This is a genomic window from Actibacterium ureilyticum, from assembly GCF_002285435.1.
In the GTDB taxonomy this organism is placed as follows: domain Bacteria; phylum Pseudomonadota; class Alphaproteobacteria; order Rhodobacterales; family Rhodobacteraceae; genus Actibacterium_C; species Actibacterium_C ureilyticum.
Window position 1 is genome coordinate 1 of record NZ_NSBT01000018.1, and the last position, 226,650, is coordinate 226,650.

Sequence of the window (226,650 nt, forward strand, 5' to 3'; positions counted from 1 at the left end):
GCGGACTAAGCGCCAATTCGCTGCGGTTGCGCCAATGGCGGCTTGGCGATACCCCGACGGGCGAACTTTGCGCTCTCCGAGGCTTCTTCGCGTACCTATTCCAGGTTTTCCCGAATAAGATCAAATCCGTTTCCGAACGGATCAGCACAATTTGCAAGGTCTGCGACCTCTGAGTAGGTTTTCTTTTCAACCGAGCCGCCGTACTTTTCAACTTCTGCACAAACCGGATCAATGTCATCTACTATGAAGTCAAGATGAACCGGTGTCCAATGACGCTGGTAGTGACGTTTTTCATCGGCTGCGCCGATGGTGCCTGCGGCTTTCTCTTGGATGTGGAGATCGAGCGTTCCAACGGAGATAACCTGCCAATCATCCGAGTACTTTTTCTTAAATTTGCAGCCCAATGCCTCAACATAAAACTTCAAGGCTGTGGACATGTCAGATACATCAATGCTGATAGTTGCTTTGCGAGCCAAAACGGTACCTCCAAAAGAGCAATTTGTTCCATTTTTGTTCTCCCTGTGCCTGCCAGTTTTAGTTTTGCAAGTCAACCGCGCTGTGCACGATAGCCGACATTCAGTAGGCATGCAGAAACCGTGAGTTTGGGCTCAAACCGGCCACTCCCCCCAACCATCATGACAAACATGGAACCCGCTAGATCACGCGATGGCGGCGGCGGGCCGGGGCAATCTTTGCACACAATCGTCCCCCTTCCACAAAAAAACACGGCGCCGGGATGCCCAGCGCCGTGCCTCTTTTCCGATTGATCGGGCTCAGCCGATCGCGACGCCATCCTCGCGCCAGACGGCGACGATGGCCGAACGCGGTTTGCCCGTGCCGTCGGGCCATGCGCCGCCCGGGTGCTGGACGCCGACAAAGGCCACTTTCTTGTCCGCCGACCAGCACAGGCCCGTCACCTCGGCCCCATTCGGGACGGTCATGAAGCGCGCGATCTCGCCGGTTTCGGGGTCGCCCACCAGCATCTGGTTGTTACCCATGCCCGCGAATTCGCCGTCGTTGTCGTCATCGCCATCGGTCTGGATCCACAGCATCCCGTCGGACGAGAACGCCATCCCGTCGGGCGAGTTGAACATGTTGCCCTCGTTGATATTGGCCGACCCGGCGTACTGGTTGTCATAGACCGTCGGGTTGCCCGCCATCACGTAAAGATCCCAGTCGAACGCGTCAGCGGCGTGGTTGCCCCCGGCAGGGGTCCAGCGCACGATCTGACCGTAATTGTTGGTCTCGCGCGGGTTGGGACCGTTGACGGCGGTGTCGTCGCCACCGGCATTCGGCTTGACGCCACGGTTCTTGTTGTTGGTCAGCGCGCAATAGGCCTCGGGTTTCAGCGGGTTGGCCGCGACCCATTCGGGGCGGTCCATCGTCGTGGCCCCCACGGCCGAGGCCGCCATGCGGGTGAAACACAGGATCTCGGCCGCGTCCATCCCGGTGGTTTCTGGGGTCAGGGCCAGCCATTCGCCGGTCTGGTCGTCATTGAACCGGGCCGCGTAAAGGGTGCCATCGTCCAGCAGCCCTTCGGTCGCGCCGCCTTCGGTCCAGGTGCCGTTCGACACATATTTGTACAGGTACTCGCCCCGTTCATCGTCGCCCATATAGACCACGACGCGGCCATCGCTGGCCTGAACCATCTCGGCGTTTTCGTGCTTGATCCGGCCCAGCGCGGTGCGCTTCACCGGGGTCGAGGCCGGATCGGCCGGGTCGATCTCGGTGATGAAGCCGTGGCGGTGCGGCTCGTTGGGCTCATTCGAGATGTCATAGCGCGGATCGAATTTCTCATAGGCATAGCGGCCCTCGCCACCGATGCCATAGCGGCTGTACCCCTCGCCCGCGGGCATCTCGCCCGTGGCGCCGAAATAGCCGTTGAAATTCTCTTCGCAGGTCAGATAGGTGCCCCAAAGCGTCTTGCCCGAACCGCAATTGTTCATGGTGCCCTTGACCGTCATGCCCGCCGGATCGGCCTTGGTCTTGACCAGGTCATGCCCGGCCAGAGGACCGGCCAGCGTCATCTCGGTTTCATGGGTGATACGGCGGTTCAGCGGGCTGTCGATCACCACCTGATAGCCATCGCCATTGTCGGCCACTTCCATCACGGTGACACCTTGCAGGTTCTTCAGCAGCAGAACCTCGTCGGCATTCTGCGGCATGCCTTCAGATGCGGCGGGCAGGTTGATCTTGGGGTTCACATATTCGGAATTGACGGCGATCACTTCCTTGCCGTCGATCTCGAACAGCTCCATCCCGTCGGTATTCTCGCCGAATACCTTGTCCGACATCGCGACCGGCACACCGGTTTCCGGCGAATAGGCGCCCTGGGCTTCCGACCACAGCGGATCGCCCCAGCGCACAAGCACCTTGGCGCGATAGCCTGCGGGCACGTGGATCTGGTGATCCGTGGCGATGCCGATGGGCTCGAACGCAAAGGCGCCATGCCCGGCCGCGCGGGACGCGGTGGTGGTGGAAAACAGACCCGTCCCGAACACCGCCGCGCCCGAACCGAAGGCCAGCGCGCCGCCCAGAAGGCCCCGGCGCGAGATCGCACGCGACACCACCGCGTCGAACTGGTTGTCGGCCGGGCGGGGGTCGCGGTGTTCGTCGAATTCGTCCCAGGACATGTCGATAAGGGATGTGTCGGTCATGATCTGCTTTCCTAGCTGGTGATTTCGCTGAGTGGGGACCGAATCCGGGATCCGGTCCGCTGCGGATACCGGCGATATAAGGTAACGGCTGTGACAGTTTCGCGACAGCCGCACCATCGGTCGCGGATTTCTGCAGATCACCCGCCTTTGCGCGGCCTAGCGCACCCAGCCCTCGGTCTTCATCAGCGCCTGCGCCTCGTCGCTGATCAGGAAGTCCAGGAAATCCTGCGCCATCGGGTCCGCCATCGGTGACAGCGCCACGTTCACGTCGCGCCAGACCGTGCGCTCCGGGGTCAGGTCGACCTGTTGCAGGTCATCGGATTTGCTGACCGGCCAGTTCGGCCAGGTGATCCAGGCATCCGCGTCTTCGGACAGGAACGCGCGATAGCTGGCGCCCGATCCCTTGGCATAGGTGACGATATTCTTGCGAAACGCCGCGACATCCGACAAGCGGCCCAGCCGGCCGGCGACATCCTCCCACACGCCGGTGCCCGAGGTGTTGTAGACCCCCGCGCCCTCGGTCACGACAATCCGCATGCCCGGCGCCAGCAGGTCGTCGAAACCCGCGATGCCCTTTGGGTTGCCCTGTTTCACCGCGATGATCGCGGGGCGGATATAGATCGGTTCGACCTGTTCGCTGGCAAAGGTCTTGTAGGTTTCCAGGAACGCGGTCATCGACTGTTCCGATGTCCCCCACAGGATATCGGCATCCGCCTGCGCCATGGGCGACCATTTGTGTTCCGGCCCGGCGATCACCTCGACCTTGTGGCCGGTTTTCTGCTGCCAGACATCGGCGACCTTTTGAAAGGCCGTGTGCGGCCCCCCGGCACCATAGAGCTTCACGATGCCATCGGCAGGCGCGTGGGTGATCGCGGGATCGTACAGCGTGGATTGCTGGGCCATGGCGGTGGCGGTTGCCGCCAGCAGGGCCAGCGCGGGCAACAGGGGGTTCAGTCGCATGTCATCTCTCCGGTTCTGGATCGCGCGGATTGCGCGTTCCAGAAGACGCAGCGATGGGCGCTTTCATCCCCGGCGCGTCGTCACGACTGCGTGAAAGCGTCGTAGTCCCAGTTTTCGATGATCTCGACCGCCTCTTCAGCAGTTTCGACATAGCGGAACAGGTCCAGGTCATTGGCCGAGATCGTGCCCGCATCGGCCAGCGCGTCCCAGTTGATGATCCGTTCCCAGAATTCCTTGCCGAACAGCAGGAACGGCACCGGCTTCATTCGTTCGGTCTGGATAAGGGTCAGGGATTCGAACATCTCGTCCAGCGTGCCGAACCCGCCGGGAAAGACGGTGATCGCATTGGCGCGCATCAGGAAATGCATCTTGCGGATGCCGAAATAGTGGAAATTGAAGCACAGGTCCGGCGTCACGTATTCATTGGGCGCCTGCTCATGCGGCAACACGATGTTCAGCCCGATCGACACGCCGCCCGCATCGGCGGCGCCGCGGTTTCCGGCCTCCATCACGCCGGGGCCGCCACCGCTGACGATGACATTCTCGCGCCCGCCGGTTTCCAGGCTTTTCAGCGTCATCAGCCGCGCGAATTCCCGCGCCTGGTCGTAATATTTCGACAGCCCGGCCAAGGTTTCGGTGCGCGCCGTGTCACGCTTGGCCGGTTCGGGAATACGCGCGCCGCCGAAAAGAACGATGGTGCTTTCGATGCCGTATTCGCTCATCAGCAGCTCGGGCTTCAGCAGCTCCAGCTGCAGCCGCACCGGGCGCAGCTCGTCCCGGCACAGGAAGTCATTGTCGTTGAAGGCCAGCCGATAGGCCGGGGCGCGGGTCTGTGGCGTATCGGGGATCTCGCGCGTGGTTTCGATATCCTGATGGGCATCGGGAAACACCCGCTTGTGGTCGTCTTTCATGCACGCGTACCTTTCATCCTGAACCGCCAACATTGCGCAAGCCGCCGGTTGCGTCTATAGCCTGCGCGCCAGCCATAACATACACAAACCCGAGGGAAACATGTCCAACGCCCAGCTCGAAGCCGCCATCGAAACCGCCTGGGAGGCGCGCGACACCATCACCCCCGCCACCACCGGCGAAACCCGCGAGGCGATCGAAGATACGCTGAACGCGCTGGACAGTGGCAGCCTGCGCGTGGCCGAGAAGCTGGACAGCGGCGACTGGCATGTGAACCAGTGGGCGAAAAAGGCGGTTCTGCTGGGCTTTCGCATCAAGGACATGGAACAGCAGGAAGGTGGCCCGCAGGGGTCCGGCTGGTGGGACAAGGTCGACAGCAAGTTCAAGGGCTGGGGCGACAACCAGTGGAAAGCCGCCGGGTTCCGCGCGGTGCCGAACGCGGTGGTGCGCAAATCGGCATTCATCGCGCCGGGCGTGGTCCTGATGCCCAGCTTCGTGAACCTGGGCGCCTATGTCGACGAGGGCACGATGGTCGACACCTGGGCCACCGTGGGCAGCTGCGCCCAGATCGGCAAGAACGTCCACCTGTCGGGCGGCGTCGGCATCGGCGGCGTGCTGGAACCGATGCAGGCGGGCCCGACGATCATCGAAGACAACTGCTTCATCGGCGCCCGGTCCGAGGTGGTCGAGGGCTGCATCGTCCGCGAAGGCTCGGTCCTGGGGATGGGGGTCTTCATCGGCCAGTCGACCAAGATCGTCGACCGCGAAACCGGCGAGGTCATGTATGGCGAGGTGCCGCCCTATTCGGTGGTTGTCGCCGGGTCGATGCCCACCAAGAACAACATCAATCTGTATTGCGCGGTGATCGTGAAGCGGGTGGATGAAAAGACCCGCTCGAAAACAGGGATCAACGAGCTTCTGCGCGACTGATCGCGACAGACATCCGTTACAGGGGGCGTCCGGTTCGGACGCCCCTTTGCGTTTGGGCGCCCGCCGCAATCATTCCCCGAACCATTTGCGCACGATCCGGTCATAGCTGCCGTTTTCGCGCATTTTCAGGATCGCCTGGTTGATCGGCTCGCGCAGGTCGCTGCCCGCGGGCAGGACGATGCCGTAATCCTCTTTGCGGAACACCCGGTCGACCAGATAGGCCTTATCGTCGGAACGCTGCGAGATATAGTATTTCAGAACCGGGCCGTCGAAGACCACCGCGTCGATGCCGCCGCTCTCGAACTCGGCGACCAGTTCGGCAAATCCGGGATAGGTGTCGTGCCGGATATCCCGCGATGCCAGAAAGACCGACGCAGTCGAATTTTCGACGCTACCGACACGGCGCGTGTCCAGATCGCTCAGCCCGTTGACGTTGGAAATCAGCGCGCTGACCGTCATCGCGGTGGTGATGCGCGCCACGAAGAACGACACCAGAAACAGGCTCGAAATCACCAGAAGAACGCCCAGAACACGGCCCATCGGGGATCTGGGCTGGCGTTCCTCGAACCCGCCATTCACCACCAGGTTCAGCGCCCACCAGAACGAGGGGAAGATCGCCTCGCGGGCGGGGCGTTCGAAATAGGGCTGCGCGCGGCGTTCGAACACCCACATCAACATGCCGCTGGCAAACAGGATGCCGATCGCCGCCAGGATCCAAAGCGCGATCTCGGGTTTGAAGAACTGGGTGCGGAAGCTGGCTCCACGCTCGCCCGCGACCATGATCTGCAAACCGCTTTCATAGATCGGCAACGAGAAATCCATGACCACCTCGCGCTCGGCGGTGATCGAGATATTGGCGATGGCCCCATCCGCGTCGCCATTGATGACACGTCCCAGCATATGCGAGAAATTCGGGCTTTCGGTATAGCGCACCTCGCGGCCCAGATCCTCGGCCAGGCGGTCCATCAGATCGATGCTGAACCCAGCCATCTTGTCGCCCTGCGGAAAGGCAAAGGGGGGCCGGTCGACCGTGGCGAATTCCAGCGTCTGCGCCGGGGCCAGTGTGGCGAACAGGTTCAGCAACAGGGTTGCGGACAAAAGGACAATCGGGCGGATCATGATACTCTTCTTCGGATTCCCGTCTGGAACGCGTCTAACGTTTCTGACACAGATGAGGCCAGAACAAAAACAGGATGTGACATGGCAAAGCGGGAAAGCAGGCAACGTGTCTTCACTTTGGTGGTCCAGGTGGGCCGAAAGGCGGACGATGGCCTGCCGGACGGGGCAACAGGGGCTGCGTTGATGTGCTTTGCCAGCGGCGTGGACGAGGCCGAGGCGGTGCGCGAAACCGTCGCGGTGCTGAAACAGGCCGATCTGGCACCGCTGGAAGTGACCGGCTATGGCACGCTGGAAGACCGCCGCGCCGAGGGCCACGAGATTGGCGATGACGAGGTTGCGCTGATGGAACGCGCGCTGGCGGAAAACGCGGTGATCGTGGCGCAGATGACCCCGTTCTTTGGCGAGGATGACGCGCCATGACCACGGTTTTCCTGGATCTTGACGGTACGCTGACAGATCCCAGGGCCGGGATCGCCGCCTGCATCAACCATGCGCTGGAACGGCTGGGCCTGCCCACCCGCGCGCCCGACAGTCTGGATTGGGCGATCGGCCCCGCGCTGATCGACAGTTTCGCCCGGCTGGGTGCGCCCGATCCGCAGGCGGCGCTGGTGCTTTATCGCGAACGCTACAGCACGGTCGGGCTGCTGGAAAACACCCCCTATGACGGTATCGAAACCGCGCTTGCGGCGCTGCGCGATGCCGGACGCACCCTGCATCTGGCCACCGCGAAGCCGCATGTCTATGCCCGCCGGATCACCGCGCATTTCGGGCTGGACCGGTTTCTGGACCAACAGTTCGGCCCGGAACTGGACGGCACCCGCAACGACAAGGGCGCGTTGCTGGCCCATGCGCTGCAACAGCTGGGGCTGGACGCCGCGGACTGTCTGATGGTGGGCGATCGGCACCATGATATCGACGCCGCCCGCGCCGTTGGCATGCGCTGCATCGGGGTCGACTGGGGCTATGGCCCGCCCACAGAGCTGGACCAGGCCGATGCGCGCTGTGCCCGGGTTGCCGACCTGCCGGACATTGTTGCCAAACTGGCCCCATTCCCCGGCTGACCGCGCCATTATTCTTGGCAATACCTCAAGTTCGCCCCATTTGTGCCCCGGTTTTCGGGCCTTTTTGAGTGCAACTGAGGGTAGTGAGCGGCGGCCAACCCCAATGGGCCGGCCGGCGGAGTACTGGGGGAATAACGATGAAAGCAATTCGTATCGTATTGATCTGCGTGATTCTGGTTGCGATGGGCGGCATTGGCCTGTCGCAGGTGAACTGGGACGAGCTGGACCTGAAAAGCAAATTCTCGATGGGCGACAAACAGCCCAAGACGATCCGGTCGGCCTCGACCGGCAGCCGGGTTGGCGCCGACAAGACCATCAAGATCAAGCAGGAAAAGCCGGGTCTGTGGACCCAGATCATGATGTTCTTCGGGTGGGAGCCCGAGGATGCCCATATGGCACAGCTGGAAGAGCTGAAGAAACAGCGCGCCAGGGACGCCGCCCGCATGAAGGGCGTGAACCAGGTGACCGGGCGCAAGGAAAGCACCGCCAGTTCCAGCTCGAGCTCGAACCTGAAGTCGAAATCGCATTCCGCCAGCAGCCTGGCCGACCGCGTGGCCAAGTAACCAGCCTGCGGCCGGGCGCAAATCCCGGCCGCGCATTGAAATCGCCTCGCGCGGATTGTAACGCTGCGGTATCCGACACCGCAGGAGCGCAGGCGTGACCCTTGTTACCGATCCCGTAAAACTGACCGCCGATCTGATCCGTTGCCCTTCGGTGACCCCCGAGGAAGGCGGCGCGCTGGTGCTGTTGCAGGGATTGCTGGAAAGCGCGGGGTTCATCTGTACCCGCGTGGATCGCGCCGGCACGCCGAACCTGTTTGCGCGCTGGGGCGCAAAGGGACATGCGCGCAGCTTTGGGTTCAACGGCCATACCGATGTGGTGCCCGTGGGCGATGCCGCCGCATGGACGGTGGACCCGTTCGGGGCCGAGCTGCGCGATGGCTACCTGTGGGGGCGCGGGGCGACCGACATGAAATCGGGCGTTGCCGCCTTTGCCGCCGCCGCGATCGATTTCGTCACCCAGACCCCGCCCGATGGCGCGGTCATCCTGACCATCACCGGGGACGAGGAAGGCGATGCCACCGACGGCACCGTTGCGCTGCTGGACTGGATGCGGGACCGGGGCGAGGCGATGTCGGTCTGTCTGGTGGGCGAACCGACCTGCCCCAACACCATGGGCGAGATGATGAAGATCGGGCGGCGCGGCTCGATGACCGCCTATTTCACCGCCACGGGCGTTCAGGGGCATTCGGCCTATCCGCATCGGGCGAAGAATCCGGTGCCCGCGCTGGCACGACTGGTCGACCGGCTGGCCAGCGCCGAGCTGGACCAGGGCACCGACCATTTCGATCCCTCCACCCTGGCGGTCACCACCTTCGACACCGGCAACCCCGCCAATAACGTGATCCCCGCCGAATGCCGCGCCACGGTCAATATCCGCTTCAACGACAGCCACAGCGGCGACAGCCTGACCGCCTGGCTGCGCGAACAGGCCGACACCGTGGCCGCCGAAACCGGGATCGAGATCGCAATGCGGGTCAAGGTCTCGGGCGACAGCTTCCTGACCGCACCGGGGCCGTTCAGCGATCTGGTGGCGCAATCGGTGCAGCTGGAAACCAACATCGCGCCGGAACTGTCGACCTCGGGCGGGACATCGGATGCGCGTTTCGTCAAGGATCACTGCCCGGTGGTGGAATTCGGGCTGGTGGGCAAGACCATGCATCAGGTCGATGAACACGTCCCCGTCGACCAGATCGAACGGCTGAAGGCGATCTATCTGCGCATCCTTCAGGGCTATTTCGCGTGACCGTGCAGATCGCCCTGACCGACGATCTGGACACCTGCCTTGCCCTGCGCCGGGCGGTTTTCATCGACGAACAGGGCGTGTCCGAGGCCGAAGAGATCGACGGCCGCGACCCCGAGGCGCTGCATCTGCTGGCCACGCTGGATGGCCGCCCCGTGGGCACCGCGCGGCTGTTCGCAGCCGGCGACACGGGCAAGATTGGCCGCGTCTGCGTGCTGGCCGACCAACGCGGCACCGGGCTGGGCGCGGCGCTGATCCGGGCGGCGTTGCAGGTGCTGCGCGACCAGCCGGGCGTCACGGCGGCCAAGCTGGGGGCGCAGACCCACGCGATGGGCTTTTATGAAAAGCTGGGCTTCACCGCCTTTGGCCCTGAATATCTGGATGCCGGTATTCCGCATCGCGACATGATCCTGCGCTTTTCCGAATGACGCCGCAGGGCGCGCGTGCTAGGCCCAAGGCATGAGCAGCTTGCCCACCAAGGACCAGATCCTCGACTGGATCACCGCCAACCCCACCCAGACCGCAAAGCGCGACATCGCCAAGGCGTTCGGGATCAAGGGGGCTGCGCGCATCGACCTGAAGCGCATCCTGAAAGAGCTGGAGGCCGAGGGCCATCTGGAAAAACGGCGCAAGACCTATCGCGATCCCGACAAGCTGCCCCCGGTGACGGTGCTGCAAGTGCTGGCGCCCGATGCCGATGGCGATCTTTATGCCAAGCCGCTGGAATGGCATGGCGAGGGGCCAGAGCCGCGCGTGCTGCTGCGCCCCCGCGACAGCGACCCGGCGCTGGCCGAAGGCCACCGCATCCTGGGCCGCCTGACCGAGGTTCGCGCCGACGATCATCAGTACGAGGCGCGCCTGATCCGCAAGATCGGCACCAACCCGCAGCGCATCCTGGGCATCTTCCGCAAATCGGCCGAAGGCGGGCGGATCAAGCCCATCGACAAGGGCGTCGACAAGGAATGGCAGGTGCCCGAGGGCGCGACCCACGGCGCCAAGGATGGCGAGCTGGTCGAGGCCGAACAATCCGGCCCCCGCAACCGGCTGGGCCTGCCGCGCGCGCGCATCACCGACCGGCTGGGCGACCCGACCGCGCCCCGCGCCGTCAGCCTGATCGCGATCCACCAGCACGGCATCCCCGACGATTTCCCCGATGCGGTGATCACAGAGGCCGACCGCGCCAAGCCCGCCGGTCTGGGCAACCGCGAGGATCTGCGCCCGCTGCCGCTGATCACCATCGACCCGGCGGATGCGCGCGACCATGACGACGCCTGCTGCGCGATGCCCGATGACGATCCGAAAAACGCGGGCGGTTTCATCGTCTGGGTCGCCATTGCCGATGTCGCCCATTACGTGACCCCCGGTTCCGCCCTGGACCGCGAGGCGCGCAAGCGCGGCAATTCCACCTATTTCCCCGACCGGGTCGTGCCGATGCTGCCCGACCGGCTGTCGGGTGACCTGTGCTCGCTGCACGAGGGGGTGCCGCGCGCCTGTATGGCGGTGCGGCTGAAACTCGACGCACATGGCCAGAAGATCGGCCACCGGTTCACGCGCGGGCTGATGAAATCCATCGCCTCGCTGAACTATGCCGAGGTTCAGGCCGCCATCGACGGCACGCCCAACGACAAGACCGGCCCGCTGCTGGATGGCGTGTTGCGCCCGCTTTACGCCGCCTATACCGCCGCGAAAAAGGCCCGCGCGCAGCGCCAGCCGCTGGATCTGGACCTGCCCGAGCGGCGGATCGAACTGACCGAGGACGGCAAGGTCGCGTCAGTCAATTTCCGTGACCGTCTGGACGCGCATCGCCTGATCGAGGAATTCATGATCCTGGCCAATGTCGCCGCGGCCGAGGAACTGACCAAGATGCGCCGGCCGCTGCTGTTCCGCGTGCATGAGGAACCCAGCCCCGAAAAGCTGGATGCCCTGCGCGAGGTCGCCCAGGCCAGCGGCTTCACCCTGGCCAAGGGGCAGGTGCTGAAAACACAGCACCTGAACAGCCTGCTGGACGCCGCCGGCGGGACCGAGTTTTCCGAGCTGATCAATCTGAGCACCCTGCGGTCGATGACCCAGGCCTATTACACCCCGGAAAATTTCGGCCATTTCGGGCTGGCGCTGCGGTCTTACGCGCATTTCACCTCGCCCATCCGGCGCTATGCCGACCTGATCGTGCACCGCGCGCTGATCACCGCACACGGCTGGGGCAAGGATGGCCTCAGCCCCGAGGATATCGAGCGGCTGGAAGACACCGCGCAGATGATATCGGACACCGAACGGCGCTCGATGGCGGCCGAACGCGACACGACCGACCGCTATCTTGCGGCCTATCTGTCCGACCGGGTGGGCAATGAATTCGCCGGGCGGATTTCCGGCATCGCGCGATTCGGCGTCTTCGTGAAGCTGGACGAAACCGGCGCCGACGGGCTGATCCCGATCCGCGAGCTGGGCAGTGAGTATTTCCACTATGACCGCGACCGCCAGACGCTGATGGGTGCCGACAGCGGTGTGGAAATCGGCATGGGCCAGCGGGTGACCGTGCGCCTGGCCGAGGCCGTGCCGGTGACCGGCGGGCTGATGCTGGAACTGCTGTCGATCGAAAACTCGAAAATGCCCGCGCGCGGGGGTCGATCGGCCAGCCGCCGTGGACCGGTCCGGCGCAAGGCGACCAAATCGAAGAAAAAGGCCGACAAGACGAAACGCAAGGTCACCCGCCGCAGGAAATGACCCCGGCGACCGGCAATTCCCCGCAGAGAACGCAACAGTCCGCTTTGCGACCGTGCGCGCGCGGGTTACACTCAAGCCAAATAAAAACAGGCATTCGGGTAGACCATGCGTACAGGACCGTCCGTTCTTATGATCTCGGCATTGGTGTTTGCGGCCAGCGCAGCACAAGTCGCAGCTGAAATATTCCCCCGCCCCATACCCCGGCCCGCAGTTGCCACAATCGCCGCCGGAACCGGCGCCCAGCGCCCCGAAAGCCGCCCGGCCGAGCTGGGCCAGGCACAGGTGATCAAGGCGCAGATGTCCACATCGAACGGCGCGTTCGACCGCTGGATCGACGGGTTCCGGGGCCGCGCGTTGGCGCGTGGGATTTCGGCGCGCACCTTCGACACCGCGTTTCGCGGCGTGCGCTACAACAGCGACGTGATCAAGAAAGACCGCAACCAGTCGGAATACACCAAGCAGATCTGGGATTACCTGGACAGCGCGGCCTCGCCCACGCGGATCGAAAACGGCCGCAAGGCGCTGCGCCAGCACGGCCGCAAGCTGGACGCGATCGAGGCCCGATACGGCGTCGACAAACATGTCGTGGCCGCCGTCTGGGGGCTGGAAAGCGCCTATGGCGAATATCGCGGCGACATCCCGGTGATCGAGGCGCTGGCGACGCTGGCCTTCGACGGGCGGCGCGGCAAGTTTTTCGAGGCACAGCTGATCGACGCGCTGAAGATCGTGCAATCGGGCGATGTGGCCCCCCGCAACATGACCGGCTCCTGGGCCGGGGCGATGGGGCACACGCAGTTCATCCCGTCCAGCTATCAGGCCTATGCGGTCGATTTCACCGGTGATGGCAAACGCGACATCTGGTCGGACGATCCCAGCGACGCGCTGGCCTCGACCGCCGCCTATCTGGCGCGGCACGGCTGGATCAAGGGCCAGCCCTGGGGGGTCGAGGTGACGCTGCCGCGCGGCTTCAACTATGGCCTGGCCAACCGCAAGACGCAGAAGATGCCGTCGGACTGGGCCGCGCTGGGCGTGCGCGGGGTGGATGGCCGGCCGGTGCCCAATCACGGCGCGGCGTCGATCCTGCTGCCGGCGGGATCGCAGGGCGCGGCCTTCATGATCTTCAAGAACTTCGCGGTGATCGAACGCTATAACGTGGCCGATGCCTATGTGATCGGCGTGGGCCATCTCAGCGACCGCCTGCGCGGCGGCCCGGCGATCCAGGCCAGCTGGCCGCGTGGCTATAAGCCGCTTTCGTTCAACGACAGAAAGGACATGCAGCGCCGCCTGACCCGCGCCGGGTTCCTGGACGACAAGATCGACGGCATCATCGGCCCCAACACGATCAACGCGATCCGGGCCTTTCAGCGGGCACGAGGCGTCACCCCGGACGGCTATCCGTCGGAAGATCTGCTGAAGCTGCTGAAATCTCGATAACCGGAAATCGGCCCCCTGCCCGATCCGGGTCAGGGGGCTTTCTCCTTGGGCGGTCATCGGCGTCCCCGCCTGTACCGCCCGATCATCTGGCCATGACAGTCTTTCTTCTTGGTTAAAATATCCCCGCCGGAGGCAATAAATTTGATGTCCCGCCATGGGATTTCATGCCTCCGGCGGGGATATTTGCACCAAGAAGAATGGGGGAGAGGCTAACCCGGCGCCCCGATTTCGGCCACCACGGCGGCATAGACGTCGCGTTTGAACGGCACGATATTGGCGACCAGCTGATCCGGCGGCAGCCAGACCCATTCGGAAAACTCCGGGTGATCGGTCGCGATATCGATCTGGTCGTCGCGACCCAGAAATTGCATGCGAAACCACAGCTGTTTCTGGCCGCGATATTTGCCCTTCCAGACCTTGCCGACCAGATGATCGGGCAGGTCATAGGTCAGCCAGTCGGCGGTGCGGCCGGTGATGCGCACCAGATCGGCGGTGACGCCGGTTTCTTCCCACAGCTCGCGCAAGGCGGCGGCCTCGGGGTCCTCTCCGGCGTCAATCCCGCCCTGGGGCATCTGCCAGGCGGCGACCTCGCTGTCCTTGCGTTGGCCCACGAAGACATGGCCATCGGCATTCATCAGCATCACGCCGACGCAGGGGCGATAGGGCAATTTGGCGATCTTGTCGGGTGTCATGGGCATAGCGGACCGGCTGTGCCGGCCCGTTTCCTGTGGCGATCAGTTATCTTCGGTATCCAGCGCCGACAGGCCCTTGAGGATATCGATGGCATAGGCCAGCTGATAATCGTCCTCGCGCAGCTTGGCGGCGTTTTCGGCCTTTTGACGGTCCTCTTCGATCTGGCGGCGCTCGTCCTCGGTCAGGCTGTCATTATCCAGGCTGCCGCGCAGGTCGGCCTCGGACCGGTTGCGGGCTGCGATCGAGCCGTTGGTGTCCTCTTCCTCGGTCTCGGGGCGGCGCGGCGGCTGGTCGACCACGATATCGGGCGACACGCCCAGCGCCTGGATCGACCGCCCGGACGGTGTGTAATAGCGCGCCGTGGTCAGGCGCATCGCGCCGTCGCCCTTCAGCGGCATCACCGTCTGGACCGAGCCCTTGCCGAAGCTCTTGGTGCCCACGACGATGGCGCGGCGGTGATCCTGAAGCGCACCGGCCACGATTTCCGAGGCCGAGGCGGAGCCTCCATTGATCAGCACCACCATCGGCTTGCCATTGGTCAGGTCGCCGTCGGTGGCGTTATAGCGGTCGCTGTCCTGCGGGTTGCGGCCACGGGTCGACACGATCTCGCCGGCGTTCAGGAAGGCATCCGAAACCCGGATCGCCTGGGTCAGCAAGCCACCGGGGTTGTTGCGCAGATCCAGCACCACGCCGTTGACCTTGTCCAGGCCGCCCAGTTCCTCGACCGATTCTTCCAGCTCGTCCTTCAGGTTGGGGTAGGTCTGGTCGTTGAAGGTCGTCACGCGCAGAACCACCGTGTCGCCCTCGACGCGCGAGCGGACGGCGGTCAGCTTGATCGTGTCGCGCACGATGGTCACGTCGAAGGGCTCGTCGATGCCTTCGCGCACCACAGTGATGATGATCTCGGACCCGACGGGGCCGCGCATCAGCTCGACCGCGTCATCCAGTGTCAGACCCAGCACGCTTTCGCCATCCACATGGGTGATGAAATCGCCCGCCTCTATCCCGGCCTCGTCGGCGGGGGTCTCGTCGATGGGCGACACGACCTTGACGAAACCCTCTTCCTGCGTGACCTCGATCCCCAGCCCGCCGAATTCGCCGCGGGTCTGAACCTGCATGTCATCGAAATCCTTGGGCGGCAGATAGCTGGAATGCGGGTCCAGCGATGTCAGCATGCCGTTGATCGCGGCCTCGATCAGCTCGGCCTCGTCGACCTCTTCGACATATTGCGCACGGATCCGTTCGAAGATGTCGCCAAACAGGTCCAGCTGTTCATAAACCGAGCTTTGGCGTCTTGCCTCTTGCGCCAGAAGCGGGCCGGCAACCTGGGTTGTCAGAAGCGCCCCTGCAACCGTACCGCCCAGCGCGGCCATCACGAACTTGTTCATGGCGTCGTCATTCCTTGTTCAGTCCGAACCAACTGGCCGGGTCTATGGGCGTCCCGCCCTGTCTGAGTTCCATATAAAGCGTTTCTGTCCGATCTGTACCACCACCTTCTGCGGGGTCGGCCAGAAATGCCTCGATTTTCGGGTCTTTGCCCCCCATCAGGCCAACTGGCGCGCCCGCGGGCAACACCTGTCCGGCTTCACCATAGACCCGATCCATCCCCGCCAAAACCAGAAGATAGTCCCCCGCGGGCTCAAGGATCATCACGTTTCCGTAGTCCAGCAGCGGCCCGCGATAGCGGATCGTCGCGGGTGCGGGCGTCGTCACCAGCGCCAGGGGCCGCGCCGCGATCAACAGGCCGGGGCGGCGGATGCCGGCGGCGTCGGCCTCGTCGAACCGGCGCAGCACGGTGCCCTGCACCGGCAGCGGCAACACCCCGTGGCGGGCTTCGAACAGGGGCAGATCGGATGTGGTTTCGCGGTTCAGCCCGGCCAGACCGGCGGCGAACCCTTCCAGCGTGTCGGTGCTTTCCAGCAGGGTGCGCATCGCGTCGGGATCGGCGGTGAAGCGGCGCGGCAGGTCGCGCCGGTCGGACACCGCCTGGGCCAGTGCGATGCGCGCGGCCTGTGCCCCGTGCAACCCCTGGGCCACGGTATCGACCGCGCTTTGCTGGAGCGTTCTCAGAACCGCTAGCTCGTTCAGATCGCGGGCCAGCACGTCGGCCTGTTGCTGCAGGGCGGGCGCGATATCGGCCAGCAACATGCCCGACCGGGCGGTACCCAACGGGCCCGATGGATGCAGCAGCAACAGCGATTCCGGCGACCGCTGCATGGTCTGCATCACCCCGGTCAGGCGCGCGATGTCGGCCCGGCGCGCATTCAGGTCGTTCTGCAAGGCCTGTTCGCGAATGATCGCCCGCCGCATCCCGTCGCGCAGGGCAGAAAGCCCGGCCTCGTACGCCTGCACGGTCTGGGTCAGGGCGGCGATGCGATCCCGCGCCTTGTCCGCCTGTTGCAAGGCCAGCGCAGCAAGATCCAGCGCCTGTGCCGCGCGTTTGGCATCGCGGACCGGATCGCTTTCGGCCCGGGCGCCCGCGGCCAGGGCCATCAGCAGAACGGCACAGGCAAGGGCGCGGATCATTTCCGGATCAGGCTCTGCCCCGTCATCTCGGGCGGTTGGTCGAGCCCCATCAGATCCTGCACCGTCGGCGCCAAATCGGACAGCCGCCCGGTGCGCAGCGTGGCCCCCTGCGGCCCGCCAAACAGGGCGACCGGCACGGGGTTCAGCGTATGCGCGGTATGCGGGCCGCCGGTTTCGGGGTCGATCATGGTTTCGCAATTGCCGTGATCGGCGGTGACGATCATTGCGCCGCCGACCTGTTCCAGCGCCTTCAGCGCCTGTCCCAATCCCTGATCCACGGCCTCGCACGCCTTCATCGCCGCTGACAGATCGCCGGTATGGCCCACCATGTCGGGATTGGCGAAATTCACCACGATCAGGTCGTATTGCGCCGCAATCGCCTCGACCAGTTTCGCCGTCACCTCGGGCGCACTCATCTCGGGCTGCAGGTCATAGGTCGCGACCTTGGGCGATTTCGGCATGAACCGATCTTCGCCCTTTTCGGGGGTTTCCTTGCCGCCGTTCAGGAAGAAGGTGACATGGGGATACTTCTCGGTCTCGGCCAGGCGGAACTGGGTCCGGCCGTGCTTGGCGACCCATTCGCCCAGGGTGTTGACGATTGCCTTCTTCGGAAAGCAGGTGGTCATATAGGCGTTGTGGCCGTCGGAATATTCGACCATGCCCAGCAGCGCTGAAAGATTGGGGCGCTTGCCGGTTTCGAACTCGGCAAAGCCGGGCTCGCCGATGGCGCGCAGTATTTCGCGCGCGCGGTCGGCGCGGAAGTTCAGGCAGAAAAACCCGTCGCCATCGCGCACGCCGTCCGCCTCGTCGATGACGGTGGGCTCGATGAACTCGTCGGTTTCGCCTCGGGCATAGGCTTTGGCAACAGCCTCTTCTGCGGTCGCGGCCTCGGCCCCCAGCCCGTTGATCATCGCGTGATAGGCAAGCCCGACCCGTTCCCAGCGATTGTCGCGATCCATCGCGTAATAGCGGCCGCAAACCGTCACCACCTTGGCGTTTTCAGTCAGGTTAGAGACCAATTCCGCAATAAACCGGTCCGACGATTTCGGCGCCACGTCGCGCCCGTCGGTGACCGCATGGATCGCCACCGGCAGCCCCTTGTCGGTCAGCAGCTTCGCCGCCGCCAGCACGTGGTTGATATGGCCATGCACCCCGCCATCGGAAATCAGCGCCATCAGATGCGCGGTGCCGCCCGCCGCCGCGACCTTGTCGGCGAAATCCAGCAGCGCGGCGTTTTGGAAAAACGATCCATCCTCGATCGACAGGTCGATCTGGCCCAGGTCCATCGCCACCACGCGTCCCGCGCCGATATTGGTGTGGCCGACCTCGGAATTGCCCATCTGGCCGCTGGGCAACCCGGCATCGGGACCGTGTGTGATCAGCGTCGCATGCGGGCAGGTCGACATCAGCCGGTCGAAATTCGGCGTGTCAGCCAGCGCGGGGGCATTCGCCGTGGTGTCGTCGCTGAGGCCCCAGCCATCCAGGATGCAAAGAACAACGGGTTTGGGTGTGGTCATGATCGGCCCCTGAGATGCTTTGCCATGTTTCTAGGGGCCTCGCGGGCCAAGAACAACCATCCGCGGCCGCGACAAAGAATTTCATGGGCAAGCCTCCGCGCAGGTCCTAGGATCGGGCCATTCCATGACGTTCGGGTGCGGTATGACGCCCAAGATCCTGACAACGCTGAAAACCTATGACCGGTCCCAATTCGCGGCCGACCTGATCGCGGGGATCACCGTCGCGATGGTCGCGCTGCCGCTGAGCCTGGCCATCGCCATCGCTTCGGGCGCGGATCCGGCACAGGGGCTGGTGACGGCCATTGTCGCGGGGTTCGTGATCTCGGCCCTGGGGGGCAGCCGGGTGCAGATCGGCGGCCCGACCGGCGCATTCATCGTGGTGGTCTTCGGGGTGATTGCCGAACACGGTTATGACGGGCTGGTGCTGGCGACGCTCATGGCCGGTGTGATCCTGATCGCGGCGGGGCTGTTTCGGGTGGGCAACCTGATCGCCTTTGTCCCCGAGGCCGTGGTCAACGGCTTTACCATCGGAATTGCCGCGATCATCGCCACCAGCCAGTTGAAGGACCTGCTGGGGCTGCAAGCCGACATGCCCGCCGAGTTCTTTGGCAAGATCCATGCGATTTGGGCAAATCAGGGTGAAATAGTGCCGCAATCACTGGGCGTCGGGCTGCTGACCGGGGGGCTGATCATCGTGCTCAGGCGGCTGTTCCCGCGCTGGCCCAGGCTGATCGTAGCGGTGGCGGTCGGCTCGGCGGCGGTCGCGCTGCTGAACCTGCCGGTGGACACAATCGCGGCCCGGTTCGGGGCGCTGCCGTCCCGGTTGCCGATGCCCCGGGTCCCCGCGATGGGCTGGGACAGGATGGTCGAGCTGTTGCCATCGGCCTGTGTCATCGCATTCCTAGCGGGGGTCGAATCGCTGTTGTCCGCGATGGTCGCCGACCGGATGATCGGCAGCCGCCACCGGACCGGGGTCGAGGTCATTGCACAGGGCGCGGCCAACCTGGCCTCGGCCCTGTTCGGCGGCCTGCCCGCGACCGGTGCCATCGCGCGCACCGCCACGAATGTCCGGGCGGGCGGGCGCACGCCAGTGGCGGGGATCGTGCATGCGCTGACGCTGCTGGTGCTGATGATAGTGGCCGCGCCGCTGGCGGGCTATCTGGCGATGCCGGCGATGGCGGCGCTGTTGATCCTGACCGCCTGGAACATGGCAGAGCCGCATAAATGGCCCGATTACATGCGCGCGCCGCTGTCCGACCGGCTGCTTTTGCTGCTGACGCTGGTACTGACGGTGCTGACCGATTTGACGGTGGCCATTGGCGTGGGGGTTGCGCTGGGTCTGGCGATCCGGTTGCGGCGGCGCCATGTGGATCCGGCCGATTGGCACATGCCCGACCGCTAGGCCCGGTGATACGGCCCGCCCGCCAGGATCGTGGCGGCGCGGTAAAGCTGTTCGGTCAGCATCACCCGCACCAGCATATGCGGCCAGACCATCTTGCCGAAGGACAGGCTGAAATCGGCCTGAGCCCGAAGCGCGGGGTCGATCCCGTCTGCCCCGCCGATGACAAAGGCCAGATCGCTGCACCCATCGTCGCGCCAACCCGCGATGCGGGTGGCAAAATCGGGCGACGAGATCAGCTTGCCGCGTTCATCCAGCGTACAGATCAGCGCGCCATCGGGCAGCGCACGGCGCAGCAATGCGCCCTCGCCCGCCATACCGCCGCCTTTGCGGTCGTCGACCTCGACAATCGACAGCGGACCCAGCGACAGCGCCCGCCCGGTCCGGTCGAATCGGGTGTGATAATCGTCGATCAACGCCTTTTCCGGTCCGCCCCGCAGGCGGCCAACGGCGCAGATGTGAACCCGCACTAGGCCTTGGCGCTGGCAGCGCCGGCCGGCAGCCACATCTTTTCAAGCTGATAGAACTCGCGCACCTCGGGACGGAACACGTGGACGATCACATCGCCCGTGTCGATCAGAACCCAGTCGCCCTGATCCTTGCCTTCCATCTTGGATGAACGGCCCAGTTCCGTCTTCAGGCGATCCGCCAGCTTTTCCGAAATCGCCGCAACCTGACGGGTCGACCGGCCGGAACAGATCACCATGTAATCGGCCATGGCGGATTTCCCGCGCAGATCGATCGACACGATATCTTCGGCCTTGTCTTCGGTCAGGGATGCGACGATTCGATCACGCAAAGCTTCGCTTGAGATGTCGACAGGAACCTGGGTCATCGCCAGTTCCGCTGCGGGATCTGTCGTACCCGCGTCTGTAAGAAGAGACAGGACATTGTCCTCCTAATCAACACGCCGTCCGCGCCCCGGCGCTGGGCATATGCTGAATTTAGCAAGTCGATTGCGGTTTTTCAATGAAACCTGCGCGCCAAGACGCCTCATGTGGCCGAGGCGCCATCTGTCGAAAGCTCGGACCCGGGCAGAAGCTTGACCTCGCGCTGGGGGAAGGGGATCGAAATGCCGTGTTCCTGGAACGCGTCCCACAGCGCCAGATAGACATTGCCGCGGATATTGGTCAGCCCGTCGGTCGGGTCGTCGATCCAGAATCGCAGGATGTAATCGACCGAGCTGTCGCCGAAGCCCACGATGTGACAGACCGGCGGCGTATGGGTCAGCACACGGTTGACGCGCTGCGATGCCTCGACCGCGACGCGGCGCACCAGATGCGGGTCGTCGTGATAGGCGGTGCCGAAAAAGATATCCAGCCGCACGAAGGAATCCGAATGCGACCAGTTCACCACCTGTCCGGTGATCAGATCCTCGTTCGGGATCAGGTATTCCTTGCCGTCGCGGGTGACGACGCTGACATAGCGGGCGCCCAGCGAATTGATCCAGCCGAATGTCTCGCCCAGGCTGATCACGTCGCCGGGCTTGATCGACTTGTCCAGCAGGATGATGATGCCCGACACCAGGTTCGACACCACCTTTTGCAGGCCAAAGCCCAGGCCGACGCCAATCGCGCCCGACAGCACCGCCAGCCCGGTCAGGTCGAAGCCGACCGCCTTGACGCCGATGAAGAACGCGGCGCCATACAGCATCACCTGCAGGAACTTGATCGCCAGCACCTGCATCGAAGGCGAGATATCCGGGTTCTGCCGGATGCGCGAGGACGAGGTCTGTGACACCAGCCGTGCCAGTGTGAACAGGATGCCGGTCACGATCAGCGCCTTGAGCACCGCCAGAAGCGACAGCCGGAAATCGCCGAATTCGACCGCGACACCGTCCAGGAACCCGCTGAACTGATCCAGCAGCCCCAGATAGTGCAGCGTCACATAGATCAGCATCCCCCAGGTCACCATGCGCCGCAGGAACGGGTTGCGCACCAGCCGCGCCAGCAGCACGACCAGCAGCCAGGCGGTCGCGATGGTGGCGGCAAGCGCCAGCAGGTATCGCCGCGACGGAAAGGTCGTGATCTGCGCCATGACCCCGGTCGCCATCCAGCTGAGCAGCGCGAAAAGGATCAGCTGAAGCCGCTTGTGCAGGACCAGCAGCAGGCGCAGGCGCCATTTCGGCCAGCCCTCGAGCTCTTGCATCCGCTGGCGCAGGATCGGCCCCAGCCACAGCCGCAGCACCCAGGCCAACAGGATGCAGCCCACAAGAATCACCATCTGCAACAGCCGCGAGGGCAGCAGCAGCGATTGTGCGAAGTTCTGTGCGTCGATCAGCAGGGCCGTGATCGTCGTTTGAAAAGCCTGAAGTTCCTGTTCCAAGCGCGCCTCCTGACCTGCTATCTTTGCATTTCAGCGGATCTAGCTGCAACCATGCATCTTGCCAGTCGCAGCGGATGAGATTATCTCGGCCCCATGACACGGATCTTCGACATGGACGACCGCGCGCGCCTGCCCTGGCGGTTTTTCGGCGCATCGCTGACGGTGCTGGCCTGCCTATAGGCCGCCCGATCCCTGTTCGACCGCAATATCCAAGACAATCCACGGGAGAGGACCAATGACCGCCCCGAAGACACTCTATGACAAGATCTGGGATGCCCATGTGGCCCACGAGGCCGAGGACGGCACCTGTCTGCTGTATATCGACCGCCATCTGGTGCACGAGGTGACCAGCCCGCAGGCCTTCGAAGGGCTGCGCATGGCGGGCCGCACGGTGCACGCCCCCGACAAGACCATCGCCGTTCCGGATCACAACGTGCCCACCACCCTGGGCCGCGAAAACCCCGAGGCGATGACCGAAGACAGCCGCGTTCAGGTTGCCGCACTGGACAAGAACGCCAAGGAATTCGGCATCCACTATTACCCTGTGTCCGATATCCGCCAAGGCATCGTGCATATCGTCGGCCCCGAACAGGGCTGGACCCTGCCCGGCATGACCGTTGTCTGCGGTGACAGCCACACCGCGACCCACGGCGCGTTCGGCGCGCTGGCCCACGGTATCGGCACGTCCGAGGTGGAGCACGTTCTGGCCACGCAAACGCTGATCCAGAAGAAATCCAAGAACATGAAGGTCGAGATCACCGGCAAGCTGCGCCCGGGCGTCACCGCCAAGGACATCACGCTGTCGGTCATCGGCGAAACCGGCACCGCCGGCGGCACCGGCTATGTCATCGAATATTGCGGCGAGGCGATCCGCGATCTGTCGATGGAAGGCCGCATGACCGTCTGCAACATGGCCATCGAAGGCGGCGCGCGCGCCGGTCTGATCGCCCCGGACGAGAAGACCTTCGAATACGTGATGGGCCGCCCGCACGCGCCCAAGGGCGCCCAGTGGGAAGCCGCGCTGGCCTGGTGGAAGACGCTTTATTCCGATGACGACGCGCATTGGGACAAGGTCATCACCATCAAGGGCGAGGATATCGCGCCGGTCGTCACCTGGGGCACCAGCCCCGAGGACGTGCTGCCGATCACGGCCAATGTGCCCAATGCCTCGGACTTCAAGGGCGGCAAGGTCGACGCGGCCGCGCGGTCGCTGGAATATATGGGGCTGGAGCCGGGCACCCCGCTGTCCGACATCAAGATCGACACGGTGTTCATCGGGTCGTGCACCAATGGCCGGATCGAGGATCTGCGCGCCGCAGCCGCGATCCTGAAGGGCAAGAAGATCAAGGACGGTCTGCGCGCGATGGTCGTGCCCGGCTCGGGCCTGGTCCGTGCCCAGGCCGAGGAAGAGGGTCTGGCCGATATCTTCAAGGAGGCCGGTTTCGAATGGCGCCTTGCGGGGTGTTCGATGTGCTTGGCGATGAACCCCGACCAGTTGCAGCCCGGCGAACGCTGCGCAGCGACGTCCAACCGCAACTTCGAAGGCCGTCAGGGCCGCGGCGGGCGCACCCACCTGATGAGCCCGGCAATGGCCGCGGCGGCGGCGGTGACCGGCCATCTGACCGATGTGCGCGAGATGATGTAACGCGAACCCGCGCGATCACGAACGTTCAAGGCCGGTGCAGATCCCTGCGCCGGCCTTTTCAGTTCCGCTTGCGGCTTTTGGGCGCAAACCGGGTATAGCGTGTGCCCTGCGCCGCCGCATCCTGGGGCGCGCTGTCTTCCGGCGCGTCCGGCTCGCGATAGGACAACAACCACACCGACGCGCCCAGAAAGAACATCAGCCAGACATAGATCGGCCCCCACAGGAACACCGTGCTGGCCCCGATCAGCAGCGCGCCCATGGAAATCAGGATCCCTTGCCGCTGGCGGCGCGCCACATCGGACACCAGATTTGCGCGGCTGAGCCGGGTCAGGAAAATCGCGAATGGCATGGTGAACAGGAACCCGCCGATATAGCCGTGCCGCATCATCATCAGCAGCCAGTGGTTGTCGACGCTGGCGCTCATCCATCTGGGGCGCACCCAGTCACGCATGCCGATGCCAAAGATCGGGTGCGATTTGACGTTCTGGATGCCGTATTCCCAGATCCGGATGCGATTGTACCCGGTCGACGAATTCAGCGTCAGGTAAGACACGAACACGTGGAAAGGCGACCGGTTCGACATGATGTCGACCGCAATATAGAGGAACAGGCAAACCCCGAAAAACAGCAGCCACCGTATCCGGACCCGGCGCATCACCCAGTCATAGCCTGTAAAGATCCACTGGATCAGCAGCACCATGATCGCGCCCGATGACACCGAACAGACCGCCGACACAATGGACGTGCCTGAGGCAAGGAAGCTTTTGCCGCCGGTGAACACCTTCCAGAACAGACCGAAGCCAGCGGCGGAAAACAGCCCGAAGATAATCGGGTGTTGGAACAGCACCTGTGCCCGTTCCAACCCCAGGCGGGGTTCATACGTGATGATCGGATGGGTTTGCAGAAACTTGCCCAGAAAGCTGATGACCAGCGGATCGCCGGTCTGGGTTTCCAGCAGCGCCAGCGGCAACATCACCAGCAGCGCCAGAAAGTGATCGCGCACCAGCCGGACGAAGGCCTGGGGGTTCTGAACCACCATCCGGCCAAGGAAATAGGCCCCGGCGGTCTCCAGCGTATTATAGCCCACCACCTTGTAGATCGAGCCGAAGCTGTGCGCCTTGAACAGGGTCAGCGCTGCCCACAGGCTGAACATGATCAGAAAGACATCCATCATGCGGCGTTCGCCCAATCGCCCCGTGACCCACAAGAAGACAGAGGGAAAGAAGGTCAGCAGCAGAAGCAACCGATATGGCGGCAGCGAAAGAGAGCCGACATTCAGGAAGACCGGCGTCAGGATCGAGATATAGAACAGCGTGATCAGCCAGCCATAGGGCACGGCGGTTTCGCGGGCCGGTAGCCGTCCGGTGGCCATGTTGGTCTGTGCGATGGTCAAGGGGCTGCTCTTGTTTCCGTGACCCGATGGATGCCCAGTTTAGCCGATCCGGTCAAACGGATCACCCCCCAGCGCGCAAAGGATCGAACGGGGATCGTGTTGCGGCATTTCTACGTCAGGCGCCATAGGTGCCGAATGCGATCCGCTGCGCCGCCTGCGACAGACGCGCGCGCACCGCCTTGGGCGCCGGTCGCCCATTGATCGCCGCAAAGATCGCCCAGGCCTCGGCCCGGTGCCCCTGCAACAGGGTCCGCAGGATCAGCGCCACAGAATAGGCATAGCCCATCACCAGCGCCCGCGGGTTGAACCGGCGCAGGAACATCATCCGCGCGCGATGCTTGAAATACAGCGAAAACGGCGATGCGATGCGCGAAACCGTGGGCGACCCGATCGAGGTGCCCGCATGGTGATAGACCAGAAGATCGGCGCAGTAATGCAACGGCAGATCGCCCCGGCGCATCGCCCAGTCGACCTCTTCGTAATACAGGAAATAATCCTCGCGCATCAGGCCCACCTGATCGAGAAAGCTGCGCGACACGATCATGTTGGCGCCGGTGATGAAGTCGATCTGGGCCACATCCGGCGCCGGGGTCAGCGCGTGGCTGGCCCCAAGATGGACATTGCCGGTGACCCCGGTGGTGAAATTCACAAGGCCGCCATCGATCTGGATGACATCGGGCGTCGCAACATAGTTCACCCGCCCGCCGATCATGCCCTGCGGCGCCGCATCCGCCAGATAGCGCAGCAGCCCATCCACGGTGTCCGGCGGGGTCACGCAATCGGGGTTCAGCACCCAGAAATAGCCGACGCTCGGTTCCTGCCGCAGCCGCTCCAGCCCCAGGTTCACACCGCCGGCAAAGCCCAGGTTCTGATCCGATTGCACGATGGTAATGCCGTCCAGCCCGGTGCCGCTGTCCAGAACCGGGATCGGCTTGGCCAATGGGGTCACCGCAAAGGGCAGGTCGGCATCGCTGGACGGCGCGCCCTCGCCCGCGGCCCAGCGCCGGATCCGCGCGACCGTATCGTCGGTCGAGGCATTGTCGACCACCACCACACGCAGCCGCCCGCGCGCCGCCGACATCAGCGTTTCCAGACAGTCGATGATGACATCGCCGGAATTGAAAGTGACGATGACGACTCCGGTTTCGGGCGTGGTCATTGGGAACTCCGGCTTGTACTTCACTGTCCCTAAGTTCCCGGTGGATCACGAAAAATCAACTTGGCCCGACGCGCGGGACGGCGAATTTCAGCCGATTTCGCAGCGATCGGCGCAAATCCGCATCAATTTGGATCGACCAGCAGATCAGAGCCGACATTTTGACCATATGCCGGACCGCCCCGCGCATAGCGGAACTGCGATACCCGAGTCGGGCTGGGCTTCTGCGGGTCGGCGAAGACGCGGCTGACATAGGTGGGCCCGCTGGGCGCGTTGTCCTGCGTCAGCAGGTTCTCGCGGCAGCGCCGCCCCCGTTTGTCGCAACCGATGATTTCGGGGGTGATGTTGCGGGTGATCGTGACGTTCATCGATTCGGCCCCCACCCGGATCGTCGGCACATACAGCTTGGGGCTGTTGCGCGAGCCTTTGGAAAAATGCGACCGCACCAGGGTGTTGTTCGCGATCAGAAGCCCGTCAGTCGCGCCGACGGTGATGCCATGCAGATGCGCGTTGATGATGACGTTATTCTCGATCCGGGTGTTGCGATAGAACATCTCGTGCCCGGCACCGTCATCGCTGACCCGCCGGTTGCTGATATAGATCGACTGGGTGTATTTGCCGCTGCCGGAATTGATCACGTTCGACCGGATCGTGATGTTGCGGCTGGGCCGGTCGGTGCGCGTGGTCCAGATCTGTATCATGTCCGGATGGTCGGGCGAGGCCATTGAGCGCACGAAATCATGGATCCGGTTGCGTTCGATCAGGACATTTTCCACCTGCACAAGGTTCATCCCGTCGGACCGGATGGAATGGATGTCATTGCCGCTGAAGACGATATCGCGGCTGCGGTGGATCGACACCGCCTTGTGCCAGGTATGAAACTCGGACCCTGTGACGGCGATATCGCGCGAGGCGTCCACAAACAGACCCTTTCCCGCCCCGAAACCGTTGTCATGTGGCACCGAGCCGCGCGCGACATCGCCGGCAAACTCGATCCCGCGCAGGGTGATATGCGCGCCCTTGACGATGCGGAACGGGCGGGTCGTGATCGCATTGTCGCCGGGCTGAAAGCGGTATTGCAGGCGCAGGTCCTCAAGGATCAGACCCGACACATCGCGCAGGGTCAGACCGGTGAACTGCGCGGGCCGGGCCGGATCGGCCGAACAGATGCGCAGGCGCCGATCTGCCGGATGGCTGCGCCGGGCATAGGTCACCGCACCGTAATCGCCCGGCGCCAGCGCCAGCGTCTTTCCGCCGAGATCCTGCCTCAACGCGGCAACCAATTGCGCATGATCGGCGATCCGGATCCCGCTGCAGTCCGCAAAAGCGGCAAGCGGCCAGAAAAACAGCACAAGCGCAACAGTCGGAAATCGCTGGAAAAGACTCATGGGACTCAGTGCTTTCGTTCAAGAACAGTTTCGCGCATAAACGGGCACAAACCAACATCATATGGATGGGATATGGCGCCCACGCAGGCAAACGCAACGCCGGTGTACAAAAAGGCCAAGCGGCGCGGGCTGAACCGGCTGTCGCGGCTGCGGAATGTGCTGGTTGATCTGAAACGCGCCTATTTGCGCAAAGTCTGGGGCATGGACATCCACCCCACGGCCCAATTTTCGCTATCGGCCAAGTTCGACCGGACCTTTCCGGTGGGCGTGCATGTGGGCAAGAACAGCTATGTCGCGTTCGAAAGCCGCATCCTGACCCATGACCGGACGCGGGGGCTCTATCTGCACACGCGGATCGGCGAGAATTGCTTCATCGGCGGGCGCAGCCTGATCCTGCCGGGGGTCGAGATCGGCGACAACTGCGTCGTCGGCGCGGGATCGGTGGTGACGAAATCGGTGCCCGCCAGATCGGTCGTCGCGGGCAATCCCGCGCGGGTGCTGCAATCGGATATCGAGGTCGTGGAATACGGCCGGTTCGCGACCGCGGATGCCACCGAAAGCGCATTGGCCGAGCAAGGTGAGGCGTAGATCGCTTTTCGCCCTTGCCGCGCTGATGCTGGCGGCGGTGGGGCTTTGGGCGGCGGTCTGGCGCGCGCCGCAACCGGGGCCGCCCGCTGACCGGCCCATTCCCCTGTCGGACGCATCGCCGCTGAAAGTCGTGGCAATGGGCACCAGCCTGACCGCGCTTTATGACTGGCCCGACCGGTTGCAGGACGCATTGGCGCACTGCCTGGGCCGCCCGGTGACCGTGACCCGCATTGCCGAGCCGGGCCGCCCGGTGACCTGGGGCCGCGACCAAATCGACACTGTTCTGGCCGAAAACGCCGATCTGATCCTGATCGAGTTCGCCATCAACGATGCCGATATCCGGGATGGCGTCCCGCTGGCCGCAAGCATCGACACCCATGCAGAGATCCTGAACGCCCTGCGCGCCGCGCAGCCCCGCCCGCAGGTCATGCTGATGACGATGAGCCCCGCCCACGGGCTGCGCGGGCTGATCCGGCCACGGCTTTGGGCGCACTACCAAAGCTATCGTGATCTGGCCGGGCGGTTCGATACCGGGCTGGTCGATGCCTATCCGCGCTGGCTGGCCCAGCCGGGCTGGAAAGACGCGTTCGCCGATGGTCTGCACCCCACGGCAGAGGCCACGAACAGGGTCCTTTTGCCCGCGATCCTGAACAACCTGGGATGCCCAACCAGTTAACCGCACCCTGATCCGGCGCGCGCCAGGGCGCCCCGAAACGCAACATCGCCCTTGGCCTGTTAGGGTCCCGAAACCATGGATCGGCGGATCACCCTGCCGGTCCGGGAAGGGATGACAAACCGCCATCCGGTTTCCACAGACAGCAGGAAAATGCCCCTGTTTCGCTGAAACAGGGACTATTTTTCTTTGTCTCGCGGGGGCCGAACGGCGCAGGAAGGTGTTTGATATGATGATTTCGATCGGCCTTGCCATTGGGGCGGGCACCACAGCCGAAGATGCGGAACCCCCGGTCTTGCCCGATCTTGCGCTGAACGATTTCAGCCGCGACCGGACCCTGTTCGACAGCGGCATTGCCCTTGGCGCGAACACGGCCGATATCGCTCTGAGCGGCACCGGCAGCAGCGGCGAGGTGGTCGAGGCCCGCGCGCTGTCCGTCGACGATGGCGGTGCGACATCGACCGCATGGACGCCGGTCGCGACCATCGACGGCAATGGCGACTGGTCCGGCCAGATCAGCGCCCCGCGCAGCGCATCATGGTACCGGGCGCAGGTGCGCATTCAATCGGCGCCCGTGGTGGCCCGGCAAAGCACCAGCCGATTCGGCGTGGGCCATGTCATTGCGATCTGGGGCCAGTCCGAGGACGCGCGTTTCCACAGCAGCTTTCACGACGCCACCACGCCGCCCGCCATTCTGGACGACGAGGCCGTGCAATACATGTATTTCGACGGTGGCGTGCAGCACAGCCAGGTGACCGGGGCCACGCCCGTGACATCGGCGGTCGCGGCGATGGCCAACACCTTTGCCGCGGAGCGCCCGGGCGAGAAATTCGCCATCGTCGCCCATACGGTATCGGGAACCGACCCCCGCCATCTGGTCAATGATTCCGATGCCGGGCGGAACTGGGCCGACGACCTTGCGCTGCACACCTATGCCACCGCCGATGGGCAGTCGGTCGGCATGGCCGCCTGGTCGTGGTTCGCCGCACCCGGCAGCCTGGGCAGCAATTATGAAGAGGCATTGTTCCCGCTGTTCACCGGGCTGGAACAGGACGGCACCCCCTTTGCGGTGCCGGGCACGCTGACCTATGGCGCGGGCAGCACGATAAGCTATGACCACAGCTTCACCGAGCTTTACGACCCCGCCTATACCCGCTGGATCGCGCATGGGCCGCACCGTTTCGACATCACCGAGGCGATGCAGGACGCCACGCATCTGGCGAACGGTTCCGTCAGCTCGCACCTGAACAACAAGCAGTTGGCCCGCGACAGCTGGCGGGCGATGATCGAGAACCCGAATGCGGGTGGGATCTTCCTGCCGTACGGGATCGAACTGCTCAGCTATCTGAACGGGCGGCCGGACGGGGCCGGCGGGTGGGAAGACACCGCCCACCCCGCGGGCGAGGATCCCGACGGGTTGCAGCGGCGCGCGCGATTCTATGCGCATGCGATCCTGCAGGCATCGGGGATGGTCGGCTGGGCCGTGCCGGAATTCGATCAGGCCGCGTGGGAACCCGGCGGCGCCTATGTCGAGGTCTGGTCCTCGGCCGGTCCGGTCACCACGACGCGGATCGCACGCGGCGAGACACCGCTGGACGACACGTTTCCGCACTGGACCGATGTCGCGGGCTGGCAGATCAACGGCCTGCCCGCCGAGCGGGCCGAGATCGTGGCCGGGCGCGTCCGGATCTATCCCAATGGCGGGGGCGTGTTCACCTTTGCCGACCAGATCAACTATGGCCTAGGCGGCGCAACGGGCATGATCGCCTATCCCGACGACCACTATGCCGCGCTGTGGAAGGATATCCCGCTGGTCGATACCGGCGCGGCCGGGGTCGAGGGGATCCCGCTCAGGGCGCTGCCCGATCCGGACGTTCTGGCCAACACGCTGACCGCGCCGCAAAGCTTCGATGTTGATCTGACGGGCCCCTATTTCAAGGACACCGATGCGGTCGGCACCGGCATCACCGGCGTGACGATGGAGGCCGAGCTGTCCTTTGGCAGCGGGGGCACCGGGTTCTATGACCTGTTCTTCACCAATGGCGCCTATCTGCGGCTGGAGGTCCGCCCAAGCAACGGACAGGCCCGCGTTCAGGTCCGCGACAGCAGCGGCACCAACGTGATTGCGTTGCAGCAGGTGTCGAATGTCACCCCGGCCATCGGTGTGACTGTGACCTTGCGGTTCGCGGTCAACTTCACGTTGGGATGGGCGCGGATCTTTGTCGATGACGTGCTGACCGCCGACCTGCCCTTTGCCAGCGCGGGCACGGGCCAGATGTCGGACAGCCGCTATCTGCAGTTCTTCGAAGGGGCCGGGCTGATCGCGCAGGTTCAGCAGCTGAGCGCCTGGAAAGAGGCGACCGCCGATGGCAGCCGCCCGGTCAGCACCCCTTACAAGGTCATCAGCGGCGCCCCCGCCACGGTCAATGCCGATCCGTGGAAACTGGGCACCGACGCGGTCTAGACCGGCGCGGGCACGCTGGCGGTGACATAGTTCACCGCCAGATCCCGGTCCGAGATCGACCATTGCCAGCTAAGCGGGTTGAACACGAACCCCTTGCGGTCGACCGGGTCCAGCCCGGCGCCGCGCAACAGGTCGTAAAGCTCATCCGGGGTGATGAATTTCGACCATTCATGCGTGCCCTTGGGCAGCCAGCGCATGATGTATTCCGCCCCGATGATTGCCGCACCGAAACTTTTGGCGGTGCGGTTCAGGGTGGAACAGATATGCAGCCCCTCGGGCTTCAGCAGCGCCGCACAGGCCGACAGGTAAAGCGCGGGGTCGGCCACATGCTCGACCACCTCCATGTTCAGCACCACATCGAATTTCTCGCCCGCCTCGGCCAGCGCTTCGGCAGTGATGTTGCGATAATCGATGCTCAGGCCGGATTGTTCGGCATGAACCTGTGCGACGGGAATGTTGCCCGCCGCCGCATCGGCGCCCACCACATCGGCCCCCAACCGCGCCATCGGTTCACTCAGCAGCCCGCCGCCACAGCCGATATCCAGCAGCCGCAGCCCCGCAAAGGGACGCGGCGCGGTCAGGTCGCGGCCGAACTGCGCCGCAATCTGGCGGGTGATGTAGTCCAGCCGACACGGGTTCAGCATGTGCAAAGGTTTGAATTTTCCGGCAGGGTCCCACCATTCGGCGGCCATCGCCTCGAATTTCGCGACCTCCTGCGGGTCGATCGTGGTTCCTGCTTGCATCGGCGCCTCTGACATCCGTAAATCCCTCTGTTGGGGCAACACTTGCCGTTATATAGTTCGATCATGGATAAATCCGCAGGCCAAAAACGCGCAGCCCATCATTTGTTTCCGCCGCTGACCCCGTATGACCAGCGCATGCTGGATGTGGGCGACGGGCATGTGCTGCATGTCGAACAATGCGGCAACCCCGATGGGGTTCCCGTGGTGGTTCTGCATGGCGGTCCGGGCGGCGGATGCAGCCCGTCGATGCGCCGCTATTTCGACCCGGACGCCTATCGCATCGTCCTGTTCGACCAGCGCGGCTGCGGCCGGTCGCGGCCCCATGCATCGACCGAGGCCAACACCACATGGCACCTGATCGCGGATATCGAAAAGATCCGCAAGACGCTGGGCATCGACCGCTGGGTCGTGTTCGGCGGCAGCTGGGGCGCGACCCTGTCGCTGCTTTACGCCCAGAAACACCCCGACCGGGCGGCTTACCTGATCCTGCGGGGCGTGTTCCTGCTGACCCGGGCCGAGCTTGACTGGTTCTATGGCGGCGGCGCCGGGCGGTTCTGGCCCGACCTGTGGGCCCGGTTCCGCGACCTGATCCCCGAAGACGAGCGCGGCGACCTGATCGAAGCCTATGGCAAGCGGCTGTTCAGCGGCAACCGGGCGCAGGAAATCCGCTATGCCCAGGCCTGGGCGAACTGGGAAAACGCGCTGGCGTCGATCTCCAGCCACGGGCGGGTGGGCAACAGCCCCGCCGATTACGCGCTGGCCTTTGCACGGATCGAAAACCACTATTTCCGCAATGGGGGCTTTCTGGAATGCGATGGCCAGATCCTGCGTGACCTGCCGCTGATCGCCGATATCCCCGCCAGCATCGTACAGGGGCGCTATGACATGATCTGCCCGCCCGACGCGGCCTGGACCCTGGCGCAGAACTGGCCCCGGGCCGAGCTGCGCTTTGCGCCCATGGCCGGGCATGCGCTGTCCGAGCCGGGCATCAGTGACGAGCTGGTGCGCACCACCTGCAACCTGCTGCGCCAGACCGGGCAGCTGGGCCTCTGACCCGTTAATTTACCTAAACTCATCTTTATTTCCTGTCTTGGCGGTTAACGTCCGGGAAAACCCCTGAGGGGCATCCTGTTCGGGAACCTTCGAGTGGGAACATCATGCCTCGGGTGGACATGAACATCGCCGCAGCGATTTCCGCTGCGCGCACCGAATCCCTGTCCGGGATTGTCAGCCTGGAGCTGATCGACACCGGCACCGCACTGCTTCTGACCAGTGTCGCGCGCGCAGGCGCAGCGATCACCACCTTCAGCGTGACCAGCAGCGCCGTCACCGAATCCGGCAGCCGCCTGTTGCCCGCCGTGCTGCTGCGGTCGTTCGAACCCGATCCGGCGGTGTTCCGGATCGGGGGCGCGGATCACCTGATGCTGGCGGGGCTGGCCGGCGCGTCGATCGGCGGGGCCGAGATCGGGACCACCGGATCGCTGGGCGCCTGGACCATGCATTCGGCCAGCGGCCATACGCTCAGCGATTTGGGCGAGGTCGCGTCCTATGCCGATGGCCAGTACATGTACGGCGCCTGGCACACTGGCGGGATCGCCCGGTTGCAGGATCAGGGGGATGGCACCCTTGCCCTCAGCCAACAGGCCACCGATCCCGCGCTGCAAACCGCCCGCGCCAGCCATCTGATGACATTCGACTCCGGCGGCGACGGCTATCTGCTGATCCTGCGGGACGGGGCGAACGCGATCAGCCTGTCGCGCATCGGCGCCAATGGCGATCTGCAGCCGGTACAGACCCTGTCGGCCGATACCGGCCTGCCGATCAATGCCCCCACGACCAGCGGCATCGTCACCGTCGCGGGGCAGGATTACGTGATCGTGGGCGCGGCGGACAGCAAGTCACTGTCGGTGCTGCGGCTGGACGCCACCGGGCAGATGCAGGTGGTCGATCATGTGCTGGATACGCTGGACACCCGCTTTGCCGCCATCGGCGCGATGGCCACGGTTCAGGCCGGGGACGAGGCGTTCGTGATCGCCGGGGGCGGCGATGACGGGCTGACGCTGTTTCGGGTGCTGCCGGGCGGCTTGCTGCTGCTGGAATCCGTGATCGCCGATCAGCCCGGCGCGTTTCTGAACAATGTCAGCGCCCTGACCGCGACCCGCTTCAACCGCACGCTTCAGATCTTTGCCGCCAGCGAAACCGGCACCGGCATCACCAAGCTCACCGCCGATCTGGGCGCGGCGCGCAATACAAAGGTCGCCGCCGATACCGGTGCGGCGCTGAACGGCGGGTCGGGCCATGACATCCTGGCCGGGGGGCTGGGCGCTGATAGCCTGTCGGGCAAGGGCGGCGACGATATCCTGATGGACGGCGCCGGGGCCGATACGCTGAGCGGTGGCGCGGGCGCCGATCTGTTTATCCTGACCCGTGACGGGACGGTCGACACGATCACCGATTTCGACCCGACGCAGGACCGGCTGGACCTCAGCCAGATCGGGGCCGAGACCCAGATCGACAACCTGACGCTGATCAGCCGGATCGATGGCGCCGACCTTTATGTGAATGGCGAGGTCATCGCGCTTTATTCCGCGCATGGCGGAACGATCCAGCGCAGCGATTTCGGCGCGGACACGATCCTGAACAGCGGCCGGATCCAGCTGGATGTCGCCTGGGCCTTTGACGCCGGGTTTCAGCTGGAAACCGGGCCGGGGGGCGGCACGATCCTGGGCACGCCGGGGGCCGATACGATCACCGGCAGCGACCTGATCGACGATCTGGAGGGCGCCGATGGCGACGACCTGCTGTTCGGGTTCGGCGGCGATGACAGCCTAACCGGCGGCGATGGCGATGACCTGTTGCAGGGTGACGGCGGCCATGATCTGCTGTCGGGCGGCGCGGGCCACGATCAGCTTTCGGGCGGCACCGGCAATGACACGCTCGACGGGGGCGAAGGCGCGGACAGCCTGACCGCCGGGGACGGTAACGACACCCTGCGCGGGGGCGCGGGCGACGATGTGCTGGACGGCGGCGCCGATGGCGACCGGCTGGAGGGCGGATCGGGCGCCGATATCCTGTCGGGCGGCGATGGCAACGACACGCTCTACGGCGGCGGGACCGATGATGACACCCTGATCGGCGGGCGCGGCACCGACCTGTTGTTCGGCGAGCCCGGCAATGACCTGATCGACGGCGGTGACGGGTTCGACAACCTGAATGGCGGCAGCGGCAACGACACGCTTCTGGGCGGAAATGGCAATGACAGCCTTTATGGCGGCACCGGGTTCGACAGCCTGGATGGCGGCGCGGGCGCCGACCTGATCTATGGCGGGCCGTCGGGCAATGACACGCTGATCGGCGGCGATGGCAACGACCAGCTGTTTGGCGAGGCCGGGGCCGACATCCTGCAGGGCGGCGCAGGCGTCGACACGTTGCGCGGCGGATCGGGCAACGACCAGATCTTCGGCGGCGAAGACGACGATGTGTTGGAGGGCGGATCAGGCGACGACCGGCTTTACGGCGGCCCCACCGGCGCGGACACGCTGCTGGGCGGCCAGGGCTCGGATTTCCTGTTCGCCGAAGGGTCGGACGATTTTCTGGATGGCGGCGACGGGTTCGATCTGTTGAACGGGGGCGCGGGCGACGACCTGATGTGGGGCGGCAATGGCAATGACCGGCTCGAGGGGAACCTGGGCGCCGACACGCTGGACGGCGGCGCGGGCGATGACGAGCTGTTTGGCGGAAATGGCGGCTCAAGCGACACGCTGATCGGCGGCGCGGGCAACGACACGCTGCTGGGCGAGGATGGCGATGACCTACTGATCGGCTCGGACGGCGACGATATCCTGACCGGTGGCAGCGGCAGCGACCTTTTTCAGTTCGACGACCTGTCCGGCCAGGACCAGATCACCGATTTCGAACTGACCGGCACCATCGACAGGATCGACCTGTCGGCAGTCACCGCGATCACCGATTTCAGCGACCTGATGTCCAACCACGCCACCCAATCGGGCGCGGATGTGCGGATCCTGGCCGGGCCGGTGGAAATCCTGCTGCTTTCGATCAACCTCGGCGATCTGGACGCGGATCATTTCCTGTTTTGAGGGGAACAAAGGATTGCATGACATGACCACGACAATCCTGATGGCGATCTATCACGGTGGCGATCATCTGCGGGCGCAGCTGGACAGTTTCGCCGCGCAATCGGTGCCCTGGGATCTGCAGATCGGCGATGACGGCGGTGACCCCCGCGATGCCGATATCATCCGCGATTTCGCGCGCTCCGCGGCCGGGCGTGGGCGTCGCATCAGCCATGTCGCGGGGCCGGGGCGGGGCTTTGCCGCGAATTTCATGCATCTGATCGCCACCCAGCAAGACGCAACCGGGCCAGTCGCGCTGTCCGATCAGGACGATATCTGGCTGCCCGGCAAGCTGGCGCGTGCGCTGGCGCATCTGGATCGCATCCCGGCGGACCAGCCCGCGCTTTATTGCAGCCGCCGCTGGAACTGGGACCCGCGCAGCGGGCGGCGGGCGGTGTCGCGCCGCTTTGACCGGGCGCCCGATTTCGCCAACGCGCTGATCGAGAATGTCGCGCCCGGCAACACCATCGTGCTGAACGCGGCCGCCGCACGGCTGGCCGCACGCGCCGCGCAAAAATGCGGGCCGGTCTTCGCCCATGACTGGTGGCTCTATCAGATGCTCAGCGGGGCAGGCGCGCACATCATCGTCGATCCCGAACCGACCCTGCTTTACCGCCAGCATGACGGCAACGCCCTGGGCGCGGGCGAGGGGCTGGCCGCCCGTCTGCGCAACAAGCGCGACGTGCTGCGCGGCCGCTATGCCCGGCGCCTGGCGCTGCAACTGGCGGCGCTGGATCGTTGCGCCGCCCTGCTGACACCGGACAACCGCAACCTTCTGGCGCGGCTTGCGCGCAGCCGTCAGGCAACCCTTCCCGAACGCATCGGACAATTGTGCGAAACTGGTGTATACCGGCAATCGACGATGTCATCGCTGGGGTTCTGGGGGGCCGCCATTCTTGGACGGATATGAAAGCACACGCCCCGGGCTGATCCTGATCGGTGGCGATGGCGGCTATTCGGGCGTGCCGACCTATATCCGGCATACCGTGCGCGCACTGGACGATCTGGCGCGGATCACCGTGATTTCGGACCAGAACCGGGGCGGCTATGACTTTCTGACCGATACCGGCGCCGATCACATCACGGTGCCGGGGCTGCGCAGCACGTTACGGCCCGTTTCCACCGGCCGCACGCTGCGCCGGCTGCGCGCGGTCCTGCACGACCATCCCGACAGCGTGGTCTGGGCGCATTCCCGCATGGCGGTGTTCCTGAGCCGCCTGATCGCGCTGCGCCATCCCGATATCCTGCCCCGGCTGGCGGTCACCTATCACGGGTTGCCCTTCGATCCGGGCCATCGCACCGGCCAGGCCGCCGCGTCCCGCCTGGTCGAGGCGCAGCTGCTGCGACGCGGCGCGCCGCAGGATCTGGTCTTTCTGTCCGAGGCCGCGTGCCAGCGCATGCGCCGCGCCCTGCCGCGCAATCTTCTGGCCCGTCACAGGCCGCATGTGCTGCCCAATTGTTCCGATCTGGGCCCCCTTCCCGATCCGCTGCCCGCCCCGCCGGGGGTCGGGCCGCGCGTGATCATGACCGGGCGGGACAGCTTTCAGAAGAACATCGCCGCCGCCGCGCGGCTGTTCAATCGCCTGCCCGCGACCGCGCGGCTGACCCTATGCGGCGCCGGCACCGATGCGGCGGGGTTTCGTGCCCGGCTGGCGGGACGGCTCAGCCCCGATGCGCTGAACCGCATCCGCTTTGTCGGGCCGGTGGCCGATGTGCGCCCCTATCTGGCGCAATCGGACGTGTTTCTTCTGACCTCGCGCTACGAGGGGATGCCGATTGCCGCGCTCGAGGCGTTCGAGGCCGGGTTGCCGGTGGCGATGGCCGATATCCCCGGCACGGCCGAGATCCTGACCCTGCATCCGTTGGCAGCCCGTCTGGACATGCGCGACCCGCAGTCCGCCGCCACGGCGGTCGAGGCGTTGGCGCGGGCCTATCGCGCCGACATGGCCGGGCACCGCGCGCGGATCCACGCGGTTTGGGCGTCGATGTTCAACCCCGACCTGTGGACGCGCCGGATGCAGGATCTGTGGCGCGGCATGGCCCCGCCCACGGTTCAGGCCAGGGCGACCGCCGACATCAGCTCGTGATGGTGGCGCAGGGCATCCTCGACTTGGTTGTAGAAATAAAGCTGCCCGCCGCTCAGCACCGCGCCGCAATCGCAATTGTCCCGGATCACCGCCGGTGAGTGCGAGACGAAGATCGACCCGGCCCGGCGGCGGCGTTCCTCGAACACGCGGGTGCTTTTCTCGCGAAAGGCCTGGTCGCCCACCGCCGTGATCTCGTCGACCAGAAAGGTGTCGAACGGAATGCCCATCGACACCCCAAAGGCCAGCCGCGACCGCATCCCGGCGGAATAGGTCTGGAATGGCAGGTGGAAATGTTCGCCCAGTTCCGCGAAATCGCGCACGAAGGCCACCAGCGCATCGGTATCCACGCCATAGATCCGCGCCACGAAACGCGTGTTCTGTGCGCCCGTAAGCTGCGGATGGAACGACCCCGCGAACCCCACCGGATAGGATACCGTCCCACGGGTCAGGATACGGCCCGATGTCGGCGCAACCGTCCCCGAAATCAGCTGCAACAGGGTCGATTTACCCGCGCCGTTCCGCCCCAGCAACGCCACGCTGCGCCCGGTCGGGAAGATCGCGTTCACATTTTCCAGCACCGTCTTGGTGGTGCCATTGGTGCGATAGGTCTTGGTCAGGTTTTCCAGCTTGATCATCGCGGGCCCCTATCGCCGGTCACGCAGGCTGTAGCCCACCAGAACCATCACCGACCAGATCAGGCCCAGAAACAGCACCGCAACCGACCACAGGATCAGCCGCTGGGGATATTCGGCCTGCTCTGGCAGGGTCGGGCGCACATGGGCGGCCAGGTACCGGCTTTGCCGCTGTGCGTCGGACCGGGCGGCGTCAAAGGCCGCCAGCGCGGTGGTATAGGCCTGTTCGGCAAATTCGCGATCAACGGTCAGACGCTCGTATTCACCCACCAGATCGGCAAAGGCACCATCAGCCCCCGTGCCCGCGCCCAGCTTGTCACGTTCGTCCTGAATGCGGCTCTGTATCACCTGAATCTTCAGCTCAGCGGTCTTGATCCGGGGGTCCGCCTCGCGCGTGGTCTGGCGCAGCAGGTCCAGATCGATCAGCGCCTGCGCCAGCTGTTCCTGCAGGGTCGTGACCAGCCCCATCCGGCTTTGCGTGTCCATGGTGGGGTCGACGATCTGGTTGCGGTTGCGGAAGGTGGTCAGGTCCTGCCGTGCGATGCGCAGCCGCGCCTCGGCCCCGTCCAGATCGGCGCGGGCATAGCGGATCGCATCCTCGCGCGCGATATCCGACAGCTCGTTGATCATCTTGCTGGATTCGGCAAAGATTTCCTGCGTGATCCGCTGCGCGTCGCCCGCGTCAAAGGCCAGCGCGCGCACCTCGATCAACCCGGTCGAACTGTCATGGCTGACCCGCACCATCCGGCCCCAGTAATCGACCAGATCCTCGATCGAACCGGGCGGATCAAACGCAAAGACCGGGTCATTTTCCGGCCGCGACCACAGCCCGCGCAGGTCCAGACGCCGGTCCAGCGTGGCAACCAGCTCCTGACTTTGCAGGAATTCATACAGGATATCGGTATCCGACGAACTGGACCCCGACAGCGCCGTCATCCCGCCGAACAGCTCGAACGCGGCGGTGCTTTCCTCTTGCCGGACCGAAAACCCCAGGGTCGAGGCGTATTGATCCGCGGCCTGCCGCCACAGATACCCCGCCATCAGCGCTGCCGGCAGCACCACCAAAAGGATCAGGCTGCCCAGAACCAGCCCGTGCCGGCGGCGTGGACGGCCAGCGGGCACAGGGGGCGCAACGGGGCGCAGCGGCAGAACCGATGGCGCGGCCAGCGGGCGCGGCGCGGCGGCAACCGGCGCGGTCTGCGGTTTCTGGAGCGGGGCGTTCGACATCGAAATTATCCCTTCTTCATGCGAAGTTTATTAACCAAATCGGCCTTTAGTCGCGGGGCGGCGCAGCGCATCCGCTGTGCGGTGCGTGTCATCAGGAAAGGCAGGAAAACCATGACTATTCCGGCAGAAACCCATCCCAACGCGGCCCTGAAATCGGCCACGCCCCGGTTCTGGATTGCCACGCCACGATCGATCATCGCGCTGATCCTGCGCGAAATGTCGACGAGTTATGGCCGGTCGCCGGGCGGGTATCTCTGGGCTGTGTTGGAGCCGACCGCAGGCATCGCGCTGTTGACGATTGTTTTTTCGATGGGGTTTCAGGCCCCCGCGCTTGGGACGAACTTTCCGCTGTTCTATGCCACCGGCATGCTGCCCTTCCTGGCCTATATGGATGTTCAGGCCAAGCTGGCGACAGCGCTGATGTTCTCGAAAGCATTGTTGTCATACCCGCGGGTTACATATGTCGACGCCCTGCTGGCGCGCTTCTGCCTGAATTTTTTCACGCAGCTACTTGTGAGCTATCTGATATTTGCTGCCATTTCCCTAACGTGGGACACCAAGACGGCGCTGGACCTGCCCCGGATCGCCACCAGCCTGGCCATGGTGGGGATGCTGTCGTTCGGGGTGGGGACGCTGAACTGCTTCCTGTCGATGCGGTTTCAGGTCTGGCAGCGCATCTGGGCGATCCTGAACCGGCCGCTGTTTCTGGTGTCGTGCATCTTCTTTCTGTTCGATGCGATCCCCGAGCCCTGGCGCGGCGTGCTGTGGTACAACCCGCTGGTGCATGTGGTGGGGATGATGCGCGCCGGCTTCTATCCGTATTACGACGCCAGCTATGTTTCGGTGCCCTATGTCATGGGGCTGGGGCTGGGGCTGACCGCGCTGGGGTTGCTGCTGCTGGACCGCCACCACCGCGATCTGCTGCAACGTTAGACACGAAAAAGGGCCTTGCAGGTTATCCCCGCAAGGCCCCGTTTGCCTGACGCAAAAGCGGGATCAGAAATCCAGGTTCTCGACGCTCAGCGCGTTTTGCTGGATGAACTCGCGGCGCGGTTCGACCACGTCGCCCATCAGCTTGGTAAAGATATCGTCGGCCTCGGCCAGGTCGTCGATCTTGACCTGCAACAGGGTCCGCGCCTCGGGATCCAACGTGGTTTCCCACAGCTGTTCGGGGTTCATCTCGCCCAGACCCTTGTAGCGTTGCAGCGCCAGACCCTTCTCGCCCTCGGCCAGGATGATCGACAACAGATCCAGCGGACCGTGAATCGGGGTCTCGCGGTCCTTGCGGATCAGCTTGGCGGGCTGGGTATAGACCTCTTGCAGGGTGCCGGTCAGGCTGCCCAGCTTGCGCGCCTCGCCCGAGCGCAGGACCGGACCGTCCAGCGTGCAGATCTCCTCGACCCCGCGCAGCACACGGGTCAGACGCAGGCCCATGTCCTGCGTCGGCCGCCCCTGCCAGCCGCGTTCGTACTCCAGCGCGATCTGGTCCAGCCGCGTGGCCACCGCATCGGCGGTGCCTTGCAGATCGGCATCGACCTGACCGGCCACAAAAGCGCCCGCAATCGCGGCCTGTTCCAGAATGTTCTGCGGATAATGCGTCGGGAACGCCTGCAGGATGCGCCGCACCTGCCGCGCCTCGTCGATCACGCGCAACAGGTCGGTGCCGACGATTTCCTCGCCCGAGCCCAGGCGCAGCGTCGCGCCCTCGATCCCCTGCTGCACCAGGTAATCCTCCAGCGCGGCCTGATCCTTCAGGTACACCTCGGACTTGCCCCGGCTGACTTTGAACAGCGGCGGCTGCGCGATGTACAGATACCCGCCCTCGATCAGCTCGGGCATCTGCCGGAAGAAGAAGGTCAGCAGAAGCGTGCGGATATGCGCGCCATCCACGTCGGCATCGGTCATGATGACGATCTTGTGGTAACGCAGCTTGTCGATATTGAACTCGTCCCGCCCGATCCCGGTGCCCAGCGCCATCACCAGGTTGCCGATCTCCTGACTGGACAGCATCCGGTCGAACCGCGCACGTTCCACGTTCAGGATCTTGCCGCGCAGGGGCAGGATCGCCTGGTTCTTGCGGTCGCGTCCGGTCTGGGCCGAGCCACCGGCGCTGTCACCCTCGACCAGGAACAGCTCGGTCAGGGACGGGTCCTTTTCGGAGCAATCCTTCAGCTTGGCGGCGTTGAAGCTGACATCGAACGCGGTCTTGCGCCGGGTCAGCTCGCGCGCCTTGCGGGCGGCTTCACGGGCCAGAGCGGCCTCGATGATCTTGCCGACGATCTGCTTGGCCTCGTTCGGGTGTTCCTCGAACCACTCGGCCAGCTTTTCGTTCACCAGGCTTTCAACGGCGGGCCGCACCTCGGAGCTGACAAGCTTGTCCTTCGTCTGGCTGGAGAACTTGGGATCCGGCACCTTGACCGACAGCACACAGGTCAGCCCCTCGCGCGCGTCATCGCCGGTGAAGTTCACCTTTTCCTTCTTGGCGATCCCGCTGGTCTGGGCATAGTTGTTGATCGTCCGCGTCAGCGCCCCCCGGAAGCCCGCCATATGGGTGCCGCCATCGCGCTGCGGGATGTTGTTGGTGAAAGGCAGTACCGTCTCGTGATAGCTGTCATTCCACCACATGGCGACTTCCACGCCGATCCCGTCCTTTTCGCCGGTCATGAAGATCGGATCTTCCATCACCACCGTCTTGTGGCGATCCAGATAGCGGACGAATTCGTTGACCCCGCCCTCATAGAGCATGTCCGCCTTCAGCGGTTCCGCCGGGCGTTCATCGGTCAGGATGATGCGCACCCCGGAATTCAGAAAGGCCAGCTCGCGCAGACGGTTTTCCAGCGTCTTGAAACTGTATTCCAAGTTCGAAAACGTGTCGGTCGAGGCCAGGAACCGCACCTCGGTCCCCGTCCGGTCACCCGCATCGCCGACCACTTCCAAATGCTTGGCGGTCTCGCCCCGTTCGAACCGGGCGGTGTGTTCCTTGCCATTGCGCCAGATCCGCAGTTCCAGCCAATCCGACAACGCGTTCACCACCGAAACGCCCACACCGTGCAGGCCGCCCGACACCTTGTAGCTGTTGGAATCGAACTTACCGCCCGCATGCAGCTGGGTCATGATGACCTCGGCCGCGCTGACGCCTTCCTCGGGGTGGATATCGACCGGAATCCCCCGGCCATTGTCGCTGACCGAAACGCTGTTATCGGCGTGAATCGTCACCGTCACCGCATCGGCATGACCGGCCAGCGCCTCGTCGATGCCGTTATCGACGACCTCGTACACCATGTGGTGCAGGCCCGAGCCATCGTCCGTGTCGCCGATATACATACCGGGCCGCTTGCGGACGGCTTCTAAGCCTTTGAGAACCTTGATGGAATCTGCGCCGTATTCTTCAGGTGCCTGCGCGTTTTCGGCCATGCGAGCCTTCCTTTGACTTTTCCGCATTTTATAGGCGTTTCTGGGGGGAATGTCACGCACACGACACAATATTTGGTATCAAAAGCGCGAATTCCGGTCGCTCACAAAAAGACGCGCTCGACAAACCACCAAGCCCCCACCAGCGCAATCACGGCCGAGGCCGGAACCGCCACCCGCGCACGGTACCAATCCCGCTGCCCGAACCAGTGCCCCACCGCCAGATAGGCCAGCGCGATCACCGTCAATTGCCCCAGCTCGACCCCGATATTGAACCCCACCAGATCGGCCACGAAACGGGCCGGGTTCAGCCCGATCTCGCCCAGCACGCTGGCAAAGCCCAGCCCGTGCAACAGGCCAAAGGCAAAGATGATCGCGGTGCGCTGCCACCCCAGCCGGGGCCGCGCGATGTTCTCGACCGCGACATAGACGATCGAGGCGGCAATCAGCGGTTCGACGATTTGCGCAGGAACAGTGACGATTTTCAGCGCCGCCAGCGCCAGTGTGACCGTATGCGCCAAGGTAAAGGCCGTGACCTGCACCAAGAGCGGCCGCAGGTTCAGCGACAGGAAAAACAGCCCCAGCACGAACAGGATGTGATCCAGCCCCTTGGGCAGGATATGTTCGAACCCCAAGACGACATAGCGCAGGAACTCCGCCACGGCGCCCACATCCGCCACGCCCTGACGCGGCAGCGGGTCGCTCAGTTCGCCACCGGCCAGATATCCGGAATAGACATCCCCCTCGCCCACCTGGCGCACCACCAGCGGGCCATAGGCCGCCAGCCAGCCCACCTGCACCGGCGCATCGCCCGGCGGCAGGTCTGCGGCGATGACCAACCGTGAGTCACGCTGCAGATCCGCGTCGCCCACCGGCGGGATGCGCACCGATGCGATCCGCGTCGGCAGCCGCGCGCCATCGCTTTGTACCACGATCCCCGGCGCCAAGCGCGCCCAGTCGGCGCGCAGCGCCTTCTCCAACGCCTCGGGCGGCAGCGCGCGCAGCTGATCGTAATAGCCCGACAGCGGCGAGTCGTTGGTGTCCTGCACGCTGCCCAGATCGATGCCGGACACCAGCGCCTCGACCGCCAGATCGACATGAATCGTCACTGTTTCGGCCGAAACCTCGACATCCGCGACGGCGGGCCGAACCTCGTGCGCGGCCACCGGCGCAACCGATCCCAACACAAGGCTTGCCATGATCAGGATTCGGGCCATCCTTTGGCGAAACGACTTGGGCTTTCTATCGATGCGCATTCTGACCGTCTTTCTTCTATGCCTTGGCGCGCTGTTGCGGCCCGCCCTTGGACATGAATTCTGGCTGTCTCCACAGGAATATCAACTGCCAACCGGCGGTCAGATCGTCGCTGATTTCCGCGTGGGTGAGAATTTCAAGGGCGCCAGCTATCCGTTCCTGCCACGCGACACGACGGATTTCTTTCTGATCACGCCGGATGGCACGGCACCGCTTGCAACGCGCGTGGGCGACCGCCCCGCCCTGAACATTCCCGCCCCCGCCGACGGCTTGGCCATCGTGGTGCATGAAACCACCGACAAGCGCGTCTTCTATCAAAAGCCCGAGAAATTCGCCCGCTTCGTCGCGTCAAAGGATCTGGGACAGGTTGTGGCCGATAATCAGAGCCTATCCCGCCTGAATCCGCCCTTTTCCGAAAGCTATCGCCGCTATGCCAAGGCGCTGATCGCCGTGGGCACGGGCCAGGGCCAGGACCGCCCAACCGGGCTGGAGACCGAGATCGTCGCCCTCAGAAACCCCTATACCGACGATCTTTCGGATGGCCTGCCGATCCGCGTGCTGTATCAGGGCGCCCCCCGCGGCAATGTCCAGGTCGAGGTGTTCGAAAAGCTGCCAAGCGACACGGTCCGCACATTCAACCTGCGCACCGATCCCACGGGTCAGGTCGCGGTGCCGGTCCTGCCCGGGCGGCGCTATCTGTTGAATGCCGTGGTGCTGCGCCCGACCGGCCAGACAGATCCCGAGGCCGGTCCGGTCTGGCATACGCTCTGGGCCTCGACCACCTTTGCCGTGCCCGATTAGCGGCTGATCCGCCAGATCGCGCCATCGGGCGCATCCACCAACAGCAAAAGCGCCCCATCCGGCGCCTGTTCCACATCGCGAATGCGGGCGTCACCGACGAAAAACCGCTCTTCCCCCGTCACGCGGTCGCCCAACAGGCTCAACCGCACCAGACCGCCGGGGTTCAGCGACCCGATCAACAGGCTGCCCCACCATTCCGGGAACATCTCGCCGGTATAAAAGATCATGCCACCGGGCGCGATCACCGGATCCCAGTAATAGATCGGCTGGGTCATGCCATCGGCCTGGGTCCGCCCCTCGCCCACCGGCGACCCGTTGTAATTCTTGCCATAGGACACCACCGGCCAGCCATAGTTCTTGCCCGCTTCGGGCCGGTTCAGCTCGTCACCGCCCGCCGGCCCATGTTCCACCGTCCACAGATCCCCCGTTCCGGGCTGGATCGCGGCGCCCTGCACATTGCGATGCCCCAGCGACCAGATGCCCAGCGGCAGCCCGCCGCGCCCCACCGGCAGACCATCCGGGCTCAGATGCACCACCTTGCCGAAGGTCGTTGCGATATCCTGCGCCAGCACCCGTTCCGAGCGGCTGAAATGCTCGCCCGTGGTGATGAACAGATCGCCCCGCCGGTCGATCACCACCCGCGATCCGTAATGCATCGGCGACCCGCTGGGCGGATCCTGCAGGAAGATATCGCGCAGATCGGTCAACGTGCTGCGGTCCGGCGACAGAACTGCCCGCGCCACCGCCGTCACGGACCGGCCATCGTCCAACGGCTTGGCATAGCTCAGGAACAAGACCCTGTTCTGCCCGAATTCCGGTGAAACGCTGACATCCAGCAGCCCACCCTGCTGCTGCGCAAGCACCTTCGGCACCCCCGCAATGGGGGCCGACACGACACCCTGGGCGCTGACATACCGCAACCGGCCGGGCCGCTCGGTCACCAGATAACCGCCACCCGGCAATGCAGCGATGCCCCACGGGTTTTCCAGCCCCGACGCAAAGACGCGCTGCACCGGCGTCACACCGGACAGCACCTCGGGCGCGCGGGTCTGACCCGGAAAGGCGGGGCTGTATTCGGGCGCGTTCGGCGCGCCCTGCGCCACAGGTTCCGCATGGGCGGCCCCGGCACAAAACAAAATGAGAAAAAGAAAAATCCTATGCATGCCCAAATTTATCGCATTGTGCGGACGGGTACAGTCACAATCGTGCCAACGCCCAATCTGCCGCATCCGCAACCGCCGGATCGGGATCGTCCAGCAGGTCGCGCGCAACAGGTCTGAACCGCGGATCGCCGGAATTTCCGATGGCATACAACACGTTACGCACGAACCGGTTGCGCCCGATACGCTTGATGGGCGAGCCCGAGAATTTCGCCCGAAACCCCGCATCGTCCAGCGCCGCCAGCGCCGCCAGGTCCGGCGCCAGCAGATCGTCCCGCGCCGCGTAACGCAGCTCGGTCGCGGCCACGGCAAACTTGTTCCACGGACAGGCCGCCAGGCAGTCGTCACAGCCATAGATCCGGTTGCCCATCTTCGCTCGCAACGCCACATCCACCGGCCCCGCATGCTCGATCGTCAGATAGGATATGCACCGCCGCGCATCGAGCTGAAACGGCGCTGGAAAGGCATCGGTCGGACAAATGTCCAAACAGGCCGTACAGGAGCCGCAATGCTCGTTTTCCGGTGAATCAGGCTCTAATTCGACGGTCGTAAAGATCGCCCCCAGAAAGAACCAGTTGCCAAGCTCGCGCGACAACAGATTGGTGTGCTTGCCCTGCCAACCCAGCCCGGCGGCCTGCGCCAGCGGCTTCTCCATCACCGGCGCGGTATCGACGAACACCTTGATCTCTTCCCCCGGCGCCTGCTCCAGCAGCCAGCGCCCCACCCGCTTCAGCCGCTTCTTGACCAGATCGTGATAATCCCGGTTCAACGCATAGGATGAAATCACCCCCCGGTCGCGCTGTGCCAGAAGCGCCAGCGGATCATGCGCGGGGGTATAGGGTTCTGCCAGCATCACGACCGACCGCGCCGCGGGCCAAAGCGCCGCCGGATCACCCCGCCAGGCCATGCGCTCGGCCATCCACCCCATCTGCCCATGGCGCCCCTCTGCGACAAATTCCGCCAGCCGCGCGGGCAACTCGGGCACCGCATCGGGCCGCGTGACCCGACAGGCGGCAAAGCCCTCGGCCCGCGCCTGGTCCACCAGCCGGTCCTTCAACACCGGCCCACCCCTTCTTCTTGGCAAAAATACTCCGCGGGGGTCCGGGGGCGCGAAGCCCCCGGCGCGCGGGCCGGCTCAGAAGTCCAGATCGGCATAATGCGCGGGCGGCGGAAAGCCCGGAACCTGATCGGCCAACAGCCCGCGGAACGCCGGGCGCGACTTGATCTTGGCATACCAGTCCTTGACGTTGGCATTCCGGTTCCAGTCCACGTCGCTGATGTAATCCAGCGACGACAGATGCGCGGCGGCGGCAAAATCGGCCAGCGTCATGACATCCCCCGCCAGCCAGCGCCGCTGATCCAGCAGCCAGCCCAGATAGTCCAGGTGGAACTTGATCTTCTGCGCACCGGCCTTGACGTTCTTGCTTTCGGGATAGCCCTGGCCCATCACCTTCTTGTTGACCCGCTCATAAAGCAGCTTCGACGTCACCTCCTGATGGAACTTGTCGTCGAACCAACTGACCAGGCGGCGCACCTCGGCCCGTTGGGCCGGGTCCTGCGGCAACAGGCGCGGTTCGGCCTGGATCTCTTCCAGGTATTCGCAGATCGCCTGGCTTTCGCTCAGCGCCAGCCCGTTGATCCGCAAAACAGGCACTTTTCCAGCCGGATTGCGCCGCATGAAGTCCGGGTCCTGCTCCCAATACCGCTCCTCGACCAGTTCGACCTCGATCTTCTTCTCGGCCAGCACCAGCCGCACCTTGCGGCAAAACGGCGACAGGGGAACATGATAGAGGCGGTTCATGGCAATCGGCCCGGTATGACTACAACTGCCCTGTCTTGCCGCGCGCGGGTCAGGATTTCAAGTTTCGAAACAGGATGCGCGGCCATCCGCCTTTATCGTCGCCGCGCCGTCGACGATCCGCCGGGCGCGCTTCAGCAGCCAGTCCGGCAGATCGGCGGCATTGCGCGCCTTGGGATTGGGCAGGATCACCGCCAGCCGTGCGCCCTGCATCGGGGTCAGCTTGTCGGGCGGGACCCGGAAATAATGATGCGCGGCGGCCTCGATCCCGAACACGCCCTCGTCGAATTCGGCGACGTTCAGATAGACCTCCAGGATGCGGCGTTTGGGCCAGGCGGCCTCGACCAGCGGGGTCAGGATCGCCTCGGCGGCCTTGCGGCTCCAACTGCGCCCCTGCCACAGATAGACATTCTTCACCGTCTGCTGCGAGATGGTCGACGCCCCGCGCTGCCCGCCATCGTCCAGCGCCTCGCGGATCGCGGCCATATCGAACCCCCAATGGCCGCAGAAATTGGCATCCTCGGCCGCCACGATCGCGCGAATGGCCGATGGCGCGACCTCGTCAATCGACACCCATTGCCGGTCGACCGCCCCCAACCGGCGGGTTTCCGACCAGATCGTATGTGTGGTCGGCGGGTCGACAAACCGAAACAGCACCACCCCGATCAGCGTCACCGCCGCAATCGCCAGCACGCCGCGCCAGGCATACCGGCGCACCCGCCCGCGAAGCGTCACCTGCTTCTTGGGGGCTGCTTTCTTTTTGGGGGTTTTTCTTGCCTGCTTCGCCACCCGGGCACCTTATCCCTGCCACCCGCGCGCGAAAACCCCCGGTGTCTTGTCTGCACCAAATTTCATGCTAGGGTGCGCACATTCCGTTGGGGTGCCCGATCCGGGCTGAGATGCGAAAGCGAACCCATCGAACCTGATCCGGTCAGCACCGGCGTAGGGAACGGAGCCTTGTGACAACGCGCGCCCCCCGTCCGTCCGCCTGTGCAACAAAACGCAAAGGGGCTTTGTTGCCATGTCGAACTTTCTGAAAAAGCGGCTCTGTGCCGCCCTGAAATCCCTGCCGCTGCTGGCGCTGCTGGCGCAGCCCGCGCTGGCGCAGGACAAGATGACCCTGATCCTGGATTGGTTCGTCAATCCCGATCACGGGCCGATCATCGTGGCCCAGGAAAAGGGCTACTTCGCCGATGCGGGGCTCGAGGTCGAGGTGATCGCGCCCGCCGATCCCGCCGATCCGCCCAAGCTGGTCGCCGCGGGCAAGGCCGACCTGGCCATCGGCTATCAGCCGCAGCTGCACCTGCAACTGCACGAGGGGCTGCCGCTGACCCGTGTCGGCACGCTGGTCGCCACGCCGCTGAACTGTCTGCTGGTGCTGGAGGACGGCCCGATCAAGACGACTGCCGACCTGGCCGACCGCAAGATCGGCTTTTCCGTCGCCGGCGTGGAAGAGGCGCTTTTGTCCACCATTCTGGGCCAGCACGGCATCGGAATGGACCAGATCGAACTGGTGAACGTCAACTGGTCGCTCTCGCCCTCGCTGATGTCGGGGCAGGTCGACGCGGTGATCGGCGCCTTTCGCAATTTCGAGCTGAACCAGATGGAGATCGAGGGCGTCGGCGGCCGCTGCTTCTATCTCGAGGAAGAGGGCCTGCCCGCCTATGACGAACTGATCTATCTGGCCAATCCCGATACGATGAACCGCGACGTGATCGCGCGTTTCCTGGCCGCCACCGAAAAGGCCACGCAATTCATCATCAACCACCCCGAGGAAAGCTGGGAGATCTTTTCCGGCACCGCCAAAGAGCTTCAGGACGAGCTGAACGCCAAGGCCTGGGTCGATACCTATCCCCGGTTCGCGCTGCGCCCGGCGGCGTTCGATGCGGGCCGCTATGCCCGGTTCGAAGCCTTCCTGAAGGATGCGGGCCTGGTGCCGTCAATCAACCCGGTGTCGGCCATGGCCATTGATGTGACAGCCCAATGACCGCGCCCGATTATGGCCGCGCCTTCGGGCTGTGGCGCGCTGATTGCGCGGACCCGTGGCGGGCCTATACCCGCCACGATTTCGTCGAAGGGTTGCGCGATGGCAGCCTGCCCCGCGCGGCCTTTCTGCATTACCTGCGGCAGGATTACGTGTTCCTGTTCCACTTTGCCCGCGCCTGGGCGCTTGCGGCGGTGAAAGCCACCCGGCTGGAGGAGATGCAGGCCGCCGCCGCCACGGTCAACGCGCTGGTCCATCACGAGATGCAGCTGCATGTCGACACCTGCGCCGACGCGGGGATCACGGAATCCGATCTGCGCGCAACGGCCGAGCGGCCAGAGAACATGGCCTATACCCGCTATGTGCTCGAGGCCGGGTATTCCGGTGACTTCCTGGACCTGATGGCCGCACTTGCGCCCTGCGTTCTGGGCTATGGCGAGATCGGCGCACGGCTGGCGGAAACGGCCAGTTCGGACCGCTATTCAGGCTGGATCAGTGTCTATTCCGGCGACGAATACCAACAGGTCTGCCGCGATGTGGGCGCGTTGATCGACGATGCGCTGATGCACCGGCTGGGCGCGGATTTCGCGCAATCGCCGCGTTGGGCGCCGCTGTGCCAACGCTTCGGCGCCGCAACCCGGCTGGAGGTCGGGTTCTGGGACATGGGCCTGACCCCATGAGCCAGCCGGTGGGCATCACCATCACGGGCAGCGCCCGGCTGGGCGACACACCCCTGTTCGCGCCCGTGACCCTGCCCATTGCCGCGGGCGGCTGGACCTGCCTTCTGGGGGCGTCGGGGGTGGGAAAATCGACCCTGTTACGTCTGATTGCGGGTCTGGAGACCGGGGTCGACTTCACCGGCACCGTCACCGCCGATGACGCCCAACCGTTGCAGGGGCGGGTGGCGTTCATGGCGCAGAACAGCCTGTTGCTGCCCTGGGCCACGGTGCTGGACAATGTCGCCATCGGCGCCCGTCTGCGCGGGGAACGCCCCGACCGGGCGCGGGCCGAAGAATTGCTGGCACGGGTGGGGCTGGCCGATCAGGCGCACAAGAAACCCGGCGCGCTGTCGGGCGGCCAGCATCAGCGCGTGGCGCTGGCCCGCACGTTGATGGAGGATCGCCCCGTCGTGCTGCTGGACGAGCCGTTTTCCGCGCTGGACGCGCAGACACGGGCCGGGATGCAGGATCTGGCGCATGACCTGTTGCAGGGGCGCACCGTGCTGCTGGTGACCCATGACCCGGCCGAGGCGGCGCGGCTGGCCGATCACCTGTTCATCCTGACGCCGCAGGCGCTGACGCCGGTGCCGGTGCCGCCATCGCCCGCCCCGCGCCCGGTGGACGACCCCGAAACCCTGACCGCGCAGGGGCAACTTTTCCGGCAATTGCGGGGGGCGGCGTGATGCGCGGATTGCACGGGATTTTCGCGGCGCTTTTGCTGCTGGCGGTGTGGCAGGCGGTGATCTGGCTGGCCGGTCCGCCGCATTTCATCCTGCCCAGCCCCGCACGCACCGCGACCGCGCTGTGGGACAACCGCGCGCTGATCGGGGAACACGCGCTGATCACCTTGTGGGAGGTCCTGCTGGGCCTGCTGATCGGCACGCTTCTGGGCATCGCCACCGCCATTCACCTGGCGCTGTCGCCGGGCGCCCGCGCGCTGCTGCGCCCGATCCTGGTGTTTTCCCAGGCGATCCCGGTCTTTGCGCTCGCGCCGGTTCTGACGCTGTGGCTGGGCTATGGCATCGTGTCGAAAATCGCCATGGCGGTGCTGATCATCTATTTCCCCGTCACCTCGGCCTTTTTCGACGGGCTGATGACCACCCCGCGCGGCTATCTGGATCTGGCACAGACGATGGGGGCGAAAAACGGCTCTATCCTGCGGCATTTGCGCATTCCACACGCCATTCCATCGCTGGGATCGGGGCTGAAACTGGCCGCCGTTTATGCGCCGATCGGGGCGGTGATCGGTGAATGGGTGGGGTCCAGCAACGGGCTGGGTTACCTGATGCTGCTGGCCAACGGGCGTGCCAAGATCGACCTGATGTTTGCCGCCGTTCTGGTGCTGGGGGCGCTGTCGATGGGGCTGTATCTGGCGGTTGATGCGGGCATCAACGCCTATATGCGGCGGCGCGAAAACTGAAAAGGCCGGGCTTTGGGGCCCGGCCAATTTCGTCACTGTTTCAGCCCGATTTACTCGGCCGGGACCGCCTGATCCTCGATCCCCAGCGGATGCGGCAGCTTGTCCAGCATCTCTTTGGGGCAGATCTGAACGAAGTTGCCGCGCTCCAGCTCCCAGTGCTGGATGATGTCGCGGGCCTTAGCGCTGTTGGTTTCGGCCGCGTGACGTTCGATCAGGTCTTTCAGCTGGGCTTCCCAGTGATCCACCGCCACCGGACAGGTGACCAGCGTTTCGGGGTTGATCAGCTGATCGGCCTTGCCCTGCGGATCGTACAGATAGGCCATCCCGCCGGTCATGCCCGCGCCGAAATTGGCCCCGATGCTGCCCAGGATCACCGCGACACCGCCGGTCATGTATTCGCAACCGTTGCTGCCGCAGCCTTCGATCACCACCTTGGCGCCCGAGTTGCGCACCGCGAACCGTTCGCCCGCGCGGCCCGCCGCAAACAGGTAACCATCGGTCGCGCCATACAGCACGGTGTTGCCGATGATCGTGTTCTCGGACGCTTTCAGCGGCGAGGCCATGGGCGGGCGCACCACGATGATGCCGCCCGACAGGCCCTTGCCGACATAGTCGTTGGCGTCGCCCGATACTTCCAGCTTCAGCCCCGGCGCGGCAAAGGCGCCCAGCGACTGACCCGCCGAACCCGACAGCTTCACCGTCAGGTGATCGGGCTGCAGCGCGTTGCGCATGCCGAATTTCCGCACGATATGGCTGGACGTGCGCGTGCCGATGGTGCGCAGCGTGTTCTGCACGGCATAAGACACCTGCATCTTCTCGCCATCGTTCAGGAAGCGCGCGGCGTCCTTCACGATCTCGGCGTCCAGCGTGTCGGGCACGGCGTTGCGCGGCTTGTCGCGGTTGTATTCGATGCGATGCGCCCCATCGACCGAGATCAGCAGCGGGTTCAGGTCCAGATCGTCCAGATGCGCCGAGCCACGGCTGACCTGCGTCAGCAGATCGGCGCGGCCGATCACCTCGTCCAGCGAGCGTGCACCGATCCCGGCCAGGATCTCGCGCACTTCCTGCGCATAGAAGGTGATCAGGTTCACCACCTTGTCCGCGTTTCCGGTGAATTTGTCACGCAAACGCGGATCCTGGGTGCAGACGCCCACCGGGCAGGTGTTCGACTGGCACTGGCGCACCATGATACAGCCCATCGCGATCAGCGCGGCGGTGCCGATGCCGTATTCCTCGGCCCCCATCATGGCGGCCATCACGATATCGCGGCCCGTGCGCAGCCCGCCATCGGTCCGCAGGGTGACACGTTCGCGCAGGTTGTTCATCGCCAGAACCTGATGCGCCTCGGTCAGGCCCATTTCCCAGGGCAGGCCGGCATATTTGATCGACGTCGCGGGTGACGCACCCGTGCCGCCATTATGGCCCGAAATCAGGATCACATCCGCCTTGGCCTTGGCCACACCGGCGGCAATCGTGCCGACGCCCGACGACGCCACCAGCTTGACCGTCACCTTGCAGCGCGGGTTGATCTGCTTCAGGTCATAGATCAGCTGGGCCAGATCCTCGATCGAATAGATGTCGTGATGCGGCGGGGGCGAGATCAGCGTCACGCCCTTGGTCGAATGCCGCAGCCGCGCGATCAGGTCGGTGACCTTCATGCCGGGCAGCTGGCCGCCCTCGCCGGGCTTGGCGCCTTGGGCGACCTTGATCTCCAGCTCTTCGCACTGGTTCAGGTATTCCGCCGTCACGCCGAACCGGCCCGACGCCACCTGTTTGATCTTGGCCGACGGGTTGTCGCCATTGGGTTCGGGCACGAAATGCGCCGGATCCTCGCCGCCTTCACCGCTGTCGGATTTGGCGCCGATGCGGTTCATCGCGACGTTCAGCGTCTTGTGCGCCTCGGGCGACAGCGCGCCCAACGACATGCCCGGCGTCACGAACCGCTTGCGGATCGAGGTGATGCTTTCGACCTCTTCAATCGGGATCGCCTTGCCCAGCGGCTTGATGTCCAGCAGATCGCGCAGATGGATGGGCGGGTTCGCCCGCATCGCGGCCGAGAACTGGCGCCAGGTTTCGTAAGACGCGCGGTCACAGGCCGATTGCAGCATGTGCATCGTCTGCGCCTCCCAGGCGTGTTTCTCGCCCGAGCGCCGCGCCTTGTAGAAACCGCCGATGGGCAGCACATCCTGCCCGCCCAGCCAGCCACGGGCGTGGACCTCTTCCAGCTTGCGCTGGATACCGGCGGTGCCGATCCCGGAAATCCGGCTGTGCATGCCGGGGAAGAACTCGGCGCACATCGCGCGGCTCAGACCCACAGCCTCGAAGTTCAGGCCGCCGCGATAGGACGAGATGACCGAGATGCCCATCTTGGACATGATCTTCAACAGACCCTGATCCACCGCATTGCGATACCGCGCGGTCGCCTCGGTCAGCGTGCCATCCATCAGGCCACGGTCGATCCGGTCGGCCAGGCTGTCCTCGGCCAGGTAGGCATTCACCACCGTCGCACCGCAGCCGATCAGCACGGCGAAATAATGCGGGTCGATACATTCCGCCGAGCGCACATTCAGCGAGGTAAAGGTCCGCAGCCCCTTTTTCGTCAGCCAGCTGTGCACCGCGCTGGTCGCCAGGATCATCGGCATCGCCACGCGGGCTTCGCCCTGTTGCTGGTCGGTCAGGATGATATGGCCCGCACCCGAACGCACGGCATCCTCGGCCTCGGCCCGGATCCGGTCCAGCTCGTCGCGCATGGCCTTGGGGCCGCCCTTGGCGCCAAAGGTACAGTCGATCACGACCATCGGCGCGTTGAAGCATTCGACCAGCTTGTCGAACTGCGCATTGCCCACGAACGGGCTTTCCAGCGTCAGAATCTCGGTCTGGCTGCTGTCTTCGTCCAGGACGTTCTTCAGGTTGCCGAACCGCGTCTTCAGGCTCATGACGCGGTATTCGCGCAGGCTGTCGATGGGCGGGTTCGTCACCTGGCTGAAGTTCTGGCGGAAGAAATGGCTGAGCGGGCGGTATTTTTCCGACAACACCGCGCTGGGGGTGTCATCGCCCATCGACGCGATGGCCTCTTTCCCGTCCTCGGCCATGGGGGTCAGGATCTGTTCCAGTTCCTCGATGGAATAGCCCGCCGCGATCTGCCGCTTGCGCAGCTCGGCCCCGCTATAGATCGGCTTTTCCGTCGCTTCGGACAGCACGGCATCCAGCTCGTTGATCTTGCTGACCCAGTCGCCAAAGGGCTGGCTGGCGGCCAGCTTGTCCTTGATTTCGGTGTCGTGGAACAGCTTGCCCTCGGCCATGTCGACGGCAATCATCTGCCCCGGACCCAGCGCGCCCTTTTCGCGCACCGTGGCCTCGTCCGTGGGCACCATGCCGACCTCGGACCCGGCGATCAGCATGCCGTCACCGCTGACGACATAACGCATCGGCCGCAACCCGTTCCGGTCCAGCCCGGCACAGACCCAGCGCCCGTCGGTCATCGCCAGCGCGGCGGGGCCGTCCCACGGCTCCATCACCGAATTCACATAGGAATACATGTCGCGCCACGCCTCGGGCAGCTCGATTGCCTGTTTCGACCAGCTTTCCGGCACCAGCATGGTCTTGGCCATGGGCGCAGACCGGCCCGCGCGCACCAGAACCTCGAACACCGAATCCAGCGCGGCGGAATCCGACGAGCCCTGGGCGACGATGGGTTTGATATCCTCGGCCAGATCCCCGAAGGCCGAACTGGCCATGCGGATCTCGTGGCTTTTCATCCAGTTCAGGTTGCCCTTCAGCGTGTTGATCTCGCCGTTATGAGCCAGCATGCGGAACGGCTGCGCCAGCCACCATTGCGGGAAGGTGTTGGTCGAATAGCGCTGGTGATAGATCGCGAACGCACTTTCGAAACGCTCGTCTTTCAGGTCGGGATAGAATTCGGCCACCTGTTCGGCCAGCATCATCCCCTTGTAGATCAGCGACCGGCAGGACAGCGAACAGATGTACAGCCCGTTGATCTGTGCCGCGGCGGCGGCTTTCTCGATCCGGCGGCGGATGACGTAAAGCTCACGCTCGAACGTTTCTTCATCCACCCCTTTGGAGTTCGAGATCAGGATCTGTTCGATCTCGGGGCGGGTGGCATTGGCTTTCTCGCCCAAAACCTCGGTGTTCACCGGGACGTGGCGCCAGCCATAGATGTAATAGCCCATGCGCAGCACTTCGGATTCCACAATGGACCGGCAGCTTTCCTGCGCCCCGAAATCGGTGCGCGGCAGAAACACCTGGCCCACGGCGACCAGCTGATCCAGATGCGGCTCGTGCCCGGTGCGGCGGATCTGGTCGTAATAGAACGACACCGGGATCTGCACATGGATGCCCGCGCCATCGCCGGTCTTGCCGTCGGCGTCGACAGCACCCCGGTGCCAGATCGCCTTCAGCGCGTTGATCCCGTTTTCCACGACCTTGCGGCTGGGCTTGCCGTCCAGCGCGACAACCAGCCCCACGCCACAGGACGAATGCTCGTCCTCGCTGCGATAGAGACTGTTTTCCGCCATCCACTTGCGCTTGGCTTCTTCGGCTGCGGACCAGTTGGCATCAAATTCGGTCATTCCCGGTCTCCTTCTGCGAAGGAGGCGAACTGTGCCTCGACTTCGGCTTTGGTTTGCGTTTCGTGGTCCCCGGCAAAGGCGAAGCCCGCCGGTTTCACGTCGATGTAGATTTCCTTGGTCATGGGGAACCCGCCCATGTCGTCCACCAGACCCGCCGAGACGGCATAGAAATTGTCGTATTTCGGCAGCGTCAGGTGATACCACAGCGTCGTGCCGCAGGTCTCGCACCAGGCGCGTTCGGCCCAATCGGACGAAGCATAGGATTTCACCGGCCCCGTCACCTGAAGCGTGCCGGGTTCCACGTCGATCTCGACAAAGGCCGAGCCAGCCCAGCGGCGGCACATCTCGCAGTGACAGGCGTGGATTTCAGGCGCTTTCGGCTCGAATTCGAGCTGAACCGCGCCGCACAGGCAATGCCCTTTCATGGCCCTATTCCGCCGCGACTTGCGCGGGCTGCGCCAGGAATTCCAGGATGCTGTCCGCCGCCTCGCGCCCGTCGCGGATCGCCCAGACCACCAGCGAGGCACCACGCACGATGTCGCCCACGGCAAACACACCGGGCAGGCTGGTTTCGTGGCTGCGGAAATCGGCCTTGATCGTGCCCCAGCGGGTCACTTCCAGCGCGGCTTCGCCCCATAGCGTCGGCAGGTCCTCGGGCTCGAAGCCCAGGGCGGTGATCACCAGATCGGCGTCTTCGGTGTAATCGGCGCCCTCGATCACCTCGGGGCTTTGGCGGCCGCTGGCATCGGGTGCGCCCAGGCGCATTTTCTGCACGATCACGCCATTCACCGGATCGCCGGTGAACCCCTTGGGCGCGCTCAGCCAGACGAATTCCACGCCCTCTTCCTCGGCGTTCTTCACCTCGCGCTGGCTGCCCGGCATGTTCGCCTTGTCGCGGCGATACAGGCATTTGACCGACGACGCGCCCTGGCGGATCGCGGTGCGCACACAGTCCATCGCGGTATCACCACCGCCGACGACCACCACGCGCTTGCCCTCGGCGTTCAGCTCGCCGCTGTCGAACTCCGGCACATCGTCGCCAAAGCTCTTGCGGTTGCTGGCGGTCAGATAGTCGATGGCGCGCACGATCCCGTCGGACCCGGCACCCGGACCCTGCAATTCGCGCGTTTTATAAACGCCCGTGGCGATCAGCACCGCGTCATGCTTGCCGCGGATCGCGTCAAAGGTCAGATCCTCGCCCACGTTGCAGTTCAGCACGAATTCCACACCGGCCTTTTCAAGAAGCTCGACCCGGCGCATCACCACGTCTTTTTCCAGCTTGAAACCGGGGATGCCATAGGTCAGCAGCCCGCCCGCACGGTCATAGCGGTCATAGACCGTGACCTGCAGACCGGCGCGGCGCAGCCGATCCGCCGCCGCCAGACCGCCGGGGCCGGCGCCGATGATGGCAACGCTTTCGCCACGCTCCTGCGTCGGCGCGCCGGGCTGGACCCAGCCCTTTTCCCAGGCGGTGTCGGTGATGTATTTCTCGACCGAACCGATGGTCACGGTGCCGTGGCCAGACTGTTCGATCACGCAATTGCCTTCGCACAGGCGGTCCTGCGGGCAGATTCGGCCGCAGATCTCGGGGAAGGTATTGGTGGCCTGGCTGACCTCGTACGCCTCTTGCAGCCGCCCTTCGGCGGTCAGCCGCAACCAGTCGGGGATATTGTTGTGCAGCGGGCAATGCGCCTGGCAATAGGGCACGCCGCATTGGCTGCACCGGCTGGCCTGTTCGGTGGCCTTGGTATCGGCGAATTCCGCATAGATTTCGTTGAAATCATGTGCACGTTCGTCCGCCTCGCGTTTCACGGGCATTTCCCGTTCGACAGTGACAAACTGAAGCATCCGTTCCTTGGCCATAACAATATCCCTGAGTTCCGACGCGAGCCCCTCTCATAAGCGGCATTTTCGTAAAAGAAAAGTCATATATTGTGACCTAATCGAGAATCGAATTTCGGCAGTGCAGAAAGTTAATGACGATTTCGCAAAATTTAGGTCAGTTCAAGTTACCTAAATTTGATCTTTCCTTTTAATATCACAGCCCTAGGATGCCGACATCCAAAACACAGGCGGTCGCGCATGTCTCTGCTTCATCTGCTGATTATCGCAATCATTCAGGGCGTGACCGAGTTTCTTCCCGTTTCTTCCTCGGGTCACCTGATTCTGTTGCCGAATCTTACCGGGATGGACGATCAGGGTCAGGTCATCGATGTGGCCGTGCATGTGGGCACGCTGTTCGCGGTGATCCTGTATTTCTGGCGCGATGTGGCCAGCGCCTTTGGCGGGCTGGGGCGGCTGGTACGGGGCAAGATGGATACCGACGGCGCGCGGCTGGCCTTTCTGCTGATCGTGGCGACGATCCCGGTGATCCTGTTCGGATTGCTGCTGAAACTGACCGGGCTGGACGACGCGCTGCGCAGCGTCGCGGTGATCGGCTGGACGATGCTGATCTTCGGGCTGGTGCTGTACTGGGCCGACCAGAAGGGCGCGCAAGAGCTGCAATCGACCGACTGGTCGCTGCGCCACGCGATCCAGATGGGGCTGTGGCAGGCGGTTGCGCTGATCCCCGGCACCTCGCGGTCGGGCATCACCATCACCGGCGCGCGAATGCTGGGCTATGCCCGCCATGACGCCGCGCGGCTGGCCATGCTGATGTCGATCCCCACGATCATCGCCTCGGGCACGCTTCTGGGGATCGAGGTCGCGGCAACCGCCGATGCGCAGGCCGCCCGCGACGGAGCCGTCGCGGCGGTCTTTGCCTTTATCTCGGCGCTGCTGGCGCTGGTGCTGATGATGCGGCTGCTGCGCAGCCTCAGCTTTACCCCATATGTGATCTATCGGGTGATCCTGGGCGTTGTCCTCCTGGCCATCGCCTATGGCTAGGATCAGGTGCGCAGGTTCTTGGCCGATGCGGTGATGTCGTCATACTGACCCTGCGGGCGGAACCGCCACAGGTATTCCGGCAACACGGCCTCGGTCGCGGTGGGCTTGATACCCAGATCCGACAGGCCCCTGGCCCCGTCCGACACCACATTGTCCAGCTTCAGCGCCTTGACCTGATCGCGGGTCAGCATCCCGTTCGAGATCAGCCGCCCCGAGGCCAGTTCGGCCATGTCAAAGACGAACGCCATGATCCGCGCGGCCCAGAACGGGATGTTCACCAGCAGCTTGCGGCGGTGAATCACCTTCAGCATCTGCTGCATCAGCTCGCGGAACGTATGCACATCCGGCCCGCCCAGCTCATAGATACCGCCCGGCGCGGTGCCCAGAACGCCCTTGACCGCCGCCTGTGCCACATCGTCGACATAGACCGGCTGGAACCGCGTTTCGGCCCCCACCAGCGGCAGCACCGGACCAAGGCGCGACATGCTGGCGAAACGGTTGAAGAACGCGTCTTCGGGGCCAAAGATCACCGACGGCCGCAGGATCATCGCATCGGGCATGTGTTTCAGCACGCCCTCCTCGCCCAGCGCCTTGGTCCGCAGGTAATCGCTTTCGGATTCCGCATCCGGCCCCAGGGCCGAGATCTGGACCATCCGCGCCACGCCGGTTTCAGCGGCAATGCGTGCGATACGCTCGGCACCCTCGTGCTGCACGGCCTCGAAATTGTTCCGCCCGCCGGCGTCGAACGTGCCCACGCAGTTCACGACCGCATCGGCGCCCTGCATCACGGCACGCACCGAATCGTCGTCGCGAATGTTGCAGAAGACCGGCTCGACCTGGCCGACAGTGCCATAGGGTTTGACATGCAGCGCCTCGTTCGGGCGACGCACCGCCACGCGCACGCGCCAACCCTCTTTCGCCATGCGCCGTGCGATATAGCGGCCCACGAAGCCCGCACCACCATAGATCGTCACCAGCTTGGCCATAGGGCGCCTCCAATGCCTTGAATTCACCTGCCTGAATAGCCCCCCGCCCGCCGTCAAACAAGCCGATATCGCAGAATCGAAAGAATCCTGCTTTTGACCCGTTGACACCACCTGCGACCAGCTATACATCCCCGCTCCACGACACCTGCCCAGGTGGCGGAATTGGTAGACGCGCTAGCTTCAGGTGCTAGTGTCCGTATGGACGTGGAGGTTCGAGTCCTCTCCTGGGCACCAAATCCCCAACATGTGAATCCGACACCCGCCCGCGCGGGAAACTTGACCCTGCCGGACGCGTGGGCTTAGACACGGTCCACCGGGACGACCCGGGCGAATTCTTGCGGGCAGACAGGGGCCGACGTGGCAAATACCGTTTATCAGAACGACCTTCCCGATGGGCTGGACCTGGGTCCGGTCGTGGCCATCGATTGCGAAACCATGGGGCTGAACCCGCATCGCGACCGGCTGTGCGTGGTGCAGATGTCCGGCGGCGATGGCAACGCCCATCTGGTGCAGATCGAAAAGGGTCAGACCACGGCGCCGAATCTGTGCCGTATGCTGACCGATCCGAATGTGCTGAAGCTGTTCCATTTCGGCCGGTTCGACATTGCCGCGCTGTACAATGCCTTTGGCGCGCTGACCGCGCCGGTCTATTGCACCAAGATCGCCAGCAAGCTGATCCGCACCTATACCGACCGGCATGGGTTGAAGAACCTGTTGCAGGAACTGCTGGAGGTCGACATTTCCAAACAGCAGCAGATGAGCGATTGGGGCGCGGCAGAGCTGTCCGAGGCGCAGGTCGCCTATGCGGCATCCGATGTGCTGTACCTGCATCGGCTGAAGGACGAGTTGGACAAGCGCCTGGCGCGCGAAGGGCGCACCGACCTTGCGCAAAGCTGCTTCGACTTCCTGCCAACGCGGGCCCGGCTGGATCTGGCCGGCTGGCCCGAGATTGACATTTTCGCGCACTGACATGGCCCCTGATCGCAACAAGCTGATGCAAACCGGTCACCGCGTCCTGACGCGCGAGGCCGAAGCGCTGCGCCTGCTGGACGAGGCGCTGGATGCGACCTTTGCCGACGCGGTGGAGCTGATCCTGAACGCCCGCGGCCGCGTGATCGTGTCGGGCATGGGCAAATCGGGCCATATCGCGCGCAAGATCGCCGCGACCCTGGCCAGCACCGGCACCCCCGCCCATTTCGTCCACCCGGCCGAGGCCAGCCATGGCGACCTGGGGATGCTGGCGCGCGGCGACGTGGCGCTGGTGCTGTCGAATTCCGGTGAAACGCCGGAACTGGCCGATATCATCGCCTATACCCGCCGGTTCGAGATCCCGCTGATCGGCGTCGCGGGCCGGGCCGGGTCGACCCTGCTGCGCGAGGCGGATGTGGCTCTGTTACTGCCCAATGCGCCCGAGGCCTGCGATACCGGCATCGTGCCCACCACATCCACCACCATGACACTGGCGCTGGGCGACGCGCTGGCCATCGCGCTGATGGAACACCGCCAGTTCACGCCCGCCCATTTCCGCGAGTTCCACCCCGGCGGCAAGCTGGGCGCGCAGCTGTCCAAGGTGCGCGACCTGATGCATGGCATGGACGAGGTGCCCACCGTGCCCAGCGGCACCGCGATGAGCGAAGCCCTGCTGATCATGAGCCAAAAGGGCTTTGGCGTGGTTGGCGTGACGGGTTCGGATGCTACATTGAATGGTGTGGTGACCGACGGTGACCTGCGGCGCCACATGCAAGGATTGCTGGATTTGACCGTGGACCAGGTGATGACCGACAACCCCCTGACCATCGCGCCCGACGCCATGGCCGAAGAGGCGCTGGCGCTGATGAACGGGCGCAAGGTGACGTGCCTGTTCGTGACAGATAGCGAGCGGCGTGTTCAGGGCATTCTGCATATCCATGACTGCCTGCGCGCGGGGGTGGCCTGAGCGTATGGTGTCATCTTATGACAACGGCTATTCCCGCTTCATCGCCATGGCGAAGATCGTCTTGCCGCTGGCGGGGCTGGGGCTGTTGTCGACGCTGTTCCTGTTTTCGCGCGATATCGATCCGATGCGGTCAATCCCCTATTCCCAGGTGGATGTGGACCAGATCGTGCGCGAACAGCGGATCAAGGCGCCCGATTATACCGGCGTGACCAGCGATGGCACCGCGATCCGGGTGATTGCCGACACCGCCCGCCCCGACATCACCAACCCGAATCGCGCCAGCGCCGAGGCGCTGGTGGCGCGGCTGGAATTCACCGATGGCGGCTTTGCCGACATCACCGCCGAGGCGGGCGTGATCGACACCGAGATCGACGAGGCGAACCTGCGCGATGGCGTGGTGATCGACACCTCGACCGGGTATCACATCGTGACCGAGCGGCTGAAAACCGCGCTTAGCGAAACCCGGCTCAGCACCGATACGACCGTGACTGCGGACGGCCCGCTGGGGCATCTGACCGCCGGCAGCATGGATATGCGCCCCGACCCGGAAGCGCCGGGCAGCTATGTTGTTGTTTTCAACGACGGGGTGAAGCTGATATACGACCCCCAGCAATAAGGATGTCTGCTGCCCATGTACCGGACCGCGCTCGTTTGTCTGAGTGTTCTGTTGATGCCTGTCATCGCCCTGGCCCAGGGCGCGCCTGTGGCGTTCGGCGGGCTGAAGCATGACAAGACCCTGCCGGTCGAGGTCACGTCCGACCAGCTGAATGTCGATCAGTCCGACGGCACCGCAGTCTTTACCGGCAACGTGGTGATCGGCCAGGGCGAGATGCGGATCACCGCCCGCCGCGTCGATGTGTTCTATGAAACCGTGAACGGCGAAACCACCGGACGCATCCAGCGGATGCTGGCCACCGGCGATGTGGTGATGGTCAACGGGGCCGAGGCCGCCGAGGGCGAGCGCGCCGAATACACCATCGACACCGGCAATGTGGTGATGACCGGCCAAGTGCTGCTGACCCAGGGACAGAACGCGCTGTCGGGCGAGCGGCTGGTTATCGACCTGGATACCGGCACCGGCGTCATGGAAGGCCGCGTCAAGACGATCTTCCAGCCCGGAACCAGCCAATGAGCCCCGCGCCGGAACTGACGGTGTCGGATGGCGATGTTGGGCTGAAGGTCGCGCATCTCAGCAAAAGCTATCGCCGCCGCCCGATCATCCGCGATGTCAGCATGGAGCTGGGCCGGGGCGAGGTCGTGGCGCTGCTGGGGCCGAACGGCTCGGGCAAGACCACCTGTTTCTATTCCATCGCCGGGCTGATCGCCCCCGAAGGCGGCAGCGTGACGATTGACGGGCGCGAGGTCACGACCCTGCCGATGTATCGCCGCGCCAAGATGGGGATCGGCTATCTGCCGCAAGAGGTCAGCATCTTTCGCGGGCTCAGCGTCGAGGACAACATCCTGGCGATCCTGGAAATCGCGGAAAGCGACCGCCACAAGCGGCGCGAGCGGCTGGAAGAGCTGCTGTCGGAATTTTCCATCGGCCACCTGCGCCGCGCGCCCGCGCTGTCGCTGTCGGGCGGGGAACGCCGCCGGGTGGAAATCGCCCGCTGCCTGGCCGCCAATCCCAAATACCTGCTGCTGGACGAACCCTTTGCCGGGGTCGACCCGATTGCCGTGGGCGAGATTCGCGGCCTGGTCTCCGACCTGAAAAAGCGCGGCATCGGCGTGCTGATCACCGACCACAACGTGCGCGAGACGCTGGAAATCGTTGACCGCGCCTATATCCTGCATGACGGCAAGGTGCTGATGAGCGGCACCACCGACGAGGTCGTGCAGGACGAGAATGTGCGCCGGGTTTATCTGGGCCAGAATTTCCGGATCTCGTGACCGGGTGACACGCGGGGTGCGCAGATGGCGTTGAAACCGACCCTTCGTTCCCGCCAGACACAGACATTGGCGCTGACCCCCGGTCTGATGCAAAGCCTGGGCCTGTTGCGGATGCCGGTGACCGATCTGGTGGACGAAATCCGCCGGGAAGTGGCCGAAAACCCGTTCCTGCAGGTGGTCGAGGCACCGACCGGCGCGGTGTCTTTCGACGACATCGCGCCCTGGGCGGCCAGCGCGCCGGGTCTGACCGAACAGCTGCACGCCCAGATCGCGCTGATGGCGCTGCCGCCCCGGATTGCGGCGCTGGCGCGGTTCCTGGCCGGTGACCTGGACGAGAACGGCTATCTTCAGACCGACCTGCCCGCGCTGTCGGCACAGGCCGGGCTGGAACCGGACGAGTTGGATCAGGCGATCGCGGCGCTGCAATCCTGTGACCCGCCCGGCATCGGCGCGCGCGATCTGGCCGAATGCCTGCTGCTGCAACTGCTGGCCAAAGGCATGGATCGGGCCGAGTCAGAGACGATCTGCGCCCATCTGGACCTGTTCGCCAGTCGCGATTTCGCCAAGCTGCGCCGCCTGACCGGATGGCCCCGGACGCGACTGGACGCGGCGGCCGCGCTGCTGCATGGCCTGACCCCGCATCCCGCCGCCGATTTCGCCGAACCCGCGCAGACCCTGATCCCCGACGTTCTGGTCGAACACGGCCCAGATGGCGGCTTTGTTCTGCGCAACAACACCGCCTTCATCCCCGATATCCGACTGGATCGCGACATGCTGGCGCAGCTGGACACCGACGATCCGATGCGCCAGGCCTATCGCGACCGGGCCGCGGCGCTGCTGCGGGGCCTGCGCTATCGCGGCGAAACGATCCACCGGATCGCCGCCGCCATCGTGCAGCACCAGCACGCCTTCTTTCGCGACGGTCCCGACCACATGGCCCCGCTGACCCGCGCCGCGCTGGCCGCCGATCTGGGGCTGCACCCGTCGACCGTGGGGCGCGCCATCGCGGGCAAGGTGCTGGGCTTTGACGGCGTGTCGATCCCGCTGCGGCATTTCATGTCCTCGACCCTGACGCGGCGCGACGGCTCTGCGCTGTCGGGCCGCGCGGCGCAACACCGCATTGCGCGGATCATCGCCCACGAGTCGAAGGCCGATCCGCTGAACGACGAACAGATTGCGGACCTTCTGCGCGCAGAAGGCGTTGACATCTCTCGTCGAACTGTCGCCAAATACAGGGGATGTCTGAACATACCATCATCGTTCAAGCGTCGGCGAAGCCAGGCTTCGCCCTGATCCCGTCCGGGGCCACCGGCGAGACACCCCTAGAGTCAGACCGATCGACTGGATAAGGCGGGACCAGATATGCATAACAGTACAACCATAGGAGGAATGATGCGGTATCAAATTAGCGGCAAACAGATCGATATTGGCGATGCGCTTCAGACTCATGTCAAACAGGAACTGGGCGAAGCGGTCGACAAATACGCGGAACGCCCCACCGACGCCCAGATCGTCTTTTCCCGAAACGCGCATGAGTATGTCTGCGAAGCCACCGTCCACCTGTCGACGGGGCTGACCGCACAGGCCAAGGCCCACGCGACCGAGATCTACGCCGCTTTCGACGGGTGCCGTGACAAGATGGAAAAACAACTCCGGCGATACAAACGCCGGCTCAAGGACCATCACCGCGAGCGTTCACAGCCGGTTGAACTTTCAGGTGCTTCCTCTTATATCCTCGCCGGAAACGAGAGCGCGGGCGAATCAGAGCCCGATACGCTTCAGCCGATGATCATCGCAGAGATGGAAACCAAGATCCCTTCTTTGTCGGTCGGCGAGGCAGTGATGCAAATGGAATTGGCAGGGGCAGCCGTACTGGTGTTCCGCAACGAGAAAACAGGCGGTCTGAACGTCGTTCACATGCGCGACGATGGAAACATAGGCTGGATCGACCCCTAAGGCGCGCCCGGCGCGCGAAAGCAGCAAGCGAAGAAAACTGTATGGAACTTTCGAGCATCCTCAAGCCCGAGGCCGTCAAGGTATTTGGCACATTGTCCAGCAAGAAGCGTCTCTTCCAGGATCTGGGAGAGATTGCCGCTTCGGTCTATGGGCTGAAATCCAGTGACGCGGTCGATGCGCTTCAGGAACGCGAAAGCTTGGGACCCACCGGCGTGGGGCATGGCGTTGCCCTGCCCCATGCGCGCCTGCATGGCCTGACAGAGGTCGTCGGCACATTCCTGCGGCTGGAAACGCCGCTGGATTTCGATGCGGTCGACCGCCAGCCCGTGGATCTGATCTTTGCGCTGTTCGCGCCGCAGAATACCGGCGTGGATCACCTCAAGGCGCTGGCGCTGGTGTCGCGCACCCTGCGCAACCCGACGATCTGCAGCAAGCTGCGCGCCAATACCGATCCCCTGACGCTGCACACGGTCCTGACCGAGGCCCCGTCGACCCAGGCGGCCTAAACCTCGGCCCAGGCCTGATATCCAAACAGCATATAGTCCCGCTGATAAGCCGCGCGCGCCGCGGATTCCAGCGCGTCGTCATGGATCTGCGACAGCGACACGGCTGACGGCTCGGCCCGGTCCGGAACCGGCGGCGACTGCCGGTCGACCTGTTGGGCCAGCACCGCCAGGTCCCGCGCCAGATACTCGTGCCGCACCACCATGTCGGGCATCACGAACCCGGCCATGCCCTGCAACAGCACCCCTTGCGAGGCCCAGGCCGCATCTACGCGCAGATTGGTCTGACCCGCCAGGTTTGCCTTGAGAAACCGCAGGAATCCCAGGAACGCGGCGTGCTGCTGGGCCGGGCCGAAACCCGGGCCGGGATCGGTCGCGGGCAGCGGCACATCGAACCGCGCGCGCAACGCGGCGCGGATCTCGGCATAGGGGCCGTCGCGTACCGGCAGGATCGCGGTGCAGAACACGCGATAGGCCCGCGCCAGCGGATGGCTGACAACGGTCAGGGTCCGGTGACCGGGATTCTGGCGTTTCCACTGGCGCAGGGTTTTCTGGGTAAAGCCCCGCCGCAGATCCCCCGGCGCGGCATCGTCCAACGCGGCCAGCCACTGTTCGACCTGCGACACCGGCCCGCCGGGCAACGGGGCGAACAGCACCGGCGCCTTTGCCGCCGCGACATAGCGCCGGATCGACGCGCCCCGCCCCGGCTCGGACAATACCGTGTGATCCAGCCCCGCCCAATCGAACGCCGCGACGGCCTGTTCCATTTGATCCGGGTTGCTGACCTTGTCGCGCGCCGTTTCGGGGTTCTGCCGTTTCAGCCGCGCCGCACCATCGGGGGCGGGCAGGTCGGCATCCAGAAACCGGACCAGCCCCTGAACCACGGCGGCATCCGACACGTCATCATAGCCCAGCGAAAACGCCGTCTGACCCCGGGTCTGAAGCCCATGCCGGATGTCGCGAAAGAAGGCCTGTTCATCCTGCAAATACGTCTCGAACGCAGCCGGATCGAAGGTGATCTGCGCCGCGCGCCGGTGGCGGCCATCGGTCAGTTTCCATTGCCCCGTCGCGCGCGCAATCTGAAGCGAGATGAAGCTGTCCACCGGATTGCGCGTCAACAGGATCTTGGCACAGCGCGGGTCGTCCAGAACCGCCGCCAGAACCCGCGGATCGTGGTCGCGGAAATACCGGAATCCCGCCAGAACGCCCGGCTGGTCCTGGATACGCCGCAGCAACGCCAGCGGATCCGCATCGCGCGCCGCACGGGTGATGCCCAGGATGTCGTCGCGTTTCGGATAGCCGACGAAATTGGGATTGAACGCCTCGCCATAACAGCACAGGCCGGGCACCGCGTTCAGCTGCGATTCAAGCAGGTTCGAGCCGGTCCGCATACCCGCCAGGATCACGAAACTGTCGAACCCCATCCTAGCGGCCCCCGGATACGGCGGTGAAACGCGGCAGGTCCTGCGGCGCGGTGGGTGTCTCCAGGTCAAGCGGCACGTCCCCCGCCAGATGCAGATGCACGCCCTGGTTCTTGAGCGCCTGAAGGAACTGTCCGAACCCGGTCAGGTCGACCATCTGCGGCAGCTCCGACAGGTTGCGCGTCCGGTGCGGTGTCAGCTCGTCGACGATCTCCTGCAGGGGTTCCAGTGGGTTGAGCAGGAAATCGGCCAGCGTCCAGACCACGACATCGGCCCGCGCATGGGACGCCTGCAACAGGCGGATATGCCGTGCCTCGATCTCTTGCAGCGCCGCCGCCAACGCCAGCAGGTCGTCCGAAATCGCGCCGGTCCGGAACAGCTCCAGCGCCCAGGCGCCGGAAATCACCCGGATACGCGCATTGGGGTCGCGCGCCAGCATCCCGCCGATCCGCTGCCGGTCGCGCGGGCCGAACTGGAAACACTGATGCTCGTCGCGGGTGTTCCAGATCAGACTGGTCAGAAAGCTCTCGGGCGAATGGTCGCGCAACAGGGCGCTGGTGCCCAGCCCACCGTTATAGACCTCGGCCCGGCCGGCGAACTGCACCTGTTCGGGGTGGAACAGATGCCCATGCACCCGGCCCACGGCGGCCTTTTCCAGCCACATGGCAAAGTTCTGGAACAGATCGCTGAACCCTTCGAACACCGTATAGGGGCCGCTGGTCAGCATCTTGTCTTCGGTATGGATCGGATAGCGGCCCGCCATGTAAAGCCCGGCCCGCCCGTGCACACGCTTTTCGACCGCCTGTGCGAACACCCGGTCGATCTTGGCCGGTTTCGGTTCGGCATTCTTGGTGACCGCCGGGTCGTTGGACAGAAACCCCTGATACAGCCGCTCGGCCTGCGGCCAGATCTTGCGCGCGACGAAACAATCCGACCGCCGCAAAAGCTGCAGGTGGTCGTCATAAAAGACATGCGGCTTGCCCTGGAAATCGAACTTGGACAGCGTCAGCGACCGGGATTCGATGGCGGTGCTGTGCAGCCGCACCAGGCTTTGGAAATAGCTTTCGTCCGGGATCCAGACACGCCGGAAATAACGGTCATATTCCGCCCGCTTGGGATCGTGCAGGATCGCGGTCAGCGTGCGGCGCGACATACACCACCACTGCGACCCCAGATGCGGCACGATTCCACCCGGAATCCGGCGTTTCACCTTCAACCGGCGTTGCAGCCGGACATAGCCGTCGAACAGCCGCCGGTTGGTTTTCCACGAGAACGGAAAGCGCAGGTGGAACCGCTCTTCCTCGAGCCCGTCGATCGTCCAGCGGGTTTCGGCGGTGGTGACGGATTCGATGAAATCGGTCTCGGGGTGGCTGTGCAGATAGGCCTGCAGCTCCTGCACCGGGCGCAGCGGCAGACACGACCCCGACGCCAGATAGACATGCCCGACCTGCGGAAAGGCCGCCAGCATCTCCTCGCACGCGACCTGGGTCGCGCGCACCATCGACCAGGTGCCCCAGACCACGCGATGCCGGTTGACGAAACGCACGTTCTCCAGACCGCGCAGGTCGTCGACCAGCCGGCCATAAGCCTTGTGCGGGACCCGCGCATCGGCATGCAGCACGACCGGACAGCCGCTTTCGGCCCAGAACCGCGCCACCTGCGCGGCCCGGTCCAGCGCGGTGTGGACCAGCATGACGAACCCCACGGTCATGCCCAGTTCCCCTTGGACATCAGACCCAAAAGCTCCAGCTGGCGCCAGTTGATGTATTTCTCGGACCACTTGTTCCACAGCACCGGATCGTCATGCATGTGCTGGACATAGGCCTGGTATTCCCGGCTTTCGGCGAAATGCTCGTTCCGGTCGATCTCTTCCCGGCTTTTGTCGATGAACGTGTCCAGAAACTTGGCATGCAACAGCACGCCGCTGGCCTTTTCGCCGCCGCGCGCGTCGTAAACCAGGTTCAGACCGCGCGGCAAAAGCATGTGGGTCGAGTTCGCAAAGGCATAGCTGTGATGCCATTTCACCAGCGGGATCTTGTTCAGCGCCGGGGCCTCGTCCGGGCGGTCGGCAAAGAACAGCCGCGCCCGTGGCCCACCCTGAATCCACAGGTTGAAATACAGCGGGTTGCGGCTGAAGATATAGTTCCCGCTGTCGAACCAGGCCGCGATATCGAACGGGTTGGTGCCGGATTGATAGGTTTCGGCATGCACCGCCCCGCTCGGGTACATGTCCAGCGTCATCGTGCCGAAACTGCGGATGCCGCTGCTTTCCAGCCAGTCGGTCAGCGCCGCGATGGGCCGCGTATCGCAGAACGGATAGATCAGGAATTCGTCGACATCGACCACCACGCACCAATGCCCGCAGCCATAGCGCCGCAGCAGCCCGTTCAGCCAATCCACCCCGAACCGCGCCGCCTTATAGCTTTTGCCGGTCTCCCAGAGCGAGACATCGGGCTGCGACGCCAGATAGTCGCGGCAGCCATCGGTCGAGCCATTATCGACGATCAGGAAATGTTTGACCCCCTGCCGCCGGTAATAGTTCAGGAAATAGGGCAGGCGGGGCAGCTCGTTCCGCAGGGTGCAGAACAAAAGCACGTCGTCGGCGCCGATCTGCACCGTGCGATCAGCCACCGCCGTCAGGTCGCGCCGTTTGCGCAGCGCACGCAGGCGAAAGCGCTGGCGCGTCAGCCGCAGCCTGTATCGTTGCACAATGCTCAACGGTGCCTCATCTGCGTGTTGCCGGATTTTATGACAGGCGTGTCATTTGACGATTTTGTCGCAGCATACGCAGGAGTGACGCGCAGGTAAATCTTCTCTGTCCCACCCGCCACAGGTCATCAGGCCCAGCGCCACCAGCTGCTGCCAATCCCGCAGCCGCACCGATTCCGGCCCCCACAGCACGGGATCTGCGGCCAGCGCGTCGTAATAGCCGTCATAGCGCCCGGAATGGGTGAAATGTTCGGCCCGGTGTTTTTCCTCGGCCGATCTGGGCACCACCTGGGCCAGGAACTTGCTGTGCAGCAGCACACCCGTGGGCAGGTTCCGCCGCGCGTCCAGCCCCGCGTTCAGCCGCCGTGGCAGGGCGATGTGGGTCGAACTGAGATAGGCAAAGCGCCGGTTCCAGCGGATCAGCGGCGTCTTGTGCAGATGCGGCGCGTGATCGGGTTTTTCGGTGAAATAGAGCCTTTTTCGCACCCCGCCCCGGACCGAGATATTGCGGTATTTCGGCTGGTATTCCCACGTGTACCCGTGGGCATCGAACCCGGTCAGAACCGTCTGCGGCGGCACATCCGGTGGGCAGGTCGCGGTGCTCAGCCGTTCCGTGGGATAGAGGTCCAGCATGATGGCGGCGAAGGCATCGGCGCCCTGATCCTCCAGCCAGCCGGTCAGGTCGCGCAGGTCCCGCGAGCCGTGATGCGGGATCAGCAACAGCTCGTCTGCATCCGCCGTCAGGCACCAATGCCCGTGCCCGTGGCGCATCTGCAGCCATGTCAGCCAGTCGACGCCGAAGCGCGACGCGCGATAGCTGGCATCGGTGGTCCAGACCGACACATCGGGCTGGTCTGCCAACAGCCCCGGCGTGCCATCGGTGCTGGCATTATCGACGATCAGGAAATGCGCCACCCCCAGATCGCGGTAATGGCGCAGGTAATAAGGCAGGCGGTTCGCCTCGTTCCGGACGGTCGCAAAACACAGGATATCGCCGGGCCGGATCGACGCCGTGCGGTCGGTCACCGACCGCAGCTCGCGCCGCTTTTTGAACGCCCGCCACAGCAACCGGCGGCGTTTCCAGCGCAGCTTATAGGCATCAATCAGGCTGGAATCGGGACTATTTCTCGTAATCCCCGTTCTGATGCCAGCGCCACGCATCGGTGATCATCGTCTCCAGGTTCGACCGTTTCGGCGCCCAGCCTAGTTCGCTTTCCGCGCGCGTGCTACCCGACACCAGACATTGCGCGTCACCTGCGCGGCGCGGGCCGATGTCATGCGGGACGGGCTGGTTGGTCACGACCTTGCCATGCGACAGCACATCGCGCACCGAAAAGCCGGTTCCGGTGCCCAGGTTGAAGACCCGGCTGCCCTTGCCGTCCAGCAGCCATTCCACCCCCAGGACATGCGCATCGACCAGATCCATCACATGGACATAGTCGCGGATGCAGGTGCCATCGGGCGTGTCGTAATCGTCGCCATGGATGGTCAGCGCCGGGCGCTTGCCCGCAATCGTGTCCAGCATCAGCGGCACCAGATGCGTTTCCGGCTGGTGGAACTCGCCCACCTGGCCATCGGGATCGGCGCCCGCCACGTTGAAATAGCGGAAAATCACCGATTGCAGCCCGTCGCTGGCGCCGAAATCGGTCAGCATATCCTCGATCGCGCGCTTGGACGCGCCATAGGCGTTCAGCGGCATCTGCGCGCTGTTTTCATCCAGCACAACGCCGTCCTGATCGCCATAGGTCGCGCAGGTCGAGGAGAAGACGAAGTTCAGGCACCCCGCCGCCACCGCCGCCTCGATCAGCGACAGCGAGCCGCAGACATTGTTGCGCCAGTATTTGCCGGGGGCGGACATCGCCTCGCCCACCTGGCTCAGCGCCGCGAAATGCATCACGGCCACGGGCTGGTATTTGGCGAAAACGGCATCCAGCCGCGCCCGGTCCAACAGGTCCCCCTGTTCGAACGGGCCGAATTTCACCGCATCGGCCCAGCCGGTGCAGAGATTGTCATAGGTAACGGGCACATAGCCCTGCGCCGCAAGCACCTTGCAGGCGTGCGAGCCAATATAGCCCGCACCCCCGGTGACAAGCACATTCCGCGCCTGTGTGGCCGTCATTACTGTGCGGCGCTGTCGATCGCGGTCATTTCACGCAGGTACTGCGAGAACTCGTCGCGCAGGTCGTCGCGTGCCAGACCGAAGGCCACGGTCGCCTGCAGGAAGCCCGCTTTCGAGCCGCAATCGAACCGCTGGCCGCGGAACCGCAGACCAAAGACACCCTCGCCGTCGATCTCGTCGGCAATCGCGTCGGTCAGCTGGATCTCGCCGCCCGCGCCCTGCTTGCCCTGGTTCAGGTTGTCCATGATCTTGGGCGTCAGGATATAGCGGCCGATCACCGCCAGATTGGACGGCGCATCTTCGGCCTTGGGCTTTTCGACCATTCCCTTGACCGACACCAGGTTGCCCATGTCCTGCCGTACATCCAGCACGCCATAGGCCGATGTCTTGTCCTGCGGGACCTCCATCGCGGCGACCATGTTGCCGCCGGTTTCGGCATACGCCTCGACCATCTGTTGCAGGCACGGTTTTTCCGCCGCGATCACGTCATCGGGCAGCACCACGGCAAAGGGCTCGTCGCCGATCAGGCGCCGCGCGCACCAGACCGCATGGCCCAGGCCCAGCGCCTTTTGCTGGCGGATATAGGCAATACCGCCGCTGTCGACATAGGTTTCTTCCAGCACTTTCAGCAGCTTGTCCTTGCCTTTGCGCTGCAGCTCGGCCTCAAGCACGGGCGAGCTGTCGAAGTAATCTTCCAATGCGCTTTTGCCGCGCGAAGTCACAAAAATAAATTCTTCAATCCCGGCGGCACGGCATTCGTCGATCGCGTATTGGATCAGCGGCCGGTCCACCAGCGTCATAATTTCTTTTGGCACCGATTTCGTCGCCGGCAGGAAACGGGTGCCTAGCCCGGCTACCGGAAAGATCGCTTTGGTGACTTTACGTTTCATTAAAGGTTACCCCTCACAGTTCAGAGTGCGCCGTCAATCGATCACACATTACAAGTTACACAGCGTCAGATTCTTGACGGTCAATGGGACCGAACATCCCGGTACATATAAAACTACTCAACCAACTCTTCAGTTCCGCCGAAACCGCCCGATTTTGCCTGTACCCCAAACGGGGTCCGGTACGACTCGACATGCCAACTTTACTATTTCGCAGTCGCAGAATCCAATGAAACGCTCAGGTTTGATTCATTGTTCTTAAAATTGCTTCAATTCTTGGCACATCTTCTGGATTGTTCAACTCCCAGAACTGCCGGCCACGGGCCTGAACCTCGACGCACAGCACCGGGCGCTCGCGCTCCAGGAACCGCAATTGCTCCAAACCCTCAAGCTTTTCCAGCGGTCCTGCGGCCCACAGCGGATAGGCCGCCAGCGCCGACGGGCGATAGGCATAGACGCCCACATGGTGATGCACCGGGGTCTCGTCGGTATCGGCAAAGTCTTGCCCGGTATAGGGGATGACCTCTTTCGAGAAATAGAGCGCCTTGCGGTCCTGCCCGAACACCGCCGTGGTGCCGCCGACGCGCCCCGCCCGGCGATCGGCCAGCAGCGCGTTCAGCGTTTCGCCATCGCAGCGCAGCACCGGGGTTGCGACCTCGGCCACCGGGTCGGCGCGCAGCCCCGCCACCAGATCCTCAATGAACCAGGCGGGGGTCAGCGGCGCGTCACCCTGCAGGTTGACGATGATCTCGAACCCGCCGCCCAGACGCTCCAGCGCCTCGGCACAGCGTTCGGTACCGTTGGCACAGGTGTCCGATGTCATCACGACCTCGGCCCCGAAGGCCTCGGCCGCGTCGCGGATGCGGTCGTCATCGGTGGCCACCACCACCCGGTCGACACCGGCGACGGCCTGCGCGGCCTCCCACGAGCGCTGGATCAGGCTTTTGGCGGTGCCATCCGGCCCGGTCAGCGCCACAAGCGGCTTGCCCGGATACCGGGTCGAGGCATAGCGCGCCGGAATGACGATCAGGACAGACATCAGCCCTGCTTCAGCGCGACGCCGGGGGCATAGGCGATGAAGAACGGGTTTTCATAGATCGGCTTGCCATAGGTCAGCGGCGTGTGATCGTCGAACCGGATCACCTGCCCGCCCGCGCCCAGCAACACGGCGTGGCCCGCGGCGGTGTCCCATTCCATCGTGCGGCCCAGCCGGGGATAGAAATCGGCCTCGCCCGTCGCCACAAGGCAGAATTTCAGCGACGAACCCGCGCCGGTCATGTCCTTGACGCTGTATTTGTTGATATAGTCGTCGGTCGCCTGATCCCGGTGCGATTTCGACGCCACCACGATCAGCCCGTCATTGTCGGGGGTCGACACATGCATGGGCGTGACCGGGCCCACCGTATCCAGCGCCAGATCGCCGGTCTCCTCGACCGAAGTGCCATCGGCCTGGGTATAGAACAGCCGCCCCTTGGCGGGCGCATAAACCACGCCGCGCACCGGCACGCCGTTTTCGACATAGGCGATGTTCACCGTGAACTCGCCCCGGCGCTTGACGAATTCCTTGGTCCCGTCCAGCGGATCGACGATCAGGAAACTGTCGGCGCTCTGGCTGTGGCTGGCGGCCTGTTCCTCGGTCACGATCAGGGTATCGGGAAACGCCTCGGCCAGGATTTCGGAAATCAGCGCATCGGCGGCCTCGTCGGCGGCGGTCACCGGGCTGTCGTCGGATTTGCTGCGCACCTCGAAATCATCTGCTTGATAAATTTCCATGATTTTCGCACCTGCCTGAAGCGCGGCGCGGCGACAGACCTGGGCCAGTTTGTCGTGATCCAATTCAAAAACTCCTCAATCGCATGACACACGCAGCCGGGCGGTTGCGTTGTAAGACTTTGGCAAACCCCTTATGATCTTATGCAACCAGATCGGCAAGCGGATGGGGACGCGAACCGCAACCGCACACAGGAATGAACAAAAAATGTTCGACCCGCGCAGAACCAGCACCACCTTTGGCGGCGCGTTCGAAACCCTGCGGCTGATTTACCGCACCACCGCACGCAACATCCGCAAGACCCACAGCAACCCGGTGATCGGTCTTTTGATGAACATGCTACAGACGGTGATGTTCGTCATGGCGTTCTATTTCATGTTCACGGTGCTGGGGCTGCGCAGCAATGCGGTGCGCGGCGATTTCCTGCTGTACATCATGTCGGGCATCTTCCTTTACATGACGCATATCAAGGCTTTGGGCGCCGTCACCGGTGCCGATGGCCCAACCTCGCCGATGATGCAGCACGCGCCGCTGAACACGATCATCGCGATCTGCGGCGCGGCGCTGGCCTCGCTCTATATCCAGATTCTATCGATGTCGGTGGTGCTGACGATCTATCACGTGGGGTTCACGCCGATCACCATCCAGGACCCAGCGGGCGCGATGGGGATGATCCTGTTGGCGTGGTTCACCGGCGTTTCGGTGGGGATGGTGCTGCGTGCCGCAAAGCCGTGGTTTCCCGGCATCGTCAACATCATCTCGACCATCTATACCCGCGCCAACATGATCGCCTCGGGCAAGATGTTTTTGGCCAACACCATGCCGGGCTATATGCTGGTAATGTTCGACTGGAACCCGCTGTTTCACGCCATCGACCAGGCGCGGGGTTTTGTTTTCATCAATTACAACCCGCATTTCAGCCGGATCGACTATCCGATCTATGTCGCGGTGACGCTGATCATGATCGGCTTGATGGGGGAATTCTATACGCGGAAACATGCCTCGATCAGCTGGTTTGCCAAGCGATAAGCCGCTGAAACCCGTCCCTGTCATTGGATAACACCGGCGCGCGCGCGATATTTCGAATGTCGCCGCCCGCGATCCGGGCGGCCCTGACGAAAGGACAACGGTATGAAACCCCTGATAGCCTCCATAGCCGCGCTGAGCCTGCTGGCCGCGTGCGATACCCCGGAACAAAGCGCCGGAACCGGCGCGCTGGTTGGTGCCGGGATCGGGGCCGCCACCGCGGGCGAGGACGAAACCGGCGGCGCAGTGATGGGCGCCGCGATCGGCGCCGTGGCCGGGCTGGCCGCGCATGGCGCCAAGGAAGGCGGGCGGCGCTGCTATATCCCGCATGCCGACGGCACCCGCACCTATGTGGATTGCCCGAACTAATCGACCACGCGCAGCGTCAGGTTGATCCGTCCGCCCTGCGGCAACAGGGCGGACGTGCCCGCGCGGATCCGGTCGATCCCGTGATAGATCAGCCGCGCGTCGCCCCCCATGACCACCACATCGCCCGAACCCAGCCAGGTGCTTTCGGTCTTGCCGCCGCGCGTCAGGTTGCCCAGCCGAAACAGCCCGTCATCCCCCAACGAGATCGAGACCACGGGAAAGCTGAAATCGGCCTCGTCCCGGTCCTGGTGCAGGCCCATCCGGGCATCGGCATCATAGAAATTGATCAAACAGCAATCGGGCCGCCGCGACAGGCCGGTCACCCGGTCCCAGACCCCGATGATGCTGTCGGGAATCGGTGGCCAGGCCGTCCCGCCGGGGTGGCGGGGCTCGTACCGATAGCCCGTCCGGTCCGAAAACCAGCCATACCGCCCGGCCGAGCTCATACGCACGCGCATCGGTTTGCCATAGGGGGTCATGGGCGAAAACAGCGGCGCCTGCTGCACCACCGCGCGCAGGTCGTCGACCATCGACCGCTGCGCCGCATCGTCCAGAAGCTGGCGGTGAATCGCAACGTCGCGAATGACCTCATCCGGCGTCAAAGCGCCTGATTTTGCGGATTCGAGTCGATTTTTCATGCCAAATCCCCCTGATTCAGGTCCCCGCGCCGCTTGCAGGGCCAATGCGCCCTCCTTATATACGCCGGGAAGCGTGAAAGGGATCGAAACCCGCTCACATCTGGGATCGGGGACCGGAAGCCTGACTAGGGTCCGGACCCCACGAAATCGCCGAAGAAGAGGTAGAGTATTATGGCTAAAGTCATCGGGATCGACCTTGGGACGACAAACTCTTGCGTTGCCATCATGGACGGCGCGCAACCCCGGGTCATCGAAAACGCCGAAGGGGCGCGTACCACCCCGTCGATCGTTGCATTCACCGACACTGAAAAACTGGTTGGACAGCCCGCAAAGCGTCAGGCCGTCACCAACCCCGAAAACACCATCTTCGCCGTCAAGCGCCTGATCGGGCGCCGCGTGGACGATGCCGAGGTCGAGAAGGACAAGAACCTTGTCCCCTACAAGATCGTCGACGGCGGCAATGGCGACGCATGGGTCGAAGTCAACGGCGAGAAATACAGCCCCGCGCAGATCTCGGCCTTCACCCTGCAGAAGATGAAGGAAACCGCCGAGAGCTATCTGGGCGAGGATGTGACCCAGGCGGTCATCACCGTTCCGGCCTATTTCAACGACGCCCAGCGTCAGGCCACCAAGGACGCGGGCAAGATCGCCGGTTTGGAAGTGCTGCGGATCATCAACGAACCGACCGCGGCCGCGCTGGCCTATGGCTTGGACAAGAAGGAAACCAAAACCATCGCGGTCTATGACCTTGGCGGCGGTACCTTCGACATCACCATCCTGGAAATCGACGACGGCCTGTTCGAGGTCAAGTCGACCAATGGCGACACCTTCCTGGGCGGCGAAGATTTCGACATGCGGATCGTCAACTATCTGGCGAACGAGTTCAAAAAGGAAAACGGCGTCGATCTGTCGAAAGACAAGATGGCCCTGCAGCGCCTGAAAGAGGCCGCAGAGAAAGCCAAGATCGAACTGTCGTCGAGCCAGCAGACCGAGATCAACCAGCCCTTCATCAGCATGGACCCCAATGGCGGCCAGCCGCTGCACATGGTGATGAAGCTGACCCGCGCCAAGCTGGAAAGCCTGGTGGGTGACCTGATCAAGGGCTCGCTGAAGCCCTGTCAGGCGGCGCTGAAGGATGCCGGTCTGTCGACCAGCGATATCGACGAGGTCGTTCTGGTCGGTGGTATGACCCGGATGCCGAAAGTGGTCGAAGAGGTCTCGAAATTCTTCGGCAAGGAACCGCACAAGGGTGTGAACCCCGACGAGGTCGTGGCCATGGGCGCCGCCATTCAGGCCGGTGTTCTGCAAGGCGACGTCAAGGACGTGGTCCTGCTGGACGTGACCCCGCTGTCGCTGGGCATTGAAACGCTGGGCGGTGTCTTCACCCGCCTGATCGACCGCAACACCACGATCCCGACGAAGAAGAGCCAGATCTTCTCGACCGCCGAGGATAACCAGAACGCCGTGACTCTGCGCGTGTTCCAGGGCGAGCGCGAGATGGCCGCCGACAACAAGCTGCTGGGCCAGTTCAACCTGGAAGAAATCCCGCCGGCACCGCGCGGCCTGCCGCAGATCGAAGTGACCTTCGACATCGACGCCAACGGCATCGTGTCGGTCGGGGCCAAGGACAAGGGCACCGGCAAGGAACAGTCGATCACGATCCAGGCGTCGGGCGGTCTGTCGGATGACGAGATCGACAAGATGGTCAAGGACGCCGAGGCCAATGCCGAGGCCGACAAGTCCCGCAAGGAGCTGGTCGAAGCCAAGAACCAGGCCGAAAGCCTGATCCATTCGACCGAAAAGTCGATGGAAGAGCATAACGACAAGGTCGATCCGACCACGATCGAGGCAATCGAACTGGCCATCGGCGCGCTGAAGGAAACGCTGGAAACCGACGATGCCGACAAGATCAAGTCGGGCATCCAGAACGTGACCGAAGCCGCGATGAAGCTGGGCGAGGCGATCTACAAGTCGCAGCAGGAAGCCGCTGGCGAGGAAGCGCCCGAGGGCGATGACGAGCCGCGTGGCGTCGATGACGACATCGTGGATGCCGATTTCGAGGACCTGGACGACGACAAGCGCGCCTAAGCGCACGGACATGCAGGCGGCCGGTCCGGTGATCCGGGCCGGCCCTTGCGTTCCCAAACAAGGATTTTCTGATGGCGAAGCGTGACTACTACGATGTTCTGGGCGTCGGGAAAGAAGCATCGGCTGACGAAATCAAGAAGGCCTATCGCACGAAGGCCAAGGAACTGCACCCCGACCGCAATGCCGACAACCCGGATGCCGAATCGCAGTTCAAAGAGGTCAACGAGGCCTATGACGCCCTGAAAGACCCCGAGAAAAAGGCCGCCTATGACCGGTTCGGCCACGCCGCCTTCGACGGTGGCATGGGCGGCGGACCGCGTCCCGGCGGCGGGTTCCAGGGCCAGGGCGATTTCGCCAGCGCATTTTCCGATGTATTCGACGACCTCTTTGGCGATTTCATGGGTGGGCGCGGCGGTGCCGGTGGCCGGCAACGTGCCACGCGCGGCTCGGACCTGCGCTATAACCTGCGGATCTCGCTCGAAGAGGCCTTCTCGGGCGCGCAGAAAACCATCAACGTGCCCGGCTCGGTCGCGTGCGGCGAATGCAACGGCACCGGATCCGAAGGCGGCGCCGAACCCGCCACCTGCCCCACCTGTTCGGGCATGGGCAAGGTGCGCGCGCAACAGGGGTTCTTCACCGTCGAACGCACCTGTCCCACCTGTTCGGGTCTGGGCCAGATCGTCAAGAACCCGTGCAAGGCCTGTGGCGGCGCGGGACGGATGGAAAAGGAACGCGCGCTGAGCGTGAACATCCCCGCAGGCGTCGAAACCGGCACCCGCATCCGCCTGGCGGGCGAGGGCGAGGCCGGGCTGCGCGGCGGACCTTCGGGCGATCTCTATATCTTTATCGAGGTCAAGGATCACCCGATCTTCCTGCGCGACAGCCAGAACCTTTATTGCCGCGTGCCGGTGCCGATGACCTCGGCCGCGATGGGCGGCGATATCGAGGTGCCGACGATCGACGGCGGCCGCAGCCGGGTGAAGATCCCCGCAGGCAGCCAGACCGGCAAGCAGATGCGCTTGCGTGGCAAGGGCATGCCCGCCCTGCGCGGGGCCGGGTCGGGCGACATGTTCATCGAACTGGCCGTCGAAACGCCGGTGAACCTGACCGCCAAGCAGAAAGAGCTGCTGAAAGAGTTCGACCGGCTGAGCGAGGATAATAACCCCGAAAGCTCGAACTTCTTTTCCAAGGTCAAAAGCTTCTGGGACGGGATGAAGGGTTAGGCGTTAACCCTTCGTTCACGATGCTCTGACAGGGTCGGCCCATGCGCCGACCCGATGCTTTTCATGAACCCCCCTTGCCGCTTCTGAATGCGGAAACCGCCACCCCGGTGGCGGCGGTGGCGGGCAAGCTGCCGTCCTATATCCGCGACCACCGCAAACGGCTGCGCGAACGGTTCCTGTCGGGCGGGGCCGATGCGCTGCCGGATTACGAGATGCTGGAACTGGTCCTGTTCCGCGCCATTCCCCGGCAGGATGTCAAACCGCTGGCCCGGCAGTTGCTGGAACATTTCGGCGATTTCAACCGCGTGCTCTCTGCGCCCATCCCCCGGTTGCGAGAGGTCAAGGGCGTGGGCGACGCGGTGATACAAGAGCTGAAGATCGTCGAGGCCGCCGCGCATCGCCTGGCCAAGTCACGGGTGATGGAACGTCATGTCATTTCCGGGTGGGAGGCGCTGATCACCTATTGCCACACCACCATGGCCCACCGCGAAACCGAACAGTTCCGCGTGTTCTATTTGGACCGCAAGAACGTGCTGATCGCGGACGAGGAACAGGCCCGCGGCACCGTCGATCATGTGCCCGTCTATCCGCGCGAGGTCTGCAAACGCGCGCTGGAGCTGAACGCAAGCGCGCTGATCCTGGTGCATAACCATCCATCGGGCGATCCGACGCCATCGGATGCCGATATCGCCATGACCCACCAGATCGAAACGGCGGCCCAGGCGCTGGGTCTGACGCTGCACGATCATCTGATCATCGGCAAATCGCGCGAGCTGAGCTTTCGCAGCGCGGGCTATCTTTAACGCAACCAGACCTCGACCCGGCGGTTCATGCTGCGGCCCCAGGCGTTGTCGTCACAGGCCATCGGCATCGCCTCGCCAAAGCCTTCGACCTGCATCTTCACACGGCTGAAATCGGCGGAAAATCCGGCCTTGCGCACCGCGGCCCGCACCGCCTCGGCCCGGGTTTTCGACAGCGCGCGGTTGGCGTCCGCGCTGCCCGCGCCATCGCTGAACCCGGCAAAGATCAGCGTGCGGTCATCGAAGGCGCCGGTTTCCAGCGCCTGTGCCAGCGTCGCGATATTGCCGAAGGATTGCGCATCCAGCGCGCTGGCGCCATCGCGGAACCGGAACGTGGTGGTCAGCCGGGCGGCCCCCGACAGGGTTTGCATCATCTGTTGCAGATCGGCCAGTGACACCTCGCCCCCCGCATGGGTGATGGCCGATGTCAGCCGGTCCCCCTGCAACGCCAGCGGGATCGCCTCCCACCCCAGATCGACCAAGCCCAGACCGCGCACGATGCGGTGGGCCGCCGGGGTCGTCAGATAGTCCAGGAACTCCCGCGCCAGCAACGGGAGCCGCTGCGCCGGGGTATACAGAAACAGCGGCGCGGTCAGCGGGTAATCCTCGGCCATCAGGGCGTGCCGGTCGGTGGGCAGCATCACGCCGCAATCGCCGATCAGCGACAGGATGCGCGCATTGCCCTGTTCCGACCGCCGCACCAGGCCCAGCGCCAGCGGGTCGGCGGCCACGCTGTCCGACAGTTCGGCCGCATCCGCATACGCAGTCAGCTCAAGCTGCCGCGCCGTGCCGAATTCGAACCGCAGCTTGCGCTGCAACAGGTCGCCGAAACCGGCATCCCCCGCGCCCAGATGCAGCGCAATCGGCAGCTCCAGCCCCGGCCAGTCCGCCTGTTGCCCCGACAGGATCGCGCGCAGCTCTTCCATGCCGATCTGGCGGCGCAGGTTGCCCGCCGCCACCACCGGCACCAGCGCGTCCAGCGCAACGATCCGCGCACGCGCCGGTTGGGTCAGGTCGCCCAGCCCGGCGGCGGCCAACGCCGCGGCCTCGTCGGTGCGCACCTCGCGCATGGACATGACCAGATCCGCCTGGCCGTCCAGCAGGTCGGCAAAGCCCTGATCCGCGCTGTTCAGCCGAAAGCCGATATCGGCCATTTGCCGGTCCTGCCCCGGCAGCGACAGCACCAGGCGGAACGTGTCCACCCCCGTGATCTCGCGCGTCAGGGCAAAGCCGCGCGCCGTCGCGAACCCCTCGACCAGCGCCGGCAGCAGGGTCGCGCCGATGCCCGGATCGCCCGAGAAATCGAACCGGGCCACATAGGCGTCCAAATCGGGGCAGCCCACACCGGCACAGACTACGCCCTGCCCGTCCAGCGTCAGCACGCCATAGGCCGAATTCAGGCGATAGAATTCCCCGTCATAAGAGATCAGCGTGCCCGTCACCTCGACGCTGCCATCGCGCGAGGTCAGCGTGACATCCTGCGCCCATCCGGGAAGCGCCATAAGTGCCAGCAACGCGACGCGGCATGCCATTCGCCAAAGTATCAAGATCATGGGCCCCGGTGCTGCGCGCTAGTTCCGGGCGATTTTCAGGTCTCGAAGCACGTTTTTCAACACCAGAAATTCACCCACCGCCGAACAGTCCGGCATCTGCACGCGCAGCCCTGCGGCCAGTAGCCCGTCCGCGCCGGGTTGCAGGGTTTCGGCCACGGCCATGCGGCCGCAATTCTGGCGGGTGACTTCGGCCTCGACGCTGACGCGCACGACGCCGGGCCCCCGGTCCAACCCGCGCGCCAAGCTATAGACCTGCGCGCGCCAACCATCGGCGGCATCCGCATCGCCCAGCTGGCTGAGATAACCGCCACGATGGGCCACCGCATCCTCGGCCCGGCCGGGCTGCGCGGTCCAGACATGGCCGGTGCCGCCGTAACCCGCGCCGAATTCGCGGGCATGCAGCGACACGCCCTGATCGCCCTGCCATTGCAGCACCACCCGGCGATAAAGCGGCGCATCGGGCACAGCCACATGCACCTGAACGCTGGCACCGTCGGCAAAGCTTATCTGAAACAGCGCGTCGTCGTTCAGGGCGGGGACCATCACGCGATAATGCCCGCGCGCATCGGTCCGCCCCGAAAACCGCAGCCCGGCGTGTTCAACGATCAGGGGCTGCGACAGGGCGCAGTTGGCCTGAAGCGACAACACCACCTGGGCCGCAAGCGCCAGCCGCGCCGACAGCGCCACGTCGCATGGCAGGCCATAGGGGCTGTAGCGCCCGGGTTGCAGCGCCGCACCATCCCCCGGCGCGGCCGGGGCGGTGACGGTCCGCGATGCCACGCGCGGCACCAATGGCGCCTGTGGCAGATCCACGGCACCGGTGGCGGGGGATATCCCCTGTGCGACGGGGGTGGCGGGTGCGGGATCCGGCGTCTGAAACCGCTGGATCGTCAGAACGATGCCGGTGACAAGAAAGACACTGGCGCCCAGGGCGGTAAAAAGCACGCTTCGGTTCATCCGCTGCACCTCCGGCCGGCGCCGCCCAGTGGGGCGGCCAGCCGATCAGGGTCAGGATCGCGCGCGGGGATCAAAAATCAACCCATAGCTGCAAAGGCGCGCCGCGCAGCCAAAGCCGGATCAGGCCAGGCTGCCGTGGCAATGCTTGAACTTTTTCCCCGAGCCACAGGGGCAGGGATCGTTCCGGCCCGGATTGCCCCAGGTTTCCGGCGCGTTTTCGTCAAACGTGCCACTGTCCTTGGCCAGCTCGGCGGCCTCGGCGGCGGCGGTTGCTGCGTCGGCGGCGGACTGGATTTCTTTTTGCTGTTCGACCAGTTGCTGCATCATCTGCTGCTGCTCGTCCTCGGTCAGCATCCGGATCTGGCCCAGCTTCTGGGTCACTTCCTCGCGCAGCGAATCCAGCAGGGTTTCGAACAGGGTGAAGGCCTCGGTCTTGTATTCGTTCAGCGGATCGCGCTGTGCATAGCCACGGAAGCCCACGACCGACCGCAGATGTTCCAGCGTCAGCAGGTGATCGCGCCATTTGCCGTCGATGGTCTGCAGCAGGATCTGCTTTTCGATATTGCGCATGTTTTCGGGGCCGAACTGCGCGGCTTTGGCGGCCATGTATTCGTCGGACGCCTTGTACAGACGCTCGCGGATGTCATTGTCATCCACGCCTTCTTCCTGCATCCAGGCGATGACCTTGGAATCCAGGTTGGTCTTTTCCATCATCGCCGCATACAGCCCCTCGGCATCCCATTGATCGGCATAGGATTTCGGCGGGATATAGGTATCGACCACGTCGTCGATCACCTGATGGCGCATGTCCTGAACGATTTCCGACAGATCGGCGGCTTCCATGATCTCGCGCCGCTGGGCAAAGATCACCTTGCGCTGGTCGTTCATCACATCGTCGAATTTCAGCAGCTGCTTGCGGATGTCGAAGTTCCGCCCCTCGACCTTGGCCTGGGCGCGTTCCAGCGATTTGTTCACCCACGGATGCACGATCGCCTCGCCCTCTTTCATGCCCAGCTTCGACAGGACATTGTCCAGCCGTTCCGAGCCGAAGATGCGCATCAGATCGTCGTCCAGCGACAAAAAGAACGAGGACCGTCCCGGGTCCCCCTGACGGCCCGACCGGCCGCGCAGCTGATTGTCGATCCGGCGGGATTCGTGCCGTTCGGTTGCCAGAACGAACAGGCCACCGGCCGCCAGGACCTTTTCCTTTTCGTCAGCATGTTCGGCCTCGATCCGGGCGCGAATGGCCTCGGGATCGGCATCGGGGTCGGCGTCCAGCGCCTCGAGCACCTTCAGCTCGACATTGCCGCCCAGCTGAATGTCGGTGCCGCGCCCGGCCATGTTGGTGGCGATGGTGACCGCACCGAAACGGCCCGCATCGGCGACGATCTTGGCTTCCTGTTCGTGATGGCGCGCGTTCAGAACGTTATGTTCGACACCGGCCTTTTTCAGCATATCGGACAGGAATTCCGATTTCTCGATCGACGTGGTGCCCACCAGAACCGGCTGGCCCTTCTTGTGCGCTTCCTGGATCTCTTCGACGATGGCGGCGTATTTCTCGCGCGCCGTGCGGAACACCTGGTCATGCTCGTCGATCCGGGCGATGGGGCGGTTCGTCGGAACCTCGACCACGCCCAGCTTATAGATGTCGCCGAATTCCTCGGCCTCGGTCGCGGCGGTGCCGGTCATGCCCGCCAGCTTGTTGTAAAGCCGGAAATAGTTCTGGAACGTGACCGAGGCCAGCGTCACGTTTTCGGGCTGGATCGGCACGCCCTCTTTCGCCTCAATCGCCTGATGCATCCCGTCCGACAAACGCCGTCCGGCCATCATCCGGCCGGTGAATTCGTCGATCAGCATGACCTCGTTGTTGCGGACGATGTAATCCTTGTCGCGCTGGAACAGCTTGTGCGCACGCAGGGCCTGGGTCGCGTGGTGCACGATGGTCGTGCTTTCGGGATCATAGAAGGACTGGTCCTTGGGCAGGACGCCCTCGAACTGGAACAGGTTTTCCAGAAACTCGTTGCCCTCGTCGGTAAAGGTCGCGTTCCGGGTCTTTTCGTCCAGCGTGTAATGTTCCTCGGTTAGGCGGTTCATCAGCTTGTCGATGGTGACATAGAGCTCGCTGCGGTCCTGGCTGGGCCCCGAGATGATCAGCGGCGTCCGCGCCTCGTCGATCAGGATGCTGTCGACCTCGTCCACGACGGCGAAGTTGTGGTCGCGCTGCACCATCTGGCTGATTTCCGAGCGCATGTTGTCGCGCAGGTAATCGAAGCCCAGCTCGTTATTGGTGGCATAGGTCACGTCGGCGGCATAGGCGGCGCGCTTTTCCTCTTCGGGCTGCTGGGGATAGATCACCCCACAGGTCAGCCCCAAAGTGTTGTAAACCTTGCCCATCCAGTCGGCGTCGCGCCGCGCGAGATAATCGTTGACGGTGACGATATGCACGCCCTTGCCCGTCAGCGCGTTCAGATAGGCCGGGAAGGTCGCGACCAGGGTCTTGCCCTCGCCGGTCTTCATCTCGGCGATATTGCCCTGATGCAGAAAGATACCGCCCATCAACTGCGTGTCGAACGCCCGCAGGCCCAGCGCGCGGCGGGCCCCCTCGCGGCAATTGGCGAAAGCTTCGGGCAGCAGCGCGTCCAGGCTTTCGCCCTCCATCGCGCGTTTGGCCAGATCTTCGGTCTTTTGTTTCAGCCCCTCGTCGCTCAGCGCTTCGAATTCGGGCTCCAGCGCGTTGATCTTCTCGATGAGCGGACGGGTGGCTTTGACCATACGATCATTCGGGGTGCCAAAAACCTTTTTGGCGAGTGTTCCTAAGCCCAGCATGTGTTCTCCGCTCGGATGCCAATCACGGGATCATTCCAGAGGATACCTTGCCCCCCCATCGCCGCGGCCTTAGGTAAGGTCAGGAAACAATGGCGGTCGGGCTCTCTGCGACCATGCAGCGATGTAAGCGGCCACCACAACAGTGTCAACGTTGCCAGCAAGCGCAACACCAGATGGAGTGGCCCGAATGCCCGTTCTTCCCCGTACCGCCCTTGCGATCAGCCTGTGTGCGCTGATCTCGGCCCCCGCTTTCGCTCAGGAACCGGCCGCCGACACCGTAATCGCCACCGTGGGCGGTGAAGACATCACTTTGGGTCACATGATCATGATGACCCAGCAACTGCCGCCGAACTATCAGGCGCTGGACGACCAGGTGCTGTACGAGGCCGTGCTGGACCAGCTGATCCGTCAGACCGCCGTGGCCCAGACGATGGAGGGCGAGCTGAGCAAGGCCGCCAAGCTGGCGCTGGAAAACGAGCGCCGGTCGTTCCTGGCGGGCGAGGCCTTGGGCCAGATGGATGCGATCCAGATCGACGACGCCGCGATCGAGGCCGCCTATAACGAACAATTCGCCGATGTCGCGCCCGAACAGGAATTCAATGCCTCGCATATCCTGGTCGAGACCGAAGAAGACGCCAAGGCGATCAAGTCCGATCTGGACGGCGGCGCCGATTTCGCGGAGCTGGCGAAAGAGAAGTCCACCGGCCCGTCCGGCCCGTCGGGCGGCAATCTGGGCTGGTTCGGCAAGGGCATGATGGTCGCCCCGTTCGAGGAAGCCGTGGTGGCGATGGAACCCGGCCAGATCTCGGACCCGGTACAGACCCAGTTCGGCTGGCATGTCATCCTTCTGAACGAAGCGCGTGACAAGCCCGCCCCGACCCTGGACGAGATGCGCGATTCCATCACCGCCGAATTGCAACAGCAGGCCGTGACCAAAGCGCTGGACGAAATCACCAACGCGGCGGATATTGTCCGCAACGAGACCGAGATCGACCCCGCGCAATTGCGGAACATGGACCTGCTCGAAAACTGAGCTGGCCAGCCAACGAGGGACAGATGGCGAAGAAAAAGACCCAGAAGGCGTCGAAGAAGAAAGCCAAGCAGGTCAGCAAGTCAGACGACAAGGATCTGAAGCTGAAACTGTCGAAGCTGCGCAAGAAGGTGAAACAGCTCAAGGCCGCGGCGGTCGCACCCGCGGACGCGGCCCCGGCGGCCGGGCCCAAGGTGTCGCCGCTGGCCCCGGCCAGCTTTCCCGACCTGCCGGAAATCGCCGGGGTGCGCTTTGCCGTCGCCCGGGCCGGCGTCCGCTACAAGGGGCGCGACGATGTCATGCTGGCCGAACTGGCGCCCGGCACGCAGGTGGCGGGCGTCTTCACCCGCTCGGCCACCCGCTCGGCCCCCGTGCTGGATTGCGAAGCCAAGATCGGCAAACCGGCGCAGCCGGATCAGCCCTCGGCCATTCTGGTCAATGCGGGCAATTCCAACGCCTTTACCGGATCTTACGGCGAACGTTCCGTCCAGGCGCTGACCCAGGCCGTGGGGGCCGCGCTGAACGTTGCGCCCGAACGCGTCTTCACCTCGTCCACCGGGGTGATCGGCGAACCCCTGCCGCATGAGCGGATCGAGGCGGTCCTGGCGCAAATGGCCGCCGACCTGACCCCGGCGGGCGCCAAGGCCGCTGCCGGCGCCATCATGACGACCGACACCTATCCCAAGGGCGCCACCGCCACGATCGAGATTGACGGGACCCCCGTCACCATCACCGGCATCGCCAAAGGCTCGGGCATGATCGCGCCGGATATGGCGACGATGCTGGTCTATATCTTCACCGATGCTGCAATCCGGCATCAGACCCTGCAACGCCTGCTGTCGCGCCTGACGGACGAGACCTTCAACTGCATCACGGTGGATGGCGATACCTCGACCTCGGACACGTTGCTGGTCGCCGCGACGGGCCAGAGCGGCGCGACCGAGATCCGCGATCTGCGCAGCCGCCCCGCCCGGGATTTCGCCGACGCGCTGAAGGCGGTGATGCTGGATCTGTCGCATCAGGTCGTGCGCGACGGCGAGGGCGCCACCAAGTTCGCCGAGATCCGCGTGACCGGCGCCACCCGTGACGCCGACGCGCACAAGGTCGCCATGGCCATCGCGAATTCGCCGCTGGTCAAGACCGCGCTGGCGGGCGAGGATCCGAATTGGGGCCGCATCGTCATGGCGGTGGGCAAATCCGGCGCCCATGCCAATCGCGACAAGCTGTCGATCCGGTTCGGCGACATCCTGGTCGCGGAAAACGGCTGGGTCGCCGAAAGCTATACCGAAGAGGCCGGCGCGACCTATATGAAGCAATCCGATCTGGTGATTGCGGTCGATCTGGGCCTGGGACGCGGCGCGGCCACGGCGTGGACCTGTGATCTGACCTATGACTATATCCGGATCAACGCGGATTACCGGTCGTGAAAACGGTTCTGGTATCGGCGGTTGCGCTGATCGATGTCGAAGGCCGGGTGCTGCTGGCGCAGCGCCCCGAAGGGAAATCCATGGCGGGGCTGTGGGAATTTCCCGGCGGCAAGGTCGAACCGGGCGAAACGCCCGAAGCGGCGCTGATCCGCGAGCTGCACGAGGAATTGGGCATCGAAACCTGGTCAAGCTGCCTGGCGCCGCTGACCTTTGCCAGCCACAGCTATGATTCGTTTCACCTGCTGATGCCGCTTTTTGCATGCCGAAAATGGGGCGGAATACCGAATCCCCGCGAAAATCAGGTGCTGAAATGGGTTCACGCCACGGATTTGCGGAAATTTGACATGCCCGCAGCCGATGTCCCACTGATCCCGATTCTGCAACAATGGCTATAACTCAGGCAATTTAAACGAATTTGCCTAAGGTCGTCATTATTTTGCGCATTATTTAGCCGTGCTTTGGCGACAGTAACCCAATTTTTAGGATGATTTTTTATTTATATGTATTACATTCATGTAACGAATTGGGTTTGGGAGAGAGAAATGCTTCGCACGATCACCGTGGGCAGTTGTGTTTCAGTACAAGGTTCTTTCGTTCGCAAGCTGGCCAACGGCAACATCCAAGTGCGCGTAGGGGAAAAGGTTTTCGAAGGCCGCCCCGTGACCCGCACCGCCGCGTAAGACGGTAAAACAGATCATAAAAAAGGGCGCTTGGCAGAAGCGCCCTTTTTTTATTTCAGGGTTGCGCGGTCAGCGGCCGGATCAGTCCAGCGCGCGCTCGATCTCTTCGCGTTCGAAGATCTCGATCACATCGCCCGCACGGATATCGTCGTAGTTTTCGAACGCCATACCGCATTCCTGACCGGACTGAACCTCGGGCACTTCGTCCTTGAAGCGTTTCAGCGTCTTCAGCGTGCCTTCGTGGATCACCACGTTGTCGCGCAGCAGACGCACACCGGCGGACCGGCGCGCCACGCCTTCGGTGACCAGACAGCCCGCAACCTTGCCGACGCCCGACACCTTGAACACTTCCTTGATCTCGGCATAGCCGATGAAGTTCTCGCGGATCTCGGCCGACAACAGACCGCTTGCGGCGGCTTTCACGTCATCCACCAGGTCATAGATCACGCTGTAATAGCGGATCTCGACGCCCTTCTGGTTGGCGGCATTCCGCGCCGGCGCGTTGGCCCGCACGTTGAAGCCCATGATCGGCGCGCCCGATGCCTCGGCCAGGCCCACATCGGTTTCGGTGATCGCACCGACACCGGCATGCAGAACCCGCACGCGGACCTCTTCGTTGCCGATCTTTTCCATCGCCTGAACGATGGCCTCGGCAGAGCCCTGAACGTCGGCCTTCACGAGGATCGGCATCTCCTGCACGTTCTCGTCTTCCTTGGCCTTCGCCATCAGCTGTTCCAGCGTCGTGGCGGCCCCGGCAGCGGCGCGTTTTTCCTTGGCGGCATTCTCGCGGTATTCCGCGATTTCGCGCGCCTGGGCTTCGGTTTCCACCACGTTCAGCACGTCACCCGCTTCGGGCGTGCCGTTCAGGCCCAGAACCTCGACCGGAACCGACGGCCCGGCTTCGGTCACACGTTCGCCGGTATCGCTGATCAGCGCGCGCACCTTGCCCCACTGTTCGCCGACGACAAAGATATCGCCCTGCTTCAGCGTCCCGTTCTGCACCAGAACGGTGGCGACGGGGCCGCGGCCCACGTCCAGCTGCGCCTCGATCACGGCACCGGATGCGGCGCGATGCGGGTTGGCCTTAAGCTCCAGGATCTCGGATTGCAGCGCGATGGCTTCCAGCAGCTCGTCCAGGCCCTGGCCGGTGATGGCCGATACCTCGACATCCTGCACCTCGCCCGACATCTTCTCGACGATGACCTCGTGCTGCAGCAGCTCGGTCCGCACCTTGTCGGGGTTGGCTTCGGGCTTGTCGCATTTGTTGATCGCCACGATCATCGGCACTTCGGCGGCCTTGGCGTGGTTGATCGCCTCGATCGTCTGCGGCATGACCGAATCGTCCGCGGCCACCACCAGGACGACGATATCCGTCACCTGGGCACCGCGCGCCCGCATCGAGGTAAAGGCCGCGTGGCCCGGCGTGTCCAGGAAGCTGAGCACAGCGCCGCCATCGGTCGTCACCTGATAGGCGCCGATATGCTGCGTGATGCCGCCCGCTTCGCCCGCGACAACCTTGGCGTCGCGGATTGCATCCAGAAGCGAGGTCTTGCCGTGGTCCACGTGGCCCATGATCGTGATGACCGGCGGGCGCGAGACCAGATCTTCTTCCTTGTCCTCGACCGTGTCGATCACGTCTTCCACGTCGGCATCCGAAACACGGACGACCTTGTGGCCGAATTCCTCGACGATCAGTTCAGCGGTATCGGCGTCGATCGACTGGTTCTGCGTGACCATCATGCCCATTTTCATGAGCTCTTTCACAACATCGGCCACCCGTTCGGCCATCCGGTTGGCCAGCTCGCTGACCACGATGGTTTCGGGCACCTGAACGTCGCGGACGATCTTCTCGCGATTGTCACCACCGCCCAGAGCTTTCTGCCGGGCGCGTTCCTGCTTGCGCTTCATCGCTGCCAGGCTGCGCTGACGGCCGCCTTCGCCACCCGAAAGCGCCTGGTTCAGCGTCAGCTTGCCGGCGCGGCGGTTGTCGTCGCGGCCCTTGCCACGGTTCTGGCGGTCGTCGCCACGGTTGTTGTCGCGCTCGCGGTCCTTGCGGGCAGGCGCCGGTTTCGCAGCGGCCGGGCCGCGCGGTTCGTCGGCGGCAGCCGGTGCGGGTTGCGCAGCGGCGGCTTCGGCGCGGGCCTTGCTGGCCGCGGCTTCCTTGCGCGCGCGTTCCTCTTCCTCGGCCTTCTGGCGGGCGCGCTCTTCGCGTTCGCGATCCTCGCGCTCTTTCGCCTCGGCCTCTTCGCGGCGGCGCTGGCGATCTTCCTCGCGGCGCTTTTCCTCTTCCTCGCGGGCGCGCTGCTCGTCGGCTTCGCGGGCCTTGGCGGCCTGCAACGCCTTCAGGCGGCGATCCTGTTCGGCATCGCTGATACCGGCCGGCCGGCGCGACGGGTCCGACGACGCCGCCCCACCCGCACCGCCTTTGCCGGCACCGGGTTTCGGCACCATCACGCGCTTGCGCTTGGTTTCCACCACGACATTCTTCGTCCGTCCGTGGCTGAAGCTCTGCTTCACCTGTCCAGAACGCGGTCCGCCGCGCAGGCCAAGGGTTTTCTTGCCGTCAGTATCGCTCATATGGTCTTCGTACCTTTCGAGGGGCCTTCCCCTCCATCTGTCGTGCGCACGCCCGAAAGCTTGGCTGCATCCTCTACTACACGTGTCGTGAGTCCACCAGCCGCAAGCGCGCCATGTATCACATTTTCCCGCCCGAATGCCAAACCCAATTCATTTGCACTCAGACAGTCGATCAGCAGCCCCGTATGATCCGGGGGCCGAAGCTTCGATTTTCCACGTTCCGATCCATCATTCGCCTGGATCAGAACCTCGGCCGCGTCCGATGTCAGCCATCCCTTGACCTTCTCGAACCCGGCCACCGCCAGCCCGGCCTTGCGCGCCAGCGATATGCCTTCGATCACCCGGCGCAACAGCACCGCCTCGACCTGCTCCAGCAGATCATCGGGCGCCGTCACCTTGCGCTTGGCCCCGCGGGAGAACGTTCCCTTGGCAATCGCCTGCGCCAACACCGCGCGGTCGGCCGACACCCAGATGCCGCGCCCGGGCAGCTTGCCCAGGATATCCGGCACCACAACGTCATCGGGCCCGACCACGAACCGGATCAGCCCCGATTTGGGCTGAACCGTTCCGGTCACCACACAGCGCCGCTCGGGCGCCTCCCGGTCTTTCACTTTGCCGCCGCGCCCCAAGCTGCGCCCTCCGGACCTGAGATCAGGCCTCGGCCTCGGCTTCAACCTCGGCTTCGCCGTCCTCGTCGGTCTCTTCCTCGGACGCAAGCTCCGCGGGATCGACCCAGCCCAGCTGAATGCGGGCGGTCATCACCAGGTTCTGCGCCTCTTCCAGGGACACGTCGAATTTCTCGAGGATACCGTCGTCCTTCACACGCTCGCCATCGACCGTGGTCCAGCCACCGGCCAGTTCCCAGTCAGCACAGGTGGCGAAGTCTTCCAGCGTCTTCACACCGTCTTCGGCCAGCGCCTCAATCATCTGGGGTGTCAGACCGTCGAAATCAACCAGGTTGTCCTCGACGCCCAGCTCGCGGGCCTTTTCCAGCGCCTTGCGGTTCATCTCGTCCAGGCAGTCGCGGGCGCGCGCCTGCAGCTCTTCGGCGGTGCCTTCGTCGACACCGTCAATGACCAGCAGCTCGTCCAGCTCGACATAGGCGACCTCTTCCAGGCTGGTGAACCCTTCCGAGACCAGCAGCTGGGCAAAGAACTCGTCCAGGTCCAGCGTGTCCATGAACAGCTTGGTGCGTTCCTCGAACTCGGCCTGGCGACGCGCCGATTCCTCGGCCTCGGTCATGATGTCGATGTCCAGCCCGGTCAGTTGGCTGGCCAGACGCACGTTCTGACCGCGACGGCCAATGGCCAGCGACAGCTGATCGTCGGGCACCACGACCTCGATCCGCTCGGCTTCCTCGTCCAGAACCACCTTCGACACTTCGGCCGGTTGCAGCGCGTTCACCAGGAAGGTCGGCTGATCCTCGTTCCACGGGATGATGTCGATCTTTTCGCCCTGCAGCTCGTTCACGACGGCCTGCACACGGCTACCGCGCATACCCACACAGGCGCCCACCGGGTCGATCGAGCCGTCATAGCTGATGACCGCGATCTTGGCGCGGCTGCCCGGGTCGCGGGCGACGGCCTTGATCTCGATGATGCCATCATAGATCTCGGGCACTTCCATCTTGAACAGCTCGGCCATGAATTCCGGCGCGATCCGGCTCAGGAAGATCTGCGGGCCACGGGTCTCGCGGCGCACATCCTTCACATAGCAGCGGATGCGGTCATTCGGGCGATAGCTTTCGCGGCCGATCTTTTCGTTCCGGCGCAGGATCGCTTCGCCACGGCCCACATCGACGATGACGTTGCCGTATTCCTCGCGCTTGACGACACCGTTGATGATCGTACCGGCGCGGTCCTTGAATTCCTCGTACTGGCGGTCGCGCTCGGCCTCGCGCACCTTTTGCAGGATGACCTGCTTGGCGCTTTGGGCGGCGATCCGGCCCATTTCCACCGGCGGCACCTCGTCGCGCAGCTCGTCACCCACCTCGGGGTTTTCCATATACTGCTTGGCCTGCTCGACCGTCATTTCGGCCTGCATGTTCTCGACCGCGTCATCCTCGACCACGGTGCGGACGCGGGTGAATGTCGCCTTGCCGGTCTTGCGGTCAATGCTGACCCGGATGTCCATTTCCGAGCCATAGCGGGACTTGGCCGCGCGGGCCAGGGACTCTTCCATCGCCTGAACCACCAGATCGGGGTCGATCATCTTTTCGCGGGCCACCGCTTCGGCGGTCTGCAGCAGTTCCAGCTGGTTGGCTGAGGTGATTGCCATCTCTCACTCCTCCTCGGAAGCGTCGGTTGTTTCTATGTCGTCAAATTGGTCTTCGTCCACGATGCCGGCGGCCTTGCGCTGCTTCAGCATCTCACGGATCAGCTCGTCGGTCAGCACCAGTTTGGCGTCCGACAGCCAGTCAAATTGCAGCCCGATGGTCACCGGTTCGCCCTGATCCTCGATCTCGATCAGAACCTCGCCATCCTCGGTCCCGCGCAGGATGCCCTTGAACCGGCGGCGGCCGTCGATCATCTCGGTCGTTTCGATCTTGGCCTCATAGTCTTCCCAGACATCGAAATCCTTCAGCCGGGTCAGCGGCCGGTCGATCCCGGGGCTTGAGACTTCGAGCGTGTAATTGTCCTCGATCGGGTCCTCGACATCCATGATCGCGCTCACGGCGGTCGAGATTTCGGCGCAGTCATCGACCTCGATCCCGCCCTCGGGGCGTTCGGCCATGATCTGAAGGATCGGGGTCTTGCCGCCCATCAGGCGAATGCGCACCAGCTCGAACCCCATCCCCTCGATCACGGGGGTGACGATCTCGGCCAGGCGGCGGTCGATGGCGGTTTTGGCGATCAGTTCGGTCATGTGGTCCTTTGCCTGCGGTTCAGGCACAAAAAAACGGGCGCGCGGCCCGTCGATCTTTCCCGGTGGAGCGTTGGGGGTGGAGACCAACACGCCGCTGTTGAATGGGGATATACGCCCTTGGGGGTGAGTCTGCAAGGGGGTCTGGCGATTGCATGTCGCCCTAACAGCATGGAACCCCGCGCATCGGCGGGCCGCGGTGCGGCGATCCGACCGAAGATCCTCTCGTTTTATGGCGGCCATGTCCGAATTCCGTGGAAACGGCGCGCCGACCCGACCAAATCGCCGGACCGTCGGGGCGGCCCGGCGATGCGCGGCGGGCTTCGCCCTTGATTCCGCGCTTTACGGGCAGCCTCTGACACCCGGCACGGGCGACCAGCCCGGGCCGCGCGCGGCCCTTAGCGCAAGGTGACGCCTGCGGCTTTCATCCCATCCATCGCCGCCTGCAATGACCCGTCCAGATCAATCGCCCGGCACAGGCTGGTATCAACTGTCACCTTGAAACCCAGCTTGGCCGCATCCACCGCCGAGAAGTTCACGCAGAAATCCGTAGCCAGCCCCACCAGCGTCAGCGTATCGACGCCGCGTGTGCGCAGATACCCCTCCAGCCCCGTGGGGGTTTCGTGGTCGTTCTCGAAGAACGCGGAATAGCTGTCGATGGCCCGCCGAAATCCCTTGCGGATGATCAGATCGGCGTAATCAGTCTCTAACCCGCCATGAAACGCCGCCCCATCGCTGCCCTGCACACAATGGTCGGGCCACAGCACCTGCGGGCCATAGGGCATCTGGGTCACCGCAAACGGGTCCAGCCCCGGATGCTGCGACGCGAAAGAGCTGTGATCGCCCGGATGCCAGTCCTGGGTGAAGACCCGCACCGGGAACTCGGCCAGCAGCGCGTTGATCCCCGGCACGATCTGATCCCCGCCCGCCACGGCCAGCGCGCCGCCGGGGCAGAAATCGTTTTGAACGTCGATCACGATCAGGGCTTCGTTTTCCGGGCGCATCGGGGTCTCCGCTACTCATCGCCGCACTTGCGCAGCAGGGCCAAGACAGCATAGATCACGCGCCATGTACACCATTGCCGCCCTTTATCACTTCACCCGCTTCGATGACCCGGACGCGCTGCGCCCGGCCCTTCAGGCGCTGTGCGAGGCGCAGGGGGTCAAGGGCTCGCTTCTGATGGCGGGCGAGGGGATCAACGGCACCATCGCCGGCCCCCGCGCGGGCATCGACGCGGTGCTGGCCCATATCCGCGCCCTGCCCGGTTGCGCGGATCTGGAATGGAAGGAAAGCACCGCGACCAAGCCGCCCTTCACCCGGATGAAGGTCAAGCTGAAGCGCGAGATCGTGACGATGGGCCAGCCAGACATCGACCCGCGCGCCCGCGTCGGCCACTATGTTGCGCCCGCCGACTGGAACGCGCTGATCAGCGCGCCCGACGTGGCGGTGATCGACACGCGCAACGATTACGAGGTCGCGATTGGCACGTTTGACGGTGCAATAGACCCTGAAACCGCCACCTTTCGCGACTTTCCTGCCTGGTGGGAAGAAAACAAGCACCGGTTCCACAACAAGCGGATCGCGATGTTCTGCACCGGCGGCATCCGGTGCGAGAAATCGACCAACTTCCTGCTGGGGCAAGGGGTCGAGGATGTCTATCACCTGAAAGGCGGGATCCTGAAATACCTGGAAGAGGTCCCGCAGGGCGAAAGCCTGTGGCACGGCGAATGCTTCGTCTTTGACGAACGTGTCTCGGTCGGGCACGGGCTGGTGGAAGGCCCGCACGAGCTTTGCCGCGCCTGTCGCCGGCCGATCCTGCCCGAGGACCGGCAGCGCCCGGAATTCGAGCTGGGCGTGCAATGCCACCAATGCGTGGACGAATATTCCGAAGCCGACCGCACCCGGTTCCGCGAACGTCAGAAACAGATCAAGCTGGCCCGCGCACGGGGCGAGGAACATATCGGCGCCGTACCGCGCAAGGCCGCCGGTCAGTAAAGCAGCGCGTCGCCGATCATCTGGTCGGTGACATCATCGCCGATAGCCAGGTTGTCGATACTGCCGGTAATGCTCTCGCCCCAGGCGCTGCCAACGGTCAGACCCCAATGGCTGACCTCGGCCGTGGTGCCGCTGGCCTGTGTCACCGCCATCACCGCATCGTCGATCTCCAGGCTCAGCACCTCGGCCGTGCTGTCATAGACGATTTGGACATTGTGCCAGTCGGTGTCGTCGAACGCGGCCTCGGCGCTGATGACCTGATGCGTGCCGGTATCGGTCTGCAGGGTGAAATGCAGACGGCCATCGCCGTCGATCACCGCATCCATGACCTCGTGCAGATGCATGACCCGGCCACTGTCCTGCGCCGCGTCGCGTTGAAAATCAAAGGCCAGCACGAAGCTGTCGGCGGCATTCAGATCAAGCGCACCGCGCCCAAAGGTCACGCTGCTGCCGGTATCCAGATGCAGCGCCTGACCGGTCGGGCCGGTAACGAATGACGGCGCGGTCGGCAGGTCCTGAAACACCGTGGCGCCGTCGAGCACGTCATGCACCACACCTTCGAAGGTCAGCAGCGTTTCGGCCTGCCAACCCAACAGCTCGACCGTATCCAGCCCGGTATCGACCGGGGCCAGTGTCGTGCCGTCAAGGAAGCGGAAATCCTGAACCGTGCCCGACAGCGGCTCTTGCCAGCCATGGCCCAGCACCAGACCCCAATATGCGGCATCGGCGGTCACGCCCGATGCGTCGGTCTGGGCGATGATAACACCGTCGGCCTCTAGCTGGAGCAGCCCCGACGCCGCGTCATAGGCAAAGGCCAGGTCATAGCCCGCCGCATCCTGATAGAGCGCGCCCGCGCTGCGCAGGGTGAAGACCCCGTCGCTGGTCGTCAGCTCGAACACCACGTGGCCATGCGCATCGACCCGGGCCAGCAGGGTTTCGTGCAGATGCAGGAATGCGCCGCTTTCCCCCGCCGCATCGGTTTCCAGATGCAGCTCAATACGGAAATCGGTGCGGTTGAACAGGAACGCGGTCCTGGCGGGAATGGTGAAATCGACCTCGCCCAGGACAACAACGGTTCCGGGGGCGGATTCGGCCAAAGCCTCGTCCGTCTGGGGGGTGTCGTCTGGTTGGGCGGCGCTGTCCCCGTCGCCCGCGGTATCGAACGCAATCACGTCCACCCGGGCCCCGGTATCGGTGCCTCCCCACCCGTCCGACCAGCCGCCGCGCGGTTCGGTCGACATCGCGAAATTGTCGATCACCCCACGCACGCTTTCCGACCACGGATTGCCGACATACAGATGGTAATGCCCCGCCGATGCGGTCGTGCCCTCGGCAAAGCTTTCGCCGGCAAGCGTGTCGCCGATGAACAGCTGCAATGTGCCCTGATCGGAATCGTAGGACACCCCGATCTTGCGCCAGTCGGTCGTTTCCATCACCCCGTCGGCGCTCAGAACCTCGAACGTGCCCGCATCGGTGGTCAGGCGGAACCGCAGCGCCCCGCTGGCGGTGATGAACAGCTCCATCGTGCCGGGCAGCCGCAACAGGGTGCCGTATTCGCGATGGGTCGCCGGTTTGTAATCCAGATCGAGCGAGAAGCTGGACAGGTCGAACATCTGTTCATTGCTGCGGTCGATCTGGATCAGCGTCCGCCCGGTCAGACGAAACCCGCCCGCATCCAGCCCGTCGACCAGCACGGTCTGGTCCCACCCGTGATAGCTGAGCTGCGCATCGGCCTGTGACACATCCTGGACGCCATCGTTGAAATCCAGCGACACGATATCGTTGCTGCGCACGCTGACCAGCCGCGATATCGTGTCGGTGCGGCCATCCTCGGACGTGACATCCAGGGTCACGCCATAGGTCCCGGCCTCGGCAAAGACGGCCAGGATGTTCTTGCCGTTTAGCGTCGTGCCATCGTCGAAGGTCCACCGGTACTGCGCCTTGTCGGGATCGCCGGTGATCAGGCTTTCGGTCGCGGTCAGGACCTGTGCCAGCCGATTGGCCGAGCTTTCGACGCCGCTGATCACCGCCGCGACCGTATCGGCAACCGTACCCCAGCCCAGGGTCGAGCCGTATTGGCCATTGGCCGCGCTGTCGGACAGAAAGGCCAGATCGCGGATGTCCAGATCCCCCTGCCCCGACAGGTTCACGATATGCCGGTGCACATAGTTGGCATCATTCCGGTCGGCATAGTCGATGATGAAATTGCCATCGTGCTGACGGGTGCCGTCGACGGTCACACGACCGCTGACGTTATCGGTGATCTGGGCGTTCAACGTGCCCGACACCGTGATCCCCGGCACGCGGCTGACCGACGTGTCGTCGGGGGTTGTCTGCGTGCCCGCGACGGTATTCCACAAAAGGGTGTTGTTGCCGATCTGAAGCCCGTCGACATAGCCCACGCGGATGCCGTTGGCCGCGCCGTTGTGGATCAGGTTGTCGGTGATCACGATATTGCGCGGCAACTCGTTCGCGGGGCCGTCCGTGCCGGCGATCGAATTGCCGATCAAAATCCCCTGCGATGCGGGCCCGGCGCCGGAATCCAGGATATTGCCGCTGATCGTCAGATCCCGGGTGACGGATTCCGCGCCCCGGGTCCAGATCTGGATCATATCGCTGTGGTTGATATCCTGGGTCGAGCCCAGGAAATCGTGCATGTAATTGTCGGTGACTTCCACGTTCTGCAATCCGACGCCACGGAACCCATCGCCCTGAATGCCCGACACGTCATTGCCGGTGAAGGTCGAATCCGTCACCTCGCGGTAGGCCACCCCGTGCAGATAGTTTTCGATCTGGTTGCCCGAGAATGTCACATGCGCGCTGTTACGGATCAGCGCCAGGTCGTTGCCCTCGACCCCGCCGCCATCGGATGAAAGATAGCCATCGGCCACGCCCTGCATCCGGTTGCCGACGAAGCTGATGTGATGGCTGCCCTGAACCCAGATATCGAAACTGTTGTCGGCCTCTTGCGCCAGGATGCCCGACCGGTCCACCACCGCCTCGGTCACGGTTAGATAGCTGGAAGCCTTGATCGTGATCTTCTCGATCACCGGGGGGTCCGCGGGGTCGAGCGCGCGGATCAATATCGGCGCATCCGCATCCAGACCGTCGGCCTGCAACCGGTACGGACCGCCCGCACCGTCCAGCCGGATCGTCCCGCCACCGCTTGCGCTGAGCGTGGCAAGCGCTGCGTCGAGTTCCGCCGTAGAGGTCACGACGATCGTCTGGTTTTCATGTTCCGCATAGGGGGTGAACGGCGCCGTCATTCAGATATCGTCCCTTTCGCCTGCTGCCTGCGCCGGGCCGAAAGCCGAACCGCACAGGGCTGATCCTGGTGCGCCACCGAATTGGACTTACGGGCTAAAACAACACTGGAACCTGAATTCGAAACCGACCCATTTGCCTTGGCGCTTCAGTAAAAGGCGTAGGTGCGGTTGGCGGCGAAAATACGGCACTATTTCGCTCTGGTTAACAAAGGTTAAAATAGAATACCGCCGTTTCCGAATTGAAAAACATGCGTATATCCGCGTCCGGATGCCCTCAAAACCCTGATTTCAATACAGTTTATGCGCAATATGTAATGTGTCTGCTTGTATAATGTCGCATTAACATTTGTGGCGGCGTCCCGCCAACAGATCGCGCAATTTTGAGCGGATTTTTGGGTACCGCAAACGAATGCCGAAGAATTGGGCGAATTGCCGGGCCGAAATGCGCCGATCAAACCGGTTCAATTGCATTGCGCGGCACAGATCGAATCGCGTCAGGCCGGTCGGTCGAACGGGGTGCGCGCGCCCACCACGCGGGCGGGGACCCCCACGGCGATTGCATGGGCGGGTATGTCGCCCGTGACCACCGCACCGGCGCCGATGATGGCCCCGTCGCCGATCCGGGCGCCGGGCAATACCGTGACCCGCGTCGCCAGCCAGACATCGTTGCCGATCACCACATCGGCCTCGTCCATCTTCTGAGCGGTCACCGGGCTGCCGTCGTTGAAACGGTAATTGGCCGCGGTGACCATCACCTCGGGGCCGAACAGCACGTCATCGCCAATCACGATCCGCCCATGCGACGGCCCGGCCCACAGATGGCACCGCGCGCCCAGATGCAGACCGCGCCCGGCCGAAATCCGCTCGGGGTTGGAAAAGACGGCATTCGGGCTGATCGCCGCGCCGGGGCCCAGCGTCACCTTTCGAAGGGGGGCGACGTGGGAATAGTTATAGTAATTCACCAGCTTGAACAGATGCGCCCAGGCGCGCGGGTCCAGAACCCCGGACACCAGGCGCAGCGCGCGGCGGCGCCGCGACAGTCTGGGCTTTGCCGTTCCGGTCATCGCGTCCCCTGACCGGCGGCCTGGCGCAGCATCCAGCCCGCGCGTGTCAGCCGCAACCGGACCAGAACCGCGGCACAGCGCAGCCGTTCGCGCCCGTCGCGCAGCGCGGGATGGCGCAGCACGCGCGGCAGATGCACCAGAATGCTGATCGGCATCAACAGCGCCTTGCCCGCCCAGCGCAGGCGCCCGGCAATGTCGTGGCCAGCGCTGCCAAAGGCCTCGTCCGTCATCCGCCGCCATTTCTTGCTGAGCGCGGGCCAATCCCCGCGCGACGGATGCGCGACCACCAGACGATCCTCATAGATCAGATCGAACCCCGCCGCCGTTGCCCGCTGGCACCATTCCACATCCTCGGACAGACCCACGACAAAGGGACCCACGGCCTGAAACACCGCCCGCGTGGTCAACAGGTTGGCGGTCACCGAAAACCCCTTGTCGCGGACATAGGCGCGCTGGTTGAAGGCAAAGACGGTCTCGAACGCCTGGGCGCCGCTGCGCGGGCCGGTCCCCTCGTCAAAGACATCGATCCGCCCGCCGATCACCGTATCGGGGCGCGACACCCGCAGGGCGGTGGCAACCCAATCAGGCGCAGGCACGCAATCGGCATCCAGAAAGAACAGCAGCGGCGCGGTGGTTTCGGCCACACCCCGGTTGCGCGCTGCCGCCGCGCCGCGCGTGGGCTCGGTGACAAAGCGCACCGTGGGGAACTGCGCGGCCAGCGCATCCAGCGGCGGGTCCGACCGGTTGTCGGCCACCACGACCTCGGCCCCGGTCAGGTCATTGCGCAGCAACGCGGTCAGACAGCGTTCCAGCCGCGCGTGGTCGTTGTAATGCGGGATGATGATCGCAAAGCCGGGGTGATCAGCCATAAGGCGCCTGCCGCTCAATATCCGTAGCTATAGCCGTATTCTTCTTCGTTGAACCGGCATTTGTTCAGCACCACCCCCAGGATGTTGGTGTGCTGGGCCAGCTCTTTCTCGCAGGTGTCGATCTGCTTGGCGGTCGTTACCTCGGCCTCGGCCACGATCATCACGCAATCCACGATCCGCAGGAATGCCGACGTGTCGTCATTGGCCAGCATCGGCGGCAGGTCGAACAGCATCAGCCCCGGCTGATAGGTGCGCTCGATCTCGTTTATGATCTCTTCCGTCCGCTTGCGCAGGATCAGCTCGGACGGGTCGCGGGCCGGTCCGGCATTCATCGAAAGCGCCACATTGGGACCCAGCCGGCGGGCCTGATCCGCGAAATCGATGTCTTCCTCCAGCACGTCGAACACGCTGGCGCGGCCCTCGTACCCGAAAAGCTGGCCCAGGGTGGGGCGACGCATGTCCATGTCCATCAGGATCGTGCGCTTGTCGACCTGTCGGCCCAGGCTGGCGGCCAGGTTGGCGGCGGTTGTCGTCTTGCCGCAGCCCGCCGAAGGCGAGGTGATGGCCACGCGCGTCCACTGATTGGCGGCGGTCAGCTGCAACACCTTGGTCCGCAACAGGTCGAAGGGCGTGGCATGGACCCCGCCCGCCAGCGACACAAGCCGGTTCTGCGCCGCCGTTTCGGCCGAAATCTCCAGCGGTGCGATCTGGTCCCAGGCGCCGGGCTTTACCGATGCGGCGACCACACCGCGCACATGGGCCGGGCCGGTCTTGCCCCGCATCTCACGGGCCTGTGCGATCGCTGCCTGAAGCTTTTCCATCTTATGTCCTTGCTCGAATAAGGCCGATTGTTCCGGTCGTCCCCTGCGCCACCGCGTTACAGTCCCAGCCGCTCGGCGATCCGGCCCGCCAGAAGATCCAGCGGAAGATATTCGGTGTGCAGCAGATACAGCAGCGCCGGTATCCCCGCCGCCAGCAGCGCCAGGATCACGAATTGCAGCGACCGCTTGCGCACCGTCTGACCCCGTGTCGGGATATAGGGAATGGTCACCAGCGGCGTAATGCCCAGCGCATTGGTCAGCTCGACCGGGCGGCGCACCGCGCCGTTCAACAGTTCCAGCAACAGCACCAGACCGAACCCCGCGCCAAGTCCCAGCGTGGTTCCCCCGATCGCGATCAGCGGCCGGTTGGGGCTGGTCGGTTCGGTCGGCACGGTGGGCTGTTCCAGAACCGCGATGCGCTGACCCTTGGACGACAGCTCGATCCGCTCGCCGGTGGCGGCTTTCGACAGACGTTCCTGCGCGGCGCTGTATTGCAGCTGGATATTCTCGTAATCGCGCTGCAACGCGCCCAGCGAAATCGCATTGGCGGGGGTCTTGCTGATCGACCCTTGCAGCTTGGACAGTTCCGCCGCGATCTCGTCGGCCTGATCGTCCAGCGCGGCCATGCGGGTGTCGATCTCGGCCAGGTTGATCTGCAGCACGGTTTCGGAATCCGTCGGCACCTCGCCCCCCTGTTGGGCGGCCACGACGCGCTCCAGCTGCTCCAGCTGGGTTTTCAGCACCCTGACCTTGGGGTTGGCATCGGAATAGACCGCACTGGCGGCGGCCAGTTCCTCGCGCACGCGCTGCAACTGGCGTTCCTCGGCGGTTTGCGGGCCGGTTTGGCTGGCCTGGATCTGGCCGGTCGACTCATAGATCTGCAACAGACGCTCGCGCTGATCCTGAAGCGTCGTCCGCTCGCGCGAGATCTGTGCCTGACGTTCCTGCAGAGTGCTTTGGCGGGTCAGGCGATAATCCAGACTGTCGGGCAGCGCCTCGCTGTTTTCATTCTGGAACGCGACGATCTTGGCGGAATATTCGCCCAGCTCGGTGCCCAGCCGCTCGACCTCCTGCCGGAAGAATTCCAGCGTGTCCTCGGCCTGGTCGGTGCGCAGGCGCACGTTTTCATCCAGGATACGGGTGACATATTCGTTCACCACACCCGACGCGATCTTGGGCGACCGCCCGTAAAAAGTGATCTGCATCAGCGTCGCCCGGTCCCGGCCGCTGGTGCTGGTGAATTCGGTGCTGGCCCGCATCTTGCGCACGATCTGGTCCGGCGTCATCTCGTCGACATCCTCGAACACCTGCTGGCCGCGGGCCACGTCGATCAGGTTCGCGCGTGTCATCAGGCGCTGTTCGATGATCTCGAGCTGCTCGACCGCGTTGGTCTGCACCGTGGACGAGGCAAGCTCGTCCGGGATCTGCGCCGATTCCACCAGCAGCGTGGTGTTCGACGAATAGACCGTCGGCAGCGACACCGCCAGCGCGACCGCCGCAGCGGACAGCCCAAGCGCCACGATCAGGAACAGCGGCAGACGCCGCATGAAGATCGCAACATAGTATTTCAGATCGTTTTTCATTCCGCAGCTTTATCCGTAGGCCCAGAGGAGAGCGTGAACAGGTTCTCGGGGTCTTCTGTCGCCCGCGTTTCCAGAAAGATGTTGTCACGCAGCACGTCTTCGATGGTTTCGGCATCGACGTGGCGCTGTTCGGTGGCCGCCGCATAGACCATGGCGAAATCGCACAGCTTGTTGACCATCCGCGGGATGCCTTCGGAATGCACCCAGACCAGGCCCATCGCGTGACGGCTGAATTCCTCGCCCGTGCCGCCCGCATGGATCAGGCGGTGGCTGATATAGGCCTCGACCTCGGCCCGGGTCATCGGCGGGATGTGAAAGCTGGCCACGACCCGCTGGGCGAACTGGCGCATGCTGGGGCGGGTGATCATCTCGCGCAGCTCGGGCTGACCCACCAGGATCAGCTGCAACAGCTCGTCCTTGTTGGCGTTGATATTGGTCAGCATCCGGATCTCTTCCAGCGCATCGACCGACAGGTTCTGCGCCTCGTCGATGATCAGCACCACGCGGCGCCCTTGGGAATACTCGCGCAGCAGGAAATCCTGCATCGTCTGGAACAGACCCACGTAATCAAGCGTCGGGTCGCATTCCACGTCATAGGCATTCAGCGCCCAGCGCAGCAATTCGCCCCGCCCGCCCTGCGCGTTCGAGATCAGCCCGACCGTGGTGTCCTGTTCGACCGCCTTCAGCAGCGCCTGCACCAGCGTCGTCTTGCCCGCGCCGACCTCGCCGGTGATCACGGTGATGGGCGCGCGGCTGATTATGCCGTATTCCAGAACCGTAAAGGCCCGGCGATAGGCGCCGCTCCAATAGATGAAGTCGGGATCCGGCAACAGGGCGAAGGGGCGCTCTTTCAGGCCGAAGAAGTCGGTATATAGACCGGGGATCGTCACGATGCCCTCACTTGCTTTCTGGCGCAGCCGATTCGTGCCGGGTGCCTGTTACGGGTGCGTTGCCCGCGGCCCCACCGCCGGGCGGTCACGCTGGTGATACACCTTTTCCTCGTACCGATCACGTCTATTTCCCGACTGCTCTTCGTCTTGTTGGCGGATCCCCGCATACCGGCGTTGTTGCCGATTCGAAGCGAATCCTTGTTGGCGACACTTATTATCCATCCATTTTGACCGAAATACGCCGAGAGGGCGACATTCCCCCCCACGACTCATCCGCGAAACCCCGGCTGAACGCAACCTTAGGCAACGATCCGCCGGTCTGACCGGCAAGTTTTGGGTAGCTGGTGACACCTGTTTGCATAGCTCGTTACAAGGTTGCACAGGATAAGGGCAAATCTGCACCCCAGATGCGGAAAATCTTCTCGCAGTTGCAGCAAAATCGTAATAAATTCTTTGAAAACAGGATTTTGGGTTCGCTGCCTTGCAATTGCCACGATCTCGACAGATTGAATCATGATTAAATCTAAGTTAAGAAATAAATGTCTGGATCGGTTGACCGGATAACAAGTGAGACCGCAGTTGCGTGCAACTACGAAGCGTAAGATGGCAGGGCTGATCAGGCTCGTTGGAGAGATCGAATGACTGTAAGTTTTCAGAAGTTCTCAGACGACATCGACATCATGAAAGCGCCCGGTCGGGGCCGGTCGCCACGCGGCGGGATCTATCGGTCTTTCTTGAAACGCTTGATGGATGTTACCCTGGTCATCGTCACGCTGCCTTTCACGCTGCCGCTGGTGGCGGTGCTGGCCGTGTTCCTGTTCGCCGAAAGCGGCAACCCGTTCTTCCTGCAGCGCCGGTTGGGGCGGAATGGCCGCGTCTTCAGGATCTGGAAGCTGCGCACGATGGTGCCCGACGCGGATGCCCGCCTGAAGGCATACCTGGAACAGGACGCCGACGCGCGCGAGGAATGGACCAGAACGCAGAAGCTGAAGAAGGACCCGCGCATCACCCCGCTGGGCCGGTTCCTGCGCAAGACTTCGCTGGATGAGCTGCCGCAGCTTTGGAACGTGCTGCGCGGGGACATGTCCCTGGTCGGTCCGCGCCCGATGATGTGCAACCAGCGCCACATGTATCCCGGCGCGTCCTATTACAAGCTGCGCCCCGGCATCACCGGCGCCTGGCAGATCTCGGACCGCAATGAAAGTGAGTTCAAGAGCCGCGCCGCCCATGACACCCGCTACGATCAGGACCTGTCGCTGTTCAACGACCTGCGCATCCTGGCCGGCACTGTCACCGCGGTGCTGCGCGGCACAGGCTACTGACACCTTCCAACCACCTTCGACACATGTATTTCGGCGCGTCGGTCAATCTGACGCGCCTTTTACTGGCTGAGACGCGTTAACAATAGTAACTAGGGGCTGGTTTTGGAGGGTGTGCGTATGACTGTGCTCGGCTTGATGCGTATCGGGATTCTATCGGTGGGGCTGTCGGTTCTGGCCGCCTGCGATTCGGCCGAAGACCGTGCGGAAAAGCATTTCGAAAAAGGGATGGAGCTGCTGCAGGCCGGGGATACCGACCGCGCGCTTGTCGAATTTCGCAATGTGTTCAAGCTGAACGGCGCCCATGCCGAGGCGCGCAAGGCCTATGCCCGTGCGGTTCAGGAACGCGGGCAGCTGCGCGAGGCCTTTGGTCAGTATCTGCGTCTGGTGGAACAATATCCCGACGATCTGGAAGGCCGCCGCGCCCTGGCCGAGCTGGGCATCCGCATTCAGAACTGGGCCGAGGTCGAACGCCACGGCGCCAAGGCGATCGAGCTTGCCCCCGACGATCCGCGGGTTCAGGTGATTGCCGCCGCGATGGAATATCGCCGCGCGCTTCAGGATGACGACGGCGCCGCCCGCCGCGCCGCACTGGCCGATGCGATCGCGCTGAAAGCCGCGCTGCCCGACAGCCAGATCAACCAGAGCATCATCATCGACGGCTATCTGCGCGACCGCGATTTCACCAATGCCCTGGCCGAGGTCGACGCCGCCATCGCCGGCAATCCCGACGAGCTGCCGCTCTATCGTGCCCGGTTGCAGATCCTGGAACAGATGCAGGACCGCGCGGGGATCGAAAGCCAGCTGCGTCAGATGGTCGAACGCTTCCCCGATGACACGCCCACCAAATCGCTGCTGATCCGATATCTGATCTCGCTGGGCGATCTGGACAGCGCCGAAAGCTTCCTGCGGGCGGAATTCGAGGAAGGCGTCGCCAATGACCCGGCCCGGATCACGCTGATCCAGTTCCTGCTGGGCACCCGCACCCGCGATGCCGCGCGGGCGCAGCTTGACGCGTTCATCGCCGAGGGGACCAATACCGACCGGTTCCGCACCATGCGCGCAACCATGGATTTCGAGGACGGCCAGCGCGAAGCCGCGATTGCCGCGCTGGACGACATCCTGTCCAACGCCCCGGAATCCGACCAGAAACGCGATTTCAAGGTGATTCAGGCGCAATTCCTGCTGTCGACCGGGAACGAGGTCGGCGCCCGCAAGCTGGTCGAAGAGGTCCTGCAGGCCGACCCGACCATGGTTGCGGCGCTGAAACTGCGCGCCAACTGGCTGATCGACGAGGACAAGGCCGACGAGGCAATCAATGTCCTGCGCACCGCGCTGGACCAAAGCCCCGACGATCCGACCGTCATGACCCTGATGGCGCGCGCGCATCAGCGCAACGGCAACCACGAATTGTCCGGCGAGATGCTGTCGTTGGCGGTCGAGGCGTCGAACAACGCGCCCGAGGAAAGCCTGCGCTATGCGGCCTATCTGCTGTCCGACAACAAGCCGATGCCCGCGGAATCCATTCTGGTTCAGGCCCTGCGCCTGGCGCCGGACGATCCCCAGATCCTGTCGCAGCTTGGCCGGATCTATGTCCAGATCGAGGATTGGGGCCGCGCGCAACAGATCGAGACCACCCTGCGCCGGATCGGCACCGACCAGACCGTGGCCGAGGCGGATGGCCTGAAGGTTGCGCTGCTGAACGCCCAGGAACGCACCGACGACGCCATTGCCTTGTTGGAAAGCCTGGCGACCGAGAATACCGGCCATATCGGCGCCCAGGTGACGGTGGTCCGGTCGTTGTTGCTGCGCGGTGACACGACCGAGGCGCGGCAATTCCTGAACGGTCTGCTGGCCGATCAGCCCGACGAGCCGCTCTATCGGTTTCTGGATGCGGCGATCATGGTGGCCAATGGCGATGTCGACGGGGCCGAGGGGCAATATCGCGCGCTGCTGGACGAAGAGCCGAAACGCGAGCGGGTCTGGATGGAACTGATCCGGCTGCTGGCGGCCAACCAGCGCGAGGACGAAGCCGAAGCCGCCCTGGACGAGGCGCTGCAGCACCTGCCCGAGGGGCGCGACCTGTTGTGGACCCGCGCCTCGCAGCTGGAACGCGACGGCGACACCGATGCCGCGATCGAAATCTACGAGCGGCTTTACGCCCAGAACAGCAGCACCAGCATCGTCGCCAACAATCTGGCCAGCCTGCTGGTGACCACGCGACAGGACGATGAAAGCCTGGCGCGCGCCTATACCGTGGCGCGGCGGCTGCGGGACACCGAATTCCCGCCTTTCCAGGACACCTATGGCTGGATTTCCTATCGGCGCGGCGATTTCAACGAGGCCGTGCGCCATCTGGAACCCGCCGCGCGCGGATTGCCGCGCGACGCGCTGGTGCAGTACCATCTGGGCATGGCCTATCTGGCCGTGAACCGCCGGGCCGAGGCGCTGACCCAGCTTCAGCACACGCTGGAGCTGGCCGGCGACGACCCCCGGCCGCAATTCCAGACCGCCCGGGATGAGGTCGAAAGGCTGAGCCAGGGCGAATAACCGGATCGGACAGGCGGCACGTTTGCGCAACACAAGCGTGGCGAGGTCGCATCACCCCAATGCCAAGTCTTGATTAAACCTTGGAAAAAGCTTGGATTGTCCACAAGATACGGTCATAGAAGCCTCAAACCTGGTTGGGGGGCAACCGAAAGGATCCGACACGCCATGATGCGCGCCGTTCTCGTTATTCTGAGCTTCCTCTTTGCAACCGCTACCGCGGCACTGGCCGCCGGGGGCAACTATACTGTCCGTGCGGGCGACACGCTTTCGGTCGAGGTTCTGGAAGATTCCTCGCTGAACCGGAACGTTCTGGTCCTGCCCGACGGGCAGATCAATTTCCCCTTCGCCGGCAGCGTCAGCGCGGCGGGCCGGACCATCGGCCAGATCCAGGGCGCGCTTGTCGCCGGGATCGAAGATCAGTTTCAGACCACCCCGACCGTCGTGGTGTCGGTGGTCAATATCCCGCTACGCACCGCGCCCAGCAGCCAAAGCGTCGCGCCCGCGACCATAAACGTGTATCTCATGGGCGAGGTGAACAATCCCGGCCTGCGCGAGGTCACGCCGGGAACCAGCTTCTTGCAACTGCTGTCGCAGGGCGGGGGCTTTACGAAATTCGCGGCAACCAAGCGTGTGCAAGTGCGCCGCCGCGATGCAACGACCGGAGCAGAACGGGTCTATAAGATAAACTATCGCGCTTTGGCGAATGGGGCAGCGCTGAGCGAAGATATCATACTGGCAAATGGCGATGTCATCCTCGTCCCGGAGCGTCGCCTCTTCGAGTAGACAAGAAAAATGACAGCACAGAAACGCTGGCTGATCACAACCGGACTGACCTTGGTGGGCGCCCTGACCTTTGTCGGCGCCCGCGCGCAGGAAAACGCCGCGGATGCAGGTGCGGGCGTCGAGGTGACCGTCGATGTCAAATCGACGCTGCGCTTCACCGACAATTACGAAAACGAACAGAATCCGGACAGCGGCACGACCTTTTTGCGGACCGATCTGGGCTTTGGCGTGCTGAGCGAGACCCGCTCGCAGCGGTTCGAATTCAACCTGCGCGGCCAGGTCGATGCGGGTGATTTCCCGCAATCGGACGGGTTTGAAACCAGCCTGGAGAACCGCTCGGCCGATCTGGCCTATCAGCACGAAACCCGCGACACGCGGTTGCGGTTCAACGCCAGGACCCGCCGGACCGAGGTCCGCGACACGGCGATTTCGCCGGAATTCGATCTGCGCGACACCTTTGCCGGGACGGGCACGCTGGATGTGAATCGGCTGGCCTTCGATATCGAAACCGGGCGCAGCGCGCCCTTTGGCCTGAAATTCGGCACCAGCCTGCGCGAGCGGAACTATTCCGATGTCAGCAGCGACAACCTGTTTGACAGCGACACCGTCGATCTGGACCTGAGCGCGCGGTTCGACCTGTCGCCCACCCTGTCGGTTTCGCCCTTTGTCGGCCTCAGCGAATACGACGCCGAGGATCTGCCCGAAACCGAGCGGGACCGCACCAATGTCGGCCTGCGGGTGGACCACGAAATCGCGCCCGGCCTGTCCTTTGACGGGCAGGTATCGTTCGACCGGGTCGAAACCACGGAAACCGTTGGCGGCGAACGGCGCACGACCGAAACCGACGGCCCGTCGGCCCGTCTGGGGATCAAGACCGACCGCGCCAATGGCACCATCGGCGCACGCTATAGCACCCGGATCAGCGCCGCGGGCCGCCGCGATACGATCTGGGTCGACCGCACGCTGGATCTGCCCGACGGGTCGTTCGGCCTGTCACTGGGCCTGACCGATAGCGAAGAAACCGACACCCGCGCGCTGGCCGCGCTGCGCTATGACCGCGAGCTGCGGACCGGCGCCATCAGCGCCAGCCTGGCGCAATCGGCCGATACCGCGCTGGAAGACGATGACGAGGTTCTGCGCACGCGGGTCGAGTTCAACTATGACTATCAGATCAACGCCGATTCCACGATCCGCGCCGGTGTCGACTTTGCCCATATCGACGGGCTGTCGGACAACGCAACCGATAGCCAGCGGGCGCGGCTGAACGTGTCCTATAACCACGGGCTGTCGAATGATTGGGACCTGACCACCGGCTTCGAACATTCCTATTCCAAGCGGGACAACAGCAGCGACCGGACGACGAATACGGTGTTCATGGGGCTGGAGCGCAGCTTTTCCTTCCGCCCCTGAGCCGGTCCGTCACGATCACGCGAAAAATGCCGGGATTTCTAGAAAAATCCCGGCATTTGCGATACATACGGATGGAAACAGGGGGCTTGCCGCCCTGGTATGAAAACGGATCCTGTCGTGCATTCAACCGACCACGCCCCCTTGGCGCCGACCTGGCAGACGCGCCCGAACATGCCCGGGCTTCTGGGCTTCATCGCGCTGCTGGCGGTGTCGGTTCCCGTGTTCTGGGTCGGCTTTCTGTCGCTGGGCAGGGCCTGGGCGACTGCTGAATACAGCCACGGGCCGCTGATCCCGCTGATCTCGCTCTACCTGTTCCTGCGCGAGCTGCGCCGGTCGCCGCCGCCGGCCGAAACCGTGACCGACCGCTGGCCGGGCGTGGTGGTGATCGGCATCGGGCTGGCCATCGCGATCTTGGGCAACCTGGTGCTGATCCCCGATATCGTCACCTATGGGTTCATCATCTGGGTGGGCGGCGTGGTGCTGACCGTGTTCGGCTGGCAGCGGGGCAAGCAACACCAGCTGCCGGTGCTGCACCTGGTCTTCATGCTGCCGCTGCCGCAATTCCTGTACTGGAAACTGTCGATCTTCCTGCAAACCGTGTCGTCGCAACTGGGCGTCTGGTTCGTGTCGCAGGCGGGCGTGTCGGTGTTTCTGGACGGCAATATCATCGATCTGGGCGTCTACAAGCTGCAGGTGGCCGAGGCCTGTTCCGGCTTGCGCTACCTGTTCCCGATCCTGTCGTTTTCCTATCTGTTCGCGATCCTGTATCGCGGGCCGATGTGGCACAAGGCGGTGCTGCTTTTGTCGGCCGCGCCGCTGACGGTGCTGATGAATTCGTTCCGCATCGGCGTGATCGGCATTCTGGTCAATTCCTATGGCATCGAACAGGCCGAGGGGTTCCTGCATTTCTTCGAAGGCTGGGTGATCTTCCTAGCCTGTGTGGGGCTGCTGTTCCTGTTGGCGGTCGGGCTGCAACGGCTGGCGCCCAACCCCCTGTCGCTGGCCGAGGCGATCGACCTGGATTTCCAGGGTTTCGGCGGTATCCTGTCACGGATCGTGGGCATCAAGGCGTCGGCGGCGATGTTCGTGGCCACCGCGCTGACGCTGGTGGTCACCACGTCCTGGCTGCTGATCAAGCCCGCCGATCCCGTGCCGGTGCCGCGCGACCCCTTCACGCTGTATCCCAACAGCATTTCGGGCTGGTCGGCGATCCGCGAAAAGCTGGACCCGGCGGTCGAACAGGTTCTGGGCGCGGATGACTATATCAACGCCACCTTCGCTAGCACGGACGAGGCCGCATCGGTCAATTTCTTCGTCGCCTTCTACAAGAAACAGACCGAGGGCACCGGCATCCACTCGCCCGAGGTCTGCTTGCCCGTCGGCGGGTGGGAGGTCTATTCGATCGACCCCTATCAGGTGTCGATGCCGCATACGATCTATGGCACGTTCGACCTGAACCGGGCGGTGATCGAAAAGGGCACGCTGCGGCAGCTGGTCTATTACTGGTTCGAACAGCGCGGCAAGCGGTTCACCAACGATTACCTGGCCAAGGCCTCGGTGCTGTATGACGGGCTGAGCATGGGCCGGACCGACGGTGCGATGGTCCGTTTCGTCACCCCCATCGAACCGGGCGAGGACGAAGCCGCCGCCGATGCCCGGCTGCAACGGTTCATGGCCGAAAGCCTGCCGCGCCTGCCGCGTTTCGTGCCGGAATAGACCCGCGACGATGCTTGAAACAGGCGCGGCTTTCGCGCCAAGATAGCCGGATGAGAACCACCGTGCCCAAGGGCCTGCCACAGGACGACAGCCAGCGGGCGCGTAAATTCGCCGCGTTGGTGCCTTTGGCGCTGGTGCTGATCTGCGTGCTGATCGAGGTGGTTCTGCAAATGGGCGATCTGGGCGTCTTTGGCCCGCCCCGGCTGCGCCAGTGGGCCTATGAGCAGGGCGGCTTCTGGCCCGGTCTGCTGCAGGACTGGACGCCGAACTATGCGTTGCAACCGGTGCTGATGTTCGTGACCTATGGCTTTCTTCATGGCGGTCTGCTGCATCTGCTGATCAACATGATCACGCTGCATTCGCTGGGACAGGGCGTCGTCGAACGGGTGGGGCCGGTGCAGTTCCTGCTGCTGTATTTCGCGACCATGATCGGCGGGGCGGCGGGCTTTGGCCTGATCGCCGATACGGTCTATCCAATGGTCGGGGCATCCGGCGCGCTGTTCGGTCTGGCCGGTGCGCTGATGGCGTGGAACTATGTCGACCGCTACACCTATCGGCTGGATCTGTGGCCGATTGCGCGGGTGGCCGGGCTTTTGATCGTGATCAACGCGGTGATGTGGTGGGCGCTGGACGGGCAGCTGGCCTGGGAAACCCATCTGGGCGGGTTCGTGACCGGTTGGATTATGGCCCTGCTTTTGGACCCGCGCGGGCGGATTTAGCACGGGATTTGGTCAAATACCGCCGATGCGCCCCGATGCACCCGCGGGGCGATGACATCGAAAGACCGCGGTGCTAGACCTTTGACACATCAATGGCGAGCTTCAGATGCCGATCATTCGCACCAATACCGACCTCATCTTCTTCGCCCATGTCCCGAAATGCGCCGGCTCTGCCATCGAAGATTACCTGCGCGCGCGGTTCCCGCTGATCGCCTTCGAAGACAACGCCTATATGCGCCGCCCGGTGGAACAGCGCTGGAACAAATCCTCGCCCCAGCATATCGACCTGGAAGCGCTGAACCGCCTGTTTCCACAGGGGTTTTTCGATCACAGCTTTGCCGTGGTGCGCCATCCCGTCGCCCGCATCGTCAGCGCCTATCACTTCCAGCACGAGGTCGAGCGCAGCATCCCCGAGTCCACCTCCTTCGTCGACTGGCTGCGCCTGATTCAGGACGAATCCGCGCAGCGCCCGTTCCAGTACGACAACCATGTCCGCCCCATGACCCAGCTTGTGCCCGAGGAAGCCCAGGTCTTTTACCTGGAACACGGGCTGGATGCGGTGATCCCGTGGCTGGACATGATCACCGGCGATATCGCCGGGCCGCGCGCCTTCACCCACAAGAACAAGCGCGGCGCATATACCCGCAACGCCAAGGAACAGGTCGTGCCCAGCGACGAGGAACTGGCCCTGATCGAAGAGATCTATGGCACAGATTTCGAACGCTTCGGCTATCGGATCGGCCAGAAGATGCCCGATGCCCCCGCGCCCGCCCTGCCCGACAGCTTCATCCTTGCGCGCGATGCGGAACTGGCCGCGCGCGATACGCTGTCCAGCAAGGTCAAGGACAAAGCCAACCGCCTGATGGCGCGGCTGAAATAAGCCAAGGCATGCTGCGCAAGATGCTCAAGCGATTTCGCAACCTTATCGGCCCCGCGCAGCACACAACCCTGGATCTGTCCCCGCCGGTGCCCAATCGCCTGACCTATGTCGTGGGGGATATCCACGGGTGCAGCGCCCTGCTGGATACGCTGATCGACATGATCCGCACCGATCAGGGCGACCGGTCGGCCGATTGGGTGTTTGTCGGCGATTATGTCGATCGCGGCCCCGACAGCGCGGGCGTTCTGCGGCGGCTGCGTGCGCTGTCCGATGATCCGGCGCGGCGCGTGACCTGTCTGATGGGCAATCACGAGGCGATGCTGCTGCAATTCCTGAAAACCCCGACCGAAAGCGCCGAACACTGGCTGTTGAACGGCGGGTTGGACACGCTGTCCAGCTTTCATGTCGACCGGGTCGCGGGCAGTTCGCCCGTTGAACGGCACGAAGCGCTGGCGCAGGAATTGCGCCGCGCTCTGCCGCCCGGCACCGAAGACTGGCTGAGCCGCCTGCCGATGTGGTGGCAAAGCGGCAATCTGGCGGTCGTGCATGCGTTGACCGACGGGCAGCGCCCGCTGGACGAACAGCCGACCGAAACGCTGCTCTGGGCGCGGCCCGGCAAGCGGTTGCAACCGCGCGGCGACGGCCTGTGGGTGGCGCATGGCCACACCGTGACGCCCGAACCCGCGATCCGCGCCGGTCACATTGCCGTCGATACCGGCGCTTTTCGCAGCGGTGTGCTGACCGCGGCAGCAATCGACAAAGGCGATATTCGTTTTCTAAGCACAAAGGTGGAACATGACGTGTCGAAACAATGGCCGGGATAAGGCATTGAGCAGGTATTCGCCGCAATCCCCGACTTTGTCATGGATTCGTTTCCACCAGCTTAGTAGCGTGCAGAGGAAATCGTTTTGAAACCGGGGCTTACGATGATCCACCCTGTTATCCTTTGCGGCGGCTCCGGCACGCGGCTGTGGCCCAGTTCGCGCCGGGCCTATCCAAAACAGTTCATCGGGCTGTTGGGCCAGGACACGTTGTTTCAATCGACGCTGAAACGCCTGTCCGGCCCGGATTTCGGCGCGCCGCTGGTGATGACGAATGCCGATTTCCGCTTCATCGCGACCGATCAATGCGAGGAAATCGGCCTGTCGGATGCGCGCGTGGTGATCGAACCCGCGCTGCGCAACACCGGGCCTGCGATTCTGGCCGCCGCGCTGATGCTCGAGGATACGCCAGACGCGCTGATGCTGGTGGCCCCGTCCGATCACATCATGGGCGATATCGATGCGTTTCTGCAAAGCCTGCGCATCGGTGCCGAGGCCGCGGCAAGCGGCAAGCTGGTGACATTCGGCGTGACGCCCACCGGACCCGAAACCGGCTATGGCTATCTGGAGCTCGAGGCGCCGGTCAACGGTGCACTGAAACCCTATCCCCTGAAGGGGTTCACCGAAAAACCCGATGCCGAGACCGCGCAGAAACTGGTCGATGGCGGGCGGCATTTGTGGAACGCGGGCCTGTTCCTGTTCCGTGTGCGCGACATCATCGCCGCGTTCGAAAAACACGCGCCCGACATGATGGCGCCCTGCCGGGGCGCGGTGCAGAACGGCGCGCAGGATCTGGGATTCTATCGCCTGTCCGAGGCCGAGTTCACCGACGCGCGGTCGGAATCCATCGACTATGCCGTGATGGAAATGGCCGACAATATCGCGGCGGTGCCGCTCAGCTGCGGCTGGTCGGATCTGGGCAGCTGGGACGCGCTTTGGGCCGCGTCAGAGCCTGATTCAGACGGTATCGTCACCCAAGGCACCGCCACGGCGGTCGATTGCGCCAACACGTTTCTGCGGTCGGAAAGCGACGATATCCAGCTGGTCGGCGTCGGCCTGAAGGATATCGTGGCGGTCGCGATGCGCGACGCGGTTCTGGTGGCGGACATGAACGCCTCGCAACAGGTGAAGGACGCCGTCACGCTGCTGAAACAGCGAAAGGTTTCGCAGGCCGAGGATTACCCGCGCTTTCACCGCCCTTGGGGCTGGTACGAGACCCTGTGCCTGGACAGCCGGTTCCAGGTGAAACGCATCATGGTGAAACCCGGCGGCACGCTGAGCCTGCAAAGCCACATGCACCGGTCCGAACACTGGATCGTGGTCGCCGGCACCGCGCAGATCACCATCGGGGACGAGGAAAAGCTGCTGTCGGAAAACCAGTCGGTCTATATTCCGCTGGGCGCCGTACACCGCATGGCAAACCCCGGACGCGTGCCGATGTACCTGATCGAGGTGCAGACCGGCGCTTATTTGGGCGAAGACGACATCGTGCGTTACGAGGATGTCTATAACCGGAACTAATACGATCATGCTGCACCGCAGCGGGTTGATAAAATCCCGCGGTCACGTATCAGCGATAGGTGATCTGAGCGTGCGTAACGAAGAGAAGGCGATGACATGAAGGTTGTCATTTTTGGGTTGGGGTATGTCGGGTTCACGGCCGGGTGCTGTATCTCTTCCGAGGGTCACACGGTGGTCGGCATCGATGTCAGCCAGAAAAAGGTCGATGCGATCAATGCGGGCCAGGCCCCGATCGTCGAGCCGCAAGTCACCGAAATGCTGTCAGATGCGCTGGAAAAGGGACTGTTTCAGGCCGATACGACCATTGGCGACCACCTGAAGGATGCCGATCTGGCCATTGTCTGCGTCGGCACGCCATCGGCGCCCGACGGGTCGCACAACATGGGCTATATCGCCGATGTCAGCCGCCAGATCGCCGAGGCGGTCAAGAACACCGATACCGGCAAATTCGCCGTCGCCTATCGGTCGACCATCCGCCCCGGCACGATCGAAGAACTGATCGCGCCCATCTTCGCTTCCACCCTGGGCGCGGATTTCAAGAACCGGGTCGAGATCGTCTATAACCCCGAATTCCTGCGCGAAGGGACGGCGGTAAAGGATTATTTCGAGCCGCCCAAGATCGTCATCGGCACCAGCGACGGCCAGCCCAACGCCGCGATGGAGGCGCTGAACGCCAATATCACCGCGCCGACCTTCATCGTGGGCTATCGCGAGTCCGAGGTGACGAAATTCGTCGACAACACCTGGCACGCGGTCAAGGTGGCCTTTGCCAATGAAATCGGGCGCGTCTGCCTTCAGGCCGGGATCTCCGCCAAGAAGGTGCACGAAATCTTCGTGTCGGACACCAAACTGAACATCTCGCCCTATTACATGCGGCCGGGCGGGGCGTTTGGCGGCTCGTGCCTGCCCAAGGACGTGCGCGCGTTGCAGCATATCGGCTCGGATATCGGCGCGAACCTGCATCTGGTCGACAGCCTGATCCGCTCGAACGAGGCGCATAAACACGCGCTGTTCGAATTCGCGGCCGAGGGGCTGGAGCCCGGCGCAAGCATCCTGATCGCCGGGCTGGCGTTCAAGGCGGGCACGGATGACCTGCGCGAAAGCCCGAATGTCGACCTGACGCGCAAGCTGCTGGCGGCTGGGTACAAGGTGGAAATCTATGACCCCGCCATCGCCGCCGACATGCTGGTGGGCGCGAACCTGGGCTATGCCTATAGCCGGCTGCCGATGCTGGAAACATTGCTGATCGACAAGGATCGCGCTGAAACAGGGTCTTATGACCGGGTTCTGGCCAATAACGCGACGATCAAGCAACTGGCCCTGAAGGACCCCGGGATTGTTCGCGATCTGGGGACCCTGGCATGAGCCGGATCGAAACCCCGCGCATGACGGCGGCCCGCGCCGCCGCGCCGCTGGCGGGGCGCAAGGTTCTGATCATCGTCGAAAACCTGCCGCTGCCCTTCGACCGGCGCGTCTGGCACGAATGCCGCACATTGACGGCTGCGGGCGCGCAGGTCAGCGTGATCTGCCCCACCGGCAAGGGGTACGAGGCACCCTATGAAGAGATTGAGGGCGTCCATATCTATCGCCACAACTTGCCCGTGGATGCCAAGGGCGCGGCGGGCTATCTGCTGGAATATTCCGCCGCGTTGTTCCACGAGATGCGGCTGGCCATCAAGGTGGCGATGAAACACGGGTTCGACACGATCCAGGGCTGCAACCCGCCGGACCTGATCTTTCTGGTCGCCTGGCCGTTCAAGCTGTTCGGCAAGCGCTATATCTTCGACCACCACGACATCAACCCCGAGCTTTACGAGGCGAAATTCAACCGCCGCGACTTTTTCTGGCGGCTGATGAAATGGTGCGAGCGGCGGAATTTCCGCGCCGCCGATGTGGTGATCTCGACCAACAATTCCTATCGCGATATCGCGCTGACCCGTGGCGGCAAGGCCCCGCAGGATGTGTTCGTCGTGCGCTCGGGCCCCGATTTGACCCGGCTGACGGTGATGCCACCCAATCCGAAATGGAAGAACGGGCGCGCGCATATGGTGGGCTATGTCGGCGTGATGGGCGACCAGGAGGGGCTGGACCTGTTGCTGGAATCCGCGCGCGATCTGGTGCATGAACGCGGCCGCGATATCCAGTTCGTTCTGGTGGGCGGCGGCCCCGCGCTGGACGATCTGAAACGCATGGCCGCCGACATGAAGCTGACCGATCACGTCACCTTCACCGGCCGCGCCCCCGATGCCGACCTGTTCGAGGTGCTGTCGACCGCCGATGTCTGCGTGAACCCCGACCGGGTGAACCCGATGAACGACAAGTCGACCATGAACAAGATCCTGGAATACATGGCGTTTTCCAAACCCATCGTGCAGTACGAGGTTGCCGAAGGCCGGTTTTCGGCGCAAGAGGCCTCGCTCTACGCCACCCCGAACGACACCACCGACATGGCCGACAAGATCGCGGCCCTTCTGGACGACCCTGATCGGTGTGCCGAAATGGGTGTTTTCGGGCGAAACAGGGTCGAAACGGAGCTGAGCTGGGATCATCAGGTCGACATACTTATCGCCGCCTATCAGCGCGTGATGGACCGCTGATGCAGCCGCGCCGACAGATCACGACCCAGGCCGGGTTCGGCCCGCAGATCCAGCGCTCGCCGCTTGAAAAGCTGCGGATCAAGCTGAAGAACGCCTATGGCCGGAACAAGGGCACGCTGCGCAATCCCGAATTCTGGGCGCTGACGCCGAAACTGGCGGCGGGCGCGCTGAACCGCAAGCCGCGCCAGCCGGGCGATCCGGTGCTGTTCGTGTCGACCCATCACAAGGCGATGACCACCTATTTCGTCGACGTGATGCGGCTGTTTGCGATGTGCCGTGGCCAGCGGTTCGAGATCGTGAACATGCAGCAGCCGAAAGCCCAGACCGACATCTTCGTGTCGGGCCACAGCAAGATGGACCTGCCCGCGCTGGCGCCATATCGCGGGGTGCATATCACGCGCGACCCGCGCGACATGATCATTTCCGGTTACCACTACCACAAATGGACGACCGAGGAATGGGCCCACCGCCCCGATGACCAGGGGCGCAGCTATCAGCAGAAGCTTCTGGCCGCGTCGCAGGATGACGGGCTTTACATGGATATCGACCATTTCATCTTTTCCTATCGCGATCTGCTGGAAAACTGGGACATGGACGATCCCGATATGCTGGAGCTGAAGTTCGAGGATCTGATGGGCGACGGGCGCGCCGCACTTTACGACCAGATTTTCCGCCATTTCGGCTGTAACAGTGACGATCTGGCGCTTGGCATCCGGCTGATGACCATGTTCGAGGCCAAGAAACGCGCGGGCAAATCCACCGGCGCGAAATCCCATGTCCGCAGCGCGAAATCGGGCCAGTGGAAGGGGATGCTGACCGCCGATCACCTGGCCTATATCGATACCGAACTGGGCGATGTGCTGGACAAGTTCGGCTATCCCCGCGCGGGCTAGGGCGTTGCGCCCATGGCCCTAGCAGCGGGCGGGGCGCTTACGAACCCTCAACACCGGCATCGCTAGGGTGGCGCGCATTTCGACCTGAAAGGACGCACCATGCCCCAAGATGCCTATGACAACATGACCCCTTCGCTTCAAAGCCCCGCTGTCGGGATCGAAGAGGTCACGCCCGACGACCTGACCGACCTGGCCAATGTCACCCGCGCGCTGAACGTGGCCACCGCCGGAACCGTTCGCGTGATCGCGGCCGACGGCACCAGCGGCGATGTGTTCGTGGCCGCCGGGATCACCTTTCCGATCCGGGCCCGCCGCGTTCTGGCGACAGGCACCACCGCGACCGGTATCCGCGGGCTGTACTGAGCGCGCAAAAATTGGCCAATCCGCGCCGCTTGGGTTGTGGATTGGCCGGCGGGACTTGACCCCGCGACGCAAACCCTAGAACTCTGTCGGGAGTATCTTCCTCCTTGAAAATCAAGGAAGTAACAAGGTAACCGGCGATGTTCAAATCCGTCCTGCTGCTGCTTTCGGGCAATGCGTTCAGCGCATTGATGCTGCTGATACGCAACCTGCTGGTGGCGCGGCTGATTTCGGTGTCCGACTATGGCATCGCGGCGACATTCGCGATCTCGATGGCCATGGTCGAGATGATGTCGAACCTGGGCCTGCAGCAGATGATCGTGCAGGACAAGGATGGCGAGGACCCCGCGCTTCAGGCCGGGTTGCAAGGGTTTCAGGCCCTGCGCGGCGTGCTGTCATCGCTGATCCTGCTGCTTCTGGCGCATCCGCTGGCGATGTTCCTGGGCGTGCCGCATGTCGCCTGGGCCTATCAGGCGATGGCGCTGGTGCCGCTGATGAACGGTTTCATGCATTTCGACGTGTTCCGCATGCAGCGGCAGATGCGCTACCTGCCGCATATGCTGACCGTTTCGGTGCCTGCGCTGGTGTCGGTGCTGCTGGTCTGGCCGCTGGACCGCCTTTTCGGCGATTATCGCGTGATGCTGTTCGCGGTGCTGGCGCAGTCGATGATGACGCTCGTCACCTCGCATCTAACGGCCAAAAGCCGCTATCGGATTCGCATGGATCGCCAGATCATGGGGCGCGGATTGCGATTCGGTTGGCCGCTTCTGATCAACGGAATGCTGCTGTTCATCGTGTTTCACGGCGAAAAACTGGTCGTCGGGCGTGAATTGGGCATGGCGAAACTGGCCATCCTGGCGATGGGTTTCACCCTGACCCTGACGCCCACGCTGGTGGTGTCGCGCAGCGTGCAATCCTTCTTCCTGCCGCAGCTGTCGCGCCCCGATCTGCCGCCCGAGAAATTCACCATGATCGGCATCGCCGCGGTCGAGGCGAACCTGCTGAATGGCCTGGTGCAGGTCGCCGGGATCATGCTGTTCGGACCGTTGCTGGTGCAATGGGTTCTAAACACGAATTACGGTGAATTGGTGCCGCTTTTGCTGTTCCTGTCGATCCTGCACGCCGTGCGCGTGTTCAAGGCTGGACCGGCGGCGGTGGCGCTGGCCTGTGCCCAGACCGACAACGCCATGTGGGCCAACCTGTGCCGGGTCCTGACCGTGCCGCTGGCGTGGTATGCGGCGGCCCAAGGCTACGGGCTGACCACGGTGGTCTGGATCGCGCTGGGGGGCGAGCTTTGCGGCTTTGCCGTGGCGCTGATCCTGCTGCGGCGGCGGGTTGGATTTGACCTGCGACCATTGCGCGGTCCGGTGATTGCCTGTTTCCTGTTCCTGACCCTACTCTTTCTGTACGGGCTGATCAGCCAGGGTATTTTGCCGCTGCCGATCAATCTGAACCTGCTGGCGGGGTTGTGCATCGCGACCTTCGGGCTGGCGCTGTTCATGTTGGGCGGGTTGCGCCGCTATGTTCTGGATCGAAAGGCACGACGCCCCTAATGACCGAGAGCCTGCCTCTTTTGCTGCATGTCGGTTATCACAAGACCGCCACCAGCTGGATGCAGAACCGGTTGTTCACGCCCGATCACGGATACGCCCAGCTTTGCGGCCATCAACAGGTGCACGACCTGATCACCAATCCCCACGGGCTGCAGTTCGACCCGCATCTGATGCGGGATCTGATCGACACCGCCCGCCAAAAGGTGCCCCAAGGGGCGGTTCCCGTGATTTCGTCCGAGATCCTGTCGGGCCATCATTTCACCGGCGGCTATCAGTCCGATGTCTATGCCTGGCGGCTGAAAGAGATCGCCCCCCGCGCCCTCATCCTGTTGTCGATCCGGTCGCAGATGACGATCCTGCCGTCTTGCTACATGCAATATCTGATGAGCGGCGGCACAATGCCCTGGCCGCAATTCTTTCGCGGCGAACGCGATATCGGCTATCCAGCGTTTTCCCCGGTGCATTTCGAGTATGACCGCCTGATCGACCATTACCAGACCCTGTTCGGGGCGGAAAACGTGCATGTCGTGACCCAGGAAAGCATCGCTCACGACATGGGACAGATGGCTGACGAGCTGGCGGCGTTTACCGGAAACAGGCTCTATTCCGGCCTGAGTGACAGCGCTCGCGTGATCTATGCGCCCAGCTATGCCGAAACGACCGCGCCGGTTCTGCGGCGGATCAACCATGTGCAATCCAGCATGCTGAACCGGTGCCCGGTTATCGAGCTGGGCCATACACCCACCGGTCTGTTCAAACTCTATGGCGCGGGGCATCGGCGTGTGATGGGGGCGCTTGGCCGCGAGCCGGCCCGGCCGATCCGGGCCTATGTGCGGGACACCTTTGGCGACCGGTTCGGTGACAGCAACCGGCGTCTGGCCGCGCTGGTTCCCGGCCTGGACCTGAGCGATTATCCCTGAGCGGTCAGCCGCTGCCGCAGCGCCCGCAGAACCGGCAGCGCGGCGCGGACCTGATCGATCCCGATATCGGCCACCACATCGTTCAGAATCGGCAGCATCGCGGCAATCGCGGCATCGCGCGCCTTGCGTCCCGCCGGGCTGATCGACACCATCTTGCGCCGCGCATCGTCCCAATCGGGGCGGATATGCACATGACCGGCCCATTCCAGCTTGTTCAGCGTGTTGGTCATCGCCCCGCGCGTGACGTGAAACGCCTGAGCCAGTTGCGCGGGCGAGCGTTCCTCGTTCGTGCGCGCCAGATGGTTCAGCACCGAAAAATGGCTCAGCTCCATGCCCTTGGGCAACGCCTTGCTCAACCGGCTGCGCGCCAGCTGGTCGGCCATGAAGATCTCGCTGAACAGCGAAACGGCCAGGGTATCAGCGCTTTCGGTTACTCGGGACATTCAAACGGGCGGTCATGGCTCAGGGACGGGACGCGATACCGGGCGTTCTGGACCTGTGACAGGTCAAGATCAACAAAAACCGTCTCGACCCCGTCACCGGCACGGGCCAGAACCTCGCCCCAGGGGGCAATCGCGACACTATGCCCCCAGGTCGCGCGCGGCTTGCCGCTGCGGGTGGTGTGGCGGCCGGTTTGCGCCGGGGCCAAAACGTAACAGCCGTTTTCAATGGCCCGCGCGCGCAACAGGGTTTCCCAATGCGCCGCACCCGTGGTGGGCGAAAACGCTGCCGGCACGCACAGGATCTGGGCCCCGGCCTGGGCCAGCGCGCGGTAAAGATGCGGGAACCGCACGTCATAGCAGATGCTCAGCCCCAGCGTGCCAAAGGGCGTTTCGGCCAGAACCGCGCGATCCCCGGGGCGATAGCCATCGGATTCGCGGAACCGCTCGGCCTCGTTGATCTCGACATCGAACATGTGAATCTTGTCATACCGCGCGGCGATCTGCCCATCCGGGGCGATCAGGAAGGACCGGTTGGCAAAGCGGCCATCGGGATCGTCGGTCTTGATCCCCAGCGACCCGATCAGCAGCCAGACGTTCAGCGCGCGCGCCTCGTCCCGCAGGGCGGCCAGTGTCGGATCGTCGTCTTCGGACCGCAGCACGTCCTTTTGGTGATCGCGGCTGGACGAAACGCAATTCGTCACCTCGGGCGTCAGGATGAAACCGGCCCCCTTCGCCGCCGCATCGCGGATCATCGGCAGAAGCGCGGCCAGGTTCTCGGCCGGATCGTCGCTGGAATTCAGCTGTAACAGAGCCGCTTTCATCGCTCAGGCCGCCAGAAGCGGGTCCAGCTTGCCCGCCCGATCCAGCGCGAACAGATCGTCACAGCCGCCGACATGGGTCTGGCCGATGAAAATCTGCGGCACCGTATGGCGCCCGGCGGCACGGCCCATCATCTCCTGTCGCTTGGCCGGGTCGCGCGACACGTCGATTTCGGTGAAGGGCACGCCCTTGTTCGTCAGCAGCGATTTCGCCATCCGGCAATAACCGCAGGTCGGCGTTGTATAGATTTCGATCGTTTGCATCGCACATTTCCCTTTTCCCGCATAGATATATGGGATCAGGGCTCTTTCGCAACGCGCGCAAGAGTGATGACCCGAATATCTGCGGCCCCCGCGGCACGCAGCGCCTCGGTCGCGGTGGCAAAAGTGGCGCCCGAGGTCATAACGTCATCGACCAGCAAAACATCGCGCCCGGCAATCCGGTCGATCCGGCGGGGATTGACCCGCAGGGCGCCCGCCATGTTGGCGAACCGTGCCTCGACCCCCATACCGTCCTGTTTCGGCGTCGCGCGGTCCCGCAACAGCGCATCGGGGCAATGGACCAGCCCCAGCTTGCGCGCCACACCCCCCGCCAGCAGCGCCGACTGGTTATAGCGCCGCTTGAGCAGCCGCCAGCGATGCAGCGGGATCGGCACCACGATCATCCCCGGCGCGATCAGCGGCTGCGCCGCCCGCGCCATCCACTCTGCCGCGGGCCGGGCCAGTTCCGTCCGGTCGGCATGTTTCAGCGCCAGAACCATCCGCCGCCCGCCATCGCGATACAGCAGGGTGGCGCGCCCCCGCGACCAGGGACGCGCGATCTGCATGCAATCGTCGCAGACCGCCTTTTCATCCGGATCATCCCCGGGCAGGGGGGTGCCGCACAGGTCACAGACCAGACCCGAGATGAAATGCGCCTCGCGCCAGCAGGGGCCGCACAGGTTGAAATCCCCGCCCACCGGATCGCCGCAGGACACGCATTGCGGCGGAAAGATCAATTGCAGCGCAGCTTGCATTCCTGACTTTGCCCTATAAAACCACCCCGAAACCGGGACGCCGCCATCCATGACCGAACCGCAGCAGCTGACAGATCGCACCGCCCTGAACCGCAACCGCGCCCGTGCCTCTGCCCGGCCCGACGCGGCGCTGTTCCTGCATGAGCTGGCCGCAACCGAGATCAAGGAAAGGCTGGAACTGGTTAACAGAACCTTTACGGCGCCGGTCGCGGTCTCGGGCTTGCCACGGATCTGGGCGGATGTGGTGCCGGGATCACAGCATGTTCCCGACGCCGATATCCTGGATCTGGCCGAAGGTGCGCATGATCTGGTGATCCATGCCATGAGCCTGCATTGGGCGAACGATCCGGTGGGGCAGCTGGTGCAATGCCGCCGCGCGCTGAAGCCCGACGGGCTGTTCATTGCGGCGCTGCCCGGCGGGCACACGCTGACCGAACTGCGCGCAGCCTTGGCCGAGGCCGAAAGCCGTCTGACCGGCGGGCTCAGCCCGCGCGTGTTGCCGATGGGCGAGATCCGCGATCTGGGCGGGCTGTTGCAGCGGGCGGGATTTGCCCTGCCTGTGGCGGATTCGACGATCCAGACCGCCAGCTATCGCGATGCCTTTCACCTGATGGCGGACCTGCGCGCGATGGGCGAGGGGAACGCGCTGGCCGCGCGGTCCCGGCGGCCCAGCCCGCGCGCGCTGTTCATCGAGGCCGCCCGCATCTATGCCGACGCATTCCAGGACCCGGATGGCCGCATTCCCGCAACGTTCGAGACGATTTTCCTGACCGGCTGGGCGCCGGACGCCAACCAGCCGCAACCCCTGCGCCCCGGTTCGGCCCAATCGCGGCTGGCCGATGCGCTGAACACCACGGAAACCACGCTTTCCGATCCTGTGCCGCCGCGCCGCGTTTGATCTGGCGGCAATATCGGCTATCTGCAACGGAACAAGAAAATCACGAGACCGGAACAGACCAGTATGACCAACGCCAAATGCCCGGCCCATGCGCCCGCCGATCACCCGAAAATCCCCGAGGAGAAGATCGGCGTCCTGCTGGCCAACCTGGGCACGCCCGACGGCACCGATTACTGGTCGATGCGGCGCTATCTGTCCGAGTTCCTGTCCGACAAGCGGGTCATCGACTATCCCAGCTGGAAATGGCAGCCGCTGTTGCAGCTGATCATCCTGACCAAGCGGCCATTCTCATCCGGCGCGGCGTATAAGTCGATCTGGAACGAAGAGCTGGACGAAAGCCCGCTGATGACCCTGACACGGGGCCAGACCGAGAAGATCGCCGAAACCATGCGCGACAGCTTCGGCGATAAGGTGATGGTCGATTTCTGCATGCGTTACGGCAACCCGTCGACCGAATCGAAGGTGCGCCAGATGGTCGAGGCCGGGTGCCAGAAGATCCTGTTCTTCCCGCTTTACCCGCATTACGCCGGTGCGACCTCGGGCACCGCGAATGACCAGTTCTTCCGCGCGCTGATGAAGGAAACCTGGCAACCCATCGCCCGCGTCGTGCCGCCCTATTTCGATCGGGCGGATTACATCGACGCGTTGGCGCAGTCGGTCGAACGCGGCTATGCTGCCGCCCCGGTCAAGCCCGACATCCTGGTCGTGTCCTATCACGGGATGCCGCAGCGCTATCTGAAACAGGGCGACCCGTATCATTGCCAGTGCCAGAAGACCACGCGGCTGCTGAAGGAACGGCTGGGCTGGGACGACACCCAGATCATCACCACATTCCAATCGGTCTTCGGCCCCGAGGAATGGCTGCGCCCCTATACGGTCGAGCATGTGGCCGAGCTGGCCAAGCAGGGCAAGAAGAACATCGCCGTGATCGCCCCGGCCTTTTCCGCCGATTGCATCGAGACGCTGGAAGAGATCAACGAGGAAATCCGCGAAAGCTTCGAACACGCGGGCGGCGAGAATTTCACCTATATTCCCTGCCTGAATGACGACGCGGCCCATATCCGGGCGCTGTCGAATATCATTACCGAAAACCTGCAGGGCTGGGTCTGAAAAAAGTAAAGGCGGTGGATTTCTCCACCGCCTTTGAATTCCTGAGGTTGTCCCTTATCAGGACGCGGCTGCTGCCACCAGAACCAGGAAGAACAGGGGGACCAGGATGCCACCGTTCGAGGACGAGGTGTCTTCGACGATCACTTCGGGTTCCATCACCGGCTCGGCCATGTTGCCTGCGAACGCGGTGGTTGCAGCAACGGACAGAGCGGCAGCAAGTGCGAGTTTCTTCATAATAGCCTCCAGAAACGACGTGCAGGCATTACGGTTACCCTCCCGCACGTACTTTGGGTTTTACCTGTAAGCTTCGTCTAAGCAATTCCGCGCGCAGTATGCAATCGGGATTTGCGCCGCGCCCATGCACAGACGGAATTTGTCGTCAAATTAGCAACACTTGCGTCCCGACCTTCGCCAAGCCGAACAACCGCGCGATATGCTCGTTGTAAAGCCCGATGCAGCCGTTCGATGATCGCCGCCCGATCTTGCGCGTGTCATGGGTGCCGTGGATCCGGTAATAGGTCCAGGACAGATAAAGCGCATGGGTGCCCAGCGGATTATCCGGGCCGGGGCCCACGAAATCGGGCCATTCGGGGTTGCGCTTCTTCATCGACGGGGTCGGGCGCCACGACGGCCCCTCGACCTTGCGCACGACGCTCGTGCGGCCGCGACGGGTCAGATCCTCGGTCAGCGGGACACTGGTGGGGAACAGCAGATAGGTTCCGCCATCCTCGGACCAGTAATGCAACGCCCGCGAGGTCGTATCCACCAGCACCGCGCCATTGCGCAGATTGGCGAAATACGGTTGCCATTGCAGCGACCGGAAGCTCGAGATGTTGCGGCGCGACGATTGGCTGATATCCGCCTCGAAGGCGGGATCGAAGACCTGGCTTTGTTGCGCGATGGCAGGTGCGGCAAGTCCGCTGACAAGGGCGCTGCCGCCGGCCAGGAAACCGCGGCGGGAAAACTTCGAAGACATGGCAGCTCCGTTTTCTAATGACTTTCACCATCATATGGCGGCAAAGCCGCAGTCGCAAATCAAACTGGCCCGAACCCGCAAATCCGGCGCCGAAGCGTTTGAAGGATGCAACGCTTCCCGCTAGGAAGGGTGAAACACTGGTGAATGGATCGGGCATTATGCGTCGTTTTGGGATCGTTTTACTTGCAACTCTGGCCTTGGCGGCCTGTACGCCACCGCCGCCGACGGTCGGCCCGGATGGCAAGCCGTTGCCGCGCGTCTATCGGATTTCCAAGGGCGACACGGCCGAGGTTCAGTTCCGGATGCTCGATTCGGTCAATTCGCTGCGCCGCGCCAAAGGTGCGCCGGACCTGAAGCTGAATTCCCAGCTGACCGCCGCCGCCGCCACCCATTCGCGCGACATGTCGGTGCAGAACCGGCCTTGGCATTTCGGCTCGGACGGGTCGTCGCCGGTCACACGGGTTCAGCGCGCGGGCTATAACGGCACGATGAAAGGCGAAAACATCTCGGAAACCTACGAGACCGAGCTGGAAACCCTGGCCGCCTGGATGGAAAAGAGCGACACGCGCAACGTGATCCTGGACCCCGGCGCGCGTGATCTTGGCTTTTCCTGGTTTCAGGAGCCGGGCGGCAAGATCTGGTGGACCCTGATCACCGGCGCGCCGTCATCCTTCCAGACCGCCGGCGCCCTTTAGGGATAGATGTCGATCACGGTGCCATCGCGCACCATGCGATAGATCTGGCGCATATGCCGGTTCTTCACCGCGATGCAGCCGGCGGTCCAATCGCGCCCGTCCGGCCGCTTGGTCGATTGCCCGTGGATGAAGATATCGCCGCCGGGTTTCTGGCCCAGCGCCACCGCGCGCTCGACATCCCATTGATTGGGATAGGAAATCCCCAGCGACAGATAGAACGAGCTGTCGGGGTTGCGCCGGTCGATGGTATAGCGCCCCTCGGGCGTCCTGCCGTCGCCTTCGACCCGCTTGGGGCCGCTGGGCGCAAAGCCCAGGCCGATCTTGTATTTCTTCAATACCCGATCGCCATTCATCAGAAACATCATGCGCCGTTGCTTGGCCACGATGACGCGGGTCACTTGCGGCCCGCGATAGCTGCTTGTCGAAATATTGCCCTTGGATCCGCCGCTGCACGCCGACACCATCGCCGCCATGCCCGTCAGAATGAGCGCTCGCCGTCCCAACATCCGTTTACTTGCCCTCGGCCTCGATTATTTTTGCGCGACCATACCCGTTTCCAATCGAAAACGCAGCAAGATTTCTGCGTGACCTAACGCAGAAATGAACAAACCAGCTCGATATGCGGGGACCAGCGAAATTGATCCACGACCGTGACCGGGCCGGGGGTAAAGCCCGCATCGGCCAGCCGCCGCGCATCGCGGGCAAAGCTTTGCGGGTTGCAGGACACCATGACCAACTTTTGCAGGTCCGACCGGGCGATCTGATCCACCTGCGCCTCGGCGCCCGCGCGGGGCGGGTCCAGCACGGCCATGTCGAAGCGGTTCAACTCGTCCGGCAGCAGGGGCCGCCGGAACAGATCGCGCGCCGCGACGGTGACGGCCTTCAACCCCTGCGCCTGGCGCCAGCCCTGTTCCAGCGCCTGGGTCATCTCGGCCGACCCCTCGACCGCGTGTACCTCGGCCAATTGCGCCAGAGGCAGGGAAAACGTCCCGCATCCGGCGAACAGGTCGACAACCCGCACGGCCCCGTCGGCGGCGGCCAGAACGGCATCGGTCAGAACCTGCTGGCCATGCGCGGTTGCCTGCAGGAACGCGCCCGGCGGCGGCACGACACGGGCGGGACCGAAACGCTGGGTGGGCGGCTTGCGGGTGACGACAACGTCACCATTCCAGCTCAATCGCGCCCAATCGCCCTGTTCCGCCAGCCCGGCAAGCGCGGAAAACAGCGCGCGATCCATGTCCTTGCCGCCGGTCGCCGCGATATCCAGACCGGCCTCGGACAGGGTGATGGTGATGCTGACCTCGCCCTTGCGCGAGGCACCCGCCACGACCATCTGTTCCAACGCAGGAATGGCGGCGATCAGCTCGGGCCGCAACAGCTCACAATCCGGGATCGCCACGATGGTGTCAGAGGCGCGGGCGTGAAACCCGACCAGCGCGCCCTTTTTCGTCCGCCGCCCCGACAGGACCGCGCGCCGCCGCGACCGGGGCGGCGATGTCACGACACCCGCAATCGGCACATCCAGCCCCTGCGCCATCAACGCCGCCGTCACCGCCGCGGCTTTCCAGGCTTCGACGAACACATCCGACGCGTGCTGCAACGCGCAACCGCCGCAGCCCCGGAAATGCGGGCAGGGGGGCCGCACCCGGTCGGGCGAGGGCGTCACGACCGATGGTTGCGCCATGCGCCCGTCTTCGACCGCGCCCTCGACCACCTCATCCGGCAGGGTACGCGGCACGAAAACCGGGCCGGGCGCGATGCCGTCGCCGTGATGGCCCAAACGCTCGATTGTCAGCTTCATTCAGCGGCCTCGTCCTCGGTCCCGATAAAGCCGCCTGATTGACGTGCCCAGAACCGGGCGTAAAGCCCATTTTGCGCCAACAATGCCTTGTGCGGGCCATCCTCGGCGATGCGCCCCTGATCCAGCACCACGATCCGGTCCATATGCGCGATGGTCGACAAGCGGTGCGCAATCGCGATCACGGTCTTGCCCTCCATCATGTCGTAAAGCGTGTCCAGGATCGCGGCCTCGACCTCGCTGTCCAGGGCACTTGTCGCCTCGTCCAGCACCAGGATCGGCGCGTCCTTCAGGATGACCCGGGCAAGCGTGATCCGCTGCCGCTGCCCGCCGGACAGTTTCACGCCACGCTCGCCCACATGCGCGTCATAGCCGCGACGCCGCTCGGGGTCCTCAAGCTCCAGGATGAACTCATGCGCCTCGGCCCGCTTGGCGGCGGCGATGACCTCGGCCTCGCTCGCCTCGGGCTTGCCGTACAGGATGTTGTCCCGCACCGACCGATGCAGCAGCGCGCTGTCCTGGCTGACCATCCCGATCTTCTGGCGCAGACTGTCCTGCGTAACCCCGGCGATGTCCTGACCGTCGATCAGGATCTGCCCCTTGTCGGCATCGTAAAACCGCAGCAGCAGCTTGACCAAGGTCGACTTCCCCGCGCCCGACCGGCCGACGATCCCCAGTTTTTCACCGGGTTTCAGCACCAGATCAATATCGCTCAACCCGCCGGTTTCACGCCCATAATGGTGGGATAGTAACTGAAACCGCACCTCGCCCCGCTGAAACGCCAGATCGGGCGCAGACGGTTTGTCGACCAGCGCGATGGGCTGGGCGATGGTTTCCATCCCCTCGGCCACCACCCCGAGCGAGCGGAAAAAGCTGCTGAGCGCCCACATGATCCAACCGGTCATCGCGTTCAGCCGCAACGTCAGCGCGGTCGCCGCCGCAACGACGCCGACGCTGGCCGTGCCCTGCATCCACAGCGCCATCGCCCAGCCCACCACGCCGATGATCAGCAGCCCGTTCAAAAAGGTCAGCGCCACATCCATCACGGTGAAAATCCGCATCTCGGCGGCGAAGGTCTTGCGCGCCTGTTCGATGCTGTCGCGGGCATAGTCCATCTCGCGGTCGTCATGGGCGAACAGCTTGACCGAATGAATGTTGGTATAGGCATCGACAACCCGGCCCGTGACCAGGCTGCGCGCATCGGACGAGGCCTTGGACGCCGGCCCGACCCGCCGCATCGTCCACCGCACCAGCGCAGCATAGAGCAGGAACCAGATCAACAACGGCACGCCCAGCCGCATATCGGCCTCGGACAACAGGACATAGGCGCCGACCAGATAGGCCAGCGCAAAGGTGATCGCGTCGAACACCTGAAACGCGGCCTCGCCCGCGGCGGGCGGGGTTTGCATGATGCGGTTGGCGATCCGGCCCGCGAAATCGTTTTCGAACCAGGAAACCGATTGCCGCAGGACGTGCCGATGCGCGCGCCAACGGATCAGCGTGCCGAAATTCGGCAGGATCGCGTTGTTCAAGATGGCCACATCCAGCCCCTGCAACAGCGGCCGCAGGATCAGGATGAACGCCGCCATCGCGATCAGCTCGACGCCATGGGCGTCCCAGACCTGCGCGGGCGTACCCGTCGACAGCACATCGACGACCCGGCCCATGTACCAGATCAACCCGATCTCGACCCCGGCCACCAGCACCGACAGTACCGCCGCCACCACGAAAATCCGGTGAAATGGCTTGGAATAGTCCCGCATGAACGGCCACAGCTTGCGCGGCGGCATATCCGTCTGCCGGTAAGCCACGTAAGGATCGACCAGATTTTCGAAAAACCGGAACATCACCGGACCTGTGAATTTTTAAAGAAACGAGTTCTGGATATAGCGCTAACGTAACCGCAGGAAAACAACCAAGCGCATTCCCGCCGTCAGTGCAACAGCGCTTCCTTGTCCAGCGCGAAGCCCGACGCGATCCAGCGGTCTTCCAACTCGGCCAGTTTCGCTCCCAGCGCCGGACCCTGGTAATCCGGCATCAGATCGCGGGCCTTTACCGGAAATTCCGCCGCCGCACCGGTGGCGATATCGTCCGGCCAGCCCGCGGGCAGGGGCGATTCCATGAGCGACGCGCGCAACAGCACCGCATCGCGCGCCGCCGCGACACCCAGACGATAGCCCAGCGCCCGTGGCACGGCCGTTCCGGTGGCCCCGTCACGCAAAGCGGCCAGCGCGCGGGTCTCGTCCCGGCTCAGGCGCAACAGATCGGCGCATTCCGGCCCGTTCAGCGCGGCCAGCCGCCGGATCGGGTCGGGCGACAGGTCGGTCGCGGCCTCGAACGCGGTCAGAATGGGCAGGGCGCGCGGGTCGGCACCGGGCAGGATGCGGCCCAGGATCCCCGCCTGTGCCATGGTTGCCACGCTGGGCGCGGGGTCGGGCGCAGCCAGCAGTTTCTTGACCTCGGCCCCGATCCGTTCCTTCGAAAGTGTCTCTAACCCGTCCGAAAGCGCGGCACAGGCGGCCAGCGCCTCGGGGTCGAAACCCATTTCGGGATCGCCATACCAGGCATGAAACCGGAAATAGCGCAGGATGCGCAGGTAATCCTCGCGGATGCGGGCCTCGGCTTCGTCGATGAACCGCACGCGCCGCGCCTGCAGGTCGGGCAGACCGCCCAGCGGATCCAGAATCTCGCCCTCGGGCGTGGCATAAAGCGCGTTCATCGTGAAATCGCGTCGATGGGCGTCTTCATCGATCCGGTCGGCAAAGGCCACCACCGCGCGCCGACCGTCGGTTTCCACATCGCGGCGAAAGGTCGTGACCTCGAACGGGTGGCCATCGGCGATCACCGTGACCGTGCCGTGGTCGATCCCCGTCGGCACGGCCTTCAACCCCGCCTGCTCGGCCAGTTCCATCACCCGGTCGGGGCGGGCATCGGTGGAAATGTCGATATCGCTGATCCCGGCGCCCAGCAGGGCGTTGCGCACGCAGCCGCCGACAAACAGCGCCTGATGCCCCGCTGCGGTCAGCATGGCACAGACCGACTGAACCTCGGGCGACCGGATCCAGGGCGCGTCGATCCGGGTCATGGCGCCATCCTGTCGGCCAGCCCGCGCAGGATGCGCGCGGTCGCCCCCCAGATGTAATAGGGGCCATAGGGCACGGTGTAATAATGCCGCCGCTGCCCACGCCAGCGGCGGGACTGGACCGAAAACCGGGCCGGTTCCAGCACATGCGCCAGCGGCACGGCAAAGACCTCGTCAACCTCGCCGGCCTCGGGCATGGCGTCGAATGTGCCCCTGATCCAGCCCAATACCGGCGTGACCAGAAAGCCGGTGACGGTTTCATGCGTCGGCAGATGGCCCAGAACCTGAACATGTCCGGGGGGCAGGGCGATTTCCTCCTGCGCCTCGCGCAGGGCGGCGGCGGTCACGTCGGCATCGGTCGGGTCGACCTTGCCGCCGGGAAAGGCGATCTGTCCCGGATGGTGCTTCAACCGCGAGGATCGCTTGGTCAGGATGACCTGCGGCCCGCCCGGCGCATCCTGCACCCCCACCAGCACCCCGGCAGCGCGCAGCTTGCGCCCCGGCGGCAGTGCGATCCCCGGGTTCAGGTCGAAATCCGACGACGCGCCACCGTCAGCGCCCAGCGCCCGTTGCAGCCTTTGGACCACATCCATGGCGCCGCTATTCCTTGGCTTGGAACCCGAGCGTTTTCGGGTCCAGCTCGTAATGGGCGCCGCAGAACTGGCAATCGGCGGTGACGATGCCCTCATCGGTGGTCATGTACGCGATGTCCTTGGCCGAATAGATCGACATGGTCTGGCGCACGCGATCCTCGGAACAGGTGCAGCCGAACTGCACCGGCTGGGCGTCGAACACACGCGGCTGTTCCTCGTGAAACAGGCGCACCAACAGCTCGGTCGGCTGCACTTTGGGCCCGACCAGCTCGATATCCTCGACCGAGCTTAGCAGGATATTGGCGCGGTTCCAGTTTTCCGCATCCTCGCCATCGACGATATCGTGCGCGTTCAGCAACCCGCCCTCGCCCGAGCCGCCATCGGTCGCGACAAAGGGCGATGCCTTGGGCAGGTGTTGCAGCATCACGCCGCCCGCGCGCCAGCTTTCGGGCTGTCCCGGCAGCGTGGACTGACCGAAGCTGAGCGCAAATCGCGTGGGCAACTGTTCGGATTGGGCGAAATAGGTCTCGGCGCAGGTCGCAAGCGAGGTTCCTTCGATCGGCGTGATCCCCTGATAGGGCACCATGCCGTCGCCCTGGTCGATCAGAATCGCGAAATACCCCTTGCCGATCTGCGACAGCCCCGGCGCATCGGTCCGCAGCCTTTCGGCGTCATAGCTGGCATAGGCGCGGATCTGGGCCGGCGTGCCCTCTTTGCTGGGGGCATAGTAATCGGTGGCGATCAGCCGGGCGGGCCCGTCGCCGCGCACCTGCAACGACAGTTTCCAGCGCAGCTTCAGCGTCTGGCCGATCAGCGCGGTCAGCAACGCCATCTCGGCTACCAGTGCCTCGATCACGCGCGGGTAATCGTGCTGTGCCAGGATTTGGTCCAGCACGCCGTCAAGCCGCGCCACGCGGCCACGAATATCCGCGTTTTCCAGCTGAAAGGGCAGGACGGTATCGTCCCAGGCGATGCGAGATCCGAGTGTCATGGGGTTTCCTTATGCGCCATGTCTTGGCATACCGCGCCTATATAGGGCACACAACCGGCGGACCAAGGGGGTTTCATGATCAGACGCATCGGGGAACCGGCCGAAACCGGCCGGCGCTATCGCCTGCGGCCGGGTGCCTATGCGATCCTGCCGCGTGACGGGGCGCTTCTGGTGACGCACCAATCCCAGCCCTTCCCGGAATTCCAGCTGCCCGGCGGCGGTGTCGATCCCGGCGAATCGCCCTTGCAGGCGCTGCACCGCGAAACGGTCGAGGAAACCGGCTGGAAGATCGCGCCCTTGCGGCGGCTGGGGGCGTTCCGGCGGTTCACCTTCATGCCGGAATACGACATCTGGGCCGAAAAGCTGTGCCAGATCTATCTGGCGCGACCCGTGCGGCCGCTATCAGAACCGACAGAGCCGGGACACCGGGCGATCTGGCTGTCGCTGGACGCCGCCGTCGAAGAGTTGGGCAACCCCGGCGACCGCCTGATGCTGCGCCGGTTTCTGGGGATGGTCCGCTAAGGCCCGGCATATTCCAGCATGATGGCCGAAACGTCGTCGGCCATCGGCTTTTCGGGGTGCATCGCGGTGACCTGCCAGAACAGGTCGTCCAGCATTTCGTTCCCGCTGCGGTCCGACAAATCCCGCAGCATCTTTGCCAGCCCGTCCTCTTCCAGCATCCGGCCATCGGTATCCGTGCTTTCGGTGATGCCGTCGGAGTGAAAAATAAGCCGGTCACCCGGCTGCAGCATCACCTCGAAGCTTTCGAACAGCAGGTCCGGCAAAAGCCCGACCGGCGGGCCGCCGGTGCCCACGAATTCGACCGTGCCGTCGGCGCGCTGGATGACCGGATGCGGATGGCCCGCCTGTACGATGCTGGCCCGGCCATTGCGCAGATCGACCACCGCATAGGCCATGGTAAAATATTCCTCGACCCCTTCGTCGGACAGCAGCCGTTCGTTCAGGATCTGCGCGACCTCTTCGGGGCTGCGCTGGACATAATACCGGTCGAATCGCTTTTCCAAGGCGATGTTCTGGTCCAGGAACCGGCCGCTCAGATACCCCGCGATCCGCGCCGTCATCAGGGCCGATGTCACGCCATGGCCCGAGACATCGATATTGTACATGCCCAGCCGGTTCGGCCCGGGCGAGAACACACCGACAAGGTCGCCGCCCACATGGCCGCAGGGCTTCATCAGCATCGACACATCGGACCGGCCAATGCGACAGCTGCGCTCGGGCACCAGCGAATCCTGGATCTTGCGCGCCTGTTCCAGATCGCGTTCGATGGAATCGTAAAGCGATTGCAACTCGGCCAGCGCCGATCCGACGATCTGGTTCTTGGCCGACAGCTCCTGCTCCATCACCAGAACCCGTTCGCCCGCCAGCAGCCGCGCCCGCAATTCGGGGGCGTTGATCGGCTTGATCAGGAAATCGTCTGCCCCGACCTCGAGCCCATGCACGACCTCGTCGGTTTCCGATTTCGACGTCAGGACGATGAAATAGCCATAGCGGCCCTTGTCCAGCGCGCGGAACTGGGTGCAGAAATCCAGCCCCGACATCCCCGGCATGACCCAATCGCTGATGATGAAATCGATGGGCTCGTGACGGCAGATTTCCATCGCCTCTTCGCCGCATCCGGCCTCGATCACGTTATAGCCCCATTTGACCAGCAGAACCTTCAGGATGCGCCGCTGCACCCGGCTGTCATCGACCAGAAGCACCGTACGCACACATTCCGTCCGGGGCGGCGGGTGCGCGTTCGTCTTGAACGTTTCATAGGTCAGCTGCGTCACAGGCATCACTCGTTGGCTTTGCCCTTCTTAACGTTGGTTTCGTTAACAAGCGGTGAAACTGAAAATGCGAGATTTCTTCTTCACCAGCGTTAGGCTTTGTTAATGCGTGCCCGCTAGCTTCCGCTGAAGTAACCGGAGGGGAGTACGCGTATCATGATCGATTGGGACAGGGTCAGTATCCTGCGGGACGAGGTGGGCGGCGAAGCCTTTAACGAGGTCGTCACGATGTTTCTGGACGAGGTCGAGGAAACGCTGTCGACCCTGTCGACCGCGACACCGGTCGCCGATCTGCTGGACGCGCTGCATTTCCTGAAAGGCTCGGCGCTGAGCCTGGGGTTTCGGACTTTCGCCGCGCTCTGCCACAACGGTGACCAGGCCGCGCCGATGCAAACGGGCGAGCTGGACACGCTGTTGGGCACATACCGCCAGTCGAAAACCGAATTCCTGACCGGCCTGGCCGAACGGTTCAGCAGTTGAATGCGCGGCTCAGATCACGAACTGCGCCATCAGCTCGTCATTGGTGATGTCCTGATAGACCATGCCCGACGCATCCAGCCGCGCGAACAGCGCGGGGAAATTCGCCGGGTCGTTGGTTTCGATCCCGATCAGGACCGAACCGAAGTTCCGCGCCGATTTCTTCATGTATTCGAACCGCGTGATGTTGTCGGCCGGTCCCAGATTGCCCAGAAAATCGCGCAGCGCGCCGGGGCGCTGGGGCAGGCGTATAATGAAATATTTCTGCAACCCCGCATGGCGCTGGGCGCGTTCCTTGACCTCGGGCAGGCGTTCGAAATCGAAATTGCCGCCCGATGTCACACAAACCACCCGCCGCCCGCGCAGGAATGACTGAAACTCGGCCAGCGCCTCGACCGACAGGGCGCCTGCGGGTTCCAGCACGATGCCTTCCAGGTTCAGCATCTCGATGATCGTGGTGCAGACGCGATCCTCGGTGATGGTGACCGTGTCCGACAGCGGCGTGTGCTGCAGCAGCGCATAGGGCCGGTCGCCGATTCGGCCCACCGCGGCACCGTCGACAAAGGTGTCGACCCGGTCCAGCATGACCGGCGTTCGCGCCTCGAGCGCGGCACGCAGACACGCACCGCCCGCCGGTTCGACAAAGATGCAATGCGTCCGGTCGCCGAAATAGGTGGCCACGCCCGCCGACATGCCCCCACCGCCCACCGGCAACAGGATGTGATCGGGCACGCCGCCCAACTGATCCTCGATCTCGACGGCGATGGAGGCCTGCCCCTCGATCACGTCGTCATCGTCGAAAGGCGACAGGAAATAGCCCCCCTCGCGGTCGCACCATTGCTGCGCCTCGGCCAGGGTGTCGTCGAAATAATCGCCCTTCAGGAAGATCTCGACATTATCGCCGCCGAACATACGGGTTTTCTGGATCTTCTGCTTGGGCGTCGTCACCGGCATGAAGATCACCCCGCGCACCCCCATATGCTTGCACATGAACGCCACGCCCTGCGCGTGGTTGCCCGCGCTGGCACAGACGAACAGATCCTGTCCGGGCTGTTTACGCATCGCGTTGAAGGCGCCGCGGATCTTGTAGGACCGCACCGGGCTCAGATCCTCGCGCTTCAGCCAGATATCGGCGCCAAAGCGTTCCGACAGATGGACATTGCGCTGCAGCGGGGTGGGGGGGAACACCGCGCGCATGGCCTGTTCGGCGGCGCGGGCCTTTTCGACGAATTCATTCATGCGGCAGCTTTGGCCGGTTCACACCCCAAGCGCAAGTGCGGCGGCTTGTCCTTGGCGGTAAAACCCGCTAATCGCGACGCGATACCCGAATGACTGGAGAGAGACGCATGTCCGCCCCCAAGAAAGTCGTGCTGGCCTATTCCGGTGGCCTCGACACCTCGATCATCCTGAAATGGCTGCAAACCGAATATGGCTGCGAGGTTGTGACCTTTACCGCCGATCTGGGCCAGGGCGAAGAGCTGGAGCCCGCCCGCAAAAAGGCCGAGATGCTGGGGATCGCGCCCGAGAACATCTTCATCGAAGACCTGCGCGAGGAATTCGTCCGCGATTTCGTCTTCCCGATGTTCCGCGCCAATGCGCTGTACGAGGGGCTGTATCTGCTGGGCACATCCATTGCGCGGCCGCTGATTTCCCAGCGTCTGGTGCAGATCGCCGCCGAAACCGGGGCCGATGCGGTGTCGCATGGCGCAACCGGCAAGGGCAATGACCAGGTGCGGTTCGAACTCAGCGCCTATGCGTTGAACCCCGATATCAAGGTCATCGCGCCGTGGCGGGAATGGGATCTGACCAGCCGCACCAAGCTGCTGGATTTCGCCGAGCAGAACCAAATCCCGATCGCCAAGGACAAGCGCGGCGAGGCACCGTTCAGCGTCGATGCGAACCTGCTGCACACCTCGTCCGAGGGCAAGGTGCTGGAAGACCCCGCCGAACAGGCGCCGGATTACGTCTATCAGCGCACGGTGAACCCCGAAGACGCGCCCGATACGCCGGAATTCATCGAAATCGGCTTTGAGAAGGGCGACGCGGTGTCGATCAACGGCCAGGCGATGTCGCCCGCCACGATCCTGACGAAGCTGAACGAGCTGGGCGGCAAGCACGGCATCGGGCGGCTGGATTTCGTGGAAAACCGCTTTGTCGGCATGAAATCGCGCGGCATCTATGAAACCCCGGGCGGCACCGTGTTGCTCGAGGCGCATCGCGGCATCGAACAGATCACGCTGGACAGCGGCGCGGGCCACCTAAAGGACAGCATCATGCCGCGCTATGCCGAGCTGATCTATAACGGCTTCTGGTTCAGCCCCGAGCGCGAGATGCTGCAAGCCCTGATCGACAAGAGCCAGGAACACGTGACCGGAACCGTGCGGCTGAAACTGTACAAAGGGTCGGCCACCACGGTGGGCCGCTGGTCCGATCACTCGCTCTATTCCGAAGCGCACGTGACGTTCGAGGATGACGCTGGTGCCTATGACCAGAAGGACGCCGCCGGGTTCATCCAGCTGAACGCCCTGCGGCTGAAGCTGCTGGCCGCGCGGAACCGCCGGCTGGGCTAGATCGCCATTTCACGCAGGCGCGCGTAAATCGGCAGCGCCTGCGTCAGCACATCCTGCAAATGCGCGGGCACCTGCGGCAGCGGCCCCTCGGCCCCCGCGAAGCCGGTGCTTTTATGAACCGCGCCATACCAATGCGGCGCCCAGACCCCGTCATCGGGGTGGCCGCCCGGCTCCCAACGCAACATCGCCGGATCGAAATCCAACCCGATGGCGGCGCACAGCTTGCGCAGCATGGTCTCGGGATCGGCGCGGATATCGTGGCTGTCGATCACGATGGCCTTGTGACCCGCCGCCTGCACCTGTTCGAACAGGGACAATTGCTGCGGAAAACCGATATCGTCCAGCGTCGGGTTCTCGCGCTTGGCGTCATAGCTGGCGATCACCCGCGCGGGATGGCGGATCAGGAACACGTTGACCACATCGCCGATCCAACCCCGGTCGACCTCGTCGATCATGTGCTGCGTCATGTGTTTTTGATAGAAATGCGGCTTGTCCCCCGGCACCGGCCCCAAACAGCGCGCGATGACACGATCCGGGTCGGGCTCGCCCGCCGCGATGATCTGATCCCGCATCGGGTGGTCGATCCCGGTGGCCGTCAGATAGGCGGCATAAAGCGGCTCGTCCCAGACCGCGCAATCGCCCCGCGCGCCAAACGCATACATCATCGCCGTCGACAAGTTCCGCGGCCCCGACCACATTGCAATACGCATGGCATCTCCATCCTGTTGTTCCGCGCACGCTAGGGCCAAGCCGGGACGGGATCAATTGTTGCAATGGATCGAAGCTTCGTGATGTCACGGGCTTGTCAATTCCGGCAACGGGGCGCGGTGCGCTAGGGTGTCCGCATCCGCAATGGGAGAACCGACATGACCCGCGCCCTGCAAGACATCAAAAGCCTGACCCTGATCGTGGCCATCGCATTCGGCCTGTTGATCCAGTGCGAAAGCGCCCGCGCCGCGCCGACCGAAACCGCCATTGTCGCGGGCGGCTGTTTCTGGTGCGTCGAAAGCGATTTCGAAAAGGTCAAAGGCGTGAAAGAGGTCGTTTCCGGTTTCACCGGCGGCACGGTCAAAAACCCCAGTTACAAACAGGTGGTGCGCGGCGGAACCGGCCATTACGAGGCGGTCGCGATCACCTATGACCCCGATCAGATCAGCTATGACCAGATCCTGCGGCTGTTCTTCCGGTCGGTCGATCCCACCGACGCGGGCGGCCAGTTCTGCGACCGGGGCGACAGCTATCGCACAGCGATTTTCGTCTCTAACCAGGCGGAAAAGGCCGCTGCCGAAGCCGCCAAGGCCGAGGCCGCGAATGCGCTGGGCCGTCAGATCGTAACCCCGATCCTGTCAGCAGGCGCGTTTTACAAGGCCGAAGACTATCACCAGGATTATTACAGGAAATCCGATCTGGTGATCACGCGCTTCGGCCCGAAATCCAAGGCCGAAGCCTATAAGCGGTACCGCGCCGCCTGTGGCCGCGATGCCCGCGTGAAACAATTGTGGGGTGACGCCGCGCCGTTCCTGACCCACTAGGGGCGGAACGCCTGCACCTCGGACAGGTCCGGGATCACATCCGCCGTACCGTGGCGCGTCACCATCAGCGCCGCGGCGCGTGTGGCCAGCGAAATCGCCTGCGCCATCGGCATCCCGCGATCCAGCCCCGCCAGCACATAGCCGGTGAATGTGTCGCCCGCGCCGGTGGTATCGACCGGCGTTACGGGGATCGCATCGAAATGCCGGTCGGTCCCGTCGGCGGCATGGATCCAGCGGCAACCATCCCCGCCCAGCGTCACGATCACATCGCCCACGCCCAGCGCCTCCAGCGGTTTGCCCAGATGGTCGGACAGTTGTGCGGCCTCCACCGCGTTCAGAAACAGCAGGTCGATCCGCCCCAGCACCGCCGCCACGGCATCCGCGTCAAACGGCGCCGCGGCATAGGCCACGCGCAGCCCCAGATCGGCGGCCATGCCCGCCGCCTCAACCTGACCGCAGGTTTCGTTCTGCATCACCAGCGTATCGCCCACCTGCGCGGTGGACAGTGCGGCACCGATCATATCGGTCGAAATCACCCGATTTGCGCCGGGATAGAGAATGATTGAATTCTCGCCACCCCCATCCACGGCAATGATCGCATGGCCCGTTGGCGTGTCGATCTGATGGATATGCCGTGTGTCGACCCCGTATTCCAGCAGCCGGTCCACCGCCCAGCGCCCATCGGCCCCAACCGCACCGATATGCTGGACATGCGCGGCCGCGCGGGCGGCGGCCACGGACATATTCGCGCCCTTGCCGCCCAGCCCGGTGGTAAACCGCGTCGCGGCCAGCGTTTCCCCCGGCGCGGGCAGATGCGGCACGTCATAGACATGATCCGCATTGATCGAGCCGAGGTTGAAGATCGCCATTACTAGTCCTCTTGAGTCAGCGCGAGCCTCCAAACACTACCAAGTCAAGCTCGAAGATTCGACCATGAGATGGTTTTTTCGCTTCACAGGCATACGCATACCTCGATAATATGAACTCAGGCTGACGCCAAATACTACATCTAGTGTCTACCGCCCAAGAGAATTGGGCGCGGGAGGCGCCCGATGGTGCCAGGACCAACCTGGAAGCCCATTAGATGTAGGAGGCGCCATATGCAAAGGCAGATAGTTTTTGTTCGCTCTTATGAGCGGTGGCGCTTCGGTCGGCGGGAATATGTGCATGCACACACCCGCCGTTGGCCGAAGCCACGGCAGCTGGAACTGCCGTTGTAAGTAAATGGTAACTTACTTCGAGACCCGACCAATGGTCGGGTCTCACTTATATAAGTTATGCGTTTTGCATAATTTTCGCAAGAACTTCCCGTACGAAAATATACAGTCCGTAAGCTTATGCCGTTGGATTCAAATAATGAATCCAAATCAATTGGTTAGCCCACCTTGCAGGCCGCCAGCAGCGCCATGTTGGTGATGTCGTTCACGGTCGAACCCATGCCGCAGATCTGGATCGGCTTGTCGACCCCCGACAGGATCGGGCCGATCACCGTGGCGCCGGCCATTTCCTGCATCAGCTTCACGGAAATCGACGCCGAATGACGCGCGGGCACGACCAGCACGTTTGCCGGACCCGACAGGCGCGAGAACGGGTATTTCGACATCGCACCCATGTTCAGCGCCACATCAACGGTCATTTCGCCCTCGTATTCGAAATCGACGCCGCGCTTGTCCAGAACCTGGGGCGCCAGGTGCATCTTTTCGGCCCGTTCGCTGACCGGATAGCCGAAGGTCGAGAAGCTGACGAACGCCACGCGCGGCTCCAGCCCGAAACCGCGCGCCACACCGGCGGCGCGTTCGGCGATATTGGCCAGATCGTTCTCGTCGGGCCATTCATGCACCAGCGTATCGGCGATCAGCAGGATCCGCCCCTTGTGCAGCAGCGCGGTCACGCCCACCGCGCCATCCTGCGCGCGGGCGTCGAAAACGTGGTTGATCAGCTGCAACACCTGCGCCGATTTCCGCGTCGCCCCGGTGATCAGGCCATCGCCATGACCATGCGCCAGCATCAGCGCGGAAAACACATGCCGGTCCCGCGCCGCCAGCCGATGCGCGTCGTGCATATCGAAGCCCTGACGCTGGAGCCGCTTGTAAACGAAGTCACGATACGCATCGAGATGCCGGGAATTACCCGCGTTCACGATCTCCAGCTCGCGCACCGCATCGCCCAGACCGACCGAGTCGAGCTTTTCGCGAACCTCGCCCTCGCGCCCGACGACCAGCGCGTTGCCGTAACCCGACCGTTGATAGGCGACCGCGGCCCGCAGAACGCGCAGATCGTCGCCCTCGGCAAAGATCATCCGGGCTTGCGCCGCACGGGCACGGGCGGAAATCGAGGTCAGGATCGACGCCGTCGGGTCCATCCGCGCCTTGAGGTCGTGTTCGTACTTGTCCATGTCGACGATGGGCCGCCGCGCCGCGCCGGTATCCATGCCCGCACGCGCCACCGCCGGCGGGATCACATAGATCAGGCGCGGGTCAAACGGCGTGGGGATGATATAGTCGCGGCCAAAGGACAGTTTCCGGCCATAGGCCATCGCGACCTCGTCCGGCACATCCTCGCGCGCCAGCGCGGCCAGCGCCTCGGCACAAGCGATCTTCATCTCGTCATTGATGGCGCGGGCGTGGATATCCAGCGCGCCGCGGAAGAGGTACGGGAAGCCCAGAACGTTGTTCACCTGGTTGGGGTAATCCGACCGGCCCGTGGCCACGATCGCATCGGCGCGCACCGCATGGGCGCCTTCGGGCGTGATTTCCGGGTCGGGATTGGCCATGGCGAAAATCACCGGATGCTCGGCCATGCTGGCGACCATCTCGGGCGTCACCGCGCCCTTGACGCTGACACCCAGGAACACATCGGCATTCACCATCGCCTCTTCCAATGTGCGCAGGTCGGTCTTTGCCGCATGGGCCGATTTCCACTGGTTCATCCCCTCGGTCCGGCCCTGATAGATGACGCCCTTGGTATCGCACATGATGCAATTGTCGTGCTTGGCGCCCATCGCCTTGACCAGTTCCAGGCACGCAATCCCGGCGGCACCGGCACCGTTCAGCACGATCTTGCAATCCTCGATCTTCTTGCCGTTCAGATGCAGCGCATTGATCAGCCCGGCGGCACAGATCACCGCCGTGCCGTGCTGGTCGTCGTGGAAGACGGGGATGTCCATCTCTTCCTTCAGGCGCTGTTCGATGATGAAACACTCGGGCGCCTTGATGTCTTCCAGGTTCACCCCGCCAAAGGTCGGCCCCATCAGCTTGACGGCCTTGATGATCTCTTCGGGGTCTTCGGTGTCCAGCTCGATATCGATGGCGTTCACATCGGCGAAGCGCTTGAACAGCACCGCCTTGCCCTCCATCACCGGCTTCGATGCCAGCGCACCCAGGTTGCCCAGACCCAGAACGGCGGTCCCGTTCGAGATCACGGCAACCATGTTGCCCTTGGTGGTATAGTCATAGGCCGTTGCCGGATCCTCGGCGATCGCCTCGCACGGGACCGCCACACCGGGGCTATAGGCCAGCGAAAGATCGCGCTGGGTCGTCATGGCCGTGGTCGCCACGATCTCGAACTTGCCGGGCGTCGGCTCGAGATGATAGGCAAGCGCCTCTTCGGCGGTCACTTTCGTCTTTTCGGCCATAAGGGGCTCCTCCTGAATTTGTCCCTCTTTATTGGGAAGCCTGCCAGACCTCAACACTCCTGAAAAACCGGCTTTCACCGCCCTTTGTCCCTTTGTAAGGTCGCCCGGCGAATTCAGGGGGATCCAGTGGCCACAGCCAACGCTTCCGTCACGCCGATGATGGCGCAATTTCTCGAGATCAAGGAAGATCATCCCGAGGCGTTGCTGTTCTATCGCATGGGCGATTTTTACGAGCTGTTCTTTGACGACGCGGTCGCGGCGGCGGGCGCGCTGGACATCGCCCTGACCAAACGCGGCAAGCATCTGGGCGAGGATATCCCGATGTGCGGCGTGCCGGTCCATGCCGCCGAAAGCTATCTGCTGACGCTGATCCGCAAGGGGTTTCGCGTGGCCGTCTGCGAACAGCTCGAAGACCCGGCCGAGGCGAAGAAGCGCGGCTCGAAATCGGTCGTGAAACGCGGGGTCGTGCGGCTGGTCACCCCCGGCACATTGACCGAGGAATCCCTGCTCGAAGCACGGCGTCACAACTTCCTCGTCGCCTATGCCGAGGTGCGCGATCAGGCCGCGCTGGCCTGGACCGACATTTCCACCGGCGAATTTCGCGTGATGCCCGCCACCCGCGCGCGGCTGTCGCCGGAACTCGCCCGCCTGGCCCCGAAAGAGGTGTTGGTTGCCGACGCTTTGGAGCGCGATCTGGCTGAAATCGTGACGGATTCCTGCGCCGCGCTGACCCCGATGGCACGCGGCAGCTTCGACAGCACATCAGCCGAAAAGCGCCTGCAGGATCTGTTCTCGGTCGGCACGCTCGAAGCCTTCGGGCATTTCACCCGGGCCGAGCTGGGCGCGATGGGCGCGCTGGTCGATTACCTGGACCTGACGCAAAAGGGCAACCTGCCACTGCTGCGCCCCCCGGTGCGCGAAGCCGCGGCAAAAACCGTCCAAATCGACGCCGCCACACGCCGCAACCTGGAGATCACCGCCAGCCTGTCGGGCGGGCGCGACGGATCGCTCATTGCCGCGGTCGATCACACGGTCACGGCGGCGGGCGCGCGGCTGCTGGAACGGCGGCTTTCCAGCCCGTCGCGCGACCTGGCCGAGATTCAGGCGCGGCTGGGTGCCGTCCGTTTTCTGGTAGACGATCAGAGCCTGGCCGAACGGCTGCGCAATGCCCTGCGCAAGGTGCCGGATATGGATCGCGCGATCTCGCGTCTGGCGCTCGACCGGGGCGGCCCCCGCGACATGGCCGCGATCCGCAACGGGCTGACCCAGGCGATTGATGTGGCCGGTCAACTGGATCAGGCCGCGCCGGATCTGCTGTCGACTGCCGCGCGCGATCTGACGGGGTTCGACGATTTGCTCGACCTGCTGGATCAGGCCCTGATCGCCGAACCGCCCCTGTTGGCGCGCGATGGCGGCTTCATCGCCCCCGGCCACGACGCGGAACTGGACGAGGCCCGCCAGCTGCGCGACGAAGGGCGCGGCGTCATCGCCGGGATGCAGGCCAAATTCGCCGAACGCACCGGCATTTCATCGCTCAAGATCAAGCACAACAACGTGCTGGGCTATTTCATCGAAACCACGGCAACCCATGCCGAGAAAATGCTGTCGCCGCCGCTGTCGGAACAGTTCATCCACCGCCAGACCACCGCCAACGCGGTCCGCTTCACCACCGTTGAACTGAGCGAGCTGGAAACCCGCATCCTGAACGCGGGAAACCGCGCGTTGGAGATCGAAAAGCGGCTCTATTCCAGCCTCAGACAGGCCATTCTGGATCAGGCCGACCGCATCGGTCTGGCCGCCCGCGCCTTGGCCGAGGTCGACCTGGCCGCCGGTTTCGCCGAGCTGGCCCGCGCCCGCGACTGGGCCGAACCCCGCGTCGATGAAAGCCGGATGTTTCACGTGGATGGCGGGCGCCACCCCGTTGTCGAACGCGCGCTTCAGGCCCAGGGCGGCACCGGCTTCGTCGCCAATGACTGCGATCTCAGTGCCCCCGACGGCGCCGCAATCTGGCTGCTGACCGGCCCGAACATGGCCGGTAAATCGACCTTTCTGCGGCAGAACGCGCTGATCGCACTGCTGGCGCAAGCGGGCGCCTTCGTCCCCGCCCGCGCCGCCCATATCGGCATGGTCTCGCAACTTTTCAGCCGGGTCGGCGCCTCGGACGATCTGGCGCGCGGGCGCTCGACCTTCATGGTCGAAATGGTCGAAACCGCCGCGATCCTGAACCAGGCCGACGACCGCGCGCTGGTGATCCTCGATGAGATCGGCCGCGGCACGGCCACCTATGACGGGCTGTCCATCGCCTGGGCCACGCTGGAACATCTGCACGATGTGAACCGCTGCCGCGCGCTCTTCGCCACCCATTACCACGAGATGACGGCGCTTTCCGCCCGCCTGAACGGCGTCGAAAACGCCACCGTCGCCGTCAAGGAGTGGGAGGGCGAGGTCATCTTCCTGCACGAGGTCCGCCGCGGCGCCGCCGACCGGTCCTATGGCGTGCAGGTCGCCAAGCTCGCCGGGCTGCCCGACACCGTCGTCGCCCGCGCGCGCATCATCCTGGATATGCTGGAAAAAGGCGACCGCGAAGGCGCCGCGCCGAAACAGGCCCTGATCGACGATCTGCCGCTTTTCGCGACCACGCCGCCACCCGCCCCGCAACCGGCCGAGAAATCCGAACTGGCCGCACGGCTGCAACAGATCCACCCCGACAGCCTGACGCCGCTCGACGCGCTGAACCTGCTTTACGAGCTCAAGGACCTCGCAAAGGACTGATCTTCTTCTTGGCGGAAATACTCCGGGGGGTGCGGGGGGCTGGCCCCCCGCCTGCGCTCAGGACCCCGGTGTCGACGACACGCCAACTTGCGCCGGACGCAGCAAACGGTCGTGCAACATGAAGCCTTGCGTCATCACCTGAATGATGTCGCCCGCCTTGGTGCCGGGCACCGGGGCCTCGAACATCGCCTGATGCATCTGCGGATCGAATGTCTCACCCACCTCGGGCGCAATCGGCGAAATGCCGTGTTTCGAGAATATGCTCAGCAATTCCCGCAGCGTCAGCTCGACCCCTTCCAGCAACGCCTTGTTCTGCTCGCGATGCTCTTCCGGCACCGCCTCGATCGCGCGGCTCAGGTTGTCGAACACCGGCAGCAGATCCCGCGCCAGTTTCGAGCCGCCGTATTTCTCGGCCTCGCGCCGATCGCGTTCGCCGCGCTTGCGGGCGTTTTCCGCATCCGCCAGGGCGCGCATGAACCGGTCGCGCATTTCGTCGCGTTCGGCACGCATCTTGTCCAGCGCGTCGCCCTCATCCATCAGATCGATCTCGGGCGCGTCGCTGTCCAGGTCGAGCGCGGCATCCGTCAGATCGTCATCCAGGTCCAGTGATTCGTCTTTCTTCGCTTCTGCCATTTTCTATCCTTTGCCCTGGTTGGACAGGATCCGCCCCACCAGTTGCGCCGTATAATCAACGATCGGAACGATCCGGCCATAGTTCAGCCGCGTCGGTCCGATGACACCGACGGCACCGATAATCTTACGATCAGCGTTCATATAGGGAGAGACCACCAAAGAGGAACCCGAAAGTGAGAAAAGCTTGTTTTCAGAGCCGATAAAAATGCGCACACCCTCGCCTTCTTCGGTCAATTCCAGAAAATCGGCGATGTCCCGCTTGCGCTCCAGGTCGTCGAACAGGGTCCGGATGCGGTTCAGCTCCTCGGCCTCGGCGCTCTGGTCCAGAAGATTCGACCGGCCCCGCACGATCAGCCGCTCGTGATCGCCGCCCTCGTTTTCCCAGATCGCCAGCCCGCTTTCGACCATGTCGCGCGCGAGCGTGTCCAGCTCCTGACGCCGGGTGCGGATCTCGGTCTCCATCACCCGGCGCAGCTCGGACAGGGTCCGCCCCTCGGCCAGGGCATTCAGGAAATTCGCCGCCTCGCGCATCGACGATGGGGTCTGGCCCGCAGGCGGCCGGAACACCCGGTTTTCCACATGCCCGTCGGCAAAGACCAGAACCACCAGCGCCCGGTCGGGTGCCAGGCTGACGAATTCCACATGCCGGATCGGCGCCTGATGCTTGGGCGCCAGAACCAGGCTGGCCCCCCGCGTCGCCCCGGACAGGGCCGCGCCGACACGGTCCAGCATCCCGCCCACATCGCCATCGGTATCGCCCAGCGTGGCGCGGATATTCTCGCGGTCCTGCACCTCCAGATCCCGCACCTCGAGCAACCCGTCGACGAACATCCGTAATCCCAGCTCGGTCGGGATGCGGCCCGCCGACACATGCGGGCTGTCCAGCAGGCCCAGAAACTCCAGATCCTGCATCACGTTGCGGATGGTGGCGGCGCTGACCTTTTCGCTGAGCGACCGGGTCAGGGTGCGCGACCCCACGGGATCGCCGGTTTCCAGATAGGCCTCGACCACATGGCGAAACACCTCGCGGCTGCGCGCGTTCATCTCGTCCAGGATCTTGGAGCCGTCACTCACACCGTCTTCCCTTTTTCGCCCAGCCATTAAAATCGATATCGCCGGGGCGTCAATCGGGGTTGCATCGCATCCCCTGTCGTGAAAGCAAAGCCCCAGTAAAAACAGGAAGGAGAGACCATGCGCCCCTCTGGCCGGAATGTAGACGAGATGCGCGCTGTTTCAATCGAAACAGACGTGACCAAACATGCCGAAGGGTCGTGCATGATCCGCGTCGGTGACACCCATGTGCTGTGCACCGCGTCGCTGGAACCACGCGTGCCGCCGTTCCTGAAGAACTCTGGCCTGGGCTGGGTCACCGCCGAATACGGCATGCTGCCCCGCTCGACCGGCTCGCGCATGCGGCGCGAGGCGACGGCGGGCAAACAGGGTGGCCGCACCGTGGAAATCCAGCGGCTGATCGGCCGGTCCCTGCGCGCGGGCGTCGACCGCGTGGCCCTGGGCGAACGTCAGATCACCGTGGATTGCGACGTGATTCAGGCCGATGGCGGGACGCGCTGCGCCGCGATCACCGGGGGGTGGGTCGCGCTGCGTCTGGCGGTCAACAAGCTGCTGAAAGCCGGTGACATCACCAGTGACCCGCTGACCGATCACGTCGCCGCCGTGTCCTGTGGCATCTATGCCGGGCAGCCCGTTCTGGATCTGGATTACCCCGAGGACAGCGAAGCCGGCGTCGATGGCAATTTCGTCGTGACCGGCGGCGGCCGGCTGATCGAGGTTCAGATGTCGGCCGAGGGCGCGACCTTCAGCCGGGATGAAATGGACAAGCTGCTGGGCCTGGCCGACAAGGGCGTGGCCGAGCTGGTCGCGGCCCAGAAAGCGGCGGTCGAGGGGTAAGATGCGTAAGTTTCGGGAAGATACCCTGCTGGTCGCCACCCACAACAAGGGCAAGCTGGAAGAAATCGCGCAGCTTCTGGCGCCTTATGGCATCACCGCGATTTCCGCCGCGGACAAGGGGCTTCCCGAACCCGACGAGACCGAAACGACGTTCGTCGGCAATGCGCGGATCAAGGCGCATGCCGCCGCGAAAGCCACCGGCCTGCCCGCGCTGGCCGATGACAGCGGCATCGCGGTCGACGGGCTGGACGGCGCCCCCGGTGTCTATACCGCCGATTGGGCCGAAACCCCGAATGGCCGCGATTTCAAGATGGCGATGGAAAAGACCTGGGCCAAGCTGGAAGAGGCGCAAGCCCCCTTCCCCCGCACCGCACAGTTCTGCTGCACCTTCGTGCTGGCCTGGCCCGATGGCCATGACGAGGTGTTCGCGGGCAAGGTCGATGGCCAGGTCGTCTGGCCCATGCGCGGGGCGCAGGGTCACGGCTATGACCCGATCTTTCAGCCTGACGGTTATGACATCACCTTCGGCGAGATGGACTGGGCCGAGAAAAACCGCATCAGCCACCGCGCCGATGCCTTTGCCAAGCTGGTGACGGTGTTTGGCGACTGAACCCTGGCAAAGCGGGGGCTTCGGCCTCTACCTTCACTGGCCGTTCTGCCAGGCCAAATGCCCCTATTGCGATTTCAACAGCCATGTTCAGGCCGAAATCGACCAATCCCGCTGGAAAAGAGCCTATGTCGCGGAAATCGCGCGGGTGGCGTCGGAAACGCCGGGCCGGGTGCTGCGTTCCGTCTTTTTCGGGGGCGGCACACCCAGCTTGATGGAGCCCGATCTGGTCCACGCGATCCTGGACGCCGTGCGCGCTCATTGGACCCTGGCCAATGATGTCGAAATCACGCTTGAAGCCAACCCAACCTCGGTCGAGGCCGGGCGGTTTCGCGGCTATCGCGATGCCGGGGTGAACCGGCTGTCGCTGGGGGTGCAGGCGCTGAATGCCGATGACCTGAAACGGCTGGGCCGCCTGCATTCGGTGACCGAAGCGCGCGCCGCGCTGGATCTGGCCCGCGACACGTTCGACCGGATCAGCTTCGATCTGATCTATGCCCGCCAGGACCAGACGCTGGACGATTGGCGGGCCGAGCTGACACAGGCGCTGACCTATGCCGCCGATCATCTGTCGCTTTATCAGCTGACCATCGAACCCGGCACCGCCTTTGGCGACCGGTTCAGCCGTGGCCGGCTGGGCGGTCTGCCGACCGAGGATCTGTCGGGCGACATGTACTTCGCCACGCAAGAGCTGTGCGAGGCCGCTGGCCTGCCCGCATACGAGATTTCGAACCACGCCAAACCGGGCGCGGAATCGCGGCACAACCTGATCTATTGGCGCGGCGGCGACTATGCCGGGATTGGCCCCGGCGCGCATGGGCGGCTGACGCTGAACGGCACACGGCTGGCGACCGACACGCCCAAGGGGCCGCTGGACTGGCTGCGCCAGGTCGAAACCACGGGCAATGGCGAAAGCCTGCGACAGTCCTTGCCCTTGAAAGATCAGGCAGCGGAATATCTGATGATGGGGCTGCGGTTGCGCGATGGGGTCGATTTGGCGATCCTGAGCGCTTTGGGCGGCATAAATAAAAATAAAATCAAATGGTTAGAGGATATTGGCATGGTCGAAACCACCCCGCACAGCCTGCGCACCACCGCAGCCGGTCGGCCCGTGCTGAATGCCATCCTGACAGAGCTTTTGCCGGACTGAACCATGCGATTTCTGTGGGTCATATGCGGATTTGTCGCCCTGGGCCTTGGCGTGATCGGCATCGCCCTGCCCCTGCTGCCGACCGTGCCATTCCTGTTGTTGGCCGCCTTCTGCTTTGCCCGGTCGTCCGAACGGCTGCACAATTGGCTGATCACCCATCCCCGCTTTGGCCCGCCTATAGAAGACTGGAACGCCCACGGCGCGATCCGGCGCCCGGCCAAGATTCTGGCCAGCGCGTCGATCCTTGCGGCATTTCTGATTTCCGTGGTCGCGGGCGTGCGGCCCATGATCCTGCTGATTCAGGCCGTCACGCTGTGCGCTGTCGCGCTGTTTATCTGGACACGTCCAGAGGTGTAGCCGTCAGCACACGGCACAACGAATCCAGCTGATCCAGATCGTCATAGCGGATCGTGATCTGCCCGCTTTCGCCCCCCGCCGAATGGTCGATGGAGACCTTCATGCCCAGATTGGCCGACAGATCCTGTTCCAGCGCGCGGGTATCGGCGTCTTTCTCGCCCTTCGGCGCCTTGGGCGTGGCGCTTGCGGATTTCTCTTTCGGCGCCTTCGCCAGCTTCTCGGTCTCGCGCACCGACAGGTCCTGATCGATCACCTGACGGGCAAGGCCCACCGGGTCTTCGGTCGTGATCAGCGCGCGCGCGTGACCGGCCGAAAGCCGCCCTTCACGCAGGTGATCCTGCACCGGCTCGGGCAGTTGCAACAGCCGCATCAGGTTCGCGATATGGCTGCGGCTTTTGCTAAGCGCCTCGGCCAGCTTTTCCTGCGTATGCCCGAAGCGGTCCATCAGCTGGCGATAACCCAGCGCCTCTTCAATCGGGTTCAGATCGGCGCGCTGGATGTTTTCGATGATCGCGACTTCCAGAACCTCGGTATCATCCAGCTCGCGGACAATCGCCGGCACCTCGTGCAGCTGCGCCAGCTGCGATGCACGCCAGCGGCGTTCACCGGCCACGATCTCGTAACTGCCGCTTTCGCGTTTGCTGGGGCGCACGATGATCGGCTGAATGACACCCTTTTCGCGGATCGAGGCCGCCAACTCCTCCAGCGCCTCGGTCGAGAAATGCCGTCGGGGCTGATCCGGGTTCGGCATCACCTTTTCGATGGGCAGCACCGCCTCCGGCTTGGCCGGTTCGGTCCGGGCCACAGGCGTCTCGCCCCCATCGGCCAGGTTCACATCCGCCATCAGCGCCGACAGGCCCCGCCCCAATCCACGACGTTCCGGTTTCTTACTCATGCTCAGCCCCCTCCGTCAGGATCAGCGGCGTGTCCGATTTCACCATCTCATCGGCCAGCGCCAGATAGGCCTGCGCCCCACGCGATGTCGGATCGTAATCCAGAACCGACATCGCAAAGGACGGCGCCTCACTCAGTCGCACATTGCGCGGAATTACCGTCTGGAACACCAGATCCCCCAGATATTCCCGCGCGTCCCGTTCCACCAGTTGGGACAAGTTGTTGCGTTTGTCATACATGGTCAACACAACACCTTCGATCCGCAAGCCCGGATTCGCGCTCTGGCGCAGATCGCGCACGGTTAGCATCAATTGCGACAACCCCTCCAGCGCGAAGAACTCGCTTTGCAGCGGGACCAGCACGGAATGCGCCGCGACCATCGCATTGACGGTCAACAGGTTCAGCGACGGCGGGCAATCGATCAGGATGAAATCGAAGCCATAAGCATCGATCGCCGTCTGCCGCAGCGCGTCATGCAGCAGGTAAACCCGCTTTTCATTCGACACCATTTCGATATCGGCCGAGCTCAGATCCGTGGTCGCCGGCGCGATGGTCAGGCCGGTGATCTCGGTCTCCATCAGCACCTGATTCAGCGGCACCTCGTCCAGCAACAGGTCATAGGTGGTTTTCTCGCGCTGATCCTGTTCGATCCCCAAACCGGTCGATGCGTTGCCCTGCGGATCAATGTCGACGATCAGAACCTTCAGCTTCTTGCGGGCCAGCGCCGCGGCCAGGTTGATCGTGGTCGTCGTCTTGCCGACCCCCCCCTTCTGGTTCGCGATGGCGATGATCTTCGGCCCCTTGGGACGCGTCGGATCAGACACGGGCAAGCCCTCCAATCTTGAGAATGACGGCGGTGGATTCGGTTTGGCTGGATAATTTCTGGACGTCGAACCGCCAGGATGCAAGCGCGGTATCAAGCTCGGTCTGAAAATTCTGACCCTTCAGGAAAAGCGCGGTTCCCTGCGGCGTCAGATGCCGTTCCGCGAACGCCAGAAGCCTGTCCAGCGGCGCCAGCGCGCGCGCCGAAACCACATCGGCACCCAGCGGCGGCACCTGTTCAATCCGTTGGGAGATGACATCCGCGTCGATCCCTGTTTCGCGCGCCACGGTCCGCAGAAATGTCGCCTTGCGCAGGTCGGATTCCACCAGAGTCACCTTCGCCTGCGGCTGTCGTTCCGCCGCAAGAATGGCCACGACCATTCCGGGGAACCCGCCCCCGCTGCCCAGATCGGCCCAATGCTGGAAATCCGGAATCAGCCCGAAAATCTGCGCAGAATCGACGATATGACGGTCCCACAGGTCGTCCAGCGTGGATTTTGCCACCAGATTGATGGCCGGATTCCACTTTTTCAGCAGCGCGGCATAGGTTTCCAGCCGGTCCAATGTTCCACGTGAAACATCCGCCAGCGCGTCATTTTCACCTGTCATCACGCGCTGCGCCGAGTTTTCTGCCGCAAACGCGCAAGGATCAGCGTCAACGCCGCCGGGGTCATGCCATCCACCCGCCCCGCCTGTGCCAGCGTTTCGGGGCGCGCGGCGGTCAGTTTCAGCTTCAGCTCATTCGACAACCCATTGAGCGCGTGGAAATCGAAATCTTCGGGGATCTTCTGCCCCTCATCCCGGCGCATGGCGGCGACATCGCTTTCTTGGCGACGGATATAATTCGCATAAAGCGCATCGCGCGAGATCTGCTCACGAATCTCGGGCGAAACCGCGTTCAGGCGATCATCGAAAGGCAGGACATCGTCAAAGCCGACATCCGGAAAGGCCAACAGGTCGAACCCGCTGCGGCGCGTGCCATCCGCATTCACGCGAATGCCATTGGCTGCGATCTGCTTGGGTGTCAGGGACAGCGCGTCCAGAATCGCGCGCCCACTGGCCAGCGCGTCACGCTTCGCCTCGAACACTTTACGCCGTTCCTCGCCCACACAGCCGAGCGCGATCCCAATCGGTGTAAGCCGCTGATCGGCATTGTCCGCCCGCAGCGACAGCCGGAATTCCGCGCGCGAGGTGAACATGCGATAGGGTTCGGTCACGCCGCGCGTCACCAGATCGTCGATCATCACGCCGATATAGCTGTCGGTGCGGCTGAACATCACCGGATCACCACCCATCGCGGCGCGTGCGGCGTTCAGACCGGCAACCATCCCTTGGGCGGCAGCCTCCTCATATCCTGTGGTGCCGTTGATCTGACCCGCAAGATATAGGCCCGGTACATCGCGCAACCGCAGTTCCGAGTTCAGCGCGCGCGGATCGACATAATCATATTCGATAGCATAGCCGGGCTGCAGGATCTCTGCCGCCTCCAACCCGCGGATCGAATGCACGTAATCCTCCTGCACGTCGACGGGTAGCGAGGTCGAGATGCCGTTGGGATACACGGTGTGATCGTCCAGCCCCTCGGGCTCCAGAAAAATCTGGTGCGAGTCCTTGTCGGCAAACCGCACGATCTTGTCTTCGATCGACGGGCAATAGCGCGGGCCAACCCCATCGATATGCCCGCCATACATCGCGGACCGGTCCAGATTGTCGCGAATGATCTGGTGCGTTTTCTCGTTCGTGTGGGTGATCCCGCACGAGATCTGGCGCACGAATGGCGCGCGCGACAGAAAGGAAAACAGCTCAGGATCATCGTCGCCCGGCTGCGATTCCAGAATATCCCAGTTGATCGTCCGCCCATCCAGTCGCGGCGGGGTACCGGTTTTCAGCCGCCCCAGCGGCAGGCCAAAGCCATCAATCCGCTCGGCCAGCTTGACGGAGGGCTTGTCGCCAATCCGACCGCCCGGGCGTTGCTGATCGCCGATATGGATCACCCCGCGCAGGAATGTGCCCGTCGTCAGCACGACGGCGCCCGCCTGGATCGACGATCCATCCTGCAACACCACGCCTGCCACGCGGTCGCCATCCATCAGGAAATCGGTGGCTTCGCCCTCGATCACCGTCAAATTCGGGGTCGCGCCGATCAGCGCTTGCATCGCCTCGCGGTAAAGCTTGCGATCCGCCTGCGCGCGGGGGCCTTGCACCGCCGGACCCTTGCGACGGTTCAGCAGCCGGAATTGAATGCCCGCCCGGTCGGCCGCCTGCCCCATCAGCCCATCCATCGCGTCGATCTCGCGCACCAGATGGCCCTTGCCCAGCCCGCCAATCGCCGGGTTGCAGGACATGACACCAATCGCATCGGCGCGCAGCGTGATAAGTCCGGTGCGCGCACCCATTCGGGCCGCGGCATGTGCTGCGTCCGTACCGGCGTGACCGCCGCCGATCACCACAACATCAAAGTCGCGATGTTTCACGTGAAACACTCCTGTTCACTTCCCGATGCAGAAGCTCGAAAAAATCTCGTCCAGAATGTTCTCGACGTCCACCCGCCCGACCAGCGCATCCAATGCCCGGATGGCGGTCCGCAATTCTTCGGCGGCAAGCTCTGCGTATTCAGCCCCGGCTAATACCTGATTCCGCGCAGAATCCAAAGAGGTCAAAGCACGTTCAATCGCCAGCCTATGCCGTTCCCGCGTCGCGACGCCCGCGCCCGCCGATCTTTGGGCCAGAACGTCGGAAATCCGTGTGACCAGTTCAGAGATCCCCGCGCCGGTCTTGGCAGAGATGCTGATCCCCTCCCCCCACTGGTTGAGGTCGGATTTGGAGTGAACCACAATATCTTCCGCAAGCGGCGGCATGGCCGGTTCTTGTCCGGGCGCATCGATCAGAAAAATCCGCAGGTCCGCCTGTTCGGCACGTTGCCGCGCACGGGTGACGCCCAGCCCTTCGATCACGTCCTCGGTCTCGCGCAATCCGGCGGTGTCCAGAACAGTTACGGGCAGCCCGGCCAGATCCATCCGAACCTCGATCACGTCCCGAGTCGTTCCGGGAATGTCGGATGTGATCGCGGCCTCGCGCCCGGCCAACGCATTCAGCAGCGTGGATTTTCCGGCATTGGGCGGGCCAACGATGGCAACCTCGAACCCGTCGCGGATCCGCTCGGCGATCCCCACCCCGGCAGCCTCGCGCGTCAGATCCACCGAAACCTCGTCGATCAGCGACAGCACTTCGGGGCCGACATCGACCGGCACTTCCTCGTCGGCGAAATCGATCGTGGCTTCCAAGAGCGCCGCGGCGCGGATCAGGCGCGCGCGCCAGATTTCGGCGCGATCCCCGATGGCACCAGACAAAACGCGCAGGGCCTGGCGGCGTTGCGCTTCGGTCTCGGCGTCGATCAGATCGGCCAGACCTTCGACCTGGGTCAGGTCCATCCGCTCGTTTTCCAGCGCCCGGCGGGTGAACTCGCCCGGTTCGGCCTCGCGGCAGCCGGGCACTTGCGACAACAGATGCAGCACCGCCGCAGCGGTCGCCATGCTGCCATGGATCTGAAGTTCGACGACCGGCTCGCCGGTGAAACTGGCGCCCGCTTCGAAATAGAGCACCAGCGCCTCGTCCAGCGGTTGACCATTCGTGTCGGACAGCTGACGCAGCGCGGCCCGGCGCGGTGCGGGCAATGTCGCCCCAAAAGCCGCCAGCGCCTGTGCCGCATCGGGGCCCGAGATACGGATCACCGCCACACCGGCCTTGCCGCGCGCGGTGGCCAGGGCAAAGATCGTATCCATGATCAGTCCCCCATGGGGTAAATCAGGTGTTCATCGAGTCGAAGAATTCGCCGTTCGTCTTGGTCTGCTTCAGCTTCGAGATCAGGAACTCGATCGCATCGGTCGTGCCCATCGGGTTCAGGATACGACGCAGGACAAAGGTCTTTTGCAGATCCTTGGCGTCGACCAGCAGATCCTCTTTCCGGGTCCCGGATTTGAGGATGTCCATCGCCGGGAACACGCGCTTGTCCGCGACCTTGCGGTCCAGAACGATCTCGGAGTTGCCGGTGCCCTTGAACTCTTCGAAGATGACCTCGTCCATCCGGCTGCCAGTATCGATCAGCGCGGTGGCGATGATGGTCAGGCTGCCGCCTTCTTCGATATTCCGGGCCGCACCGAAGAACCGCTTGGGCCGCTGCAACGCGTTGGCGTCCACACCACCGGTCAGAACCTTGCCCGAGGACGGCACCACGGTGTTGAAGGCACGACCAAGTCTTGTGATTGAGTCCAAAAGGATCACAACATCTCGTTTATGTTCGACCAGGCGCTTGGCCTTTTCGATCACCATCTCGGACACCGCGACGTGGCGGGTCGCCGGTTCGTCGAAGGTCGAGGAGATGACCTCGCCCTTCACCGACCGCTGCATATCCGTCACCTCTTCGGGGCGTTCGTCGATCAGCAGGACGATCAGGTAACATTCCGGATGGTTCTTTTCGATGCTGTGCGCGATGTTCTGCAACAGCACCGTCTTACCCGTCCGCGGCGGCGCCACGATCAGCGACCGCTGGCCCTTGCCGATGGGCGCGACCAGGTCGATGATCCGGGCCGAGCGGTCCTTGATCGTCGGGTCCTCGATCTCCATCTTCAGGCGCTCGTCGGGGTAAAGCGGCGTCAGGTTGTCGAAGTTGATCTTGTGGCGCGCTTTCTCGGGCTCTTCGAAATTGATCCGGGTGACCGAGGTGATGGCAAAGTAACGCTCATTCTCGCGCGGGGCCTGCATCACGCCCTCGACCGTGTCGCCGGTGCGCAGCGAATGCTGGCGGATCATCTCGGGCGATACATAGATATCATCGGGACCGGGCAGATAGTTCGCCTCGGGCGAGCGCAGGAAGCCAAACCCGTCTTGCAGAACCTCGAGCACACCGTCACCGGAGATTTCCCAGCCTTCCTCGGCCCGCTCTTTCAGGATCGAGAACATCATGTCGCCCTTGCGCATGGTCGACGCGTTTTCGATCTCGAGCTCTTCGGCCATCGCCAGAAGGTCCTTGGGGCTTTGCGCCTTCAGGTCGGACAGGTTCAAACGTTCTATGGTCATTGAAACTAATACAGGGGCCTCTGCGGCGCCTTCTTCATCATGAGGGAGATTCCGGGGACAGGACTGTCCCGTTGACCGTCACATAGCCATGGGCTGCCTGCGAGTCAAGGAACTCAGAATTTCAGAACGACCGAAAACACGATCACCAGCAGCAGGATCGTGGGCACCTCGTTCATCATCCGGTATTGCCGGCCGGTCAGCTGGTTGTTCCCAGCCACGAAATCCTTGCGCCGCTTTCCCAGCCAGTGATGAAACCACGTCATCGCCAGGATCGACGCCCCCTTGGTATAGGGCCAGACATCCGTCCAATCGACGATGCCGGGCGTAAAGACCAGCATCAGCCCGAAGATCCAGACCGCGAAAATCGACGGGTTCATGATCAGCTTCAGCAGCTTGCGTTCCATCATCTGGAACAGCGCGTCGGTTTCCGACCCTGTTTCGGTTTGTTCGGTGTGATGGACGAACAATCTGGGCAGATAGAAAATCCCCGCCATCCAGGTGATCACCGCGATGATATGCAGCGCCTTGGTATAGGGGTAAATCGTGCTCAGTATGTCACCGATCATTGTCTGCCTGTCCAAAAGGAATGATCTGACCCTTCATATATAAATAAATATAGAAAGAAAGATGATGTCGTTGTTGGGGCTGTTGATAATGTGGATCCTTTGGTTGTCCCGCAGGTTATGCACAAAAATCTGGGTCTGTGCACAGATCCGCATGATCGCTGGTCGACGCCCTGAATTTCTGATTTTTCCATTTAAAATCAGCATATTATCTGGATACCACGTTGAATATCCTTGTGGATAGTTCCCGGAAAACTTTCGCCGTCACCGCTTATCTACGGCCCGGCCGGTTTTCCCGCCCACAGTGGACAACCGGTGCGGAGAATCCCGAAGATGTTGAGTTAACCGGTGAGGAATGCGAAACCGTCCAGAAACCCGCAAACCGTTCACAGCCGTTTCCCTGCAGTCATCCACAGACCTGTCAACATGCCCACAAAGATCATACTGGCTTCGGCCTCGGAAATTCGCCGCGACCTGCTGCGGCGCGCGGGCGTCGTGGTGGACACCCTGCCCGCCCGGATTGACGAGGATGCAATCCGCGCCGCGCTGGAATCCGAGGGCGCAACGCCCCGCGACATCGCCGACGCGCTGGCCGAATTCAAGGCGCGCAAGATCTCGGAAAAGCATCCCGATGCGCTGGTGATCGGCTGCGATCAGGTGCTGGATTGCGGCGGCACGGTGTTTTCCAAACCTGCCGATCCGGATATGGCCGCCGAACAGTTGCGCCAGCTGCGCGGCAAGCCGCACAAGCTGCTGTCGGCGGCGGTGATCTATGAAAACGGCAAGCCGCTCTGGCGGCATGTTGGCCAGGTGCGTCTGACGATGCGGCCGTTTTCGGATGCCTATCTGGACGATTACCTGACCCGCAACTGGGACAGCGTGCGCCATGCGGTCGGGTGCTATAAGCTCGAGGAAGAAGGCGTGCGCCTGTTCTCGCGCGTTGAAGGGGATTATTTCAACGTGCTGGGCCTGCCGCTGATCGAGCTTTTGGGATATCTGACCGCCCGAGGGGAATTGATGCAATGACGAAGAAGATCCCGCTGGCGGGGGTGATCGGGTCGCCGGTGGCGCATTCCAAATCGCCGCGCCTGCACACGCACTGGCTGAAAACCTATGGCCTGCCCGGTCACTATATTCCGATGGATGTGCGTCACGACGACCTGAAGGATGCGCTGCGGATGCTGCCGAAGCTGGGCTTCGTCGGGCTGAATGTCACCATTCCGCACAAGGAAACCGTTCTGGGCCTGGCCGATCTGGTGTCGGACCGGGCGGCGTTGATCGGGGCGGCGAACACGCTGATCTTTCGTCAGGATGGCAAGATCCATGCCGACAACACCGATGGCTATGGCTTTCTGGAAAACCTGAAAACCGGCGCGCCGGGGTGGCAGGCCAAAGTGGGCCCCGCCGTGGTGATCGGTGCGGGGGGCGCGGCGCGCGCGGTCATCACCGCGTTGATCGAGGCGGGCGTGCCGGAAATCCGGCTGACCAACCGCACCCGCAACCGCGCCGATGCGCTGCGGTCGGAATTCGGACCCAAGGTCGTGGTCCAGGATTGGGTTCAGGCTGAACAGATGCTCGATGGCGCGGCGTTGCTGGTGAACACCTCGTCCCTGGGAATGGCGGGCGGCCCGGATTTCAAGCTGTCGCTGGACCAATTGCCATCCAGCGCGGTCGTTACCGATATCGTCTATACGCCGCTGCGCACCACATTGCTGCAACGGGCCGAGGCGCGCGGATGTGTCACCGTCGACGGTTTGGGCATGTTGCTGCATCAGGCGGTGCCGGGGTTCGAACGCTGGTTCGGAAAACGGCCAGAGGTGACGGAAGACACCCGCGCCGTGGTGCTGGCGGAATGAGCGACCGACCCTTTCTGTTGGGGCTGACCGGGTCGATCGGCATGGGCAAATCGACCACGGCAGCGATGTTTGCCCAGGCCGGTGTGCCGGTCTGGGACGCGGATGCCGCGGTCCATCGGCTTTACGCGGCCGGTGGCGCGGGCTGCGCGGCGATTGCAAGGCTGCATCCGGCGGCGGTCGGGCCGGATGGCGTGGACCGCGCGGTGCTCAAGTCCTGGATCGCGCAGGACCCGACCGCCCTGACCCGGATCGAGGGCGCAATTCATCCGCTTGTCGCGCAGGATCGACAGGATTTCATCACCGAAAACGCCCGCGCCGATATCGTGTTGCTGGACATTCCGCTGCTTTTTGAAACCGGCGCGGATGAATGGCTGGATGCGGTCATTGTCGTCACTGTTTCACCTGAAATACAGCGAAAACGCGTGTTGGAGCGTCCCGGTATGACGGCGGCGCAATTCGAAACCATCCTGGCCAAACAGATGCCCGATCCCGAAAAACGCGCCCGCGCCGATCACATCATCGAAACGCTGTCCCTTGATACCGCCCGCGCGCAGGTGGATGATGTGCTTGGGCAGATCAGAAAACGGACAAAAGATGCGTGAGATCGTTCTGGATACCGAAACCACCGGCTTCAACCCAGATCAGGGCGACCGGATCGTCGAAATCGGCGCGATCGAGCTTTGGAACCACTTGCCGACCGGGAAGACCTATCACCAGTATATCAACCCCGAACGCTCCATGCCGCAGGACGCGTTTCAGGTGCACGGCATCGGTCCCGACCTGCTGGAACCGCCGCAGGACGTGACCCCCGGCGCGGTGACCCTGCGCGACAAGCCGGTGTTTTCGCAGGTCGGGCAGGAATTCGCGGATTTCGTGGGTGACGCTAAACTGGTGATCCACAACGCGGCGTTTGACATGAAATTCCTGAACGCCGAGCTGAAATGGATCGGCCTGCCCACTCTGCCATGGGAACAGGCGCTGGATACGCTGGCCATCGCGCGGCAGAAATTCCCCGGCGCGCCCGCGTCGCTGGATGCGCTATGCCGGCGGTTCAATATCGACAACAGCAACCGGACGCTGCACGGCGCCTTGCTCGACTCTGAAATCCTGGCAGAGGTCTATCTGGAGCTGATTGGCGGACGGCAGCCCGATTTCGCGCTGCAAACCAGTATCTCGGCCGGATCGGACGGGTCGCAGGCGGAAACCGCATGGCGTCCGCGCCCCCGTCCCGAACCCTTGCCATCGCGCCTGACCGAAGCCGAGGCCGCCGCCCATGCCGAATTCATCGGCAAGATGGGCGATGCGGCGCTGTGGGCCAAGCTGTCAAAGGCCTAGTTCACCGTTTCGGTGGGCTTTTCCTGTGCGCGGCGCGCGATTTCCTGACGGTAAAGCGCCATGAAATCCACCATTTCCAGGTTCAGCGGCGGGAAGCCGCCATCGCGGGTCACATCGCTGACGATGCGGCGCACGAAGGGGAACAGCATCCGCGGACATTCGATCAGCAGGAACGGGTGCAGCTGTTCGTCGGGCACGTTCTCGACATGGAAGATCCCGCCATATTCCAGTTCCATCAGGAACAGCGGCGCCTTGTCGGTCTTGTTGTCCGAACGGACGGTGAATTTCGTGATGATCTCGAACTGGTGGTCGGCCTGGCGTTTTTTGGCGTCCAGCGCGACCTGAACCTGTACGTCGGGGGTCACGTCACCGGTCACGCCCTTGCGCACCAGATAGTTTTCAAACGACAGGTCGCGGATGAATTGGCCCAGGATCTGCATCTTGACCTGGGGCGGTTGTTCGGTCGGGGTTTGCGGCGTTTCGTCCGTCATGAGAGAGCTCCTGCTATCAGCTTGCTGCGCTCATACCACTATGGCGAAGGTGCCTCAATGCCGGGTCCAGCCCGAAGGCGTGTGCGTGGGCTGTTTTTTCGGGGTGATCTCTTCGTATTCGCCGTCAATCGTATTGCCCGGCGCGGCACGCGGCTGCGGCTCGGGCCTGGCGCTGTGGGTGGAAAAATGCGCCACCTTGACCCGGCTGCGCAGATAGCGAAAGACCGCGCTGCGCACCGGCGGGATCAGCAAAAGGAAACCCGCCGCATCGGTAAAGAACCCCGGTGTCAGCAACAGCGCCCCGGCAAACAGGATCATAGCGCCATGGGCCAGCGGCTCGGTCGGGTCACGCAGATCGTTGAAGGATGACTGGATCTGTCCGATTGCCAACGCGCCCTGCGCCCGCATCAGCCAGGTGCCCAGAAACGCGGTCACGATGACGATGGCCAGCGTCGGCCACAGCCCGATCAGCCCGCCAACCTGGATGAACAGGGCGATCTCGATCAGCGGCACCGCAAGGAACAGCGCAAAAAGCCACATGGGAATTCCTTTTCCTTTCCGGCTGGCTGGTAGACTCGGCCCAGCCTGTGCCCTACATAAGGACGGCGCGGCCATAAACCAACCATGGCCGTCCCAGGGGTAATAATGAGCAATGCCGTGATACAGCTTTTGGTCCTTGCCGGTGTGGCACTTTTCCTGATCCTGCGACTGCGGTCGGTTCTGGGCACCCGAGAGGGGTTCGAAAAGCCGCCCGTGCAGTTGCCGGCCAAGAACAGCCGCAGCGATAGCCGCCCGGATCTGGAGGTGATCGAGGGCGGTGTCGATCGTGACATCACCGACCATGTCGAGGATGGGTCGGACGCGGCCAAGGCGTTGGGCGCAATGAAGATGGCCGAGCCGGGCTTCAACGTGACCGAATTCCTGGGCGGGGCGCGCGGCGCCTATGAAATGATCCTGATGGCGTTCGAAAACGGCGATCTGGACGAGATCCGCGGTTTCCTGTCGGACGAGGTCGCCGAAAGCTTTGCCGCTGCCATCACCCAGCGTCGGGAGGCCGGTCTGTCGGTCGAGGCGAATTTCGTCGGCGTGCGCGAGCTGTCGTTGCAGGATGCCCGGTTCGACCGCACCACGGGCGAGGCCGAGCTGACCGTGCGTTTCGTGGGCGAGCTGACATCGGCCGTGCGCAACAGCGCGGGCGAAATCGTCGAAGGCAACCCCAACGAGATCAAGCGCCAGCGTGACATCTGGACCTTTGGCCGGGCCATGGGCAGCGACGACCCGAACTGGCAACTGGTCGCGACCGGAGAGTGAGGCTTGGCATGCGGGCGCTCGTTGCAGCCGTCTGTCTTGCCCTGTCCACGGTGGCCCCGGTGAAAGCCGCACAAGTCGAAATCCTGGAATTCGTGGATCTGTCCGGCTGGGCCGAAGACGATCACGCCGCCGCGCTTCAGGTGTTCACCGAAACCTGCATGGATCTGCGCAGCCCCTATTGGGCGCCGATCTGTGCGCTGGCCGCTGAACAGAAAAACGCCCGCACGTTCTTCGAGCTGTTCTTCAAACCGGTGTTGATCGGCGGCACCGAACCCGCGCTGTTCACCGGTTATTTCGAACCCGAACTGCGTGGCGCCCGGCGGCGTGGCGGGCCTTTCCGGTTCCCGCTTTATCGCAAGCCGCCCGAATTGCAGAACGGCACGCGCTGGTTTTCCCGGGCCGAGATCGAGACACAGCAGATCCTGGCCGGGCGCGGGCTGGAGATCGCCTGGGTCGACGACCCGGTCGAGGCGTTCTTTTTGCAGATCCAGGGGTCGGGCCGCGTGCGTCTGAACGACGGAACCGCGCTGCGCGTGGGCTATTCCGCCGCGAATGGCCATGACTATCGTTCCATCGGTCAGGAACTGGTGCGGCGTGGGGTGTACCAGCCGCATCAGGTATCGGCGCAGGTGATCAAGAACTGGGTGCGCCGCAACCCGGTCGAAGGTCAGGAATTGCTGCACCACAACCCATCTTTCGTGTTCTTCCGCGAATTGCGGAACCTTCCCGCCGAAAAGGGCCCGCTGGGGGCGATGAACCGGTCGGTCACTGCCATGCGCAGCATCGCGGTCGATCCGCTCTATACCCCCCTTGGCGCGCCGGTCTGGATCGAAAAAGGCGGCCGCGATCCGTTGCGCCGTTTGATGATCGCACAGGATACCGGCTCGGCCATCAAGGGGGCGCAGCGGGCGGATATCTTTTACGGGACGGGGGACAAGGCCGGTCGCGAAGCGGGCCGCATTCGCGATGCCGGGCGGATGGTGGTGCTGTTGCCCATCGACCGCGCGCTGGATCTTGTCACGGACGGTTGGGAATGAAGCGCCGCGGGCCGCGCGGGCTGAGCGACGAGGATCTGGATCTGTGGCGTCAGGTGGCGAAAACCGCCACGCCGATGCGCCCCGACCGGCCCGACACCGCCCCGAAACGCCCCGATCCGAAGAAACCGGCGCGTCCGCGTGTCGACATCCCGGCCTTTCGCCCCGGCCAGAATGCCGCGCTGCCGCCGATTTCGGTGGATGTGGCGGCCGATATCTCGGCCCGGATGGCCCATGCGCCGGTACGGATGGACAAGAAGACATTCACCAAGATACGCAAGGGCCGGATCGACCCCGAGGGGCGGATCGACCTGCACGGCATGACCCTGTCACAGGCGCATCCGGCGCTGATCCGGTTCGTCATGGCCGCCCATGCCCAGGGCAAGCGGCTGATCCTGGTGATCACCGGCAAGGGCCGCGATGCGGTCGAAGACGGGCCGATCCCGCTGCGTCGCGGGGTGTTGCGGCATCAGGTGCCGCATTGGCTGGACGAGCCGCCGCTGGGATCGATGGTGCTACAGGTCACGCCGGCCAGCCGCAAACACGGGGGCGAAGGCGCCTATTACGTCTATCTGCGGCGGCGCTGATCAGCGTGACAAAACCGCCTCGGCCGGGGACAGGATGATCTGCGTGGCGTTCTGAACCGTCAGGATCGTACCGGGCACCAGCCCCGACTGACCCGACCTGTCCAGCCGGAATGTCTGTTCGACCGCCGGCAGATTCCGCACCAGCATGATCAATGTGGGTGACGACCCAAGCGTGAAATGCCCCAGATCGCGATTGCCGCCGAACTGTGTCACGTCGATCATCGTCAAGGGCAGGTCCGCCACCAGATCGGCGCTGGCCAGGTTGCCCAGCCGGTTGCGGTTGCCGTTGATGCGCGACGACAGTTTCAGCGCCCGGTCGCGGTCGGAACTAAAGATCACGAAGGGGCTGGGCAGCTTTCGGATCGGCGCGACCTGGCTGCGGAACACATCGACATCGATATCGGGCGAGATCAGGAAAACCGCATCGATCAGCCGGCTGACATCCCCCGGCTTGCGGATCGCCATCTGGCGCATGACCTCCATCCCCAGGTTGGTGCCCATGGAATGCGCCATCAGGATCACGGTTTCAGCGCCCGCCGCGTTGACATCGTGGATCAGCATTTCCAGCCCGTCGCGCGCAAACAGCGCGCTGTCACTGTCATAGGCATAGCCCAGCGGGTGCGCCGCCGACGGCCAGGCGTAATGCACGACAATCGACGGGATCTGGAAATCGTGGACCAGCTGCGCCTCGCGATAGACCCCCTCGCCGAAGGTGTTGTTATAGCCATGCACGAACAGCGCCACTTCGCGCTTGGCCTGCGGGTTGTCGCGCAGCGCCCGTGCCAGCGCCGCCCGGAACGCCGCCCGGTCGGGATATTGATCGGCCGAGACGGTCACGAAATGCTTCTGCGGATCGGGTCTGCGCCCGTTCAGCTCCAACCGCCCGGTGCGGTGTTCCGGCGGCACCGAAACCGCCACCTTGCCATAGCCCGGCACCGCGCTGCGCCGACCGCGAAACACACCATCGGGGTCCTGCGCCCGGGTCGTGCTGTAGAACACCGGCACGACCCGCCCGACCTGCGCGGCCTCGGGCATGACCGTCACATCGGGGCGCGGCCCACAGGCGGTCAGCAGCAGCAGAAAGGCGAAAACGATCCGGGTCACGACAGGCACCAAGGGGGTTGCGTTGGCCGAACCCTAGGAGAGATCACCGCTGGCTCACAAGACGTAACGGCTCATATCGGCGGATTTCGTCAGGGCACCCAGATGCCCGTCGACGAAAGCGGCATCGACGGTGATGATTTCACCCGCTTTATCGGGGGCGGTAAAGCTGATGTCTTCGAACACCCGCTCCATAATCGTGTAAAGCCGCCGGGCGCCAATGTTTTCAATGCTTTGGTTTACGTCCGCTGCGATTTTTGCCAGCGCGGCGATGCCGTCATCGGTAAAACTCACGGTGACCTCTTCCGTGGCCAGCAGGGCGGTATATTGCCGGGTCAGCGCATTGTCGGTCTCGGTCAGGATACGCACGAAATCCTCTTCGGTCAGCGCGCGCAGCTCGACCCGAATGGGCAACCGCCCCTGCAACTCGGGCAACAGGTCCGAGGGCTTGGCGATGTGAAACGCGCCCGAGGCGATGAACAGGATATGATCGGTTTTCACCGGGCCATATTTGGTGCTGACGGTCGTGCCTTCGATCAGCGGCAGCAGGTCACGCTGCACGCCCTCGCGGCTGACATCGCCGCCGCGCACATCCTGGCGCGCGCAGACCTTGTCGATCTCGTCCAGGAACACGATGCCGTTTTCCTGTACCGATTCCAGTGCCGCGCGGTTCACGGTTTCGTCGTCCAGCAGCTTGTCGGCCTCTTCCCCGATCAGCACCTCATAGCTTTCGGCGACGGTCAGTTTCTTCTTCACCGTGCGCCCGCCAAAGGCCTTGCCGAACAGATCGCCGATATTCATCATCCCGCCCATCTGACCGGGTTGGCCGGGGACCTCGAACATCGGCATCGGGTTGGCGTTGTCGGCCACCTCCAGCTCGATCATGGTATCGTCCAGCTCGCCCGCCTTCAGCTTGCGGCGGAACATCTCGCGGGTTTGCTCGCGGGCGTCGGTGCCGGCGATGGCCTCGATCACGCGATCCTCGGCGGCCTGATGCGCGGCGGCTTTCACATCCTCGCGCATCCACTCGCGGGTCTGGGCGATCGCGCCGTCGACCAGATCACGCACGATCTGTTCCACGTCGCGCCCGACATAGCCGACCTCGGTGAATTTCGTTGCCTCGACCTTGATGAAGGGCGCGCGGGCCAGCTTGGCCAGACGGCGGCTGATCTCGGTCTTACCAACGCCGGTGGGCCCGATCATCAGGATATTCTTGGGATAGACCTCGTCCCGCAGCTCGGCCGACAGCTGCTTGCGCCGCCAGCGGTTGCGCAGCGCCACGGCCACGGCGCGCTTGGCGTCCCTTTGCCCGATGATGAAACGATCCAGCTCGCTGACGATTTCGCGGGGGGTCAGGTCGGTCACTTTGCATCCCTTTTGATCTGTCCGGACTTAGGTAAGGGCAATCGCGCCGAACGCAAGCACAAAGGGCTTGAAACCCGGTGCCCCGGCAATGAAACATCGGGGCATCCGACCGCGCAGCAAAGGCCCGAAAATGACAGAACTTACCCGATTTGGCGACGTGTCCGCATTGTTTGTGATGGCGGCGGAACCGGAATATGGCCCGCACCTGCGCGAACGCTTCACGCCGCTGATCACCGGGGTCGGCCCGGTCGAGGGCGCGGTTGCCACGACCCATGCGCTGGCTCAGATGCGCGCCGCCGGCGCCGCGCCGGATCTGGTGATTTCCATTGGCTCGGCGGGGTCGGCCAGGCTGCGCAAGACCGATATCTATCAGGTGGGACAGGTGGGCTATCGCGACATGGATGCCTCTCCCCTGGGGTTCGAAAAGGGGATCACGCCGTTCCTGGACATGCCCGCGGTGCTGCCCCTGCCGCTGCGGGTGGCCGATCTGCCCACGGCCAGCCTGTCGACCGGGGCAAATATCGTGTCGGGCGCGGCCTATGACGGGATCGACGCCGATATGGTGGATATGGAAACCTTTGCCATCCTGCGCACCTGTCACCGGTTTAACCTGCCGCTGATTGCGCTGCGGGGTGTGTCCGATGGCGATGCGGAGCTGTCGGATGTGACCGACTGGACCGAATACCTGCATATCATCGACGAAAAGCTCGCGGCCATCGTCGACCGGATCGGCGCGGCGCTGGAGCGCGACGGGCTGAACTGGCCCGGTTACGGCGCGCAACAGGGGCCAATTGCGCTGGGTTAGACCCTATTTCGTGATCTTCTCGACCGTCAGGTTGCCGTTGGTGTAAACGCAGATATCGGCGGCAATCGCCATCGCCTTGCGCGCGATATCCTCGGCCGACAAGTCGGTTTCCATCAGCCCGCGCGCCGCGGCCAGCGCGAAATTCCCGCCCGAGCCGATGGCGGCAACATCATGTTCCGGCGCCAGAACATCGCCCGCACCGGTGATCACGTAAATCTCGGCCCCGTCGCTGACGATCAGCATCGCTTCCAGCTTTTGCAGGTACTTGTCGGTGCGCCAATCCTTGGCCAGTTCCACCGCCGCGCGCTGCAATTGGCCGGGCGTCGCTTCCAGCTTGGCCTCCAACCGTTCCAGCAGGGTAAAGGCATCCGCCGTCGACCCGGCAAAGCCGCACACCACGTCATGCCCGCCGGGGCTCAGGCGGCGCACCTTGCGCGCGGTGCCCTTGATGACGGTCTGGCCCAGGCTGACCTGCCCGTCGCCCGCGATCACGACCTCGTCGCCGCGTTTTACACCGATGATGGTGGTGCCGTGCCAACCGGGGAATTGATCGTCTGCCATGGGGCCTCCTTTACGGGTTTCGACCTATATGGCGGTTGCGGGCCGGGCGCACAAGCGGCCACGAAAAAGGGCGCCGAAGCGCCCCCATCGACAGGCTCAAGGCCGGTGGCTCAGATCGATTCCTCGATCCAGCTTTGCAGCGCGGCCTTGGGCGCGGCGCCGATCTTGTTCGACACGACCTCGCCGCCCTTGAACAGGAACAGCGCGGGGATGCCGCGAACACCCATCTGCGCGGGCGAGTTCGGGTTTTCGTCGACATTGACCTTCACGATCTTCACCTTGCCGTCGAGCTCGTTCGAAAGCTCTTCCAGCGCGGGGCCGATCTGTTTGCAGGGGCCGCACCATTCGGCCCAGAAGTCGACGACGACCGGAATATCGGAATTCTTGACTTCGGCGTCAAAGGTGGAGTCGGTGACAGCGACGGTTGCCATGATGGTTCTCCTTGGCACAAGCGTTGGGTGTGAAACCTAGGCAGGCGGCCGGGTATCGTCAAGATGGCCCGCCCGGCGTAACGCGGCCGTGATCAGCGCATCGGGCAGCGGCATCAGCGTGGCGGTCCGGGTCCACAGCAACGCGGTTTCGATCTGTTTGCCCGGGTATATCTGCCGCAGCGCCGCGGCATAGGCGCCCATTTGCCGCAACAGGCCTTCGGGCACGTCGTCGGCCCGGGTCGGGACGACCAGGTTCGATTTGAAATCGATCACCTGCACGCGGTCATCGGAGACAATCAGCCGGTCGACCGCCCCATGCACCCGCGTGCCGTCCAGCTCGGGCAGGCTGGCGGTCAGGTCGACCTCGACCAGGGCATCGGGTGCGAAAACGGCGGCCAGATCAGGTGCGTCCAGCACGCCTGTGGCCTCGACCAGCAGGTCCGGGATATCCGCCGGATCGGCCGGGTCCGAGGCGCGGGCCAACAGGCGCGGGGTCAGATCGGCCCATGCCGCGCGCGGTGCGGCGGGCAGGTGTTCCAGCAACAGGTGAATGTGACGCCCCCGGATCAGCGACAGCGCCTCGTCCCCGTCGCCGGGGGCGGTGAACAACGCCTTTGCCCCGCCCAGATCCGAAGGCGCCAGGCTGGCGGGCGGACGGGCCGGTGTTTCGATCGGGGTGCGCGCCCAGCCGGGGATATCGGGCAAAGCGGTTGGCGTGATTTCACAAATCTGTTGAATTTCACCAGACCAGTTGCCGCTTTCCAGCCGCTTGCCCCGCCCCAGCGGGAAATCCGCTTCGACCGCGCCCGCACGGTCCATCCCCGTTTCGATCCGCTGATACCAGCTTTCGCCCTTGCCCAGATCGCCGGCGGCGCAGACGATCAGCCATTGTTCGGCCCGCGTCAGCGCGACGTATAGCAAGCGCTGGCGCTCGTCCTCTTGCCGGGCGCGCAGGTCGTCGCGCAGGGCCTGAACCGGTGCGCCGCTTTCATCGGCGCGCGGCCCCCAGATCGGCAGGTCACCGGGTCCGCGCAGGATCTCGTCACGGATGCGGATGTCGCGCTTGGCGGTGTCGGGCAGGATGACAATCGGCGCCTCCAACCCCTTGGCGCCATGCACGGTCATCACGCGGATCTCGTCGCTGTTGCCGTCATGCTGGCGCTTGATTTCGACATCCTCGGTCTGCAGCCAGGACAGGAACCCGATCAGGCTGGGCACCTGCCCGCGTTCATAATCCAGCGCCAGCGCCAGCAGCGCGTCGATGCCATCCTCGGCCTCGGGGCCCAGGCGCGCGATCAGGTTACGCCGCCCGTCATGGCGGGTCAGGATCCGGTCCAACAGCTCGAACGGGCGCAGGTAATCGGTATCGTCGCGCAGCGCATGCAGGACACGCGCGGTCGGGTCCGCCGGATCGACCCGGTTCCGGAACGCCGTCCACAGATGGGTTTCCGACCGGGCCGCCGCCAGATCGTAAAGCCGCCCCTCGTCCCAGCCGAACAGCGGCGAGCGCAGGGCGACGGCCAGCGACAGGCTGTCCTCGGGCGTGGCCAGGAACGACAGCAGCGCGGTCAGATCCTTGACCGCCAGTTCGCCGCCGATCTTCAGCCGGTCCGCCCCGGCGATCGCCAACCCGCGCGCCTTGCACGCGCGGATCATCTCGTGAAACAGGTCCGAGCGCCGCTGTACCAGGATCAGGAAATCCCCGGGCCGCACCGGGCGCATGCCGTCACGATCCGCAATCCGGTCCCCACGGGCGATCATCGTCTCTATTTCAGCCGAAACCGCCTCGGCCAGCTGCACAGAATGGTGTTCCGGCGCCAACAGATCGACCGGGTCCGACCAATGCGGGGGATCGGGCTCTGCGACCTTGTCGATCACCGGCCACAGATCGACCCGCCCCGGCAGATCGGCGCGAAACGCGCGGTGCAACTGTTCCTGCCCCAGCCCGCGCCGGTCGTTTTCGGGAAAACAGCAATCCACCAGGTTCAGGATCGCCTCGGCCGAGCGAAAGGAGTATTCCAGCTGCAGATCGGCCAGTGCGATCGCGATATCGCCAAGCTTCTGCCGGAAGTGTTCTTTCATCCGGTCAAAACCCTCGGGGTCGGCACCCTGAAAGGAATAGATCGACTGTTTCTTGTCCCCTACGACGAAAATCGTCCGGGCGCGGTCGGTATGCGCGCCCTGCCCGGCGGTGAATTCCTGCGCCAGCGCGGTGATCACCTGCCATTGTTCGGGGCTGGTATCCTGTGCCTCGTCCACCAGGATGTGCGCGATGCCGCCATCCAGCCGGTAAAGCACCCATTCCGCGACGCCGGGATCGGCCAACAGGTCGCGGGTCCGCAGGATCAGATCGTCGAAATCCAGCCACCCATGCCGGTGCTTGCGCGCGGCATATTCGGTCAGGAACGCCCGCGCGAACCCATGCAGCGCCAGCGTCTTGCGCGCCGCGATCAGCGCCAGGCGGCGCGGCCGCACCTGTTCGACTCGGGCCATTAGCGCCTCGATGTCTGGCATATGCGGTGCCAGTGCGGCCTGTGTCGCCTTGGTCGGAAACGTGCCTATCTTGGCGGAAAACGGCTCTTTGGCCTTTGCGCCGGTCAGGAAAACGGATTCCAGAACGGAAAGTTCGGCACCGCCGGGGGTCACTGCGCGCAGCTTTTCGGCATTGCCGACGTCGGTCGGTTTACCAATGGCCATCGCGGACAGCATCTCGGGCCACCAATCCTCCTCGGAGCCATCCCAGACCTCAGCCAGCAAATCTACCTCGTCGTATCCGGGGGGCAGATCCAGCTGTTTCCAGATCAGATCCGGATCGGGTGATCCGGGAAACAGCGCGCGATACTTAACGATCTCAGCCAAAAGCTGATCCAGACTGTCGCCGGTGAACACCTGCACAAGGTCGGCGAACACCCCGGCCTGCGGCCCCTCGGCGATCTCTTCGACGATTTCACTGCGCAGCCTATGCGCCGCGCGGTCGTCCATCTCGACGAACTGCGGGCTGACCCCGGCCTCCAGCGGAAAACGCCGCAGGATCGCGGCGCAGAACGAATGGATCGTCTGGATCTTCAGCCCGCCGGGGGTCTCGATGGCCTGCGCAAACAGTCGCCGCGCCGTCGCCAGCCGGTCGCCAGTGGCCGCGCCATCCGCACCCAACGTGTCCAGTTGATTGGACAGCGCCGCATCGTCCAGCATCGCCCAGGCGCCCAGCCGCTGGAACAGCCGGTTCTGCATCTCGCTCGCCGCGGCCTTGGTATAGGTCAGGCACAGGATCTGTTGCGGATCGACCCCCTGCAACAAAAGCCGCGCCACCCGGTCGGTCAGCACCCGGGTCTTGCCCGACCCCGCATTCGCCGATAGCCAGGTCGATACGCCGGGATCGGCGGCCTGCACCTGCCGCTCGGTGGCTGCGTCACGTTTCATCGCCGACCCTCATCACCTGTGGGGGCATGCTTTCGTCCCATTCGCCGAATCGCGACAGTTGATCGTAATCGGTTTCGTCGCGGCGGCTGAACAGCATGCGCCGCGCGGCATAGCCTTGTTGCGGATTGCGATAGCGGTCGATCAGCGTTTCCAGATCTGCCCAGGTCTTTGCGATCAGGCCGGGCTCCAGCGGGATTTCCGACACGCCGGGCTTCGCGCCCAGCCCGATATAGGCGACGCGGGAAACCGGCTCGGGCGGCAAATCGTCGAAACCGCCCCGCTCTGCCATCGCGGCCTCTAGCAGCAATTGCTTGTCGAATGCCTTGACCGTCTTCTCGGACGGCGGGGTCCCGGTTTTATAGTCATAGATGACCAGCCCGCCGGCATTCAAACGGTCGATCCGGTCGGCCTCGGCACTTAGCTGAAAGCCGTTTTGCAGTGTAACAGAGCCTTTTCGTTCCAACGCGACCCAGTTGCCTTCGCTTTGCCGGCGTATCTCGTCGGCGACAAAGGCCCGCGCCACCCGTGTCAGGCGCGCGCGCCACATCTGCCGGGCTGCGGGCCAGGGCGCCTCGGCCGACAGCACCGCGTCGGCAATCGACAGCAGCCCCTGAACCGCCATCGGGTCGGCGGGGTCGATGTCTGATGCCACGAAACGCTCCATCACCGCGTGCAGGATCGTGCCGCGCAGTGGGGCATCGGGTTGCGGCAACAACGGATCCAGCGGGCGCAGTCGCAGGATATACCCGGCATAGATCGCATAAGGATCGCGGATCAGCGTCTGAATCCGCGTGACCGACAGACGCTCGGGGCGGATGTGGGCTGGCGGGTTGGGCGACGGGCGCGGGCTGGGGGCGACGGGCGCAAGCGGGGTTTCCAGCACCCGGGCCAGCGCGACCCACGCGTCCCCACGGGCACGCATCTGTTCCAGCGCGCGGTCGCCGCCCTGATCGGGCAGGCCCGCCAACAGGTTGGTCAGCCGATTGATCCAGCGCGCGGGCACGGTCTCGGCCTCGGCGTCGCGGGTGGCACGGGTCAGCACCACGGCGGGGCCACAGACGGCCTGTTGGAAGTCATGCGCCGACAGGCCGATCCGCCGTTCCGGCAGCAAAAGACCCAGCCGTTGCCGCATGTCGCGGCTCAGCCACGGATCGGGCGCGGGCTGGGCGGGCCAGCTGCCCTCGTTCAGGCCGCCCAGCACGATCAGGTCCGCGGATTGCACCCGTGCCTCGAGCGTGCCCCAGATCATGATCCGGGGATGAGTCTGCGCGGGCAGCCGCACCTCTTTCCCCGACAGATAACCGTAAATCAGGCTGGAATAGTCAAAGTTCGACAGCGAAAAATCATCCGTCGCCTCGGCGGCAAGCTGATCGAAAGCGGCTCTGGCTTCGGCGCCGGCCTCTTCCTTCCACAGATCGCCGATGTTGCCGTCGGGACCGGCCGACAGTGCTTCGGCCAGGGCCATATGGGTGTCGACATGGGCGCAAAGAGGGCGTTCTTCGGCATCCGAAAGACCGTCGATCAGCCCGGCCAACCAGTTGGCCCAGACCACGCGATGATCCGCGTCTTTGCGGCTTTCGGCCCAGCCGATCAGGTCGGGGCCGGCCGGAAACACCGGGCCATTGCGCCGCAATTCCAGCTCCAGCTCGCGCGTCCAAAGCAGGTGTTGGCCCCGGTCGGACCCGGTGGCGGTCAGCGGATGGGTCAAAAGCGACAACAGGCTGACCGGCGTCAGCCTTTGCCCGACCTGTTCCGCGATCAGGCGCAGGAAACGCCCCGGCGCCGTCAGATGCAGCGGCGTGCCCGCGCTGTCATCGGGCAGGATGCCCCACCGGTCCAGCGCGGCGGTGACCTGGCGCGTCAGGTTGCGGTCGGGCGACACCAGCGCGACGGTTTTGCCCTCCTCAGCGGCGTTGCGCAGACACAGCGCGATGGACAGCGCCTCGGCTCGCGGGGATGGCGCCTCGATCAGGGTCATGTTGCGCGTGGCGGTGGGCAGATCCGGCAAACCCGGCCCGTCCCGCAGCCATTGATCGGTGACCGGCGCTGGCCGCAGCGCCAGCGAGATCAGGGCATTTCGCGCCGGATCAGGGCCTGTTTTCCCGGTCCACGGGTGAATATCCGTTGGCGGGATGTCCAGGGCGCGGGCCAGATAGGCAAAGCGGTACTGCGGGTGATCCTCGCCCGAGCTGGGCCGGTTCAGCGCCTGCCAGACGGTGGCGGGTTGGTCGAAATCGAACCCCGGCAGAACCACGGCCCCCTGTGGCAGCCGCGCGACGGCCTGCATCAACAGCGCGGTCGTCCCGCGCGAGCCGGTCGATCCGGCCAGGATCACCGGATTGTCGGGCGGCGCATCGGTCCAGCGTGCGATCAACGCCTGAACCGCCTGACGCTGCCGCGCCTCGGGGTCCAGCGCATCGGTGCCGGTGGCGGCCAGATAGGCCTCGGCGATTTCGACGAAGCGGCGGGTGCGCTGCCAATGCGCCGCCAGATGGCTGACATCCAGATCGTGCAGCGCCCGGGGCGACACGCCCTCGCCCTGCAACTCGTCCAGCAGCCCGGCCAGCAGGTCGGACAGGTCGAACAGGGCCGAGCGCGGCGCAAGCTCGGGCTCTTGCCGGGTCAGGCGATCGACCAGACGCATCAGCTCCAGCCGCCTGCCCAGCCCCGAAGCCGCCGGGGGCAGTTCGGGCAGCGACAGATCGTTCGCCAGATCGGTGACCACGGAAACCCGTGGCAGCAGCCGCTCCGGGCCGGTGTCAAAAACCTCGCGCAGACGGCGTTTCATCCGATGCGTGTTCACGATCAGATGCACCCGTGCCCAATCCTGCGGCGGCGCTGAAATCAGTCTCTGTTCCAGCCCGGAAACCAGGGTTTCCGAAAAATCCAGCCCCGGCGGTATCCCGAAAAGCCGCGGTGTCGCGGGGTCAAACATCGCCCGCACCGGACAGCATCTGTTCGGCCAGGGTAATCCCCTGGGGATGCCCCACGTCGCACCACTGGCCCTGATGCACGACGCCAAAGATGCGTTCGTCCACCAGCATGGAATCCCACAGCAGGTTCAGCGAAAAGATCGGGTCGGCGATGGTGGCCAGCCCCTCGGTCCGCAGGATCTGCACCCCGGTATAGACATGGCCCGGCCCGCGGTTCAGCCGCCCGCCCGGTGAAAGGGTGAAATCCCCTGCGCCGGTGTGGCCGATGGCATTTTCCCGCGGCACCAGCAGCAGTAGCGCATCCATCTTGTCCGGGTCCCACGCCCGCGCCAGCTGTGCCAGCGGGTTGTCGCCCGACCAGACCGCGTCGGTGTTCATCGTGAAAACCGGATCCATGCCCAGATGCGGCAAGGCCTGTTTCAGCCCGCCGCCGGTATCCAGCAGCGCCGGGCTTTCGTCCGAGATCGTGACCGGGCGGTCGCGCAGATAGGCCGCGATCTGATTGCCGTGGTAATGCGTGTTGACCACCACCGTCGACAGATCGGCCCGATCAACGATGTCCAGCGCATGTTGCAGCAGCGGCTTTCCCGCCACCTTGATCAGCGGTTTGGGCGTGTCGCGGGTCAGCGGACCCATGCGCGTGCCGAAACCGGCCGCGAACATCATCAACGCGTCTGGAGTTTTGCGCATGCGCCCTTGATCCTGTTGCGAACGGTTTCGTCGGGGGGCGGCAGATGGGTCAGGACCAGCTCCCGGACCTTGTGCAGTGCCGGGTGGGCCAGATCGGCCATCAGATGCGCCCAGACACGTGGCAGCAGATCGACATAACCCGGCTTGCCATCGCGGCAGCAAAGCCGCGCGAAAACGCCGACGATCCGCAGGTTGCGTTGGGCCGCGATCACGGCGGCGGCGGTGGCGAAGGCCTGTGGGTCCTGCCCGGTCCGCGCGACATAGCGGTCGAAAAGCGCCTGTCGTAGGTCGGCGGGCACATCGCGCCGCGCGTCTTCCAGCAACGAGACCAGGTCATAGGCCCGATGCCCCGCCATCGCGTCCTGAAAATCCAGCAGACCGACCCGCGCCAGCCCCTGCCGTTCTGGCAGCCAAAGCAGGTTTTCGGCATGGTAATCGCGCAGGATCAGCACATCCGGCGTCGTGGCGATTTCGGTCAAAAGCGGCTCGAACATGGCTGAAAGCACGGCTTTGGCGGGCGCGTCTTCGGCTTTGGCCGCGGGAAGGTACCAATCGAAGGCCAGCGCCGACAGCGTTGTCATCAGCCCGGCGTCATAGCGTGCGATCCCCGCAGGGGCGGGATGGGTGTGCAGATCGGCCAGCAGGTCGACCGCCGCGCCATAGATTTCGGGTTCGATCCCGGGATCGGTCTGGGCGACCCGCGCGAACAGCGCGTCACCCAGATCCTCGAGCAGAAGGAAGCCATTCTCGCGGTCTTCGCCAAAGATCGCCGGGGCGCTTAGTCCCAGTTGCCGCAGATGGGTGTCGATGGCGATGAAGGGCGCGATATCCTCGCCCTTGTGCGGGGGCGCATCCATCAGAACCGCCGCGGCGCCATCGGGTCGGGCCAGACGTTCGTACCGGCGGCTTGAGGCATCGCCGGCCAGCGCGTGGCGCGCGGCCTCGGCCCAGCCGGTGTTCTGCAGGAAACGCCGCAGCGCGTTGTCGCGGGTGTCAGACATGCGGCTGAACCTCCTTCGCCAGGGCCTGCCAGCGGGGGTCGGTGGCGAAGACCGTCAGCTGTCGGTCGTCGGGCTGGTCGCCATGCGAGAGGCGCAGGGTGACCGCGTTTTCCGGCGTCATCTCGCCCAGGCGGTCGGGCCATTCGATCAGGCAGACCCCGGTGTCGAACGCATCGATCAGGCCCAGCTCGATCACCTCGTCCGGGCTGCCCAGCCGATAGAGGTCGGCGTGCCAGATTTCGAAATCCGGTGTCGCATAGGTCTGGACCAAGGTGAAGGTCGGCGAGGGCACGTCTTCGGGCGTGGTCAGCAGCGATTGGATCAGCGCGCGCGCAAACAGCGATTTGCCCGCGCCGATCGGCCCCTCAAGCAGGATCACATCGCCGGGCCGCAGCATCGGCGCCACCCGGCGGGCCAGACGCGCGGTGTCGGCTTCGCTGTGCAGAACGGTCGAGAGAAGCGGCGTGTCGGCTGGCATGGCGCAAGTTTTAACGCCTGCCCCGTCACCCGCAAGGGGCGATCAATCCTGTGGCGCAGAAAGCGTCAGCCGCCGGCCCAGACCCGGATCGGCGTCACCGACGGCCGCTTTGCCAAAGGCCACCAACGTCCCCCCGCCCGCAACCGGTTTCAGCCGGCATGTCAGCAGCGCACCGTTGCTGGCATACAGCCTGAGCGCCTTGGGCGTCCGTTTGTCCATCCGCGTGGCATAGGTCGTGATCTCGCGCCAGGCCGAGGCCGGCTCGCAAGTCTCGGCCCAGACGCGGCAGGCGTCCGTCACGGTGAAATTGCCAAGGGTTTCGGTCGGATCGCCGCCCCACATCCGGACATAGGCGGCATTGGTCAGCGTCATCACACCGGCGGGCGAAAACACGGCAATCGCATCGTCCAGACTGTCGATCACCGCCTGGTTTTGTTCCAACTCGGCGCGGAACCGGCGGGTCAGGGTAATCTCGGTCGTGATATCCTCGAACAGGAAGGCCACGGCGCCATCTGGATGCGGCTGCCCCGTCACGCGATAGGTCTGGCCGGTGGGCATGGTCCAGGTTTCCTGGAACACGCCATTGGCGGCTTCGGCCTCCAGATCGGCCATGCGCTTGCGCCACCCCTTGTAGTCCTTGGGCTCGGGGATCATCTGCTTTTCGCGCAGCCGGTCGAGGAAGGAAAACAGCGTCGGCCGCGCGATCAGGAACTCCGCCTCGAGCGTGCACAGGTCGGTCAGCGCAGGGTTGAACAGCACCAGCCGCCGCGCCCGGTCGAACACCGCCAGCCCGATATGCAGCCCGGCAAAGGTCTTGGTCAGGGTCTGGACGAAATTCTGCAACGAGGATTCCGCGCGCACCGTGGCATCGGCGGGCAGGGCAAAGAACAGCCGCCCTTCGGCTTCGGTCAGGGCGACGCAATCGAACCATTGCAGGCCGGTATCCGGAATGCGGATCGAGGCCCGCCGGGGCTGTCGGTCCTGATCGGGCAACGGCAGGTCCTGGGACGCGAACAGGCGCGGCAATGGCCAGATCAGGCTTTCTTCCTCGCGCAGGGTGGTTTCGGCCAGCCGCAGATAGGCACGGTTGGCCCATGTCACATCGCCCTGCGCGTTCTGTTGCCAGACCAGCGTGGGAATATTGGCCGCCACCCGGCGCAGCACGTCCAGTTCGCTGTTCAGCGCGGCCAGGCTTTGGGTGTCGATATCGGCCAGCCCCTCGCGCCCGTCGGGTTCCGTCAACGTGATTCGCGCCACCCCGCTAAGCCAGCGGGCGCGGATCATCGCGGGGCCGGCCAGCTCTTCGATCACTGCGACGCCAGTTTCGGCGAGCTTGGACATGCTGTCGGCGAAATCGGGAAAGCGCGGCGCCAGCAGCGCATTCAGCCGGTGCCAGTCGTCCAGATCATGCGGACCCTGGCTGATCAGCTTGCGCGCGCTGGGCGTGGCGTCGATCAGAACGCCCTGATCGAACAGAAAGACGGTCTCGTCCGATTGCATCTGGGCCCGCCGCGCCCAGGGCAGCCTGATGCCCGCGGGCGTCATCGAAACCCCCAGCAACGCCGCCAATGCGGTCAGAAACGATGTCGCCACGATGGTCAGTGCAAATACCCAGTCCAATTCCCGATCCCAAACCCGTTACACGCCTTCGGGTTGAGTCATTGGGCAGAATGGTTAACCGGCGGTTAAGACTGTGGCCGGATCAGCTTTCGATCGGTTCATTGTGGCCCAGGCCGGCCTCGTCCCGGCTGGCGGTGGTGCCAATGGCGGCGCGGGGCCAGATCACCTCGACGATCGCGCCGCAGCGTTCGGGGCGCGCATCGGTGTCGCGCGGGTTGGTCGCGTTGGCAAAGGTCAGCTCGGCCCCGGACCGTTCCAGCAGCGTCTTCGCGATGAACAGGCCCAGCCCCATCCCCTGATATTCCGGCCGGTGGCTGGCATCGGCCCGCTGGTTGCGCCGGCTGACGAAGGGATCGCCGATGCGCCCCAGAACCGACAACGGAAATCCCGCACCGTCATCGGTGATACGCACGCCGATACGGTCATCGGTCCAGAAGATGTCGATCCACACATTGGCACGCGCGAAATCGACCGCATTCTGCACCAGGTTGCGCAGCCCGTGCACGATCTCGGGGCGGCGCTGGATGTTGGGCACCAGCTGCGTCGCGTCGCCCATCGCGCCGGAATCGAAATGCAGCAGCTTGCCGCGCCGCTGATGCGGTTCGGCCGAATCCTGTACCAGCTGTGTGACCGGCACACTGCGGATCAACAGGTCATCCTTGCCCGACCGCCCCATCGACCTGAGGATATCGCGGCACCGGTCGGCCTGTTGCCCGATCAGCACCGCATCCTCGCGCAGCTCGGCATTTTCCGAAAGCTCCTCGATCAGCTCGGAACTGACCAGCTTTATCGTGGCCAGCGGGGTGCCCAGCTCGTGCGCGGCGGCGGCCACCACGCCGCCCAGATCGGTCAGCTTCTGCTCGCGCGCCAGGGCCATCTGGGTCGCCAGAAGCGCGTCCGACATCGAATTGATCTCGGACGTGACGCGCGCTGCATAGACGCCCAGAAAGATCACGCCGATCACGATGGCGACCCAGAACCCCGTCAGGAATATCCCCGGAAGCTCGACCACGAAACCCGACGCATCCCGCAGAGGTTTGCCGAACAGGCCGATCAGCGTGGTCAGGAAAATCGTGATTCCGCCCAGCAACAGGGTCGAATTACGGTGCAAGGCCATGGCCGAGATCGTGACCGGCGTCAGGATCAACAGCGCAAACGGGTTGTTCAGCCCGCCGGTCATATAGACCAGGAATGCCAGTTGCGAGATGTCGAACAGAAGCATGTAAATCGCTTCGATCTCGGACAGGCGCTTGTTTTCGGGGTGGATCGAAATCGCCACCAGGTTGGCCACCACCGCCGCACCCACGGCCAGAAAGCACAGGCCGATATTCAGCTCGAACCCCAGAACGAACTGCGCGATGGAAATCGCGATGACCTGCCCCGCGATGGCGACCCACCGCAACCAGATCAGCGTGCGCAGGCGGATCCACTGGCTGCGGTCGGCCGGTCCCAGCAGACCGATGCGTCTTGTTTCCACCATTTTCGTACTAACTTGATTGCGGCATGTTGTTCCCTTGTAACTCTGGCCCGTTCGGGGGATCAACACATGCCCGCAGATCTAAAGAGGATGCCATGACCAAGATTTCCGCCGCAATCGCCGCAGCCGCGGTTCTGGCCCTGTTGGCCATTGCGTTCTATTTCGCCGTTCCGGGCGCACCCGATGACAAATACGCCCAGTGCCGGGTCAACAAGGTGGCCGGGGGCAGCGGCGCCATCGGCGGGCCCTTTACCCTGGTGAACGGGGATGGCCAAACGGTGACGGACACTGATGTGATCACTGGGCCGTCGCTGCTTTATTTCGGCTATACGTTCTGCCCCGATGTCTGCCCGCTGGACAACGCCCGCAATGCCGAGGCCGTGACCCTGCTGGAGGAGCGCGGCTATGACGTCACCCCGATCTTCATCAGCGTGGATTCCAAGCGCGACACGCCCGAGGTGATGGCCGAATTCGCCGAATACATGCATCCCAAGATGGTCGGCCTGACCGGCAGCCCCGAACAGATCAAGGCCGCTTCGACCGCCTATCGCACCTATTACAATATCCGCGATCCCGAAGAGGAATATTACCTGATCGACCATTCGACCTTTACCTATCTGGTTTTCCCCGAAGAGGGATTCGTCGAATATTTTCAACGCGAACTGACGCCCGAACAGATGGCCGACCGTGTGGCGTGCTATGTCGATGCACAGTGACGGCGTTTGACCCCCTGCACAGAACACCCTAGAACAATTCAAATATCTCGTGGGTTCGAGGAGGGAGCCGTATGGCGGAAAACGTGCTGCAGGACATCGGTGAAGACAGATCGCTGCTTCTGGTGGATGACGACGAACCGTTCCTGCGCCGCCTGGCTCGCGCCATGGAAAAGCGTGGCTTCGAGACCTTCACCGCCGGTTCGGTGGCCGAGGGCAAGGCCATCGCCAAAAGCAACCCGCCCGCCTATGCGGTGGTCGACCTGCGGCTTGAGGATGGCAACGGGCTGGACGTGGTCGAAACGCTGCGCGAAAACCGGCCCGAGGCGCGGATTGTCGTCCTGACCGGCTATGGCGCGATCGCAACGGCGGTGGCCGCGGTCAAGATCGGCGCGACCGATTACCTGTCCAAGCCCGCCGACGCCAATGACATCACCGCCGCGCTGCTGGCCGGGGACGAGATCCTGCCGCCGCCGCCGGAAAACCCGATGTCGGCCGACCGGGTCCGGTGGGAGCATATCCAGCGTGTCTACGAACAATGTGACCGCAATGTTTCGGAAACCGCGCGGCGGCTGAACATGCATCGCCGTACCTTGCAGCGCATTCTGGCCAAGCGCAGCCCGCGATAGGACGCCCTGCATGGCCCGGGCCGACATCAAACCCGAACCCGATGGCGGCTGGTCGACGGAAATCGTCACGCTGAAGAACGCCACCGTGGTGCCGCCGCTGAAATCCGACATGGTGCAGCCCGCCGGTATCCTGCGCGAAGATGGCAAATACGCCCTGCGCGGGGCGTTGTGGCGGGGCGGAAAGCCGATCACCGTGCAGCCCGACCCGCCCAAGGGGCCACTGCCCGAGCTGAAGGGCCGTTGGCTGTGGGGCGGGGTTCTGTGGGCGCATTTCGGGCATTTCCTGGCCGAAAGCACATCGCGGCTTTGGGCGCTGGATCGTGCCGCGCCGCTGGATGGCATCCTGTTCATGCCCAAACGCCCCCGTCTGGGCGATCAGGTGCACGAGTTTCAGCGCACCTTCATCGCGCTTATGGACAGCGACCTGCCGATCCGGGTGCTGGCCGAACCGCATCGCGTCGAACAGATCGTGCTGCCGGGACAGGGCTTTGGCCTTGGGGCGATTTCGGCTGGAACAGAGCCTTTTCGTGCCGCATTTCACGACCGTTTCGGCGCCGATGTCGCGCCCGATGGGCCGAAACGGCTGTACATCTCGCGCTCGGCCCTGAGCGGCAAGCGCGGCGGCATGATGGGCGAGGAAAAGTTCGAAACCTATCTGACCGATCATGGGTACCAGGTGTTTCACCCGCAAAAGCACGACATGCGCACCCAGATCGCCCGCTACAAGGCGGCGGAACAGGTGATTGCGGGCGACGGATCGGCGCTGCACATGTTCGCGATGGTGGGGCGGCCGGAACAACAGGTGGCGATGGTGTTGCGGCGATCGTCGAATGTGGTGGGCAACCTGATAACCCACATCACCAGCTTTACCGGACGCGCGCCGCTGGTGATCAAGGCGCTGCGCTGCGAATGGCTGCCGCCGGACAAGAAACGCGCCAGCCGCATGTCATTTGGCGAGCTGGATCTGCCCCTGCTGCAACAGGCGCTGCGCCAGAACGGCTTTATCGGCGATGGACCCGTGTGGGAGCCGGTCACCGATACCGAGCGCGCGCAGGTATTCGAGGATAAGGGCCTGACCGGGGACAAGGCCTATGTCCCCTGGCAGTTCTGATCAGATCCGCGCCAGCAGATCGGCGTGCCGCGCGACATAGGCATTGCGCACCTCGACCGGGGGGCGCAGCCGGATTTCCAGCCCTTCGGTCAGCGCGGGCGCGGGTTTGCCGAAAAACTTGTCAGCCTCGGTCTTGGTGAAACCCGCGATCTGGGTGGCCTCCAGCCAGGCCGAAATCCTGTCGGCCCGCTTGATCTGTTTCTTGACCCGTACCGGCACCGTCGCGGGCAGGCCGAAGCGCACATGGATCGCCACCGCCAGCCGGTCATCCAGCGCGCCATAGGCCGGGCCGACGGCCGCTTTTACCGGGGAAATCATATCGCCGATCACATATTCCGGGGCATCGTGCAGCAACGCGGCCAACCGCCATTTCGGCGGGCAATCAGGCACTATTCTGCCGTAAATCTCTTCGACCAGCAGAGAATGTTCGGCCACGGAATAGGCGAAATCGCCCCGCGTCTGCCCGTTCCAGCGCGCGACAAAGGCCAGCCCGTGGGCGATATCGTCGATCTCGATATCCACCGGCGTCGGATCCAGCAGATCCAGCCGCCGGCCCGACAGCATCCGTTGCCAGGCGCGGGGTTCCTTGGCCATGCGACTCTCCCTCGTTTCGTCTTTGTTCCGGTGCTAGCCCGTCCCGGGGAAACTGTAAATCCGCCCGACCGGCGCGGAATCCCGCGTCGCGAGTTGCCGCGCCCCGGTCCGGGTGCTATGTGGCCGCCCAACAAGCTGTCCAAACGGAGCGGGTCCCATGACCACAGATTACATCGTCAAAGACATTTCGCTGGCCGATTTCGGGCGCAAGGAGCTGGATATCGCCGAAACCGAAATGCCGGGTCTGATGGCCCTGCGCGAAGAATACGGTGACACCAAGCCGCTGAAAGGCGCGCGGATCGCCGGATCGCTGCACATGACGATCCAGACCGCGGTTCTGATCGAAACGCTGGTCGCGCTGGGCGCGGATGTGCGTTGGGCCTCGTGCAACATCTTTTCCACCCAGGACCACGCCGCCGCCGCAATCGCCGCCGCCGGTATCCCGGTTTTCGCCATCAAGGGCGAAACTCTGGAAGAATACTGGGACTATGCCGACAAGATCTTCCAGTTCGAGGACGGCGGCTGCAACATGATCCTGGACGATGGCGGCGACGCGACGCTGTACATCCTGTTGGGCGCGCGGGTCGAAGAAGGTGAAACCGGCCTGATCGACACCCCCACCAGCGAGGAAGAGGTCGCGCTCTTCGCCCAGATCAAGAAGCGCCTGGCCGAAACCCCCGGCTGGTTCACCAAGCAGCGCCACATGATCCAGGGCGTGACCGAGGAAACCACCACCGGCGTGCATCGTCTGTACCAGATGATGGAAAAAGGCCACCTGCCCTTCCCGGCGATCAACGTGAATGACAGCGTGACCAAGTCGAAATTCGACAACAAGTACGGCTGCAAGGAAAGCCTGGTCGACGGAATCCGCCGCGCCACCGATACGATGATGGCGGGCAAGGTCGCGGTTGTCTGCGGCTATGGCGACGTGGGCAAGGGGTCGGCCGCGTCGCTGCGCGGTGCCGGTGCCCGCGTCAAGGTGACCGAGGTCGACCCGATCTGCGCGCTTCAGGCCGCGATGGACGGGTTCGAGGTGACGACGCTGGAAGACGAGGCGCCGACCGCCGATATCTTCATCACCACCACCGGCAACAAGGACGTGATCCGCATCGAGCATATGCGCGAGATGAAGGACATGGCCATCGTCGGGAATATCGGCCATTTCGACAATGAAATTCAGGTGGCCAACCTGAAGAACCACAAATGGACCAATATCAAGGACCAGGTGGACATGATCGAGATGCCCTCGGGCAACCGCATGATCCTGCTGTCCGAAGGGCGGCTGCTGAACCTGGGCAACGCCACCGGGCACCCGTCCTTCGTGATGTCGGCGTCCTTCACCAACCAGGTTCTGGCCCAGATCGAGCTGTTCACCAAGGGCGACCAGTACGAAAACAAGGTCTATGTCCTGCCCAAGCATCTGGATGAAAAGGTCGCGCGCCTGCATCTGCAGAAGATCGGCGTGAAGCTGACGACGCTTTCGACCGAACAGGCCGATTATATCGGCGTCACGCCCGAAGGTCCGTTCAAGCCCGATCACTATCGCTACTAGGACAGCGTTCCCCGACCCGGGCCTTTTGCGCCGGGTTTTGCCGAAACAGTGACACAAGCGCGGAATTTCGCGCGCTTGTGCCGATTTGCGGGGAAAACCGCGAAATCTTTTCCTTTTTTGCGACCGGATTTCGGCATACCCTCTGGCTCGGTAAAAACTGGGAGACTATTCATGGGCAAACGAGACGATCTGATCGCAAAATACGCCGACGACCTGCGCACGAAATGCGGGATGGAGCCGGACATGGACCTGCTGACCAAGGTGACCATCGGCTGTGGTCCGTCGATCTATAACGCCGACGCCTCGACCGTCGCGGCTTCGCAGGATGGCGAGCTGGAAACGGTCAAGAGCAACTTCCTGGTCAAGAAGCTGGGCCTGGCGGATGGCCCGCAGCTGATGGAAGCGATCAATTCGGTGATCGAAACCTATGGCCGGTCCGAGCGGAACAAGTATCGCGCGGTGATCTATTACATGCTGACCAAGCATTTCGGCAAGGAATCGGTCTACGGCTGATCCCCGACCCATGAGGTTCAAGCGCCCGCCTTCCAGCGGGCGTTTTTCATTTCCGATTGTTTTTAAACATATTTTCGGGACTAATTTCTTTCAGGCGGGCGCCGATTGCGCTATGCCTTGAGTAACGGGCCAAAAGGCCGGGCTTTCATAGAACACATGTGGTGCGCAAGGGTGCATGTGGAAAGATGGGGGGCCCGGTGGACGTGGCCCCCCGTCGCTTTCTCGTCCCTACCGGATCAGAAAATGCCCAGGATCAGCCCCATGAGGGTCGAGCCCAGCGTCGCATATCCCCCGTCGATCAGCGTCAGCTTCATCGGCCGGTCGGCAAAGGCATAGTTCGTGGCGATCCATGGCGCGGCGATGAACAGACCCAGGCCAAGCCCGGCAACGGCCCCCGCCCCGGCGGTGTCGATCCCGCTGAGTTCGAACACATGGCGCATCATGCCGGCCACAAGAAGCGAGCAGAAAATCGCAATGACATAGGGCATCGGCCCGGCATCGGTCACAGGCTTGCCGGTTTCATCCGCCGCGACCCCCGCCGCCTTCATCCAGGGACGGGCCAGCGTCATGTACCAGACCGCCCCGAACCCATAGCTGGCCAGGGCGGCGACAATCACGGAAATCCAACTCATGGCATGTCCTTTCGCGCATCCTGCGGAAAGAGTGCCGGATAAAAACCGATCTGCCTAGGGCGCGATGCCGGCCATTTCACAGACCACCGCCCATTCCTCGGCGGACACCGGCTGCACCGACAGGCGCGAGTTGTTGACCAGCACCATCTTTTCCAGCCGCGGCTCGGCCTTGCACATGTCCAGCGTGACGGGTGTTTCGACCGGGCCGATGGCCTTGATATCCACGCATTCCCAGCGCGGATCGTCGGTGGTGCTGTCGGGGTGGGCCTTGGCGATGACCTCGACCACGCCGACAATCGCCTTTTCCTTCATCGAGTGATAGAAAAACCCGCGATCGCCGATCTCCATCGCGCGCATGTTGTTGCGCGCCTGGTAATTGCGCACACCATCCCATTCCTCGCCCTTGTCGCCACGCGCGACCTGCTGATCCCAGCTCCAGGTGTTGGGCTCGGATTTGAACAACCAGTACTGCATCAGCCGACCACCTTGTTCCATGTTTCGATCCGCACATCGGCGAAGACGCCAGCCTGTGCATAAGGATCGCTGTCCGCCCAGGCGCGCGCCGCCGTCATGTCAGCGACATCGAGGATCAGCAAAGAGCCGCACATCGCGCCTTCGGCATCCAGGAACGGGCCGGCCTGCTGCACGACACCGGTGCTTTCGATATAGTCCAGATGGGCCTGGCGGTTGGATTTGCGCAGCTCCAGCGCACCGGGCTTGTCGGTGCAGATCACGGCGAAAAGCGGCATCGTCATTCCTTTTTCAATGGGCGGGAAAACAGGTCGGCGGCAGCATCGGCAATGCTGCAACGATGGTCAATAACCGCCGTCACCATGCGGGTGATGGGCATGTCGATGCCCTGTTCGGTGGCCAACCGGTCCACCGCGCGGGCCGTTGCGGCGCCTTCGACGGTGATGGTGGGATCGAACCCCTCGGCCCGGCCCAGGGCGCGGCCAAAGCAGAAATTCCGCGACAGGTCGGATGTGCAGGTCAGGATCAGATCGCCCAGCCCCGACAGCCCGGCCAGCGTCTCGGCCCGCGCACCACGGGCCAGCGCGAAACGCTGCATCTCGGCGAAGCCACGGGTCATCAGCGCGGCGCGCGCACTGTCGCCATAGCCCGCCCCGATCACCAGCCCGGCGGCAATCGCGATCACGTTCTTCAGCGCGCCGCCTAGCTCGGCCCCGGCCACATCCGGGCTGAGATAGAGCCTTAAACTGGCGGTCGAAAGCTGCTGTTGCAGGGCGGTGCCAAGCGCCTCGTCGGCGCAGGCCAGCGTCAGCGCGGTGGGCTGGCCGCGGGCGATATCGGCGGCAAAGCTGGGCCCGGTCAGGATCGCGGGCCGCGCATCGGGCAGGGCTGTGGTGATAACAGCACTGGGCCCCTGCCCGGTTGTCAGGTCGACGCCCTTGCAACAGGCGACCAGCGCCTTGCCCCGGAACAGATCCCAATGTTCGGCCAGAAAGCCCGCCAGCGATTGCATCGGCACCGCCAGCAAACAGGTTTCGGCCCGCGCCGCCTGTGCCAGATCCGGCATCGCGGTGACCCCTTCGGGCAGGTCGATGCCCGGCAGCGCGCGGGTGTTCTGGCGGGTCTGCGCGATGGTTTCCATCTGGGCGGCATCGCGCCCCCAAAGCGCCACCTTGCGCCCATCGCGGGCCAGCGCCACGGCCAGGGCCGAGCCAAAGGCCCCGGCGCCGATCACCGCGATTTCGCTCATGCCTTGGCCCCTTTCTTGCCCGACCCCAGCAATGCCGGGCTGCGCTCATCCAGCGGCCAGCGCGGCCGCGCCGACAGGGTCATGTCATCGCGCGCACCCATGCGGAACCGTTCGATCCCGGCCCAGGCGATCATGGCGGCATTGTCAGTACAAAGCGCCAGCGGGGGCGCCAGAAAGCGCACGCCCAGATCGGTGCAAAGTGTCTCTAACCCGGCCCGAATGGCGGTATTCGCAGCCACGCCGCCGGCCACGGCCAGGGTGGGTTGGGCCGCGATCGGGCCCGCGAAACCCGCCAGCGCGCGGCGCGTCTTTTCCATCAGCACATCGCGCACTGCGGCCTGAAACCCGGCGCACAGATCGGCGCGGTCCTGTCGGGTCAGCCCGCCTTTTTCCGTCACCACCGCGTCGCGCGCCCGCAGCAGCGCGGTTTTCAGCCCTGAAAACGACATGTCGCATCCCGGCCGGTCCAGCAGCGGGCGCGGAAAGGCAAAGCGTTTCTCGTCCCCCGATGCGGCTTCGCGCTGAACCGCCGGGCCGCCGGGCTGGTCCAGCCCCAAAAGCCGCGCGGTCTTGTCGAACGCCTCGCCCGGGGCGTCATCGATTGTGCCGCCCAGGCGGGTGAAATCCTGTGGGCCATCAACGCGCAGAAACTGGCAATGCCCGCCCGAGACCAGCAGCATCAAATGGGGAAATTCCAGCCCGTCGGTCAGGCGCGGCGTCAGCGCATGCCCGGCCAGGTGATTGACCCCCACCAGCGGCAGGCCCGATCCGGCGGCCAGCCCCTTGGCGCACATCACCCCCGACAGCACCCCGCCGATCAGCCCCGGCCCGGCGGTGACCGCGATGGCATCCAGCGCGCGCAGGTCCAGCTCGGCCTGTTGCAGCGCGGTTTCGACGCACAGATCCAGCTTTTCGGCATGGGCGCGGGCGGCCAGTTCGGGCACGACCCCGCCAAAGGCCGCGTGCAGCTCGGTCTGGCCGGCGACAACGCTGGACAGGATCTGCGCGCGCCCATCGGGGGCCAGCCGCACCACCGCCGCCGCGGTATCGTCGCAGCTGCTTTCGATCCCCAGAACGGTCAGAGTTTCATGTTTCATCACAGCCATTGCGCGCCTTTCCCCCCGCAGGTAACACCGAGAGGATGGACGCACAATGCCAAGGGGGCGCGATTGCCGGCCACCGGACCCAGCATTCTTGTGACGCGGCCCGCCGCCCGATCCGACCGCTTTGCGCAGGCCCTGCGCGCGCAGTTCGGCGATGATTTGAACATCGTGATCGCGCCGGTGATGCGGATCGAATCGTGTGCGCCGCCAGATGCCGTGCCACCGCAAACCGATGTCATCTTCACCTCGGCCAGTGCTGTTGCGGCGCTGTGCGACCAGATGCCCGCCCCCGGCACGGCGGCCTTTTGCGTCGGCACGGCCACCACACAGGCTGCGCGCGCGGAGGATTGGCAGGCCAGCTGCGTCGGGCCGGACGCCGATGCGCTGGTGGCGGGGCTGCTGCGCGATCCGCCGTCCCGGCCGCTGATCCACATGCGTGGCACCCATGCCCGTGGCGATGTCGCGGGACGGCTCAGCGCGAATGGGGTGCCCTGCGCGGAATGCGTCGTCTATCGCCAGGTGGCCGAAACCTTGACTGTTCCGGCGCAAAAGCTGTTGAAATCCGCGTCACCGGTAATCGTGCCGCTGTTTTCCCCGCGAAGCGCGCGGCTCTTGTCGGACAAGCTGCCACCGCAGACGGGGGATCTGTGGCTGGTCACGATCAGCGCTGCCGCGACGCGCGCCTGGGGCGATGCGCCCTGTGCGCGGCTGGTTCAGGCGGAAACCCCCGATCTGCCCGGGATGCTGGCGGCCATGGCGCCGCTTATTTCGCAGGTGCGAAAGCTTGAGGGCGGGGGCCGGGCGGGCTAAGGTTCTGTCAGCAATTGTCTGACAGGTTATGAATCGGAGGGTGGGTTTATCGTGGCGGATCAAGACAAGCCAAAAAATGATGAAGAAGACACCGATCTGACATCAACGGAGTCCGGACCAGAACCGAAGGTGACGGATGACACCCCCGATGATACGCCCCAGGACGCGGATGCGCCCGAAGCCGACGCCACCGAACCCGCAGACGACGATATCGCGTCCGACACGCCGGATACCGACGAAGACGAAAGCGATCTGTTGACGCGGGTCGCGCCGGAAACGACGGCCGAACCAGAACCGCAGCCCGAGCCGGTCGCCCCGGCGCCGCGCGAATCCAGCGGCGCGGGGTTCGGTGCCTTGCTGCTGGGCGGTGTGCTGGCCGCGCTGATCGGTCTGGGTGCCGCGAAATTCATCCTGCCGCAAAGCTGGTTGACCGATCAGGGCGATACCGACGCCCTGCGCGCCACCGTTCAGGCCCAGGAAGATCGGCTGGCCACACTCAGCACCGGCATGTCCGACCTGACCCAAACCGTGCAGGACCGTTCCGGCACCGAAGCGCTGACCGCGCAGATCGCCGAGATGAACGATGCGCTTTCCGGGCGGCTGGACAAGATCGCCGAAGATGTCGCCGCACAAAGCATCTGGCTGGGCGAGATCGACGAGCGGCTGACCACGGTCGAAAAGGCGCCCCTGCGGTCGTCGAACGACGCCTCGGTCGCCGCTTATGAGCGCGAGCTGGAAAAGATGCGCACCGCGCTGGAATCGCAACAGGCCGAAAACGACCGGATCGCGGCGGATGTGTCGATGATGGCCGACCGCGCACGGTCCGAGATCGACGCCGCTTCGGACCGGGCCAAGGCGCTGGAAACCCGCGCCGCGATGCTGCGTATTCAGGCGGCGCTGGAATCCGGTGGCAGCTTTACCTCTGCCCTGTCCGATCTGGATACGGACGTGCCGCCGGCACTGTCGGCGGTCGCACAGGATGGGGTTGCCGCGCTGTCGACGCTGCAGGATGCGTTCCCCGCTGCCGCGCGCGACGGGTTGCAGGCATCGCTTCACGCCACGGCGGGCGAGGATCCGGCCAACCGGGTCAGCGCGTTTCTGCGCGGGCAGTTCGGTGTCCGTTCGCTGGAACCGCGCGAGGGGGACGACCCCGACGCGATCCTGTCGCGGGCCGAGGCCACCTTGAACAGCGGCGATGTCGCCGGTGCGCTGGCCGAGATCGTGATGCTGCCGCCCGAAGGGCAATCGGCGATGACGGATTGGGTCACCGCGGCCCGGGCGCGTCTGGACGCGCTGGCCGCCGCCGATGACCTGGCCGAAACGCTGAACATCAACTGAGGACGACAAACATGCTCTGGTCTCTGCTCAAGATCCTGTTTTTTGTTGTCCTGATTGCGGCTGTCGCGCTGGGCGCGGGCATGTTGCTGGAAACCGGCACCGGTGTCCGGCTGGCCGTGGGCAATATCGAATTCAACATGGGGCCGCTTCAGGCGGTAATCTTTGCGGTGCTGCTGATCGCGGCGGTTTGGCTGTTGCTGAAACTGGCCGGTCTGCTGGTGGCTGTGGCGCGCTTTCTGTTGGGTGATGAAACCGCGATCACGCGGTATTTCAGCCGGAACAGGGAAAGAAAGGGCTTCAAGGCGATTGCCGAAAGCCTGACCGCGCTCGCCTCGGGCGAGGGGCGCGAGGCGCTGTCGAAAGCCGCCCGTGCCGAACGTTACCTGAACCGGCCCGAGCTGACCAACCTGCTGATGGCGCAGGCGGCCGAGATGGCCGGGGACAGCAAGAAGGCGCAGGATGTCTACAAACGCCTGTTGCAGGACGACAAGACCCGTTTTGTTGGCGTGCGCGGCATCATGAAACAGCGCCTGGCCGAAGGGGACACCGACACCGCCCTGAAACTGGCCGAAAAGGCACATGACCTGAAACCCGCGCATGAAGAAGTGCAGGATATCCTGTTGCAGCTTCAGGCCGACCATGCGGACTGGACCGGCGCGCGCAAGACGCTGAATTCCAAGTTGAAAACCGGGGTCCTGCCGCGTGATGTGCACCGGCGCCGCGATGCGACCCTGGCCCTGTCCGAGGCGCGCGATATCCTGGCCGACGGCAAGACGGTCGAGGCACGCGAAGCCGCGATCGAGGCCAACCGCCTGTCGCCCGACCTGATCCCCGCCGCCGCGATGGCCGCACGGTCCTATATTGAACAGGGCAAGCCGCGCTATGCCACGCGGATCCTGAAAAAGGCTTGGGGCGTGCAGCCGCATCCCGATCTGGCCTCGGCCTTTGCCGAGATCATGCCCGATGAAACGCCCGAGGCACGGATCAAGCGGTTCCGGGCGCTGACCTCGATCACGCCGGATGACCCCGAAAGCCGCATGCTGACCGCCGAGCTTTACATCGCGGCCGAGGATTTCCCCGCCGCGCGCAAGGCGCTGGGCACGCTGGCCGAAACCCACCCGACCGCGCGGGCGCTGACGCTGATGGCGGCCATCGAACGCGGCGAGGGGTCGGATGACAGCGTGGTACGCGGCTGGCTGACCAAGGCGCTGACCGCCTCGCGCGGGCCGCAGTGGACCTGCGACAAATGCGGCACTGTTCATGCCGAATGGGCGCCGGTTTGCCAGCATTGCGGCAGCTTCGACACCCTGTCGTGGAAAGAGGCCGCGGCGGGCGAGATCGCGATGCCACGCTCGACCGAGATGCTGCCGCTGATCGTCGGCGCGATTGCCGATCAGACGCAGGCCGACGAGGATGACGCCGATATCGTCGAGGCGGAAGAGGTCGACGAGACCGACGAGTCCGAGGTCCCCGAGACAGCCGAGGTGATCGAGATCGTCCCCGCAGAGAAGAAAGCCGCCAGCTAGCCCTTGCCGATATCTTCGGGCGCGACAGCCACCGATTTGATCACCGCGTAACAGGGTTGTCCGACCGACAGGTTCAGCGCGGTGATCGACCGCCGCGTGACCCGCGCCAGAATCCGCCCGGCGCGGGTGTCGACCGACACGATGGCCCCCGGCCCGTCGCCCGTGCGGATATCGCGCACCGTCCCGGACAGGATGTTCAACGCCGACAGCCCCACGGGTTCCGTCGTGGCCAGAACCACATCATGGGCCGTGATCCGCACCCGCACCGGCTGTCCGGGATCGCGCGCGATATGGGGCAGAAACAGGCTGGCGCCGCCCGCGTCCAGCTCGGTCAGGCCATCGTCATGGTGCCGCGCGACCTTCGCCTGCAAAATCGCGCCGATGGATCGGCTGCCCTGGGGCCGAAAGCCGGGATCGCCCAGAACCTCGGCCGCCGGTCCCTGATGCCGCACGCGGCCACGGTCGATGGCGATGACGGTCGTTGCCAGGCGCGCGACCTCGGTCGCGGAATGGCTGACATAAAGGATCGGGATGGTGAATTCGTCCCGTAGCCGCTCGAAATAGGGCATCAGCTCTGCCTTGCGCGGCTCGTCCAGCGCCGAAAGCGGCTCGTCCGCCAGGATCAGCTGCGGATGCGCCAACAGCGCCCGTCCGATGGCCACGCGCTGTTTTTCCCCGCCCGACAGCGAGCCGGGCCGCCGATCCAGCAACGCCCCGATCCCCAACAGGTCGATCACCTTGTCGGGGTCTTCCGCCGGGCCGCCCGCGCGCGCAAACCAGCGGCCATACAGCAGGTTCTGTTTCACCGTCAGATGCGGGAACAGTCGCCCTTCCTGAAAAATATAGCCCAGCTTGCGCCGATGCGGCGGCAGCCAGACGCGGTTTTCGGTATCGACCAATACGCGGTTTTCGACACTGATCCGCCCGGAATCGGGCCTGAGCAGCCCCGAAACCGCATTCACGACGGTGGTTTTCCCCGACCCCGATTGCCCGAACAGCACGGTCAGCCCCGGCGGCGCGTCGAACCGGATGTCCAGATCAAAATCCGGCAGCCGGTGGCTCAGGCGGACCGACAGGCTCATGCGCCCGCCACCCGGCGTGCGGCGCGATGGGCCAGAAATTCGGACAGCAAAAGCGCGCCGACGGCAATGACGACCGAAATCACCACAAGCCGCAGCGCCGCGCCCTCGCCCCCCGGAACCTGCAGGAAGCCATAGATCGCGGTGGGCAGCGTGCGGGTCTCGCCCGGGATGTTCGATACAAACGTGATCGTCGCGCCGAATTCGCCCATTGCTTTGGCAAAGGCCAGAACGGTACCGGCCAGAATCCCCGGCAGGATCAGCGGCAGGGTGACGGTGACAAAGACCCACAGGCGCGAGGCGCCCAGCGTCGCGGCGGCCTGTTCCAGTTTCGGATCGACCGCCTCGATCGACAGGCGGATCGCCCGGACCATCAGCGGGAACGCCATCACCCCCGCTGCCAGCGCCGCACCGGTCCAGCGAAAGGCGAAAACAAGACCCCATTCCTGCAGAAAACTGCCCAAAGCACCGCGCGTGCCAAAGGTCAGCAGCAGCAGGTAACCGGTCACGACCGGCGGCATGATCAGCGGCAAATGCACCAGCGCATTCAGCGCCTGTTTGCCCGGAAAGCTGTGGCGCGCCAGCACATAGGCGGTCAGCGTGCCCAGCGGAAGCGCGACCAGCGTGGCCCAGAACGACACCTTCAGCGACAGCGCGACCGCCTGCCATTCCTCGGGCCCAAGCCAGCTCATCGGTCGGCCTGCATCACGGCGAACCCCGCCGCGCCGAAGATCGCGCGCGCCTGATCCGACAGCAGATAGGCCATGAACCGTTGGCTGGCGGGGCTGTCCCGGCCCGCCACGATCGCGGCGGGATAGATGATGGGCGGATGGCTGTCGGCGGGAAATTCGGCCAGCACCTGCACGCGCGGCTCGGCCAGTGCATCGGTCTGGTAAACGATGCCGCGCGGCGCCTCGCCCAAAGCAACCAGCGCCAGCGCGGCGCGCACATTGTCGGTCTGGACCACGCGCGATTGCAGGGCGGGCCATTCCCCCAGCGTTTCCAGCGCGGCCTTGCCATAGATACCGGCCGGCACCGCATCGACCAGCGCCATGGCGATGCGCCCGTCACCGAAATCCAGCCCCTTGATCCGGGGACGGGTGGGGGCGATCAACACCAGCCGGTTGCGCAGCAGGTCAACCCGCGTGGCGGCGTCGATCAGGCCGCGGTCCTGCAACCAATCCATCCAGTCGGGATTGGCCGACAGATAGATGTCAGCCGGCGCGCCCTGTTCGATCTGCCGCGCCAGCGTCGACGAACCGGCCATCGACAGGCGCACCTGATCCGAAGTCTGTCGTTCATAGCTTGCGGCGATCTGTTCCAGCGACTCTTTCAGGCTGGCGGCGGCGAAAACGGTGATCTGGACCGCCGATGCCGCAGGTGCCCACAGGCCCGCCAGCAGGGTCAGAACAAGCGAAATCCGCTGGAACAGGGTCTTTTTCGAACGCACGCAGGGTTTCTCCGCAACTGCCGTATACCTACGGATATCGGATGGGTTCGCGCCCGCGCAAGCTTCGTGGCTCAGAAATCCAGGCCCAGGTCCAGCGTGCGCGCCGAATGGGTCAGCGCCCCGGAGGAGATATAGTCGACGCCGGTGGCCGCAACCTCGGCAATGCGGGGCAGTTTCATGTTGCCCGACGCCTCGGTCACGATCTTGCCGCGGCACATCTGAACCGCCTGTGCCAGGGTGGGCGTGTCCATGTTGTCCAGCAGCGCCACATCGGCGCCGCCTGTCTCCAGCACCTGTTCCAGCTGGTCCAACCGATCAACCTCGATCTCGACACGCATCATGTGCGAGGCCGTGGCGCGCGCGGCTTTCAGCACCGCCGGAACGCCCCCGGCGGCGGCGATGTGGTTGTCCTTGATCAGGATCGCGTCCGACAGGGAATAGCGGTGATTGAACCCACCGCCATGCAGCACGGCCTGTTTTTCGACCAGCCGCAGGCCCGGCGTCGTCTTGCGGGTGCAGGTGATGCGCGTGTCGGTGCCACGGGTTTCGGCGACGAAAGAGGCGGTCAGCGTGGCGATGCCCGACAGCCGCCCGGCAAAGTTCAGCGCGACCCGTTCGCCCGACAGGATCGACGCGGCGGAGCCTTCGATCGTCATCAGCGTGTCACCCGGCACGATTTCTGCGCCATCGGCTTTCAGCGTTTCCACCTTCAGCGCCGGATCGACCAGATGAAAGGCGATGCGCGCGATCTGCATGCCCGACACGACGCCGGGTTCGCGCGCGTTGATCCGCGCGGCATAGGTGGTGTCGGCGGGGATCACGGCGCGCGTGGTCACATCGCCATAGGTGCCCAGATCCTCCATCAGCGCAGCGCGGACCAGCGGTTCCAGGATCAGATCGGGCAGGGGGGGCATGGGGGTCAAATCGTGGCCTCCTTTAGCGCGGAATCGCGGATTTTCAGAGCCTGTTCCAGCGTAATTCGTGTCCGACTGGCTTGTGCCGGATCGGGTTCTGGGAAATCGTCGCGGAAATGTCCGCCCCGGCTTTCCTGCCGTTGCAGGGCGGCGGCCGCGATCAGCGTCGCGGTGGCGGTCATGTTCAGAAAACCCACTGCCGGGTTGGCCTGTTCCAACCGCGCGATGGTGCGCAGCGCGGTTTTCAGACCCTGCGCGTTGCGGCGCACGCCGACATGATCGGTCATGGTTTGGCGCAGCTCGGCCACCGCGTCGGGGTCGGGCAGCGCGCCGCCATCGGCGAAGTCTGGCGCGACCGGCGTCGCGTGATCCACCGCCGGCAAGGTCGCGGCAATGTCCCGCGCGGCGGCGCGGGCGTAAACCAGCGCCTCGAGCAACCCGTTTGAGGCCAGGCGGTTCGCCCCATGCAGGCCGGTGGACGATGCCTCGCCACAGACCCACAGCCCCTCAAGGCTCGCACGTCCGTTCATGTCGGTGTCCACCCCGCCCATGTGGTAATGCGCGGCGGTGGTGACCGGGATCGGCTGGTGAACAGGGTCTATTCCGGCCCGAATGCAGGTTTCCGCGACGGATGGGAAGCGTGTCAGAACCTCTGCACCCAATGCCTGACGGGTGTCCAGCATCGGGCGCTTGCCCGCCTGAGTCTGGGCAAAGATCGCGCGCGCCACGATGTCGCGCGGGGCAAGCTCGGCATCGGGATGCACGGCCAACATGAACCGTTCGCCATCGGCATTGATCAGCGTCGCGCCATCGCCGCGCAGCGCCTCGGTCGCCAGCGGCGCGGGGTCTTCGTTAATGTCAAAGGCCGTGGGGTGGAATTGCACGAATTCCGGGTCGCCGATCACCGCCCCGGCGCGGGCGGCAAAGCCGATCACCTGGCCACGGATGCGCGGCGGGTTCGTGGTCACGGCATAAAGCCCGCCCGAACCGCCACCGGCCAGCAGGATCGCGGGCGCGCGCATCAGCACTGGCGCGGACGGATCACCCGCACGCTCGATCCAGATGCCGGTGACGCGGTCGCCATCGGTTTCCAGCGCCAGCGCCAGTGCATGTTCCAGGATCTGGACCGACGGGGTCGCGCGGACCTGTTCGATCAGGGTTTCCATGATCTGCCGACCCGCTTGGTCGCCCTGCACCCGCACCACGCGGGCGCGGGAATGTGCGGCCTCGCGGCTCATGACATAGCCGCCATCGGGTCCGCGATCGAAGGGCGTGCCAAGCGCGGTCAGGTCCAGAATATGGTCGCGCGCGTGTGCGGTCACCATCGCGGCGACGTCCGTATCGACGGTGCCCGCCCCGGCCACGACCGTATCGCGGGCGTGATCGTCGGGGCTGTCGGCGGCATCCATCGCCGCCGCCACGCCGCCCTGCGCCCAGGCCGAGCTGGCCCCGCGCCCCAACGGCTCGGGCGAGATCATCAGGACCGGACGCGGCGCCAGTTCCAGCGCGGCATAAAGCGCGCCCAGCCCCGCGCCGACAATGACGATCCGTTGGGTGTCGATCACGCTCAGATGCCCAGTTCCCGGCTCAGGTCGATCATCCGTTCGACCGCGATCCGGGCCTTTTCGGCCACATCAGGGTCGACTTTGACCTCTTCGGTCAGGGTGTGCAGCGACCACAGGATCTTCTCCAGCGTGATCTTCTTCATGTATGGGCACATGTTGCAGGGGCCGACGAAATCGACCTCGGGCAGGGCATCGGCGATGTTCGAGGCCATCGAACATTCCGTCACCAGCATCGCCTTTTCCGGCTTCTGCTCGGTCACGTATTTGATGATCCCGCTGGTCGAGCCCGAGAAATCCGACGCCTCGACCACCGAGGGCGGGCATTCGGGATGCGCGATGATGCGCGTGCCGGGGTTCCATTCGCGGAAATCGTGGATGTCCTGCGCGGTGTATTGTTCGTGCACGATGCACGACCCTTCCCACCAGACGACGTTCTTCTCCGGCACCTCGGCCGCGACGTTCTGGGCCAGGTACTGGTCGGGGGTCATGATGACCGTGTGGCTGTCCATCGCGCGCACGATGGCCGCGGCATTGGACGAGGTGCAGCAGATATCGGACGCCGCCTTCACCTCGGCCGTGGTGTTCACGTAAGAAACGACCGGCGCGCCGGGGTATTTCGCACGCATCTGGGCGATGCCATCGGCGGTGATGCTTTCGGCCAGCGAACAGCCCGCTTTCATGTCGGGGATCAGCACCGTTTTCGCCGGATTCAGGATCTTTGACGTTTCGGCCATGAAATGCACACCGCATTGCACGATGATGTCTTCCTTGACCTTCGTCGCCTCGATCGCCAGTTGCAGGCTGTCACCCACCACATCGGCCACACCATGATAGATGTCGGGCGTCATATAGTTATGCGCCAGAATGACGGCGTTCTTTTCCTTTTTCAGCTTGTTGATCGCATCGACATAGGGCGCGTGCATGGCCCAGTCCGCCGGGGTTACGACGCGGTCCATCCGCGTGTAAAGATCGGCCAGATCGGCGGCCAATTGCGGGTTGGGGGCCAGGTTGTAAGTCTCGGCCAGTTCCTGACGGGCTGTTTCAAGTGCGGGCACTGTTTCCTCCAAAGCTGATTGGCGCGGAACAAGCTGCCCCGGACAACGGCCAGACAGCTTTTAAAGCAAAACCAGCAGGTTGGTCCATCCTGCATATGGTGTCCGCGCGAACGGGCGCATGTCCTTGATATAAGGGCTGGGTGGCCGGGATTTTATGCTTCGCCTGCGGTGAATTTCCGGCGAAATTGCCCCTTAAACGGCGGTGTCGCGCATCCGGGCATTGGCCCAGTTCAGGACGTTTTCCGCTGTGTTCGGCAGTAATTCGGCATAGTCTTCGGCGAACTCCAGAAACGCGGGCAGGTTGGTTTCCCCCACCGCCGTCAGCACCGGAATGCCAGCCGCCAGCGCCTCGCCGATCACGGGGCGAAAGCCGCGGCCGTCGGCCTCCTGCTTGCCGAACTTGTTGACGATCAGGATATCGCCGCCCGCCTCGACATGCGCGGCCACCAGCCCGACGGCGCGTTCCAGCCCATCGGGGTCCAGCCGGCAGCCCTTGGACAGCGCGCCCAGGTTCTGGCTGATCCGCACCACGTCGTCACCGTTCAGGATATGCAGGTCCATGTGGCATTTGGTGTCCGGATCGGTCACCAGATTGACCTGTACCGCGCCGATCACATGCACGCCATCCGCGCGCAGGCGGGTCGCGACCGCGCGCATCAGATCGTCGGTGACCCCCGGCTCCCTTGCGATGACATAGCCCAGCATGGCTTTCCCTTGCATGTCCCCTGACTGGACTACAAGATGCGCTGCGACACGGAAAAGCAACCCTTGACGGAGCTCGACTTGACCCCGCCCGACCTGCCCCTTTTGCCCAACCCCGACGATCCGCGCCTGACGCGGGCTGTGCGCGGCACCGACCAGACCGGGCAAGAGGTCGAGATCGCCGTGGTCGAGGAACGCCCCCTGACGATCTATCTGAACCGGCAGGAAATCGTCACCGCGATGACGATTGGCGATTATCCCGACTATCTGGCGCTGGGGTTTCTGCGCAATCAGGGGATGCTGCTGGACGACGATATCGTGACCGCCGTCGACTATGATGACGAGGTCGAGACCGTCGTCGTCCGGACCGAGCGCGAGACCTCCTATGAGGAAAAGGTGCAGAAAAAGACCCGCACCAGCGGGTGCGCGGTCGGCACCGTTTTCGGCGACATGATGGAGGGGCTGGAGGGCCTGACCCTGCCCCCGGCCGAGCTGCGCACAAGCTGGCTTTATGCGCTGGCGCACCGGATCAACACCATGCCGTCGCTGTATCTGCAAGCCGGGGCAATACATGGCACGGTGCTCTGCCAACAGGACCAGCCGCTGGTCTATATGGAGGATGTCGGTCGCCATAATGCCGTCGACAAGGTCGCGGGCTTCATGTTCCGCCATGACGTATCGGCGGCGGACAAGATCCTGTACACCACCGGGCGGCTGACCTCGGAAATGGTGATCAAGACGGCGCTGATGGGCATCCCGGTTCTGGCCTCGCGCTCGGGCTTCACCGCCTGGGGGGTCGAGATCGCGCGCCAGGTCGGCCTGACCCTGATCGGGCGGATGCGGGGGCAGCGGTTCGTCTGTCTGTCGGGCGAGGAACGGCTGGTACGCGACATCGATCCAGAGACTGTTCCCGCCGAAAACCGCAAATCTGCCCGCAAAGGGGCGGCGGAATGAGCGCGCCACCGGGCGTCATCCTGGCGGGCGGTCTGGCGACCCGGATGGGCGGCGGCGACAAGTGCCTGTTGCCGCTTCGGTCGGGCACCCTTCTGGACGCCGTGATCGCGCGGGCCGCGCCGCAAATGGGCGCGCTGGCATTGAACGCCAATGGCGATCCGGCGCGGTTTGACGATTATGGCTTGCCGGTTCTGCCCGACAGCATCGGCGGCTATCCCGGCCCGCTGGCCGGTGTTCTGGCCGGCCTCGATTGGGCGGTGGAACAGGGCGCGGACCGGATCGTGACCGTCGCCGCCGATACGCCGTTTTTCCCCACCGATCTTGTGGCGCGGCTACAGGCCGCGTCGGCGGGCCAGACCCATCCGCTGGTTCTGGCCGCGACCCCGCGCGGGGGCGAGGTGACGAAATCCATGAAAGGGGGGCTCATCCGCCACCCCACATTCGGCCTGTGGCCCGTGGCGCTGCGCGACGATCTGCGCGCGGCCTTGCGGGACGGGTTGAAAAAGGTCGTGCTGTGGACCGACCGGCATGACGGGCGGCTGGCCGAATTTCCGGTGAACGGGTTCGATCCGTTCTTCAACATCAACACGCCCGACGATCTGACCGAAGCCGAGGCGCTGACATGAAGGTCTACGGCGTCACCGGCTGGAAGAACGCAGGCAAAACCGGGCTGATGGAGCGGCTGGTGGCCGAGATCACCGCGCGCGGCCTGACGGTGTCGACGATCAAGCACGCCCATCACAGCACCGACGTCGACCAGCCGGGGCGCGACAGTTATCGCCACCGCGCGGCTGGCGCGCGCGAGGTGTTGCTCTCCTCGCCCCACCGCTGGGCGCTGATGCACGAACTGCGCGAGGCCGACGAGCCGCCGCTGGCCGATCTGCTGGCGCGGCTGTCCTCCGCCGATCTGGTGCTGGTCGAGGGGTACAAGGGCGCCGCGCACCCCAAGGTCGAGGCGCATCGCGCCGCCAATGGCAAGCCGCCGCTGGCTGTCGAAAACGCGACGATCACCGCGATTGCCGCCGATGCGCCCGTGACCACGCCGCTGCCGCGTTTCGATCTGGACGATACCGCCGCGATTGCGGATTTCATCCTGACAGAGCTGGGGTTGATGGACCAACCCGCGCCGGTTCAATCCGCCGCCGACCTGATCCCGCCCCGGCTGAAGGATGACTGTTTCGCGATGCCGCAGGGTGTGGATTGGGTGCCGGTCAATCAGGCTCTATCCCGGCTGAAATCGGTGCTGCATCCGGTGACGAGTGTGGAAAATGTCGCCACGGCGCAGGCGCGCGGCCGGGTGCTGGCGCGCGATGCGATGGCCCGCCGGTCGAACCCGCCACGCCCCAACTCGGCGGTCGATGGTTATGGCTTCGCCCATGCGGCGACCGGGTCGGGCGTACAGCGCCTGCCGCTGGCGGCGGGGCGCGCGGCGGCGGGGCAACCCTTTGCCGGGGCGGTGCCGCATGGATCGGCGATCCGGATCCTGACCGGTGCGATCCTGCCCGATGGGGTCGACACCGTTGTGTTGGAGGAAGACACCGTCACCGATGGCGCCACCGTCGCCTTTGACGGCCCGGTCAAGCCTGGCGCGAACACGCGCAAGGCGGGCGAGGACGTGGTGGCCGACACCCTTGCCCTGCCCGCTGGTCACCGGATGCGCGCGCCCGATCTGGCGCTTTTGTCCGCGCTGGGCGTGGCGTCGGTTGATGTTTACCGCAAGCTGCGCGTCGGCGTGTTGTCGACGGGGGACGAGATCGTGCCCGCCCCCGACCTGCCCGCCGCGCCGCACCAGATCTGGGATGCCAACCGTCCGATGCTGCTGTCGCTGGCCGCGGGCTGGGGGTTCGATCCGGTCGATCTGGGCCATGTGAATGACGACCCGGCGCAGATTCAGAACCGCCTGGACGCCGGGGCGGAACAGGCGGATGTGATCCTGACCTCGGGCGGGGCCTCGGCGGGGGATGAGGATCACGTTTCGACCCTGTTACGCCAGAAAGGCACGCTGTCCAGTTGGCGCATCGCGCTGAAACCCGGTCGCCCACTGGCGCTGTCGCAATGGCAGGGGGTGCCGGTTTTCGGCCTGCCGGGCAATCCGGTCGCGGCCTTTGTCTGTGCGCTGATCTTCGCCCGGCCCGCGCTTTCGATGCTGTCTGGCGCGGGCTGGCAAATGCCGCAGGGGTTCGAGGTGCCGGCCGCGTTTTCCAAGCGCAAGAAGGCCGGGCGGCGTGAATACTTGCGCGCCCGCCTGAGCGAGGATGGCACGGCCGAGGTGTTCCGGTCCGAGGGGTCGGGCCGGATCAGCGGGCTGTCATGGGCGACGGGGCTGGTCGAATTGCCGGACGATGCGTTGGAGGTGACGCCGGGCACCCCGGTCCGTTACCTGCCATATACCAGTTTTGGGGTGGAATAGAGCCTATTTCCGGCGGATCAGATAGTTTTGAACCGGCCCGTCCTGGGCGCTGCTGATCAGCTCGTGCCCGGACTCGGCGCAGAAATGCGGCACATCGACCACCGCTGCCGGATCGTCCGCCTGCATCCGCAGCACCTGGCCGGGCTGCATCGCCAGCAGCCGTTTGCGCGCCTTCAGCACGGGCAGCGGGCACAAAAGCCCGATAGCGTCCAGATCGTGATCCCATTCCATGCGATGGTGATAGGCAAAGCGGCAAGCGGTGTCCATGCGGGAACTTGGCCGCCTTTCCCCGTTGCACCGCCCCCGGAATTGCCCCAAATGAGGGGCGCAGACCTGAAAAGCGGGGCCAAGACCATGGCAGACAGATCCTTCATCCGGCACGTCGTCTTTTTCAGCGCGACGGACAAGGCCGATATCGAGCGCATCGTCGCGGGCCTGTCGCGGCTGGGCAATATCCCGCATTCCACCGTGTTCGAGGTGGTCGAAAACAGCCGCGTTGACGCGCTGTCGGGCGAGGTCGATGTCGTCGTCTATGCCGAATTCGCGGATGACGCGGCGCTGCAGGCCTATAAATTCCACCCGATCTATCAGGAAGCGATCGACATCGTGCGCCCGCTGCGAGAGCTGCGCATCGCCGCAGATTTCTGAGTGCGATGCCGCAGCCCAGGGTAAGCTTCGATCGCGGCCCGCTGCCCGGCGGGACCACGTTTCAGAACCCGGTGGACCGGATCACCGCCGATACGCCCGATCAGGTGGACGCGGCCTTTGCCGCCATGGCGCGGGCACGGGCCGGGGGCAAATGGCTGGCCGGGTACGCCAGTTACGAGCTGGGCTATGCCCTGTGTTCGAAGCTGAACGATCTGATGCCGGGCGACCGGGGGCTGCCATTGTTGCAGTTCGGCGTGTTCGACGCGCCCGCAGCGCCCGATGAAATCACACCCGAACCGTTTACTTTGGGCCATTTTCAGGCGGAATGGTCCCTGAATGACTATGCCCAAGCCTTTCAGACACTGCATGACCATATCGCGGCAGGCGATATCTATCAGGCGAACCTGACCTTCCCGCTGACCGCGCCTTTTACCGGGTCGGTCGAGGGGTTGTACCGCGCCCTGGCGCAAGGCCAGCCGGTGCCGCATGGCGCCTTTGTCGATCTGGGCGGGCCGGTGATCCTGTCGCGCTCGCCGGAATTGTTCTTTGCCTGCGATGCCCGCGGGAGGCTGACCGCGCGGCCGATGAAGGGCACCGCGCCCCGTGGTGCAACGCGGGCCGAGGATGACGCGCTGCGCGACGCGCTGCAGGCATCGGAAAAGAACCGGGCCGAGAACCTGATGATCGTCGATCTGCTGCGCAACGACATGGCGCGGGTCTCGCGGATCGGCAGCGTGCGGGTGCCCGAGCTGTTTACCGTCGAACGCTATGACACGCTGCATCAGATGACCTCGCGCATCACGTCGGATCTGTTGCCGGGCATTTCGATCAGGGATCTGTTCGCGGCGCTGTTTCCCTGTGGCTCGATCACCGGGGCGCCCAAGATCCGCGCGATGGAGATCCTGCGCGGGTTGGAGCCCGCGCCGCGTGACATCTATTGCGGGTCGATCGGCTGGATCGCGCCGGACGGGGCGATGGAATTCAACGTGGCGATCCGCACGCTGGTCTGTTTCCCCGATGGCACCGCGCGGCTGAACGCGGGCGGCGGTGTGGTCCATGACAGCACCTCGCCCGAGGAATATGCCGAGGCGCTGTTGAAGACCCGGTTTGCCGATTTGCGTGGGGAAGTTTGATAGAGGTCTTCTATCAATCAACCGATCTCTGATATTGACTGAGCGCCCAAATCGCCCACTCTGCCCCCCTCTGAAGCCAATTGGGAGGCCGCGCGGATGGCTCTGGATCAGCAGAAGGGTATTTGGAAATCGGGGCGTGGCGGCGGCAAGGGCCGCGCGACGCCCAAGGGCCGGCAGCTTGACGATTCCGCCTGGAATGAGGTCAAAGCGCTGCTGGGCGACCGCCCGCGTCGGCGCGATCTGCTGATCGAACATCTGCACCTGATCCAGGACCGCTATGGCTGCCTGTCCGCGCCGCATTTGCGCGCCCTGGCCGAGGAAATGCGCCTGTCCATGGCCGAGATCTGGGAGGTTGCGACGTTTTACGCGCATTTCGATCCCATCACCGAAGACGAAACACCCCCGCCCGACCTGACGATCCGGGTGTGCGACTCGCTGTCATGTGAGTTGGCCGGGTCCGAGGCGTTGTTCGATGCCCTTAGCACCGGGCAGGACCCGTCGAAGATCCGCGTGCTGCGCGCGCCCTGCATGGGCCGTTGCGACACCGCCCCGGTGGTCGAGATCGGCCACCGCCATGTCGACCACGCCACGCCGGACAAGATCGACACCGTGATCGCCAGCGGCGATTTCCACCCCGAGATGCCGGATTACCAAGGGCTGGACGCCTATGTTGCCACTGGCGGCTATGCCGAGCTGAAAGCGCTGCGCGCCAATGGCGATTGGGAGCAGGTGCAGGATGACTTGGCCACTGCCGGGCTGCGCGGCATGGGCGGCGCCGGGTTCCCGTCGGGCAAGAAATGGGGCTTCGTGCGCGCCAATCCTGGCCCGCGCCTGTTGGCTGTGAACGGGGACGAGGGCGAACCGGGCACGTTCAAGGACCGCTTCTATCTGGAACGCACCCCGCATCTGATGCTCGAAGGGATGCTGATCGCCGCCTGGGCGGTCGAGGCCGAAAAATGCTTCATCTATATGCGCGACGAATACCCCGCCGTGCTGGAAATCCTGCGGCGCGAGATCGCGGCGCTTGAGGGCGCGGGCATCGTCACGCCGGGCTACATTGACCTGCGCCGGGGTGCGGGCGCCTATATCTGCGGCGAGGAAAGCGCGATGATCGAAAGCATCGAGGGCAAGCGCGGCATCCCCCGCCTGCGTCCGCCCTATGTCGCGCAGGTGGGTATCTTCGGCCAGCCCACCTTGGTGCATAATGTCGAGACCCTGTACTGGATCGCGCGCATCTGCCGCGAGGGGCACGAGATCAAGTCTGAAGTGATCCATAACGACCGCAAGGGGATGCGCAGCTATTCCGTGTCGGGGCGCGTGGCCAAGCCCGGCGTCTATGCGCTGCCCGCCGGGTCGACAATCACCGACGTGATCGCCGCTGCCGGTGGTATGGCGCCGGGGCATGTCTTCAAGGCCTATCAGCCGGGCGGGCCGTCCTCGGGGCTGCTGCCGGCGTCGCTGAACGATGTGCCGCTGGATTTCGACACGTTGCAGCCGCATGACACGTTCATCGGCTCGGCCGCGGTGGTGGTATTGTCGGACCAGGACAGCGCGCGTGATGCGGCACTGAATATGCTGAATTTCTTTGAATCCGAAAGTTGCGGGCAATGCACGCCCTGCCGTGTGGGCTGCGAAAAGGCGGTGAAGCTGATGCAGGCCGAAACCTGGGATCGTGAACTGCTGGAGGATCTGTGCACGGTGATGGCCGATGCGTCGATCTGCGGCTTGGGACAGGCGGCGCCGAACCCGATCCGGCTGGTCCTGAAACATTTCAGCGAGGAGGTCTGAGCCATGGCCGACGGAAACAGCGTCAAGCAGACCAGCTTTACCCTCGACGGGGCCGAGGTCACGGCGTTCGGCGACGAGACCATCTGGGACGTTGCCAAGCGCCAGGGCAAGACGATTCCGCATCTGTGCCACAAGGACGCGACTGGCTATCGCCCCGATGGCAATTGCCGCGCCTGCGTGGTCGAGATCGACGGCGAGCGCACGCTGGCCGCATCCTGCTGCCGCGCGCCTTCCGACGGGATGGTGGTGAAAACCGATAGCGACCGTGCGGTGAAATCCCGCAAACTGGTGATGGAGCTGTTGCTGGCCGACCAGCCGGAACAGAACGCCGCGCATGACAGCGGCTCGCATTTCTGGGACATGGCGGCGGCAAATGGCGTGGAACAGAGCCGTTTTCCCACGATCGAACCCGACCGTATCCCGCTGCTGGATGACAGCCACGTGGCGATGCGGGTGAACCTGGATGCCTGTATTCAATGCGGGCTGTGCGTGCGCGCCTGCCGCGAGGTTCAGGTGAATGATGTGATCGGCATGGCGGGGCGGGGGCACGATGCCTTTCCCAGCTTCGACATGGACGATCCGATGGGCGACAGCACCTGCGTGGCCTGCGGCGAATGCGTGCAGGCCTGCCCGACCGGCGCGCTGATGCCCGCGACCGTGCTGGATGCCGACCAGACCGGCAACAGCCGCGATTTCGACGAAGCGGTGCAAAGCGTCTGTCCGTTCTGCGGCGTGGGCTGCCAGGTCTCGCTGAAGCTGAAGGACGGCAAGGTAAAATATGTCGAGGGGCTGAACGGCCCCGCGAACGAGGGCCGCCTGTGCGTCAAGGGGCGGTTCGGCTTCGATTACATCCACCACCCGCACCGGCTGACCAAACCGCTGATCCGGCGCGATGGGGCGGAAAAGGGTCTGAATGTCGACCCGGCCGATCCCCTGACCCATTTCCGCGAGGCGACCTGGGACGAGGCGCTGGATGCGGCCGCAAACGGGCTCGCGCGCCTGCGCGATCAGGGCGGCCAGACCGTCGCGGGCTTCGGCAGCGCGAAATGCACCAATGAAGAGGCATACCTGTTCCAGAAGCTGATCCGCCAGGGCTTCGGCCACAACAATGTCGATCACTGCACACGGCTTTGCCATGCCTCATCCGTGGCCGCGCTGATGGAAAACGTCGGCTCGGGCGCCGTCACCGCGACCTTTAACGAGATCGAGAATGCCGATGTCGCCATCGTCATCGGCGCCAACCCGATCGAGAACCACCCCGTCGCCGCGACCTATTTCAAGCAGTTCACCAAGCGCGGCGGCAAGCTGATCGTGATGGACCCGCGCGGCGTCGGCCTGCGCCGGTTCGCCACCCACATGCTGCAATTCCGCCCCGGCGCCGATGTGCCGCTGCTGAATGCCATCATGTCGGTGATCGTCGAAGAAGGGCTGTACGATCAGGCCTATATCGACCGCTTCACCGAGAATTGGGAGCATGAAAAGCAGCACCTTGCCGGGTTCGCGCCCGAGGCGATGGAGGATTTGACCGGCATCGACGCCGCCACCATCCGCGCCGCCGCGCGCGATTTTGCCAAGGGCAAGGCGGGCATGATCTTCTGGGGCATGGGCGTGTCGCAGCATATCCACGGCACGGATAACTCGCGCTGTCTGATCAGCCTGGCGCTGATGACCGGCAATGTGGGCAAACCCGGCGCCGGGCTGCACCCGTTGCGCGGGCAGAACAACGTGCAGGGCGCGTCGGATGCCGGGCTGATCCCGATGTTCCTGCCCGATTATCAGGATGTGACCGACGATGGCGTGCGCAGCGCCTTTGCCGAGATCTGGGGCTCGGACGATTTCAGCGCGGAAAAGGGCCTGACCGTGACCGAAATCCTGGACGGCGTTCATGCGGGCGAGATCCGGGGGATGTATATCCTGGGCGAAAACCCCGCCATGTCGGACCCCGACGTGACCCATGCGCGCGAGGCATTGGCCAAGCTGGAGCATCTGGTGGTGCAGGATATCTTCCTGACCGAAACCGCGAACTATGCCGATGTGATCCTGCCCGCCGCCGCGTTTTACGAGAAGAACGGCACCGTCACCAACACCAACCGACAGGTACAGATGGGCCGCGCCGCCGCGACCCCGCCGGGCGAGGCGCGCGAGGATTGGGCGATCACGGTCGAGCTGGCGCAGCGGCTGGGCCTGAACTGGACCTATGCCCACCCGCGCGAGGTTTTCGACGAAATGGCGCGCGGGATGCCGTCGCTCGACAACATCACCTGGGCCCGGCTGGAGAGCGAGGGCGCCGTGACCTATCCCAGCCTGTCGCCCGAGGACCCCGGCCAGGCGATTGTCTTTGGCGACGGGTTCCCGCGCGACGACGGGCGCGCGCGGTTCACCCCGGCCAGTGTCGTGCCGCCCGATGAACAGCCCGATGCGGAATACCCGATGGTGCTGACCACCGGACGGCAGCTGGAACATTGGCACACCGGCTCGATGACCCGGCGCAGCCGGGTGCTGGACGCGGTCGAGCCGCAGGCGAATTGTTCGATGCACCCGTCGACGCTGCGCAAGCTGGGCGTCGAACCGGGCGGGCTGGTCACGCTGGAAACCCGGCGCGGCGCGGTGACCGTGATGGCGCGGGCCGACCGGGCGGTGGCGCCCGACATGGTGTTCCTGCCCTTCGCCTATGTCGAGGCGGCGGCGAATATCCTGACCAACCCCGCGCTTGACCCCTATGGCAAGATCCCCGAGTTCAAATTCGCCGCCGTCCGCGTGAAAGCGGCGTGAAACAGTCCCTATTGCGCGGTAAAACGCGCCTGATCGGCGGCGGGCAACCAGATCCGGAACTCTGCCCCGCCGCCATCGGCATTGCGGGCGGTGATGATCCCGCCCGCCCGCTGGATCAGGCTTTGCGAGATCGACAGGCCCAGCCCCGTCCCCTCGCCCAGCTTGGTGGTAAAGAACGGATCGAACACCGTGTCCAGCTTGTCGGTGGGAATGCCCGGCCCGGTATCGCGCAGGCTCAGGCAGACACCCTCGCGCCCCTCACGCCCTTCTGGCCGCAGGGTCAGATCCAGCCGCCCGGCATCGCCCATCGCCTGTACCGCGTTGACGATCAGGTTGATCACCACCTGCTGCATCTCGCCGGGGTCGATGCGCACGGCGGGCACAGGTTCGATATGGGTGTCGACCTGAATATCGCCCTTGGCCAGCACATGTTCGACCAGCACAAGGCAATCACTGACCACCGGGGCCAGCGCGACGGTCTCGTCATAGCCCGAGAATTCGGACGGGCGGGCGAATTTCAACAGCTTGCCCACGATGGCCGAAATCCGCGTGACCTGTTGGTCGATCAGGTTCAATTCGGTCTGAAGCGGCGCGGCATCCGCGCCCAGGGTTTCGCGGATCACATCGACATTGCCCTGGATGACCGCGACGGGGTTGTTGATCTCGTGCGCGACGCCGGCGGTGATTTCCCCGATCGAGGCCAGCTTTTCGCTCATCACCAATTGGCGATAGGTGCTTTCCAGCTTCTCGTTCGCCTCGCGCAGCTCGGCTGTGCGTTCCTCGACCCGCTGGTTCAGCTCGTCCGCCCAGGCTCGCAACCGGCGGTCGCGGTCCTGCACCTGGTCCAGCAGGTCGTCCAGATGCGCGGCGACCTGGCCGATCTCGTCCCGCGCGCCGGTCAGCGCGTTGCGCGCCGACAGGTCCCCCTGCCCGACCCGGCGCATGGTCTGGGTCATGCGCTCCAGCGGGGCGAAAATCCCCTTGGCCAGCCACAGGAACACCGGTCCGGACAGCGCCAGAACCGCCGCAAACGCCGCCATCATCCACAGATAGGCCGACCGTTTCGCCGCCGTAAATGGCGCCTCGAGGAAACCCACGTAAAGCATCCCCACACGTTCGCCGTAACTGTCGGTCAGCGGCAGATAGCCCGAGATATACCAGTCGTTCACCACGAAAGCCCGGTCCAGCCAGGTTTTCCCGTCGCCCAGAACCGCGCCACGGACCACCGCCGACACACGGGTGCCCAGGGCGCGCACATCCTCGAACAGGCGCACGTTGGTCGACACGCGCACATCGTCCAGAAACAGCGTCGCGGTGCCCTGTCGGTCGCCGCCGGTGACGGCGTTCAGATAGACCAGCGCGTTGATCGTATCGATGAAATCCAGATTGCGGTTCAACAGGATGCCGCCGACCAACACCCCCTCTTGCCCCGCCAGGTGAACAGGGCTGGCCGCATGCACGACCATGCCGCGATCCTCGGCCATGCGCGCGCTGGGCACGGCGGCTTCGGTGTCGATCAGGTCAATCCGCGCGCGCCCCGCCAGATCGCCGGGAAACCGCGCCAGATCGCCCGCCGCGAAAATGTCGATCTGGGTGTCGGACCGCCCGTTCAGCGCGGTTGCGATCACCGGCCAGCGCGCCGCGTCCTCGATCGCGTTCTCTTCGGGCAGGTAATACAGGAAATCCAGCGCCAATTCATCTCTCTTCCGGCGGAAAAAGGCGGTTTCGGCATTGCGGTCCTCGCCCAGGACCTGTGCGAATTCGGCCGATTCCGCGACGCCCTTCAACTCGTCGCCGGTCGCGGTCATGATCCGGGCCAGGTATTGTTCGGCGATCCGCAGATCGCTTTCGACATTGGCGATCAACACCTTGTCATAATCCGAGGTCCAGCGCGTCATGCCCAGCAACAACAGAAGCGGCATCAACAGAACCAGCGGGGCAAGCGCCAGAACCAGCAGGCGCAGGCGAACGGTTGTCATCGGCGGACCTCCCTGCAGGACCGGTGCGCCACAGCCTAGCGCCCCCACCGTCCCGATGCCAAGCCCCGCCGCCGCGCGGACATTCTGTCCCGCCCGGAACGCCGTGGGCCGGATCGGCGGGACAACCTGCCCAAATATGCGAAATCGCCCGGAAATCCGGTGGCACGCGGCGGGCGCGCATGCTTTGGTCGGGTCGAAGAGGGGGAGGTTCATCGGCGCATGACCGATCTGTGGGACGGGCTGGCACAGGCGCTGTGGCTGGTCGCGACATTCGATCCCGAGCTTGTGGAAATCGCCGCGCGGTCCTTGCGGGTGACGCTCAGCGCGCTGGTCGTCGCCTCGGCCATCGCGATGCCGCTGGCCGCGCTGCTGGCGGTGCGCCGGTTCCGCTGGCGGCGGGTGATCATCGCCATCCTGAACGCGCTGATGGGCTTGCCGCCGGTGGTGGTCGGTCTGGTGGTTTACGTGATGCTGTCGCGCGCGGGGCCGTTCGGGGTGCTGGGGCTGCTGTTCACCCCCACCGCGATGATCATCGCGCAGGTCATCATCATCGTGCCGCTGATTGCCAGCATCGCGCACCAGTCGCTGCGCGATCTGTGGCAGGACTACCATGACCTGCTGATTTCGATGAACGTGACCCAGTGGCAGAAGATCCGCACGCTGCTGTGGGACACACGCCGCGCCCTTCTGACCGCCGCGCTGGCCGGGTTCGGCCGTGCGATTGGCGAGGTCGGAGCGATCATGATCGTAGGCGGCAATATCGACCATGCCACACGTGTCCTGACGACCGCCATCGCGCTGGAAACCGGCAAGGGCGATTTCGCGCTGGCACTGGCGCTGGGCTTTGTGCTGATCGGGCTGGCGGTGGCGGTGAACCTGGCGATCCACTGGCTCAGCCGGACAGAACGGGAGGGCCGGTGGTGAGCGATCTGTTCCCCCTGACCGTCCGGGGCGCCACGACGCGGCGCCGGGGCAAGGTGCTGGTCGGGCCCGTCGATCTGACGCTTTCGGGTAATGGCGCCTGTGTGGTGATCGGGCCCAACGGATCGGGAAAAACGACCCTGTTACGCCTGCTTCATGGGGCGGCTCGGCTGTCGTCAGGCACGATCGACTGGGCCTGCCCGATGGCTAAGGCCCGGCGCGCACAGGCCTTTGTGTTCCAGCGCCCGGTGATGCTGCGCCGGTCGGTTCTGGACAACATCGCCTATCCGCTGATCATCCGCGGCACATCCCGCGCCCAGGCCCGGGCACAGGCGCGCGACTGGGCCGAACGGGTGGGGCTGGGCGATATGCTGGACCGGGCCGCGCCGGTTCTGTCGGGCGGCGAGCAGCAGAAGCTTGCCCTGGCGCGCGCGCTGATCGGCCAGCCCAAGTTGCTGTTTCTGGATGAACCCTGCACCGCGCTGGATGGCAGCGCGATGCGCGAGATCGAACAGATCCTGACCGATGCCAAAGCCGCCGGCACGCGGCTGATCCTGTCGACCCATGACATGGGACAGGCGCGGCGTCTGGCCGATCAGGTGGTGTTTTTGTTGCGCGGACAAGTCCACGAATCCGGCCCGGCGGCCGAATTCTTTGAAACCCCCCGCACCGAACAGGCGCGGGCATTCCTGAAGGGAGATATTGTCGAATGATACGGAAATTCCTGATCGGCATCGCGGCCCTGTGTTTCGCGCAGGCGGCACTGGCGGCGGATGTCATGAAAATGGCGGTCACCACCTCATTTCACAATTCTGGGCTGGCCGAGGTGCTGTTGCCCGAAATCATGAAGGACCTGGATCTGGAGGTGCAGTTGCTGGTCGTCGGCACCGGGCAGGCGCTGAAACTGGGCCGCGCGGGCGATGTGGATGCGATCCTGGTGCATTCCAAGGCGGCCGAGGAGGTGTTCGTCGCCGAGGGGTTCGGCACCCACCGGCGCGAGATCATGTATAACGATTTCGTCTTTATCGGCCCGTCGGCGGACCCCGCCGCGATTGCCGGGGCCGACAGCGCCGCCGCGTCGCTGCAAAAGATCGCCACGGCTCAGGCGCCTTTCGTCAGCCGGGGCGATGACAGCGGCACCCACAAGAAGGAACTGAGCCTGTGGGTCGCCGCCGGGTTGGAGCCCGCCGCGTTCGGCGACTGGTACAAGGCCGTCGGCGCCGGGATGGGCGCGGCGTTGAACACCGCGTCGGGGATGAACGCCTATATCTTGTCGGACCGGGCCAGCTGGCTGAATTTCGGCAACAAGGGCGATCTGGCGCTGCTTTATTCCGGCGATCCGGTGCTTTTCAACCAATACGCCTATCTGCCGGTGAACCCCGCGCTGCACAGCCACGTCAAAACCGATCTGGCCCAGAAGTTGGAGGATTGGCTGGTCTCGGACCGCGCCAAGGAATTGATCGACAGCTATCAGATCAATGGCGAGACCTTGTTCGTGTTCAACGCGAAGCCCGAATAAAACTTCACTGATCCGCCTGAAAACGGGCGGATCAGTCGTCTAACGACCCGTGTATCGCGAATTGGTCCAACCCCGCATCCTGGGGTTGGATCACGCGAAACGCCTCTTTCACGCCGGCCTCGGTCAGTTCACGCGCCACGGTCAGCAGGGTGTTGGGATCGTGATCGGCGCACAACTCGACCATCTGCGCGATTTCCTCCTGCGCGACGGGCAGGGCGGCCTCGACCGACGGGGCGCCATAATAGGTCACGAAATGCTGGGCCAGCGCGCGGGTCAGCGCCTCTAGCTCCGCCGGTTCGACCTGTGTGACGGCCACGAATGTCACGCGCCCGCCGGTTTCCAGCCCCAGCCAGCCATTGGCAAAGGCCTGCCGCGCCTTGCCGGTCAAATCGCCCTCGGTCCAGTTCGAAAACTCGAACCCGCCCGATATGCACCATTCGGATGTGCGCGCGGGGCTGGCATAGACGCGCTGATCGCTTTCGTCGAAATGGATGGCACGGGCCAGGTTCATGGGGCGTCCTCCAAAAGGGTCGTAAGCGCGATCAGATGTGTTTCGCCCGCATCGTCGCGCAGCAGCATCCCGAAATCCTCGTCCACACCCATGAAAGTACCGCTGAACCCGTCGCGGGCAACCGCATCGCCGATCCCATGCACCAGCCCGCGCCATTCGGCATGCAGGGCGCGCGGGCCGTCCTGTTCCCACCGGGCGATCCAATGCAGGCTGTGACGCGCCCAGGCCTCGATCAGCGTGTCGGGCGCGACATCGGCGCAGCCCTCGGCGTAAAGTGCGGTCTGGTCGGGGGTCGCGCCGGTATCGGCGCTGGCGGGCAGCAGCGGCAGCGTGAACCCCACCACCAGCCAATCGGGCACCGCCGCGGGATCGGTGCCAGCGGCCAGCACCCGGAACCGCCCGCAGGCGGCCCCATTCACACGGATGCCACCATCCCAGCCCAGATGCACCGCGACCTCGGGCGGGGCCAGCGCGCCCAAGGCATTTTGCAGCCCCACGCCACAGACCGGAAGCATCGCCATGGCCTGCGCCAGCGGGACCTCGGGCGCGAAGACAAGGGCGCCCTGAACCCTGTCGGCGCGGATGGAATGCGTCACCAATCCAGCGTCACAGCCCATGATCGCCCGCATACAGGCATGTTCGACGGCATCGCCCGGCGCGGCTTCGCCCCACATCAGCGGCGGCAATGTCAACGTGTCGGTCATGCCGCGCCCCGGGCGACCAGATCGGCGGCGATCTTCTGAAACACCTGCGCCTGTGGGCTGTCGGGGGCGCTGACGGTGATCGGGGCGCCGCCATCGGCGGCCAGCCGCACCTGCAGGTCCAGCGGCACCTCGGCCAGCAGCGGAACGCCCAGCTTCTCGGCCTCGCGCGCGACGCCGCCATGTCCAAAGACATGTTCCTCGTGCCCGCAATTGGAACAAATATGCGTCGACATGTTTTCGATCATGCCCAGCAGCGGCACGTTCAGCTGTTTGAACATGTCGATCCCCTTGCGCGCATCCAGCAGCGCCACGTCCTGCGGGGTCGACACGATGATCGCGCCATCGACCTGGGCCTTTTGTGCCAGCGTCATCTGCACATCGCCGGTGCCGGGGGGCAGGTCGACCAGCAGAACATCCAGCGCGCCCCATTGGACCTGCATCATCATCTGTTGCAGCGCCCCCATCAGCATCGGGCCACGCCAGATCACGGCCTGATCCTCGTTCGTCATCAGCCCGATCGACATCATGGTGACGCCGTGGTTGCGCATCGGCAGGATCGTCTTGCCATCCGGGCTGGCCGGGCGGCCCGAAACGCCCAGCATCCGCGGCTGCGACGGGCCGTAGACATCGGCATCCAGCAGCCCCACGCGCCGCCCCTGTTGCGCCAGCGCGCAGGCCAGGTTGGCGGACACCGCGGATTTACCCACGCCGCCCTTGCCACTGGCAATCGCGACGATCCGGTCGACGCCGGGGATCTTTTGCGGGCCCGTGGGCTGCGCGGGCCGTTTCGGGCGCAGCTCGGGCGGGGCTTTTTCGGTGTGGCCGGTCATCACGATGGACACGGTTTCAACCCCATCCAGCCGGGACAGAGCCTGTTCCGCCGCGCTTTTGACGGCCGAAAACGCATCGGCGTGCTGCGGCGGGATTTCCATGACAAAGCGCACCGCCCCGCCATCCACCTGCAACGCGCGGACCACGCCGCTGGCCATGATATCGCCCCCGGCGACCGGATCGGTCACCGTTTTCAGGACCGCTAGCACCTGTTCCCTTGTCACGCTCACGGGGGTCACGCGCCGCCCTGGATGGTGCCGGTGACCTCATGCGTCAGGTCCAGCGCGTCGATGGTGATCACCGCCTTGACCGCGTAGGTCTCGCCGGGTTTGCCGCCATTGCGCATCGCCTCTTCGATGGCCTGCTGCGAGGTCACGCCGACCTGCTTCAGGAATTTCCGCATCGACATGTTGAAATCGTCGCTCATTTTCGCCTCCTTCAAGGATTATTGACGCGCGCCCGTCGCGGCCCCTAGGCTGACACGATGGGAGGATTGCGCAGATTGTTCATGGCTCTGCTGTGGGCCATTGTGCCGATGGCCGGTCAGGCCGACGAGCGGCTGGTGCGTCTGCACGCCCCCGACAGCCTGATCGAGACCGGCCTGTTCCAGCATATCCTGCCGCGCTTTTCGCTGAAAACGCAAATCCGTGTGGTGCTGGACCCAGTGCCGCAGCAGGCGGATGTGGTTCTGGGGGATGCGGGGCGCCCGCTGTTCCAGGGGCTTGGGCAGACCTGGCACCTGTCGCTGCGCGACCGCGATCACACGGGCAGCGCGCGGTTTGACACATGGCTGCGGTCCGATGTTGGCCAGCGCACAATCTTGGGGTTTGCGCCGGGCGGACAGGCGCTGTTCGCACCGCCCGACCGTGTTGCGACCGCAACCGCGCCCGCGCAGATGGATGGCGACGCGGTGATCGGACAACAGGTCGCGCGGGACAGTTGCGCGCGCTGTCATGTCGTCGATCCCGGGCCGGGCATGGCGGGCATCGGCTCGACCCCCAGCTTTGCGGTGCTGCGCAGCCTGACGGATTGGGAGGCACGGTTCAGTGCCTTTTACGCCCTGAAACCGCATGCGGCCTTTACCCAGATCACCGATGTCACGCCGCCTTTCCCGCAGGAAAGCCCGCCGCCCATCGTCCCGATCGAGCTGACGTTGGATCAGGTCGATGCGGTGCTGGCCTATGTCGCCGTGATGCAGGCGGCAGATCTTGGGGCGCCCTTGCAGCATCAGTGATCCCGGCGCTTCGACAGGTAATCTTCGGTCGTGCGCGGGCGCGGGCGCTCGCCCCCGGCGAAGGGGTTGTCGTCGGAATGGAACTGCGCGTTGACGCGGCAATTGTCGCACATCTGGATCATCTTGATCTTGTCACCGCCCGCGAACATCGCATGGGCCGACAGCTTTTCGGTGATGCGGTCGATGGTGGATTTGACCCCGAACAGCGCACCGCATTCGATACAGGCAAAGGGCTCCTCCTCGTGCAGGACGCGCTGGGTCAGCGCGGCATCGGTCAGGTCCAGCCGGGGGGCATAGGTGATCGCATCCTCGGGGCAGATATTGGCGCAGAGCCCGCATTGCAGGCAGGCGTCCTCCTGGAATCTCAGCTGCGGCGCGTCCGGGTTGTCGCCCAACGCGCCTGAGGGGCAAAGCGACACACAAGACAGGCAGAGCGTGCAGGCATCGGTATCGACCAGCACCGCGCCATAGGGGGCACCGGCGGGCAGGTCCAGCGCGTCGATCCCCGGATGCAGCGCGCGCGCGGCCTGGCGCGTGATCTGGCGCCGCGTGCCCATGGGCCGGACCGGCGTGGTCAGGGGCGCGGGCGCGGTTTCGTCAAACAGGCGGTCCGACAAAGCATCGGGGTCCGACAGGTCCAGCAGCGTGACGGTATCGGCCCCGCCGATGGCTTGGGCCAGGGCGATTTGTGTCTCTAACCCGCCCAAATCCGCGCCCGGACCCGGCAGGATCGACACCGATGCAAACCCGGCAGCCAGTGCCGCGACAGCCTCGGCGTGGCCAAAGGCGCCGATGGCGGGCAGCTCCAGCGGGATCACATCGGCGGGCAGCCCGCGCCCATGCCGGGCGCTCAGGCGGATCATCTCGGCCCCATGCGCATCATGGGCCAGAAGCCGCGGCGCGGTGCCGCCGGCGTTTAGAAAAGCGCTGGCCAGCGTCTGTATGCGCCGCATGGTCAGGTCGACCGCCGGCGCGTCATAGGAAATCGCCCCCGACGGACAGGCCGCCGAACAGGCCCCGCACCCGGCACAGATCATCGGGTCGACGACCACATGGTCCCCGCCCGGCACAATTGCCCCGGTGGGACACAGGTCCAGACAGCGGGTGCAGCCGGTCTGTTCGGCACGGCTGTGGGCGCAAAGCAGCGGTTCGGTCCGCACGTAAAGCGGCTTTTCGAACGTGCCGACCAAATGCGATGCCGCCAGAATCGCGGCGGACACCGCAGGCGGGTGGCCGGGATCGGCGCGCAGATACCCCTCGCGCTTTTCCGGGGCTGGAAACAGCGGATCGGTCCCGCGCAGGTCCAGGATCACGTCGCATTCCGACACGCCGCCATCGCGCGGTGGCGTCAGGGTGAACGCGCCCCGCCCGCCCGGCTCGACCTGTTGCAGCGCGTCGATGGTGACGGCAAAGCCACCCAACGCGCCCTGCGCGCGGCGCAGCCTGCCGATCATCACGTCGAAGTCGCGGCTGTCGGGCAGATCGTCGGCCGCATCAAGCAGGACGGTAACGCCCAGATGATCCTGCAGCGCCTGTGCGGCCTGCAACGCGACGGGCGCGGGCCCCATGATCAGGCACAGCCCCTGCGAGACCACGTCGATGGATTTCCCGGCATCGGCAGGCAGCAGCGCCTCGGCCACCAAGGCGGACATTTTGGGCAAGGTCGGCGCGGTATCGGCGGTCCATCCCGCCCGGTCGCGCAGGTCCAGCGTCGCCGGTGCGGGCAGCTCCAGATCGTCGGCCAGGGCCTCGAACACGCGGGCTTCCTGGGTGCAGCAAAAAAGTGAATCACCCTGCGTCAAGGCGGCGGCGGCGCGGTTGATCTGGGTGGTGCAAAGCGCCGAACAGACCGGGGCGACATCCAGACCTGTGGCTTGGGACAGCCCCGCCGCATCCAGGCTCTGACTGCCCAGACAATCGCATAAAATCAGGTGCTTAGCCATGTGTTCCTTCCCGCCGATCATGGTGTTTCTTCGGCCCAACGGTGCCCCCGTTTTGCAAAATGCTAGACATGATTCGCCCAGGCTCACAACCGGTTTTCCGATGGGCGGGCCGCGCGGGTTCCCGACCGGCTGGCCGAAAACGCGGCGGGTGATTCGGTTTTCGCGGTGGCGTGAAAATACCGACAGAAATGATCGGGTTAGACATTTCGACCTTACGGCCCGCCGACCCCCCTGTGGCCTGCCCAAATTGTCCGGCATCGGGCCAAGTGACGGCGATTGCGCAGAAATCCCTTTGCCCCGTGCGCCCCACGGACCAAGCTGGGGGCGGGAGGTTTTTCGGTTTGATCCACAATCCGAACATGTATCGCACGATGCCGGTTGGAATTGTCCTGAAGAAGGCACCCGGCGTCACGCGATGGGTGCGCTGGCACTGGTCCGCGACGGCCGTGCTGCCCGGGGCTGGCCCCGCGCATTGGCATGTGCTGCGCCGAGAGGGCGATGCCGTGGAATACCACGCCGCGACCGTGACGCTGGAACTGCACGGCGCCGAGACCGAGGCCTATCTGCATGGGCTGACGGCAGAGATCCCCAGCCTCTATGTCGTCATGCGCGAGGCCGAGGGCGATTTGCCGATCGAGGTGCTTCTGGCCACCGCCTCGCCCTATGAGGCGCAGGATTACACCGACAGCGGCGAAGAGATCGTGGAAAAGGTGCCGATGCCACACGGGCTGGTGGCGTGGGTGCGCGACTTCGTCGAGGAATACCATCAGGAAGAGGCCTTCGTGAAGCGCAGGCGCGACAAGAAGCGGATCGACCTGGTTCAGGATGGCATCGGCGACCCGCGCATCGGCAAGGCGGCGGATATCTATGCCTCGCCCGGGTTGAAGCGGAGGCGTCTGCAATGAGCCGGTCCGATTTCTGGTCACGCCGCAAATCCGCGGTCGAGGCAGAGGCCCGCGCCGCGGCAGAGGCCGACACCGCCACACTTGCCGCCCAAGAGCAAGAGGCGCTGGAGGCACGCGACGATGCCGAATTGCTGGCCGAGGCCGGGCTGCCCGCGCCCGAGGCGCTGGAACATCCCGAGCAGGTTCAGGAATTCCTGCGCGCCGCCCTGCCCAACCGGCTGAAGACCCGCGCGCTGCGGCAATTGTGGCGCCTGAATCCGGTGCTGGCCAATGTCGACGGGCTGGTCGAATATGGCGAGGATTTCACCGACAGCGCGACCGTGGTCGAAAACCTGCAAACCGTCTATCAGGTGGGCAAGGGGATGATCACCCGGATCGCCGAACTGGCCGAAGATCCCGCGCCGGACCCGGTCGATGAATCCACTGAGCCGGTCGAGCCCGTGGCATTGCAGCCCGCCCCGCCGGTTGCGGCCACCGATGCGGCGCCAATACCGGAATTCGACGAGGAATACGTCACTCTTCCAGCGCAAAAGCGCCGGATGCAGTTCCATTTCGACCCCGAGAGAGGAGCGTGATGAACATCGCCACTCAGCCACAGATCCCTGACGAGGACCGCCTGCGTGCGGATCTTTACAATTATCTGGGGGTGATCCTGTCGGCGCCGCCCGATCAGATGATGCTGGACCAGACCGCGGGGCTGTCGGGGGACGAAACGCCGCTGGGTCAGGCCGTTGGCGCGCTGTCGAAACTGGCGCGGATCACCAAGCCGAAATCGGTCGAAAGCGAGTTCAACAGGCTGTTCATCGGCTTGGGGCGGGGCGAGCTTCTGCCCTATGCCAGCTATTACCTGACCGGGTTTCTGAACGAAAAGCCGCTGGCCCTGTTGCGGCAGGATATGGCGGCGCAGGGGCTGGCGCGGGCCGAGACCGTGTTCGAGCCCGAGGACAACATCGCCAGCCTGCTGGAGATGATGGGTGCGCTGATCGTTGGCCGCTTTGGCACTCCGGCCGATCTGGCGGCGCAAAAGACGTTCTTCAACCGGCATATCGGGCCGTGGGCCAGCCATTTCTTCACCGATCTGGAGGGGGCCAAGAATTCGGTCTTCTACGCGCCGGTCGGCACGGTGGGGCGTGTCTTCATGGAGATCGAGGCCGAAGCGTTTCGCATGATCTCGGACTGACCGGGGCGCGGAATTTACGAATTGCAGCGGCGGGCAACCGTCACAAAACGAAAGGAGACAGCAGCATGAAGACTGACGAAGGCGCCTCGCGCCGGGAGTTCCTGAAACTGGCCGGAACGGCAGCGCCCGCAGCGGCAGTGGCGGTCACGGTCAGCGGGTCCCGGGCCGATGCGGCCGAACCCGATCCGGCATCGGACCGGATGCAGGACACCGCGCATACGCGGGCCTATTTCGCCTCGGCGAAATTCTGAGCGAAGGACAGGGTCCGGGGTGATCCCGGTCCTTGTAATACCGGCCAAAGGCAACCGGTTGCGTGACGCCCGACCGCCTGACAGGCCATGAGCACAACCAAGCCAGCCGCACGCGACGTGCAGCGCGCAAGGGAGAGAGAAACATGTTGAGGAAAAAGACCAACGGGGTTGCGCGACGCCCCCAGCGGACAAGTATCCTGTCCGAGGTGGGCAAAACCTCGGTTGACCGGCGGGCGTTTTTGCGCGGATCCGGTCTGGCGATCGGGGGCCTGGCGGCGATTGCCGCAACCGGCGGAACCGTGACCCAAGCCAAGGCCGCCGGTGCCGCAACCGGCGCAATCGAGCTGAAGAAATCCGTTTGCACCCATTGTTCGGTGGGGTGCACCGTGGTGGCCGAGGTGTCCGATGGCGTCTGGGTCGGGCAAGAGCCCGGCTGGGACAGCCCGTTCAACCTGGGCGCCCATTGCGCCAAGGGCGCATCGGTGCGCGAACACGCCCATGGCGAACGCCGCCTGAAATACCCGATGAAGAAAGAGGGTGGCGAGTGGAAGCGCATCAGCTGGGAACAGGCGATCAACGAGATCGGCGACGGTATGATGAAGATCCGGGACGAAAGCGGCCCGGACAGCGTCTATTGGCTGGGCAGCGCCAAGCACAATAACGAACAGGCCTATCTGTTCCGCAAATTCGCGGCCTATTGGGGCACGAACAACGTGGATCACCAGGCGCGGATCTGCCACTCGACCACCGTGGCGGGCGTTGCGAATACATGGGGCTATGGCGCCATGACCAATTCGTATAACGACATCCACAATTCCAAGGCCATCTTCATCATCGGCGGCAACCCGGCCGAGGCGCATCCCGTCAGCCTGTTGCATGTCCTGCGCGCGAAAGAGCAGAACAACGCGCCGCTGATCGTCTGCGACCCGCGTTTCACGCGCACCGCGGCCCATGCGGATGAATATGTCCGTTTCCGCCCGGGCAGCGATGTGGCGCTGGTCTGGGGTATTCTGTGGCACATCTTCGAAAACGGGTGGGAGGACAAGGAGTTCATCCGCACCCGCGTTTGGGGCATGGACCAGATCCGCGAAGAGGTCGCCAAATGGACGCCCGAGGAGGTCGAGCGTGTGACCGGCACCCCCGGTTCGCAGCTGCGCCGCGTGGCGCGCACCATGGCCAACAACCGTCCCGGCACCGTGATCTGGTGCATGGGCGGCACCCAGCACACCAATGGCAACAACAACACCCGTGCCTATTGCGTGCTGCAGCTGGCGCTGGGCAACAT

General features: G+C 64.2%; 211 protein-coding genes, 1 tRNA gene and 1 riboswitch (1 of these 213 only partly in view). Of the genes, 102 read left to right on the forward strand and 110 right to left on the reverse strand.

Going from position 1 to position 226,650, the window contains the following annotated elements; all coding sequences use genetic code 11:
• Window positions 1-95: 95 nt before the first annotated feature.
• The 4 genes from CLM60_RS02915 to CLM60_RS02930 form a co-directional block, all read right to left on the reverse strand.
• Window positions 96-476 (reverse strand): VOC family protein, encoded by a 381-nt coding sequence (locus tag CLM60_RS02915; protein ID WP_095587678.1) that lies wholly within the window; start codon window positions 474-476, stop codon window positions 96-98.
• 297 nt (window positions 477-773) lie between these two features.
• Entirely contained in the window at window positions 774-2,657 is a 1,884-nt protein-coding gene (locus CLM60_RS02920) for a PhoX family protein (protein ID WP_095587679.1), read from the reverse strand.
• 156 nt (window positions 2,658-2,813) lie between these two features.
• A complete protein-coding gene (locus CLM60_RS02925; protein ID WP_095587680.1) occupies window positions 2,814-3,617 on the reverse strand; it encodes a substrate-binding domain-containing protein in 804 nt (267 codons plus the stop codon).
• 80 nt (window positions 3,618-3,697) lie between these two features.
• Complete coding sequence (locus CLM60_RS02930; RefSeq protein ID WP_095587681.1) at window positions 3,698-4,528, reverse strand: LOG family protein; 831 nt, start codon at window positions 4,526-4,528, stop codon at window positions 3,698-3,700.
• 100 nt (window positions 4,529-4,628) lie between these two features.
• Between CLM60_RS02930 and dapD the strand changes: the two genes are divergently transcribed.
• Entirely contained in the window at window positions 4,629-5,456 is an 828-nt protein-coding gene (dapD, locus tag CLM60_RS02935) for a 2,3,4,5-tetrahydropyridine-2,6-dicarboxylate N-succinyltransferase (RefSeq protein ID WP_095587682.1), read from the forward strand.
• Between the two features lie 69 nt (window positions 5,457-5,525).
• On the opposite strand, the gene CLM60_RS02940 is transcribed toward dapD, so the two are convergent.
• The gene (locus CLM60_RS02940) at window positions 5,526-6,575 is read right to left on the reverse strand and encodes a transporter substrate-binding domain-containing protein (protein ID WP_095587683.1); all 1,050 of its coding nucleotides are present in this window, start codon (window positions 6,573-6,575) and stop codon (window positions 5,526-5,528) included.
• A gap of 81 nt (window positions 6,576-6,656) precedes the next feature.
• On the opposite strand from CLM60_RS02940, the gene CLM60_RS02945 reads away from it, so the two are divergent.
• The 7 genes from CLM60_RS02945 to CLM60_RS02975 all read left to right on the forward strand — a co-directional run bounded on the left by CLM60_RS02945 (window position 6,657) and on the right by CLM60_RS02975 (window position 13,594).
• Window positions 6,657-6,995: a hypothetical protein gene (locus tag CLM60_RS02945; protein ID WP_095587684.1), complete on the forward strand. Its 339-nt coding sequence runs from the start codon at window positions 6,657-6,659 to the stop codon at window positions 6,993-6,995.
• On the forward strand, window positions 6,992-7,636 hold the full coding sequence (locus tag CLM60_RS02950) for an HAD-IA family hydrolase (protein ID WP_095587685.1): 645 nt from the start codon (window positions 6,992-6,994) through the stop codon (window positions 7,634-7,636). Before CLM60_RS02945 ends, CLM60_RS02950 begins: the two co-directional genes overlap by 4 nt.
• A 137-nt stretch (window positions 7,637-7,773) precedes the next feature.
• Window positions 7,774-8,199 carry a hypothetical protein gene (locus CLM60_RS02955; RefSeq protein WP_141246449.1) on the forward strand — a complete coding sequence of 142 codons (426 nt, stop codon included), beginning with the start codon at window positions 7,774-7,776 and terminating at the stop codon, window positions 8,197-8,199.
• Window positions 8,200-8,293: 94 nt separating this feature from the next.
• Window positions 8,294-9,442 carry a succinyl-diaminopimelate desuccinylase gene (gene dapE, locus CLM60_RS02960; protein ID WP_095587687.1) on the forward strand — a complete coding sequence of 383 codons (1,149 nt, stop codon included), beginning with the start codon at window positions 8,294-8,296 and terminating at the stop codon, window positions 9,440-9,442.
• Window positions 9,443-9,444: 2 nt separating this feature from the next.
• The gene (locus tag CLM60_RS02965) at window positions 9,445-9,867 is read left to right on the forward strand and encodes a GNAT family N-acetyltransferase (RefSeq protein ID WP_095587996.1); all 423 of its coding nucleotides are present in this window, start codon (window positions 9,445-9,447) and stop codon (window positions 9,865-9,867) included.
• 31 nt (window positions 9,868-9,898) lie between these two features.
• On the forward strand, window positions 9,899-12,160 hold the full coding sequence (gene rnr / locus CLM60_RS02970) for a ribonuclease R (RefSeq protein ID WP_095587688.1): 2,262 nt from the start codon (window positions 9,899-9,901) through the stop codon (window positions 12,158-12,160).
• 105 nt (window positions 12,161-12,265) lie between these two features.
• A complete protein-coding gene (locus tag CLM60_RS02975; RefSeq protein WP_095587689.1) occupies window positions 12,266-13,594 on the forward strand; it encodes a lytic murein transglycosylase in 1,329 nt (442 codons plus the stop codon).
• Window positions 13,595-13,803: 209 nt separating this feature from the next.
• Here CLM60_RS02975 and CLM60_RS02980 read toward each other — a convergent pair whose 3' ends face one another.
• Genes CLM60_RS02980 through gpmI form a run of 4 tightly spaced genes read right to left on the reverse strand, consistent with a single transcriptional unit; the run spans window position 13,804 to window position 18,330 of the window.
• Entirely contained in the window at window positions 13,804-14,286 is a 483-nt protein-coding gene (locus tag CLM60_RS02980; protein ID WP_095587997.1) for an RNA pyrophosphohydrolase, read from the reverse strand.
• 42 nt (window positions 14,287-14,328) lie between these two features.
• Window positions 14,329-15,675, reverse strand: coding sequence for a S41 family peptidase (locus tag CLM60_RS02985; RefSeq protein ID WP_095587690.1), 1,347 nt, complete (start codon window positions 15,673-15,675; stop codon window positions 14,329-14,331).
• Window positions 15,676-15,682: 7 nt separating this feature from the next.
• Complete coding sequence (locus CLM60_RS02990) at window positions 15,683-16,813, reverse strand: murein hydrolase activator EnvC family protein (protein WP_095587691.1); 1,131 nt, start codon at window positions 16,811-16,813, stop codon at window positions 15,683-15,685.
• Complete coding sequence (gene gpmI / locus CLM60_RS02995) at window positions 16,810-18,330, reverse strand: 2,3-bisphosphoglycerate-independent phosphoglycerate mutase (RefSeq protein ID WP_095587692.1); 1,521 nt, start codon at window positions 18,328-18,330, stop codon at window positions 16,810-16,812. Before gpmI ends, CLM60_RS02990 begins: the two co-directional genes overlap by 4 nt.
• Before the next feature lie 142 nt (window positions 18,331-18,472).
• On the opposite strand from gpmI, the gene CLM60_RS03000 reads away from it, so the two are divergent.
• The gene (locus tag CLM60_RS03000; protein ID WP_095587998.1) at window positions 18,473-19,732 is read left to right on the forward strand and encodes a SulP family inorganic anion transporter; all 1,260 of its coding nucleotides are present in this window, start codon (window positions 18,473-18,475) and stop codon (window positions 19,730-19,732) included.
• On the opposite strand, the gene rlmH is transcribed toward CLM60_RS03000, so the two are convergent.
• From rlmH to CLM60_RS03015, 3 genes are all read right to left on the reverse strand, one after another.
• On the reverse strand, window positions 19,729-20,199 hold the full coding sequence (gene rlmH, locus CLM60_RS03005) for a 23S rRNA (pseudouridine(1915)-N(3))-methyltransferase RlmH (protein ID WP_095587693.1): 471 nt from the start codon (window positions 20,197-20,199) through the stop codon (window positions 19,729-19,731). The genes CLM60_RS03000 and rlmH overlap by 4 nt on opposite strands.
• Window positions 20,199-20,564 (reverse strand): ribosome silencing factor, encoded by a 366-nt coding sequence (gene rsfS / locus CLM60_RS03010; protein ID WP_095587694.1) that lies wholly within the window; start codon window positions 20,562-20,564, stop codon window positions 20,199-20,201. Before rsfS ends, rlmH begins: the two co-directional genes overlap by 1 nt.
• Before the next feature lie 158 nt (window positions 20,565-20,722).
• Window positions 20,723-22,054, reverse strand: a complete 1,332-nt coding sequence (locus CLM60_RS03015; protein WP_425427194.1) for a mechanosensitive ion channel family protein — start codon at window positions 22,052-22,054, stop codon at window positions 20,723-20,725.
• Between the two features lie 235 nt (window positions 22,055-22,289).
• On the opposite strand from CLM60_RS03015, the gene leuC reads away from it, so the two are divergent.
• Entirely contained in the window at window positions 22,290-23,699 is a 1,410-nt protein-coding gene (gene leuC / locus CLM60_RS03025) for a 3-isopropylmalate dehydratase large subunit (RefSeq protein WP_095587696.1), read from the forward strand.
• Between the two features lie 58 nt (window positions 23,700-23,757).
• Here leuC and CLM60_RS03030 read toward each other — a convergent pair whose 3' ends face one another.
• The 3 genes from CLM60_RS03030 to CLM60_RS03040 all read right to left on the reverse strand — a co-directional run bounded on the left by CLM60_RS03030 (window position 23,758) and on the right by CLM60_RS03040 (window position 27,519).
• Window positions 23,758-25,092 (reverse strand): O-antigen ligase family protein, encoded by a 1,335-nt coding sequence (locus tag CLM60_RS03030; RefSeq protein WP_095587697.1) that lies wholly within the window; start codon window positions 25,090-25,092, stop codon window positions 23,758-23,760.
• Between the two features lie 115 nt (window positions 25,093-25,207).
• Window positions 25,208-26,251 (reverse strand): glycosyltransferase family 2 protein, encoded by a 1,044-nt coding sequence (locus tag CLM60_RS03035; protein WP_095587698.1) that lies wholly within the window; start codon window positions 26,249-26,251, stop codon window positions 25,208-25,210.
• Between the two features lie 122 nt (window positions 26,252-26,373).
• Window positions 26,374-27,519, reverse strand: coding sequence for a right-handed parallel beta-helix repeat-containing protein (locus CLM60_RS03040; protein WP_176473769.1), 1,146 nt, complete (start codon window positions 27,517-27,519; stop codon window positions 26,374-26,376).
• Between the two features lie 189 nt (window positions 27,520-27,708).
• Here CLM60_RS03040 and CLM60_RS21295 point away from each other — a divergent pair, with 189 nt between their 5' ends.
• The 3 genes from CLM60_RS21295 (at window position 27,709) to CLM60_RS03055 (ending at window position 31,361) form a co-directional block, all read left to right on the forward strand.
• A complete protein-coding gene (locus CLM60_RS21295; protein WP_095588000.1) occupies window positions 27,709-28,224 on the forward strand; it encodes an acyltransferase in 516 nt (171 codons plus the stop codon).
• Window positions 28,214-28,900 carry an SGNH/GDSL hydrolase family protein gene (locus tag CLM60_RS03050; RefSeq protein ID WP_141246450.1) on the forward strand — a complete coding sequence of 229 codons (687 nt, stop codon included), beginning with the start codon at window positions 28,214-28,216 and terminating at the stop codon, window positions 28,898-28,900. The genes CLM60_RS21295 and CLM60_RS03050 overlap by 11 nt, the downstream gene beginning before the upstream one ends.
• Window positions 28,901-29,126: 226 nt before the next feature.
• The gene (locus CLM60_RS03055; protein WP_095587701.1) at window positions 29,127-31,361 is read left to right on the forward strand and encodes a hypothetical protein; all 2,235 of its coding nucleotides are present in this window, start codon (window positions 29,127-29,129) and stop codon (window positions 31,359-31,361) included.
• Here CLM60_RS03055 and ubiG read toward each other — a convergent pair.
• Window positions 31,358-32,104, reverse strand: coding sequence for a bifunctional 2-polyprenyl-6-hydroxyphenol methylase/3-demethylubiquinol 3-O-methyltransferase UbiG (gene ubiG / locus CLM60_RS03060; protein WP_095588001.1), 747 nt, complete (start codon window positions 32,102-32,104; stop codon window positions 31,358-31,360). The genes CLM60_RS03055 and ubiG overlap by 4 nt on opposite strands.
• A 63-nt stretch (window positions 32,105-32,167) precedes the next feature.
• Between ubiG and pip the strand changes: the two genes are divergently transcribed.
• The 4 genes from pip to CLM60_RS03080 all read left to right on the forward strand — a co-directional run bounded on the left by pip (window position 32,168) and on the right by CLM60_RS03080 (window position 38,327).
• Window positions 32,168-33,157, forward strand: coding sequence for a prolyl aminopeptidase (pip, locus tag CLM60_RS03065; protein ID WP_095587702.1), 990 nt, complete (start codon window positions 32,168-32,170; stop codon window positions 33,155-33,157).
• Window positions 33,158-33,261: 104 nt separating this feature from the next.
• On the forward strand, window positions 33,262-36,204 hold the full coding sequence (locus tag CLM60_RS21300) for a hypothetical protein (RefSeq protein ID WP_141246451.1): 2,943 nt from the start codon (window positions 33,262-33,264) through the stop codon (window positions 36,202-36,204).
• Between the two features lie 22 nt (window positions 36,205-36,226).
• Window positions 36,227-37,150, forward strand: coding sequence for a glycosyltransferase (locus CLM60_RS03075; RefSeq protein ID WP_176473770.1), 924 nt, complete (start codon window positions 36,227-36,229; stop codon window positions 37,148-37,150).
• Window positions 37,137-38,327: a glycosyltransferase family 4 protein gene (locus CLM60_RS03080; RefSeq protein WP_176473771.1), complete on the forward strand. Its 1,191-nt coding sequence runs from the start codon at window positions 37,137-37,139 to the stop codon at window positions 38,325-38,327. The genes CLM60_RS03075 and CLM60_RS03080 overlap by 14 nt, the downstream gene beginning before the upstream one ends.
• On the opposite strand, the gene CLM60_RS03085 is transcribed toward CLM60_RS03080, so the two are convergent.
• Both CLM60_RS03085 and CLM60_RS03090 read right to left on the reverse strand, forming a co-directional pair.
• Window positions 38,294-38,962, reverse strand: a complete 669-nt coding sequence (locus CLM60_RS03085) for an ABC transporter ATP-binding protein (RefSeq protein WP_095587706.1) — start codon at window positions 38,960-38,962, stop codon at window positions 38,294-38,296. The genes CLM60_RS03080 and CLM60_RS03085 overlap by 34 nt on opposite strands.
• A 9-nt stretch (window positions 38,963-38,971) precedes the next feature.
• The gene (locus tag CLM60_RS03090) at window positions 38,972-40,186 is read right to left on the reverse strand and encodes a KpsE/RkpR family capsule polysaccharide export protein (protein ID WP_245848143.1); all 1,215 of its coding nucleotides are present in this window, start codon (window positions 40,184-40,186) and stop codon (window positions 38,972-38,974) included.
• A 111-nt stretch (window positions 40,187-40,297) separates the two neighbouring features.
• Between CLM60_RS03090 and CLM60_RS03095 the strand changes: the two genes are divergently transcribed.
• Window positions 40,298-41,119: an ABC transporter permease gene (locus tag CLM60_RS03095; RefSeq protein ID WP_095587707.1), complete on the forward strand. Its 822-nt coding sequence runs from the start codon at window positions 40,298-40,300 to the stop codon at window positions 41,117-41,119.
• Window positions 41,120-41,182: 63 nt separating this feature from the next.
• On the opposite strand, the gene gyrB is transcribed toward CLM60_RS03095, so the two are convergent.
• Complete coding sequence (gene gyrB / locus CLM60_RS03100) at window positions 41,183-43,600, reverse strand: DNA topoisomerase (ATP-hydrolyzing) subunit B (protein WP_095587708.1); 2,418 nt, start codon at window positions 43,598-43,600, stop codon at window positions 41,183-41,185.
• 101 nt (window positions 43,601-43,701) lie between these two features.
• Entirely contained in the window at window positions 43,702-44,796 is a 1,095-nt protein-coding gene (locus CLM60_RS03105; RefSeq protein ID WP_245848144.1) for a HupE/UreJ family protein, read from the reverse strand.
• Window positions 44,797-44,845: 49 nt separating this feature from the next.
• On the opposite strand from CLM60_RS03105, the gene CLM60_RS03110 reads away from it, so the two are divergent.
• Complete coding sequence (locus CLM60_RS03110) at window positions 44,846-45,652, forward strand: DUF4198 domain-containing protein (protein WP_176473772.1); 807 nt, start codon at window positions 44,846-44,848, stop codon at window positions 45,650-45,652.
• On the opposite strand, the gene CLM60_RS03115 is transcribed toward CLM60_RS03110, so the two are convergent.
• From CLM60_RS03115 to mtgA, 4 genes are all read right to left on the reverse strand, one after another.
• The gene (locus tag CLM60_RS03115) at window positions 45,649-46,815 is read right to left on the reverse strand and encodes a PQQ-dependent sugar dehydrogenase (RefSeq protein WP_095587711.1); all 1,167 of its coding nucleotides are present in this window, start codon (window positions 46,813-46,815) and stop codon (window positions 45,649-45,651) included. The genes CLM60_RS03110 and CLM60_RS03115 overlap by 4 nt on opposite strands.
• Before the next feature lie 34 nt (window positions 46,816-46,849).
• Complete coding sequence (gene queG, locus CLM60_RS03120; RefSeq protein ID WP_095587712.1) at window positions 46,850-47,869, reverse strand: tRNA epoxyqueuosine(34) reductase QueG; 1,020 nt, start codon at window positions 47,867-47,869, stop codon at window positions 46,850-46,852.
• 78 nt (window positions 47,870-47,947) lie between these two features.
• Window positions 47,948-48,613, reverse strand: a complete 666-nt coding sequence (gene fzlA, locus CLM60_RS03125) for an FtsZ-binding protein FzlA (protein ID WP_095587713.1) — start codon at window positions 48,611-48,613, stop codon at window positions 47,948-47,950.
• Window positions 48,614-48,670: 57 nt separating this feature from the next.
• Window positions 48,671-49,345 carry a monofunctional biosynthetic peptidoglycan transglycosylase gene (gene mtgA / locus CLM60_RS03130; RefSeq protein WP_245848146.1) on the reverse strand — a complete coding sequence of 225 codons (675 nt, stop codon included), beginning with the start codon at window positions 49,343-49,345 and terminating at the stop codon, window positions 48,671-48,673.
• 131 nt (window positions 49,346-49,476) lie between these two features.
• Window positions 49,477-49,576, forward strand: a riboswitch (TPP riboswitch).
• A 55-nt stretch (window positions 49,577-49,631) separates the two neighbouring features.
• Between mtgA and CLM60_RS03135 the strand changes: the two genes are divergently transcribed.
• Genes CLM60_RS03135 through CLM60_RS03150 form a run of 4 tightly spaced genes read left to right on the forward strand, consistent with a single transcriptional unit; the run spans window position 49,632 to window position 52,733 of the window.
• Window positions 49,632-50,597: an ABC transporter substrate-binding protein gene (locus CLM60_RS03135; protein WP_095587715.1), complete on the forward strand. Its 966-nt coding sequence runs from the start codon at window positions 49,632-49,634 to the stop codon at window positions 50,595-50,597.
• Window positions 50,594-51,274 carry a thiaminase II gene (gene tenA, locus CLM60_RS03140; RefSeq protein WP_095587716.1) on the forward strand — a complete coding sequence of 227 codons (681 nt, stop codon included), beginning with the start codon at window positions 50,594-50,596 and terminating at the stop codon, window positions 51,272-51,274. Before CLM60_RS03135 ends, tenA begins: the two co-directional genes overlap by 4 nt.
• Window positions 51,271-51,996: an ABC transporter ATP-binding protein gene (locus tag CLM60_RS03145; protein ID WP_095587717.1), complete on the forward strand. Its 726-nt coding sequence runs from the start codon at window positions 51,271-51,273 to the stop codon at window positions 51,994-51,996. Before tenA ends, CLM60_RS03145 begins: the two co-directional genes overlap by 4 nt.
• On the forward strand, window positions 51,996-52,733 hold the full coding sequence (locus CLM60_RS03150) for an ABC transporter permease (RefSeq protein WP_095587718.1): 738 nt from the start codon (window positions 51,996-51,998) through the stop codon (window positions 52,731-52,733). Before CLM60_RS03145 ends, CLM60_RS03150 begins: the two co-directional genes overlap by 1 nt.
• A 50-nt stretch (window positions 52,734-52,783) precedes the next feature.
• On the opposite strand, the gene gltB is transcribed toward CLM60_RS03150, so the two are convergent.
• The 3 genes from gltB to CLM60_RS03165 are packed head-to-tail and all read right to left on the reverse strand — an operon-like array spanning window position 52,784 to window position 59,185.
• The gene (gltB, locus tag CLM60_RS03155) at window positions 52,784-57,322 is read right to left on the reverse strand and encodes a glutamate synthase large subunit (protein ID WP_095587719.1); all 4,539 of its coding nucleotides are present in this window, start codon (window positions 57,320-57,322) and stop codon (window positions 52,784-52,786) included.
• Window positions 57,319-57,747: a GFA family protein gene (locus tag CLM60_RS03160; protein WP_245848149.1), complete on the reverse strand. Its 429-nt coding sequence runs from the start codon at window positions 57,745-57,747 to the stop codon at window positions 57,319-57,321. Before CLM60_RS03160 ends, gltB begins: the two co-directional genes overlap by 4 nt.
• Window positions 57,748-57,751: 4 nt before the next feature.
• Window positions 57,752-59,185 carry an NAD(P)-dependent oxidoreductase gene (locus tag CLM60_RS03165; protein WP_095587720.1) on the reverse strand — a complete coding sequence of 478 codons (1,434 nt, stop codon included), beginning with the start codon at window positions 59,183-59,185 and terminating at the stop codon, window positions 57,752-57,754.
• Between the two features lie 219 nt (window positions 59,186-59,404).
• On the opposite strand from CLM60_RS03165, the gene CLM60_RS03170 reads away from it, so the two are divergent.
• Window positions 59,405-60,208 carry an undecaprenyl-diphosphate phosphatase gene (locus CLM60_RS03170; protein ID WP_095587721.1) on the forward strand — a complete coding sequence of 268 codons (804 nt, stop codon included), beginning with the start codon at window positions 59,405-59,407 and terminating at the stop codon, window positions 60,206-60,208.
• Window positions 60,209-60,210: 2 nt separating this feature from the next.
• Here the strand turns inward: CLM60_RS03170 and CLM60_RS03175 are convergent, their stop codons facing one another.
• Entirely contained in the window at window positions 60,211-61,194 is a 984-nt protein-coding gene (locus CLM60_RS03175; protein ID WP_095587722.1) for a complex I NDUFA9 subunit family protein, read from the reverse strand.
• A 147-nt stretch (window positions 61,195-61,341) separates the two neighbouring features.
• Between CLM60_RS03175 and CLM60_RS03180 the strand changes: the two genes are divergently transcribed.
• The 9 genes from CLM60_RS03180 (at window position 61,342) to CLM60_RS03220 (ending at window position 67,482) form a co-directional block, all read left to right on the forward strand.
• Window positions 61,342-61,428 (forward strand) — tRNA-Leu (locus tag CLM60_RS03180).
• A 123-nt stretch (window positions 61,429-61,551) separates the two neighbouring features.
• Window positions 61,552-62,163: a ribonuclease D gene (locus tag CLM60_RS03185; protein WP_095587723.1), complete on the forward strand. Its 612-nt coding sequence runs from the start codon at window positions 61,552-61,554 to the stop codon at window positions 62,161-62,163.
• A 1-nt stretch (window position 62,164) separates the two neighbouring features.
• Window positions 62,165-63,130 carry a KpsF/GutQ family sugar-phosphate isomerase gene (locus tag CLM60_RS03190; protein WP_095587724.1) on the forward strand — a complete coding sequence of 322 codons (966 nt, stop codon included), beginning with the start codon at window positions 62,165-62,167 and terminating at the stop codon, window positions 63,128-63,130.
• Between the two features lie 7 nt (window positions 63,131-63,137).
• Window positions 63,138-63,746, forward strand: coding sequence for an LPS export ABC transporter periplasmic protein LptC (gene lptC, locus CLM60_RS03195; protein WP_176473773.1), 609 nt, complete (start codon window positions 63,138-63,140; stop codon window positions 63,744-63,746).
• A 54-nt stretch (window positions 63,747-63,800) separates the two neighbouring features.
• Complete coding sequence (lptA, locus tag CLM60_RS03200) at window positions 63,801-64,262, forward strand: lipopolysaccharide transport periplasmic protein LptA (protein ID WP_245848158.1); 462 nt, start codon at window positions 63,801-63,803, stop codon at window positions 64,260-64,262.
• The gene (gene lptB / locus CLM60_RS03205) at window positions 64,259-65,020 is read left to right on the forward strand and encodes an LPS export ABC transporter ATP-binding protein (RefSeq protein ID WP_095587727.1); all 762 of its coding nucleotides are present in this window, start codon (window positions 64,259-64,261) and stop codon (window positions 65,018-65,020) included. The genes lptA and lptB overlap by 4 nt, the downstream gene beginning before the upstream one ends.
• A 24-nt stretch (window positions 65,021-65,044) precedes the next feature.
• The gene (gene rpoN / locus CLM60_RS03210; protein ID WP_095587728.1) at window positions 65,045-66,313 is read left to right on the forward strand and encodes an RNA polymerase factor sigma-54; all 1,269 of its coding nucleotides are present in this window, start codon (window positions 65,045-65,047) and stop codon (window positions 66,311-66,313) included.
• 99 nt (window positions 66,314-66,412) lie between these two features.
• A complete protein-coding gene (gene hpf, locus CLM60_RS03215; RefSeq protein ID WP_095588004.1) occupies window positions 66,413-66,976 on the forward strand; it encodes a ribosome hibernation-promoting factor, HPF/YfiA family in 564 nt (187 codons plus the stop codon).
• Window positions 66,977-67,017: 41 nt separating this feature from the next.
• On the forward strand, window positions 67,018-67,482 hold the full coding sequence (locus CLM60_RS03220) for a PTS sugar transporter subunit IIA (protein ID WP_095587729.1): 465 nt from the start codon (window positions 67,018-67,020) through the stop codon (window positions 67,480-67,482).
• On the opposite strand, the gene CLM60_RS03225 is transcribed toward CLM60_RS03220, so the two are convergent.
• The 8 genes from CLM60_RS03225 to cysQ form a co-directional block, all read right to left on the reverse strand.
• Window positions 67,479-68,903: a nodulation protein NodH gene (locus CLM60_RS03225; protein WP_095587730.1), complete on the reverse strand. Its 1,425-nt coding sequence runs from the start codon at window positions 68,901-68,903 to the stop codon at window positions 67,479-67,481. The two genes, CLM60_RS03220 and CLM60_RS03225, sit on opposite strands and share 4 nt — an antisense overlap.
• Window position 68,904: 1 nt before the next feature.
• A complete protein-coding gene (locus tag CLM60_RS03230) occupies window positions 68,905-70,611 on the reverse strand; it encodes a DUF5927 domain-containing protein (protein WP_095587731.1) in 1,707 nt (568 codons plus the stop codon).
• Entirely contained in the window at window positions 70,608-71,618 is a 1,011-nt protein-coding gene (locus CLM60_RS03235; protein ID WP_095587732.1) for a glycosyltransferase family 2 protein, read from the reverse strand. The genes CLM60_RS03230 and CLM60_RS03235 overlap by 4 nt, the downstream gene beginning before the upstream one ends.
• 42 nt (window positions 71,619-71,660) lie before the next feature.
• Entirely contained in the window at window positions 71,661-72,770 is a 1,110-nt protein-coding gene (locus CLM60_RS03240) for a glycosyltransferase family 2 protein (protein WP_095587733.1), read from the reverse strand.
• Window positions 72,730-73,728, reverse strand: coding sequence for a UDP-glucose 4-epimerase GalE (gene galE / locus CLM60_RS03245; RefSeq protein ID WP_095587734.1), 999 nt, complete (start codon window positions 73,726-73,728; stop codon window positions 72,730-72,732). Before galE ends, CLM60_RS03240 begins: the two co-directional genes overlap by 41 nt.
• Window positions 73,728-74,618, reverse strand: coding sequence for a UTP--glucose-1-phosphate uridylyltransferase GalU (gene galU, locus CLM60_RS03250; RefSeq protein WP_095587735.1), 891 nt, complete (start codon window positions 74,616-74,618; stop codon window positions 73,728-73,730). The genes galE and galU overlap by 1 nt, the downstream gene beginning before the upstream one ends.
• Before the next feature lie 235 nt (window positions 74,619-74,853).
• Entirely contained in the window at window positions 74,854-75,654 is an 801-nt protein-coding gene (locus CLM60_RS03255; RefSeq protein ID WP_095587736.1) for a 3-deoxy-manno-octulosonate cytidylyltransferase, read from the reverse strand.
• Window positions 75,654-76,451: a 3'(2'),5'-bisphosphate nucleotidase CysQ gene (gene cysQ / locus CLM60_RS03260; protein WP_095587737.1), complete on the reverse strand. Its 798-nt coding sequence runs from the start codon at window positions 76,449-76,451 to the stop codon at window positions 75,654-75,656. The genes CLM60_RS03255 and cysQ overlap by 1 nt, the downstream gene beginning before the upstream one ends.
• A 142-nt stretch (window positions 76,452-76,593) precedes the next feature.
• Between cysQ and CLM60_RS03265 the strand changes: the two genes are divergently transcribed.
• Together CLM60_RS03265 and CLM60_RS03270 are read left to right on the forward strand one after the other, a co-directional pair.
• Window positions 76,594-77,415, forward strand: coding sequence for an ABC transporter permease (locus CLM60_RS03265; RefSeq protein ID WP_095588005.1), 822 nt, complete (start codon window positions 76,594-76,596; stop codon window positions 77,413-77,415).
• 102 nt (window positions 77,416-77,517) lie between these two features.
• Complete coding sequence (locus CLM60_RS03270; protein ID WP_095587738.1) at window positions 77,518-77,781, forward strand: hypothetical protein; 264 nt, start codon at window positions 77,518-77,520, stop codon at window positions 77,779-77,781.
• Here CLM60_RS03270 and CLM60_RS03275 read toward each other — a convergent pair.
• The gene (locus CLM60_RS03275) at window positions 77,778-78,419 is read right to left on the reverse strand and encodes an alpha-ketoglutarate-dependent dioxygenase AlkB family protein (RefSeq protein WP_095587739.1); all 642 of its coding nucleotides are present in this window, start codon (window positions 78,417-78,419) and stop codon (window positions 77,778-77,780) included. The two genes, CLM60_RS03270 and CLM60_RS03275, sit on opposite strands and share 4 nt — an antisense overlap.
• A 171-nt stretch (window positions 78,420-78,590) precedes the next feature.
• On the opposite strand from CLM60_RS03275, the gene dnaK reads away from it, so the two are divergent.
• The 3 genes from dnaK to radC all read left to right on the forward strand — a co-directional run bounded on the left by dnaK (window position 78,591) and on the right by radC (window position 82,533).
• Entirely contained in the window at window positions 78,591-80,507 is a 1,917-nt protein-coding gene (dnaK, locus tag CLM60_RS03280) for a molecular chaperone DnaK (protein WP_095587740.1), read from the forward strand.
• Window positions 80,508-80,578: 71 nt separating this feature from the next.
• Window positions 80,579-81,730, forward strand: coding sequence for a molecular chaperone DnaJ (gene dnaJ, locus CLM60_RS03285; protein ID WP_095587741.1), 1,152 nt, complete (start codon window positions 80,579-80,581; stop codon window positions 81,728-81,730).
• A 41-nt stretch (window positions 81,731-81,771) separates the two neighbouring features.
• Window positions 81,772-82,533, forward strand: coding sequence for a RadC family protein (gene radC, locus CLM60_RS03290; protein WP_095587742.1), 762 nt, complete (start codon window positions 81,772-81,774; stop codon window positions 82,531-82,533).
• Here radC and CLM60_RS03295 read toward each other — a convergent pair.
• The 3 genes from CLM60_RS03295 to secA all read right to left on the reverse strand — a co-directional run bounded on the left by CLM60_RS03295 (window position 82,530) and on the right by secA (window position 87,866).
• Window positions 82,530-84,083, reverse strand: coding sequence for an OmpA family protein (locus CLM60_RS03295; protein WP_245848160.1), 1,554 nt, complete (start codon window positions 84,081-84,083; stop codon window positions 82,530-82,532). The two genes, radC and CLM60_RS03295, sit on opposite strands and share 4 nt — an antisense overlap.
• An 18-nt stretch (window positions 84,084-84,101) precedes the next feature.
• Window positions 84,102-85,040 (reverse strand): hypothetical protein, encoded by a 939-nt coding sequence (locus tag CLM60_RS03300; RefSeq protein WP_095587744.1) that lies wholly within the window; start codon window positions 85,038-85,040, stop codon window positions 84,102-84,104.
• A 120-nt stretch (window positions 85,041-85,160) separates the two neighbouring features.
• Window positions 85,161-87,866: a preprotein translocase subunit SecA gene (gene secA, locus CLM60_RS03305; RefSeq protein ID WP_095587745.1), complete on the reverse strand. Its 2,706-nt coding sequence runs from the start codon at window positions 87,864-87,866 to the stop codon at window positions 85,161-85,163.
• A gap of 187 nt (window positions 87,867-88,053) precedes the next feature.
• Between secA and CLM60_RS03310 the strand changes: the two genes are divergently transcribed.
• From CLM60_RS03310 to CLM60_RS20835, 4 genes are all read left to right on the forward strand, one after another.
• A complete protein-coding gene (locus CLM60_RS03310; protein ID WP_095587746.1) occupies window positions 88,054-88,899 on the forward strand; it encodes a foldase protein PrsA in 846 nt (281 codons plus the stop codon).
• Window positions 88,900-88,922: 23 nt separating this feature from the next.
• A complete protein-coding gene (argJ, locus tag CLM60_RS03315) occupies window positions 88,923-90,323 on the forward strand; it encodes a bifunctional glutamate N-acetyltransferase/amino-acid acetyltransferase ArgJ (RefSeq protein ID WP_095587747.1) in 1,401 nt (466 codons plus the stop codon).
• On the forward strand, window positions 90,320-90,718 hold the full coding sequence (locus CLM60_RS03320; RefSeq protein WP_095587748.1) for a (deoxy)nucleoside triphosphate pyrophosphohydrolase: 399 nt from the start codon (window positions 90,320-90,322) through the stop codon (window positions 90,716-90,718). Before argJ ends, CLM60_RS03320 begins: the two co-directional genes overlap by 4 nt.
• 147 nt (window positions 90,719-90,865) lie before the next feature.
• On the forward strand, window positions 90,866-91,003 hold the full coding sequence (locus CLM60_RS20835) for a hypothetical protein (protein ID WP_095587749.1): 138 nt from the start codon (window positions 90,866-90,868) through the stop codon (window positions 91,001-91,003).
• A gap of 81 nt (window positions 91,004-91,084) precedes the next feature.
• Here CLM60_RS20835 and infB read toward each other — a convergent pair whose 3' ends face one another.
• From infB to pncA, 5 genes are all read right to left on the reverse strand, one after another.
• Window positions 91,085-93,580: a translation initiation factor IF-2 gene (gene infB / locus CLM60_RS03330; RefSeq protein ID WP_095587750.1), complete on the reverse strand. Its 2,496-nt coding sequence runs from the start codon at window positions 93,578-93,580 to the stop codon at window positions 91,085-91,087.
• Window positions 93,577-94,209: an RNA-binding protein gene (locus CLM60_RS03335; protein ID WP_095587751.1), complete on the reverse strand. Its 633-nt coding sequence runs from the start codon at window positions 94,207-94,209 to the stop codon at window positions 93,577-93,579. The genes infB and CLM60_RS03335 overlap by 4 nt, the downstream gene beginning before the upstream one ends.
• Before the next feature lie 22 nt (window positions 94,210-94,231).
• Window positions 94,232-95,857 carry a transcription termination factor NusA gene (gene nusA / locus CLM60_RS03340; protein WP_095587752.1) on the reverse strand — a complete coding sequence of 542 codons (1,626 nt, stop codon included), beginning with the start codon at window positions 95,855-95,857 and terminating at the stop codon, window positions 94,232-94,234.
• Window positions 95,858-95,860: 3 nt separating this feature from the next.
• Complete coding sequence (gene rimP / locus CLM60_RS03345) at window positions 95,861-96,445, reverse strand: ribosome maturation factor RimP (RefSeq protein WP_095587753.1); 585 nt, start codon at window positions 96,443-96,445, stop codon at window positions 95,861-95,863.
• A 395-nt stretch (window positions 96,446-96,840) separates the two neighbouring features.
• Entirely contained in the window at window positions 96,841-97,446 is a 606-nt protein-coding gene (pncA, locus tag CLM60_RS03350; protein ID WP_095587754.1) for a bifunctional nicotinamidase/pyrazinamidase, read from the reverse strand.
• Between the two features lie 64 nt (window positions 97,447-97,510).
• Between pncA and trhO the strand changes: the two genes are divergently transcribed.
• Window positions 97,511-98,437, forward strand: coding sequence for an oxygen-dependent tRNA uridine(34) hydroxylase TrhO (gene trhO, locus CLM60_RS03355; RefSeq protein WP_095587755.1), 927 nt, complete (start codon window positions 97,511-97,513; stop codon window positions 98,435-98,437).
• Here trhO and CLM60_RS03360 read toward each other — a convergent pair.
• The 6 genes from CLM60_RS03360 to CLM60_RS03385 all read right to left on the reverse strand — a co-directional run bounded on the left by CLM60_RS03360 (window position 98,431) and on the right by CLM60_RS03385 (window position 106,930).
• On the reverse strand, window positions 98,431-101,703 hold the full coding sequence (locus tag CLM60_RS03360; protein WP_095587756.1) for a PKD domain-containing protein: 3,273 nt from the start codon (window positions 101,701-101,703) through the stop codon (window positions 98,431-98,433). The two genes, trhO and CLM60_RS03360, sit on opposite strands and share 7 nt — an antisense overlap.
• Window positions 101,704-102,197: 494 nt before the next feature.
• Window positions 102,198-102,767 carry an acyltransferase gene (locus CLM60_RS03365; RefSeq protein ID WP_095587757.1) on the reverse strand — a complete coding sequence of 190 codons (570 nt, stop codon included), beginning with the start codon at window positions 102,765-102,767 and terminating at the stop codon, window positions 102,198-102,200.
• Entirely contained in the window at window positions 102,764-103,636 is an 873-nt protein-coding gene (locus CLM60_RS03370; RefSeq protein ID WP_095587758.1) for a glycosyltransferase family 2 protein, read from the reverse strand. Before CLM60_RS03370 ends, CLM60_RS03365 begins: the two co-directional genes overlap by 4 nt.
• A 14-nt stretch (window positions 103,637-103,650) precedes the next feature.
• The gene (locus CLM60_RS03375; RefSeq protein ID WP_095587759.1) at window positions 103,651-104,457 is read right to left on the reverse strand and encodes a tyrosine-protein kinase family protein; all 807 of its coding nucleotides are present in this window, start codon (window positions 104,455-104,457) and stop codon (window positions 103,651-103,653) included.
• 56 nt (window positions 104,458-104,513) lie between these two features.
• Window positions 104,514-106,040: a GumC family protein gene (locus tag CLM60_RS03380; RefSeq protein WP_095587760.1), complete on the reverse strand. Its 1,527-nt coding sequence runs from the start codon at window positions 106,038-106,040 to the stop codon at window positions 104,514-104,516.
• Entirely contained in the window at window positions 106,037-106,930 is an 894-nt protein-coding gene (locus tag CLM60_RS03385; RefSeq protein WP_095587761.1) for an ExeA family protein, read from the reverse strand. The genes CLM60_RS03380 and CLM60_RS03385 overlap by 4 nt, the downstream gene beginning before the upstream one ends.
• Window positions 106,931-107,676: 746 nt before the next feature.
• Between CLM60_RS03385 and CLM60_RS03390 the strand changes: the two genes are divergently transcribed.
• From CLM60_RS03390 to CLM60_RS03460, 15 genes are all read left to right on the forward strand, one after another.
• Entirely contained in the window at window positions 107,677-108,252 is a 576-nt protein-coding gene (locus tag CLM60_RS03390) for a sugar transferase (protein WP_245848162.1), read from the forward strand.
• A gap of 117 nt (window positions 108,253-108,369) precedes the next feature.
• Complete coding sequence (locus CLM60_RS03395) at window positions 108,370-110,799, forward strand: tetratricopeptide repeat protein (protein ID WP_095587763.1); 2,430 nt, start codon at window positions 108,370-108,372, stop codon at window positions 110,797-110,799.
• A gap of 165 nt (window positions 110,800-110,964) precedes the next feature.
• The gene (locus CLM60_RS03400) at window positions 110,965-111,582 is read left to right on the forward strand and encodes a polysaccharide biosynthesis/export family protein (protein WP_095587764.1); all 618 of its coding nucleotides are present in this window, start codon (window positions 110,965-110,967) and stop codon (window positions 111,580-111,582) included.
• Window positions 111,583-111,591: 9 nt separating this feature from the next.
• The gene (locus CLM60_RS03405; protein ID WP_095587765.1) at window positions 111,592-112,992 is read left to right on the forward strand and encodes a hypothetical protein; all 1,401 of its coding nucleotides are present in this window, start codon (window positions 111,592-111,594) and stop codon (window positions 112,990-112,992) included.
• 99 nt (window positions 112,993-113,091) lie between these two features.
• A complete protein-coding gene (gene xrtD, locus CLM60_RS03410; protein WP_095587766.1) occupies window positions 113,092-114,708 on the forward strand; it encodes a VPLPA-CTERM-specific exosortase XrtD in 1,617 nt (538 codons plus the stop codon).
• Window positions 114,709-114,758: 50 nt separating this feature from the next.
• Window positions 114,759-115,427, forward strand: a complete 669-nt coding sequence (locus CLM60_RS03415; RefSeq protein ID WP_095587767.1) for a rhomboid family intramembrane serine protease — start codon at window positions 114,759-114,761, stop codon at window positions 115,425-115,427.
• 106 nt (window positions 115,428-115,533) lie between these two features.
• On the forward strand, window positions 115,534-116,307 hold the full coding sequence (locus CLM60_RS03420) for a sulfotransferase family 2 domain-containing protein (RefSeq protein WP_095587768.1): 774 nt from the start codon (window positions 115,534-115,536) through the stop codon (window positions 116,305-116,307).
• 8 nt (window positions 116,308-116,315) lie between these two features.
• Window positions 116,316-117,131, forward strand: coding sequence for a metallophosphoesterase family protein (locus CLM60_RS03425; RefSeq protein ID WP_095587769.1), 816 nt, complete (start codon window positions 116,316-116,318; stop codon window positions 117,129-117,131).
• 102 nt (window positions 117,132-117,233) lie between these two features.
• Window positions 117,234-118,649 (forward strand): mannose-1-phosphate guanylyltransferase/mannose-6-phosphate isomerase, encoded by a 1,416-nt coding sequence (locus CLM60_RS03430; RefSeq protein WP_095587770.1) that lies wholly within the window; start codon window positions 117,234-117,236, stop codon window positions 118,647-118,649.
• 96 nt (window positions 118,650-118,745) lie between these two features.
• A complete protein-coding gene (locus CLM60_RS03435; RefSeq protein WP_095587771.1) occupies window positions 118,746-120,014 on the forward strand; it encodes a nucleotide sugar dehydrogenase in 1,269 nt (422 codons plus the stop codon).
• Window positions 120,011-121,246 (forward strand): glycosyltransferase family 4 protein, encoded by a 1,236-nt coding sequence (locus CLM60_RS03440; protein WP_095587772.1) that lies wholly within the window; start codon window positions 120,011-120,013, stop codon window positions 121,244-121,246. The genes CLM60_RS03435 and CLM60_RS03440 overlap by 4 nt, the downstream gene beginning before the upstream one ends.
• A complete protein-coding gene (locus tag CLM60_RS03445) occupies window positions 121,246-122,139 on the forward strand; it encodes a sulfotransferase domain-containing protein (RefSeq protein WP_095587773.1) in 894 nt (297 codons plus the stop codon). Before CLM60_RS03440 ends, CLM60_RS03445 begins: the two co-directional genes overlap by 1 nt.
• Window positions 122,140-122,238: 99 nt before the next feature.
• The gene (locus CLM60_RS03450; protein WP_176473774.1) at window positions 122,239-122,502 is read left to right on the forward strand and encodes a spike base protein, RCAP_Rcc01079 family; all 264 of its coding nucleotides are present in this window, start codon (window positions 122,239-122,241) and stop codon (window positions 122,500-122,502) included.
• A 137-nt stretch (window positions 122,503-122,639) separates the two neighbouring features.
• Window positions 122,640-124,052, forward strand: coding sequence for an oligosaccharide flippase family protein (locus CLM60_RS03455; protein WP_095587774.1), 1,413 nt, complete (start codon window positions 122,640-122,642; stop codon window positions 124,050-124,052).
• Window positions 124,052-124,972: a hypothetical protein gene (locus CLM60_RS03460; RefSeq protein ID WP_095587775.1), complete on the forward strand. Its 921-nt coding sequence runs from the start codon at window positions 124,052-124,054 to the stop codon at window positions 124,970-124,972. The genes CLM60_RS03455 and CLM60_RS03460 overlap by 1 nt, the downstream gene beginning before the upstream one ends.
• Here the strand turns inward: CLM60_RS03460 and CLM60_RS03465 are convergent.
• The 4 genes from CLM60_RS03465 to CLM60_RS03480 are packed head-to-tail and all read right to left on the reverse strand — an operon-like array spanning window position 124,963 to window position 127,249.
• A complete protein-coding gene (locus CLM60_RS03465; protein WP_095587776.1) occupies window positions 124,963-125,415 on the reverse strand; it encodes a MarR family winged helix-turn-helix transcriptional regulator in 453 nt (150 codons plus the stop codon). The genes CLM60_RS03460 and CLM60_RS03465 overlap by 10 nt on opposite strands.
• Window positions 125,403-126,236 (reverse strand): carbon-nitrogen hydrolase family protein, encoded by an 834-nt coding sequence (locus tag CLM60_RS03470; RefSeq protein WP_095587777.1) that lies wholly within the window; start codon window positions 126,234-126,236, stop codon window positions 125,403-125,405. Before CLM60_RS03470 ends, CLM60_RS03465 begins: the two co-directional genes overlap by 13 nt.
• Window positions 126,237-126,239: 3 nt before the next feature.
• Window positions 126,240-126,497 (reverse strand): glutaredoxin 3, encoded by a 258-nt coding sequence (grxC, locus tag CLM60_RS03475; protein WP_095587778.1) that lies wholly within the window; start codon window positions 126,495-126,497, stop codon window positions 126,240-126,242.
• Between the two features lie 35 nt (window positions 126,498-126,532).
• The gene (locus CLM60_RS03480; RefSeq protein WP_095587779.1) at window positions 126,533-127,249 is read right to left on the reverse strand and encodes a ComF family protein; all 717 of its coding nucleotides are present in this window, start codon (window positions 127,247-127,249) and stop codon (window positions 126,533-126,535) included.
• A 49-nt stretch (window positions 127,250-127,298) separates the two neighbouring features.
• On the opposite strand from CLM60_RS03480, the gene CLM60_RS03485 reads away from it, so the two are divergent.
• Together CLM60_RS03485 and hemH are read left to right on the forward strand one after the other, a co-directional pair.
• Complete coding sequence (locus tag CLM60_RS03485; RefSeq protein ID WP_095587780.1) at window positions 127,299-128,147, forward strand: methyltransferase domain-containing protein; 849 nt, start codon at window positions 127,299-127,301, stop codon at window positions 128,145-128,147.
• 63 nt (window positions 128,148-128,210) lie between these two features.
• Window positions 128,211-129,257: a ferrochelatase gene (gene hemH, locus CLM60_RS03490; protein ID WP_095587781.1), complete on the forward strand. Its 1,047-nt coding sequence runs from the start codon at window positions 128,211-128,213 to the stop codon at window positions 129,255-129,257.
• A 57-nt stretch (window positions 129,258-129,314) separates the two neighbouring features.
• Here the strand turns inward: hemH and CLM60_RS20840 are convergent, their stop codons facing one another.
• Together CLM60_RS20840 and CLM60_RS03500 are read right to left on the reverse strand one after the other, a co-directional pair.
• Window positions 129,315-129,491 carry a hypothetical protein gene (locus tag CLM60_RS20840; RefSeq protein ID WP_095587782.1) on the reverse strand — a complete coding sequence of 59 codons (177 nt, stop codon included), beginning with the start codon at window positions 129,489-129,491 and terminating at the stop codon, window positions 129,315-129,317.
• A gap of 145 nt (window positions 129,492-129,636) precedes the next feature.
• Entirely contained in the window at window positions 129,637-130,233 is a 597-nt protein-coding gene (locus CLM60_RS03500) for a L,D-transpeptidase (RefSeq protein WP_095587783.1), read from the reverse strand.
• A gap of 158 nt (window positions 130,234-130,391) precedes the next feature.
• On the opposite strand from CLM60_RS03500, the gene dalA reads away from it, so the two are divergent.
• A complete protein-coding gene (dalA, locus tag CLM60_RS03505; RefSeq protein ID WP_095587784.1) occupies window positions 130,392-130,928 on the forward strand; it encodes a divisome-associated lipoprotein DalA in 537 nt (178 codons plus the stop codon).
• Here dalA and CLM60_RS03510 read toward each other — a convergent pair.
• The 6 genes from CLM60_RS03510 to hslO all read right to left on the reverse strand — a co-directional run bounded on the left by CLM60_RS03510 (window position 130,925) and on the right by hslO (window position 137,392).
• A complete protein-coding gene (locus CLM60_RS03510) occupies window positions 130,925-131,434 on the reverse strand; it encodes a L,D-transpeptidase family protein (RefSeq protein ID WP_095587785.1) in 510 nt (169 codons plus the stop codon). The two genes, dalA and CLM60_RS03510, sit on opposite strands and share 4 nt — an antisense overlap.
• A gap of 83 nt (window positions 131,435-131,517) precedes the next feature.
• Entirely contained in the window at window positions 131,518-132,729 is a 1,212-nt protein-coding gene (locus CLM60_RS03515) for a class I SAM-dependent RNA methyltransferase (protein WP_095587786.1), read from the reverse strand.
• Entirely contained in the window at window positions 132,726-134,573 is a 1,848-nt protein-coding gene (locus tag CLM60_RS03520) for an ABC transporter ATP-binding protein (protein WP_095587787.1), read from the reverse strand. The genes CLM60_RS03515 and CLM60_RS03520 overlap by 4 nt, the downstream gene beginning before the upstream one ends.
• An 86-nt stretch (window positions 134,574-134,659) precedes the next feature.
• Window positions 134,660-135,811 carry a CCA tRNA nucleotidyltransferase gene (locus CLM60_RS03525; protein WP_095587788.1) on the reverse strand — a complete coding sequence of 384 codons (1,152 nt, stop codon included), beginning with the start codon at window positions 135,809-135,811 and terminating at the stop codon, window positions 134,660-134,662.
• Window positions 135,808-136,401 (reverse strand): CoA pyrophosphatase, encoded by a 594-nt coding sequence (locus CLM60_RS03530; protein WP_095587789.1) that lies wholly within the window; start codon window positions 136,399-136,401, stop codon window positions 135,808-135,810. Before CLM60_RS03530 ends, CLM60_RS03525 begins: the two co-directional genes overlap by 4 nt.
• A 7-nt stretch (window positions 136,402-136,408) precedes the next feature.
• Window positions 136,409-137,392, reverse strand: a complete 984-nt coding sequence (gene hslO, locus CLM60_RS03535; RefSeq protein WP_095587790.1) for an Hsp33 family molecular chaperone HslO — start codon at window positions 137,390-137,392, stop codon at window positions 136,409-136,411.
• 75 nt (window positions 137,393-137,467) lie between these two features.
• Here hslO and CLM60_RS03540 point away from each other — a divergent pair, with 75 nt between their 5' ends.
• A complete protein-coding gene (locus CLM60_RS03540; protein ID WP_095587791.1) occupies window positions 137,468-137,914 on the forward strand; it encodes an NUDIX hydrolase in 447 nt (148 codons plus the stop codon).
• On the opposite strand, the gene CLM60_RS03545 is transcribed toward CLM60_RS03540, so the two are convergent.
• Window positions 137,911-139,194, reverse strand: a complete 1,284-nt coding sequence (locus CLM60_RS03545) for a PP2C family protein-serine/threonine phosphatase (RefSeq protein ID WP_095587792.1) — start codon at window positions 139,192-139,194, stop codon at window positions 137,911-137,913. The two genes, CLM60_RS03540 and CLM60_RS03545, sit on opposite strands and share 4 nt — an antisense overlap.
• A gap of 147 nt (window positions 139,195-139,341) precedes the next feature.
• Here CLM60_RS03545 and CLM60_RS03550 point away from each other — a divergent pair, with 147 nt between their 5' ends.
• On the forward strand, window positions 139,342-139,665 hold the full coding sequence (locus CLM60_RS03550; RefSeq protein ID WP_095587793.1) for an Hpt domain-containing protein: 324 nt from the start codon (window positions 139,342-139,344) through the stop codon (window positions 139,663-139,665).
• Window positions 139,666-139,674: 9 nt separating this feature from the next.
• On the opposite strand, the gene ilvA is transcribed toward CLM60_RS03550, so the two are convergent.
• On the reverse strand, window positions 139,675-140,901 hold the full coding sequence (gene ilvA / locus CLM60_RS03555) for a threonine ammonia-lyase IlvA (RefSeq protein WP_095587794.1): 1,227 nt from the start codon (window positions 140,899-140,901) through the stop codon (window positions 139,675-139,677).
• A gap of 107 nt (window positions 140,902-141,008) precedes the next feature.
• Here ilvA and CLM60_RS03560 point away from each other — a divergent pair, with 107 nt between their 5' ends.
• On the forward strand, window positions 141,009-142,232 hold the full coding sequence (locus CLM60_RS03560; protein ID WP_095587795.1) for an argininosuccinate synthase: 1,224 nt from the start codon (window positions 141,009-141,011) through the stop codon (window positions 142,230-142,232).
• On the opposite strand, the gene CLM60_RS03565 is transcribed toward CLM60_RS03560, so the two are convergent.
• Window positions 142,229-142,942, reverse strand: a complete 714-nt coding sequence (locus tag CLM60_RS03565) for a sulfotransferase-like domain-containing protein (protein ID WP_095587796.1) — start codon at window positions 142,940-142,942, stop codon at window positions 142,229-142,231. The genes CLM60_RS03560 and CLM60_RS03565 overlap by 4 nt on opposite strands.
• Before the next feature lie 156 nt (window positions 142,943-143,098).
• Between CLM60_RS03565 and msrA the strand changes: the two genes are divergently transcribed.
• Complete coding sequence (gene msrA, locus CLM60_RS03570) at window positions 143,099-143,764, forward strand: peptide-methionine (S)-S-oxide reductase MsrA (protein WP_095587797.1); 666 nt, start codon at window positions 143,099-143,101, stop codon at window positions 143,762-143,764.
• On the opposite strand, the gene CLM60_RS03575 is transcribed toward msrA, so the two are convergent.
• The gene (locus tag CLM60_RS03575) at window positions 143,761-144,633 is read right to left on the reverse strand and encodes a ribokinase (protein WP_095587798.1); all 873 of its coding nucleotides are present in this window, start codon (window positions 144,631-144,633) and stop codon (window positions 143,761-143,763) included. The genes msrA and CLM60_RS03575 overlap by 4 nt on opposite strands.
• 506 nt (window positions 144,634-145,139) lie before the next feature.
• Entirely contained in the window at window positions 145,140-147,398 is a 2,259-nt protein-coding gene (locus tag CLM60_RS03580) for an NADP-dependent malic enzyme (RefSeq protein ID WP_095587799.1), read from the reverse strand.
• A gap of 156 nt (window positions 147,399-147,554) precedes the next feature.
• On the opposite strand from CLM60_RS03580, the gene mutS reads away from it, so the two are divergent.
• Complete coding sequence (gene mutS / locus CLM60_RS03585) at window positions 147,555-150,170, forward strand: DNA mismatch repair protein MutS (RefSeq protein WP_095587800.1); 2,616 nt, start codon at window positions 147,555-147,557, stop codon at window positions 150,168-150,170.
• Between the two features lie 57 nt (window positions 150,171-150,227).
• Here mutS and CLM60_RS03590 read toward each other — a convergent pair whose 3' ends face one another.
• Both CLM60_RS03590 and hrcA read right to left on the reverse strand, forming a co-directional pair.
• Window positions 150,228-150,803, reverse strand: a complete 576-nt coding sequence (locus tag CLM60_RS03590; RefSeq protein WP_095587801.1) for a nucleotide exchange factor GrpE — start codon at window positions 150,801-150,803, stop codon at window positions 150,228-150,230.
• A gap of 3 nt (window positions 150,804-150,806) precedes the next feature.
• Window positions 150,807-151,904: a heat-inducible transcriptional repressor HrcA gene (gene hrcA / locus CLM60_RS03595; RefSeq protein WP_425427196.1), complete on the reverse strand. Its 1,098-nt coding sequence runs from the start codon at window positions 151,902-151,904 to the stop codon at window positions 150,807-150,809.
• A 90-nt stretch (window positions 151,905-151,994) separates the two neighbouring features.
• On the opposite strand from hrcA, the gene rph reads away from it, so the two are divergent.
• The 4 genes from rph to CLM60_RS03615 are packed head-to-tail and all read left to right on the forward strand — an operon-like array spanning window position 151,995 to window position 154,825.
• Window positions 151,995-152,711 carry a ribonuclease PH gene (gene rph / locus CLM60_RS03600; protein ID WP_095587803.1) on the forward strand — a complete coding sequence of 239 codons (717 nt, stop codon included), beginning with the start codon at window positions 151,995-151,997 and terminating at the stop codon, window positions 152,709-152,711.
• A gap of 1 nt (window position 152,712) precedes the next feature.
• A complete protein-coding gene (gene rdgB, locus CLM60_RS03605) occupies window positions 152,713-153,321 on the forward strand; it encodes an RdgB/HAM1 family non-canonical purine NTP pyrophosphatase (protein WP_095587804.1) in 609 nt (202 codons plus the stop codon).
• Complete coding sequence (gene hemW / locus CLM60_RS03610; protein WP_095587805.1) at window positions 153,311-154,468, forward strand: radical SAM family heme chaperone HemW; 1,158 nt, start codon at window positions 153,311-153,313, stop codon at window positions 154,466-154,468. Before rdgB ends, hemW begins: the two co-directional genes overlap by 11 nt.
• A 3-nt stretch (window positions 154,469-154,471) precedes the next feature.
• Entirely contained in the window at window positions 154,472-154,825 is a 354-nt protein-coding gene (locus CLM60_RS03615) for a YbaN family protein (protein ID WP_095587806.1), read from the forward strand.
• Here CLM60_RS03615 and CLM60_RS03620 read toward each other — a convergent pair.
• The 7 genes from CLM60_RS03620 to CLM60_RS03650 form a co-directional block, all read right to left on the reverse strand.
• Window positions 154,800-155,720, reverse strand: coding sequence for a ParB/RepB/Spo0J family partition protein (locus tag CLM60_RS03620; RefSeq protein ID WP_095587807.1), 921 nt, complete (start codon window positions 155,718-155,720; stop codon window positions 154,800-154,802). The two genes, CLM60_RS03615 and CLM60_RS03620, sit on opposite strands and share 26 nt — an antisense overlap.
• Window positions 155,713-156,543, reverse strand: coding sequence for a ParA family protein (locus CLM60_RS03625; RefSeq protein ID WP_095588007.1), 831 nt, complete (start codon window positions 156,541-156,543; stop codon window positions 155,713-155,715). Before CLM60_RS03625 ends, CLM60_RS03620 begins: the two co-directional genes overlap by 8 nt.
• Complete coding sequence (gene rsmG, locus CLM60_RS03630) at window positions 156,536-157,150, reverse strand: 16S rRNA (guanine(527)-N(7))-methyltransferase RsmG (RefSeq protein WP_095587808.1); 615 nt, start codon at window positions 157,148-157,150, stop codon at window positions 156,536-156,538. Before rsmG ends, CLM60_RS03625 begins: the two co-directional genes overlap by 8 nt.
• Complete coding sequence (gene mnmG / locus CLM60_RS03635) at window positions 157,150-159,024, reverse strand: tRNA uridine-5-carboxymethylaminomethyl(34) synthesis enzyme MnmG (RefSeq protein WP_095587809.1); 1,875 nt, start codon at window positions 159,022-159,024, stop codon at window positions 157,150-157,152. The genes rsmG and mnmG overlap by 1 nt, the downstream gene beginning before the upstream one ends.
• Window positions 159,025-159,030: 6 nt before the next feature.
• Window positions 159,031-160,323, reverse strand: a complete 1,293-nt coding sequence (mnmE, locus tag CLM60_RS03640) for a tRNA uridine-5-carboxymethylaminomethyl(34) synthesis GTPase MnmE (RefSeq protein ID WP_095587810.1) — start codon at window positions 160,321-160,323, stop codon at window positions 159,031-159,033.
• A gap of 22 nt (window positions 160,324-160,345) precedes the next feature.
• Window positions 160,346-161,617, reverse strand: a complete 1,272-nt coding sequence (rho, locus tag CLM60_RS03645; protein WP_095587811.1) for a transcription termination factor Rho — start codon at window positions 161,615-161,617, stop codon at window positions 160,346-160,348.
• A 113-nt stretch (window positions 161,618-161,730) separates the two neighbouring features.
• Complete coding sequence (locus CLM60_RS03650) at window positions 161,731-162,183, reverse strand: CopD family protein (protein WP_095587812.1); 453 nt, start codon at window positions 162,181-162,183, stop codon at window positions 161,731-161,733.
• Between the two features lie 423 nt (window positions 162,184-162,606).
• On the opposite strand from CLM60_RS03650, the gene CLM60_RS03655 reads away from it, so the two are divergent.
• The 4 genes from CLM60_RS03655 to dnaQ are packed head-to-tail and all read left to right on the forward strand — an operon-like array spanning window position 162,607 to window position 165,371.
• On the forward strand, window positions 162,607-163,206 hold the full coding sequence (locus CLM60_RS03655; protein WP_095587813.1) for a Maf family protein: 600 nt from the start codon (window positions 162,607-162,609) through the stop codon (window positions 163,204-163,206).
• On the forward strand, window positions 163,203-164,036 hold the full coding sequence (locus CLM60_RS03660) for a shikimate dehydrogenase (RefSeq protein ID WP_095587814.1): 834 nt from the start codon (window positions 163,203-163,205) through the stop codon (window positions 164,034-164,036). Before CLM60_RS03655 ends, CLM60_RS03660 begins: the two co-directional genes overlap by 4 nt.
• Window positions 164,033-164,638, forward strand: a complete 606-nt coding sequence (gene coaE, locus CLM60_RS03665; protein WP_095587815.1) for a dephospho-CoA kinase — start codon at window positions 164,033-164,035, stop codon at window positions 164,636-164,638. Before CLM60_RS03660 ends, coaE begins: the two co-directional genes overlap by 4 nt.
• On the forward strand, window positions 164,631-165,371 hold the full coding sequence (gene dnaQ, locus CLM60_RS03670) for a DNA polymerase III subunit epsilon (RefSeq protein ID WP_095587816.1): 741 nt from the start codon (window positions 164,631-164,633) through the stop codon (window positions 165,369-165,371). The genes coaE and dnaQ overlap by 8 nt, the downstream gene beginning before the upstream one ends.
• On the opposite strand, the gene secB is transcribed toward dnaQ, so the two are convergent.
• Together secB and CLM60_RS03680 are read right to left on the reverse strand one after the other, a co-directional pair.
• A complete protein-coding gene (secB, locus tag CLM60_RS03675; protein ID WP_095587817.1) occupies window positions 165,368-165,862 on the reverse strand; it encodes a protein-export chaperone SecB in 495 nt (164 codons plus the stop codon). The genes dnaQ and secB overlap by 4 nt on opposite strands.
• A gap of 54 nt (window positions 165,863-165,916) precedes the next feature.
• Window positions 165,917-166,402, reverse strand: coding sequence for an FxsA family protein (locus tag CLM60_RS03680; protein WP_095587818.1), 486 nt, complete (start codon window positions 166,400-166,402; stop codon window positions 165,917-165,919).
• A 105-nt stretch (window positions 166,403-166,507) separates the two neighbouring features.
• Between CLM60_RS03680 and CLM60_RS03685 the strand changes: the two genes are divergently transcribed.
• Genes CLM60_RS03685 through CLM60_RS03695 form a run of 3 tightly spaced genes read left to right on the forward strand, consistent with a single transcriptional unit; the run spans window position 166,508 to window position 168,794 of the window.
• Window positions 166,508-167,173, forward strand: coding sequence for a Tim44/TimA family putative adaptor protein (locus tag CLM60_RS03685; RefSeq protein ID WP_095587819.1), 666 nt, complete (start codon window positions 166,508-166,510; stop codon window positions 167,171-167,173).
• An 8-nt stretch (window positions 167,174-167,181) separates the two neighbouring features.
• Window positions 167,182-168,210 (forward strand): murein transglycosylase A, encoded by a 1,029-nt coding sequence (mltA, locus tag CLM60_RS03690; protein ID WP_095587820.1) that lies wholly within the window; start codon window positions 167,182-167,184, stop codon window positions 168,208-168,210.
• Complete coding sequence (locus CLM60_RS03695; protein ID WP_095587821.1) at window positions 168,207-168,794, forward strand: Smr/MutS family protein; 588 nt, start codon at window positions 168,207-168,209, stop codon at window positions 168,792-168,794. Before mltA ends, CLM60_RS03695 begins: the two co-directional genes overlap by 4 nt.
• Here CLM60_RS03695 and CLM60_RS03700 read toward each other — a convergent pair whose 3' ends face one another.
• Both CLM60_RS03700 and hslU read right to left on the reverse strand, forming a co-directional pair.
• Window positions 168,795-169,898: an alpha/beta hydrolase gene (locus CLM60_RS03700; RefSeq protein WP_141246453.1), complete on the reverse strand. Its 1,104-nt coding sequence runs from the start codon at window positions 169,896-169,898 to the stop codon at window positions 168,795-168,797.
• Window positions 169,899-169,952: 54 nt separating this feature from the next.
• Window positions 169,953-171,260 (reverse strand): ATP-dependent protease ATPase subunit HslU, encoded by a 1,308-nt coding sequence (gene hslU / locus CLM60_RS03705; protein ID WP_095587823.1) that lies wholly within the window; start codon window positions 171,258-171,260, stop codon window positions 169,953-169,955.
• Window positions 171,261-171,390: 130 nt separating this feature from the next.
• On the opposite strand from hslU, the gene CLM60_RS03710 reads away from it, so the two are divergent.
• A complete protein-coding gene (locus tag CLM60_RS03710) occupies window positions 171,391-172,065 on the forward strand; it encodes a 5'-methylthioadenosine/S-adenosylhomocysteine nucleosidase (RefSeq protein ID WP_095588008.1) in 675 nt (224 codons plus the stop codon).
• Between the two features lie 3 nt (window positions 172,066-172,068).
• On the opposite strand, the gene hslV is transcribed toward CLM60_RS03710, so the two are convergent.
• The 9 genes from hslV to regB all read right to left on the reverse strand — a co-directional run bounded on the left by hslV (window position 172,069) and on the right by regB (window position 184,679).
• A complete protein-coding gene (hslV, locus tag CLM60_RS03715; RefSeq protein WP_095587824.1) occupies window positions 172,069-172,626 on the reverse strand; it encodes an ATP-dependent protease subunit HslV in 558 nt (185 codons plus the stop codon).
• A 110-nt stretch (window positions 172,627-172,736) separates the two neighbouring features.
• Window positions 172,737-173,057, reverse strand: coding sequence for a thioredoxin (gene trxA / locus CLM60_RS03720; RefSeq protein WP_036556232.1), 321 nt, complete (start codon window positions 173,055-173,057; stop codon window positions 172,737-172,739).
• Window positions 173,058-173,093: 36 nt separating this feature from the next.
• Window positions 173,094-176,477, reverse strand: coding sequence for a double-strand break repair helicase AddA (gene addA / locus CLM60_RS03725; protein WP_095587825.1), 3,384 nt, complete (start codon window positions 176,475-176,477; stop codon window positions 173,094-173,096).
• Window positions 176,467-179,412, reverse strand: coding sequence for a double-strand break repair protein AddB (gene addB / locus CLM60_RS03730; RefSeq protein WP_095587826.1), 2,946 nt, complete (start codon window positions 179,410-179,412; stop codon window positions 176,467-176,469). Before addB ends, addA begins: the two co-directional genes overlap by 11 nt.
• Window positions 179,405-180,100: a nucleotidyltransferase family protein gene (locus CLM60_RS03735; RefSeq protein WP_095587827.1), complete on the reverse strand. Its 696-nt coding sequence runs from the start codon at window positions 180,098-180,100 to the stop codon at window positions 179,405-179,407. Before CLM60_RS03735 ends, addB begins: the two co-directional genes overlap by 8 nt.
• Window positions 180,076-181,101, reverse strand: a complete 1,026-nt coding sequence (locus tag CLM60_RS03740; RefSeq protein ID WP_095587828.1) for an aminoglycoside phosphotransferase family protein — start codon at window positions 181,099-181,101, stop codon at window positions 180,076-180,078. The genes CLM60_RS03735 and CLM60_RS03740 overlap by 25 nt, the downstream gene beginning before the upstream one ends.
• Window positions 181,094-181,579: a tRNA (adenosine(37)-N6)-threonylcarbamoyltransferase complex ATPase subunit type 1 TsaE gene (gene tsaE / locus CLM60_RS03745; protein WP_095587829.1), complete on the reverse strand. Its 486-nt coding sequence runs from the start codon at window positions 181,577-181,579 to the stop codon at window positions 181,094-181,096. The genes CLM60_RS03740 and tsaE overlap by 8 nt, the downstream gene beginning before the upstream one ends.
• A 42-nt stretch (window positions 181,580-181,621) precedes the next feature.
• Window positions 181,622-183,199: a PAS-domain containing protein gene (locus tag CLM60_RS03750; RefSeq protein ID WP_095587830.1), complete on the reverse strand. Its 1,578-nt coding sequence runs from the start codon at window positions 183,197-183,199 to the stop codon at window positions 181,622-181,624.
• Between the two features lie 82 nt (window positions 183,200-183,281).
• Complete coding sequence (gene regB, locus CLM60_RS03755) at window positions 183,282-184,679, reverse strand: sensor histidine kinase RegB (protein ID WP_095587831.1); 1,398 nt, start codon at window positions 184,677-184,679, stop codon at window positions 183,282-183,284.
• A gap of 92 nt (window positions 184,680-184,771) precedes the next feature.
• Here regB and CLM60_RS03760 point away from each other — a divergent pair, with 92 nt between their 5' ends.
• From CLM60_RS03760 to CLM60_RS03770, 3 genes are all read left to right on the forward strand, one after another.
• Window positions 184,772-185,392: an SCO family protein gene (locus tag CLM60_RS03760; RefSeq protein ID WP_095587832.1), complete on the forward strand. Its 621-nt coding sequence runs from the start codon at window positions 184,772-184,774 to the stop codon at window positions 185,390-185,392.
• Between the two features lie 71 nt (window positions 185,393-185,463).
• Window positions 185,464-186,018, forward strand: a complete 555-nt coding sequence (locus CLM60_RS03765; protein ID WP_095587833.1) for an ActR/PrrA/RegA family redox response regulator transcription factor — start codon at window positions 185,464-185,466, stop codon at window positions 186,016-186,018.
• 10 nt (window positions 186,019-186,028) lie between these two features.
• Window positions 186,029-187,129 (forward strand): glycosyltransferase family 61 protein, encoded by a 1,101-nt coding sequence (locus CLM60_RS03770; protein WP_095587834.1) that lies wholly within the window; start codon window positions 186,029-186,031, stop codon window positions 187,127-187,129.
• Here the strand turns inward: CLM60_RS03770 and CLM60_RS03775 are convergent, their stop codons facing one another.
• Window positions 187,130-187,723 carry an HD domain-containing protein gene (locus CLM60_RS03775; RefSeq protein ID WP_095587835.1) on the reverse strand — a complete coding sequence of 198 codons (594 nt, stop codon included), beginning with the start codon at window positions 187,721-187,723 and terminating at the stop codon, window positions 187,130-187,132. It abuts the gene before it with no gap.
• A 157-nt stretch (window positions 187,724-187,880) separates the two neighbouring features.
• Here CLM60_RS03775 and ahcY point away from each other — a divergent pair, with 157 nt between their 5' ends.
• Together ahcY and CLM60_RS03785 are read left to right on the forward strand one after the other, a co-directional pair.
• The gene (gene ahcY, locus CLM60_RS03780) at window positions 187,881-189,275 is read left to right on the forward strand and encodes an adenosylhomocysteinase (RefSeq protein WP_095587836.1); all 1,395 of its coding nucleotides are present in this window, start codon (window positions 187,881-187,883) and stop codon (window positions 189,273-189,275) included.
• A 171-nt stretch (window positions 189,276-189,446) separates the two neighbouring features.
• Window positions 189,447-189,788 carry a DUF2853 family protein gene (locus CLM60_RS03785; RefSeq protein ID WP_095587837.1) on the forward strand — a complete coding sequence of 114 codons (342 nt, stop codon included), beginning with the start codon at window positions 189,447-189,449 and terminating at the stop codon, window positions 189,786-189,788.
• A 236-nt stretch (window positions 189,789-190,024) separates the two neighbouring features.
• Here the strand turns inward: CLM60_RS03785 and CLM60_RS03790 are convergent, their stop codons facing one another.
• Genes CLM60_RS03790 through tsaD form a run of 5 tightly spaced genes read right to left on the reverse strand, consistent with a single transcriptional unit; the run spans window position 190,025 to window position 193,237 of the window.
• The gene (locus tag CLM60_RS03790) at window positions 190,025-190,420 is read right to left on the reverse strand and encodes a DUF1761 domain-containing protein (RefSeq protein ID WP_095587838.1); all 396 of its coding nucleotides are present in this window, start codon (window positions 190,418-190,420) and stop codon (window positions 190,025-190,027) included.
• Between the two features lie 54 nt (window positions 190,421-190,474).
• Window positions 190,475-190,894: an EVE domain-containing protein gene (locus CLM60_RS03795; protein ID WP_095587839.1), complete on the reverse strand. Its 420-nt coding sequence runs from the start codon at window positions 190,892-190,894 to the stop codon at window positions 190,475-190,477.
• Complete coding sequence (locus CLM60_RS03800) at window positions 190,894-191,175, reverse strand: YciI family protein (RefSeq protein WP_095587840.1); 282 nt, start codon at window positions 191,173-191,175, stop codon at window positions 190,894-190,896. The genes CLM60_RS03795 and CLM60_RS03800 overlap by 1 nt, the downstream gene beginning before the upstream one ends.
• Window positions 191,172-192,140: an NAD(P)H-dependent glycerol-3-phosphate dehydrogenase gene (locus CLM60_RS03805; protein WP_095587841.1), complete on the reverse strand. Its 969-nt coding sequence runs from the start codon at window positions 192,138-192,140 to the stop codon at window positions 191,172-191,174. The genes CLM60_RS03800 and CLM60_RS03805 overlap by 4 nt, the downstream gene beginning before the upstream one ends.
• The gene (gene tsaD, locus CLM60_RS03810; RefSeq protein WP_095588009.1) at window positions 192,137-193,237 is read right to left on the reverse strand and encodes a tRNA (adenosine(37)-N6)-threonylcarbamoyltransferase complex transferase subunit TsaD; all 1,101 of its coding nucleotides are present in this window, start codon (window positions 193,235-193,237) and stop codon (window positions 192,137-192,139) included. Before tsaD ends, CLM60_RS03805 begins: the two co-directional genes overlap by 4 nt.
• Window positions 193,238-193,309: 72 nt before the next feature.
• On the opposite strand from tsaD, the gene CLM60_RS03815 reads away from it, so the two are divergent.
• From CLM60_RS03815 to CLM60_RS03825, 3 genes are all read left to right on the forward strand, one after another.
• Window positions 193,310-194,053, forward strand: a complete 744-nt coding sequence (locus CLM60_RS03815) for a uroporphyrinogen-III synthase (protein ID WP_176473776.1) — start codon at window positions 193,310-193,312, stop codon at window positions 194,051-194,053.
• A gap of 129 nt (window positions 194,054-194,182) precedes the next feature.
• Window positions 194,183-195,391: a COG4223 family protein gene (locus CLM60_RS03820; protein ID WP_141246454.1), complete on the forward strand. Its 1,209-nt coding sequence runs from the start codon at window positions 194,183-194,185 to the stop codon at window positions 195,389-195,391.
• A gap of 11 nt (window positions 195,392-195,402) precedes the next feature.
• A complete protein-coding gene (locus CLM60_RS03825; protein ID WP_095587843.1) occupies window positions 195,403-196,917 on the forward strand; it encodes a heme biosynthesis protein HemY in 1,515 nt (504 codons plus the stop codon).
• Here the strand turns inward: CLM60_RS03825 and modC are convergent.
• From modC to CLM60_RS03860, 7 genes are all read right to left on the reverse strand, one after another.
• Window positions 196,914-197,999: a molybdenum ABC transporter ATP-binding protein gene (modC, locus tag CLM60_RS03830; protein WP_095587844.1), complete on the reverse strand. Its 1,086-nt coding sequence runs from the start codon at window positions 197,997-197,999 to the stop codon at window positions 196,914-196,916. The two genes, CLM60_RS03825 and modC, sit on opposite strands and share 4 nt — an antisense overlap.
• Window positions 197,996-198,688: a molybdate ABC transporter permease subunit gene (modB, locus tag CLM60_RS03835; protein ID WP_095587845.1), complete on the reverse strand. Its 693-nt coding sequence runs from the start codon at window positions 198,686-198,688 to the stop codon at window positions 197,996-197,998. The genes modC and modB overlap by 4 nt, the downstream gene beginning before the upstream one ends.
• Window positions 198,685-199,446: a molybdate ABC transporter substrate-binding protein gene (gene modA / locus CLM60_RS03840; RefSeq protein WP_245848164.1), complete on the reverse strand. Its 762-nt coding sequence runs from the start codon at window positions 199,444-199,446 to the stop codon at window positions 198,685-198,687. Before modA ends, modB begins: the two co-directional genes overlap by 4 nt.
• A 71-nt stretch (window positions 199,447-199,517) precedes the next feature.
• The gene (gene nadC / locus CLM60_RS03845) at window positions 199,518-200,360 is read right to left on the reverse strand and encodes a carboxylating nicotinate-nucleotide diphosphorylase (RefSeq protein ID WP_095588012.1); all 843 of its coding nucleotides are present in this window, start codon (window positions 200,358-200,360) and stop codon (window positions 199,518-199,520) included.
• 5 nt (window positions 200,361-200,365) lie between these two features.
• On the reverse strand, window positions 200,366-201,925 hold the full coding sequence (locus CLM60_RS03850) for an L-aspartate oxidase (protein ID WP_095587846.1): 1,560 nt from the start codon (window positions 201,923-201,925) through the stop codon (window positions 200,366-200,368).
• A 2-nt stretch (window positions 201,926-201,927) separates the two neighbouring features.
• Window positions 201,928-202,980, reverse strand: coding sequence for a quinolinate synthase NadA (gene nadA / locus CLM60_RS03855; protein WP_095587847.1), 1,053 nt, complete (start codon window positions 202,978-202,980; stop codon window positions 201,928-201,930).
• 192 nt (window positions 202,981-203,172) lie between these two features.
• A complete protein-coding gene (locus CLM60_RS03860; RefSeq protein WP_245848166.1) occupies window positions 203,173-203,700 on the reverse strand; it encodes a DUF2478 domain-containing protein in 528 nt (175 codons plus the stop codon).
• A 48-nt stretch (window positions 203,701-203,748) separates the two neighbouring features.
• Between CLM60_RS03860 and CLM60_RS03865 the strand changes: the two genes are divergently transcribed.
• Genes CLM60_RS03865 through CLM60_RS03875 form a run of 3 tightly spaced genes read left to right on the forward strand, consistent with a single transcriptional unit; the run spans window position 203,749 to window position 207,046 of the window.
• Window positions 203,749-204,636 carry a formate dehydrogenase accessory sulfurtransferase FdhD gene (locus CLM60_RS03865; protein WP_095587849.1) on the forward strand — a complete coding sequence of 296 codons (888 nt, stop codon included), beginning with the start codon at window positions 203,749-203,751 and terminating at the stop codon, window positions 204,634-204,636.
• Window positions 204,633-205,262 carry a molybdenum cofactor guanylyltransferase MobA gene (gene mobA, locus CLM60_RS03870; RefSeq protein WP_095587850.1) on the forward strand — a complete coding sequence of 210 codons (630 nt, stop codon included), beginning with the start codon at window positions 204,633-204,635 and terminating at the stop codon, window positions 205,260-205,262. The genes CLM60_RS03865 and mobA overlap by 4 nt, the downstream gene beginning before the upstream one ends.
• Window positions 205,259-207,046: a bifunctional molybdopterin-guanine dinucleotide biosynthesis adaptor protein MobB/molybdopterin molybdotransferase MoeA gene (locus CLM60_RS03875; protein ID WP_095587851.1), complete on the forward strand. Its 1,788-nt coding sequence runs from the start codon at window positions 205,259-205,261 to the stop codon at window positions 207,044-207,046. The genes mobA and CLM60_RS03875 overlap by 4 nt, the downstream gene beginning before the upstream one ends.
• 3 nt (window positions 207,047-207,049) lie before the next feature.
• Here CLM60_RS03875 and CLM60_RS03880 read toward each other — a convergent pair whose 3' ends face one another.
• Window positions 207,050-207,277, reverse strand: a complete 228-nt coding sequence (locus CLM60_RS03880) for a sulfurtransferase TusA family protein (RefSeq protein WP_095588013.1) — start codon at window positions 207,275-207,277, stop codon at window positions 207,050-207,052.
• A gap of 123 nt (window positions 207,278-207,400) precedes the next feature.
• On the opposite strand from CLM60_RS03880, the gene CLM60_RS03885 reads away from it, so the two are divergent.
• The 4 genes from CLM60_RS03885 (at window position 207,401) to fdhF (ending at window position 213,387) form a co-directional block, all read left to right on the forward strand.
• Window positions 207,401-207,694 carry a Dabb family protein gene (locus CLM60_RS03885; RefSeq protein WP_095588014.1) on the forward strand — a complete coding sequence of 98 codons (294 nt, stop codon included), beginning with the start codon at window positions 207,401-207,403 and terminating at the stop codon, window positions 207,692-207,694.
• 5 nt (window positions 207,695-207,699) lie between these two features.
• Window positions 207,700-208,827, forward strand: coding sequence for an aminodeoxychorismate synthase component I (locus CLM60_RS03890; protein WP_095587852.1), 1,128 nt, complete (start codon window positions 207,700-207,702; stop codon window positions 208,825-208,827).
• Window positions 208,828-208,923: 96 nt separating this feature from the next.
• On the forward strand, window positions 208,924-210,615 hold the full coding sequence (locus CLM60_RS03895; protein WP_095587853.1) for an NAD(P)H-dependent oxidoreductase subunit E: 1,692 nt from the start codon (window positions 208,924-208,926) through the stop codon (window positions 210,613-210,615).
• A gap of 3 nt (window positions 210,616-210,618) precedes the next feature.
• Window positions 210,619-213,387, forward strand: a complete 2,769-nt coding sequence (gene fdhF, locus CLM60_RS03900) for a formate dehydrogenase subunit alpha (protein ID WP_095587854.1) — start codon at window positions 210,619-210,621, stop codon at window positions 213,385-213,387.
• 8 nt (window positions 213,388-213,395) lie between these two features.
• Here the strand turns inward: fdhF and CLM60_RS03905 are convergent, their stop codons facing one another.
• The gene (locus CLM60_RS03905; RefSeq protein ID WP_095587855.1) at window positions 213,396-215,366 is read right to left on the reverse strand and encodes a sensor histidine kinase; all 1,971 of its coding nucleotides are present in this window, start codon (window positions 215,364-215,366) and stop codon (window positions 213,396-213,398) included.
• Window positions 215,367-215,585: 219 nt separating this feature from the next.
• Between CLM60_RS03905 and CLM60_RS03910 the strand changes: the two genes are divergently transcribed.
• The 3 genes from CLM60_RS03910 to CLM60_RS03920 are packed head-to-tail and all read left to right on the forward strand — an operon-like array spanning window position 215,586 to window position 217,806.
• Complete coding sequence (locus tag CLM60_RS03910) at window positions 215,586-216,290, forward strand: ABC transporter permease (RefSeq protein ID WP_095587856.1); 705 nt, start codon at window positions 215,586-215,588, stop codon at window positions 216,288-216,290.
• Window positions 216,287-217,000 carry an ATP-binding cassette domain-containing protein gene (locus CLM60_RS03915; protein ID WP_176473778.1) on the forward strand — a complete coding sequence of 238 codons (714 nt, stop codon included), beginning with the start codon at window positions 216,287-216,289 and terminating at the stop codon, window positions 216,998-217,000. The genes CLM60_RS03910 and CLM60_RS03915 overlap by 4 nt, the downstream gene beginning before the upstream one ends.
• Window positions 216,997-217,806, forward strand: coding sequence for an ABC transporter substrate-binding protein (locus CLM60_RS03920; RefSeq protein WP_095587857.1), 810 nt, complete (start codon window positions 216,997-216,999; stop codon window positions 217,804-217,806). Before CLM60_RS03915 ends, CLM60_RS03920 begins: the two co-directional genes overlap by 4 nt.
• Before the next feature lie 31 nt (window positions 217,807-217,837).
• Here CLM60_RS03920 and CLM60_RS03925 read toward each other — a convergent pair whose 3' ends face one another.
• Genes CLM60_RS03925 through CLM60_RS03940 form a run of 4 tightly spaced genes read right to left on the reverse strand, consistent with a single transcriptional unit; the run spans window position 217,838 to window position 220,279 of the window.
• Entirely contained in the window at window positions 217,838-218,317 is a 480-nt protein-coding gene (locus CLM60_RS03925; RefSeq protein WP_095587858.1) for a DUF6505 family protein, read from the reverse strand.
• A complete protein-coding gene (locus CLM60_RS03930; RefSeq protein WP_095587859.1) occupies window positions 218,314-219,021 on the reverse strand; it encodes a biotin/lipoate--protein ligase family protein in 708 nt (235 codons plus the stop codon). Before CLM60_RS03930 ends, CLM60_RS03925 begins: the two co-directional genes overlap by 4 nt.
• Window positions 219,018-220,082 (reverse strand): Mrp/NBP35 family ATP-binding protein, encoded by a 1,065-nt coding sequence (locus CLM60_RS03935; RefSeq protein WP_095588016.1) that lies wholly within the window; start codon window positions 220,080-220,082, stop codon window positions 219,018-219,020. Before CLM60_RS03935 ends, CLM60_RS03930 begins: the two co-directional genes overlap by 4 nt.
• 5 nt (window positions 220,083-220,087) lie before the next feature.
• Window positions 220,088-220,279: a DUF6494 family protein gene (locus tag CLM60_RS03940; protein ID WP_095587860.1), complete on the reverse strand. Its 192-nt coding sequence runs from the start codon at window positions 220,277-220,279 to the stop codon at window positions 220,088-220,090.
• Window positions 220,280-220,360: 81 nt separating this feature from the next.
• On the opposite strand from CLM60_RS03940, the gene CLM60_RS03945 reads away from it, so the two are divergent.
• Window positions 220,361-221,086: a c-type cytochrome gene (locus CLM60_RS03945; RefSeq protein WP_095587861.1), complete on the forward strand. Its 726-nt coding sequence runs from the start codon at window positions 220,361-220,363 to the stop codon at window positions 221,084-221,086.
• On the opposite strand, the gene CLM60_RS03950 is transcribed toward CLM60_RS03945, so the two are convergent.
• A complete protein-coding gene (locus tag CLM60_RS03950; RefSeq protein WP_095588017.1) occupies window positions 221,080-223,029 on the reverse strand; it encodes a 4Fe-4S binding protein in 1,950 nt (649 codons plus the stop codon). The genes CLM60_RS03945 and CLM60_RS03950 overlap by 7 nt on opposite strands.
• Before the next feature lie 371 nt (window positions 223,030-223,400).
• Between CLM60_RS03950 and CLM60_RS03955 the strand changes: the two genes are divergently transcribed.
• The 5 genes from CLM60_RS03955 to CLM60_RS03975 all read left to right on the forward strand — a co-directional run.
• Window positions 223,401-223,934 (forward strand): DUF3305 domain-containing protein, encoded by a 534-nt coding sequence (locus tag CLM60_RS03955; protein WP_095588018.1) that lies wholly within the window; start codon window positions 223,401-223,403, stop codon window positions 223,932-223,934.
• The gene (locus CLM60_RS21060; protein WP_095587862.1) at window positions 223,931-224,509 is read left to right on the forward strand and encodes a DUF3306 domain-containing protein; all 579 of its coding nucleotides are present in this window, start codon (window positions 223,931-223,933) and stop codon (window positions 224,507-224,509) included. Before CLM60_RS03955 ends, CLM60_RS21060 begins: the two co-directional genes overlap by 4 nt.
• Window positions 224,509-225,114 carry a TorD/DmsD family molecular chaperone gene (locus CLM60_RS03965; RefSeq protein WP_095587863.1) on the forward strand — a complete coding sequence of 202 codons (606 nt, stop codon included), beginning with the start codon at window positions 224,509-224,511 and terminating at the stop codon, window positions 225,112-225,114. Before CLM60_RS21060 ends, CLM60_RS03965 begins: the two co-directional genes overlap by 1 nt.
• Before the next feature lie 65 nt (window positions 225,115-225,179).
• Window positions 225,180-225,365 carry a twin-arginine translocation signal domain-containing protein gene (locus CLM60_RS03970; protein WP_095587864.1) on the forward strand — a complete coding sequence of 62 codons (186 nt, stop codon included), beginning with the start codon at window positions 225,180-225,182 and terminating at the stop codon, window positions 225,363-225,365.
• 143 nt (window positions 225,366-225,508) lie between these two features.
• Window positions 225,509-226,650: the beginning of a formate dehydrogenase subunit alpha gene (locus CLM60_RS03975; protein WP_095587865.1), read on the forward strand. It continues 1,837 nt past the right edge of the window; only the first 1,142 of its 2,979 coding nucleotides appear in the window; it begins with the start codon at window positions 225,509-225,511; its stop codon lies beyond the right edge, outside the window.

What these genes read in the sequence shown, in the direction of transcription:
- CLM60_RS02920 (WP_095587679.1), bottom strand. Translation starts at nt 2,657, where the DNA reads ATGACCGACACATCCCTTATCGACATGTCCTGGGACGAATTCGACGAA.
- CLM60_RS02925 (WP_095587680.1), bottom strand. Translation starts at nt 3,617, where the DNA reads ATGCGACTGAACCCCCTGTTGCCCGCGCTGGCCCTGCTGGCGGCAACC.
- CLM60_RS02930 (WP_095587681.1), bottom strand. Translation starts at nt 4,528, where the DNA reads ATGAAAGACGACCACAAGCGGGTGTTTCCCGATGCCCATCAGGATATC.
- dapD (WP_095587682.1), top strand. Translation starts at nt 4,629, where the DNA reads ATGTCCAACGCCCAGCTCGAAGCCGCCATCGAAACCGCCTGGGAGGCG.
- CLM60_RS02940 (WP_095587683.1), bottom strand. Translation starts at nt 6,575, where the DNA reads ATGATCCGCCCGATTGTCCTTTTGTCCGCAACCCTGTTGCTGAACCTG.
- CLM60_RS02945 (WP_095587684.1), top strand. Translation starts at nt 6,657, where the DNA reads ATGGCAAAGCGGGAAAGCAGGCAACGTGTCTTCACTTTGGTGGTCCAG.
- CLM60_RS02950 (WP_095587685.1), top strand. Translation starts at nt 6,992, where the DNA reads ATGACCACGGTTTTCCTGGATCTTGACGGTACGCTGACAGATCCCAGG.
- CLM60_RS02955 (WP_141246449.1), top strand. Translation starts at nt 7,774, where the DNA reads ATGAAAGCAATTCGTATCGTATTGATCTGCGTGATTCTGGTTGCGATG.
- rnr (WP_095587688.1), top strand. Translation starts at nt 9,899, where the DNA reads ATGAGCAGCTTGCCCACCAAGGACCAGATCCTCGACTGGATCACCGCC.
- CLM60_RS02975 (WP_095587689.1), top strand. Translation starts at nt 12,266, where the DNA reads ATGCGTACAGGACCGTCCGTTCTTATGATCTCGGCATTGGTGTTTGCG.
- CLM60_RS02980 (WP_095587997.1), bottom strand. Translation starts at nt 14,286, where the DNA reads ATGACACCCGACAAGATCGCCAAATTGCCCTATCGCCCCTGCGTCGGC.
- CLM60_RS02985 (WP_095587690.1), bottom strand. Translation starts at nt 15,675, where the DNA reads ATGAACAAGTTCGTGATGGCCGCGCTGGGCGGTACGGTTGCAGGGGCG.
- CLM60_RS02990 (WP_095587691.1), bottom strand. Translation starts at nt 16,813, where the DNA reads ATGATCCGCGCCCTTGCCTGTGCCGTTCTGCTGATGGCCCTGGCCGCG.
- gpmI (WP_095587692.1), bottom strand. Translation starts at nt 18,330, where the DNA reads ATGACCACACCCAAACCCGTTGTTCTTTGCATCCTGGATGGCTGGGGC.
- CLM60_RS03000 (WP_095587998.1), top strand. Translation starts at nt 18,473, where the DNA reads ATGACGCCCAAGATCCTGACAACGCTGAAAACCTATGACCGGTCCCAA.
- rsfS (WP_095587694.1), bottom strand. Translation starts at nt 20,564, where the DNA reads ATGACCCAGGTTCCTGTCGACATCTCAAGCGAAGCTTTGCGTGATCGA.
- leuC (WP_095587696.1), top strand. Translation starts at nt 22,290, where the DNA reads ATGACCGCCCCGAAGACACTCTATGACAAGATCTGGGATGCCCATGTG.
- CLM60_RS03035 (WP_095587698.1), bottom strand. Translation starts at nt 26,251, where the DNA reads ATGACCACGCCCGAAACCGGAGTCGTCATCGTCACTTTCAATTCCGGC.
- CLM60_RS21295 (WP_095588000.1), top strand. Translation starts at nt 27,709, where the DNA reads ATGGCGCCCACGCAGGCAAACGCAACGCCGGTGTACAAAAAGGCCAAG.
- CLM60_RS03055 (WP_095587701.1), top strand. Translation starts at nt 29,127, where the DNA reads ATGATGATTTCGATCGGCCTTGCCATTGGGGCGGGCACCACAGCCGAA.
- ubiG (WP_095588001.1), bottom strand. Translation starts at nt 32,104, where the DNA reads ATGCAAGCAGGAACCACGATCGACCCGCAGGAGGTCGCGAAATTCGAG.
- pip (WP_095587702.1), top strand. Translation starts at nt 32,168, where the DNA reads ATGGATAAATCCGCAGGCCAAAAACGCGCAGCCCATCATTTGTTTCCG.
- CLM60_RS21300 (WP_141246451.1), top strand. Translation starts at nt 33,262, where the DNA reads ATGCCTCGGGTGGACATGAACATCGCCGCAGCGATTTCCGCTGCGCGC.
- CLM60_RS03075 (WP_176473770.1), top strand. Translation starts at nt 36,227, where the DNA reads ATGACCACGACAATCCTGATGGCGATCTATCACGGTGGCGATCATCTG.
- CLM60_RS03085 (WP_095587706.1), bottom strand. Translation starts at nt 38,962, where the DNA reads ATGATCAAGCTGGAAAACCTGACCAAGACCTATCGCACCAATGGCACC.
- CLM60_RS03090 (WP_245848143.1), bottom strand. Translation starts at nt 40,186, where the DNA reads ATGTCGAACGCCCCGCTCCAGAAACCGCAGACCGCGCCGGTTGCCGCC.
- CLM60_RS03095 (WP_095587707.1), top strand. Translation starts at nt 40,298, where the DNA reads ATGACTATTCCGGCAGAAACCCATCCCAACGCGGCCCTGAAATCGGCC.
- gyrB (WP_095587708.1), bottom strand. Translation starts at nt 43,600, where the DNA reads ATGGCCGAAAACGCGCAGGCACCTGAAGAATACGGCGCAGATTCCATC.
- CLM60_RS03105 (WP_245848144.1), bottom strand. Translation starts at nt 44,796, where the DNA reads ATGGCAAGCCTTGTGTTGGGATCGGTTGCGCCGGTGGCCGCGCACGAG.
- CLM60_RS03110 (WP_176473772.1), top strand. Translation starts at nt 44,846, where the DNA reads ATGCGCATTCTGACCGTCTTTCTTCTATGCCTTGGCGCGCTGTTGCGG.
- CLM60_RS03115 (WP_095587711.1), bottom strand. Translation starts at nt 46,815, where the DNA reads ATGCATAGGATTTTTCTTTTTCTCATTTTGTTTTGTGCCGGGGCCGCC.
- fzlA (WP_095587713.1), bottom strand. Translation starts at nt 48,613, where the DNA reads ATGAACCGCCTCTATCATGTTCCCCTGTCGCCGTTTTGCCGCAAGGTG.
- CLM60_RS03135 (WP_095587715.1), top strand. Translation starts at nt 49,632, where the DNA reads ATGTCGAACTTTCTGAAAAAGCGGCTCTGTGCCGCCCTGAAATCCCTG.
- tenA (WP_095587716.1), top strand. Translation starts at nt 50,594, where the DNA reads ATGACCGCGCCCGATTATGGCCGCGCCTTCGGGCTGTGGCGCGCTGAT.
- CLM60_RS03145 (WP_095587717.1), top strand. Translation starts at nt 51,271, where the DNA reads ATGAGCCAGCCGGTGGGCATCACCATCACGGGCAGCGCCCGGCTGGGC.
- CLM60_RS03150 (WP_095587718.1), top strand. Translation starts at nt 51,996, where the DNA reads ATGCGCGGATTGCACGGGATTTTCGCGGCGCTTTTGCTGCTGGCGGTG.
- gltB (WP_095587719.1), bottom strand. Translation starts at nt 57,322, where the DNA reads ATGACCGAATTTGATGCCAACTGGTCCGCAGCCGAAGAAGCCAAGCGC.
- CLM60_RS03160 (WP_245848149.1), bottom strand. Translation starts at nt 57,747, where the DNA reads ATGAAAGGGCATTGCCTGTGCGGCGCGGTTCAGCTCGAATTCGAGCCG.
- CLM60_RS03165 (WP_095587720.1), bottom strand. Translation starts at nt 59,185, where the DNA reads ATGGCCAAGGAACGGATGCTTCAGTTTGTCACTGTCGAACGGGAAATG.
- CLM60_RS03170 (WP_095587721.1), top strand. Translation starts at nt 59,405, where the DNA reads ATGTCTCTGCTTCATCTGCTGATTATCGCAATCATTCAGGGCGTGACC.
- CLM60_RS03175 (WP_095587722.1), bottom strand. Translation starts at nt 61,194, where the DNA reads ATGGCCAAGCTGGTGACGATCTATGGTGGTGCGGGCTTCGTGGGCCGC.
- CLM60_RS03190 (WP_095587724.1), top strand. Translation starts at nt 62,165, where the DNA reads ATGGCCCCTGATCGCAACAAGCTGATGCAAACCGGTCACCGCGTCCTG.
- lptA (WP_245848158.1), top strand. Translation starts at nt 63,801, where the DNA reads ATGCCTGTCATCGCCCTGGCCCAGGGCGCGCCTGTGGCGTTCGGCGGG.
- lptB (WP_095587727.1), top strand. Translation starts at nt 64,259, where the DNA reads ATGAGCCCCGCGCCGGAACTGACGGTGTCGGATGGCGATGTTGGGCTG.
- rpoN (WP_095587728.1), top strand. Translation starts at nt 65,045, where the DNA reads ATGGCGTTGAAACCGACCCTTCGTTCCCGCCAGACACAGACATTGGCG.
- hpf (WP_095588004.1), top strand. Translation starts at nt 66,413, where the DNA reads ATGCGGTATCAAATTAGCGGCAAACAGATCGATATTGGCGATGCGCTT.
- CLM60_RS03220 (WP_095587729.1), top strand. Translation starts at nt 67,018, where the DNA reads ATGGAACTTTCGAGCATCCTCAAGCCCGAGGCCGTCAAGGTATTTGGC.
- CLM60_RS03225 (WP_095587730.1), bottom strand. Translation starts at nt 68,903, where the DNA reads ATGGGGTTCGACAGTTTCGTGATCCTGGCGGGTATGCGGACCGGCTCG.
- CLM60_RS03230 (WP_095587731.1), bottom strand. Translation starts at nt 70,611, where the DNA reads ATGACCGTGGGGTTCGTCATGCTGGTCCACACCGCGCTGGACCGGGCC.
- CLM60_RS03240 (WP_095587733.1), bottom strand. Translation starts at nt 72,770, where the DNA reads ATGCGTGGCGCTGGCATCAGAACGGGGATTACGAGAAATAGTCCCGAT.
- galE (WP_095587734.1), bottom strand. Translation starts at nt 73,728, where the DNA reads ATGACGGCCACACAGGCGCGGAATGTGCTTGTCACCGGGGGTGCGGGC.
- galU (WP_095587735.1), bottom strand. Translation starts at nt 74,618, where the DNA reads ATGAAACGTAAAGTCACCAAAGCGATCTTTCCGGTAGCCGGGCTAGGC.
- CLM60_RS03255 (WP_095587736.1), bottom strand. Translation starts at nt 75,654, where the DNA reads ATGTCTGTCCTGATCGTCATTCCGGCGCGCTATGCCTCGACCCGGTAT.
- CLM60_RS03265 (WP_095588005.1), top strand. Translation starts at nt 76,594, where the DNA reads ATGTTCGACCCGCGCAGAACCAGCACCACCTTTGGCGGCGCGTTCGAA.
- CLM60_RS03270 (WP_095587738.1), top strand. Translation starts at nt 77,518, where the DNA reads ATGAAACCCCTGATAGCCTCCATAGCCGCGCTGAGCCTGCTGGCCGCG.
- CLM60_RS03275 (WP_095587739.1), bottom strand. Translation starts at nt 78,419, where the DNA reads ATGAAAAATCGACTCGAATCCGCAAAATCAGGCGCTTTGACGCCGGAT.
- dnaK (WP_095587740.1), top strand. Translation starts at nt 78,591, where the DNA reads ATGGCTAAAGTCATCGGGATCGACCTTGGGACGACAAACTCTTGCGTT.
- dnaJ (WP_095587741.1), top strand. Translation starts at nt 80,579, where the DNA reads ATGGCGAAGCGTGACTACTACGATGTTCTGGGCGTCGGGAAAGAAGCA.
- radC (WP_095587742.1), top strand. Translation starts at nt 81,772, where the DNA reads ATGCGCCGACCCGATGCTTTTCATGAACCCCCCTTGCCGCTTCTGAAT.
- CLM60_RS03295 (WP_245848160.1), bottom strand. Translation starts at nt 84,083, where the DNA reads ATGATCTTGATACTTTGGCGAATGGCATGCCGCGTCGCGTTGCTGGCA.
- CLM60_RS03300 (WP_095587744.1), bottom strand. Translation starts at nt 85,040, where the DNA reads ATGAACCGAAGCGTGCTTTTTACCGCCCTGGGCGCCAGTGTCTTTCTT.
- secA (WP_095587745.1), bottom strand. Translation starts at nt 87,866, where the DNA reads ATGCTGGGCTTAGGAACACTCGCCAAAAAGGTTTTTGGCACCCCGAAT.
- CLM60_RS03310 (WP_095587746.1), top strand. Translation starts at nt 88,054, where the DNA reads ATGCCCGTTCTTCCCCGTACCGCCCTTGCGATCAGCCTGTGTGCGCTG.
- argJ (WP_095587747.1), top strand. Translation starts at nt 88,923, where the DNA reads ATGGCGAAGAAAAAGACCCAGAAGGCGTCGAAGAAGAAAGCCAAGCAG.
- CLM60_RS20835 (WP_095587749.1), top strand. Translation starts at nt 90,866, where the DNA reads ATGCTTCGCACGATCACCGTGGGCAGTTGTGTTTCAGTACAAGGTTCT.
- infB (WP_095587750.1), bottom strand. Translation starts at nt 93,580, where the DNA reads ATGAGCGATACTGACGGCAAGAAAACCCTTGGCCTGCGCGGCGGACCG.
- nusA (WP_095587752.1), bottom strand. Translation starts at nt 95,857, where the DNA reads ATGGCAATCACCTCAGCCAACCAGCTGGAACTGCTGCAGACCGCCGAA.
- rimP (WP_095587753.1), bottom strand. Translation starts at nt 96,445, where the DNA reads ATGACCGAACTGATCGCCAAAACCGCCATCGACCGCCGCCTGGCCGAG.
- pncA (WP_095587754.1), bottom strand. Translation starts at nt 97,446, where the DNA reads ATGCGCCCGGAAAACGAAGCCCTGATCGTGATCGACGTTCAAAACGAT.
- trhO (WP_095587755.1), top strand. Translation starts at nt 97,511, where the DNA reads ATGTACACCATTGCCGCCCTTTATCACTTCACCCGCTTCGATGACCCG.
- CLM60_RS03360 (WP_095587756.1), bottom strand. Translation starts at nt 101,703, where the DNA reads ATGACGGCGCCGTTCACCCCCTATGCGGAACATGAAAACCAGACGATC.
- CLM60_RS03365 (WP_095587757.1), bottom strand. Translation starts at nt 102,767, where the DNA reads ATGACCGGAACGGCAAAGCCCAGACTGTCGCGGCGCCGCCGCGCGCTG.
- CLM60_RS03370 (WP_095587758.1), bottom strand. Translation starts at nt 103,636, where the DNA reads ATGGCTGATCACCCCGGCTTTGCGATCATCATCCCGCATTACAACGAC.
- CLM60_RS03375 (WP_095587759.1), bottom strand. Translation starts at nt 104,457, where the DNA reads ATGGAAAAGCTTCAGGCAGCGATCGCACAGGCCCGTGAGATGCGGGGC.
- CLM60_RS03380 (WP_095587760.1), bottom strand. Translation starts at nt 106,040, where the DNA reads ATGAAAAACGATCTGAAATACTATGTTGCGATCTTCATGCGGCGTCTG.
- CLM60_RS03390 (WP_245848162.1), top strand. Translation starts at nt 107,677, where the DNA reads ATGGATGTTACCCTGGTCATCGTCACGCTGCCTTTCACGCTGCCGCTG.
- CLM60_RS03395 (WP_095587763.1), top strand. Translation starts at nt 108,370, where the DNA reads ATGACTGTGCTCGGCTTGATGCGTATCGGGATTCTATCGGTGGGGCTG.
- CLM60_RS03400 (WP_095587764.1), top strand. Translation starts at nt 110,965, where the DNA reads ATGATGCGCGCCGTTCTCGTTATTCTGAGCTTCCTCTTTGCAACCGCT.
- CLM60_RS03405 (WP_095587765.1), top strand. Translation starts at nt 111,592, where the DNA reads ATGACAGCACAGAAACGCTGGCTGATCACAACCGGACTGACCTTGGTG.
- xrtD (WP_095587766.1), top strand. Translation starts at nt 113,092, where the DNA reads ATGAAAACGGATCCTGTCGTGCATTCAACCGACCACGCCCCCTTGGCG.
- CLM60_RS03415 (WP_095587767.1), top strand. Translation starts at nt 114,759, where the DNA reads ATGAGAACCACCGTGCCCAAGGGCCTGCCACAGGACGACAGCCAGCGG.
- CLM60_RS03420 (WP_095587768.1), top strand. Translation starts at nt 115,534, where the DNA reads ATGCCGATCATTCGCACCAATACCGACCTCATCTTCTTCGCCCATGTC.
- CLM60_RS03425 (WP_095587769.1), top strand. Translation starts at nt 116,316, where the DNA reads ATGCTGCGCAAGATGCTCAAGCGATTTCGCAACCTTATCGGCCCCGCG.
- CLM60_RS03430 (WP_095587770.1), top strand. Translation starts at nt 117,234, where the DNA reads ATGATCCACCCTGTTATCCTTTGCGGCGGCTCCGGCACGCGGCTGTGG.
- CLM60_RS03435 (WP_095587771.1), top strand. Translation starts at nt 118,746, where the DNA reads ATGAAGGTTGTCATTTTTGGGTTGGGGTATGTCGGGTTCACGGCCGGG.
- CLM60_RS03440 (WP_095587772.1), top strand. Translation starts at nt 120,011, where the DNA reads ATGAGCCGGATCGAAACCCCGCGCATGACGGCGGCCCGCGCCGCCGCG.
- CLM60_RS03445 (WP_095587773.1), top strand. Translation starts at nt 121,246, where the DNA reads ATGCAGCCGCGCCGACAGATCACGACCCAGGCCGGGTTCGGCCCGCAG.
- CLM60_RS03450 (WP_176473774.1), top strand. Translation starts at nt 122,239, where the DNA reads ATGCCCCAAGATGCCTATGACAACATGACCCCTTCGCTTCAAAGCCCC.
- CLM60_RS03455 (WP_095587774.1), top strand. Translation starts at nt 122,640, where the DNA reads ATGTTCAAATCCGTCCTGCTGCTGCTTTCGGGCAATGCGTTCAGCGCA.
- CLM60_RS03460 (WP_095587775.1), top strand. Translation starts at nt 124,052, where the DNA reads ATGACCGAGAGCCTGCCTCTTTTGCTGCATGTCGGTTATCACAAGACC.
- CLM60_RS03465 (WP_095587776.1), bottom strand. Translation starts at nt 125,415, where the DNA reads ATGTCCCGAGTAACCGAAAGCGCTGATACCCTGGCCGTTTCGCTGTTC.
- CLM60_RS03470 (WP_095587777.1), bottom strand. Translation starts at nt 126,236, where the DNA reads ATGAAAGCGGCTCTGTTACAGCTGAATTCCAGCGACGATCCGGCCGAG.
- grxC (WP_095587778.1), bottom strand. Translation starts at nt 126,497, where the DNA reads ATGCAAACGATCGAAATCTATACAACGCCGACCTGCGGTTATTGCCGG.
- CLM60_RS03480 (WP_095587779.1), bottom strand. Translation starts at nt 127,249, where the DNA reads ATGCAAGCTGCGCTGCAATTGATCTTTCCGCCGCAATGCGTGTCCTGC.
- CLM60_RS03485 (WP_095587780.1), top strand. Translation starts at nt 127,299, where the DNA reads ATGACCGAACCGCAGCAGCTGACAGATCGCACCGCCCTGAACCGCAAC.
- hemH (WP_095587781.1), top strand. Translation starts at nt 128,211, where the DNA reads ATGACCAACGCCAAATGCCCGGCCCATGCGCCCGCCGATCACCCGAAA.
- CLM60_RS20840 (WP_095587782.1), bottom strand. Translation starts at nt 129,491, where the DNA reads ATGAAGAAACTCGCACTTGCTGCCGCTCTGTCCGTTGCTGCAACCACC.
- CLM60_RS03500 (WP_095587783.1), bottom strand. Translation starts at nt 130,233, where the DNA reads ATGTCTTCGAAGTTTTCCCGCCGCGGTTTCCTGGCCGGCGGCAGCGCC.
- dalA (WP_095587784.1), top strand. Translation starts at nt 130,392, where the DNA reads ATGCGTCGTTTTGGGATCGTTTTACTTGCAACTCTGGCCTTGGCGGCC.
- CLM60_RS03510 (WP_095587785.1), bottom strand. Translation starts at nt 131,434, where the DNA reads ATGTTGGGACGGCGAGCGCTCATTCTGACGGGCATGGCGGCGATGGTG.
- CLM60_RS03515 (WP_095587786.1), bottom strand. Translation starts at nt 132,729, where the DNA reads ATGAAGCTGACAATCGAGCGTTTGGGCCATCACGGCGACGGCATCGCG.
- CLM60_RS03520 (WP_095587787.1), bottom strand. Translation starts at nt 134,573, where the DNA reads ATGTTCCGGTTTTTCGAAAATCTGGTCGATCCTTACGTGGCTTACCGG.
- CLM60_RS03525 (WP_095587788.1), bottom strand. Translation starts at nt 135,811, where the DNA reads ATGACCCGGATCGACGCGCCCTGGATCCGGTCGCCCGAGGTTCAGTCG.
- CLM60_RS03530 (WP_095587789.1), bottom strand. Translation starts at nt 136,401, where the DNA reads ATGGATGTGGTCCAAAGGCTGCAACGGGCGCTGGGCGCTGACGGTGGC.
- hslO (WP_095587790.1), bottom strand. Translation starts at nt 137,392, where the DNA reads ATGACACTCGGATCTCGCATCGCCTGGGACGATACCGTCCTGCCCTTT.
- CLM60_RS03540 (WP_095587791.1), top strand. Translation starts at nt 137,468, where the DNA reads ATGATCAGACGCATCGGGGAACCGGCCGAAACCGGCCGGCGCTATCGC.
- CLM60_RS03545 (WP_095587792.1), bottom strand. Translation starts at nt 139,194, where the DNA reads ATGCCTGTGACGCAGCTGACCTATGAAACGTTCAAGACGAACGCGCAC.
- CLM60_RS03550 (WP_095587793.1), top strand. Translation starts at nt 139,342, where the DNA reads ATGATCGATTGGGACAGGGTCAGTATCCTGCGGGACGAGGTGGGCGGC.
- ilvA (WP_095587794.1), bottom strand. Translation starts at nt 140,901, where the DNA reads ATGAATGAATTCGTCGAAAAGGCCCGCGCCGCCGAACAGGCCATGCGC.
- CLM60_RS03560 (WP_095587795.1), top strand. Translation starts at nt 141,009, where the DNA reads ATGTCCGCCCCCAAGAAAGTCGTGCTGGCCTATTCCGGTGGCCTCGAC.
- CLM60_RS03565 (WP_095587796.1), bottom strand. Translation starts at nt 142,942, where the DNA reads ATGCGTATTGCAATGTGGTCGGGGCCGCGGAACTTGTCGACGGCGATG.
- msrA (WP_095587797.1), top strand. Translation starts at nt 143,099, where the DNA reads ATGACCCGCGCCCTGCAAGACATCAAAAGCCTGACCCTGATCGTGGCC.
- CLM60_RS03575 (WP_095587798.1), bottom strand. Translation starts at nt 144,633, where the DNA reads ATGGCGATCTTCAACCTCGGCTCGATCAATGCGGATCATGTCTATGAC.
- CLM60_RS03580 (WP_095587799.1), bottom strand. Translation starts at nt 147,398, where the DNA reads ATGGCCGAAAAGACGAAAGTGACCGCCGAAGAGGCGCTTGCCTATCAT.
- mutS (WP_095587800.1), top strand. Translation starts at nt 147,555, where the DNA reads ATGATGGCGCAATTTCTCGAGATCAAGGAAGATCATCCCGAGGCGTTG.
- CLM60_RS03590 (WP_095587801.1), bottom strand. Translation starts at nt 150,803, where the DNA reads ATGGCAGAAGCGAAGAAAGACGAATCACTGGACCTGGATGACGATCTG.
- hrcA (WP_425427196.1), bottom strand. Translation starts at nt 151,904, where the DNA reads ATGGCTGGGCGAAAAAGGGAAGACGGTGTGAGTGACGGCTCCAAGATC.
- rph (WP_095587803.1), top strand. Translation starts at nt 151,995, where the DNA reads ATGCGCCCCTCTGGCCGGAATGTAGACGAGATGCGCGCTGTTTCAATC.
- rdgB (WP_095587804.1), top strand. Translation starts at nt 152,713, where the DNA reads ATGCGTAAGTTTCGGGAAGATACCCTGCTGGTCGCCACCCACAACAAG.
- CLM60_RS03615 (WP_095587806.1), top strand. Translation starts at nt 154,472, where the DNA reads ATGCGATTTCTGTGGGTCATATGCGGATTTGTCGCCCTGGGCCTTGGC.
- CLM60_RS03620 (WP_095587807.1), bottom strand. Translation starts at nt 155,720, where the DNA reads ATGAGTAAGAAACCGGAACGTCGTGGATTGGGGCGGGGCCTGTCGGCG.
- rsmG (WP_095587808.1), bottom strand. Translation starts at nt 157,150, where the DNA reads ATGACAGGTGAAAATGACGCGCTGGCGGATGTTTCACGTGGAACATTG.
- mnmE (WP_095587810.1), bottom strand. Translation starts at nt 160,323, where the DNA reads ATGGATACGATCTTTGCCCTGGCCACCGCGCGCGGCAAGGCCGGTGTG.
- rho (WP_095587811.1), bottom strand. Translation starts at nt 161,617, where the DNA reads ATGACCATAGAACGTTTGAACCTGTCCGACCTGAAGGCGCAAAGCCCC.
- CLM60_RS03650 (WP_095587812.1), bottom strand. Translation starts at nt 162,183, where the DNA reads ATGATCGGTGACATACTGAGCACGATTTACCCCTATACCAAGGCGCTG.
- CLM60_RS03655 (WP_095587813.1), top strand. Translation starts at nt 162,607, where the DNA reads ATGCCCACAAAGATCATACTGGCTTCGGCCTCGGAAATTCGCCGCGAC.
- CLM60_RS03660 (WP_095587814.1), top strand. Translation starts at nt 163,203, where the DNA reads ATGACGAAGAAGATCCCGCTGGCGGGGGTGATCGGGTCGCCGGTGGCG.
- coaE (WP_095587815.1), top strand. Translation starts at nt 164,033, where the DNA reads ATGAGCGACCGACCCTTTCTGTTGGGGCTGACCGGGTCGATCGGCATG.
- dnaQ (WP_095587816.1), top strand. Translation starts at nt 164,631, where the DNA reads ATGCGTGAGATCGTTCTGGATACCGAAACCACCGGCTTCAACCCAGAT.
- secB (WP_095587817.1), bottom strand. Translation starts at nt 165,862, where the DNA reads ATGACGGACGAAACGCCGCAAACCCCGACCGAACAACCGCCCCAGGTC.
- CLM60_RS03680 (WP_095587818.1), bottom strand. Translation starts at nt 166,402, where the DNA reads ATGTGGCTTTTTGCGCTGTTCCTTGCGGTGCCGCTGATCGAGATCGCC.
- CLM60_RS03685 (WP_095587819.1), top strand. Translation starts at nt 166,508, where the DNA reads ATGAGCAATGCCGTGATACAGCTTTTGGTCCTTGCCGGTGTGGCACTT.
- mltA (WP_095587820.1), top strand. Translation starts at nt 167,182, where the DNA reads ATGCGGGCGCTCGTTGCAGCCGTCTGTCTTGCCCTGTCCACGGTGGCC.
- CLM60_RS03695 (WP_095587821.1), top strand. Translation starts at nt 168,207, where the DNA reads ATGAAGCGCCGCGGGCCGCGCGGGCTGAGCGACGAGGATCTGGATCTG.
- CLM60_RS03710 (WP_095588008.1), top strand. Translation starts at nt 171,391, where the DNA reads ATGACAGAACTTACCCGATTTGGCGACGTGTCCGCATTGTTTGTGATG.
- hslV (WP_095587824.1), bottom strand. Translation starts at nt 172,626, where the DNA reads ATGGCAGACGATCAATTCCCCGGTTGGCACGGCACCACCATCATCGGT.
- trxA (WP_036556232.1), bottom strand. Translation starts at nt 173,057, where the DNA reads ATGGCAACCGTCGCTGTCACCGACTCCACCTTTGACGCCGAAGTCAAG.
- addA (WP_095587825.1), bottom strand. Translation starts at nt 176,477, where the DNA reads ATGAAACGTGACGCAGCCACCGAGCGGCAGGTGCAGGCCGCCGATCCC.
- addB (WP_095587826.1), bottom strand. Translation starts at nt 179,412, where the DNA reads ATGTTTGACCCCGCGACACCGCGGCTTTTCGGGATACCGCCGGGGCTG.
- CLM60_RS03735 (WP_095587827.1), bottom strand. Translation starts at nt 180,100, where the DNA reads ATGCGCAAAACTCCAGACGCGTTGATGATGTTCGCGGCCGGTTTCGGC.
- CLM60_RS03740 (WP_095587828.1), bottom strand. Translation starts at nt 181,101, where the DNA reads ATGTCTGACACCCGCGACAACGCGCTGCGGCGTTTCCTGCAGAACACC.
- tsaE (WP_095587829.1), bottom strand. Translation starts at nt 181,579, where the DNA reads ATGCCAGCCGACACGCCGCTTCTCTCGACCGTTCTGCACAGCGAAGCC.
- regB (WP_095587831.1), bottom strand. Translation starts at nt 184,679, where the DNA reads ATGGTGGAAACAAGACGCATCGGTCTGCTGGGACCGGCCGACCGCAGC.
- CLM60_RS03760 (WP_095587832.1), top strand. Translation starts at nt 184,772, where the DNA reads ATGACCAAGATTTCCGCCGCAATCGCCGCAGCCGCGGTTCTGGCCCTG.
- CLM60_RS03765 (WP_095587833.1), top strand. Translation starts at nt 185,464, where the DNA reads ATGGCGGAAAACGTGCTGCAGGACATCGGTGAAGACAGATCGCTGCTT.
- CLM60_RS03770 (WP_095587834.1), top strand. Translation starts at nt 186,029, where the DNA reads ATGGCCCGGGCCGACATCAAACCCGAACCCGATGGCGGCTGGTCGACG.
- CLM60_RS03775 (WP_095587835.1), bottom strand. Translation starts at nt 187,723, where the DNA reads ATGGCCAAGGAACCCCGCGCCTGGCAACGGATGCTGTCGGGCCGGCGG.
- ahcY (WP_095587836.1), top strand. Translation starts at nt 187,881, where the DNA reads ATGACCACAGATTACATCGTCAAAGACATTTCGCTGGCCGATTTCGGG.
- CLM60_RS03785 (WP_095587837.1), top strand. Translation starts at nt 189,447, where the DNA reads ATGGGCAAACGAGACGATCTGATCGCAAAATACGCCGACGACCTGCGC.
- CLM60_RS03790 (WP_095587838.1), bottom strand. Translation starts at nt 190,420, where the DNA reads ATGAGTTGGATTTCCGTGATTGTCGCCGCCCTGGCCAGCTATGGGTTC.
- CLM60_RS03795 (WP_095587839.1), bottom strand. Translation starts at nt 190,894, where the DNA reads ATGCAGTACTGGTTGTTCAAATCCGAGCCCAACACCTGGAGCTGGGAT.
- CLM60_RS03800 (WP_095587840.1), bottom strand. Translation starts at nt 191,175, where the DNA reads ATGACGATGCCGCTTTTCGCCGTGATCTGCACCGACAAGCCCGGTGCG.
- CLM60_RS03805 (WP_095587841.1), bottom strand. Translation starts at nt 192,140, where the DNA reads ATGAGCGAAATCGCGGTGATCGGCGCCGGGGCCTTTGGCTCGGCCCTG.
- tsaD (WP_095588009.1), bottom strand. Translation starts at nt 193,237, where the DNA reads ATGAAACATGAAACTCTGACCGTTCTGGGGATCGAAAGCAGCTGCGAC.
- CLM60_RS03825 (WP_095587843.1), top strand. Translation starts at nt 195,403, where the DNA reads ATGCTCTGGTCTCTGCTCAAGATCCTGTTTTTTGTTGTCCTGATTGCG.
- modC (WP_095587844.1), bottom strand. Translation starts at nt 197,999, where the DNA reads ATGAGCCTGTCGGTCCGCCTGAGCCACCGGCTGCCGGATTTTGATCTG.
- modB (WP_095587845.1), bottom strand. Translation starts at nt 198,688, where the DNA reads ATGAGCTGGCTTGGGCCCGAGGAATGGCAGGCGGTCGCGCTGTCGCTG.
- nadC (WP_095588012.1), bottom strand. Translation starts at nt 200,360, where the DNA reads ATGCCCCCCCTGCCCGATCTGATCCTGGAACCGCTGGTCCGCGCTGCG.
- CLM60_RS03860 (WP_245848166.1), bottom strand. Translation starts at nt 203,700, where the DNA reads ATGCAAGGGAAAGCCATGCTGGGCTATGTCATCGCAAGGGAGCCGGGG.
- mobA (WP_095587850.1), top strand. Translation starts at nt 204,633, where the DNA reads ATGAGCGCGCCACCGGGCGTCATCCTGGCGGGCGGTCTGGCGACCCGG.
- CLM60_RS03875 (WP_095587851.1), top strand. Translation starts at nt 205,259, where the DNA reads ATGAAGGTCTACGGCGTCACCGGCTGGAAGAACGCAGGCAAAACCGGG.
- CLM60_RS03880 (WP_095588013.1), bottom strand. Translation starts at nt 207,277, where the DNA reads ATGGAATGGGATCACGATCTGGACGCTATCGGGCTTTTGTGCCCGCTG.
- CLM60_RS03885 (WP_095588014.1), top strand. Translation starts at nt 207,401, where the DNA reads ATGGCAGACAGATCCTTCATCCGGCACGTCGTCTTTTTCAGCGCGACG.
- CLM60_RS03890 (WP_095587852.1), top strand. Translation starts at nt 207,700, where the DNA reads ATGCCGCAGCCCAGGGTAAGCTTCGATCGCGGCCCGCTGCCCGGCGGG.
- CLM60_RS03895 (WP_095587853.1), top strand. Translation starts at nt 208,924, where the DNA reads ATGGCTCTGGATCAGCAGAAGGGTATTTGGAAATCGGGGCGTGGCGGC.
- fdhF (WP_095587854.1), top strand. Translation starts at nt 210,619, where the DNA reads ATGGCCGACGGAAACAGCGTCAAGCAGACCAGCTTTACCCTCGACGGG.
- CLM60_RS03905 (WP_095587855.1), bottom strand. Translation starts at nt 215,366, where the DNA reads ATGACAACCGTTCGCCTGCGCCTGCTGGTTCTGGCGCTTGCCCCGCTG.
- CLM60_RS03910 (WP_095587856.1), top strand. Translation starts at nt 215,586, where the DNA reads ATGACCGATCTGTGGGACGGGCTGGCACAGGCGCTGTGGCTGGTCGCG.
- CLM60_RS03920 (WP_095587857.1), top strand. Translation starts at nt 216,997, where the DNA reads ATGATACGGAAATTCCTGATCGGCATCGCGGCCCTGTGTTTCGCGCAG.
- CLM60_RS03925 (WP_095587858.1), bottom strand. Translation starts at nt 218,317, where the DNA reads ATGAACCTGGCCCGTGCCATCCATTTCGACGAAAGCGATCAGCGCGTC.
- CLM60_RS03930 (WP_095587859.1), bottom strand. Translation starts at nt 219,021, where the DNA reads ATGACCGACACGTTGACATTGCCGCCGCTGATGTGGGGCGAAGCCGCG.
- CLM60_RS03940 (WP_095587860.1), bottom strand. Translation starts at nt 220,279, where the DNA reads ATGAGCGACGATTTCAACATGTCGATGCGGAAATTCCTGAAGCAGGTC.
- CLM60_RS03945 (WP_095587861.1), top strand. Translation starts at nt 220,361, where the DNA reads ATGGCTCTGCTGTGGGCCATTGTGCCGATGGCCGGTCAGGCCGACGAG.
- CLM60_RS03950 (WP_095588017.1), bottom strand. Translation starts at nt 223,029, where the DNA reads ATGGCTAAGCACCTGATTTTATGCGATTGTCTGGGCAGTCAGAGCCTG.
- CLM60_RS03955 (WP_095588018.1), top strand. Translation starts at nt 223,401, where the DNA reads ATGCCGGTTGGAATTGTCCTGAAGAAGGCACCCGGCGTCACGCGATGG.
- CLM60_RS21060 (WP_095587862.1), top strand. Translation starts at nt 223,931, where the DNA reads ATGAGCCGGTCCGATTTCTGGTCACGCCGCAAATCCGCGGTCGAGGCA.
- CLM60_RS03965 (WP_095587863.1), top strand. Translation starts at nt 224,509, where the DNA reads ATGAACATCGCCACTCAGCCACAGATCCCTGACGAGGACCGCCTGCGT.
- CLM60_RS03970 (WP_095587864.1), top strand. Translation starts at nt 225,180, where the DNA reads ATGAAGACTGACGAAGGCGCCTCGCGCCGGGAGTTCCTGAAACTGGCC.